Raw genomic sequence first — 230,686 nt, 5'->3', positions numbered from 1 at the left:
CCCGCAGGGACGCCTCACCCCCGTGGTCGCCCCGTGTATCTCGATCTAACAGACGGGTTTGTCAGCAGACTCAAACGGCGCGATTAAGCGCCGTTTTCCTGTGCGGCAATGCGCCGCGGACAGGATTATTTCTGCGGGCGCATCGCCGGGAACAGAATCACGTCGCGGATCGTGTGGCTGTTGGTGAACAGCATCACCATACGGTCGATGCCGATGCCCAGGCCGGCGGTCGGCGGCAGACCATGCTCCAGCGCGGTCACGTAATCTTCGTCGTAGAACATCGCTTCATCATCGCCGGCGTCTTTCGCGCTCACCTGCTGAGCGAAGCGTTCAGCCTGATCTTCCGCATCGTTCAGCTCGGAGAAGCCGTTGCCGATTTCACGACCGCCGATAAAGAACTCAAAACGGTCGGTAATCGCCGGGTTCTTATCGTTGCGGCGGGCCAGCGGCGACACTTCCGCCGGATATTCGGTAATGAAGGTCGGCTGAATCAGATTGCTTTCCGCCGTTTCTTCAAAAATCTCGGTGACTATACGGCCCAGCCCCCAGCTCTTCTCGATCTTGATGCCCAGAGAGTGCGCAATCGCGCTGGCCTTCTCCAGATCGTCCAGATCGGCGACGTTGGTTTCCGGGCGGTATTTGCAGATGGCTTCGCGCATGGTCAACTTCTCAAACGGCTTGCCGAAGTCGAACGTCTGATCGCCATAGGCAATCGTCGTGGTGCCCAGCACTTCCTGAGTCAGCGTACGGAACAGCGTTTCCGTCAGTACAATCAGGTCTTTATAATCGGCGTACGCCATATAAAGCTCCATCATGGTGAACTCGGGATTGTGACGCGGAGAGAGCCCTTCGTTACGGAAGTTGCGGTTAATTTCGAACACGCGCTCGAAGCCGCCCACCACCAGACGCTTCAGATACAGCTCCGGCGCGATGCGCAGATACATATCGATATCCAGCGCATTGTGATGCGTGACGAACGGACGGGCGCTGGCACCGCCGGGGATCACCTGCATCATCGGCGTTTCCACTTCCATAAAGCCCTGGCCTACCATGAAGTTGCGGATAGCGGCCAGCACCTTTGAACGAATACGGAAGGTATTGCGGGATTCATCGTTGGCGATCAGATCCAGATAGCGCTGGCGGTAGCGGGTCTCCTGATCCGCCAGGCCGTGGAACTTATCCGGCAGCGGACGCAGCGCTTTGGTCAACAGGCGCAACTCGGTACAGTGAACGGACAGCTCGCCGGTTTTGGTCTTGAACAGCTTGCCGCGCGCGCCGAGGATGTCGCCCAGGTCCCATTTTTTGAACTGCTCGTTGTAGACGCCCTCCGCCAGATCGTCGCGGGAGACATACAGCTGAATGCGGCCGCCGACGTCCTGCAAGGTGACGAAAGAGGCTTTTCCCATGATACGGCGCGTCATCATTCGGCCGGCGACGATAACGTCGATATCCAGCGCCTCCAGCTCTTCATTCTCCTTGCCGTCGTACTCGGCATGCAGAAGATCGGAGGTCGCGTTACGGCGAAAATCATTCGGAAACGCGATGCCATGCTCACGCAGCGCAGCCAGCTTCTCACGACGCGATTTCAGTTCGTTATTAAGTTCCTGCGCCCGATCGGCACCCTGTGATTGTGATTCAGCCATGAGAATTCCTTATAACCCCGCTTTTAAACTTGCTTCAATAAATTTATCCAGATCGCCATCGAGCACCGCCTGGGTATTGCGTGTCTCCACCCCGGTACGCAGGTCCTTGATGCGTGAATCATCCAGCACGTAGGAGCGAATCTGGCTACCCCAGCCGATATCCGACTTGTTGTCTTCCATCGCCTGCTTCTCAGCATTTTTCTTTTGCATCTCAAACTCGTACAGCTTGGCCTTGAGCTGTTTCATCGCCTGATCTTTGTTTTTATGCTGGGAACGGTCGTTCTGACACTGCGTGACGATATTGGTCGGAATGTGGGTGATGCGCACCGCCGACTCCGTACGGTTAACGTGCTGGCCGCCGGCGCCCGAAGCGCGGTAAACATCGATACGCAGGTCGGCGGGATTGATTTCGATATCAATGTCGTCATCCACTTCGGGATAGACGAAAGCCGAACTGAACGACGTATGGCGGCGGCCGCCCGAGTCAAACGGACTTTTACGCACCAGGCGATGCACGCCGGTTTCGGTACGCAGCCAGCCGAACGCGTAGTCGCCCATGATTTTGATGGTGGCGGATTTCGTTCCGGCCACTTCGCCGTCGGACTCTTCGATAATTTCGGTTTTGAAACCTTTGGCTTCCGCCCAACGCAGGTACATACGCACCAGCATGCTGGCCCAGTCCTGCGCTTCCGTACCGCCGGAGCCCGCCTGGATATCAAGGTAGCAGTCGGCGCTGTCATATTGGCCGGAGAACATGCGGCGAAATTCGAGCTGCGCGAGTTTCTTTTCCAGCGCGTCCAGCTCGGCACCGGTTTCATTAAAGGTGTCTTCGTCTTCCTCTTCCACCGCCAGCTCAAGCAGGCCGGAAACATCTTCCAGCCCCCGCGTCATTTGATCGATGGTATCAACGATGGCTTCCAGCGAGGAGCGCTCTTTACCCAGCGTTTGCGCGCGCTCCGGATCGTTCCAGACGTCCGGCTGTTCCAGCTCGGCGTTTACCTCTTCCAGGCGCTCTTTCTTGGCATCATAGTCAAAGATACCCCCTAAGGACGTCCGTACGTTCGGACAGATCCTGAATGCGGTTTTTTACCGGATTGATTTCAAACATGATTTTTATAATCTTACGTTAAGTCGTCGGTGAAGGAATAGATTTAAACGGCCTATTCTAACGGATTAAGGTCAGGGTTTATATACCCTTTTCCCTTCCCCTATAGCGGCCACAGGTGCTGAATCAGCAGCTGTACCGAACGTTTGCCGCGATACTCATTGACATCCAGCTTATACGCCAGTTCCGCTTCCCGTACGCTGCCGTCCGGCCACAGGCGCGTGTCGACATTAAAGGCGATGCCGTCCAGCAGCGGGCCGCCGTTTACCGGTTCAACCATCACCTTCAGGTGACGCTCGCCCACCAGCTTTTGTTGCAGAAGGCGAAAGCGGCCGTCAAACGTCGGCTCGGGAAAAGCCTGTCCCCACGGCCCGGCGTCGCGCAGCATTTCCGCCGTGGACAGACACAGTTCGGGCAGCGCCAGTTCGCCGTCCGACCAGATAACGCCTTCCAACTGGGACGCATCCAGCCATTCGCCCACCAGTTCGCCGAAGCGCAGCCGAAACTCATCGAACCGCTCTTCCATCAGCGACAGCCCCGCCGCCATGGCATGGCCGCCGAATTTCAGCATCATCCCCGGATACAGGGTATCCAGACGTTCCAGCGCGTCGCGCAAATGCAATCCGGCGATCGAGCGCCCCGACCCTTTCAGCATCCCGTCCCCGGCGGGGGCGAAGGCGATCACCGGACGATGAAAGCGCTCCTTAATCCGCGACGCCAGAATCCCCACCACGCCCTGATGCCATTCAGGATGGTACATCGCCAGCCCATAAGGCAGTTCGGTCCGGCTATGCTCCAGCTTTTCGCACAATCGCAGCGCTTCCGTTTGCATCCCCTGCTCAATTTCACGGCGGGTTTGATTCAGCGCATCCAGATCGCTGGCCAGCATGCGGGCCTGCACGATGTCGTCGCTGAGCAGCAGCGCCACGCCGACCGACATATCATCGAGCCGGCCGGCGGCGTTGAGCCGCGGCCCCAGCGCGAAACCGAGATCGCTGGCGACCAATTGACGGGCGTCGCGGTTCGCCACTTCCAGCAGCGCGCGGATACCGGGCCGGCACCTTCCCGCGCGAATGCGGCTCAGCCCCTGCGCCACCAGAATGCGGTTGTTGGCGTCCAGCGGCACCACGTCCGCCACCGTGCCCAACGCCACCAAATCCAGCAGTTCGGTCAGCTTCGGCTCCGCCAGCGCTTTCTGCGTAAACCAGCCGCTATCGCGCAAGCGTACAAACAGCGCCATCATCAGGTAAAACGCCACCCCGACGCCCGCCAGCGCCTTGGACGGAAAGGCGCAGTCGCGCAGATTGGGGTTAATCATCGCATCGGCGGCGGGCAGCGTCTCTCCCGGCAAATGGTGGTCGGTGACCAGTACGGCGATGCCGCGCCGGCGCGCCTCGTCCACCCCGGCGTGGGAAGAGATGCCGTTATCCACCGTGACGATGACCTCCGCCCCCAGCGCGGCCGCCTGCGCCACCACTTCCGGGCTAAGCCCGTAGCCGTCGTCGAAGCGGTTCGGCACCAGATACTTGACGTTGACGCCGCCCATGCCGCGCAACGCCAGCACCGTCAGCGCGGTACTGGTGGCGCCGTCGGCGTCAAAATCGCCGACGACGACGATACAACGCCGATCCGCCAGCGCCTGTTGCAAAAAATCGACGGCCTGCCCGATACCGTTAAGCAGCCGATAATCCAGCAGGCCGCGCAGGCCGCGCTCCAGTTCCCGCTCGCCCTTGATGCCCCGCTGCGCGTATAAACGGCGCAACAGCGGCGGCATCGTCATGGGTAAATCACTATCTTGCGCCGGCGGACGCCGGCGCAGCTGAGTTATCAGTTCCACAGTGTCGTCAACCGCCTGTCTTCATCGACGCCTGGTGCGCGTTCAACATGGTCAACATCTCTTTCGGCTCCTGATAACCCGGCACCACCATGCCGTCCGCCAGTACGATCGCCGGAGTTCCCTTCACGCCGAACTGGATGCCGAGCTGATAGTGCGCGTCGATATCGACATTACAGGACGCCGGCGAGATTTCATCGCCCTTCATGGCGTCATCAAGCGCTTTATTCCGGTCGGCCACGCACCAGATAGACTGCATATTCTTCTCGGTCTGGGAGTTCGGCCCCTGACGCGGAAAGGCCAGATAGCGTACGGTAATGCCCAGCGCGTTGTAATCTTTCATCTGTTCATGCAGCTTTTGGCAGTAACCGCAGGTGATATCGGTAAACACGGTTATCACGTATTTTTCCTGCGCGGCTTTATAGACGATCATCTGATCCTGCAACGCGTCCATTTTCCCTTTCAGAATCCGATTCGTCACGTTCACCGGCGCGCTGCCGCTGATATCGTACAGCGGCCCCTGGATTAGATGCTTGCCGTCTTCGCTGATGTAAAACACGCCGCTGTCCGTCAGTACGGTTCTCATACCGGCCAGCGGCGCGGGTTGCACTTCCGCATCCGGCATGCCCAGGCGGGCCATCGTTTGTTTAATCGCCGCGTCATCGGCGCGGGCCGCACCCGCCGCCGTTGCCGCCAATAGAGAGAGCAGTAGTAACCCTTTTTTCATTGCATAATCCTGTTTCGGTAAGTACGCCGTAATAATCCGCCGCTGACCGGCACTCGCCGCCCGTCAGCGATAAATCGCCTTGCTACGCCCGCGGGTGATGGCGTTGATGAAGCTGCTTCAGCCGTTCCGTCGCCACATGGGTATAAATTTGCGTGGTAGAGAGGTCGCTGTGTCCCAGCAACATTTGTACGACGCGCAGGTCCGCGCCATGATTCAATAAGTGGGTGGCGAACGCGTGGCGCAGCACATGCGGAGATAACTTTTCGCTATCAATCGACGCCAGAATCGCATAGTGCTTGATGCGATGCCAGAAGGTCTGACGCGTCATCTGCTGCGCGCGGTTACTGGGAAACATCACATCCAGCGTCCGTCCGTTAAGCAGCCACGGGCGGCCATGCTCCAGATATTGCTCAATCCAGTACACGGCCTCTTCGCCCAGCGGCACCAGCCGCTCCTTATTTCCCTTGCCGATTACCCGTACGACGCCCTGGCGCAGGCTGACGTCGCTGAGCGTCAGCCCCACCAGTTCGGAGACCCGCAGCCCGGTGGCGTACAGTACCTCAAGCATGGCTTTGTCGCGTAGCTCCAGCGGTTGATCGACGCTGGGGGCGTTGAGCAACGCGTCGACCTGAGCCTCGCTCAAATCTTTCGGCAGGCGCTGCGGCAGCTTTGGCGACGACAGCGCCGCGCTGGGGTCGTCGCTGCGCATTTTTTCCCGGTAAAGATACTGAAACAGCCTGCGCATGGCGCTCAGTAAACGCGCGGAGCTGGTCGCCTTGTAGCCGCCTTCCACCCGTTCGGCCAGAAAAGATTGCAGATCGATAGCCTGCGCGCGCAGCAGATCGCTATCATGATGCGCCAGCCACTCCGCCAGCGCGCGTAAATCCAGCCGATAAGAGGCCAGCGTATTTTCCGCCAGATTGCGCTCCAGCCACAGCGCATCGAGAAACTGCTCGATAAACGCTTGATCCTGCGCCTGCATCGCGCTCCCCTCTTTCGTCATGAACGTCCATCCCCTTCATACTTCAAGCTGCCGGACAAAAACGCCAGCCGCGTTTTCGCACGCCGCCTAAAGGACGACGGGAATATTATGCCTGAGTCATTCGTTAACCGGCTAATCATCCTTACCCTGCGCGCTTTCTGCAAGTCTCGGGATTCTGGATGTCAAAATGCGGTCATTTGGCGGCAAACGGCGGAATGACGGGGATAATAATCGCAAAAATCGCCGGATCTCACATATTCCGTCAGAGCTCGTATCGTCATAACATTCTCCGGTATAAACATAATACGATAAGATTATATTTTACGTATTCGGTATATGCTGGAATAGCCTCCAGACTCGCTTTTTCGCCCGCTTATCCCCTTACGGAATCTCCGTTGAAAAGCCCATTTCTCTATGCATAGAATAGCTGTTCGTGTTGTTAAAAAAGATGAATTACCATGCAAGCTACCATCACCCCCGCTATCGACGCCGAGGCGGACTCTCCACCGGTAAACTCCAAAAGTAAAGTGATTATTGCCTCTCTGGTGGGAACCGCGATTGAATTTTTTGATTTTTATATTTATGCCACCGCCGCCGTACTGGTATTTCCCCATATTTTCTTCCCCCAGGGAGACCCGGCCGCGGCAACGCTACAGTCGCTGGCCACTTTCGCCATCGCGTTTATCGCGCGCCCGATCGGCTCGGCGCTATTCGGACATTTCGGCGATCGCATCGGCCGCAAAGTCACGCTGGTCGCATCGCTGCTGACCATGGGCATTTCCACGGTGGTTATCGGCCTTCTGCCCAGCTATGAAACCATCGGCATCTTCGCGCCTATGTTATTGGCGCTGGCCCGTTTCGGCCAGGGTTTGGGACTGGGCGGCGAATGGGGCGGCGCGGCGCTGCTGGCGACGGAAAACGCGCCGGCGCACAAACGCGCGCTCTACGGTTCATTCCCCCAGCTCGGCGCCCCGATCGGCTTCTTCTTCGCCAACGGCACCTTCCTGCTGCTCTCCTGGCTGCTGACCGACGAGCAGTTCATGCAGTGGGGCTGGCGCGTGCCGTTCATCTTCTCCGCCGTGCTGGTGCTGATCGGCCTGTATGTGCGCGTCTCTCTGCATGAAACGCCGGTATTCGCCAAAGTCGCCAAAGCGGGCGGACAGGTGCGCGTGCCGATCGGCACGCTGTTCCGTAAGCATTTGAAAGTCACCATTCTGGGTACTTTCATCATGCTGGCGACGTATACGCTGTTCTACATCATGACCGTCTACTCCATGACCTACGGCACCACGCCGGCGCCAAGAGGGCTGGGCTTCTCGCGCAACACCTTCCTGTGGATGCTGATGATTGCCGTTATCGCCTTCGCCATCATTATCCCGCTGGCGGGCTATCTGGCGGATATTTTCGGACGCCGCAAAACCATGATTGCCGTCACCTGCCTGATGCTGGCCTTCGCCATGCTGTTTCCGTCGATGCTCGGCTCCGGCAATTCGGCGATCGTGATGGCTTTCCTGATCTGCGGAATGGGCATGATGGGGCTGACCTTCGGCCCGATGGGCGCGCTGCTGCCGGAGCTGTTCCCGACGGAAGTCCGCTATACCGGCGCGTCGTTCTCCTATAACGTCTCCTCTATTCTAGGCGCCTCCGTCGCTCCCTATATCGCCACCTGGCTGACCGTGACATACGGCCTGTTCTATGTGGGGCTCTATCTGGCGGCCATGGCGTCGCTGACGCTGATCGCTCTGCTGTTAAGCAAAGAGACCCGCCATCAGTCTCTTGGCTGATCCGGCGCCATACGGCGAAGGCTCCGGCCTTCGCCGCTTTTTTCTCCCCGTCCGGCTTTCCCTCTTCCCCCGCTAAAACACCGCGGCGTCTGCGGCGATCGATCGCCTCCCTGTTCGGGAGTATGATGTCTATCGCTGTTCACCCCCTTGATTACATGACACATTGTTCGGGCATTTACCCCGGCAGCGATCGTGGTTCATCCCAGAGATAAAGACCTAAATGACTCATTTATTGCAAGTGACTTACCATCCATCGACCAAGCAGCTCGACAGCACGCACGCTGAGATGCGACATCTGGCGCAGGAAATCGCGCAGGTTGACGGGCTGATTTCCAAAATATGGACATTCGATAAGCAGGCCAACTTACGCTGCGGAGTCTATCTATTCAGAGAGCGCAGACATGCCGAGACCTGGCGCGACAACGTTATCCGCGCCAGAGCGGAAGAGGGCGCCAGCGATATGCAGACGCATATTTTTGAGGTTCTCGACGACTTTACCGCGCTGACCTGGAATACTCCCCCGGCATGGGTGCGATAAAAAGAGAGGAGAAGCGCCGTCGCGCTGATTGGCCGATATTTCCAATATACTGTCGCCGCATATTCGGTTAGGCTACGCTTCTGCGTTCAAGGCGGTGGGATAACCGCGGTCGACGCCATCACTTATCATTGATCTGAAACGACTTCTCTATCACATATGAAAATCGGTCTATTTTACGGTTCAAGCACCTGCTATACCGAAATGGCGGCGGAAAAAATCCGCGACATTCTAGGCGACGATCTGGTCGATCTGCACAACGTCAAAGATGTCGCCCCGCAGCGGATGGAAGAGTACGAGATACTGATTCTGGGCATCCCGACCTGGGATTTCGGCGAAATACAGGAAGACTGGGAAAACATCTGGCAACAGCTCCCCACTCTTAATCTGAGCGGCAAAATTGTGGCGCTGTACGGCATGGGCGACCAGCTGGGGTATGGCGAATGGTTCCTTGACGCGCTGGGCATGCTGCACGCGCAATTGCTGCCGTCGGGCGTGAAGTTTGTCGGCTATTGGCCGACCGAGGGCTACGATTTTACCAGTCCGAAACCGCTGACCGCCGACGGCGAACATTTTGTCGGGCTGGCGCTGGATGAAGTCAATCAGTACGATCTGAGCGACGAGCGCCTGGAACAGTGGTGCGGACAAATTTTGCAGGAAATTGCGGCGGAGCTGTAAAAAACGCGCCGCCGTCAGGCGCGCTACCGCCGTTTCTGTAACCACCACCTTGCGCGGGCGGGGGCGTCAAAAAAGCTCCAGGCCACAAAACGGCTCTGCTTCTGCCCCTGCGCCATATCGACGGTTCTGACCGTCGCAGCCCCGACGCTTTCCAGCGCACGATAAATGCCCGGCAGATTCTCTTTGCGCGAAACCAGCGCGGTAAACCACAGGCACTGACGGGCGACGTCGGCGCTCTCGTTAATCATCCGGCCGATAAACGCGCTCTCACCGCCGTCGCACCACAGCTCGTCCCGCTGGCCGCCGAAGTTAAGCGGCGAATTTTTATCCAGCCCAAGGTTATGCAGCTTGCGTTGCGATCCCTGGCGCGCTTCGGCGGCAGACGCATGGAACGGCGGATTGCAAAGCGTCGCATCAAAAATTTCGTTCTTATGGATAATGCCGGCAAGGATGGCTTGGCTGTTTTTCTGACGCCGCAGCCGAATAGCGCGATTCAGGCCGGGATTCGCCTCAATAGTGGCATTGGCCGCCTGCATCGCCTGCGGATTAATTTCACTGCCGGTAAAACGCCAGCCATATTCGCGGTGGCCAATCAGCGGATAAATGCAGTTGGCGCCGCAGCCGACATCCAGCACGCTGGCGTCGCGCGGCACCACGGCGCGATTATCCTCCGCCAGCAGATCGGCCAGATAGTGAAGGTAATCCGCCCGGCCGGGAACCGGCGGGCAGAGAAAACCGTCTGGAATAATCCAGCGTTCAATCTGGTAAAAATGGTGCAGCAGAGCCTGATTCAGCGCCTTAACCGCATCCGGGTCGGCAAAATCGATCGACTCATCGCCATAGGCGTTCACCTTCACATGGGGAATCAGCGCCGGGTGGATTTGCTTTAGCGCGGCGAAATCATATCGGCCGCGGTGGCGGTTGCGCGGGTGCAGCGCGTTTTTTTGCACCGTATGTTTATCAGCTTGCGTCGTCATCGGCTTCTCTCTTGGTATACGGCGCGTAAGATACCCGCTACGCCAGCCGGCGTAAATCACCGCGGTCGTTTTTATCCGCCGTCGCAATCGGCGAACCTCGGCGCCAAGCCTAAAGAGACGGGACGGAGTAGCGTCGGCAGCGTGAAATCACGTCGCGAATTCAAACGGTACAGGAAATAGATTAAAGGAAAAAACAATCTATCGCGGGAATAAAGGCGCGCGGCCGGCCTGAGTATCAATTTGCCCGGCTGTTATGCTGCAATAGCAGCTGGCGTAAATGACGCCATTCGTCGTCCCCCATGCTGTCCGAGGCCAGCCACAGGCGTTTGCGTCCCTTGCCATCGATCGCCTTGAGCGTTAGCAAAACGCCGTTCCTCAGCATCCAGGGGCGTTTGGCAACCAGCCACTCCTGTTTCTGCCAGCGCAGGCGCGTTGCGCTATGCAATAAAATTTCGCCGTGGCGGGATTTTATGTTGCGTTGACTGCGGATAAAACCGAACACCACCAGCGTGACCAGCCCCAGCCACAGCGCCGTATAGCGATCCGGCCAGGGGGCCAGCAGAATCAGCAACACCAGTAGTCCGTGCGCAACCAGTGAAAAAAGCTGCATACGCCAGGAGACGCGAAGGTCACATTGCCACTGGGCCACGGTCTTTATTTCGCGTTTGGATAAGGGAGATCATTCGTTTCAGATCCTGATCCTGCGGTTCGCCGTGGTTCATCAGCCAGTTGAACAGATCCGGATCGTCACACTGCAACAGACGGATAAACGTATGTTTATCATCATCGCTTAATGCATCATATTCATGTTCAAAAAAGGGCATGATAGAAATATCCAGTTCGCGCATACCACGCCGACATGCCCAATGAATCCGTGATTTATTTTCAATATCCATGCTTAAAACCACCTTATTATCGATCATACCTATTAGTGTAACCCGATTTCAGCGGCGGGTATTCAACGAATAGTAACACTTTGACATATTTTACCCGCCTATTAACCATGATTGCGCCGCGGGCTTGGCCGCGCCGGGAATAATAACCGCTTGCAAACCCGCGCCGCTCTTTTACCATTAGCTCATTCGCTTAGCAGAGCAGGAACATATTATGGTCAATCAACCCTCTTTTTCTTCACAACCACTGCTTGCCGCCGCCGATTTACCCGCCACGCTGATTTCGCTCGATCGGTGGGCGCTGGTCACGCTGAACGGTCCCGACACCGTCAAATACCTTCAGGGTCAAGTCACCGCCGATGTGGCCGCGCTCGCCGCCGACCAACATGTACTCTGCGCGCACTGTGACGCCAAAGGAAAAATGTGGAGCGATCTGCGTTTGTTCCAGCGGGCGGAGGGGTTCGCCTTCATCGAACGCCGGAGCTTACGCGATACGCAACTCAACGAATTGAAAAAGTACGCGGTATTCTCGAAAACAACGATTGCGGCGGACGACGACGTCGTTCTGCTGGGCGCCGCCGGCGCCGACATTCGCCAACGGCTTCAGCCCGTCTTCAGCCGCCTGCCTGACGCCGAGCATCCGGTGATGCAGATCCAGGATGCCACCGTGCTGCATTTTGCACATCCCGCCGAGCGCTTCCTGCTGGTATTACCCGCCGCGCGCTATGCCGCATTGCTGGAACAGCTCACGGACAACGTCGAATTCAATGATAGCCGCCAATGGCTGGCTTTGGATATTGAATCCGGCCTGCCGATCATTGACAGCGGAAACAGTGCGCAGTTCATCCCGCAAGCGGCTAATTTGCAGGCATTAAATGGGATCAGCTTCAGCAAAGGCTGTTATGCCGGGCAGGAAATGGTCGCCCGCGCCAAGTACCGGGGCGCCAACAAACGGGCGCTATACTGGCTGGCGGGTCAGGCCGAACGGGTTCCCGAAGCCGGGGAAGATTTGGAACTGCGATTGGGCGATAACTGGCGCCGCACCGGCACCGTCCTGGCGGCCTGCCGGTTGGGCGATAGCCGCGTCTGGGTGCAGGCCGTCCTGAACAACGATCTGGAGGCCGACAGCGTTCTGCGCGTACGCGACGATGCCGACGGCCGGCTGACGCTCCAACCGCTGCCGTATGAGATAACCGACTGACGGCCGTGACGATGCCTGCGGACGCAGGCATCATCGGTTCGGCGCTAAACGTACAGATAAATCGCCAGAAAATGGCAGACGCTGCCGCCGAGCACAAAGCCGTGCCAGATGGCGTGATTATAAGGAATGCGGTTGCAGGCATAAAAAATCACGCCCAGCGTATAGATTGCGCCGCCCGCCGCTAGCAGCGCAACGCCGCCGGCGGACAGCGCCGACGCCAATTGATAAATCACCACTAGCGACAGCCACCCCATCACCAGATAGGTAATCAGCGAAAGCGCTTCGAAGCGGTGAGCGAAGGCCAGTTTAAATATCACGCCCAGCAGCGCCATACTCCAGATAACCACCATTAGCCCGTGGGCCAGCGGTGAATTCAGCCCAACCAGTAAGAAAGGCGTATAGGTGCCGGCAATCAGCAGATAAATCGCGCTGTGGTCGAATTTTTTCAGCCACGGCTTGGCCCGCGGCGAAGGAATGGCGTGATACAGCGTCGAAGCCAGAAATAGCAGAATAATGCTGCCGCCGTACAGACTGTAGCTGGCGATGGCGACGCCGTCGGCGCCCTGCCCGACCGCCTGCACCAGCAATAAAACCAGACCGACAATACCGAAAACCAGGCCGATTCCGTGGCTAACGCTGTTGGCGATTTCCTCCGCCAGCGAATATCCCGATGCCCATAAATTTTTCGCCATCATCTACCTCATTAACGCCTATTCAGCCGGCAGGCCCGTCATCGCGCGCAAAACGTAAACCTGACGATAGAACCCCGGAGAATAATCCTTAAGCAGATTAGCTGAGAATAGTTTCAGTGTACACCTGTAAGCTAAAAATTATTTTTCACCGTCCGCCCCCTTCTCAGGCGGTGAAAAAAACGGCCTTACCCGCGTCGTTCCCGTTTGCTGACGCGGCGGACGGCGGCATAGGAGCATGCCGTATGAAACGGCTATCTCTTTAATCATCACGCGCAATAATGCGTATAAATCTTCCGCGACATCCCCTACAATGACCCGCTTCCGGCGCGCTCGCCCGCCGCGCCTTCCGGCGTCGTTAAGGGTTATCGGGTTCCGGCCGTCATTTATTTTCTACGACAAATACGCAGGCCGCCCGCGTTTAACCGCTTATCCGGTTTCAATTGAAAGAGGTTGTTCCCATGTCGTTATCTCCATCCGTTCTCGATTTCGGTTCGCTGACCAACGTGGTCGGTTTTTTGATGGAAATTGATAAGTTAAAAAGCGTACAGCGGCGCTCAAAAATCATCGGCAGTTCACGTCACGAAGACTCGGCCGAGCACAGCTGGCACTTCGCCGTCGCCGCCATGAGCCTGGCGCCCTATGCCGGGGAAGAGGTTGATATCAACCGCGTTATTCAAATGGCGCTGGTTCACGATATCGTCGAAATCGACGCCGGGGACGTCATGGTTTACGACCTGGCCGCCCGCGCCGCCATCCACGACCGGGAAGTGGCCGCCGCCGCCCGCCTGTTCGGCTTACTGCCTGAACCGCAGCGGCGGCATTTTCATCAGCTGTGGCTGGAATACGAAGCCGGCGAAACCGCTAACGCCCGCTTCGCCCTGATGCTCGACCGCGTGATGCCCATCCTGATGAACCTGCATAACCAGGGGCAAAGCTGGGTGGAAAACGGTATCCGTCTGGAGCAAGTGCTGGGCCGCGCCGAGTTTATCGCCGGCGTCAACCCGGAGCTGTGGCGGCATCTGAAACAGCATCTGGAAGCGGCGCAGGATAAGGGCTGGCTGCTTTAGCATCGGTTGCCGACGTAAGCATTGCGCGGCGGCGCATGTCTGGATTCAGAGGGATGCCGAGTTTGCGCATCCCTCTGTCGTCGCGAATCTATTTTATTTCGGTAAACTCAGCGCCGTCCGCTCGACATAGGGCTTCATAATGTCGTCCGCTTCCCGCTGCGCGGCGGTTACCGCTTTATCCACGCTTATCGCGGGGTCGTTCAGTAGCGCCGCCAGCTGATTTTCCATCGCCTTGCGCACCGCTACGGTTTCGTAGGTGGCATACCACGGATGAGCGTACTGCAGCTGCGACAACGCGATCGCCGCCCGCGGATCCTTAGCCAGGTAATCTTTCATTTCCGGTAAATCGTAAGCGGCCATTCTGGGAGAGAAATAGCCGGTGAAACGGCTCCAACTCCCGCTCACCTTCGGGCTGACCAGATAGTTCAGGAACGCCCAGGCCGCCTTTTTCTGATCTTCCGAGATGCCTTTGAAACTCACCAGACTGGCGCCGCCAATCGTCACGCCACGGCGCACCTTTTCCGGCATCATCGCCACGCCCAGCGAAAAATCTTTGGTATTTTCACGCATAAAGCCCAGCGCCCCGGTGCTCAGCATCGCCATGCCCAGCTTGCCGGAGAAGAAGGCGGCGCTGATTTGTTTGGAATTCAGCACGCCGGCCGGCATCACCTTATCGCGATATACCAGATCGCGCCAAAACTGTAACGCCCCCTTGGTCGAGACAGTGTTGTAATACACTTCTCCCGGATAGTCCGTGTTGTAATAAGCTCCGCCGTTGGCGCGGGTCAGCGCAGACAGCATCCAGCCGCCGTAATCGTCGTTAGTGGATGGGATCATCATGCCCCACTGTCCTTTCGCCGGGTCGGTCAGCTTTTTCGCCACCTTGACCACCTCGTCCCAGGTTTTCGGCGCTTCGCTGAACCCGGCCTGTTTCAGCATATCCTCGTTGTAATAGAGGATAGGCGTAGAGTTGTGAAATGGGATGGCGTAGGTCACGCCCATTACCTGAGCGTTCTGGCGCAGCGCGGGCCAGAAATTTTCCATCAGGAATGGCGTGGCCTTCTCATTGCCGTATTTAAACAGCTCATCCATCGGCAGGATTTGATCCTTGATGACCAGATCGGCGGTAAAGTTAGCCGCCATGATCACCAGCGCCGGCGGCTGCCCCGCCTTCGCGGCGGCCTCGGCTTTCACCTTGGTGGTGTCATAGCCGCCGGTGAAAATACCGCGCACATCGACCCGATCCTGCGACGCATTGTACTCGTCGATGATCCGTTTCATTTCCATCGTCAGCTTACCGTCCACCGGGGCGGGAAACATGAAATCGATACTCTGTTTGGCGAACGCCTGGCCCGCGCCCAGCAGCGCAATGGCCAGCGCGGCGACATGATATTTACGCATTTACTTTCTCCTGGGATAAATTGCAGGCGGTTTGCCCGGAAAACCAATGACAATCCTGTAATGAAAAACTCAACGTCAACGCCGCGCCGATGTCCGGCACGCCCTCGCGGTTGGCCCGTCGATAGCGAAGCGCGCCCAGCGCGGTGTCCGCCTGGATCAGATATTCCGCGCCGAACAATTCTCTATGAACTACCGTTGCCGGCAGCGAAATCCGCCCTTCTGATGCCGCCTGTTCGCTAATATGTTCAGGACGAATACCCAGCAGCACGTCCGTCAGTTGACCGGATTCATGCGTTTCAGGCAGACGAATGCGCCGCGCCAACAGCGCGGCATGACCCGAGGTACAAGGCAGCGGGATGAGATTCATCGTCGGCGTGCCGATGAACCCCGCGACAAACACGTTGGCCGGATGAGCGTAAAGCTGCTCCGGCGTGCCTATCTGCTGTAACTCGCCGCGATCCAGCACCGCAATCCGATCGGCCATGGTCATGGCCTCGATTTGATCGTGGGTGACGTAAACCGTGGTGGTTTTCAGTTGCTGATGCAGCGCCATAATCCCGTCCCGCACTTCGCTGCGCAGCCTGGCGTCCAAATTCGATAGCGGTTCATCCATCAAAAAGAGGTGCGGATTACGAACGATGGCGCGCGCCATCGCCACCCGCTGACGCTGGCCGCCGGAGAGCTTACCCGGCTTACGCGACAGCAATGATTCAAGCTGCAGCAGAGTGGCGACCCGCTGTACGCGCTGCGGGTATTCCGCTTTAGGCTCCCCGCGCATGCGCATACCGAACGTGATGTTCTGTTCCACCGTCAGATGCGGAAACAGCGCGTAGTTCTGGAAAATCATCGAAAAGTTGCGCTGCTTCGGCGTCCAGCCGGAAATGTCTTGCCCATCAAGCAGAATTTGCCCTGAGCTCACATTCTCCAAACCGGCCAGCATACGCAATAAGGTACTTTTGCCGCAGCCGGACGGACCGACCAGCACCAGAAATTCGCCGTCGGCGATCTCCAGCGACAACGACTTCAGCGCCTGAGTTTGCTCAAACCGCTTGCTGATATTGCGTAACTCAATCACAGCCATGACTCATCCACCGGGCAGCTAATACGCGCATCGTAGAGATAAGGACCGGCAAACGGCGCCAGCGACTGGCAATAACTCACTAATCCGGTATCCGGCACATAGCGGTGCATCACGACGGAAGCGGGTTCAAGGTTGTAATAGGGCGCGCTATCCGTATGAAAGTAAGGCACCTGGTGTACCGTGCCCGGCACCGTGGCGATGATAGCCTGGCGGTACTGCGTGAAGATCAAACGGTGATTATGGCCGCAGAACACCCGGGTCAGTTGAGGAAACCGTTCGATCAGACGCAGCAGTTCCCGTCCGTTTTCACAGGCGATGGGATCCATCTGGGCCGAGCCCAGCGGCAAAGGCGGGTGGTGCATGAAAAGCGCGCTTTCCCACGTCGGATGTTGGCTAAGCTGTTGCTCCAGCCATGAGAGCGTCGCCGGCGTCAGCCAGCCTTTTGACTGCCCTGCCAAACTGCTGTCGATAAACAGCAGACGCAGCGGAAACGCATCCACCGCATAGCGCATATTTTCCGCATCATCGCCCAGCGAAGGGCACAGCGGGCGCATGGCGTTCAGGAAATTCTGTTTATCGTCATGATTGCCGGGGATCACGTACATCGGGTAGTCCAGCATTTGCAGCACATTGTGCGCAACCTGATACTCCCGCGGATGCCCGCAGTTAACGATATCGCCGCTTATCACCACGGCGTCGGGCCGCTCCGTCAGCGCATTCAGCTTATTGATCGCTTCAGCGTTCCGGCCGTTGATATCGATAAATTCATACAGCTTGCGGCCCTCGCTGCGAAAATGCAGATCGGAAATTTGCGCCAGTAACATGGCTGTTCCTCCTACTTGATGCCCGAAAAACCAAAACTGCTCAGAAACTGCTTCTGAAACAGAACAAACGCCACCATCAGCGGCAGGCAGACCAGCAGCGTTCCGGCGCAGATCAATCCCCACTGCCCGCCGGATTCCGCTCCCATGGCGAACGAGACCAGACCGATGGTCAGCACCTGTTTATCCGGGTCATTGAGCACCATCAGCGGCCAGAGATACTCATTCCAGTGATAGGTAATGCTGACGGTGGCGAAAGCCAGAATCGAAGGCCACGTCATGGGGATCAGCACGTGGAACACCACCTGCCACCAGCGGCAGCCTTCCATCAGCGCGGCCTCTTCAATCTCTTTGGCAATGTTCAAAAACGCCTGGCGCATCAGAAATACGCCGAACGCCGAGGCGCAATACGGCATCATCACGCCCGTCAGGGTATTAAGCAGGCCCAGTTGCTTGAGCGTCATCATGTTCGGCACCATCATGACGACCGGCATGATCATCAGTTGAATCAGCAATAGGTAGAACAGCAGGTTTTTGCCGCGGAACTGATGGTAGGCGAAGATGTAACCCGCAGTGGTGGCCGTCACCAGTTGAACCAGAAACGTACCCAGCGCAAAAATCAGCGTATTGCCGTAAAGCCGCGGCCAGTCTGCGCTACTCCACGCCTCGCGAAAGTTATCCAGCGTCAGCGGAAACCGGGGGAAAATCGACGCCATATCGGCGCCGAAACTGCTGCTGCCGACGGATGCCGACAGCATCCATAAGAACGGCGCGATCCACAGTAGCGCGGCGCAGATCAGCAACAGCGGCAGCGTCAGACGCGTGGCCGTTCGCAGCGGATGCAAACGCTCAACGCTCATAATGCGTCCCCCTTTCCAGCACTTTCAGGTTCAGGATCGAGAACGTAAACAGGAGCAGCAACGTAATAAAGGTGGCGGCGGAGGCTTTGCCAAGATCGTGGGTATCGTTCGCCAGATCCTGAATGTAGTAAAGCAGGACCGTGGTGGCATTGTTGGGCCCGCCGCGCGTCATGACCGCGACGTGATCGATCTGGGTAATGGCATAGATAAAGGCGATAATCATGACGAAAGCCAGGGTCGGCCGCAGCAGCGGCAGGGTGATATAGAAAAAGACCTGACGCTTCGACGCCCCTTCCATAATGGCGGCTTCACGCGCCGAGGTCGAAATAGACTGTAGGCCGGCCAGGAAGAACAGCATGTAATAACCGGCAAATTTCCAGATGCCTATAATGCCGACGGCCGCCAGCGCCGTATTGCTCATGCCAAGATAGTTGTTGTTCATCGGGCCGAGCGCTTTCGCCAGATAGTAATCCAGCAATCCCAGCCCCGGCATAAAGATAAATAGCCACAGCGTCGCCGCGCTGACCAGCGGCACAATCATGGGAAAGAAAAAGGCGGTGCGCAGCCAGCGGTTAATCCGCGAGTTTTCCCACAGCATGACCGCCAGCGCCAAACCCAACAACACGCCGGGAATAACCGTCATCAGGATATACAACAGGTTATTCCACAGCGCTTGCCAGAACACGGCGTCCTGAAACAGGCGGACCACGTTGTCCAGGCCAACGAACTGCGGCTGCTCCGCATTCATCCGGGTATCATAAAGGCCGTCGACAACCGAACGGATCAGAGGGAAATAGGTAAAGGCAAAAAGAAAAACCAGCGTGGGCGACAGCACCAGATAAGGAAAATATTTTGCACGCATAACGCAAAGGTCACTCAGTGTGAAACAGAGGAAATTTACCTTAAATACGCTTTATGTCAGGGAAGAGGCTATTCAATGAACGTTTGTTTTCAAGCGTAGATACCCGCCCGCATAACATAAGGTTTACAGGATGGGGAAATCTTTGACATGCATAACGTAGGTAGCTAGATTGCTAAATATGCGCGTTGCTATTAAGGTAGCATGCGAATTGATAGCTAAAAAATAGCAAGTCTAGAGGTATCGCCATGATGCATAAATTCAAAGGAAATAGAATTTATGATGCAAAAGGCCTCGGCCTTGAACAAGTCGTTACGGCAAAGGAGCTGATAGACATAACAAAAGCCGAGCGTGATCGCATATCATCAGTTAAATTTATCCCTCCTGAAATTGGAGGAAAAGGATTCGGCAATTTTCATATAAAATTCCGCCACAATAAATACATTGTTTCTGAGGATTAGAAATGTCAGAGGTCATGGATAGACGCAGTAAACAAGACAGTAAAGAACATCAAGATGCTTTGGTATAAAAGATCATTGAAAATCAGCGCATTGATATTGCTGTAAAAGAAAAAGAACAAGAAGCCCGCGTAAAAGAAATAGAATCAAATGAAAGATTAGGGCTTCGCGCAATCGAGGACCAAGAAAAGGTTCAGACCGCACTCGGAAAAAGAGAAACCACCAACATATTCATTCGTGTTGGTGGTTTTGTTTTATGCTTCATTGCCGTTTTGATTTTTATTGGATTTGCAATAAAAAACAATGCGAAAGACATCGTTATAGAGCTAATGAAATATATCGTGCCGCTCATCATTGGCGGCGTCGGCGGTTTCTACTTTGGCAAATCGAAAGGCAAAGAAGAAAGCGAGAAAGACTAACGCGCCTTGCGGCAACGATCGACCCGTCTGATGGATCGATCGCTTAAAAAGAACCGCCTTACGCGTAATCCGCCGTCGGCACGCAGGAACAGAACAGATGACGGTCGCCATAGACATCATCCAGGCGTTTTACCGTAGGCCAATATTTGTTTTCCCCGCCCGCCGGGAATACCGCCAGCTCACGGCTATAGGGATGAGGCCACTCCCCGGCCAGTTCGCTCTGAGTATGCGGCGCATTCACCAACGGGTTATCCTCCAGCGGCCATTCGCCCGCAGCCACGCGGACAATCTCCGCATGAATCGCCAGCATCGCGTCGATAAAGCGATCCAACTCCGCCAGACTTTCCGACTCCGTCGGCTCCACCATCAGCGTACCGGCGACCGGGAATGACATGGTCGGCGCATGAAAGCCGTAATCAATCAAACGCTTGGCGATATCCATCTCGCTGATGCCGCTGCTTTCTTTCAACGGGCGGAGATCCAGAATGCACTCATGCGCCACACGCCCGTCCCGCCCGGCATACAGAACCGGATAAGACGATCGCAGCCGCGCGGCGATATAGTTGGCGTTGAGGATCGCCATCTGGCTCGCCCGCTTCAGGCCTTCGGCGCCCATCATGCGGATATACATCCAGCTGATCGGCAGAATAGAGGCGCTGCCGAACGGCGCGGCGGACACCGCCCCCTGCCCGGTCAATACGCCGTCGATTTTCACCACCTTATGTCCGGGAACGAACGGCGCCAAATGCGCTTTTACGCCGATCGGCCCCATGCCCGGGCCGCCGCCGCCGTGGGGAATGCAGAAAGTTTTATGCAGGTTGAGATGCGAAACGTCGGCGCCGATATAGCCCGGCGACGTAATGCCGACCTGCGCATTCATGTTGGCGCCGTCCAGGTACACCTGGCCGCCGAACCGGTGCACGATCTGGCACACTTCGCGGATGGTTTCTTCATAAACCCCGTGGGTGGAGGGATAGGTCACCATGATGCAGGCCAGCTTCTCGCCCGCGGACTGCGCTTTTTCACGCAGATCGTTGAGGTCGATATTGCCCTGTTTGTCGCAGGCCACCACCACCACGCGCATGCCGGCCATGTGCGCCGACGCCGGATTGGTGCCGTGCGCCGAACTGGGGATCAGGCAGATATCGCGGGCGGATTCGTTACGGCTTTGATGGTAGCGGCGGATCGCCAGCAGCCCGGCGTACTCGCCCTGCGCGCCGGAGTTCGGCTGCATACACACGGCGTCGTATCCCGTCAGCTGCGCCAGCCAGCCGCAGAGCTGCTCGATCATCTTGCGATAGCCCAGTGCCTGTTCAGGCGGGCAAAACGGGTGCAGCTCGGCGAACTCGGGCCAGGTAATCGGCAGCATTTCGGCCGCGGCGTTAAGTTTCATGGTGCAGGATCCCAGCGGGATCATCGCCTGATTCAGCGCCAGATCCTTACGCTCCAGGCGGTGCAAGTAGCGCATCATCTCGGTTTCGCTGTGATAACGGTTAAACACCGGATGGCGAAGGATGGCGTCGTCGCGTCGCAAGGCCGCGGGGATTGACGCGGCCTGCCCGCCAACCGCCGCATCCAGCGTGTCGATATCCAGACCGTGGGAAGCGCCCAGCAGGATGGCGAACAGCGTCTGCACGTCCTCCCGGCTCGTGGCTTCATCCAACGTCACGCCGACTGCGCCGTCCAGGTCGGCGCGCAGGTTGACGCCGAAGCTCAGCGCCCGGCTCAGCACGGCGGCCTTATCGCTCACGTCGACGGTCAGCGTGTCGAACCAGGTTTGATGGCGCAGCGTCAGCCCGCCCCGGCGCAGCCCGAGCGCCAGGATGTCCGTCAAACGGTGGATGCGTGCGGCGATGCGCCGCAATCCCTCAGGACCGTGGAACACCGCGTACATACCGGCGATATTGGCCAGCAGCACCTGAGAGGTACAGATATTCGAATTCGCTTTTTCACGGCGGATATGCTGTTCGCGGGTCTGCATCGCCATACGCAGCGCGCTATTGCCGGCGGCATCCACGGAAACGCCGATAATCCGCCCCGGCATGGCGCGTTTGTATTCATCCCGGCAGGCGAAAAACGCCGCGTGCGGTCCGCCGTAGCCCATTGGCACGCCGAAACGCTGGGCGGATCCGAAAACGATATCGGCGCCCTGTTTGCCCGGCGCGGTCAGCAGCACCAGCGCCATGATATCGGCGCTGACGCAGCTCACCACCCCGCGCTGTTTCAATTCGGCCATCAGGCCGCCGTAATCATGCAGCTCGCCGGTGGTCGCGGCCTGTTGCAACAGCACGCCGAATACGGCGTCGTCGTTCAGCGCGCCTGCCGCCTTGCCGACCACGACGTCAAAGCCCAGGGTTTCGGCGCGGGTACGCACCACGTCCAGCGTTTGCGGGTGGACATCGTCGGCAACAAAGAAGCGGTTGGCCTGCTTGAGCTTGCTAATGCGTTTCGCCATCGCCATCGCTTCCGCGGCCGCCGTCGCCTCATCCAGCAGCGAGGCGGAAGCCAGTTCCAAACCGGTTAAATCCTGAGTAACCTGCTGAAAATTCAGCAATGCCTCCAGGCGCCCCTGGGAAACTTCCGGCTGGTACGGCGTGTAGGCCGTGTACCAGCCCGGGTTTTCCAGCAGGTTGCGTAAAATCACCGGCGGCATCAGGACGGCGCAATATCCCATGCCGATATAGCTTTTGTAGCGCTGGTTCCGGCCGGCGATCGCCTTCAGCTCAGCCAACGCCTGATGCTCCGTCGCCGCATCGCCGACCGCGGGCGAGCCGGGCAACTGGATATCGGCGGGCACAATCTGCCGGATTAGCGCATCGAGCGAATCCGCGCCTACCGCGTCCAGCATCTTCCGTTGCTGAGCGGCCGAAGAACCGATATGACGTTCAACGAAAGCGCCGTTATCTTCAAGCTGACTGAGAGTCTGGGTCATTAGGCTAATTTCCTGCATCAAACACTCTCCGCGCCATACCCGGCGGGCAACGCGAAGCGAGGGAACGAGATAAAACGCCCCGGCGCGGAGAGGTCCGGGGCGCGGCGACTATTCTTCTTCGTCCAGCGCGGCCTGATACTCTTCGGCATCAAGCAGCTCATCCAGATCGGACTCATCGGACGCTCGGATGCGAAACAGCCAGCCGTCGGTATAGGGCGCGCTGTTGACCAATTCAGGCGAACTCTCCAATTCGGCGTTGATTTCGATAATTTCACCGCCGATCGGCGCATAAATATCGGACGCCGCCTTGACCGACTCGGCGACCGCGCAGTCATCGCCGGCGGAAACGATGGTGCCCACTTCCGGCAAATCGATAAACACCATGTCGCCCAATAATTCCTGCGCATGTTCGGTAATGCCGATGAGATAAACGCCTTCACCCTCAGACTGCACCCATTCATGCGAAGCGGTATATTTTAGTTCTGCTGGTACATCGCTCATTGCCACTTTCTCCTTCCTTCACAAAACGATTAAAATTGGCCGCATACTCTAATGCCGATCGTTTAAACATCGAGATACACGGGGCGACCGGTCGCCTCTGATACCGATGGGGTAGCGTTAATATTGCACCAGCGGTTTTCCGGCGCGGACAAAGCCCGGCCGGGTGACATGCACCAGCAGCTCGCGGTTACGGATCTGGACAATCGCCTGCTCGCCGATCCCGGCAGGAACGCGCGCCAGCGCAATGCTCAGACCCAGCGTAGGCGAAAAGGATCCGCTGGTAATCACCCCTTCCCGCATCACCCCTTCACTATCCGTGAAGCGCACGGGCAGATCGTTGCGCAGCACGCCCTTTGCGGTCATCACCAGCCCGACCAGCTGTTCGGTGCCTTTTTCACGCTGACGCTCCAGAGCCTCACGACCGATAAACTGGCGATCTTCCGGCTGCCAGGCGATCGTCCAGCCCATATTGGCGGCCAGCGGCGAAACGCCTTCATCCATATCCTGTCCGTAGAGATTCATTCCGGCCTCCAGCCGCAGCGTGTCGCGCGCCCCCAATCCGCACGGTTTGACCCCGGCGGACAACAGCCGCCGCCACAGTGAAACCACCTGCTCTTTCGGCAGCGCGATCTCATAGCCGGCTTCACCAGTATAACCCGTTGTCGCGATGAAAAAATCATCAGCCTGCACGCCGAAAAACGGCTTCATCCCCGCAATTTTCGCCCGCTGGGAATCATTGAGCAGGCTCTGCACCTTGGTCTGCGCCTGCGGCCCCTGAACGGCCACCAGGGCCAAATCCTGGCGTTCGCGCACGTCGACCATAAAAGGTTCGGCGTGCCGGGCTATCCAGGCCAAATCTTTCTCACGGGTGGCCGAGTTCACCACCAGCCGGAAATACTCTTCCGTGATGAAATACACGATCAGATCGTCGATAACCCCGCCGGACGCATTCAGCATGGCGGTATAGAGCGCCTTGCCGGGCTGAGTGAGCCTGGCGACATCGTTCGCCAGCAGATAGCGCAGAAACTCGCGGGTTCTGGCGCCGCGCAAGTCCACGATGGTCATATGGGATACGTCAAACATACCGGCATCGCGACGGACGCTGTGATGTTCATCGAGCTGGGAGCCGTAATGCAGCGGCATCATCCAGCCGTGAAAATCAACCATTTTGGCGCCGTCCGCCAGGTGCTGTTGATATAACGGAGTCTGCTTAGCCATGATTTCCCTCTGTTCGGAGCACTGCGTTCGGGCGCTGACAGCCGCCACGCAAACGATATCTTGATAATGAACTTACCACCGAAACGCCGGTTAAACTATCCCCTCAGACATAAGATAATCTATATGGAAAACACCTTCCGCCGCACGGGGGCAAATCACCGGAAACAGAAAGATAATTTAAAAAATAAATGATAATCAGTATAAAAAATTGTATTTTTGGATAAAAAATAAAATTATCGCCATGAAAAATGGATTACATGATAATTAATCGCGGAGAAAAAACGCCCCATGCATTAATTAAAATAATGCGAAAAATACACCAAAATTAGATTATTTCACCCAAACCCGCCGGCGGCGGCGGGCGATTGGCCGACGGCCGGCGCCATTCACGATGAAATAACGCCGGCTATTGCGGAATATTCTCCTCAATACGCTGTATCAGGTAAGGAAAAAACGGATTGGAGGAGAGCCGCAGTAGCGTATCCAGATCCACCACCAGCACCGAACGCTCTCCTCTGGCCGCAATCATGCCCAGCGGCAAACCGAACTCGCGGGGATGCTGCGAAAAACGGCCATACAGGGAGTCGCTATCCGGAAAGGGCAAGGCGACGTGCGACAGCGAGTAGACATCGCGCGGATAATCAATGCCCAGATCGCGCGAACTGCCCCGCGTCTCCCCCGCTTTCACATCGAAAGCGACGGCATGCGCGCTGTCCGGCGCCGCGTTGGCAATCACCGTGGTGTCATAACGGCGCGGCGCCTGCGGCAGCAGTTGGCCGACGGCGCGATCAGCGGAATCACGCAGTAACGGCCCGAAGTTGATGGTGCGATTCACGTCAAACAGCACCAGTTGGCTGCCGTTCGCCGGCAAAAGATCGTAAAACGCCGAAACCACCGCCTGGGTGCTCACGGTGAAGTCCATGACGGACTGAAAAGTCAGCACCGGCGGCAATTGCGCCAAGGCATGCTGCTGCGCCTTACGGGTAAGCTGTCTCTGTAATTCGCGGGTCAATAACCAGGACTGACGCGCCCCGTTAACCGGAAACGAATTATATTTGAACGGATTAAACTCCGGCAAAATACTCAGCCACGCCGATTTGGCGAACGCCGGAAATATCGCCGGTAGCCCCGCCAGCCCGGCAAAGCGGGCATAGAGGGTCACGCCGATCATCGGAGAGATCAGTATCAGCCGATCCGGCCGCCTCAGCGCGGGATCGTCCAGCGCGTCCAACGCATACTTCAGCGCCAGCGCGCCGCCGTTGGAAAAGCCCACCATGTGCAGCGGCAGCGTCTTGTCCAACGCCGGCGCCAGCCGATGCTGCGCCTCGCGCACCGCCAGCCGGGTGGCCGCCAGCCACTCCCGCCAGTGCGCGCTCGTCAACGCGCCGGGCACCGTACCGTGCGCCGGCAGGCGAATGCCGACCACGACGAAACCGCGCTGGCGATAGCGCTCGGCAATATGCCGCAGGCTGTAAGGGGAGTCCGTTAATCCATGCAGCAGCACCACCGCGCCTTTTGGCGCGCCCGCCGGCATCAGTTCATAAGAGCGATTCCAGTCATGCTGAAATTTTCCCGGATACACCGGGCTGCCGGAAAAATAGCGGTTGATAGGCCGTTGTTCATCATCCTCCAGCTCCTGGGTCACATGCCGATTGACCTGCTGGAAAATATTCTCTTCGGCGCGCAGATAGGCCGGCCAGTCGGCGCGATCGAGCTCGTCCGCCGAAAGCTCATCCGGCACAAACGTATGCCAGGGCGCCAGGGCCGGGCCGCGTTGCGTGTCATAAATCCGAATAACCAGCAATGTCGCCGCCGCCACGATACACATAACGGCGCCGCGCTTGATTATCCGCCTGGCAGACTTTATCAGCATGATTACATCCCTTCCGATTCGCCATGTTACCGGCCGTTTTCAATTCGGTTTATCGTAAGCCTTTATTCAGCGTACCAGTCCGGCAATCTATACGGTAGAGAAGAAAATATCGTTGAGGAAAACATCGTTAAGGTAGGCGGTGGCCGCTTTCGTCAGCCGCGGACGAAAGCGGCGCATCTTGTTATATCAGCTGGCTGATATTCAAATCCTCCATCAAACGCTGATTATCCGAATAGTCCACCGGAATGGCGATCACCGCCGGCCCTTGCGTATCCATAGCCTGACGCAGCTTCGGCACCAATTCATTTTCCGCTTCCACCGCGAATCCGGTCGCGCCGAACGCCTCCGCATACGCTTTAAAATCGATCGGACCGAATTTGACCCCGGAAGCGCGGTGATATTTTTTCAGTTCCTGAATTTCAACCATATTGTAGGCGTTATCCACCCAGATAATATGCAACAGGTTGCTCTTCAGGCGCACGGCGGTTTCCAGTTCCATACTGGATTGCATAAAACCGCCGTCGCCTGAAACCGAAATCACCTTCTGGCCGGGGTGAATCAGCGATGTGGCGATCGCCCAGGGTAAGGCGACCCCCATCGTTTGCTGGCCGTTGGTCATCAGTACCTGCCGCGCCCGGAAACTATACAGATAGCGCGCCAGCCAGATATGAAAACTGCCCATATCGACGCACAGCGTGACGTCGTTGTTGACGATATCCTGCATCGCCCTGACCAGCCGCAGCGGATGAATGGCGAATCCCCGCATCTTCATGCCGCGTAGCGCCAGGTCGTGGCGCTGCTGGCAGCGATCGCGCAAAATAGCCTGCGTTTGCGCCGACATCGACATAGGAGAAAGGATGTCGTGGGTTAACGCATCAATGGTTTCGGCGATGTTGCCCACCAGCTCCACATCCGGCAGGTAGGCGCTGTCGATATTGGCCGGCAGCACATCAATATGCACCAGCTTCGCTTTGCCGCTGTTCCACAATACCGGATCGTACTCCACCGGACTGTAGCCGACCGTAATGATCAGGTCGGCCTGCTGCAGCAGCTTATCTCCCGTTTGGTTGTTGAACAGCCCGACACGCCCGGCGAAATGGTCGAAACTCTGCTGGTCGACGGCGCCCGCGGCCTGGTAAGTGCTGGTTACCGGCAGTTGGCTTTTATGCAGCAAACGGCGCAACGCCTCGGCGTTTTTAGGCTGGCTCGCCATCATCCCCAGCAGCAAAATAGGATTTTTAGCCTGCTGGATCATCCGGGCGACATTCTCGATATCCGTATGAGGCGCGCCGTTTATCGGCGGCAGCGTTGGGCGCACCAGCACGGCGCTGGTTACCGGGTCGTTGACGATATCCTGCGGCAGGCTGATAAAAGAGGCGCCGGGATGGCCCGTCTCCGCAGCCCGGAATGCATTCGCCAGCACTTCGGAGATCGCGGATGATGCGCGGACTTCCGCGCTAAACTTGGTGACCGGTTGAAACAGGCTGACGGTATCCAGGCTTTGGTGCGTCAGCTTAAGGCTTTCCGCACGTTTGACCGCGCCGCCCATCGCCACCACCGGATCGCCCTCCGTCGTCGCCGTCGCCAGTCCGGTGACCAGATTGCAGCAGCCCGGCCCGGAGGTCACCAGCGTCACGCCGGCCTTGCCGGTTAAACGCCCGATAGCGGCCGCCATAAATGCGCCGTTGGCTTCATGCCGTACCGGGATCATTTCAATCGGCGAGTCTTCCAGCGCATCAAAAACGCGATCGATCTTCGCTCCGGGGATACCGAATACATATTGCACGCCCTGCTGTTCCAGATGTTTTACAACCAGGGATGCCCCACAGCTCCAATGCTGTTGAGCCGTCGAATGTTCCATTGTCTCACTCCTCTGAGATGACTTGTGCTGAGTTGTTGCTTAGCCTTCCACTGACTGGATAGCGCTATCGAGGTTATCGGGTGACAAGTCAGCGCTGAGAAAATCCCGATCCTGCGGTAAATCGATAATCAACTTGGAGATGACCCCAAAGGTTAAGACGCCGCTTTCCATTTGATAATCAAGGATATGGCCACCGCCTTCGCGATTATCGGTGATAAAGTGTTCGTGATAACCGGCAACGTTAATGCCCTGCGTATAAGCCGGGCTGCGAAAGCCGATGACGCTTCCCCGGCAGGATTCGAAATGGAATTTCGGCTGCTGGGCGATCGCCTCCAGCATCGGTTTATAAGGGCGCGTCTGGCGCGGAACGGTGCGGGTTTCGACATAATTGAAATGCCCATCGATCCTCAGCGCGCAAAACAGATTATCCGTACCGACCTGAGCATCGATCTTCTGATGAAGCGCCTCGCGGTCGATACGGCTGCTGAAATGAATTTCTTCCGTCGGCCGGAAGAATGTCATGACGGCGAATGGCGTCTTCTGGTGCGGCATGGCGGCCCGTGCGCTGCCGTCGGCGCGCAGTTGAAAAATGCGGCTGTTAAACGCCACCAGTTCGCCATCCAGATAGTTAAATGTTCCTAATCCAAAATCGCCGTGCTCCAGCAATTCCTTCATCGTCCGGCTGCCTTCGTATACGCCATTTATTAATCCGCTCATCAGAGATGTTTGATAAATAACGCAATCGGGATGGTGCGCCTGATGGTCAATTGCATAGGATGCGATCTCTTCCGCACAAGAGTTGACGCCTATATCTTCTTTCATATGACTTCTCTTTCGCTGGGTTATTACTTAAATTTTTCTAATTCATGATTAAAGATTGCGTGATCACCGTCAAAGTTCCAATATACAAAGGTTGTCATTTCAAGATCCAAAAGATATGGAGTCGCCACTAATGGAATTTCGTTACCTGCGCTACTTTGTCGCCGTCGCATCCACGCGGCATTTCACGCGCGCGGCGGAAAAACTGGGCATATCGCAACCGCCCCTGAGTCAGCAAATCAAAAAGCTCGAACATGAAATAGGCACGCCGTTATTTAAAAGGCTTACGCGCGGCGTTGAAATGACGGAAGCGGGAAAGGTGTTATATGAGGATGCGCGCCAGATTCTGAGCCTGACGGATGCGGCCGTTGACCGGGCCAGGAGCATCGCCAGAGGGGAAAGGGGAAGTTTCAACGTCGGCTTTTCCGCCTCGTCGTCCTTCCACCCTACCGTGCTGCAGCTTCTGCATGCCTATCGCCAGCGCTATCCGCAGGTGCAATTAAACCCGCGGCAAGAGAATACCCCGGACCTGATCGCCGCGCTTCACAACCGAAATATCGATGTCGCCTTTCTACGCCTGCCGTGCGACGTCAGCAGCGAATTAAACAGCGAGATATTGCTCGAAGAGCCCATGACATTAGTGCTGCCCGCCGACCATCCGCTGCATGACAGACGCGATATCCGTTTGAACGAACTGAATCAGGATCCGCTGATTATCTTTCCGCGCGAGGTTTGCCCGGTCTTGCACGATATGATTTTACGCACCTGCTACCTATCGGGATACGAGCCCAAGCTGAGCCAGCAGGCGCCCCAGCTCACGGCCACCATCGGCATGGTCTCGGCCGGATTCGGCATCACCATTATTCCCCGCTCCCTGTCCTGCATCAAGATGGATCGCGTCTCGTACCACCCTATCGATAACGCGCGCCTGAATACGCAGATAACCATGGTTTGGCGCCAGCACGAACGCTCGCCTCTCGTGTTGAATATGATGCAGCTGCGGCGCAATCATCTGCGCAAAAGCTAGCCGCGTTCCCCACCGCCCCCGCGATACGCAAAATCGTTGTCAAAAGCCGACAATTGGCATAAATTCCCATATGGTATTAATTATCATTATCATATACGGACGGAAATAACATGTTGACCGCGATGATTACCGCATGCGGCTTATGGAGCCTGAGCTGGCGTCTGGGGAAACAGCTGTCGAGCGCCTGGGGCGTGCTGCTGCCCTGCGCCGTCATGCTATTGCTGGCGGTGCTGGATATTAATCTGATGCAGCTGAAGGTGATTATTGCCGTCGCGCTGCTGGCGACGCTGGTGATGTTACTCCATCGCCGCTTACGGCCTTACCTGCTTTTGCCGTCCTGCGTAGCCTTGGCGGGCGGGCTGGCGGCGCTCTCCGTCGTGTTTAACGTCATGCAGGGATAAGGCGATAGATCGATAATCGAGGTGTATTGGGAATTATTGGAAAGTATTAAAGAAAGGATGCAGGAAAAAGCGATGGTGCGAAGAGAGGGACTTGAACCCTCACGCCCGTTAAGGCACTAACACCTGAAGCTAGCGCGTCTACCAATTCCGCCACCTTCGCACAGATAAAGATTACGTCTTACTTTTATTACTTTCGCCTGATACCGCCGCATGGTGCGAAGAGAGGGACTTGAACCCTCACGTCCGTTAAGACACTAACACCTGAAGCTAGCGCGTCTACCAATTCCGCCACCTTCGCAGTCAACGCCGTGCGATACAAACTGCCGTGCCGCGCATTATGCAGCACGAGCGTGGTGATGTTGGTGCGAAGAGAGGGACTTGAACCCTCACGCCCGTTAAGGCACTAACACCTGAAGCTAGCGCGTCTACCAATTCCGCCACCTTCGCACAGATAAAGATTACGTCTTACTTTTATTACTTTCGCCTGATACCGCCGCATGGTGCGAAGAGAGGGACTTGAACCCTCACGTCCGTTAAGACACTAACACCTGAAGCTAGCGCGTCTACCAATTCCGCCACCTTCGCAGTCAACGCCGTGCGATACAAACTGCCGTGCCGCGCATTATGCAGCACGAGCGTGGTGATGTTGGTGCGAAGAGAGGGACTTGAACCCTCACGCCCGTTAAGGCACTAACACCTGAAGCTAGCGCGTCTACCAATTCCGCCACCTTCGCAATCCAGCCGCATCGCCTGACGCAATGCCACCACGGGGGCGAATTCTAGAGGTTTTAGCGTCAAGGTCAATGATTATTTCCACTAAAATGCGGGGTTTGCTGTAAAAATCACCATCTTGTCGCGGACGGCGGCCTGGCGAAGAGTTCATGCAGCCATTCGATGAATACCCGGATCCTGGGGGCCAGAAAGCGGCCGGGAGGATACATCACAAACAGCGGCATTTCCGGCGGCGGCAGATCTTGCATAATTTCAACCAGTTCGCCGCTATCCAACCAGCGTTGCAGCCCCGATCTCGTCGCCTGAATAATCCCCAAACCGGCGCGACAGGCGGCGACATAGGCGTCGGTTCCGCTCACGTCCAGCTTGCCCGGCAGCATATGGGTAACGCACTCCCCGTTATGCATAAACTCCAGCGGATAACGCTGCCCGGTGCGCAGCGAAAAATAGCCGACCATCTGATGCCGCGCCAGATCCTCCAGCGACGCCGGCGTGCCGAACTCGGCAAGGTAAGCGGCGGAGGCGCAGGTCACCTGCGGCAGCGACGGCAGGTGCCGGGTAGCCAGAGAGTCATCCGCCGCCTGCCAGGCCCGCAGTACGCAATCCACCCCTTCACGCAGCACATTGATCGCCGAATCATTGGCGCTTAGCGAGAGCCTAATGTTCGGATAACGCCGGTAAAACTCGTCCAGCGCCGGGATCACCACCTCGCGCGCCAGGGAGTGCGGCATATCGACCCGCACATTGCCCGCCGGCTGCTGCCGCTGGTGGGTAAAAAGCGTATCCGTCTCTTCAATTTCCGCCAGCAGCTGGATACAGCGCTGATAATAAATCCGGCCCTCGGCGGTAATCTGCACCTGACGGGTGGTTCTCTGCAACAGACGCACCCCCAGGCGGGACTCCAGCTGTTTGATGGTATGACTGACGGTCGCGCGCGGCAGAGACAGCATTTCGGCCGCGCGGCTAAAGCTGCCCAGTTCCGCAATGCGTACAAAAACGCGCATCGCCTGAATCCGATCCATCGCTCCCCCATTGTTGTTGATTTTTGAATAGTGTTGCATGAAATGCGTTATTTATCTTTATCCAATAAACAACCACACTCATAGCGCATTCAATACCAACCATGAGGATCACGCCATGTTACATCGCCAATTAGGCCCTACCGGCCCATCGGTCTCCGCGCTCGGACTGGGCTGCATGGGGATGAGCGACTTTTATTTCACCGCTCAGGATGAAAAGGAGTCCATCGCCACCCTGCATCGGGCGCTGGAGCTGGGCGTCACGCTGCTGGATACCGCCGACATGTACGGCCCTCATACCAATGAGCAGTTGGTCGGCAAAGCCATCAAGGGTAAGCGCGGCCAGGTTTTTCTCGCCACCAAATTCGGCATCGTGCGCGATCCGAATAACCACGCCGAACGCGGCGTCTGCGGGAAGCCGGAATATATTCGCCGTTCCGTTGAAGGCAGCCTGAAACGGCTGGGCGTAGAAGAGATCGACCTCTACTATCAGCACCGTATCGACCCGACGGTGCCGATTGAAGAGAGCGTCGGCGCGCTGGCCGATTTGGTCAAGGAGGGGAAAATTCGCTATATCGGCCTAAGCGAGGCCTCCGCCGAAACGCTGGAGCGCGCTCATAAGGTCCATCCCATCACGGCGCTGCAAAGCGAATACTCGCTGTGGACGCGCGATGTGGAAGCCGACGTTCTGCCCGCCTGCGCGCGTCTTGGCGTGGGATTCGTGCCCTATAGCCCGTTAGGACGCGGTTTTCTCACCGGCGCCATCCGCAGCCCGGACGATCTGGCCGCCGATGATTTCCGCCGCGATAATCCGCGTTTCTCCGGGGAAAACTTCGCTAAAAACCTGCGGCTGGTGGAAAAGGTCAATCAGTTGGCCGAACAAAAAGGCATCGCCCCGTCGCAGTTGGCGCTGGCCTGGGTTCTGGCGCAGGGCGAACACATCGTGCCGATTCCCGGAACCAAACGCCGCCGCTACCTGGAAGAAAACGTCGCGGCGCTGGACGTCGCCCTGACGGCGGACGATCTGGCGGAAATTGAAGCCATCTTCCCCTTCAATGCCGCGGCGGGAGCGCGCTACGGCAAAGAGGGCATGGCGACGATCGATATTTAAGCAAGCGACGCGCTTTAGCCGGCGGCGCGCGGCGTCCGGCCGACGATCGCCTGATAGACCTTAAATCGTCCGGTCTGGGCCAGCACCTCGTGGCCGCCGAACGCCGCGTCCAGCAGCGCCGGATAAGGCAGGAACGCATTGGCGACGATACGCAGCCGCCCGCCGATCGGCAGATGGGCGACCGCACCGCGGATCAACATCTCCGCCGCCTGCAGGCTGGTTTGCAAGCCGTCATGGAACGGCGGGTTGGAAACAATCAGATCGAAGCGGCCGCGAATCTCCGAGTAGACGTTGCTGGCGATAACCTCGCCTTCCAAGCGATTGACGGCCAGCGTGGCGCGGCTGGAGGCCAACGCGGCGGCGCTGACGTCGCTGAGCGTCAAACGTATTTTAGGGGACTGCCGCGCCAGCATGGCCGCCAATACGCCGGCGCCGCAGGCGATATCCAGCACTTTACCTTTCATATGCGGCTCAAAGGTGGAAAGCAGCAGTTGGCTGCCCGGATCCAGTCCGTCGCGGCTGAACACGCCGGGCAGCGCCTTCACCGTTACGCCGTCGATCGCATACTCGCTCCACCAGTCGTCAAGATTAAAGACGCTCTGTTTCTCAATCCGTCCGTGGTACAGCCCGCAGCGCCGCGCGCTGTCGATTTTACTTAACGACGCCGCGCCGGCCAGTATGTTTTCCGCGCTGCGTACGCCGCTGCGGTTCTCCCCCACCACAAAGATTTCACTGCCGACCGGCAGCAGCGACAGCAGGTTGGAGAGCTGAAATTCGGCCTCCTGCTTACTCTTCGGCCAGTAGTAAATCAGCGTGTCGCACCCCGCGACCAGTTCGGCGTCCGCCGTCAGACCATAGCGGACATTCTCCTTCAGCGCGCCTTGCAGCTGTTGCCAGTGGTGAAACTGCGTGGCGTGGACACGCACATCGGACGCGTCGAACCGCGCGGGCAAGACATCTTGTAAATCACCGGCAAACAGCACCCGGCGTGGGATAAATTCGTCGCTATGGCGCAGTATGACTTCGCTGGCTGGGGTTAATGCAGACATCGGGCTGAGGCTCCTTAATAATTGAGCGGGGATTATACCCTAAATAATTCGCGTTGCAGGCAGGCGGTAAGAGAAGGACAAATCCGCCGGGATCTGATTTGAACGCCGCTTTGCGGCGGCCCCAACGGGGCGGGTACACACGCAGCTTGAAGTATGACGGGTATAGCGCTTTGTTGGCGCATGTTCGATGGGTTTGCTAGCATAGGCGGCAAACATAGGCCGAACAGGATCCTCTGCATGACATCGAGACGCGACTGGCTACTGCAACAACTGGGCATCACGCAGTGGATCCTTAAGCGTCCGGCGGTGTTGCAGGGCGAAATCGCCGTCAGCCTGCCGGCTCAGGTGCGTCTGGTTATCGTCTCGCGCGAACCGCTTGCCGGCGATGAACCGCTGCTGGCCGATGTCCTGCGCAGTCTGGCGCTTACGCCCGACCAGACCTACAGCCTGACGCCGCAGCAGGTCGATATGCTGTCCTCCGCGGCGCACTGCCATAGCTGGCGCTTAGGCATCGATAAACCGCTGGCGCTGGAAGGCGTTCAGCTCACCAGCCCGGTATTAACCGAGCTTAACCACAGCGCCGACGCCAAACGGGCGCTCTGGCGACAGATCTGCGAACATGAACGAGATATCAACCCTGACGCCGGCCGATCTGGCGCCGGCCTTGAGAATTGAGCAAGCCTGCCACGCGTTTCCCTGGAGCGAAAAAACCTTTGCCGGCAATCAGGGAGAGCGTTACTTCAACCTCAAGCTGAGCCGCGACGGAGTGATGGTGGCCTACGCCATTACGCAGACGGTGCTGGACGAGGCCACGCTGTTCAATCTTGCCGTACACCCGACCCACCAGCGCGGCGGCCTCGGACGCGAACTGCTGACGCATCTGATTAATGAGCTGGAAAAGCGCGCCATTCTCACGCTGTGGCTGGAGGTGCGCGCATCGAACAAAGGGGCGCTGGCGCTGTATGAAAGCCTGGGGTTCAATGAGGTTTCGTTGCGCCGCGACTATTATCCGACCGCGGCCGGGCGCGAAGACGCCATTATTATGGCGCTGCCTTTAGGATAATAAGCCCCGAGATGGCGTCTGCTCTTATTTCGCACAATCGATTGAAACAAAAATCATTCTCAATTAAAATTTGTGACCTGTCTCTTACTTTTCCTTGCTGTCTTGCTTTCAGGTTATTGACATGTCATCAGTTCCGCTAGATACCGCAGCAGATATCCATCAGCTTTATCACCAGCACCACGGCTGGCTGCAGGGGCTGTTGCGTAAACGCCTGGGCGACTTTTGCGACGCCGCCGATCTGGCGCAGGACGTTTTTTTACGTCTGCTGGTCAAGCCGCGGCAATTCGACAGTCATGCGGGGGCGCGCGCCTACCTGAGCGTGATGGCGCAGGGAATGTGCGTGGATTTATGGCGCCGGCGGGAAATTGAGCGCGCCTGGCTGGTCTCGCTGGCTAATCAGCCGGAGAGGTTTGCCCTTTCGGCCGAAGATAACAATATTATCCTCGAAACGCTGTATCAGGTTGACGCCATGCTGCGCACGCTGCCGGAAAAAGCGCGCGTCGCCTTTGTAATGACGCAGATTCAGGGACTGACCTACCGGGAGATCGCATCCGCATTACAGGTTTCGGAGCGGATGGTGAAAAAATACATGGCGCAGGCTATGTTACACTGCGTGCTACTGGAAGCAGAGCAGGAAGCCGCCGCGCCGGAACACGATGAGTAAACCCAGTTTCACCGCATTACAGCAGGCATCGCAGTGGTATGCCCGATTACGCGATCTCGAACCGAACCACGAACACCACCGCCGCTGGCTGAGCTGGATGGAGGAGAGCGAGGAGCACCGCCGCGCCTGGGAATATGTGCAGAAAGTCAGCCAGCGTTTTCAGCCTTTGCGCGGCGATACCGGGCAGCCGGCCGTCAACGCCCTGCTGCGCCAGCCAGCCGAAATCAATCGCCGCGCCGCCCTCAAACTGACGGCTTTGGTCGGCGTCGGTTCGCTGTTATCCTGGACGACCTACCGCTATACGCCGCTGCGCGCAACGCTGCTGGCCATGGCGGCGGACTACCGCAGCGCCACCGGTGAAATCAAACACTTTGGACTCCAGGACGGTACGCGGATCTGGCTGAATACCGCCAGCGCGATCGACGTACGCTACGATGAGCAGCGCCGGCAAATCGCGCTGCTGTCGGGCGACGTCTTGATCGAAACCGCCCAGGATACCCGCCCGTTTTTCGTTTCTAGCGCGCAAGGGCAAATGCAGGCGCTGGGCACCCGTTTCGCCGTCGAGCAGCGCGATGAAACCACGCGGCTTAGCGTTTATCAAGGCGCCGTCGCCGTCGCCGCGCGTCACGGGGCCGCGCCGCGCCGGGTGGATGCCGGTCAGCAGCTGAATTTCGATCTGCTGGGCCAGGGCTTGTTGCTGCCTAACCGGCCGGCAGACGCCAGCTGGTCGCAAGGTCTGCTGCAGGCGGACAACATGCCGCTGAGCGAGGTTATCGAGCAGCTTGCGCGCTACCGGCACGGCTATCTTGCGTGCCAGCCGGACATCGCGGCGCTGAGGGTGATGGGAACCTTTCCCCTGGCGAATACGGATAAAGCATTGGCGATGCTGGCGCAAACCTTCCCGATTCGCATCAAGCGCCGTTTTTCCTGGTGGGTTACGGTCGAAAAGCGTTAAAACCAATACATTCAAGGCGCGGGCCGCCGCCAGGGCCAACGCGTGAAAAAAATTGCCGAAATTTTCGCTTCCGGGGTTCCCCTTTTGCGCCCCTCCTTCGATTCACAGTAAAAGCACTTTTTTTCACTCTGGGTCAGAAGGCTAAAAATCACTATGTCAACCACACCGTTTTTCTCCGGACGCGCCGCCGGCCGGGCGCCCAAAACCATCGCCGTCGCCATACGGCTTCTGCTGTGCGCCGCGCCTTTACTTATCTCCCCCGGCATGGCGCGAGCGGATGATGTACAAACAACGCGCGCCTACGCTATCCCTGCCGGGACATTAAGCAATCAGCTGAACCAGTTCGCCGCGCAGTCCGGCGTCTATCTGGTCGGCGACGCCAGCCTGGCAAACGGCAAGAGCGGCGCGGCGCTGCGGGGGAATTATCGTGTGGAGGACGGGTTTCGCGCCCTGCTTGCCGGCAGCGGCCTGCAGGCGGTAAAACAGTCTGATAACACCTATCTATTGCAGCCGGCGCCGAAGAGCGATGAGATGCTGGTGATCGCCAATATCAACCAAAACGGCGCCACGGAAGGCACCGGCTCTTACACCACGCGCAGCATGAATACCGCCACGCAGCTCAATCTGTCGCCGCGCGAAACGCCGCAGTCGGTCAGCGTGGTGACCCGTCAGCGGATGAACGACCAGAATATGACCTCGCTGGACGATGCCATGAGCCAGACCACCGGGGTCAATGTGGTGAATCAAAGCTCTTATCAGACAAAATTTCAGTCGCGCGGTTTTTCTATGGACAACGTCAAGGAAGACGGTGTGAGTTCGTCATTCCAGAACAGCGTATCCGGTATGGGTTTCTCCGAGGCATCCAGCGAGTCCCCCGATCTGGCGATTTACGATCGCGTGGAAATTCTACGCGGCGCTTCCGGTCTGACGCAGGGCAACGGCGAGCCGGGCGGCACCGTCAATCTGGTGCGCAAGAAGCCTACCTATGATTTCCACGCTTCGGGCAGCGTCGGCGCCGGCAGTTGGGATAACTACCGCAGCGAAGTGGATATATCAGGCCCGCTGAATGACGATGCCAGCCTGCGTGGCCGCCTGGTTGGCGTATATCAGGACAAACAGAGTTTTGTCGATTATGTCGACAGCGAACGCAAAGTGCTGTTCGGTACGTTGGCTTACGATTTTACCCCCAATACTACCGTCACCGCCGGTATTAACTGGCAGAAAACAGACACCGTTCCCGACCTCTACGGCGTGCCGCTATCCACCAACTACGCCAGTCTCAAACTGCCGCGCTCGACTTTTTTAGGCGCCAGTTGGAACCGGATAACATTTGAAAAAGTTAATACTTTCGCTGAAATTGAGCATAACTTTGCCAACGACTGGGCATTAAAAAGCGCGCTGAACTACACACACTCTGCTAGTGAAGGAAAATTCATCGGGATATTCGGCAATGGCACCAGTGGAGTAGACGGCAGCGGCAACGCCAAGCTAAATAACGCCATCCAGCGGGACAACCAGTCGGACCAATGGGGCTATAATCTGAGCCTGAACGGTCCGTTTGAGCTGTTGGGACGTAATCACGAGCTGGTATTTGGCGGAGATTATCAAAAAGAGAATTTTGATAATCTGTTTGGTACAGTGGCGAATACCAATACCGTCAATATTTACGACTGGAATCCCAGTTCACTGGCCGAACCTGACTGGCCGGATTACACCCGTCGCTATCAGTACAATATCTATCAACGCGCCCTGTTCGCCACCACCCGGTTGGAGCTGACCGATGATTGGAAGCTGATTCTTGGCAGCCGCTATAGCGCCTACAGCTACGATATGTACAGCACTAACCGCACTACCGGCACAACCAACCACAGCAGCGGCTACAAGGTTCGTGACAAGCTCATTCCTTACGCTGGCCTACTGTGGGACTTCGCTGACCATTACACCTGGTATGCCAGCTACAGCGATATCTACAAACCACAGGATTACCTCGATCGCAATAAAACCCTGCTGCCAGCTGTAACGGGTAAAAACTATGAGACCGGGATTAAAGGTGAATTTTTTAATGGCGATCTGAACGCGTCTATCGCTCTGTACCGAATTATTCAAGCTAATCGCGCCGTGGCCGACACCAACTGCCCAGATAGTGATGATTGTTACCGTTCCGAAGGAAAAGTGCGCAGTCAGGGGGTTGAGCTGGAAGTATCGGGCAAACTGGCTGAAGACTGGCAACTATTTGCTGGCTATACGCTCACCAATACCAAATATTTGGAAGCGGAAGAAGATGAACAGGGTCAGAATTATAGCCCGTATACCCCACAGCATATGTTTAAACTGTATAGTAGCTATAACCTGCCCGGTACTCTGAATCAGTGGACTGTCGGCGCAGGCCTGACCGCACAAACCGATACCAATACGACATACAATGTCTATCAGGGCGGCTACACCTTGGTTAACGCCAATATTACCTATCAATACAGTAAAAACCTGAGCTTTAATTTGGTGGGCAATAACCTGACCGATAAGGTCTATTACAAAACCTTGAATAACCGCCATCGCGGTGCTTATAACTACTACGGCGATCCGCGCAACTTTATGCTGACGGCGAAATACACCTTCTGATCGCCGATACTTATTTACCGACAGAACGCGGCCCGCCGACGGTGGGCCGCGGGTTTAATTTAGATGCCGACATTAAAACGCTTTTACCAGTTAATCGCTCCTTTCTGGTTTACCCGGCGCGCCGCCTTTAGCTGGCTGCTGCTGCTGGCCATTATCGCGCTGAAGTTGTCCGTCGTCGGCGTCAGCGTGCTGTACAACAACTGGAGCAAAGATTTTTACGACGCGCTGGCCGACTATTTCCAGCACGCCTCCATTCTGTCGCTCGCCGTACGCTACGGCAGCTACACCGCCCTGTTCGTACTGGTGATTGTCTGTGGCAACTGGCTGAAAAAAAAGCTGATTATCCGTTGCCGTATCGAGATGACGCAAAAATTCGAGCGCCGATGGCTGGCGCGCAGCGCCCACTACCGGCTCGGCCTGCGCGGCGAACCGGATAACCCCGATCAACGCATCGCCGAAGATATCCGGCTGCTGATTGAGCAGAGCCTGGAGCTGTTGCTGTCTCTGCTGCAAAACATCACCTACTTTTTTTCCTTTATCGTCATCCTGTGGCAGCTGTCCGGCGTGCAAACCTTCAGCATCGGCGGCCGCAGCGTGACCATTTATGGTTATCTGGTATGGATCGCGCTGGGGTATGCGCTTATCAGCAGCATTTTCGCCCATCTTTTCGGCCACCGACTGCACGGTCTGAACGTGGCGAAACAGCGCGCCGAGGCCGATTACCGCGCCACGCTGCTGCGGGTGCGCGACAATAGCGAGCAAATCGCCCTCTATCAGGGGGAGCGAGCCGAACAGAAGCGCATGCGGCAGCGCTTTCAGTCGATAGTGAACAACTGGCGTAGCCTGATGAGCCGGGAATTTCGTCTGGAAACCTTCGTCACCGGCTATTTTCGTCTTGGGCTGATGATCCCGGTATTCGCGGTGCTGCCGGTCTACCTGACGCACCAGATCACCCTGGGCGCCATCATGCAGGCCAGAACCGCCTTTGGCTATGTGCTGGACGCTTTCGGCTGGTTCGTCGATTCCTACCGCCAGCTGGTCGCCTGGTCCGCCACCATCGAACGGCTGTGGACCTTTCAGCAAAGCCTGAAGCAGCTGCCGGCGCGGACTACGCCGCACCGGCAAGCGGATGAATTGCGCATCGCGGATCTCAGCCTGCGTCACCCGGACGGCGCGCCGCTCTTCGCCCCGCTCAACGCCAATCTGAAAACCGGAGAGTGGGGCGTGCTGACGGCGGCCAGCGGCAGCGGGAAAACCACCCTCCTGCGCGCCCTGGCGGGATTTTGGCCCATCGCGCGGGGAGAGTGCCGGCTGCCGGCGGGAAAAACGCTGTTCCTGCCGCAGCGGCCCTACCTGCCGGAGGATAGCCTGCGTCAGACGCTGTGCTATCCGCTGGCGGAGGCGCCGGAAGCCGACGCGTTGCGCCTGGCGCTGGAGCAGGTCGGGCTGCCGGCGCTGGCGAACAGGCTGGATGAATCGACCAACTGGAGCCGGGAGCTGTCCGGCGGCGAACAGCAGCGTTTGTCGCTGGCGCGAGCACTGCTGCTGCGTCCTGCGCTGCTGTGCATGGATGAGGCCACCAGCCACCTGGACGACGCCGCCGCCGTGCAACTGCTTACGCGGCTAAGAACCGCGCTGCCGGATACCATCGTGCTGGCGGTGAGCCATCAGCCGGCGGTCAGCGCCCTATTTGAACATTTAATCCCCATGACGCCCTGCCGCGAACGGGAAAATGATACCGCTATGGCGGGAAGCGCGCCCGCCGTCGGCGCGGACACGGTGTAAGCGGCCGCGGAGATGGCGGGTAATTAGCGGGGAATGGCGGGTAGCAGGCGGGGAATGCCGTTGCAAACCGGCATTCCCCAACAGGAAAGAGCAATCTTATTCGCTATCGCCCAGCAGAACGGACTCCAGCGCGATTTCGATCATCTCGTTAAACGTGGTCTGACGCTCTTCGGCGGTGGTTTCCTCATGGGTGCGGATATGATCGGAAACGGTGCAAATCGCCAGGGCTTTGGCGCCGAACTCGGCCGCGACGCCGTAGATCCCCGCCGCTTCCATCTCCACGCCCAGAATGCCGTACTTTTCCATCACGTCGAACATTTGCGGATCCGGCGTATAGAACAGATCGGCGGAAAAAATATTGCCGACGCGCACGCTGACGCCGCGCGCTTTCGCCGCGTCAACGGCGTTGCGCACCATGTCAAAGTCCGCGATGGCGGCATAATCGTGGTCTTTGAAGCGCATACGGTTTACTTTGGAATCCGTACAGGCGCCCATGCCGATCACCACATCGCGCAGTTTTACATCGGCGCGCACCGCGCCGCACGACCCCACGCGAATAATCTTTTTCACGCCGAATTCGGTGATCAGCTCTTTCGCATAGATGGAGCAGGAAGGAATGCCCATACCGTGCCCCATGACCGAAATCCGGCGGCCTTTATAAGCGCCGGTAAAACCCAGCATACCGCGCACGTTATTCACTTCACGGGCGTTTTCCAGGAAGGTTTCGGCAATATATTTTGCCCGCAGCGGGTCGCCCGGCATCAGAACGACGTCCGCGAAATCACCCATTTCCGCATTAATATGTGGCGTAGCCATGCTTGTATTCCTTATCAATCAACCTAAAAAAATCGCATTCGGATAAATGCGAAAAAATCCGCCGTCACATCTTCGTTTTCACGCCCGCGCGGAACTCGCTCGCGCGGGGTGACGGCGCCGCCGTACAAACGACGGCGCCGCCGTGCTCCGAAAAATACGCGGACGGCTACAGAATCGTCTTACCGTAATCCATCGGCGATAGGCCGAAATAGTTCGCCACCGTCTGACCGATATCCGCAAAGGTGGCGCGGTGTCCGTAGGAGCCGGGCTTCACTTTCGGTCCGTAGATCAATACCGGCACATTCTCGCGGGTATGATCGGTGCCCCGCCAGGTGGGATCGCACCCGTGGTCGGCGGTCAGGATCAGAATATCCTCCCCTGTCACGCGCGCAAGCATCTCCGGCAGGCGGCGATCGAACAGCTCCAGCGCGGCGGCGTATCCCGCGACGTCCCGACGATGGCCGTACGCGGAGTCGAAATCGACGAAATTGGTGAACACGATGGTGTTATCGCCCGCCTTGTCCATCTCTTGTAGCGTGGCGTCAAACAGCGCGTCGATGCCGGTGGCTTTCACTTTCCGGGTAATGCCGACCTGGGCGTAAATATCCGCGATCTTGCCGATCGACACCACCTCGCCGCGTTTTTCTTCCACCATCTTTTTCAGGATCGTCGGCGCCGGCGGTTCAACGGCCAGATCGTGCCGGTTGCCGGTACGCTGGAAATGACCGGGCCTATCGCCGACAAACGGGCGGGCGATCACCCGGCCGATGTTATAACCGCCGTTCGTCAACTCCTCGCGCGCGATTTCGCACAGCGCATAGAGCTTATCCAGGCCGAAGGTCTCTTCATGACAGGCGATTTGGAAAACCGAGTCGGCGGAGGTGTAGAAAATCGGCTTGCCGGTTTTCATATGCTCTTCGCCCAGCTTATCCAGGATTACGGTGCCGGAAGAGTGGCAGTTGCCCAGATAGCCCGGCAGGCCGGCGCGCTCGACCAGCGTATCCAGCAAGGCCTGCGGAAAACTGTTCTCTTCATCCTTGAAATAGCCCCAGTCAAACAGCACCGGCACCCCGGCGATTTCCCAGTGGCCGGACGGCGTATCCTTACCGGAAGAGATTTCGCTGGCATACGCATAGGCGCCGATAATTTCGGCTTGGGAATCCAGACCCGCAGGAAAAGTTCCGGTCGACTCCTGCGCCGCTTTCCCCAATCCCAAACGGCTCAGGTTAGGCAGGCGCAGTTCACCCTTGCGGCCTTGGTCGGCCTTCCCCGCCGCGCAGGCCTGCGCGATATGGCCCAGCGTATCCGAACCGGTATCGCCAAAGCGTTGCGCATCGGCGCTGCTGCCGATGCCAAAGGAATCAAGCACCATGATATAGGCACGTTTCATCGTTCATCTCCTGCATTGTTGCTCGCGGCGGGCTCAGCCTGCCGGCGTTGGAATAGTTGCATCGTCCGCGCTCATGCGGCGATAAATAATCGGCGTTTTTTCCGCCGGCGCTTCGCCCAGCGTAATCGCGGCCCGTACCGCGTTCGCCGCCCGCTGCCATTGGGCTTCGCTGTTGGCGTGGATCACCGCCAACGGCCGCTGACGGTCGACGCGCTCCCCCAGGCTGACCATCTCATTGATGCCCACGCTGTGATCGATGGCGTCGCTGGCCTGGCGGCGACCGCCGCCCAAAGCCACCACCGCCATGCCTAACGCGCGGGTATCCATGGCGCCGACGATGCCGTCGCGCTCGGCGAAAACCGGCTTGCTCAATATCGCCGCCGGCAGATAGCGCCGGTAGCGCTCCACAAAGTCGGCCGGGCCGCCCTGCGCCGCCACCATACGCCCGAACACCTCCGCCGCCTTGCCGTTGTCCAGCGCCGCCTGCAGGCGGTTGCGCGCTTCGGCGGCGGAGTCCGCCAGCCCCCCGGACAACAGCATCTCTTCGCACAGCGCCATGGTCACTTCATACAGCCGCGGATTGCGATGCTCCCCGGTAAGAAAACGCGCCGCCTCGCGAACTTCCAGCGCATTACCGGCGCTGGAAGCCAGCACCTGATTCATATCGGTAAGCAGCGCGCTGGTGCGGCAGCCGGCGCTATTGGCGACCGCGACGATCGCCTGGGCCAGTTGTTCGGAAAGCGCATAGGTCGGCATAAAGGCTCCGGAGCCTACCTTAACATCCATCACCAGCGCATCCAGCCCTTCGGCCAGTTTTTTCGCCAGGATGGAGGCGGCGATCAGCGGTATGGAGTCCACCGTGGCGGTAATGTCCCGCGTGGCGTAAATGCGTTTATCCGCCGGCGCCAGAGAGTTGGTCTGTCCGATAATCGCCACGCCGACGCGCTGAATAATCTGCCGGAACTGATTGTCGTCAGGGTAGATATTCAGTCCGGGGATCGACTCCAGCTTATCCAGCGTGCCGCCGGTGTGCCCCAGCCCCCGTCCGGAGATCATCGGAACATAGCCTCCGCAGGCGGCGACCATCGGCCCCAGCATCAGCGAGGTGACATCGCCTACGCCGCCGGTGGAGTGTTTGTCCACCAGCGGGCCGTTCAGATTAAGCCCCTTCCAGTTCAGCACCGTGCCGGAATCGCGCATCGCCAACGTCAGGGAGACGCGCTCCGCCATCGACATATCGTGGAAGTAGATGGTCATCGCCAGCGCGGCGATTTGCCCTTCCGACACCGTATTGTCGCGCACGCCGTTAACAAAAAAGCGTATCTCTTCATCGCTCAACGGCATTCCGTCACGCTTTTTACGAATGATTTCCTGAATCAAAAACAAAGCAGGCTCTCCTCAAATCGACACGCGCCCCACGCCTTTACCACACGCGATCCTGCGAGGCTAATCTAAATTCTGAAGCGCATATGATGAATATTTGAACACGCCATGCCGGGTTGTTTTGCGTTCTCATTCACATTTAATGTAAAGGCTATGTAACCGCGCTAGATTATATGTGATTTACCTCGCAGAGATAATCCGTTCTCAGCGTATTCCTCCGATTAATGATAGCGGCTTATCCCGACGGAAATGGCCGGGCGGCAGGAATAGATCGCTAAAAACAGGGCGGGACTCAGCCCGCCGTTGGCAGGAAGCTAAGGCGCGACGGCGTTGATTTCCACCGTAATGTGAACCAGCTCTTCGTGTACGGCCAACCGCTGCTTGTAATAATCGGGCCCGACGGGCCGGTCGGTGATCAAACTCAGGATGCAGGCATACTTCGCCGTTCCTACCCGCCAGACGTGTAAATCCGCCAGCTCGGCGGGAATGGGACTGGCGGCGATGACCGCCTTGATTTCCGCGACCACCGGCGCATCCATTTCCGCATCCAGCAACACCTTGCCGGACTGGCGAATCAGACCGTACGCCCATACGCCGACAAGCACGGAACCGACGATCCCCATGAGCGGATCCAGCCAGTCCGCGCCCCACAGCTTGCCGCAGATCAAAGCCGCAATAGCCAGAACGGAGGTCGCCGCATCGGCAATAACGTGAATATAGGCGGAGCGCAGATTGAGATCCTGATGCCCGTCGTGATGGTCGTGATGGTCGTGATGATGATGGAGATGATGGTGACGATCGCGCAGCAGCCAGGCGCAAATAACGTTAACCAACAGCCCGACGACGGCGATGGCTATCGCCTGATTGTAGCGGATCGCCGTCGGATTAAGCAGCCGATCGACGGATTCGTACATCATGACAAAAGCGACCATCGCCAACAGGATGGCGCTGGTAAAGCCGCCGAGAATCTCGATTTTCCAGGTGCCGAAGGCAAAACGGCTGTCCGCCGCCAGCCGTCTGGCCGCCGCATAGGCCAATACCGACAGTCCCAGCGCCAGCGCATGCGAACTCATATGCCAGCCGTCCGCCAGCAGCGCCATCGAATTGAAGTACCAGCCGCCCAGAATCTCCGCCACCATCATCACTGCCGTCAGCGCAGTGGCGTAGCGGGTATTTCTTTCCGCCAGCGGGTTGCCTTCATCAAAGATATGGGTGTGCGTAACGTTTATTTGTGGTAGCGACATCGTTGTAATCCGCCTGTTTTTATACTCCCCCCTAGTATAATCCTTAAAGCGAGTAAAATGCGCCGGCCGCGATAAGAATAATCGGGAATAAAACCGGGCGGGATAAAAACCAATACCCTAAGTAATGAGTTGGCTGACAAAGTCCGATGGGGGCGATAATGGATGGATCGTAAAGGCGCGGCAAGTACGTCCCTGTAAGCTCGAACCGCGCGAAACCCCCGTTACTTCAGATACGAACGCACCACGGAGACGATCTCTTCCAGATCGCCGCTGCGCTCCTGCGGCGAATGGCTCTCATCCATCAAATGCTCGCGGATATGCCCTTCCAATACTTCGACCATCAGCCCGTTGACGGCGCCGCGAACGGCGGCGATTTGTTGCAGGATATTCAGACAGGGCGTTTCATTTTCCAACAATTTTTCAATCGCTTCCGTTTGGCCTTTGATCTTTCTGATGCGCGCCAGCAGCTTTTTCTTACCCTTAATGGTATGCGACATATCCTCTCCGAATCCCCAAGCAGATACTGGGGACGAGTATAGCGCATCCGTCGGCCGACAGGCATCCGCGGCGATCGGCGCCGCCCAATCACGCGGTAAACTTCACTCCGCGGCCGATGCGCCGTAAACTAAAGCCCACGTTAACGATATGCCGACCACCATGAATGAACCACGCACCGCGGCCTGCTGGCATCTGTACATTTTGCGTACATCCGGCGGCATGCTCTATACCGGCATCACCACGGACGTAAAGCGCCGCCTGAGGCAGCATCAAGCAGGAAAAGGGGCGAAGGCGCTGCGCGGAAAGGGAGAGCTGGCGCTGGTGTTCCAGTGCCGGGCCGGCGATCGTTCCAGCGCATTAAAGCTGGAGTACCGCATCAAGCAATTGAGTAAAAGCCAAAAAGAGAGGCTGGTGCAAGACCAGCCCACGTCACTACTGGATGCGTTCGTCAGAGGCGATTAAAAGGTTCGGCGTAGTCGACCAGGCCGCTCGCCCCCTGGAAATAGTTATCCGCCAGCGGATAAACCTGAAAAGCGGCTGCGCTTTGCGGCCAGCGGCAGCGCAGCTGATATTCGGACGCGGGCACGAAACCCAAGCGGGAGTAATAGGCGGGGTCGCCCAATACCACCACGGCGGTGTAGCCGAACTCATTGAGCGCGTCCAGACCTTCGTATACCAGCCGCTGGCCGATGCCCTGCCGACGCAGGCTCTCCTCCACCGCTAACGGAGCCAGCCCGACCCACTGGCGATCTTCCCCCTCAAGCAACACCGGGCTAAAAGCGGCGTAGCCTACCACCCCGCCTTCGTCATCCGTCGCCACGATGCCCAACGTCAACTGGCCGTCTTCACGCAGCCGATGGACCAAATCCGCTTCGGCGTCCGTCGGAAACGCCCGGCGCAACAGGCTGTCGATCCCGGCCGCATCGACCGGAATTTCCACACGAACTAACATGACGCGGGCGCGCGATCGGTAGATTGCACCACGCCCTCTTGCAGTCCCGCCTCGACGAAATTCGCCAACTGCAGCAGTCCGACGCGCAACGGCGCCGGCATGGCCTCCAGTTCAATGGCATCCATCAGGTTTTTTACATACAGCCCGAGCTCGGTGTCGCCCTCGATCCGCAGGCGACGCTGAAAAAACAGCGTATCGGGATCTTCTTTGCGCGCGGCGATCAGAATAAGATCGTTGGCGTCGGCGCTGAAGCTGACGTCCGCGTTCTCCTGGCCGCTCACCACCAGACGGCTATCGCGCAGCGTCATAAACCACTGCAGACCGACATCCCGCACCTCAATCTTTAACCAACGGCCTTCCAGAAACTCCAGCTCCCCCTCTTCCAGCGCCTGACGAAACTGCCAGCTCAGCATCTGTTCCAGAACCTGACGCTGTAAGGCAAAAGGAGTGAACTTTAAAGGCTTGCCCAATAAACCCGGCCCTTGACGCACAATTTGCGCCCGTAGTTTTCCCAACACTGGCGTACTCCTCTTAAAAACAGTCTGACGGTTCAAACGATCTACGGCTATTTTGCCACATCGCGGATAAACGGCAGCGCGCTATGTCAATAATTTAGCCTGTTCTTCCCTCCGATCGCCAGCATGGATGTAAACCCGCGCCTTTCATTACACGATTAGCTGGTTTAAATCAAAGTCCCGCCATATCAGGTTAATTAAGATTCCCTACCGTTAAAAACATTTATTATTTCATCGCTCTACCAACATCATTGATCGTATCGGTAGCGACTTGCCCGATAGCGTTGATTAATGAAGGAAATTGTATGGAACTGCTTTGCCCCGCCGGTAACCTTCCGGCACTGAAAGCCGCTATCGACAATGGCGCGGACGCGGTCTATATCGGTCTGAAGGACGACACCAACGCCCGCCATTTCGCCGGGCTGAACTTCACCGATAAAAAGTTGCAGGAAGCGCGTGATTACGTACACCGCCACCGGCGCAAACTTCATATCGCCATTAATACCTTCGCCCATCCCGATGGATATCAGCGCTGGGAGCGCGCCGTCGATATGGCGGCGCAAATCGGCGCGGATGTGCTGATCCTGGCGGATTTGGCCATGCTGGAATACGCCGCGCAACGCTATCCGCACATTGAGCGTCACGTCTCGGTACAGGCTTCCGCCACCAATACCGAGGCGATTCGTTTTTATCAACGCCATTTTGACGTCTCCCGTATCGTTCTGCCCCGCGTACTTTCCATTCACCAGGTAAAACAGCTGGCCCGCACCAGCCCGGTGCCGCTGGAAGTGTTCGCCTTCGGCAGCCTGTGCATCATGGCGGAAGGACGCTGCTACCTCTCCTCTTACCTGACCGGCGAATCGCCTAATACCGTGGGCGCCTGCTCGCCCGCGCATTTCGTGCGCTGGCAGCAGACGGAACAGGGCATGGAGTCGCGCCTGAACAACGTGCTGATCGACCGCTATCAGGACGACGAGAACGCCGGCTACCCGACGCTGTGCAAAGGCCGTTACCTGGTCGACGGGCAGCGCTATCACGCGCTTGAGGAACCCACCAGCCTCAATACTCTGGAGTTATTGCCCGAACTGCTGGCGGCGAATGTCGCCTCGGTGAAAATTGAAGGGCGTCAGCGCAGCCCCGCCTACGTCAGCCAAATCACCCGGGTCTGGCGGCAGGCTATTGATAGATGCATGTCCGATCCCGCCGCATTCTCGCCCACCCAGGAATGGATGGATACTCTCGGCGCCGTGGCGGAAGGCACGCAAACCACGCTGGGCGCCTATCACCGTAAATGGCAGTAGCGGGAGACAATATGAAATACGCATTGGGCGCCATCCTTTATTACTGGCCCAAAAACGATATTGAAACGTTCTACCAATCCGCCGTGAACAGCAGCGCGGATATTATTTATCTTGGCGAAACGGTATGCAGCAAGCGCCGTGCAATGAAAGTGACCGACTGGCTCGATCTTGCCCGGCAGGTTGCCGGCCACGGCAAACAGGTGGTGATCTCCACGCTGGCGCTGCTTCAGGCGCCGTCGGAATTGAATGAGCTAAAGCGTTACGTCGAAAACGGCGAATTCCTGCTGGAAGCCAACGATCTCGGCGCCGTCAATATGGCCGCCGAACGCAGGCTGCCCTTCGTCGCCGGACACGCCCTCAATTGCTATAACGCCTACACGCTGCGCTTGCTGCGCAAACAGGGCATGGTGCGCTGGTGCATGCCGGTGGAGTTATCCCGCGACTGGCTGCAGAATCTGCTGAATCAATGCGATGAGCTGGGATTCCGTAATCAGTTCGAAGTGGAAGTGCTCAGTTACGGCCACCTGCCGCTGGCCTATTCGGCCCGCTGCTTTACCGCGCGTTCGGAAAACCGCGCCAAAGACGAATGCGAAACCTGCTGTATCAACTATCCGCAAGGGCGCAAAGTCCTATCGCAGGAAAATCAGCAGGTTTTCGTTCTCAACGGCATCCAGACCCAGAGCGGATATTGCTATAACCTGGGCAATGAGCTAGCCGGTATGGTCGGCCTGGTGGATATCGTCCGCCTGTCGCCGCAGGGAATGGAAACCCTGGCGCTGGTCGACGCCTTCCGCGCCAATGAGCAGGGGCAAGCGCCGCTGGCGCTGGAAAAAAACGCCGACTGCAACGGTTACTGGCGGCGCGTGCCGGGTCTGGAGCTGGTGCAGTAACAATCTCAGGCCGTTCGCTGCCGGCGCCGCCTCAGGCGCGGCGGCGCAGCAAACGGCGCAATCGTCCCGTGTTATGCAGCAGCCCCACCCCCACGCCAAGCAGGGTATAAACGGCGCCCAGTATCAACAGCATCGCCACATCGCGCCCCACTTCGCTCAGCGGCAGATTCATCTGGTTGACGCCGGCGATGGCCCGGGTCGCCCAGGTGGAAGGCAGCATCGACGAAATCGCCCGAACCCAGCCCGGCATCGACTGTACCGGCCATATCGTGCCGGAAAGGTAAAAGACCGGCATGGTAATAAACGACAGCGTCAGATAAATCATCTCCACGCGGCGCAAACACTCTGTCACCAGCTTGCCCAGCCCCAGCACCGCCAGCAAAAACGGGAAAGTCAGCAGCAAAATTTCCGCGATATTCGCCGTCTGCCGGTAGCCCAGCACCCAGGGCCAGAGGACGAACAGCACAATCGACAGAAACAGCCAGATCGGCAGCAGCGCCGACAGCCCTCCCAGATAGACGGCAATGGTCGGCTTACCCTGGGGAGAGCTCTTCAGCGCGATGCTGACCCGAACGCAGGCAATCAACAGCGAGTGCTGCAACAGCATCACCAGCAAGCCGGGAAAGATAATCGCGGCGAAACTGACGCCGGGATTAAACAGCCCGAGCTTCTGCCCGACCACCGGCGTCAGAATGATTTGCGCCTGCCGGTCGCTATAGCCGCCGAGCAGCAGCGTTGCGCGATTATAATCGGCCAGCAGCTGCTGCCAGGCCGCCATTACATCCTGCTGAATCTGGCCGTTGGCCAGACGGTTGGTGGCATCGCCATAGGCGGGAATGGTGATGGTCTCGCCGGCGAGGATCTTTTTTTCCAGATCGAGCGGCAGAATGATGACGGCAAACAGCTTACGCAGTACAAGATCGCGCTGCGCCTCCGCCAGGCCGTCATAGGTTTTAACCGCGATTTTCGGCGTGGCGTCCAGGTCGCGCATCAGCTGGCGGCTGGCGCTGCTGTGATCCTGATCGATCACCGCCACCGGTAAATCCCACACCGAGTGATTGGCATAAACCAGGCTCATCACACAAAGCGACGCCAGCAGCATCAGCCACATAGGGCGTTCCAGCATACTTATCAACACCCGGCTGAAAGTCTGCCAGTAACTTTTCACGGTTTATTCTCCGGCTGGCTTAAGCGCTGGTACAGCCGGTTACGCACCAGCAGGCCGGTCGCCAGCGGATAGGCCAGCAGCAGGGCGCAGGCGCCGAGCACCGAAGAGAGCGAAACCTGGCGCAGGAAGATATCGAACATCGCGTACAGCGCATGCGTTAACGGCTCGATTTGCGCAATAATCTGCGCCGGCAGCGGCATGGAAAGCTCCGGCACCGCCAGACCGGAAAAGGTCAGCGCGATACTGACGATGATCCCCATCATGGTATAGGCCGTCAGCGCCGTACGCGTAAAAGCGAACAGCAAAACGCCGACGCTCTGCGCCGCCATCACATAGAAGAACCCGACCAGCAGCATATACAGCGGGTTGCCGTTCACATGCGCGTCGGATCCCCACACCAGAATGGCGATCTCAACCAGCAGCAGCGCGGTATAGCACAGCGTGTAGGGCGCCAGTTTGCCAAGCATCGCCGACGCAAAAGGGCGGCGGCTAACGATATTTTTGCTGCGTTCCAGCACGTAGATCATGCAGGTGACGGCGAACAGCTGCAGCAGGTGGATGGTGGCGGCGAACTGTTGATAATAGATATAGCTGCCGCTGGCGTTGAACAGGCTGCCGTACGCCAGGCTGACGTCGGCCAGCGCCGGCAGCGCGCGGCCGAACTCCGCGGCGATCACGCCGCGATACCGGCTGTTGATCTCCGCCATCAGCGCGCTGAAATCCTGGGTGGAATAAAAACCGGCGCCGTAAAACAGGGCATTGTAGTAAAACGAGACGCTGGGCTGACGCCCGGCCAGCGCATCGGCCTCGAAGTTTACCGGGATAGAGATCAGGCCGTAGTCCTGAGCGCTGCGTAACCGCTGCAAGGCTTCGGCCAGACCGCCCGGACGCGGCTCGATGCGGGCGTGGGATCCGGCGTCCAGCTTGCGGATCAGCTCGCGCGACAGCGAACTGTGATCGTTATCGATCGCCGACACCGGCAGATCCTGCATCGTCCCGACGGAAAAAATGCTGCCCAGCAGAACGAACAGCAGCAGCGGAAACGCCCAGAGCAGCCAATGCGCCACCGGGCGGCGCTTGGCCGTATTGACTTCCTCGCGGAATGAGGCGCTGAAACTGCGCCAGGCGACGGTTACTCTTGCCACTGCCATAGCGCGCTCATCCCCGGCCTCAACCCTTCCTGCGGCTGCGCCGGATACAGCCGGACTTCGAAGGTCTTCAGGTCGAAGTCCCCGGTCGCCCGCGTGGCGCGCTTGGTGGCGTAGTCGCCCAGCGGGGCGATGTAGCGCACCTCGGCGTCGATCATCCGGTTATTCAGCGCCGGCACGCGCAACGCGATGCGATCGCCTTTGCGCACGCCGGCCAGAATATCTTCGCGCAAATTGAAGACAAACCAGGCTTGCGAAACGCGCACCAGCGTAATAAGCGGACTGGAAGCGTTAAGCAGCACGCCCACCTCGGCCGGAATCGGCCCGACCTCGCCGTCTACCGGCGCCCTGACCTGCAATTCGTCCGACTGGGCTTTAATCTCCAGCAGCTCCTGCTCGGCCTGACGCAGCGCGGCGGCGTAGTTTTCCCGCTGCTCCGGCCGATCGCCGTGCAGCCCCTCGTCCAGATTGGCCTGCGCCGCCTTAACCTGCTGCCTGGCGCTATCGCGCGCCTCGCGCGCGCTGTCCAGCGCCGAGGCCGAAACATATCCCTTGCCGGCAATGCCGGCCTGACGCGCATACTCCTGCCGGGCGTTTTGATACTCGGCCTGCGCCTGGGCCAACGTGGCCCGCAAATTACGAATACTCTCTTCCCGCGTGCCGTTCTCCGACTGCGCCAACAGCGTTTTCGCCCGATCCCGCGCCGCCTGCGCCGCGCGCAGCTGCGCGACCAGTTCAGCATTCTCCAGCGTAATCAGCAGCTGTCCCGCCTTAACGTCGTCTCCGCGCTGTACATGGCGCTCCGCGACCCGCCCCGAGGCTTTAGAGGCGACAATAACCTCTTGGGCATCGACTTCGCCCTGCAGCAAAACATCTTTATTATTCGCCCGAAACAGGACGGCGAGCGCGATAACCACGACGACCAGCAGCAGCGTCAACCGCGTCTTTTTATTCATTTATTCATGCCCCGAACTTGCCCTGTGCGCACACCATGCCGCGACGCGCCCCGCGATGCCAAACAATTAACCAACATTTAACCAACATTAAAAGACAGACCGTTACATTGTAGCGCGATAACGCCATCGTGCTAAAACCGAGAGAACTTATCCCTGAGATTCACTCTTTCGGAGCCGTCGCAGGCGGCGTTCAGCGGCGTTGCCGACGCCCTTGTCCCTAGCGCCGCCGCTTCGCGCTTCCGCTGCGTTATCACCGTTCGATAAAGAGGGAGCTTTATCGACAGCCGGCAAAATAGGCAATTCGGCCAAATCGCGCGATACTAAAAATATCCGAACCCGATAAAGCGAACGCCGACTATGCCTGTAAATTCTCAGTCTATCCCTTTTTCCATACTGGATCTGGCGCCGATAGCGACCGGATCTACCCCGCAGGCGGCCTTCAACCATGCGCTGGACCTGGCGCGGCATGCGGAAAAATGGGGCTGCCGCCGTTACTGGCTGGCCGAGCATCACAATATGACCGGCATCGCCAGCGCGGCCACCGCGGTATTGATTGGTTACATCGCCGCGGGCACGCAGCGTATCCGGCTCGGCTCCGGCGGCGTCATGCTGCCCAACCACGCTCCGCTGGTAATCGCCGAACAGTTCGGTACGCTGGAGTCCCTTTATCCGGGACGCATCGATCTGGGGCTGGGCCGCGCGCCGGGCACCGATCGGCAAACCATGATAGCCCTGAGACGCCACCTTAACGCCGATATTGACGACTTTCCCCGGGACGTACGGGAGCTACGGCGTTACTTCGCCGATGCGCAGCCCGGCCAGGCGGTTCAGGCCGTGCCCGGCCAGGGGTTACAGGTTCCCATCTGGCTGCTGGGCTCCAGTTTGTATAGCGCGCAGCTGGCCGCCTCGTTGGGATTGCCCTTTGCGTTCGCCGCCCACTTTGCGCCCGACCTGCTGCTGCAGGCGCTGAAAGTTTATCGTGAAACCTTTCAGCCGACGGCCGAACATACCAAACCTTACGCGATGGTTTGCGTCAACGTCGTCGCCGCGGATAGCGATCGCGATGCCCGCTTCCTCTTTACCTCGATGCAGCAACAGTTTATCAACCTGCGCCGCGGCACGCCCGGCCCGCTTCCCGCCCCGGTGGAGAATATGGACGCCGTCTGGTCGCCGGCGGAGCAGTTCGGCGTTGAGCAGACGTTGCGTTTGTCGATCGTCGGCGATCGGAAGAAGGTCAGACACGGCTTACAGAGTCTGCTGCGCGAAACCCAGGCCGATGAGGTGATGATTAACGGGCAGATCTTCGATCATCAGGCCCGAATTCATTCTTTCGACATCGCAATCAACGCATACACAGCTTGAAGTATGACGGATATAAAACAATGGTTTTATCAGCCGGTGAGTGAAACAACTATGACTATGCGCGGGCGTTGTTGAATAAATCATTTTTGAGGTGCGGCAAAACCCTTTCCTCATCTATTAGGCAATGCGCACGCTGACCGGCATACCCAGCAGCGTCATTTTATTCAACACCTTCACCCGCGCCATTGCTTCACCCACCTGCGCATCATAATCACGCAGCGACAGCCGCTCTCCGTACATCATCTTCATCCGTGAAATCGCCGTTTCCGCCAGTGACGCAGGTGGTTGCCGACTTTCTCTTTAAGACAGTCGTGGCAGTAGCGCACATCGTAAGCCCCGTCCGCCTGCGCTTCCTTTATCTTCCGCTGCGTCTGGCTCATCAGCCCCGGCAGCTCCTGCGCGTCCGTCACCCCGCTGAGCGACAGGTCGGCGCACACTATCTCATGCGTGTTCGCGTCCACCGCCAGATGCAGTTTGCGCCACACCCGCCGCTTCTCCGCGCCGTGTTTTTTGACCTTCCATTCCCCCTCGCCGAACACTTTCAGCCCGGTGGAATCAATGACCAGATGGGCGATTTCGCCGCGCGTCGGCGTCTTGATATTGACATTAACACTCTTGGCACGTTTGCTGACGCTGGTGTAATCCGGGCAGCGCAACGGTACATCCATCAACTGGAAAACGGAGTCGATAAGGCCCGTAGCGCAAGGTGGAAGACGCTCTTGAGCATCAGGGCGGTGGTGATCGCCATATCGGAGTAGCGTAAGGGCCTGCCCCGACGTTTGGGTTCAGCGCTGTCGTACCATGCGGCGGTGGCGTCATCGCCAACCCAGACCGTCAGTGAGCCCCGCTGGCGGAGCGCATGGTTATAGGTTTTCCAGTTGGTGATTTTGAACTTCTGCTTTGCCGCGATGCGCCACGCGCTGTCATGGTAGGGAATGATCTGATCCTATTTGCCGCTAAAAGTTCGATTTATTCAACAACACCACTCGCCAGACGCTATGACTCCCCACCTTGAATTACGCCCCTACGAGGCCTTAATTTATTACAGTGAAAGGTAAATAGCGTCAGATATCGAGATACATTTCGATTTATGCGGCCGTAACTTTCCAGCGTTTTCTTGCGTAGGCTTTTCCCTGGCCTTCAGCTATAACGCTCATCGGCGGTGAACGGATGACGCAACAGGGATGCGCATGCATCCCTGAGACGGCGATATTATTGCGCGCCTTGCGCCGTTGCCGGCAGATCGTCAAACGAACGCAGCGCCTTTTTGTCGTAAGGATCGCCAATCCAGCGTACGCTCTGTTTGAAATCGGGGTTGACCAGACTTTCCGCCGGTTGGTAAAAATCATAGCTCAGCCCCGCCAAATCGGACCAGGTATGGATCAGATGGGCGCTGCTGTACGGGCGATCGGTATATGGCGCATAGTTAACGCTATGGTTTTCCCGCCACTCCGGCGATATCCACAGCATAAAGGGAATGGTGTACATGGTACGGGTCGGAGTGGCTTCGTTACGGCCCAGCACGGTATGCGGCGGCATTTCATAAACTTCTTCGCCATGGTCGGAAAAATAGAGTAAAAAACCATTCGGCTTATGCGCCGCAAAGGCGCGGATCAGGCTATCAACGATATTATCGTTATATGTTTCCGCATTATCGTACTGATTATACACCTCCGCCTGCGCATCGCTCAGATTGGCGGGCACGCCGGCGCGATCGTGGAAGCGGTCAAAGGTTTCCGGATAGCGATATTTGTAATTCATATGCGTTCCGAGCAGATGAACGACGATAAATTTCTTCCGCGCCGGATCGGCCATAACGTCCTCAAACGGCGGCAACACCACATCGTCGTACTGCCGGGCGCTCTGGGTTCGCTGGTTGTTCAAATAGTACTGTTTATCCGTCTGCCGGGAAAAAACCGTTAGCATGGTATTCCGTTTGGTCATGGTTTGCTGATTGGTGATCCAGAAGGTTTTATACCCCGCCTGTTTCATCAGATTCATCAGAGAGGGCCTGGTCAGATACAAATCCGGATTCTGCTCGTCGGCAAACGTGAGCGCCTGCTGCAGAATTTCAATGGTATAAGGACGCGATGTCACCACATCTTTAAATACCACCAGGTTCGGATCGGACTGGCTTAACGCATCCAGACGCGGCGTGGTTGGGCGGGAGTAGCCGTACAGGCTCATGCGGCTGCGGGTGGTGGATTCGCCGATCACCAGCACCAGCGTGCGCGGCGTATCGCCATTGGCGTCTTTAAGGTTTTGCAGCGGCGGAAGGGCGGCGTTTTGCCGCAGCATCGCTTCCATACAGCCCAACTGCTGGCGGTACTCCAGATAGCTGCTCATAAATTGCCAGGGCGCCGTGGTGCCCATCCGCCCGGCCAAATAGTCGACGGTATCTTCGAGCGAGAGCTCATCCGCCACCATTTTTTTATACACCGGCGCGCCGAACAAAACGGCGAGAATGACGACGGAGACGCCCGCCTTATACCTGAGCGGCAAATAAACCGGACGCACCCTCGTCCACAGGAAAACGGCGATGGCCGAATAAGCCAGTAATATGCCAACCACTTTCAGGCTGAAATACTGGCTCAGATATTCGCCCGCTTCCGTTGTATTCGATTCGAACATAACAAACAGCACGCTTTGCGAAAACTCTTGCTGATATATCGAATAATAACCGAGAGCAACGACCGAGGCGGCCCATAATACAACACCCAGTACGGCGGTAATTATGCGCGTCTGACGAGGAAAGATGAATACGGGAATCAGCCATAGCAGACTAAAAAGTAACGCATCTCTTAATCCAGTAAATCCGCCGTGTCCGGTTAATATAATCACCAATTGTAATGCACAGGAAAAATACCAGAAGAAGAGTAAAAGCCATCCCAGCCTTCTCCATTGAAAGCGGTTTTCACTTAAAAAATCAGACATTTATTTTATTCCAAAGCTACACATGTAATAAAAGATGTAAAAAGATATTGGTATGTAAATTTCCCAGAAATATTCTTTCAATAATTATTTTTATAATAAAATCGGCGCCTATTTTGTGCCTATTAATACGCGATCACAATAGCGCCCGTCCGCACCATGATGCATAAATAACCATATTGGGCATATATTTCCTGATGCCCCAAAAAAAACGGCCCTCGAAAGGGCCGTTTGCGTTTACGGTGAAAATTTAAAGCGGTCTCAGGCGCAGCGGCTATCTTCCGCTATAACTTTCCATTACGCGTCAGCGGAACGACGGCGCGGAGCGGCATCACGGCTGAAGCTGCGTCCGCGACGCTCGCCTGCATTCCCTTCGCGGCGTTCGCCATTGCTGTAGGAACGACGCGGTGCGCCGTCACGGCGATCTCCGCCAGGGCGTCCGCCGCGACGTTCGCCATTGCCGCGGTCGTGCGGTTTGGCATCGCCCAGCAGCTGCATATTCATCGGTTTATTCAGAATACGCGTACGGGTGAAGTGGGAGAGCAGATCGCCCGGCATGCCTTTCGGCAGCTCGATCGTCGAGTGGGAGCCGAACAGCTTGATATTACCGATGTAGCGGCTGCTGATATCGCCTTCATTGGCGATGGCGCCCACAATATGGCGTACTTCCACGCCGTCGTCGCGTCCGACTTCGATACGATACAGCTCCATATCGCCGACATCACGACGTTCACGGCGCGCGGGACGATCGCCATCGCGACGACGGTCGCCGTGGAATTCATCGCGATCGCGGAATTCACGGCGCGGACGGCGATCGAATACCGGATCCGGCGGCAGAATCAGCGGACGCTCGCCCTGGGCCATTTTCAGCAACGCCGCGGCCAGGGTTTCGATATCCAGCTCTTCCTCCGGCTGCAGTTTAGACAGCAGCGCACGGTACATATCCAGATCGCTGCTTTCCAGTTGCTGCTGAACTTTCGCTGCAAACTTCGCCAGACGACGTTGGCCCAGTAGCTCGGCATTCGGCAGTTCCACTTCCGGAATGGTCAGCTTCATGGTGCGTTCGACATTACGCAGCAGGCGGCGCTCGCGGTTTTCGACAAACAGCAATGCGCGGCCGGCGCGGCCGGCGCGGCCGGTACGACCGATACGGTGAACGTAAGACTCGGCATCCATCGGAATATCGTAGTTGACGACCAGGCTGATGCGATCGACGTCCAGGCCGCGGGCGGCCACGTCGGTGGCGATCAGAATATCCAGACGGCCGTCTTTCAGACGCTCCAGCGTCTGTTCACGCAGCGCCTGGTTCATGTCGCCGTTTAACGCAGCGCTGTTATAACCGCTGCGTTCCAGCGCTTCCGCCACTTCCAGCGTCGCGTTTTTCGTGCGCACGAAGATAATCGCCGCATCAAAATCTTCCGCTTCCAGGAAACGCACCAGCGCTTCATTTTTACGCAGGCCATGCACCGTCCAGTAGCTCTGGCTGATATCAGGACGGGTATTGATGCTCGACTGAATACGAACTTCCTGCGGATCTTTCATAAAACGGCGCGTAATGCGGCGAATCGCTTCCGGCATGGTGGCGGAGAACAGCGCGGTCTGATGCTCCGCCGGGATCTGCGCCATGATGTTTTCCACATCTTCAATAAAGCCCATGCGCAACATTTCATCGGCTTCATCCAGCACCAGACCGCTCAGGTTGGAGAGATCCAGCGTGCCGCGCTTCAGGTGATCCAACAGACGTCCCGGCGTACCGACGACGATCTGCGCGCCGCCGCGCAAAGCGCGCAGCTGTACGTCATAACGCTGGCCGCCGTACAGAGCGACCACGTTCACGCCGTGCATATGTTTGGCAAAATCATTACAGGCTTCGGCCACCTGTACGGCCAGTTCGCGGGTTGGGGCCAGCACCAGCATCTGCGGCGCTTTTAATTCGGGTTTGAGATTGTTCAGCAACGGCAGCGCAAACGCCGCCGTTTTACCGCTACCGGTCTGCGCCATGCCCAGCACATCGCGCCCGCTCAGTAAGTGAGGAATACATTCCGCCTGAATCGGCGAAGGTTTTTCGTAGCCCAAATCGGTCAGGGCATTAATAATCGGAGCGCACAGCCCCAGATCGGCAAAAGAAGTTTCAAGCTCAGTAGTCATGTACACGTGCCTCATAGATGGCGGCCAGTCTACATAACTCGTCGAGAAAATTTTCAGTCATTTTCATTGAAAAGTGTGAACCGGCTCATATTGGATTAAAAAGCGAACAAAAAAGCCCTCACCCGCGAAGGCGATAACCGTAGTTTTAGGGCTGATAGAGTTGTTCGTCAGCTATTGCTGGTCCGATCCTGATAGGTCGTCTTGCTCTTGGCCTAATAGCGCCAATTCCAACAATGCATAGCGGTGCTCAACAAAATTATGAACATTGTTGGCAACCGTCAGCTTGAACAGCGCCAAAGCGGTGTTCTTGTCCCCCAGACTTAGGTAGTGCTTACCTAAATAGAAGTCAGTTTCACTGAGATGCTCAGCGAGCGAAGTGTTATCCGTAGCCTCTTCCTGCAAACGGGTCATCAGCACTTTTTCACTGATACCGTCCAGGTAGAATTCGACAATATTCCATCCCCATGGCCCTTTTTGCGCCCCGTCATAGCGTTTCTGCAACGCTACTTTGGCCGTCTCCGGATTGATTTCTCGCTCCGCAAGATACAGCCACAACGAACGGAAAGGATCATTGGGATCGTCTCGATAAAACGCCAGCAGATCATCCTGCGCTAACAGGTAACGACCGCCATAGTACAAAGCGATGCCCCGGTTTAAACGCGCGTAATTGTAAGTTGGATCAAGCTCTAGTACAGAATCAAACGCTTCATAGGCAGCATCAAAATTGCCTGCCTGCGTTAAATAAATACCCAGATAGTTAAAAACTTCCGGCATATCGGGGCGGATCGTCAACGCCTGTGAAAAATCATTCCGCGCTAGCGCCCGCAACCCTAAACTATCATACAGCACTCCGCGCTCATATAATAGCTGTGCTCGTTCATCATCGGTCAATGCCCGGCTGGCAAGAATTTGTTCCATGCGCGCCAGAATAACTTCCTGCTGTAAAGTAGGCTGTAATGGAATTGCCAATACTGCGTCTTTACGCCAATTCGTGTTGCTGCATCCTGCCAGCATAAGAGCTGTCGCAACATAACACCAGCGCAAGAAAGGCTTCATTTCCCACTCCCGAAGACAAACATTGGATGAACATCCTGTCCCGGTTTGCTCAACATAAGGACGTCCGCTCCTTACGATCGCAGCTCCTTACCTTGGGTAAGGAGCCGCACTACTGTCGTTAACAGTTATTCTCCCTCAGAAGGCGCTGCCGCGGCTTCCTGAGGTTGAGCATTGGCTTCTTTAATGCTTAGGCGCACGCGGCCCTGGCGGTCGACTTCCAGTACCTTGACCGGAACTTCCTGACCCATTTGCAGGTAATCGGTCACTTTCTCTACTCGCTTATCGGCGATTTGAGAAATATGCACCAGACCTTCCTTACCGCCGCCGATGGCGACGAAAGCGCCGAAATCGACGATGCGCGTCACTTTACCCTGATAGATTCGGCCGACTTCGATTTCAGCCGTAATCTCTTCGATACGGCGAATCGCGTGCTTGGCTTTCTCACCATCGGTTGAAGCGATCTTAACCGTACCGTCGTCTTCGATCTCGATGGTGGTGCCGGTTTCTTCGGTCAGCGCGCGGATAACCGAGCCGCCTTTACCGATAACGTCTTTAATCTTATCCGTGCTGATCTTAATGGTGTGGATACGCGGCGCGAATTCGGAAATATCGCCGCGCGGCGTGCTGATCGCCTGTTCCATCACGCCCAGGATGTGCAGACGCGCGCCTTTGGCCTGGTTCAGAGCAACCTGCATGATTTCGCGGGTGATGCCTTCGATTTTGATATCCATCTGCAACGCGGTGATGCCTTCGCGGCTGCCGGCGACTTTAAAGTCCATATCGCCCAGATGGTCTTCATCGCCCAGAATATCGGACAGCACGACAAAGTTCTCGCCCTCTTTCACCAACCCCATCGCAATGCCTGCGACAGCGGCTTTAATCGGCACGCCGGCATCCATCAGCGCCAGAGACGCGCCGCACACGGAAGCCATAGAGGAAGAACCGTTGGACTCCGTAATCTCGGAAACCACACGCACGGTGTAAGGGAACTCATTGGCTTTCGGCATCACGGCCAGCACGCCGCGTTTCGCCAGACGGCCATGGCCGATTTCACGGCGCTTCGGCGAGCCAACCATACCGGTTTCCCCAACGGAGTACGGAGGGAAGTTATAGTGCAGCAGGAAGCGATCGGTACGTTCGCCGGTCAGCTCGTCAATGGTCTGCGCATCGCGCTCCGTCCCCAGGGTCGCGGTAACCAGCGCCTGGGTTTCGCCACGGGTGAACAGCGCGGAGCCATGCGTACGCGGCAGCACGCCGGTGCGCACATCCAGGCCGCGGATCATGTCTTTTTCACGTCCGTCGATACGCGGTTCGCCGCGCAGCACGCGGCTACGCACCACATTTTTCTCGATGGCGTGCAGGATTTCGCCCAGCTCGCTTTCATCCAGCGGCTCGTTTTCCGGCTGTTCGGCCTGCAGGGCGGCGATCGCCTCCGCTTTGATCGCGTCGATCTGCGCGTAACGTTCCTGTTTGTCGGTAATACGATACGCATCGCTAAGGCGAGACTCGGCAAAGGCCGCCACGCGCGCGTTCAGCGCGTCGTTCGCCAACTCCGGCTGCCAGTCCCAGCGCGGTTTCCCCGCTTCCTTCACCAGCTCATTGATGTTCTGAATAACCACCTGCTGCTGCTCATGGCCGAACACCACGGCGCCCAGCATCTGATCTTCGCTTAACAGATCGGCTTCGGATTCAACCATCAGCACCGCGCCTTCAGTGCCGGCGACCACCAGATCCAGACGACTCTCTTTCAGCTCATCCGTGGTCGGGTTCAGCACGTACCGATCGTTCAGGTAGCCGACGCGCGCCGCGCCGATCGGGCCGTTGAACGGAATGCCGGACAGGCTCAGCGCGGCGGACGCGCCAATCATGGCGACGATATCGGGGTTTACCTGCGGGTTAACGGAAACCACGGTGGCGATAACCTGAACTTCATTCAGGAAACCATCGGGGAACAGCGGACGAATCGGGCGGTCGATCAGACGCGCGATCAGCGTTTCACCTTCGCTCGGACGGCCTTCGCGACGGAAGAAGCCGCCGGGAATTCGCCCCGCAGCGTAAGTACGCTCTTGATAGTTAACGGTTAACGGGAAGAAATCCTGACCCGGTTTAGCTTTTTTAGCGCCGACCACGGTCACGAATACTGCGGTATCATCCATGCTGACCATAACGGCGGCGGTAGCCTGGCGAGCCATCATACCGGTTTCTAACGTGACGGTATGCTGCCCGTATTGAAATTTACGAACGATCGGATTGAGCAAAATAATATCCTTAACTTGGGCGCATCATACCTGTTCAAGATAGACGCGCCGGTGAACTCCCGATCTTTGCATCACATCCTCGCGACTAATGACAACCTTTATTCCGCCCATGCAGATAAAGCCTCTCATTAGCCGCGCGAACCTCTGCAATGAAAGATCATAATTAAAACAACAACTACATTACTCTGTTTTACTCACGCTTCCTAGAAGAAAGGGGCCTGCAAAGGCCCCTTCCCACTGAAACTCAGAAAGCTTAGCGACGCAGACCCAGACGTTCAATCAGGGTGGTATAACGCGCTACATCTTTACGCTTCAGGTAGTCCAGCAGCTTACGACGCTGAGAAACCATACGCAGCAGACCACGACGGCTGTGGTGATCTTTTTTGTGCTCGGCAAAGTGACCTTGCAGGTGGTTGATCTGCGCAGTCAGCAAAGCAACCTGAACTTCGGTAGAACCGCTGTCGTTAGCGCCGCGACCGAACTCTGCAACGATTTTAGCTTTAGCTTCAACACTTAGAGACATAGTCATACTCCAAACATTATAGATAAAAAAACAGGCGCCGATCTCTAATTCAGCCACCCAATAGTCAAGCCGCGCTATTCTACTCTTAGCCTCACCCGATAGCAAGGCGCCAACAGGCCGACTTACTCCTGAAACTCGACGACCAAACGGCGGGGAGCCACGCGTCCTTCGTCGTCGATCTCGCCCATGCCGATGAACTTACGCGCATCGCCTTCGGTAATCCGCACCATGCCGTGCGCCGGCGCGCCGGAGGCCTGAACCGCCTGCCCCAACTTCAGATAGCCGGCGGTAACAGGGGTCAGATTGACTTCGGGAAAGCCCATGGCCGGGCTCTCCATCGGCATTAACAAAGGATCGAGACTCAGCGCCGGCGAGCGCGCCTCGGCCTGCGCCTGTTCCAGCAATGCGTTCAGCTGGTCCAGCGTCACCATCCGTTGCGCCGGATAGGTCGCAACCTGCAGGCGGCGCAGATAAATCACGTGCGCGCCGCAGCCGAGCCGTTCGCCTAAATCATCAATAATGGTGCGGATATAGGTGCCTTTCGAACAGTGAATCTCCAGTTCAAGCTCATCGCCCTCGCAGCGGATAAACAGCAGTTCATAAACGGTAATATCGCGCGCTTCTCGTGGAACGACCTGCCCTTGACGCGCATATTCGTAGAGCGGACGACCTTGATACTTCAGCGCCGAGTACATCGAGGGAACCTGTTTCGTCGCGCCGCGAAAAGCGTCCAGCGCCGCGTCCAGCTCAGCGGAAGAAAAAGCGATCGGACGCGTTTCAATCACATTACCATCGGCATCTGAGGTATCCGTCCGTTGCCCAAGACGGGCAATAACGCGATATCGTTTATCAGAATCCAGCAGGTAGCGCGAAAACTTTGTCGCTTCGCCCAGGCAAATGGGCAACATCCCCGTCGCCAGCGGATCCAAGGCTCCCGTATGGCCGGCTTTATTGGCGTTGAAAATCCGTTTTACTTTCTGCAAAACATCATTGGAGGACATGCCCTGCGGTTTATCCAATAGCAATACGCCGTGCACATCACGGCCGCGGCGGCGAGGACGGCTCATTAATCCTCCCGATCTTCGCCCGTCGCCGAACGACGCTCGGCGTCATGTCTGACAACGTTCGTGACCAGATTGGACATACGCATCCCTTCCACCAGCGAATTATCGTAGGAAAACGTCAGTTCCGGCACCACGCGCAGACGCATCGCCTTACCCAGCAGCATGCGGATAAAACCCGAGGCGTCTTGCAGCGCCTTAACCGCCGCTTTCACCTGCTCCGGTTCGTTGTCATTCAGAAACGTCACGAACACTTTGGCGTAAGCCAGATCGCGTGAAACCTCAACGCCGGATACGGTGGCCATGCCGATCCGCGGATCTTTCACTTCCCGTTGAATAATAATGGCGATTTCTTTTTGCATTTCCTGCGCTACGCGCTGGGTGCGGCTGAACTCTTTTGCCATGTTGAATCCTCAAGTAAAAATCGGGGGGCGCAAGGCCCCCCATGAATAACTTATCGCATCGCTTAACGCCGATTTAGGCAATCGTACGTTTGATCTCAATCGTTTCAAAAACTTCGATCACGTCGCCGGCACGGACATCGTTGTAGTTCTTAACGCCGATACCGCACTCCATACCGCTGCGAACTTCGTTGACGTCATCTTTGAAGCGACGCAGGGACTCGAGCTCGCCTTCATAGATGACCACGTTTTCACGCAGTACGCGAATCTTGTTGTGACGCTTAACCACGCCTTCCGTCACCATACAGCCGGCGATGGCGCCGAACTTCGGCGATTTGAATACATCGCGAACTTCGGCCAGGCCGATGATTTCCTGTTTGTATTCCGGCGCCAGCATGCCGCTCATGGCCTGCTTAACTTCATCAATCAGGTCATAGATAACCGAATAGTAGCGCAGATCCAGATTTTCAGACTCAACGATACGACGCGCTGACGCATCGGCGCGGACGTTAAAGCCAAGAATAATCGCATTCGACGCGGCCGCCAGCGTGGCGTCCGTTTCGGTGATGCCGCCCACGCCGGAGCCGACGATTTTCACCTTCACTTCTTCGGTGGACAATTTCTCCAACGCATCGGAAATCGCTTCGCAAGAGCCCTGAACGTCAGACTTAAGCACGATATTCAGCTCGGAAACTTCGCCTTCGGTCATGTTGGCGAACATATTCTCCAGCTTGGACTTCTGCTGACGGGCCAGCTTGACTTCGCGGAATTTGCCCTGACGATACAGCGCCACTTCACGCGCCTTTTTCTCGTCACGGACCACGGTCGCTTCGTCGCCTGCCGCCGGCACGCCGGACAGCCCGAGGATTTCCACCGGAATGGACGGACCGGCCGCGGTAATTTCACGTCCCAGTTCGTCACGCATTGCGCGAACGCGTCCGTATTCAAAACCGCACAGCACGATATCGCCTTTGTTCAGGGTGCCTTCGCGCACCAGAACGGTCGCGACCGGGCCGCGGCCTTTATCCAGGAAGGATTCGATCACCACGCCGCTGGCCATACCGCTGCGGATCGCCTTCAGCTCCAGCACTTCGGCTTGCAGCAGGATGGCGTCCAGCAGTTCGTCGATGCCGGTGCCCGCCTTGGCGGATACGTGTACGAACTGAGATTCGCCGCCCCACTCTTCCGGCATGATGCCGTACTGGGACAGTTCGGTTTTCACACGGTCGGGATCGGCTTCCGGCTTATCGATTTTGTTCACCGCGACGACAACCGGCACATGCGCCGCTTTGGCGTGCTGGATGGCCTCGATGGTCTGCGGCATTACGCCATCATCCGCAGCGACAACCAGCACCACGATATCCGTCGCCTGGGCGCCGCGCGCGCGCATCGCGGTAAACGCGGCGTGTCCGGGCGTATCCAGGAACGTGATCATGCCGTTGTCGGTTTCAACGTGATAAGCGCCGATATGCTGCGTGATGCCGCCGGCTTCGCCCGCGGCGACTTTGGTTGAACGGATGTAGTCCAGCAGCGAGGTTTTACCATGGTCGACATGGCCCATGATGGTGACTACCGGCGCGCGGGACTCAGCGGCGGCCCCGGTGTCGCGGTCGCTCATTACCGCCTCTTCAAGTTCATTCTCACGGCGAAGAATAACTTTATGGCCCATCTCCTCGGCAACCAACTGCGCGGTTTCCTGGTCAATAACCTGGTTAATCGTGGCCATGGCGCCCATCTTCATCATGGCTTTGATAACCTGGGAGCCTTTCACCGCCATTTTATTCGCCAACTCGGCGACGGTAACCGTTTCACCGATGATGACATCACGGTTAACGGCCTGAACCGGCTTGTTGAATCCCTGTTGCAACGAACTGGGTTTGCGTTTTCCTTTGCCGCCGCGGGTAACGGCGCGGGCCTCTTCGCGATCGGCTTTGGATTCGGACAGACGGTTGCCTTTTTTCTGCTTGGTCACTTTACCGCGGCCGCGGCTGCGGCGTTCGCCTTCAACCTGACGATCGTTTTCATCTTCCGCCTCGCGGGCATGATGCGAAGTGGTCACATGATAATCGGCAGACTCTTCAGGCTTGGCGCTTTCAGCTTCCCAGCGTCCGGCGTTCTCTTCCGCCATGCGACGGGCTTCTTCAGCCATGCGCCGCGCTTCTTCTTCAACCTTGAGGCGAGCGGCTTCTTCGGCTTTACGCTTAAGCTCGGCGGCTTCGGCTTCACGTCGGGCTTTTTCAGCCTGAGCAGGCTTGGTTATATTATCGTTTTGTTGATTAATCACTTTTTCTTTTTCCGCTACATCACGCTTAGCTTTTTCGGCGGCTTCACGTTTGGCTTGCTCTTCAGCAGCGCGCTTTGCTTTCTCAGCGGCCTCACGCCTGGCTTTTTCTTCCGCCTCGCGTTTGGCTTGCTCTTCAGCAGCGCGTTGTGCCTGTTCTTCCGCTTCACGCCGTGCCAGCTCTTCCTCTTCCGCTTTTTGAGCTTCGAGAGGATCGCGTTTTACATAAGTGCGTTTCTTGCGGACTTCAATCTGCACCGACTTACTTTTTCCGCCGGTGCTCGGAATATTTAACGTGCTACGCGTTTTACGCTGCAGTGTCAATTTACCTGGCGCATTTCCACGATCCCGGTTCAAGTGCGCCAATAATGTTTCTTTTTCATGCTGGGTCACAGAATCCGATGCAGACTTGGTAATTCCCGCATCAGCAAACTGCTGTATCAGGCGGTCAACCGAAGTCTGAATCTCTGTGGCCAGCGATTTTACGGTTACATCTGTCATGCTGTTCCTTTCCTGCTACAGTTCGTTATTCGTTTTCGTCGCCAAACCAACAGATATTACGGGCGGCCATAATCAGCTCGCCGGCTTTTTCGTCATTAAGCTCTTCAATATCCGTCAGGTCGTCGACGCCCTGCTCAGCAAGATCTTCCAGCGTGCAAATGCCGCGCGCGGCCAGCTTAAACGCCAATTCACGCGACAGGCCAGGTAAACTGAGCAAATCGTCTGCGGGTTGGCCGTCGCCGCGACTTTCTTCATCCGCCAACGCCAGCGTCGTTAACGCGGCCTTGGCTCGCTCACGCAATACCTCAACGGTCTCTTCGTCCAGCCCTTCGATTGCCAGCAGCTCTTTGATCGGCACATACGCCAGCTCTTCAAGCGAGGAGAAGCCTTCTTCAACCAGCACGGTGGCGAACTCTTCGTCGATATCCAGATGCTTGGTGAAGACATCAATCGCGGCATGCGCTTCAGCCTGATGCTTGGCCTGAAGATCTTCCACGGTCATAACGTTCAGTTCCCAACGATCGTCCGAACGATGCTGTTTCAACAGTTGGGAAGCCAGACGCACGTTCTGGCCGTTGCGGCCAATCGCCTGAGCCAGGTTGCTGGACTCCACGGCGATATCCATCGTACAGGTATCTTCGTCGACCACGATGGAAACGACATCGGCCGGGGCCATGGCGTTGATAACAAACTGGGCGGGATTATCATCCCACAGAATAATATCAATGCGCTCGCCGCCAAGCTCGCTGGAGACGGCCTGAACGCGCGCGCCGCGCATGCCTACGCAAGCGCCGACCGGGTCAATGCGTTTGTCGTTGGTTTTCACCGCGATTTTCGCACGGGAGCCGGGATCGCGGGCCGCAGCCTTGATCTCGATAACTTCTTCGCCGATTTCCGGAACTTCGATACGGAAGAGTTCGACCAGCATTTCCGGGCGGGAACGGCTGACAAACAGCTGAGCGCCGCGGGCTTCAGGGCGAACGGCGTACAGCACGCCGCGAATGCGATCGCCGGGGCGGAAGTTTTCCCGAGGCAGCATATCTTCACGACCGATAACCGCTTCCGCGTTATTACCTAAATCCAGAGAGATGTTATCACGGTTAACTTTCTTCACGACGCCGGTGACAATCTCGCCTTCCTGTTCGCGGAACTGATCGACGACCATGGCGCGTTCGGCTTCGCGCACTTTCTGTACGATAACCTGTTTTGCGGTTTGCGTGGTAATACGGTCAAAGGTGACGGATTCGATCTGATCTTCGACGTAATCACCGATGCCGAGAGCGGGATCTTCAAACTGCGCCGCTTCCAGGGTAATTTCACGCGTTGGCTGGGTAACTTCCTCGACCACCAGCCAGCGGCGGAAGGTATCGAAATCGCCGGTTTTACGATCGATACTGACGCGAACATCGATTTCCTGTTCGTATTTTTTCTTCGTTGCTGTCGCCAGTGCGGTTTCCAACGCCTCGAAAATCTTTTCACGCGGGACGGCTTTTTCGTTGGAAACAGCTTCAACAACAGCCAGAATCTCTTTATTCATCCTAGTTGCCTCATCCAAACTTTAAAAGTGGGGTACCAGGTTCGCTTTCTGGATGTTGCTCAGCGCGAACACTTCGTCTTTGCCTTCCACTGTTATGGTGATCATCTCGCCGTCAACGGCCTTAATAACCCCTAACCATTTGCGGCGATTCTGGACTGCCATACGCAGCACCACCGTCACCTCTTCACCGATGAAACGGACATAATGTTCCGCCGTGAACAAAGGACGCTCAAGCCCCGGAGATGATACTTCCAGGTTGTAGGCGACGGTGATGGGATCTTCAACATCCAACACGGCGCTGACCTGGTGACTGACATCAGCACAATCATCAACAGTGATCCCATCTTCACTATCAATATAGATACGCAGCGTCGATTGGCGACCACGGATGAACTCAATGCCAACCAGCTCATAGCCTAATGCTTCGACTGGTGCTGAAATCATCGCTGTTAATTTTTGCTCTAACGTGGACAAGCCCACCCCCAAGACATAAAAAAAGGGCTTAATAGCCCAGTAATTCTGTTACCAAATAACAAAAAACCCCGATATATCGGGGCTTTATGCAACTGGACCCTATTACCGCTAAACAACGCGGCCTAACTTTCGGTTAAGGATTCTTTCAAAACGACTGCGGAAGCGATGAAAACTTAATGAACAGCCTATTTGAAAAAACGCTACCCGGAAAGTTAAGTGGTTGCGGGGGCCGGATTTGAACCGACGACCTTCGGGTTATGAGCCCGACGAGCTACCATGCTGCTCCACCCCGCGTCCGAAAACGTGGCAAATACTACGCTGACAACCGCCAAAAAGCAAGTTATCTATAGGATTGGTACCGAGGACGGGACTTGAACCCGTAAGCCCAATCGGGCACTACCACCTCAAGGTAGCGTGTCTACCAATTCCACCACCTCGGCATCACAATTACTGCTGCGCGACAACAGCGGCGGTCGCCGTCGTCGGTACTACTTAAAACTCAAAACGATTACTGCGGAATATCGCTCGCTGGCGCAGAAGGCGCGGCAGGCGTCGTGCTCTGCTCGACTTTTTCCGGCTGGCTCAGGTTATCCCATACGCCGCCGGCCTTACCGTGCCGAGTGCTCATATTGCCCAGCACCAGACTGATAATGAAAAACAGCGTCGCCAGTACCGCCGTCATGCGGGTCATGAAATTCCCGGAGCCGCTCGAACCGAACAAAGTGGCGGAAGCACCTGCTCCGAACGAGGCTCCCATATCAGCACCTTTACCTTGTTGCAGCATGATCAAGGCAACCAGCCCGATCGCTATCAACAGGAAAATGACTAACAGAGCTTCGTACATAGTTGTACCTGTAACCGTTTTCCCCATTATTTATGGGAATTTTAAATTCTTGCGGAAAAAACCGCGCGTAATCCGCTAAAGCGAATGAAAACATCATCCCTTATTAAGCGGGTCTGAATACTAACCAAAGGCTGTAGCGTACGCAAGGGTAATTTAACCGCCGTTGGCTGATTGAAGAAAAAAACAGCGTCTTTCGCGACATAATCGTCGTTGAACGCCTTATCTGCTTGATTGTTAAGGTTAGCCAGTGGCGAATCGAACCCGAATAAAAAACCGCGGCGGCGTTTCTCAGCCTCGCCGGCGACGAAGCGGAAGACGGCGGGCAGGGGAGCCCGCCCCGGCTAATGCCGGCCTGGTTTAAACCGCTTTGACCGCATCTGCGATGCGATTGGCCAGTTCGATAACCGTCGTTTCATTTTCACCTTCGACCATCACGCGGATCAGCGGCTCCGTGCCTGATTTGCGCAGCAATACCCGTCCCCGCCCCGTCAGCTCTTTCTCCACGTCGTGCGTTATCTGCTGAACCCGCGTGTCCTCAAGCGGATCGTTCTCGCCCGAGTAGCGAACATTCACCAGCACCTGAGGAAATAGCTTCATGCCGCTGCACAGATCGTGCAGACTCATGTGGTTTCTGATCATGGCAGTAAGCACTTGCAAACCGGCGATAACGCCGTCGCCCGTCGTTGTTTTATCCAGAAGAATAACATGACCGGAGTTTTCAGCGCCGATACGCCACCCCTTGGCCTGCATCATCTCCAGCACATAGCGATCGCCGACTTTAGCGCGGGCGAATGGAATGCCCAGCTGCTTCAGCGCCAGCTCCAGCCCCATATTGCTCATTAACGTTCCCACCGCGCCGCCGCGCAGCTGCCCCTGGCGTAGCCCCTCCCGAGCGATGATATACAGGATCTGATCGCCGTCGACTTTATTGCCAAGGTGATCCACCATAATCAATCGGTCGCCATCGCCGTCAAAAGCCAGCCCTACGTCGGCCTTTTCCGCCAGAACGCGCGCCTGCAACTGCCGGACATCCGTGGCGCCGCACTCTTCATTGATGTTCATGCCGTCCGGCTCGCAGCCAATAGCGATGACCTTCGCGCCCAGTTCGCGTAGCACGCTGGGGGCAATGTGGTAGGTTGCGCCATTCGCGCAATCAACCACGATTTTCAGGCCGTTCAGATTCAGCTCGCTCGGGAATGTCCCCTTGCAGAATTCGATATAACGTCCGGCGGCGTCAACGATGCGGCTGGCTTTACCCAGCTCCGCCGATTCAACGCAGGTCAGCGGCTTCTCAAGTTCCGTTTCGATCGCCTCTTCAACCTCATCTGGCAGTTTGGTGCCGTCGATGGAGAAGAATTTAATGCCGTTGTCGTAATAGGGATTGTGGGAGGCTGAGATAACGATACCGGCTTCCGCCCTGAAGGTGCGGGTCAGGTAGGCCACCGCCGGCGTCGGCATGGGGCCGGTAAACGAGGCGGACAATCCCGCCGCCGCCAGGCCGGCCTCCAGCGCAGACTCCAGCATATAACCGGAAATTCGGGTGTCCTTACCGATGATGATCTTACGGGAGCCGTGTCGCGACAGCACTTTTCCTGCCGCCCAGCCCAGCTTCAGCACAAAGTCGGGGGTAATCGGACTATCGCCCACTTTTCCCCGAACGCCATCGGTCCCAAAATACTTACGGTTACTCATAATAATTTTTATTCCTTTGCTGAAAGAGTCGCTTCAACTATGCGCATCGCATCTACCGTTTCCTTTACGTCATGGACACGAATAATTTGCGCGCCCTGCATCGCCGCAATCACTGCGCAGGCCACGCTGCCCTGCACCCGCTGCACCGGGGGAACCTTGAGCAGTTGTCCAATCATCGATTTCCTCGACATCCCCACCAGCAGAGGCAATCCGAAGCGATGCAATTCCCCCAGGCGGGCCAGAAGCTGGTAATTGTGGGTCAGATTCTTGCCAAATCCGAATCCGGGATCCAGCAACAAATTACTTTTCAGAATATTGCCGTTCACGCAGCGCGCGATCTGCCGCTGTAAAAAATCCCCCACCTCGCTCATCAAGTCATCATAGTGAGGGTTATGCTGCATGGTTTTTGGCAATCCCTGCATATGCATCAGGCACACCGGTAACCCGGTCGCCGCCGCGGCAGCCAAAGCGCCGGGTTCTTGCAATGAACGAATATCGTTAATTAAGTGAGCGCCCGCTTGCGCCGCAGCCGTTATCACTTCAGGCTTTGACGTATCGACAGAAATCCATACGTCAAAACGCCTCGCCAGCGCCTCGACGACGGGAATCACGCGCTCCAGCTCCTCCTGCACGCTAACCTCGTCGGCGCCGGGGCGGGTTGACTCTCCGCCAATATCAATCAGCGTCGCGCCGGCGGCGATCATATCCTGGGCATGAACCAGCGCCGCATCCAACGTATTGTGCCGGCCGCCGTCGGAGAATGAATCGGGAGTGACGTTGAGAATGCCCATAACGTTGGGGCGAGAAAGATCCAGGGTTGATCCTCTGGCGATCAATTGCATGCTTATCCCTCAAATCGTTGACTATATTAAAACCTATCCGGCTGATAATTAAGTAAAAACCCCGGACAAGTCCGGGGTTTGGCTTAACGACGGCTACCCTGTGATACAGCGTCGATCGATTTATTTCTCGCCTAACTGTTCAGACATCGTGCCGCCCGGGTTAGTCGTGCGCGGTTCATCAACCGGCGTCGGCGACTTCGGCGAACCGCCGCTGCCGGAGCTGCTGCCTGAACCAGGCTCTTCCCAGCCCGCGGGCGGACGCACATCTTTACGCGACATCAAATCATCGATTTGCGGCGCATCGATGGTTTCATATTTCATCAATGCATCCTTCATGGAATGCAGGATGTCCATATTCGCCATCAGTAACTCACGCGCGCGCTGGTAGTTACGTTCAATCAGAGATTTAACTTCTTGGTCGATGATTCTGGCGGTTTCATCGGACATATGTTTGGCCTTGGCGACGGAGCGCCCCAGGAAGACTTCGCCGTCTTCCTCCGCGTACAGCAGCGGACCGAGTTTTTCGGAGAAGCCCCACTGCGTGACCATGTTGCGGGCAATAGAGGTCGCGACCTTGATATCGTTCGACGCGCCGGTAGAAACCTTCTCCGCTCCGTAGATGATCTCTTCAGCCAGACGACCGCCGTACAGCGTGGAGATCTGACTTTCCAGCTTCTGACGGCTGGCGCTGATCGCATCGCCTTCCGGCAGGAAGAACGTCACGCCCAACGCGCGTCCGCGCGGAATAATCGTCACTTTATGCACCGGATCATGTTCCGGCACCAGCCGACCGATAATCGCATGACCCGCTTCATGGTAGGCCGTCGACTCTTTCTGCTGTTCCGTCATCACCATGGAGCGGCGCTCCGCCCCCATCATGATCTTGTCTTTCGCCTTTTCAAACTCAACCATGGAGACAACTCGTTTATTACCACGGGCGGCGAACAGGGCCGCTTCGTTGACCAGGTTGGCCAAATCGGCGCCGGAGAAGCCGGGCGTGCCGCGCGCGATAACGGACGCATCGATATCCGGAGACAGCGGCACGCGGCGCATATGCACTTTCAGAATCTGTTCACGGCCACGCACGTCCGGCAGGCCGACCACGACCTGACGGTCAAAACGGCCCGGACGCAGCAACGCCGGGTCAAGCACATCGGGACGGTTGGTGGCGGCGATCACAATAATGCCTTCATTGCCTTCGAAACCATCCATCTCGACCAGCATCTGGTTCAGCGTCTGTTCACGTTCGTCGTGGCCGCCGCCCAATCCGGCGCCGCGTTGACGGCCTACCGCATCGATTTCATCGATAAAGATGATACAAGGCGCGGCTTTCTTCGCCTGCTCGAACATGTCGCGAACGCGGGAAGCCCCTACACCGACAAACATTTCAACGAAGTCTGAACCGGAAATCGTAAAGAACGGAACTTTCGCTTCGCCGGCGATCGCTTTCGCCAACAGGGTTTTACCTGTCCCCGGCGGGCCGACCATCAGAATGCCTTTCGGTATCTTGCCGCCCAGCTTCTGGAATCGGCTGGGTTCACGCAGATACTCAACCAGTTCGCTGACTTCTTCCTTCGCTTCGTCGCAACCGGCGACATCGGCGAACGTCGTTTTGATCTGGTCTTCCGTCAGCATACGAGCCTTGCTCTTGCCAAAGGACATGGCGCCTTTACCGCCGCCGCCCTGCATTTGACGCATGAAGAAGATCCAGACGCCGATCAGTAGCAGCATCGGGAACCAGGAAATAAAGATCGAAGCCAGTAAACTCGGCTCTTCCGGCGGTTCACCAACGACTTTCACATTCTTCGTTAGCAGGTTATCCAGCAGCTTGGGATCGTTGACAGGAATATAAGTCGTGTATCTGTTGCTATCTTTTTTGATAACACTGATCTCACGCCCGTTGATACGTGCTTCACGGACCTGATCCTGATTCACTTCAGTTAAGAAGGTTGAATAATCCACCCTACGGCCATTCGACTCGCTGGGCCCAAAGCTCTGGAATACGGACATCAGCACGACTGCGATGACTAACCAGAGAATCAGGTTTTTCGCCATGTCACTCAAGGGATTAACCTCATTATTACAACTGTGTTAAAAAACAGCGTTAGGGTACTACAGTTTGCGCCCTGTCGCTACGATATACACTTCACGAGATCTGGAACGCGAAGCGTCTGGTTTACGAATTTTAACCTTCGTAAACAGGGAGCGAATTTCCCGCAGGTATTCATCAAAACCTTCTCCCTGAAACACTTTGACCAGGAAACTTCCGCCTGGCGCTAAAACATCCCGACACATACCAAGTGCTAATTCAACCAGATACATCGCTTTCGGAATATCAACTGCCGGTGTACCGCTCATGTTCGGGGCCATGTCAGACATCACCACCTGAACCTTGTTGTCCCCGACTCTTTCGAGAAGAGCGTTAAGGACTAATTCATCACGAAAATCCCCTTGCAGGAAATCGACACCGACAATAGGATCCATCGGCAGAATATCACATGCAATGATGCGACCCTTACCGCCAATCTGCGTCACAACGTACTGCGACCAGCCGCCGGGCGCCGCGCCTAAATCAACAACCGTCATGCCGGGTTTAAACAGTTTGTCGCTCTGCTGTATTTCATCAAGTTTAAACCAAGCTCGAGAGCGGAGCCCTTTTTTCTGCGCCTGTTGCACATATTTATCGCTAAAGTGTTCCTGCAACCAGCGACTGGAACTTGCAGAACGCTTTTTAGTGGCCATCTATTTCCCAACCATTCTGAATAAGGCGCTAGGGGTAAGTAGAGACGGCTCTCCGATCTCAATCCGCACAACCAAATTGGTTATAATCATGAGATGGCGGTAGAATGAACCGTTTTCAATCCCAACCTAAGCAAAAAAGACAATGAATCTAAGTAATAAACAAAAACAACACCTGAAAGGTCTGGCGCACCCGTTAAAACCGGTTGTCATGCTGGGCAATAACGGCCTCACCGAAGGTGTTCTGGCTGAGATCGAACAAGCATTAGAACATCACGAACTGATCAAAGTTAAGGTCGCCGCTGAAGAAAGAGAGACTAAGACTTTGATTATTGAAGCTATTATTCGTGAAACCGGGGCCAATAACGTTCAGGTTATCGGTCATACGCTGGTACTCTATCGTCCTTCGAAAGAAGGTAAAATAGTGTTACCACGATAGCATTTTTTATTTCAAGATACGCTGTTTTAACGGAAAGGTGCCATGCCTCTCTGTGAGAGAAAAGGCCGCAAGCGGCCTTTTTCTTTTCTTTACAAACTTTGTTGTTTTTATCATCAAGATAACGAAATTACAGGTATTCAACGCTGACGATTTCGTACTCTACGTCGCCGCCCGGCGTACGAATCACAACAATGTCGTCCTGTTCTTTACCGATAAGCCCGCGGGCGATCGGCGAGTTAACGGAGATCAGATTCTGCTTAAAGTCAGCCTCGTCATCGCCAACGATGCGATAAGTCTGCTCTTCTTCCGTGTCCAGATTGACGATCTTAACGGTTGCGCCAAAGATGACGCGCCCCGTCGCCGTCATTTTAGTCACGTCGATAATCTGCGCATTGGATAATTTGGCTTCTATATCCCGGATACGCCCTTCACAGAACCCCTGCTGCTCGCGCGCGGCGTGGTATTCCGCATTTTCTTTCAGATCGCCATGCTCGCGGGCTTCGGCGATCGCGGCAATGATTTCAGGCCGGCGAACGCCCTTTAAAAAATCCAGCTCTTCGCGTAATTTTTCAGCGCCGCGCAACGTCATCGGAAATTGTTTCATAATTGTCTATACCTCTAGAAAATCCGTACGCCTCAAATAATCGTCATCCATCCTGACGCGTTAACAATCAAATACGACGGAGTATCTACTTATATGCCAGTGCTTTCTGGCAATTAAACAAAAGTAACCAGCCCCGGAACAAAAATTTCCAGGCCGGAAGCGGTTTTGCATTTTGATACGTATTTTAACCCAGAGTTCCATAGGGATCATCGTTTACTTTAGGCCTTGTTGCGCCGTAGTATGACCGCACGTTACCCCGTTGTTAGCTGAGATTATGCGTTTTTCATCGATCATTCCCGGACTTGCCTGCGCTTTTGTTCTGCATGCGAATGCAGCAACTGTTGAAGATCACATTCAGTATTTGCCCGATGGCGCCAATCTGGCTCTGGTTGTGCAAAAAATTGGCGCGACTACCCCTACGTTAGCCTTTAACAGTCAACAGATGGCGCTGCCCGCCAGTACGCAAAAAGTGCTGACCGCGCTGGCGGCGCTCCTACAGCTAGGACCAGATTATCGTTTTGCGACCACGATGGAAAGCCATAGCCCGGTCACTAACGGCCAATTGCGGGGTAATCTGATCGTTCGCTTCAGCGGCGACCCGACGTTAAAGCGCCAGCAAATACGCAATATGGTGCAGGAATTAAAAAAACGCGGCATCCGGGAAATCGAGGGCGATGTGATGATCGACACCTCGGTCTTCGCCAGCCACGATAAAGCGCCCGGCTGGCCCTGGAACGACATGACGCAATGCTTCAGCGCGCCGCCGTCCGCGGCAATCGTCGACCGCAACTGCTTCTCCGTTTCGCTCTACAGCGCGCCTAAGGCCGGCGACAACGCATTCATCCGCGTGGCCTCTTACTACCCGGTGCAAATGTTCAGCGAGGTGCGCACCCTGGCCAAAGGCTCCCCCGAGGCGCAATATTGCGAGCTGGATGTGGTACCCGGAGAGCTGAATCGATTTACGCTCACCGGCTGCCTGACGCAGCGGCAAGACCCGCTCCCGCTGGCCTTCGCCATTCAGGATGGCGCCAGCTATGCCGGCGCGATTGTCAAAGACGAACTGCTGCAGGCCGAAATTAGAATAAAAGGCAGCCTGCGCCGGCAGACTCAGCCCGGCCCGGCCGGCAGCGTACTGGCACAGACCCAGTCCGCGCCGCTGCACGACCTGTTGACCATTATGTTGAAAAAGTCCGACAACATGATCGCCGATACCGTTTTCCGCACCATCGGCCACGAACGGTTCAATGTTCCCGGTACATGGCGGGCCGGCGCCGATGCGGTGCGTCAAATTTTACGCCAGAAAGCCGGGGTGGACTTAGGCAACAGCATTGTGGTTGACGGCTCCGGCCTGTCGAGACACAACCTGATATCGCCGGCCACCATGATGCAGGCGTTGCAGTATATCGCCCAGCATGATAACGAGCTGAATTATATTGAGATGCTGCCGCTTGCCGGCTATGACGGCACCCTACGCTATCGCGGCGGATTACATGAAGCGGGCGTAGACGGTAAGGTTTCGGCGAAAACCGGCGCCCTGCAAGGGGTGTACAACCTGGCGGGATTCATCACCACGGCCAGCGGTCAGAAAATGGCCTTCGTCCAGTACCTTTCCGGTTATGCGGTGCCGCCGGAAGACCAACGCGCGCGGCGGGTTCCGCTGGTGCGGTTTGAAAGCCGCTTATACAAAGATATCTATCAGAGTAATTAAACGGATACGGGGCGCGATCGCGCCCCGTATCGCCAGTCTCAGGATGGCCTGCCTCGGGCATTTATCCGTCAATATCCCGAAGCAACCGGCAAGGGCCGACTCAGCGCTTTGCCGGAAAAACCGCGGTTTTCCGGCAATGAGATAGGGCGAGATCAGCGTTGATAAATGGTTTCGACGCCCTCTTCGTCCTCGTCGTCCCAATCATCATCCCACTCTTCCTCGGCTTCATTTTCTGCCGCCGCCAACTGCTCACGGTGATAGTCGTCCCACATGAATTCGACTTTCTCCGGCGCGCTGGCTTCGACCGCCGCGGCTTTAGGCTGTACTTTCAGGAAGTTCATCACATCCCAGCACAGTGCATTCACCCCTTCACGGTTCGCCGCTGAAATCAGATAATATTTCTCTTCCCACCCCAGCGCCGCCGCGATCTCTTTGGCGCGTTTTCCAGCTTCGGCCTTGTCGATCAAATCAACTTTGTTGAACACCAGCCAGCGCGGCTTTTCAGAGAGAGCCGCGCTATATTGCTGTAATTCATTGACGATCACTTTGGCGTTTTCTATCGGTTCGGACTCGTCAATCGGCGCCAAATCAATAAGATGCAGCAACACCCGGCAGCGTTCCAGATGTTTGAGGAAGCGGATGCCCAAACCGGCGCCGTCGGAAGCCCCTTCGATCAAGCCCGGGATATCGGCGACGACGAAGCTCTGTTCGCTGTCCATGCGCACAACGCCGAGGCTCGGCACCAGCGTAGTAAAGGGATAGTCGGCCACTTTGGGCTTGGCCGCCGAGACGGCGCGGATAAAGGTGGATTTACCGGCGTTAGGCAACCCCAGCATGCCGACATCGGCCAGCAGCAGCAGCTCCAGCATCAATTCACGCTCTTCGCCCGGCGTACCGTCGGTTTTCTGACGAGGGGCCCGGTTAACGGAAGACTTGAACCGGGAGTTGCCCAACCCGTGCCAGCCGCCTTTGGCGACCATCAGCCGTTGCTGGTGACTCGTCATATCCCCCAGCACTTCGCCGGTTCCGGTATCCAGCACGCGGGTGCCGACGGGAACCTTGATAGTGATGTCTTTACCACGTTTCCCGGTGCAGTCGCGGCTCTGGCCATTTTGTCCGCGTTCAGCTCGAAATGATTTCTCAAAACGGTAGTCGATCAGCGTGTTCAGGTTTTCATCGGCCAACAGATAAACGTCGCCGCCGTCGCCGCCGTCGCCGCCGTCAGGGCCGCCGTTGGGAATATATTTTTCTCGGCGGAAGCTGACGCAGCCGTTACCGCCATCACCGGCCACAACCAGAATCGTGGCTTCATCTACAAACTTCATTGACTCTCTCCGCAAAAAACCAATAGAGAACATCTACTTGTTTTAGGCTATTTATTGGTTCTTTTTGGCGTGATTTTGCGCTTTCAAGGAATGCCGGCTTTATCGCCGCCAACCATTAAAAACTGACGCACCAGAACCTATTTCCGGCAAAGGGGCGGATTGTACCCGTTTCCCCCAATATTTTCATCCGTATTAAAAATACACAATGATTTCGAGTTGCAGGATAAAACGTTGCCGGCAACTGAAAAACGGCGGCTATGAATGGATATTAGTACACCGCTCCCCATCCCCGCTACGAATGCGCATCGTTTTTTCGTTTAGACACGCCGCCTACTTGAGCGCCGCTATAGAAACGGGCTCTTTTCTTACAGGGAAAAAGCGGTGTCCTATCGCGGAAAACATGGCGCCGGCCACAACGACCAGAGCGCCGATATATCCCGCTAAATTCAGCGCCGTAATCTCAAAATGCACCGGCCAGATAAGCGCCAACGCGTCGGAGAAAAGCAGCGAGAATAGCGGCGTAAGCGTAATGACCGCACTCACCTGAGCAGACTGCCAACGCGCCATCGCTTCGGCCAAAGCGCCATAGCCTATCAGCGTATTCGCGCCGCAGAACAGCAAACAGGCGAGCTGCAGCCCGTTGAGCCGCAGGATAACCTCCGGATGGGCAAATGGCGTAATAAACGCGATGCAGATGAGGTAAAGCAGCAATAGAATCTGCTGCGACGTTAAACGACGCAGCAATATCTTCTGGGCGACGCCGTACGTTACCCAGACTCCGGCGGCGCACACGCCCAACAGAACGCCCAGCGTGTAATCGGTAAGCCGGGTGAAAATTTCAATCAGGCTGGCGTTAAAAAATAAAATCAGTCCGCAAACCAACGTCACCGCGCCAATAACCTGCGTCACCCGCATCTTCTCCTTCAGGATGAGTACGCTGGCGAACATCATACCGACAGGCGAAAGTTGACCGATAACCTGGGCGGCGGTAGGACTCAGGTATTGCAGCGATGAACTGAAGAAGACAAAGTTCCCCAGCAAGCCGCAGGCGGCTATCGATAAGGCGATCAACCATCGACGCCGACGAAAAATCCGCAGCGGAGGCAGCTGCCCTCGCGAGGACAACAACAGGCCTAGCCCGATAGACGCAATGAAAAATCGATACCAAACAACCGTATAGGGCTCCATGACGACCAGAACCTGCTTCATGGCGATCGGTAAAGCGCCCCAGCATATCGCCGTCGTCAGCGCCAGACAAAGACCGATGCCAGCCTGCTGTTTACTCTTCATGTTCGTCCAGGCGATCGCTTGGGATCAGAATGTAAAAAGCCCCGCAACGAATTGCGGGGCTTAAATCCGTAAGACCTAACGCGAAAAATTATTCAGCGACGATACTGATATATTTACGATTTTTAGGGCCTTTGACTTCGAACTGAACTTTACCGTCAGACAAAGCGAACAGAGTATGGTCTTTCCCGCAGCCTACGTTGCTGCCAGCGTGGAATTTGGTCCCGCGCTGACGAACGATGATGCTGCCCGCCAATACTGCTTCGCCGCCGAAACGTTTTACGCCCAGGCGTTTGCTTTCTGAGTCACGACCGTTGCGGGTCGAACCGCCAGCTTTCTTGTGTGCCATTTATCCGCTCTCCTAAATCTTAAGCGCTGATGCCGGTGATTTTCACGTCAGTGAACCACTGACGATGGCCTGCTTGCTTACGATAGTGTTTACGGCGACGAAACTTAACAATCTTAACTTTCTCGCCACGACCGTGAGCAACAACTTCAGCTTTAATTTTACCGCCATCGACGAAAGGAACGCCGATTTTGATCTCTTCACCATTGGCAATCATCAGAACCTGATCAAACTCAATAGCTTCACCAGTTGCGATGTCCAGCTTTTCCAAGCGAACGGTTTGACCTTCGCTTACTCGGTGCTGTTTACCACCACTTTGGAAAACTGCGTACATAAAAAACTCCGCTTTCCGCGCACTCAACGTATGATTATCCAGAGCGCGCTATAAATATTCACAATAGGGCGCGAATTCTACGCAAAAAACCCGAGGATGACAAGTGCAGAATCGAAGGATGTGCAGAAAAAGAATACAACGTATTAACTGCCGTTTATCTCGCTCATTTTTCCAGTACAATCAACTCAACAAATTCCATCATATGCCGATATGAGACAGCAATAATCTTACGGCGATGTTGAAGAAATCAGCTGGCACAAACCATGAATCTAGAACAAATCACATCGTTAACCGCCCAGGATATGACGGCCGTTAATAACGTAATCATTGAACAACTGAACTCTGATGTCGTTCTTATTAATCAACTCGGCCATTATATCATCAGCGGCGGCGGCAAGCGCATCAGACCGATGATCGCGGTGCTGGCGGCCCGAGCGCTGGCCTATGAAGGCGACAAACACGTCACCGTGGCGGCGCTGATCGAATTTATTCATACCGCCACGCTGTTGCATGATGATGTCGTCGATGAATCCGATATGCGCCGCGGCAAAGCCACCGCCAATGCCGCTTTCGGCAACGCGGCCAGCGTGCTGGTCGGCGATTTTATCTATACCCGCGCATTTCAGATGATGACCAGCCTGGAATCGCTGCGCGTGCTGGCGCTGATGTCCGAAGCGGTTAACGTGATCGCGGAAGGCGAAGTCCTGCAGTTGATGAACTGTAACGACCCCAATATCACCGAAGAAAGCTACATGCGCGTGATTTACAGTAAAACCGCGCGCTTGTTTGAAGCCGCCGCGCAGTCATCGGCGATTCTGGCGAATGCGACGCCTGAGCAGGAAAAGGCATTGCAGGACTACGGGCGCTATCTGGGAACGGCCTTCCAGCTTATTGATGATTTGCTGGATTACAACGCGGACGGCAAAACGCTGGGTAAAAATACCGGGGACGATCTTAACGAAGGCAAGCCAACGCTGCCTTTATTACACGCGATGCGCAACGGTAACGCCAAGCAGAGCGCCATGATTCGTCAGGCGATAGAAGAAGGCAACGGACGTCATCTGCTTGACCCCGTGCTCGCCGCCATGCAGCAATGCGGTTCGCTCGACTACACGCGCAAACGCGCGGAGGAAGAGGCCGACAAAGCGATTGCCGCGCTACGGCCGTTGCAGGAAACGCCATTCCGCAAGGCGCTGGAAGGCCTCGCTCATATCGCGGTGCGGCGTGATTTCTAGCGGCGTAAACAGACTACAGCGAATCGTTACGCCGTCCGGTCATCCGCGCCATCATCCAGACGGGACAGCATCGCAACGGCTCCCTCACGCAGGATAAAGTTTATCAGCCGTGATTGTTCGCTTTCCGAGAGCTGGTGAAAAATATGTATCCAGGAGGCCAGCAGCGCTGGCTCCTTTTTCACCTGATATCCAGGCGCCTCCTCTTCTTTCATCAACAGCTGGTTTCTCACCTCATCGGGGAGACTGTGAATCGAATACTCGACGCCGCGCCCCTGCACGCCCTTGCGTTTCCGTCGCTCCCAGCCGCCGTCGCGCGCGCGTTTGTTTAATCCCTGCGGGGATTTAGGCAACCCGCCGAGACCAAGCAGCTCATTCGTGGCGAACCATTCTTTGTCCATAGCCTCACTCTCCTGCTTACTGAAAGGACAGCATCGATTTGCACCGAGCGTTTCCATATAGTGAACTAATATTACCTAAACATTTAACATCTACGCGTTATTAATACCACTAAAAGATGCAAAAAATATCGATGTTGCGTGAAGATAGCTAGATTTTTCAAGGTAAAGGGCGGGTTAGACGCTGAAGATATAGAGCAAAAAATAAGGGAGATAATGGGAAAGAGGAGAGGTTCCGTCATATTCCCGCGAGGAGCAGATGACGGAATAGGCTCTATTCGGCCATCGCCGTGGGATCGGTTTTCTCATCGGAAGGGAAAATGCCCAACTGGTTCAGCGTGGTCGACACGCCCACCCTCAGGATATGGGAGATAAGTTTATCTCTTTCTGTTTCAGATAGTTGATCGTATATCTGCATCCACACGGCAAGCGTGGCGGACTGTTTTTCCGCATAGGCGGGAGAGTCGCTCTCAAGTAATAACGATTTTTTTACCGTGTCAGGCAGGCTATGGATCGAGTATTCCACGCCTCTTCCCTGGACGCCGCGACGACGTCGCTTCTCCCACCCGTCTTCACGAGCGCGCTTATTTAATCCCTGCCTTGATTTAGGAAGCCCGCCAACGCCGATCAGCTCATTGGTAGCAAACCACTCTTTTTTCATAGCCTTTCATCCTGATAGCGCCATCCCTAACAAAAACAGGTTTATTAGGAAATAATTTGAGAATATTATAGAAAATAGATGCTATATTATTTCCAAATAATCATGTCATATTAGCTCGGCATATAACGAACTCACGTTATTTATACCACTAATACACAGTCGTCTTATAGCAATAAGGGAAGGATTATGACTTTAAGGAAACATGACTGGCATCCCGCAGATATCATCGCCGCTCTGCGTAAAAAAGGCACAACGCTGGCAGCGGTATCCCGCGCCGCAGGGTTAAGCTCGTCAACGCTGGCGAATGCGCTTTCGCGCCCTTGGCCTAAAGGAGAGTGGCTGATAGCCGATGCGCTGAATATCCACCCATCCGAGATCTGGCCTAGCAGATATTACGATCCGGAAACCAACGAGCTTATCGATAGAAAAAAGCTGATCCGGCCCCGGTAAAAAGAAAAGCCGGAGATCGATCTCCGGCTCGGGTTCGCGTTGCCGCGAGGGATTGTTGATTAGCCTTTGATAAAGGCTTCGCCTAATTCGATATCCTGATTCAGCGTTTCCAACATATTTTTGAGCGCATCTTGTTCAAACTGGCTCAGCGCGCCGATCTCTTTACGTTCGGCAATACCGTCTTTACCCAACAGTACCGGCTGTGCGAAGAAACGGGCATATTGACCATCGCTTTCCACATAGGCGCACTCCACCACGCCGCTCTCACCCAGCAAGGCTCGCGTTAACGACAGGCCAAACTGCGCGGCGGCCTGTCCCATCGATAGGGTAGCCGATCCGCCGCCGGCCTTCGCTTCCACCACTTCCGTACCCGCATTCTGGATACGTTTCGTCAAGTCGGCGACTTCCCGATCGCTGAAGCTGACGCCAGGCACCTGTGACAATAGCGGCAGAATGGTCACGCCGGAGTGCCCGCCGATAACCGGTACGTTGATCTCCTCCGGCCGTTTGCCTTTAAGTTCGGCCACAAAGGTATTGGAGCGGATAATGTCCAGCGTGGTCACGCCGAACAGTTTGTTCTTATCGTAAACGCCGGCTTTCTTAAGCACTTCAGCCGCAATAGCGACCGTGGTGTTGACGGGATTGGTGATAATGCCGATACAGGCTTTTGGGCAAGTGGCGGCAATTTGCTCGACCAGATTACGAACGATGCCGGCGTTGACATTGAACAAATCGGAACGGTCCATGCCCGGTTTACGGGCCACCCCGGCGGATATCAGCACGATGTCCGCACCGGCCAGCGCGGGAGTCGCGTCGGTGCCGCAATAGCCTTTGATGTTTACCGCGGTAGGAATATGGCTCAGATCGACCGCGACGCCCGGCGTTACCGGCGCGATGTCGTAAAGGGATAACTCTGAACCTGAAGGAAGCTGGGTTTTGAGGAGAAGAGCAAGGGCCTGACCAATACCGCCGGCTGCTCCAAGAACTGCAACTTTCATCCTAAACTCCTTATTATCGTAAAGTACAAAAAACGCCGTGAATTCGTTTAACAAAAGAATCAATACAAGAGAAAAAGCGTATTCGCTTACCGCCAGTGGATATGACTTAAAGACCGGGAATACCCTATGCCTATAATAATAAGCCATAAGCGGCTATTAATTAGAAAGGTAAGTAAAGTTAGTGGCTTCGGGTTAATAACGTACTCATCATGCATAAACCGTTAAGTAAAGATCGGCGGCGCATCATCTCTATCGATACTCGTCATACTTCAGGCTGCATATGCGGCGGCCTTTCTGCGACTCGAATTATTTAGAGTATATGCGCCATATAAATAACATCATTTTGATAACATTTGCTTCACTTTTATGTGACTTATAGCGCATTTTTTAGACTCCGCATATTCAAGTTCCCGCCTCCGCTTTTTTCAAACGGCCAACGGCCGCGGCTGGCGATAATATACGCATTATAGTTGCATAAAAATTCACTAATCTGCATAATATTAACCAAATAACCCTATGAAATTGGTGCAGAATGCGTAATTCGACAAAACAAGAAGACTTGGTTAAAGCGTTCAAAGCGCTGCTGAAAGAAGAAAAATTCAGCTCCCAAAGTGAAATTGTTCAAGCTTTGCAAGACGATGGATTCGAAAACATCAATCAGTCCAAAGTCTCGCGCATGCTGACCAAATTCGGCGCGGTGCGTACGCGCAACGCCAAAATGGAGATGGTTTACTGCCTGCCGGCGGAGCTCGGCGTGCCCACCACCACCAGTCCGCTCAAAAATTTGGTGCTGGACGTCGATTTCAATGATGCCGTCGTGGTCATCCACACCAGCCCGGGCGCCGCCCAGCTTATTGCTCGCCTGCTTGACTCGCTGGGCAAATCGGAAGGCATTCTCGGCACCATCGCCGGCGACGACACCATCTTCACCACCCCCGCCAGAGGATTCAGCGTCAAACAGCTCTATGAAGCCATTTTGGTGCTGTTTGAACAAGAGCTGTAGCGTCAGGGGCGGCAATAGCAAAATCGCGTATACTTCCCTGGCGATGCGCCCCCGTCAATAGCCCCCGCTACTGACGATTCTCCGTCTCAAGGGCGGGCAGTTCAGCCAGCGGCCAGCGCGGACGCACCGTCACGCCGAGATCGCGAGAATCCCCCTGCCGCAGACGGATGGCGCCCGCATAGGCAATCATCGCGCCATTGTCCGTACAAAACTCGGGACGCGCATAAAATACGCTGCCGCCCCGCTTCGTCATCATCTCGCCCAAACGTTGGCGCAACGCGCGATTAGCGCTGACCCCGCCCGCCATCACCAGCCGGTTAAAACCGGTTTCATCCAACGCGCGACGGCACTTAATCGCCAGCGTATCCACGACGGCGTCTTCGAAAGCCCGGGCGATATCAGCCCGAGTTTGCGCATCATCGCCATTGCTGCGGATGGTATTGGCAGCGAACGTTTTCAGGCCGGAAAAACTGAAATCCAGCCCTGGACGATCCGTCATGGGGCGCGGAAAAGTGAAGCGCGCGGCGTTGCCGGCCTGCGCCATTTTCGACAGCATCGGCCCGCCTGGGTAATCCAGCCCCAGCAGTTTCGCCGTTTTATCAAAGGCTTCTCCCGCGGCGTCATCGATGGACTCGCCAAGCAACCGGTACTCGCCGATACCGGTTACGCTGATTAGCTGCGTATGTCCGCCGGAAACCAGCAGCGCGACGAAAGGAAATGCGGGAGGATTATCTTCCAGCATCGGCGCCAGCAGATGCCCCTCCATGTGATGCACCGCGATGGCCGGAACATTCCAGGCAAACGCCAGCGCCCGGCCGACCGTTGCCCCGACCAGCAGCGCGCCCACCAGACCGGGGCCGGAGGTATAGGCGACGCCGTCGATATCGCCGGCGGTTACATCGGCTTCGCGCAGCGCGGCCTGAATCAACGGCACGGTTTTGCGCACGTGATCGCGGGAAGCCAGTTCGGGAACAACGCCGCCATAGTCGGCATGGAGTTTTATCTGGCTGTATAACTGATTAGCGAGCAAACCGGCCTGAGTGTCATAAATGGCAATTCCGGTTTCATCGCAGGATGTTTCGATACCCAATACGCGCATTGCTGTTCCTACTCTTATTGCGGTACAAGCCCGGATTGAATGCGGCTTGCTTCATACGGCAGATAGTCTACCATAAGCGCCCCGGGTTCTGCGCAGGCGGAGGCTGAGCGTTTTATGATCGCCCGCCCCTTTACAAGGGCGCCCTATTTGCAGTAGAATTCCGCACCATTTTGAAAAGGCTGGCACAAGGCCAGCGGCAAACCGAATTTATTGAGGTGAGAGGCACATGCCGGTAATTAAAGTACGTGAAAACGAGCCGTTCGACGTAGCTCTGCGTCGCTTCAAGCGTTCCTGCGAAAAAGCAGGTGTTCTGGCTGAAGTTCGTCGTCGTGAGTTTTATGAAAAACCGACTACCGAACGTAAGCGCGCTAAAGCGTCCGCGGTAAAACGTCACGCGAAGAAACTGGCTCGAGAAAACGCACGCCGCACTCGTCTGTATTAATTTTCAGGAGGTTTTCCTCCGCCGCGTGATTAATCCGCAGACTTAGTAGTTGCATACGAAGGCCGTGCTTTCCGAAAGGAATGCGCGGCTTGCTGTCGTTTATAAGCTATCGTTTATAAGTTAGAAACAGGGGCTTATGGCTGGACGAATCCCACGCGTATTTATTAATGATCTGCTGGCTCGTACCGACATCGTCGATCTCATTGACGCGCGCGTCAAACTGAAAAAGCAGGGTAAGAATTATCACGCGTGCTGCCCGTTCCACCACGAAAAAACCCCCTCATTTACCGTAAACGGTGACAAGCAGTTCTATCACTGTTTTGGCTGTGGCGCCCATGGCAACGCCATCGACTTTCTGATGAATTACGATCGTCTCGAATTCGTTGAAAGTATTGAAGAACTAGCTGCCGCGCATGGCCTTGAAGTTCCCTATGAAACCGGCGCCGGGCCCACTCAGCTTGAGCGTCATCAGCGGCAAAGTTTGTATGAGCTGATGGGGCAGTTGAGCGAGTTCTATCAGCAGGCGCTTAGCCAGTCTGTCGGCGCGCCGGCGTTGCATTACCTGCAACAGCGCGGACTGAGCGCCGAAGTCATTAGCCACTTCGCCATCGGCTTCGCGCCCGCCGGCTGGGATAACGCCTTGAAGCGTTTCGGCCGGAATAACGACGCTCGCAGCGCGTTGAACGATGCCGGCATGTTGGTGACTAACGAACAAGGGCGTACATATGACCGTTTTCGCGAACGCGTCATGTTCCCCATCCGCGACAAACGGGGACGGGTTATCGCCTTCGGCGGCCGGGTATTAGGCGATGGCGTGCCGAAATACCTGAACTCGCCGGAAACTGAAATTTTTCATAAAGGCCGCCAGCTCTATGGCCTCTATGAAGCGCAGCGGAATCATTCCGAACTGAAGCGGCTGCTGGTGGTTGAAGGGTATATGGACGTGGTTGCCCTGGCGCAGTTTGGCATTGATTATGCGGTTGCATCACTGGGAACGTCCACCACGGCCGATCATATCCAGCTGCTTTTCCGCGCCACCGATCAGGTCGTTTGCTGTTATGACGGCGACCGCGCCGGGCGGGAAGCGGCATGGCGCGCGTTGGAAACTGCGCTACCCTATTTAAACGATGGTCGGCAGCTACGCTTTATGTTTTTGCCGGATGGCGAAGACCCCGACACGCTGGTGCGTAAAATAGGCAAAGAGAGCTTTGAACAGCGGATGGAGCAGGCGTTACCGCTGTCGCAGTTTCTGTTCGAAACGTTGCAGCAACAGGTGGATATGAGTTCGCCCGACGGTCGAGCGAAGCTCAGCACGCTGGCGCTGCCCTTGATTGGCCAGGTGCCGGGTGAGACGTTACGCTTATATTTACGCCAGCAGTTGGGTAACAAACTGGGGATTCTGGACGACAGCCAGCTGGATCGGCTGTTGCCAAAAGTGGCCGAACATGCGCAACCCTACCAGCCGCCCCAGCTAAAAGTGACAACTATGCGTATACTTATAGGGCTATTGGTTCAGAACCCAAGGCTTTCAGCGGAAGTTCCCGAACTGACGCTGGAAGGAATAGAAGAGAGCAAAGTGGCTGGCCTGAGCCTGTTTCGGGATTTGGTAAAAACCTGTAACGCCAGCCCGGGAATGAATATGGGGCTGCTGCTCGAAAAATATCGCGACAGTAAGTACCGGAAGCAGCTTGAAACCATGGCTTCCTGGAACCATATGATTGAAGAAGATGAACTGGACGACAAGTTCAGAATCAGCCTGGCGGAGCTCTACGATCGGCTGCTGCTGCAGCGACAGGAAACATTGATTGCCCGCGAGAGAACCCATGGGCTCGATGCCAAAGAGAAGCAAGAACTTTGGTCATTGCAACTGGCTTTAACCAGAAAAAACTGATTACCGAGGCTTAATTGCCGATAAATAGCAAGGTAAACCTTGCCAAGAGCCGCTACAGGGTCCGCGGCGATTAGAAAAAAAGCCCTAATGTTATTGTTGGCGAATGACGCCGACCAACACCAACCCAAATACTCTGAAGTGTGGATACCGTCTTATGGAGCAAAACCCGCAGTCACAGCTCAAGCTGCTTGTCACCCGTGGTAAGGAGCAAGGCTACCTGACCTATGCCGAGGTCAATGACCATCTGCCGGAAGATATCATCGACTCCGACCAGATCGAAGACATCATCCAGATGATTAATGACATGGGCATCCAGGTGATGGAAGAAGCACCTGATGCAGACGATCTGTTGCTGGCAGAAAATACCAACGACGCGGATGAAGATGCGGCAGAAGCTGCTGCCCAAGTGTTATCCAGCGTTGAATCGGAGATTGGCCGCACCACCGATCCGGTTCGCATGTACATGCGTGAGATGGGTACCGTTGAATTGTTGACGCGTGAAGGCGAGATCGATATCGCCAAGCGTATTGAAGACGGTATCAATCAGGTTCAATGCTCCGTCGCTGAGTATCCGGAAGCGATTACCTATCTGCTGGAGCAGTACGATCGCGTCGAAGCCGGCGAAAGCCGCTTATCCGATCTGATTACCGGATTCGTCGATCCTAACGCGGAAGAGGATATCGCGCCGACAGCCACGCACGTCGGCTCCGAGCTCTCTACTGAAGAGCTGGACGACGACGACGAGGACGAGGAAGACGACGACAGCGATGACGATAACAGCATCGACCCTGAACTGGCGCGCCAGAAATTCACTGAACTGCGCGAGCAATACGAAACGACGCGCCAGGTCATTAAGGCCAACGGCCGCAGCCATGCGAAATCGGCGCAGGAAATTCTGAATCTGTCCGAAGTCTTCAAACAGTTCCGTCTGGTGCCGAAACAGTTTGATTTTCTGGTTAACAGCATGCGCTCAATGATGGACCGCGTGCGTACCCAGGAACGTCTGATCATGAAGCTTTGCGTCGAACAGTGCAAAATGCCGAAGAAAAACTTCGTCACCCTGTTCTCGGGCAATGAAACCAATGATTCCTGGTTTGCGGCGGCGATAGCGATGGCCAAGCCATGGTCTGAAAAGCTGAACACCGTCGAGGAAGACGTGAAGCGCGGCCTGCAAAAGCTGCATCAGATTGAAGAAGAAACCGGTTTAACCATCGAACAGGTTAAAGACATCAACCGTCGCATGTCGATCGGCGAAGCGAAAGCCCGCCGCGCCAAGAAAGAGATGGTTGAGGCCAACCTGCGTCTGGTTATCTCTATCGCCAAGAAATACACCAACCGCGGCCTGCAGTTCCTTGACCTGATTCAGGAAGGGAATATCGGTCTGATGAAAGCCGTGGACAAGTTCGAATATCGCCGCGGCTATAAGTTCTCGACCTACGCCACCTGGTGGATCCGTCAGGCCATTACCCGCTCCATCGCCGACCAGGCGCGCACCATCCGTATTCCGGTGCATATGATTGAGACCATCAACAAGCTCAATCGTATTTCCCGCCAGATGCTGCAGGAAATGGGGCGCGAGCCGACGCCGGAAGAGCTGGCCGAGCGCATGCTGATGCCGGAAGATAAAATCCGTAAGGTGCTGAAGATCGCCAAAGAGCCGATCTCGATGGAAACCCCGATCGGCGATGATGAAGATTCGCATCTGGGCGACTTTATCGAGGATACCACGCTGGAGCTGCCGCTGGATTCCGCGACATCGGAAAGCCTGCGTTCAGCGACGCACGACGTGTTGGCCGGCCTGACCGCGCGCGAGGCGAAAGTTCTGCGTATGCGCTTCGGTATTGATATGAATACCGACCACACGCTGGAAGAAGTGGGTAAACAGTTTGACGTTACCCGTGAGCGTATTCGTCAGATCGAAGCCAAAGCGTTGCGTAAACTGCGCCATCCGAGCCGCTCGGAAGTGCTGCGCAGCTTCCTGGATGATTAATTCACCCCGCAATGACTGATGTCGCTGAAATAACCCCGGTCCGCCGGGGTTATTTTTTTGCCGCGGCCGCGCCCCGTTTCATGCGCCGTCATGCAGCGCCAGATACAACGCCTGATAAGAAACGACCAGCGACTCCAGCGTCGCGCGGTTCAGTCCGCTGGGGTTAGGCAGCACCCAAACCTGCGTTTTGCCGATCGTCAACGCCTGGCGCCCCCATCCGACCTTCTTCACGCCGAAGGCCTGGCTGAACGCTTGCTTCCCCAATACCGCCAGCGCTCGAGGCTGGTAGCGCTCTATCTTTTCAATAATGGTCGCGCCGCCGCGCAAGAGCTCGCTCTTGTTCAGCTCAGCCGCCGCCGTCGTCGGCCGCTCCACCAGCATGGTGATGCCGCACCCGGTATCCAGCAGATGACGCTCCTCTTCCGGCTTAAGCAAACGTTCGGTGAATCCGGCCTGATGAATCACTTTCCAGAAGCGGTTGTTCGGATTGGCGAAATGATATCCCTGGTGGGCGGTCGATAATCCCGGATTGATTCCGCAGAAAACCACCTGAAGATCGGCAGCCAGAATATCCTCGAACATACACTCTCCTTTAGCGCGCGCTTTTCGCTGTTATCGCAAAATCCGATAATAATAACAACAAGCTATCCTGCATAGAAAACAGACATCCGACGGAACAGCTATAGACCTTCCCCCGCACATTACCGTATAATCGTCGCCCGTCAGGCCCCTTAGCTCAGTGGTTAGAGCAGTCGACTCATAATCGATTGGTCGTTGGTTCAAACCCAACAGGGGCCACCAGAATTTCAAGGAGTTACGTTAATCGCGTGGCTCCTTTGTTTTTTCGGGGATATTTGCGCGATACCGCGCAGCGGCTGCTTCATACGCCATTGGGCCGGCCATTTTGAGTCGACCATAGATAGTCGCCCCGCGCAGGGCGGGGCGAGACTGGCCTATTTTATCAGGGTAACCGCAGGCGCGGGCCTACCCACTGGCTCGAAAGCGTCCTGTTCGGGAAGACGGAACGAGGCGACGAGCGAAGCCAATTGTTCAGCTTCTTCTTTCAGCGTCTGCGTACGAGCCGCCGCATCATCGATGAGAGAGGCATTTTGCTGAACGGTACTGTCCATCTCGGTTACGGCGAGCGTGACTTCAGAGATTCCTTTACTCTGCTCCTCGCCCGCTACGCGAATTTCCCCCACGACCTGCCGCACCCGCCGCACGTTGTTTACCAGCTGCCCTAACCGAGAATCGGTATCCTGTACCCGATGGCTTCCGGTTCCCACGCTTAACAACGATGCGTCAATTAACGTTTTTATTTCCTGGGCGGCGGTAGCGCTGCGCTGGGCCAATGTCCGAACTTCAGAAGCCACGACGGCGAAACCTCGCCCCGATTCTCCCGCCCGCGCGGCTTCCACCGCCGCATTGAGGGCCAGGATATTAGTCTGGAAGGCGATGCTGTCTATCACGCCGACGATTTCTCTCATTCGACCGGATGAGGAATTAACTTCATCCATGGTCGTAATCACCCCCTGCATCGCCTCGCCGCATTCGTTAGCCGTTTTGGCCGTATTCTCAGCCAGCTCGTCCGCCAACTGGGTATTGCCCGCATTTTGCTGAACCGCGGCATTAAGCTGCTCCATCGCCGCCGCGCTCTGCTCCAGCGCGGCGGCCTGCTGCGTGACTCTTGAAGACAGCTCCATATTGCTGTCGGCCAGATTTACCGCATTGCTGGCAACAATAACGCTGCTATTACGCACGGCAAGCAGCACGGCCGCTATCTTGTCGACGAATAAATTAAACGCCAGAGCGATGTCCGATATCTCATCGCGCCCCTTGATCTCCAGCCGACGGGCGAGATCCCCCTCCCCCTGGGCAATATCATCCAGCGCCCGACGGGTATCATCCAGTCTGGCGATCAATCGGCGGACCATCAGCCAGGAAGCCGCCAGCAGTATTGTCATGACCGGCAGCAGCACGGCCAGCACATCCCTCATCATGACCCGCGCCAAACCGGTGATACGCGCTTCCGGGGTCACCAGACCGACCACCCAGCCGGTATCACTCATAGAGAACAGCATGGCGCTGGATGGACTCCCCAGCAATTCGTCGCGCGCCAATGGCACGGAAGATACGCCCTCGTTATTCCCCCGCGACTGATTAAGGGCGTCCGCGATGGGACTCAGCCAGTCCGATTGTTTAGCGAGTTGGTTAAATGTCTGAAATTTACCGCTGTCCGTTTCAGGGAAATAGAGGATCTGCCCCTGCCGATCGACGATAAATGCGTAACCCCCGGTGCGGTCGCCCTGCTGTTGCATAAACGCCGCTACATTATCGAGCCGAACGTCGGTGGTGGCGACGCCGGCGAAGCGGCCGGCATGCCGGTACGGCACGCTACAGGTGACCATATTCACCCCGGAGACGGTATCCCTGTAAACGTCGGACCATACGCATTTATTAACCGACTGGTTTTTCGCTCCCGTATACCAACTTTCGTTGTGATAACCGGTTCCGCTTTGCGCATTATAGTCATCGGAATAAACCAGCTTGCCGTCAGCGCCGCGCGCCCAGAAAAAACTTCTGCGCGCCACGCCCGGCGTAAACGAGTCCGGCTCCGGCCAGATTCCGCCGCCGGTGATGACTGAATTATCCTGACCGTCAATCAGGCGGGGAGCCACCTCCCGATATAGCGATTCCTCTTTGGGAAGCGCCTCCGCCAGACGGGCCAGGCTTACCGTTTCACCTTCAATACGCGACAGCACTACGCTTAACTGACGCGTCAGGCCCTGTCCCGTCTCTTCAATCAACGTAGTGTTGAGTTCAACCACCCGGGGCTGTCCTCGCCATAACATACTGATAAAAATAACAAACACCGTAACCAATAGGAGCAGGACTCCGCCCACGGTCAACCTGGCTGATATACGTGCAGGATACCAGTTCATACTCTCTCCTTTCGTAATAAACTGACTCTATATACGTATCGGCACCTTACCCACCAGCTTTATCATGTTATTCTGCCGTAACCGCCAAAGATGAGTGCGATAAGCCGTCGCACCCCGCTTCTCATAAACGTTTTGTTCTACAAAACACAAAAAGCTGACAGATAAATTCGCCCGCACGCTCTCCGGTCAATCGAACGGCGCGGCAATCGTATTTCCCTCTCTGCGCGAAGAGACCGCGGCGATGATGACAACGGCCAAAACGAGTCAGGCGGTCGGGAGCGTTAGCGAAGCGCCTCTCCCGCCGCGCCATCACGCCGCCAATGTTCACTATCCCGTCATTCAACTGACATTTTCAGTAACTAGCCTTACACGCAGCAAAAATGAACGCGCGTGCAAAACTACCCGCAGAATGAACGCAGAGAGGAGAAGAACCCGATGTTCCAACGCACCATCATGGCGGCCGCGCTGGTCGCCACCACGTTTGGGGCCATGGCCGATGAGCTGGTTATCGCAAGCCGCGACAGCAGCTACGGCGAGGCGATGCAATATGTGGTGAATGAATATCAAAAGGCGCATCCGGAAACAAAAACCACGCTGGTGAAACGCCCCAACAAAGGCCTCTATGAAAGCATCGTGCTGTCGATGCGTGAAAAGAGCGGCAGCTATGACGTCATTCTAATGGACGATACCTGGGCTCCCGAGTTTTTCGCCAACCGATGGCTGACCCCGCTTTCCCAGGACGTCGAAGATAAAGACTTTATTCCGGCGCCGTTCGATATCGGCCGCTATCCGGAGGCAAAAGGCCCGGTTTACGCCATGCCCATGGTCGGCAACGTCGCGCTGTTCGCCTGGAATCGGGCCGTATTTGATAAAAACCGCCTGACGCCGCCTAAAACCTGGAGCGACGTGCTTAACGCGGCGCAGAAAATCAGCCAGACATCCGGCACGAACGGCGTAGTGTTCCGCGGCGTCAAAGGCAACCCGATTGTGACCGGCTTTCTGCCAATCCTTTGGGGCTATGGCGGCGATGTCGTCGACCGGCAGGGTAAAGCGACGCTGGATACGCCGCAGGCAAAACAGGCGCTGACGACGTTTCTGGCGATGAAGCAATACGCGCCGCGCGGCGTGGATGTGTATAACGCGGATGAAGTGCGCGACGCGCTGCAAAAAGGCAGCGCCGCGATGGGCATTGAAGTATGGCCGGCGTGGATCCCCAACCTGGATAACCCGGAAGTGTCCAAAGTCGTCGGCGAGATGGAGATTACCGCGCCGCCGGCGGAAACGGGCCGGCCCGCGCCGATGCTGGGGATCTGGCAATTGGCGATTCCAGCGGATGCGAAAAACAAAACCGACGCGGCGGCTTTCCTGAAATTCGCCACCGGCGCCGACATGCAGAAAAAACTGGCGCTGAACTACGGCATACCGCCGACGCGCCAAAGCGTCTATGTCGACAAGGACGTGGTGGCGAAATACCGCTGGTACCCGCAGCAGGCGGAAGCGCTGAAAACCAGTAAGGCGCGTCCGCGCATCCAGAACTGGGCCGAGGTTGAAAGCGTGCTGGGCGACTACCTGCAAATGGCCATGATGGGACAAATGACGGCGGAACAGGCGTTGCAGCAGGCGCAACGCCGTATCAGCCGCATCGTCAAAGCATAATCGTCTTTCGCCTCGGCGGCGCCGCTTTGGATTTCGCTATGTTATTTGAAAACCGTAAACACTTAATCGCCCTGCTGCTGCCCGCGCTGGCCATTCTTGGGCTGTTGACGGCCTATCCCATCGCTTCCGTGATTTACCACGCTTTTGGCGCGGCGGGCGACGTCGGCCAACGCTACCAATTCGTCGGGCTGGCAAACTTTCGGGGGCTATTCGACGACTTTTTCTTTCTTTCCGCGATCGAAAACACGTTCGTTTTTACTCTGGTCGCGTCCCTTGCCCAGGTGGGCATCGGGTTGTGTCTGGCGCTGCTGTTTCATCGCCAGTTCCCGGGACGCCGCTTCGCGCTGCCGATAATTATCTACCCGATGACGATCTCGACGCTGGTGTGCTCCGCCATCTGGCGTTCCTGGTATCACTACGATTTCGGGCTGCTCAATACGGCATTGGCCGCGCTCGGCCTGCCGGCCCAGGAGTGGCTGTTTAATCCCCATCTGGCGCTATACGCCATCGCCCTGGTGGATACCTGGCAGTGGACGCCCATGGCCTTCCTGATCATTCTGGCCGGACTGCAGTCCATTCCTAAAGATATCGGCGAGGCGGCGCTGGTCGACGGCGCCAAAGGCTGGCGATCGTTTTGCCATATCACCCTGCCGTTGATTAAAAAGCAGGTGATGCTGGCATTTCTGCTGCGCTCGATCGATACCTTTAAACTTTTTGACAAGGTTTACGTTATGACCGGCGGCGGACCGGGTAATTCAACCGAAACCCTATCAATGTTCGTCTACAAATACGCCTTCCAGTTTTTTGACCTCGGCATGGCCAGCGCCTCCGCGCTGGTGATGCTGGCGATCTCGCTGGCGATGACCCTGTTTTACGCGCGCAAAGCGATGCAAGGAGACAAACCATGAACGCGCGTATTCACAGCCTATGCGTGTGGCTGTCCGTCGCGCTTTTTATCCTGCCCATCATCTGGATGTTCGGCACCGCCTTTAAAACGCCGGGCGAGATTCTCAACGCCGGCGCGCGTCTGGTTCCCGAGCGCCCCACGCTCGCCTCTTTCACCGCACTCTGGCGGGGCGATTTGCCGACGCTGATTGGCAATACTCTGTTTATCTCGCTTTCCGCGACGGCCATTTCCGTCGTTATCGCGTTTTTTGCCGCTTATGCCCTGGCCCGCTACCGTTTTCCCGCCAGGCTGGATAACCTTTTTCTGCTGGCGGTGCTGGTTATCAAAATGATGCCGCCGATCGTCATCGCCATTCCGCTCTATTCGCTGATGAACCACCTCGGCCTGCAGAATACCCGGTTCGGTCTGGTGCTGGCGTATCAGGTGTATACCCTGCCGTTTTGCATCTGGATGCTGCTTGGATTCGTACGCGATATCCCACTGGAGATCGAAGAGGCCGGCGCCATGGACGGCGCGCATCTGTGTAAACGTCTGGCCTATATCGTATTTCCACTCTGCGCGCCGGGGCTGGTGGCCACATCGATTTTCGCCATGATTCTGGGATGGAACGAATTCCTGTTTTCGCTGCTGTTTATTTATACCCCGGACAAATTCACCATTCCGCTGTTTATCTCAAATTTCATGACCGAAAACGGCACCGCCTGGGGCGAGCTGATGGCCGTCGGTATCGTTTCATCTTTGCCGATGCTGGCGCTCGCCGGCTATATGCAACGTTATCTGCTGCGCGGTTTCTCGATGGGGCTGAAATAGGAACGAACGATGAAAAAACTCGAACTGAAAAACGTCCAAAAAACCTATAACGAACAGACGGTTATCCAAAATGTAAACCTTTCCGTCAATAACGGCGAGTTTGTGGTTTTCGTTGGGCCGTCCGGATGCGGCAAATCGACGCTGCTGCGCATGATTGCCGGTCTGGAATCGAGCACGCGGGGAGAAATCAGGCTGAATGGGAAAGCGCTAAACGGCGTTCCGCCGTCGGAGCGTGAAGTCGCCATGGTTTTTCAGTCCTACGCGCTCTATCCCCATATGTCGGTAGAGAAAAATATCGGCTTTCCGTTAAAAATGGCGGGGATGAACAAGCGTCTGATTGAGAAAAAAGTGCGTCAAACGGCGGAAAATCTGCAGCTGACGCCGCTGTTAAAACGCCTTCCGGGCGAATTATCCGGCGGCCAGCGGCAACGCGTCGCCATTGGCAGGGCCATCGTACGCGCGCCGCAGCTCTTTTTATTTGATGAGCCGCTCTCCAACCTCGACGCCAAACTCCGCGGCGAAATGCGAACCTACCTGAAACAGCTGCATCAAAAACTTAAATCGACCATGATTTACGTGACGCACGACCAGGTTGAGGCGATGACGCTCGCCGACAAAATCGTGGTGCTCAACCGGGGCAACATCGAACAGATCGGCTCGCCGGAAGAACTGTATAACCAGCCGGCCAACCAGTTCGTGGCGGCGTTCATCGGTTCGCCGGCGATAAATTTTCTGGATGCGAGGACGTTCAGCGCCCTGAGCCCGCGCGCAACATTGCCGGGCGGCGCGGCAGCCATCGGTATTCGCCCCAATCAGGCGGTGGTCGATAAAATGCACCCCGATTGCGAAATGAAGATTGACGTTGTCGAACCCCTGGGCCATGCGCGCTTATATTACGGCCATCTGCATGGGCAGCCGTTCATCGTTGAAAGCCCGGCGAATTACCGACTCGGCGACACGCTGATGCTGAATCTGGCCGACTCCGTATTACACAGTTTCGACGCCGAACGGCGGCGCATTCGGACGACAGGGGGGGCGAATGGGGCATAAATTTCGGCTCGACGTTATCGGCTGCGGAGATGCCTATGACGGCCGGCACGCCAACGCCAGCATCACGATCGGAGAAAACGGCTACCGGCTGTTGATCGACTGCGGCCCGACCGTGCCGGCCGCACTCTTTAACGCCGGATTAGACCCCGAGTCGCTGGATGCCATCTACCTGACCCACGCCCATCCGGATCACTGCCTCGGCCTGACGACGCTGCTGAACTGGATGGACGCCAGACGGCGCAAGCGCCCGCTCACCCTCATCGCGCAGCGGGCGCAGTGGGCGGTTATCGAACCGCTGATCCGCTTTGCGCACTGGCCCGCGCCCGCGCCGGGTTTTGTGATTAGCCGTCAGGATACGGAATCGACATCCGCCATCGGCCCCTGGACGATACGGACGTCGCCGACGCGCCATGCGGTAGCGAATCTTAGCCTGCATATCACCACCTGCGGCGGGCATCAGCTGTTTTACTCCGGCGACGGATTGCTGTCGCCGGAGGGAAAAGCGCTGGCGTCGCAAAGCGACTGGGTGTTTCTGGAGTGTGAGATGCTGGCTCGCCATCCCAGCCACGGTTCCTGGCAAGATATCGCGCTTTTGCCGCGCAAGCCCGGCAGCCGCTGGCGCCTGTATCACATCGCCCCGGAGCTGCGCGCCGCCTTACGCGACAACATTTCCACCGTCGGCGGGTTGTCGCTGGCCGAAGACGGCGAGACACTTGACGTGGCAGCGGAAGAAACCGTCGGCGACTTTGAACAGGAATAACATCATCATTAATACCAAGAAGAGAGTGACCGCGTCGGACGTCGCGGCCCATGTCGGCGTCTCCCGCTCTGCGGTATCGCGCGCCTTCACCGACGGCGCCAGCATTCATCCGGAAAAACGCGCCAAAATTATGGAAGCGGCGAAGGCGTTGGGCTATCAGCCGAACTTCTTTGCCCGCACGCTAAGTACGCCGGCACGGCGTAAGCGCTCGAATCTGGTGGCCATCCTCATCAGCGATTTCTCTAGCCCTTATCAGTGTTATCTGTTTGAAGAGCTGTCGGCCGTCCTTCAGCTATACGGCAAGCAGCCAATGCTGCTCAACGTCAAACAGGCGGAAGATCTGGACGACGCGATCCTGCGACTATCCGGCTATCAGGTCGACGGCGCGATCGCCGTGGTGGGGTCGCTTCCGGCGGAGCGCTTCGGCCAGTGCCTGAAACTCTCGCTGCCGCTGGTCACATTAGGCCGCACCGATGCGCGCGGGCTGATTCCTTCGGTGCAGACCGATAACCTCAAGGCCGGTAAACTGGCCGCCGCTCGCCTGATCGCCCAGGGGCTCGTCAGACTCGGTTTCGTGGCCGGGCGCAGCGACGGCCAGGCGTCCAACGAGCGCTATCGCGGCTTCAGCGAAGGGGCGTTGTCCCACGGGTTGGCCGCGCCATATCGGCTGGATGCCGGACACTACAGTTACCGGGCGGGTTTTGCGCTGGGCGAGCGCGCTATTGACGCATTGCGCGGGCTGGAAGGGGTGTTCTGCGCGTCAGATGCCCTGGCGATGGGGCTGATGGATAGCTGCCGCGAAGTCGGCCGTTTATCCGTGCCCGGCCGACTAAAGGTCATCGGCTGCGACGACGTGCCGCAGGCCGCGTGGCAAGGCTATCAACTCACCTCCGTCGCCCAGCCCGTCACGCAGATTGCCGAACAGGTGATGCGCCTGCTGCACATCATCTGGCGTGGAGAAGAAGAGATTCCGATGCTGACCCGGCTTGAGCCGCAGCTCAAGGTACGCCGCAGCGGATAATCGCCGCCGGCTCGACGCCCCCGGACGGCGAATTCAGACGATTGCCGGCCGTCGGCCGGGTTCGCGCCTATCGCTTTTCCCCGTGCTTCGCCAGCCACGCCTGCATCTGGTCAATTTCCGGCTGCTGAGCTTTGATGATATCTTCCGCCAGCTTACGCAGTTCCGGATCTTTACCGTATTTCAACTCCGTCTTGGCCATATCTATCGCCCCCTGGTGGTGGGCGATCATCCCTTTGGCGAATGCCACGTCGGGATCGCCGGACTGCATTCCCTCCTGCATCCGGGCGTGCATTTGATCCATGCCCTGCATATAAGATTGCTGCGAATCGGTCGGATTCGCGGAGTGATGGCCGCCGTGAACGCCGTCCGCCGCCAAAACGGACAGCGGCGCCAATAAACTGCCGACGATCAGCAAATGTATTTTTTTCATCATTACCTCTCTTTCTGGCCGGTTGAGATACCCGGTTAAAGGTAGGCCTTCCCCTAAGGGGAAGGTCAAGAAGACGGGCGAAAAAAATAGCCGTCGGCGACGGCGCCTTAAGCGATTTCACAAAAGAAGAAGTGTGTACGAAACCCCATCCCCGCGACCTGCGCGCCAGGCTAATTGTCGTGATAAAAGTCACATAACCAAAGGATGATATTGTCGCCGGCGTATGGGATCGTATAGTGTTCCTTTAGAAGACGTTACCGCTGCACGCGGGCGAGACTTGGGCAAAGGCGAGTGTATTTCACTCGTCTTTGCCCAAGTTTTTTTTTGCCTGCGTTCCGGGCGCCATGCGGCCGGCCGGCAAGGGTTACGATGACACAGAGTAAAGAGGAGAGACAAAATGAAAGCATTCCCCGCGGGGTTCTTATGGGGCGGTTCGATGGCGGCCAATCAGGTTGAAGGCGCCTGGAATAAAGAAGGTAAAGGCGTGTCTACCTCCGACCTACAGCTTCAGGGCGTACATGGCCCGGTCACCGAGCGGACGGAAGAAATCAGCTGTATCAAAGACGTCGCCATCGATTTTTATCATCAGTACCCGCAGGATATCCAACTGTTTGCGGAAATGGGGTTTAAGGTGCTGAGAACGTCCATCGCCTGGACGCGTATCTATCCCGAAGGGGACGAAGATCAGCCGAACGAAGCGGGATTAGCGTTTTACGATCGCCTATTTGACGAGATGGCAAAACACCGCATCCAGCCGCTAATTACATTATCTCATTATGAAATGCCCTACGGCCTGGTTAAAAAGCAGGGAGGATGGGGCAACCGTGCAACCATTGATCACTTTGAAAAGTATGCCCGCACCGTCTTCACTCGCTACAAAGATAAGGTGAAATACTGGCTGACCTTTAATGAAATCAATATGGCGATACACTCGCCCTTTACCGGAGTCGGCCTGAGCGGCGAGCCATCAAAGCAGGATATTTATCAGGCGATTCACCACCAGCTTGTCGCCAGCGCCCGGGCGGTGAAGGCCTGCCACGACATTATCCCCGACGCGAAAATCGGCAATATGCTGCTGGGCGCGCTGCGCTACCCCATGACTTGCCATCCGAAAGATGTGCTAGAGACACAAAAGAAAAACCGGGAATGGCTGTTTTTCGGCGACGTGCAGGCGCGCGGCGCTTATCCGGTCTGGATGGCGCGTTATTTTAAGGAAAACGACATCGCATTGGATATCAACGCGCAGGATAGGGAAGATCTGAGCCATACGGTGGATTTCGTCTCCTTCAGCTACTACATGAGCGGCTGTGCGACCTTCGAACCTGAGAAGTATCAATCTTCGCGCGGCAATATCATCCGGCTGATTCCCAATCCGCATCTGGAAGCCTCCGAATGGGGCTGGCAGATCGATCCCGAGGGGTTGCGCTTTTTACTGAACGAACTCTACGATCGCTATCAGAAGCCGCTGTTTATTGTCGAAAACGGGCTGGGCGCGCGGGATGTCGTCGAAGCCGACGGCAGTATTAATGACGGCTACCGTATCGACTACCTGCGTCGGCACCTGGCGCAGGTACGCGAGGCGATTGCCGATGGCGTGGAGCTGTTGGGTTATACCAGTTGGGGGCCTATCGATCTGGTGAGCGCCGGTACGGCGCAGATGTCAAAACGCTACGGATTTATTTATGTCGATCGCGATGACGCGGGGCAAGGAACGCTGGAACGCCGGCGTAAACGTAGTTTCTACTGGTATAAGGAGGTGATAGAAAGCAACGGCGAATCACTATAGCCGCCGCGCGCGTCATCCGGGAAAACGCACAGTTTGAGTTTACCGACAACCCGCTCCACGGATCGAGATACGCGGGGCGGCCACGGGGCGAGGCGTCGTAAGCGGGAGCCTTCCCCCGTGTTTCCCCGACAAAACGCGTGCGTTTTTGAACGCCGCTGGCGGCGGCCCGCAGGGAGAGCCCAGCCAGCGGGGCGAGTAATGCCTGATTTTGTCGGCAGTCCGATAGTTTGCCGCTACTTATCTATTCTATGCGCTTTCACGCCGCGAACGCGGTTTCACCGCTCGGCTGGCAACACCGTCACAATCGCCCGTCGATAAGAGGTTAGCGCCGGAGAACCGTCGTCTTTACCTTCCAGAATAATATGGAACGCAGTCGCCACCTTAACGTCCGGCGCGGTAAAGCTGGTTTCGCCGCCCTCGCTGTGGGACAGCTCAATACCTGGCCCGAAGTGCAATCCCAGCGCCGTTGCGGTCGGTTCTTTATATTGCCACCAGCGGTACGCCACCTGATTGCCGTCGACATCGCCAGATCCCCGCGCCGATAGCGTCACCCGCTCGCCGGACTTCACCTGCCAGGAGACGATTTGCGCGCCTGGACGGCCATTTAGCACCAGGCTGGGATTATGGTTCGCCTTCTTCCGCTCCCCGGTCAGAGACCAGTCCATTCGGGCGGCAAAATCGTTCTGGAATGCATCACGCCAGCGCCAGATCGTCGCGGGCGCCGTGCGGTATTTTTTCCCATCCGCGCCGATGGCCTCATCCGACGTACTCACGCGCAGCCCGCCGGCATCATCCGGCGCGATGGCGGCATAACGCCCTCCCCAGCCGCCATATTCCGGATGTTCGGGATCGCCAAGCCCGGTGCGGAGCAGATACAGGAAGGATGGCGAATCGCCTTCCATCGAATAGACTACCGCCGGATAGACCGCCCCCAGCGGGCCTTTGCGCCGAATGTTCTCCGAGAGCCAGTCGTTATTCACTTTACTCATATCGCCGCCGCCAGATATACGCCCAATGCAACAGATTTCATACCTTTAGCCGATAAGAACATATTTTCTCCTTATTAGAAAACCACTTCGGCCTGGACGCCAAAACTGATTTGGTAATCTTTTTCATCATTAAAGGTTTGGTTATCGATTTCATTTTCCAACGCTTTAAGATAGCTGGTATAGAAACGGATTTCCGGACGCGAGTTCAGCAGGCTGGTATCTACTTTGAAGATATGCGCCAGCGTCACCTTATAGCCGGATTCATCATAATTAATATTATTATTGCGATTTTCCTGAGTGAAATAACCGAGCTCCAATGCCGTTTGATTCGCGCTATTCCAAATATAAGAGGGGCGAATCACCGCCCGCATCGTTTCAAAATCCGTGTGCGCCCCTTTATTGACCGAGTACAAATCGTTGCCGCGGCCATACACTAGCGCATGGGCCATAATAACGTCATCGCGCAGATAGATTTCTCCTTGACTCACCAACCGCCAACCGATGCCGTCGCTGTGCACGCCATAATAGGAGCTGTTGTAATCGAAGTCAGGGTTGGAGCCGGAAATACTCATAAATTGGCTGGCCAAAGAATTATTGGCCACCTGCGCGGTTAATTCATTAAATCCGCCCCAAAGCGGTTGACGTAAAATAGCCTGCCCCAGCCACGATGATTTCACTGTATAATCATCGCCGGAAGTTTGCGCCGCTTTTTGCTCATCGGTCTGATTAGCAAAAGCATATTTCGCGCCGACCTCAAGCGACAGTTCTTTACTCAATGGGATATTTTGGTATCTAACTTCGGCAATATTGACATTAACCTGGGTGGTATCATCACATGTCGAGGTTGTACAGGTCGTACTGTAGTTATCGATATCATTACGCGTCAACGCCATACTGAGCGAACCGACAGGCAGTTTCCACCCCTCAATGCCCAGCCCTGCGCCGGAAAGCGTCCGATTGCTTTTCCAGTCCAGCATTTGGATTTCATATTGCGGCAGCGTGTGTTTACCTATCCAAAATTTCGCTTCCGGAGCGAATGGCAAGAACCCTGTGGTTTCAACGAACAGTTTACTAAGTTTCCCCATGCCGCCGCCGGACATTCCCTTTTCAAACGATTCATTACTCTGCGATAATCCCAAGTCACCTTCAAACTGCACGTTGGCCCATACCGATTTATTACCTTCCCGCCAGGCGCGTTTCTTTAACGATAAGTTATACCACCCGTCATATTCATTGCCGAACCGCCCTAGCGATCCTACGGCCCAGGATTTAGGGCCGCCATTCGTTGTCGAAGCATATCCGGTACGGAAGTAACCGGAATATTTAAAGCCGGCGTCATCCTGAACATATTGACTGATTTTTTTCAGCGTTGATTCGGATAAGACCGCATCGCCCTGCAATACCGCAGGTTTCGTCTGCGCGGTTAGCGACGGCGTCGCCGTTGTTTCACGCTCGGCGCCTTTGCCGGCGGCAAAATCAGCACCCGATGCTTGCTGCCGGCGTTTTTCTTTATCCTCATAAGCCTGTAATTTTTGCTGAGTCTGACGCAGCTTCTCTTCCAGCAATTCCATACGCTGCTCAAGCGTTAATTTTTGCGCCATTACGTCCGGCGCCAACCCATAGCAAAAGAGCAACATAAGAACCATGGTTTTTTTCTTAAATACCTTTTTTCTCACCATCATTATTTTATTCCTCATTATTTTAATCGCGGCCATGAAGAGGCATAGCCGCTTTTTTCATAATTTTTATTATCACGTTCACACTGTGTCGAATAACCCTGGTGTTTTCTCGCTCCTGTGAAAAATAGATATAAAAAAACCCGCCGCGTACAAATGCATTCGTCAGCTGTACGCGGCGGGTTTCGCCTGAATAAATTCAGTTACGTCCCTTTTGCTACTAAAATAAATTTTTTATCACCTAATTCCAATTCTCATCGTTGCGTTCTGTGAACGAAATCACCTCGAAAATCACATTCAGTCATTACGTAGTCGATTAATATGAATAGTCAAAAACATAATTTCGTCGGTTGTGAGCTGACATTCATAATTCTTTTCCACATAATCGTACACTTTCATCGCACAAACGTAGGCTTCCTGCATCAACTCTTTTATTCCTTCGTAGATACTATTGTCTGCATGGTTAATCCCTTCCCGATTCAACAATCGTAGAGCAAAGAACTTAAGATGCGTAACAAATCGTTGATAGTCTAAAGAGCTCTCGTCATACTTTATTCTCAGGTCATACTTTACGATGCTCAAAATATCCTTGATAAGCGTTGCGCTTTGCATTGTACTTTGCATATCGCTATTGTTTCTCGCATTCGCCAAGTGCAGTGCAATAAACCCCGCTTCATCTTCCGGTAGCGTGACGTCCAATTTCTCTTGGATCAGAGATAACGCCTCCATACCGACAAGGAACTCGCTGGCATAAAACCGCTTGATGTCCCATAACAAGAAATTTTTTATTTCCAACCCATTATTGCAGCGTTGAATCGAGAAATTTATATGGTCGCTTAACGCCAGAAATAGGGTGTCCTGTGCGGTAATGGCTAGCTTTTGCTGCGCCAGCTCAATGATCTGTTGCGTTACCGCTAAATAAGCGGGCGGAATCTCGGCCAATAATTGAGAGAATACTTCCGTCAGCCCTCCCCGGCTCTTTATGAACTGGCTTTCGATCTGGCCGGCATCAATCATATCCCCGTATTTTTTACCGAACCCGATCCCTCTGCCTATTGCCACTATCTCCTCATGGTTTTTATTGATCAATAGGACTGCGTTATTGCTTAATATTTTTTCAACTTTCATCACAGTCATCTCAATATGGAGTTTATTTATATCAGGTCTATGGGAAAAACCAACTTACGTCAATGAATAAAGAAAACGGAAGATAACCCCTTTATCCTCCGTCGTCCCTATTCTTATCCTACGCTAATACGATTATGGGTTGCCCCGCCTTCTGGTAACGCTCTGCGCTCAGGCTGAATACGCGGTAATCATCCGCATTGGTGATAACGATGGGCGTCACCGCGTCATATCCCGCTTGCTCTATTTCAGCCAAATCAAACTCAAGCAGCAGCTGACCTTTCTTTACGTCATCGCCTTCCGCCACCCGTGGATGGTAGTACTTACCTTCCAGCTGTATTGTATTGATGCCGACGTGGATCAAGATTTCAGCCCCGCCAAGTGAACGGATGCCAATCGCATGTCCGCTAGCAAACGTGCTGACGATCTTCCCATCCACGGGCGAATAGACGCGTCCCTCATGAGGTCTAACGGCGATCCCCGGCCCGACGACGCCGGAAGAGAACACTTTGTCGTCCACTTCCTCCAGCGGAACCATTTCGCCCGCCATCGGAGAACCGATCTGTTCACCGGACGCGGGCATAGCCTTCGGGTTCATCGCCGTCGCCTTTACGCCCTTGCCGACGGAAGGCGATGCCGGCGTCTGCGCCGCGGACTGCGGCGCGTCCGGTTCATCAAATCCGACAGCCAGGGTTAAAATCAGACTGACGACGAAAGCGGTCACGCAGCCGATGATAAACCCCAGGAACCCCTCGCCGTAGAAGATAGGCAGCGTCAGTAATCCGGGCATCCCCATGGAGATCGCCGAACTCTTGGCGTAGCCCGCTATCGCGCCCCCCATGGCCGCCGCGATCACCGCGCAGACAAACGGTTTTTTCAGCTTCAGCGTAACGCCGTACACGCCCGGTTCGGTGATGCCGAACAGCGAAGCGATAAAGGTACTGCCCGCCAGCGCCTTGAGTTTTTTATCCCTGGTGCGCAGCATCACCCCCAACAGCGCGCCCGACTGAGCAAAGACCGACGGGCTGGACGCGGCTTTGAGATAGCTCTGCCCCATCACGGAAATATCATTGATGAAGACGGTGACAAACCCCCAATGCACGCCGAAAATAACCAGGATCTGCCAGGCGGCGGCAATCAGCGCGCCGGCGAGAATCGGGTTGAAGCTATAAATACTGACAAACAGCGAGGCGATGGATTCGCTGGCGGAAATGCCAATCGGCCCGATGGTCATTAGCGTCAGCGGCACCATCAGCGCCAGCAGGAAAAACGGCGTCAGAATATTACGTACGCTTTCATGAATGTGGCGGTTCAGAAAACGCTCGATATATGACATCAGCCATACGCTAAAAATAATCGGGATCACCGAAGAGGTATATTTCATCATGATCACCGGCAGGCCGAAAAACGTCACCGCTTGACCCGCGTCGAACAATCCTTGAATCGAGGGGTAAACCAGCGCGCCGGCTACCGATACCGCGACAAAAATATTGGTCTCAAATTTACGCGCGGAAGTAATGGCCAGCAGCATGGGCAAAAAGTAGAACAGGCTATCGGACGCCGCGTGCAAAATGACGTAGGTGCTTTCCTTGTTATGCATCCATCCCATGGCGATTACGATGGCCAAAACCCCTTTCAGCACCCCGGCGGCGGCCATGGCTCCCAGCAAAGGGGTAAAAATTCCCGCCACCAGGTCAATCAACCGTCCCATGACGGAGACGCTCTTTGCGGATTCGGCAGCCGGCCGCTGTTTATTACCGCCGTCCTCAAGCAATCCTGAAATCGGGCCGAAAGCGCGATAAACTTCCGGCACCCGGTTGCCGATAACCACCTGCAATTGCCCGGCCCCATTGACTACCGTAATAACGCCGTCCAACGCCTCCAACGCAGCCAAATCCACTTTCGCGTTGTCAACGATCTTAAAGCGCAAACGCGTTGCGCAATGGACCAGCGTCGAAACGTTCGCTTCTCCCCCAACCAACCTTAGAATATTTTCTGCTAGCGCTTTGCTATTCATGATGACACTTCCCGTTTCGTAAATGGCTGCTCTGCCCTATACAACTTGTCTTGCTTGCGTCCGCTGGCCAGCTGGAAAAAAAGCAAAAAAAAACCTGGATAAACCAGTGTTCCACACACTGTTTTATCCAGGTCTCGCCCAGAAAATTCTGGTGACGTCCTCTACGCGCTTTGTAACAAGCCGACGCCAAGAAAGCTACTGCTGAATTTCATTTTGTGAAAAATGTCACTATATTTTTGCGTTGGCTGACAAACCCGTCCGTCGGATCGAGATACCCGGTGCGAGTCATATCCAATGTTATCAACCGTTTGATATTTTTACGATGAACGCCGCCATCGGCGCGCGCCAATGGGAAAAAGGAAAACCGCCGGACCTATCCGCCGCGGTGAAACATAAGCGGTGGATAAATCCGGCGGTCTTAAGGGTATGTTATCGCTTACTCAGCCGGCTTCGGCTCGCCGTTCTGCCTTGGCGATTGGGTCAAACGTTTTTCAAAGTTGTCTTTGTACTGCTGTTTCTGTTCCGGCGTCAGGATATTGTAAATCTTATTCTGGGTTTCCAGGCCGTTCAGCCGCATCGCTTTGTGATTGGCGTCGGCTTTATCCAGCAGCGCCTGCGCCTTGGCCGAATCAAAAGCGTCGGCAGTGACCAGATTGTTCATTTCACGCCGCTCATCCTGCATACGCTTGCGCATATCGTCGTGAGACGCCTTCACAATCTCTTTAACCTGCTGTTTTTGAGCTTCCGTCAGGTTCAAATCTTTCAACATCATTTCATGATGCATCATGCCGCCGCGAGGGCCGCCCTTACCGTCTTTCGCCATTCTGACTTCATGATGGCCCTTGGGCGCATCGTTAGCCTGAGCAATGCCCGCCGTTCCCAACGCCAGTGAAGAGGCGATTAAAAGTGCCGTTAATTTACGCATAATTTATCCTTCCATATCTATCTGAATCGTCGTGAATGACCATGGTCGCGCTGTCGGAAAGAAGTATAGGCGCCACAGTTTCAGTTAATTAGAGCAAGGGTAAATATCTGCAAGTAATTCATTCACATTTCCGGCAAATATGAAGAATACGGAGAAAATCTGCAGGAAATCGATCGGATTACGTTAAGCCGCGCCTCATCCTCGGCCGGAACGAACGGCACGCGTCGGTAGGATCAAGGCAGCGAGCGGAGAAACTCCGACGCATCCTTAGCCAGCGCATCAATATGGGCGCTGATGATTTTGACTTTATGCAGCAACGGATTGCGCTCCGGCGAGCTGTCCATCGCGTTCAGCTGGGCGACAAGCTGTTTAATCTGTTCGCCGAGCTGCGTTTCACGCCGTTCGGCCTGCGCCAGCTGCTGCTGTAGGCGCTGATAATCCCGCTGCCAGCTTTGCTGCTGTTGCTGAACGCTTCGCTCCAGATCCTGAAACGCGCCATCCAACCGCGTCTCCAATTCTTCAATCCACATAGAGATTCCTTCGCCTGATTATCCAGCGAATTATAATGGCACTCTCCGCCGACAACAAACAATCCGGCCGGCCATTATCCATCCGCGCGCTTTTCCCGGCTCCGCCTGCGGGAGAGGACGGCGATCGCGGACGCGTCGGCAATCGAACGCGCCCCGACACGCCGTCAGGCTAGCGGGCCGTCGAGGTTTTCACCGCCCGCAGCACGACGAATTTCGCGTTGCCGTCGACCACCTCACAGTTGCCGAACAGACGTTTAAGCTTGTGGAAATAGTTGAGATGGCGATTACCGACGATGCGTAATTCGCCCCCGACCTCAAGACAGCGGCGGGAGTCGAGGAACATTTGCCAGGCGATATGGTCGGTCACCGCCTGCTGCTGATGGAACGGCGGATTGCACAGCACGGCCCGCAGGCTGTCGCGCCCCACGCCGGACAGTCCGTGATTGACGGCAAACCCGCAGCGCTCGCTATCCTGCGGACGGTTAACCGTAACGTTCATCCGGCTGGAAGCGACCGCCATATAGGATTCATCGAAAAAGCTGACGGCGGCATCCGGGTTGAGCGCCAGCGCCGCCAGCCCAATCACCCCGTTGCCGCAGCCTAAGTCGACGATCTTCCCGTCGATATCCCGCGGCAGATGCTGCATAAAGAAACGCGCGCCGATATCCAGCCCGCCGCGTGAAAAGACGTTGGCGTAGTTATGGATCCGGTAGCCGTACTCCTCCAGATCCCAGACCGTGGTCGGCGGCGGCTCGCTCACCTTCAGATCCGCGACCTCGCAATGGATCAGGCGCGCTTTTTTCCAAGCGAGAGACGTCTTCGTCGGCCCCAGGATGCGTTCGAACAGCTGGAGCGTCGAGGTATGGATATCCCTGGCTCTGGCGCCGGCGATAATGCGCGTCTGCGGCGTCGCCACCTTCCTCAGCTTACGCAGCTGATCCTCCAACAGCGCCATGGTTTTCGGTATTTTGATCACCGCCAATGCCGGCGCCGCGGGTAAATCGGCCAGGCTATCCAGCAGCTCCACGGAATCGGCCTTCAAGTCATTCAGCGCCAGGTTATGCCGCGTAGCCAGCTGGCTCATGTAAGAATCGCTGATGCTGACCGGCGACTGAGCCTGCAATCCGCAGGCTAGCGCCCCGAACGCGTCATTAAAAATCAGGCGCGCCCCGGGCGCGATCTCCATGGACGAAAGCTCCCGCAACAGAAATTCATCCGCCGCCTCCCACGCCTGTAACGCCGAATTATCAGCAACCTGAGGATAACGCACCAGCGTCAGATTACGCGTTTCCAGTTCGAGCTGGCTCATTGGCCCCTCCTGAATCACAAAATTTGCGCTGTTTATCCCTTAAAAACGCGCGCCAGTAAATGCTTTTACCAAACAAGCGGGCAAAAACATCGTAATTGTACTTCAACCGCCGCGCTATCTTGCTATTTTACGCAACTCACGCTTTCCTTTAACAAATAGGCGTCGATGTGAGAGTGACGATATTTATTTGACCTGGATCATAAATTCGCCTATCGTCTGGTCAGCAAAGGGGAGTAACTTTTTCGCCGGTTAATCGTCATTACGGTGCGCAGCGCATCCGGTTGCCGGGCAACTTTAATCAGACTACTGCATTAATGTTGTAAGTGAGACCTTGCCGAAAGGCGAGGTGCATTTGCAGCTTAAATGATAAGCGGCCAGCGCCTTTCGACGTTGGCCGTTTTTGTTTTCGTTTAAAGGATATCGCTATGCACACCATTGGCACGCCATGGCTATGGGGCAGTTTCGCTATTATTGTTATCGTGATGTTAGCTATCGATCTGCTCTATCAGGGGCGTAAGGGATCGACGGTGATGACGTTCAAGCAGGCCGCCGTCTGGTCTATCGTTTGGGTGACGCTTTCTTTGCTGTTCAACGCCGGCTTCTGGTGGTATCTGGACGGCACGCTGGGGCGCGAGGTCGCCAATACGCAAGCGCTGGCCTTCCTGACCGGTTATCTGATTGAGAAAGCGCTCGCCGTCGATAACGTCTTCGTCTGGCTGATGCTGTTCGGCTATTTTTCCGTTCCGCCGCAATATCAGCGCCGGGTGCTGGTTTACGGCGTGTTAGGCGCGATCGTCCTAAGAACGCTGATGGTCTTCGGCGGCAGTTGGCTGGTCACGCAGTTCCAATGGCTGCTGTACGTATTCGGCGCATTCCTGCTATTCACCGGGATCAAAATGGCGTTGGCCAAAGACGACGACGCCAACATCGGCGACAAACCGCTGGTGCGCTGGCTGCGCGGACATTTGCGCATGACCGACAGTATTGAAAACGATAAGTTCTTTATCCGCCGGAGCGGAATACTGTATGCCACGCCGCTGTTCCTGGTGCTTATCTTGGTCGAAATCAGCGATGTGATTTTTGCCGTCGACAGCATCCCGGCGATTTTCGCCGTGACGACCGACCCCTTTATCGTATTAACCTCGAACCTGTTCGCCATTCTGGGCCTGCGCGCCATGTACTTCCTGCTGGCCGGCGCGGCCGAGCGCTTCTCGCTGTTGAAATACGGACTGGCGGTTATTCTGGTCTTTATCGGCGCCAAGATGATGCTGATTGATATCTTCCATATCCCCATCGCCATTTCGCTGGGCGTGGTCGCGGGGATTCTGGTCACCACCATGCTGATTAATATTTGGGTCAACCGACGCGCGGCGCAGTAACCGCCCGGCGACCGGTACGCCGATTGATTCAGGGGATAGCCGCTGCCCGCGGCGGCCATCCCGATTTTTCGCTCAGGCTTTGCCGGCCCCCTCACTCTCCGCCTGAAACGGATCGATACCGTGTTTCTGCATGTGCCGGAAACGGATAATAGTAAATCCATTCATCAGCAGAAAACTGCTTTCGATCATCAAACCGCCGATCGACCCCAGCCAGATGTTATGCGCCACCCAACATGCGGTCGAACACCATATTATACCGCGCGTGGTTAAACCGGAGGTACGAAACAGCGCCCAGGTACTGGCAACCGTACCCAATATCGGCAGCAGCTCCATCACATGCCGTATATTGGCCAAGCCGAAAACCAGCGTCAGAGAGATAAATAACAACATCACGGCGATATTGTGCGTTTTAATCGCAATCAGGGTACGCGCGGAGTTCAAGAGCGCGCTAACTCCCGCCGCATTCGCGCCCATGAGAAAGAAATGACAGCCGATAACCGCGCTATAAACCGAAAGCTGTATTTTAAATTTCCGATCATTACGATTAAAAAACATGGTAATACCGACCAAAAAGGCCAATATCCCCACCGACTGGGCAAACCAATAATGTGTCATGATCCCTGCCTATAAAAACATCGCGGAAAAGCAAAACGGCGCATACTAAATGAAACGACGTTTTATTTTAAATACAATGCGCAAGGTTTACAACGTTACGCCGCGTTGAAAAATAGTCAACGCGCGAAAGTCGCCGCCCCCATTTTTAGCCGGTTTATTATGAGGTTGCCGGCAAAGTGCGATAAGCGGCAAAATGATCCATACGTTTTTCAGCGCCGCGCGGCGTGAAGTCATCACGCTCCAGCAGGGCATTAGCGCGCTGCCAAATATCTTTCGCCGTTGACGGCGACAGCCGTATTCCGGTACGGCGCAGTTCCTGATGAGTCCAGTGAGAGAGGGGATTGCCGATAGTATGCGCTACGGTGGCGGCCCAGGCCGCGAATGGTAGCCCCGTTGTGCTGTAACGGCCAGAGAATAAAGTCAAAAAGCGTCGACTTCTGTCAGCCAGTGTAAAATATGACGGAAACGCCAATATTTCATCCATAACATGTCTTAAATCAACCCGCTTGCTGTGATATTTTCCTGTCTCGGCATCACCCATTTTGTTACAGTTAGAAGATGTTTTTTACTTTTAATCGCGGCTTTGGGGAAAAACAGACGTCAATGGCCGAGAATTCACGTCCGGAGCGGTCTAGCGCGAATATCGGTCAAATATTCGGATGACGCGGATAAAAAGCAAGAATTCTGCCAAACCCCGTACTATCATCAGCATGGCCCAATCGAATAAATCATTAAGAAAAACGTTGGATTATGCCGTTTATTTAATAGACCCGTTACGCCCTCAATAATACGAGCCGCAGGATAAAACGGTCGTTTGTTGAACAACGCAAAGCGTCGGCTATTTACGGGCCGCCCCGTGGATGGAGCGCGCGTAAAGCCGGCGCACATACGGCTCAAAGTATGACGGGGATCGATTTTAAGAAGCAGAAAGGGGCCGAGTCATGCAGCAAACACGCCAGCGGTTTGAAAAATAGCCGATACAAACCGTATCTACCCTCATCACGACCGGGAGCGTTCGCATCGCCACGGGTTACATGTCATGCAGCAGTATTAGGAATAGCGGATGGATATTATTAAAGAACTGTTAAACGCACTCTGGCTCCAAGATTTCGATGTGTTAGCCGATCCTAAACTGGTGTGGACCATCTATATTTTACTGTTCTTAATTCTTTTTCTAGAAAACGGCTTATTGCCGGCGGCGTTTTTGCCGGGCGATAGCTTACTTATTCTGGTTGGCGTACTGGTCGCCAAAGGCACCATGAACTACCCGTTCACCATCGTCCTGCTGACGACGGCGGCCAGCCTGGGATGCTGGGTCAGCTACATTCAGGGGAAATGGCTGGGTAATACGCGCATCGTACAAGGCTGGCTGTCGCATTTGCCCGCGCACTATCACCAGCGGGCGCACCAGCTTTTCCATCGGCACGGCCTTTCCGCGCTATTAATTGGGCGTTTTCTGGCGTTCGTACGTACACTATTACCAACCATCGCCGGTCTGTCCGGCTTAAATAACGCCCGTTTTCAGTTCTTCAACTGGATGAGCGCGCTGCTATGGGTCGTCATTCTGGTGTCGCTCGGCTTTGCATTAGGGAAAACCCCCGTTTTTCGGAAATATGAAGACGAACTGATGTTTTTTCTGATGATGCTGCCGCTGGCATTGCTGTTTATCGGCCTGTTTGGATCGCTATTTTTGCTTTGGCGCAAAAAGCGCGCCGCTAGCGCGGGAAAAGGAAATTAACGGTGCTAATCCGCTGGTTTTACCCCAAAAAACTATGGCGCATTGTGCTGCTGGTGGCGGTGCCGCTCTTTGCGCTAATGCTGGTTCCTCATCGCTCTCAGGATGAGGCGCAACTGCACATTCAGCCGCTCTATCAGGGCGCGGCGCTGCCCGACGGTTTCTACATTTATCAGCGACTAAATGAACGCGGCATCGCGATAAAAAGCATCACGCCCGCGGAGGGCAGCCTGATTGTACGTCTAGCGTCGCCCGCGCAAAGCGCCGAGGCCAGAAATATTTTGCGTACCTCATTGCCTAAGGCGAGCATCACGACGCAGCAAACCATCAATCCGCCTCCTTTCTGGCAGCAAAAGCTGACGCAAAAACAGTCTAATTTAGGATAACAACATGAAAAAACATCATGTAATAGCAGTCATGGTATGGGTTTTCTCCGGCATCTCGCTGGCTCAGGCGGCGAATGTGCAAAGCGGCTGCGCGCAAAAAGAGCGGGAAATCCAGCGCCAAATCGAACACGCCCGTCAAAACGGCAATCAGCATCGGGTCGCGGGGCTGCAGAGCGCTTTGGATGGAGTCAAATCCAACTGCAGCGATGAAAAGCTGGCAGCCGAACGTCAGGATAAGATTGCGGAAAAACGCGCCGAAGTCGCCGAGCGCCAGCGCGAACTAAAAGAGAGCCGACAGGACGGCGACGCGAAAAAAATTCTAAAACGAGAGAAAAAACTGGCTGAGGCGGAACAGGAATTACGGGCGTTGCAAATAAAGTAAAAGATGGCCGGTATACAATAGGTTATAAGCACTATCTGCCACACCCCGACGGGCAGACATCGAAATTTAGGCTATAGTTACTATTCCAGGCTTATAACATGAAGGTTATCTAAGATGGCTAAAGATCAAAGTTCCGAAGTTTTACGCGCTGAATTGAAATCACTGGCGGATACGCTGGAAGAGGTATTAAGCACCTCAAGCGACAAATCCAAAACGGAATTGGATAAGCTCCGTAGTAAAGCTGAAACAGCCTTGAAAGAAACGCGTTCTCGCCTGAGCGATACCGGCGAGCGGATCGCCAGCCATACGCGGGAAGCGGTAGGCTGCGCCGATGACTATGTCCGTGAAAATCCCTGGACCGGCGTGGGTATCGGCGCCGCGGTCGGCGTCGTACTTGGCGTTCTGCTCTCCCGTCGTTAATTACTCTGACAACTATGACTGATAAACAACGTCAAGGCCCCGCTAGCGGGGTCATCTCCTCTGCGCAACGTATCATCACCATTCTTGTCAGCATGGTTGAAACGCGCCTCCGCCTGGCGGTGATCGAGCTGGAAGAAGAGAAAGCCAATCTGATTCAGCTGCTGATAATGGCCGGGCTGACGCTGCTTTTCGCCACGTTTGGCTTAATGAGCCTGATTGCGCTGATTATCTGGGGGGTCGATCCGCAATATCGCCTGTTCGCATTAGGATGCACCACCGCCGCGCTGCTGGGGCTATCCGTCATCATCGGCATATGGACCTTGCTGAAGGTGCGGCGCTCGACGCTGCTTAAAGCGACCCGCAAGGAGCTGGAGACCGATCGTATCCTGCTGGAGGATGAACCCAAATGAGCCAGGCGCAGCGCGATAAAGAAAAAGCCCGGCTCCTGCGCAAAGTCCAGCAGCAGCGGCTGGATTTATCGGCGCATAAAAAGTACCTGCTGGAATCAACCGCGCCTTACGATCGCTATTGGCGCAATCTGCTGCAATGGCGCAAATATTGGGTCGTTGGCTCCGGCCTTATCGCCGTTTACGGCATACGCCACCCAAGCCGCCTAATCCGCTGGGGCCGTCGCGCGATCGGGCTGTGGGGAACCTTGCGCTTTTTTCGCAAAACCCTCTCCGGCCGCTAACCGCCGCCACGCATCCTGGCCGCCGTCAGACGCCCGCGGCGCCTGCGTTTGCCGTACCGATCGAGCAAACATCAATTTTTCTGAAATAAACCGACAATTATACTCGCTGTAACCTTCTGTCATCTCTCTATAGTATCAGCCTCATGACCTGGCGGCAGGACAGATGTTCGATAAATACCTGCTACTACACATACATGGCGCGTAGAGCCTTTTAAAAAAGAGACTGGAGAGATGATGAAAAATTTAGAAAGTATTGCCCTGTTAGTCGCCCGTATTTTAATGCCGATTCTGTTTATCGTTGCGGGTTACGGCAAGCTGGGCGACGCCTATGCCGGCACCCAGCAGTATATGCAGGCGATGGGCGTTCCCGCTTTTCTGCTACCGCTGACGATTTTGTTGGAACTGGGCGGCGGTCTGGCGATCCTGTTCGGCCTATTGACGCGCACCGTATCGCTGTTCACCGCGGGCTTTACGCTGCTGACGGCGCTGATTTTCCACACCAACTTCGCCGAAGGCGCCAACCAGATCATGTTTATGAAAAACCTGACTATCGCCGGCGGTTATATACTATTGGCAGTGACCGGTCCCGGCTTATACAGCATCGACCGCATCCTGAACAAAAAGTGGTAAGGAAAGTCATTTCCCTGCCGGCTTAATGCACGCAGCGGCGACAGGCGCACTTCAGCTCTCTTGCCGTCGTTGCGTCGGGTTTAATAACGGGAGGAATCATGGGACAACTGGTTGATGGCGTATGGCACGACACCTGGTATGAAACAAAATCTACCGGCGGTCGTTTTCAACGCTCGGAATCACGCTTCCGCCACTGGATTACGCCAGACGGAAAGCCCGGCGCGACCGGCGACGGCGGGTTTCCGGCGGAATCCGGGCGTTATCATCTCTATGTTTCCCTCGCCTGCCCCTGGGCGCACCGCGCCCTGTTAATGCGCCATTTAAAAGGGCTGGAAACGCACATTGCCGTTTCCGTCGTGCATCCGTTAATGTTGGATCACGGCTGGACATTCGGCACCGATTTTCCAAGCGCCACCGGCGATTCGCTCTATCAGCACGAGTTTCTCTATCAGCTCTATCTACACGCCGCTCCCGACTACAGCGGGCGGGTTACCGTGCCGGTACTGTGGGATACCGAAAAACATACGATAGTCAGCAACGAATCAGCCGATATCATCCGCATGTTCAACGGCGCTTTCGACCCCATCGGCGCCAAGCCGGGAGACTACTACCCGCTGGCGCTACATGCCGAAATCGATGAGCTTAACGGCTGGATCTATGACAAAGTCAACAACGGCGTCTATAAAGCCGGCTTTGCCACCAGCCAGTCGGCTTATGACGAGGCCGCCACGGAAGTGTTTGCCGCCCTCACCAGGTTGGAGTCGATCCTGGGTCAGCGACGTTATCTGACGGGCCCGAGTCTCACGGAGGCGGATTTACGGCTGTGGACGACGCTGATACGTTTCGATCCGGTCTACCATACGCACTTTAAGTGCGACAGATACCGCCTAAGCGATTACCCAAACCTGTATGGCTTCCTACGCGATATCTACCAAATGGACGGCGTAGCCGATACCGTCAATATGGCGCACATTCGGCACCACTATTACCGCAGCCACGGCACCATCAACCCGCACGGAGTAATATCGCTGGGGCCGGAGCAGGACCTGAACCGCCCTCACGGGCGGGAAGCGCAATTTGCCGACCGGTAAATTAAGCAGGGGGAAGGCGTGGAAACTTCATGCGTCCCCCGATATTCATGCCGGAAAGTCTCAGGGGTGGTTCAATAATTTGGGAATTTCCCGTAAAAACCAGGATTTCGCCTCTCCCATGCTGTCCCGTCGCCAGGCCATGATGATCTGGCTCTCCATCGAGTATTCGGGGCTGACGACGCGCAGCCGTCCTTCCGCGATGTCCTGCGCGACCAGGGGATAAGGCATTGTCGCTACGCCCAGCCCGGCCAGCAAAGCGCGCCGTTTATCGTCAATCGAACTGACGGTCAGGCGCTGCTGTTTATCCAGCAGCTGTACGGTTAATACCGGACGTTCGCGCGCGGTATCCGCCACGGCGATCCCCCGGTATTTCACGCGGGTTATTTCGGAAAGCGGCTCCGGCTCCTGATGTATGGGATGGTCGGGGCTGGCGACATAGATATTTTTCAGCGTATACAGTTTACGCGTGTTCACCTCGGAAGAGGCGCGGAAATGCATATCCGGCGCAATAACGATATCCGCCCGCCCCTGCTCCAGGCGCTCCCAGGCGCCGGCTAATACTTCCGTCAGCAACGAAACCTGCGTATTGGCCTTCTGCGACAGTTTATCCAACAGCGGGAAAAGTCTTTCGGTTGGAGTGAGCGCCTCCGTTACGATGGTCAAATGCGTTTCCCAGCCGCGCGACAGCGCCTCCGCATCCGTGGTCAGCTTATCGGCCGCCTCCAGCAGAATACGCCCGCGATCCAGCAGCATACGGCCGACATTGGTGAACTTGGTGCGGTGCCCGGAGCGATCGAACAGCACGACATCCAACTCTTCTTCCAATTTTTGCATGGTATAGCTAAGGGCCGACGGCACGCGGCCTAACTCGTCCGCCGCCGCCGCAAAGCTTCCCCGACGTTCAATCGCATCCATGACTCTCAGCGCTTCCAGCGTCAACGCGCGTTCTTTTGACATTTTCGACTCGTTCAGGAATTTTGAATATACTCACCAGATTAACTAGCTAACAATCCAGCGTCCACACAATTACCATCTGTTTACGTAATATTCTCCGGGCTTACTCGCATGATTATAAAAAGAGCGGCAGAACAGTGCGGTCAGGCAGACTATGGCTGGTTGCAGGCGCGTTATACCTTCTCTTTCGGCCATTACTTCGACCCGCAACTGCTGGGCTACGCTTCGCTGCGCGTGCTGAATCAGGAAGTATTGACGCCGGGCGCATCCTTCCAGCCGCGCGCCTATCCGCGCGTCGATATTCTTAATATCGTCCTTCAGGGCGAGGCGGAATATCGCGACAGCCAAGGCCACCACATCCATGCCGAAACAGGCGATGTGCTGCTACTCTCCACCCAGCCCAATATCAGCTACAGCGAGCACAATACCAGCGGCAGTAAGCCGCTAACGCGGATGCAGCTATGGCTCGATGCCTGCCCGACGCGGGAAAATAGCCCGCTGCAACGGTTAACGCTGAATAAAATCGGTCGTCATCATACCGGCCACCGTTTATTGGCCTCGCCGGAAGGGGAAAACGACAGTTTGCGGCTCCGCCAGCAGGTATGGATCCATCACATCGAACTGCAAAAGGATGAGCGGCAGACCGTCAAACTGCGCGGCAACCGCGCCTATCTTCAGTCGATTCACGGTTCAGCCGCCGTCAGGAGTCCAGAGCATAACGGCGTCACGCTATATTGCGGCGACGGCGCCTTTATCCGGCAGGAAACCGAGTTGACCATCCAGTCCGAGTCCCCGCTCCGCTTTTTGCTGGTTGATCTGGCCGTTTAGTTTTTCCCCGCTTATCGCCGCCCGGCTATTCAACCCAACGTCATCGGGTCTACGTTTTCTTTCAGCCGTGGTAAGATGTCTCTCTTCTTCTCTTATACGTCGGGGTATACGGCAATGGATTCAACCAATCAGGACAAACTGCTTGCCCAGGCTGAACAGATTTGTCAGCACCGCGGCGTACGCCTGACGACACAGCGGCTGGAAGTGCTGCGCCTGATGGCGCAACAGACCGGCGCCATCAGCGCATACGATCTGCTCGATCTGTTACGGATATCCGAACCTCAGGCGAAGCCGCCGACGGTGTACCGCGCATTGGATTTCTTGCTGGAACAGGGTTTTATCCATCGGGTGGAGTCAACCAACAGCTATGTGCTTTGCCATCACATTGAGGATCACAGCCACACTTCAGCGCTGTTTATCTGCGATCGCTGCGGCCTGGTCACCGAACGCCAGACAGAAGGCGTAGAAGATACGCTGCGAAACCTGGCGCAACAGGCGGGATTCACCTTACGCCATAGTATTATTGAAGCGCATGGGTTTTGCGAGGGATGTCAGGAGGTCGCATCCTGCAAGCACCCCGAACAGTGCGATCACGACCACTCTGTTCCGATCAAAAAGCGCTAACGCCGGGCGAGAGGGGGATGGGTGGGGAACATCCGCTGTCCCCGTTATATCGCTGAAACCGGACCTTCGCAGTCAGCAAGAGCTATCTCTTTTCCAGACCTGCATTCCGCCGCAGCCGCAAATACGCTGAAATGGTCAACACCTCGACACAGGATCCATTTATTCATATTTGCGCGTGTCGGCGTTACCGGTTAGCAGTCGCGCTTATTTTTTCTTTCCCATACCTTTACTTCTTTTATCAACCGGCTATTCGGCTGGCTTAAGGTTGCTACATCACACCACCGGTTAATCGCTTTCGGATTATCGCCGCGAAGCCATTATGTTATTAGCCGGCTTATGCCGTCGCGCTTCGCGCCGCCGGTGGTACGGTTCGCCTCCTACCGCCTGTTAAGTATAGTCTCTACTGACTTGCTCCTTATGCCTAGCGATATCGCCCTATGCACAATAAATTTCCGCACTATCGGCAACAGTCAGTAAAAGATAGCCAGATGAGAGGCGAACTTGCCGCACTCTTAGCTACAAGATAACGCTCTCCATCTCCTATTTATCATGCCGTCTCAAGCGCCGCTACGATTAATTTACCGCCGCCGTACTTCAATTGCATAAGCGCCGGCGGCTTGGGGGATGGCGGCAATAAACAGCCTCGCCTCAGAGGCGAGGCGAAAAGGCGTCAAATAAAAAATAGCGTTTGAGATGGGGGGAGGGTTGCAAACGCCGGAATCAGCTCCAGTCGCTGTTACGAATAACGCCGACCGCCAATCCTTCGATGGAGAAACTCTGTTGCCGCAGATCGACGACGATCGGCGCGAACTCCTCATTTTCAGCCAGAAGATGAACGGTATTGCCCTGCTTCTTCAAACGTTTAACCGTGACTTCATCTTCGATGCGCGCCACGACGACCTGCCCGTTATGGACATCCTGCGTTTTATGCACCGCCAGTAAATCGCCGTCCATAATGCCGATGTCTTTCATCGACATTCCGCTGACGCGCAATAGAAAATCGGCGCTGGGCTTAAACATCGAGGGATCGACCTGATAGTGGCATTCAATATGCTGCTGAGCTAACAGCGGCTCACCCGCGGCGACACGGCCAATCAGCGGAATGCCGGCCTCTTCCTCCATCAGCAGGCGGATGCCGCGCGATGCGCCGGAGACAATTTCGATAACGCCTTTACGCGCCAGCGCCTTTAAATGCTCTTCTGCGGCATTCGGCGAGCGGAATCCCAACTGTTGGGCGATTTCCGCGCGCGTCGGCGGCATGCCGGTCTGTGCAAGATGATCGCGGATCAGGTCATAAACCTGCTGCTGTCTGGCCGTTAATGCTTTCATTCCGCCCCCCTGGTTGTTTATACAGTTTTGCTGTGAGTATATACAGCTAATCGCCAATTGGGAACCGGGATGTGAGTAAACCTCGGTTTTTTATTACTTTCCGCAAGCTTTCACGCAAAGTGCCGCCAAAGAATGCTGCCCCAGACGACGACGGCCAGGAGGATGGCGATAAACACTGCGGCCGAACCGATATCCTTCGCCCGGCCTGATAACTCGTGGCGTTCAGTGCCAATGCGATCGACGACCGCCTCGATCGCGCTATTGACCAGTTCAAACAGCATAATCGACACAACGGATCCGATAAGCAGCAGTTTTTCAACCAGGGTTACGGACAGCAGACAGGCGACGATCGCCCCGACGATGGCCAGCACCGTTTCCTGGCGAAATGCCGCTTCGTGCCGCCATGCCTGTTTCAATCCCTGCAGGGAATAGCCGGTCGCTTTGATTATCCGGGTTATCCCCGTTGCCTTATTCATCCGCCCTCCATTATTTATTCGCATTCGGCGACATTTTAACGCCTAACCGTTGTCTTATCACAACAGATCTCCAGCGCAGTTTCTGGTATCCTTGCGACGCATTGCTAACAAGAGGCTTCTAGTTGTTATGTCAGGTTGGCGTAAAATTTACTATAAACTACTGAATTTCCCACTAAAATTGTTAGTGAAAAGTAAGGTCATTCCCCTGGATCCCGTGGCTGAATTGGGGTTGGATCCCTCGCGCCCGATCCTCTATGTGCTGCCTTACAATTCTCAGGCGGATTTACTGACGCTCAGGGCGAAATGTCAGACGCTGGGTCTTCCCGATCCTCTCCGTCCGGCCGACATCGGCGGAACACAGTTGCCCAGCCACGTTTTCATTAACGATGGTCCGCGCGTTTTCCGCTATTACGTTCCCAAAGAGGAATCGATAAAGCTGTTTCACGACTATCTGGATCTGCATCAGAGCAATCCCGATCTCGACGTACAGATGGTGCCGGTTTCCGTCATGTTCGGCCGCTCCCCCGGCCGTGAGGGACAGCAGAATCAGGAGACGCCGCATCTGCGCCTGCTAAACGGCATTGAGAAATTTTTTGCCGTATTGTGGCTGGGCCGAGACAGCTTCGTCCGTTTTTCCAGCCCGGTGTCATTACGCTACATGGCGACCGAGCACGGCACGGATAAGACCATCGCGCACAAGCTGGCCCGCGTGGCGCGCATGCACTTCTCCCGCCAGCGCTTGGCCGCGGTAGGCCCGCGTCTTCCGGTACGTCAGGAGTTGTTTAATAAGCTGCTGAACTCCAAGGCGATCAAAAAAGCCGTCGACGACGAAGCGCGCGGCAAAAAGCTCTCTCATGAGCGGGCGCAGCAAAACGCCATTGCCCTGATGGAAGAGATCGCCGCCGACTTCTCTTATGAAGCCGTGCGCTTATCGGACCGCGTATTAGGCTGGACCTGGAACCGTCTTTATCAGGGAATTAACGTCCATAACGCCGAACGGGTGCGTCAGCTGGCGCAGGACGGACACGAAATTGTCTATGTTCCCTGCCACCGCAGCCATATGGACTACCTGCTGCTCTCCTACGTGCTTTATCACCAGGGGCTGGTTCCGCCGCATATCGCCGCCGGGATCAACCTGAACTTCTGGCCGGCCGGCCCGATCTTCCGACGGCTGGGGGCGTTTTTCATCCGCCGCACGTTCAAGGGCAACAAGCTCTATTCCACGATTTTCCGCGAATATCTGGGCGAGCTTTTCACCCGTGGCTACTCCGTCGAATATTTTATGGAAGGCGGACGCTCGCGCACCGGGCGCTTGCTGGAGCCCAAGACCGGGACGCTGGCGATGACCATCCAGGCCATGCTGCGCGGCGGTACGCGCCCCATCACCCTGGTACCGATTTACGTGGGCTATGAGCATGTTATGGAAGTCGGAACCTATGCCAAAGAGCTACGCGGCGCGACAAAGGAAAAAGAGGGCTTTGTGCAGATGGTGCGCGGCCTACGCAAGTTGCGCAACCTGGGTCAGGGTTATGTGAATTTCGGCGAGCCTTTGCCGTTAACCACCTATCTGAATCAGCATGTGCCGCAGTGGCGCGATGCCATCGACCCGATTGAAGCGCAGCGCCCAAGCTGGCTAACGCCGACGGTGCAGGCCGTCGCGCTGGATATCATGACGCGCATCAACAACTCCGCCGCGGCAAACGCCATGAACCTCTGTTCCACCGCGCTGCTGGCTTCGCGCCAGCGTTCTCTCACCAGAGAGCAGATGCATGAGCAGTTGGATTGTTATTTGCAGCTGCTGCGCAACGTTCCTTACCATAAGGACATCACCGCGCCGCAAAAAACGCCGGCCGAATTGCTGGAACATGCGTTGGGTATGGATAAATTTGAAGTCGAAAAAGACAGTATCGGCGACATTATTATCCTGCCGCGGGAGCAGGCCGTGCTGATGACCTATTACCGCAATAATATCCAGCACCTGCTGATCCTGCCGTCGCTGATCGCCAGCATGGCGATCCATCACCGTCGGATCACCATGGCTGAATTAATCCGTCAGATCACGCTGATCTACCCTCTACTGCAGGCGGAGCTGTTCCTGCGCTACGGCAAAGAGGAGCTGCCGGCGGTGTTATCGGCGCTGACGCACGAACTGGCGCGGCAACAATTGCTGTGTATTAAAGAAGAGACGCTGCTGATCAACCCGGCGCGTATCCGTACGCTACAACTATTGGCGGCCGGGGTGCGCGAAACGCTGCAGCGCTACGCCATCACGCTGTCGTTGCTGGGAGCGAACCCGGGCATTAATCGCGGAACGCTGGAAAAAGAGAGCCGGAATATGGCGCAGCGGCTGTCGGTGCTGCACGGCATCAATGCGCCGGAGTTCTTCGACAAAGCGGTGTTTTCAACGCTGGTGGCGACCCTGCGCGCCGAAGGCTACATTACGGACAGCAGCGAGGCGCCCCAGGGCGATATTTTGGCGATTTACGATACGGTGGGCCATTTAATTACCCCGGAAGTCAGGCTGACGATTGAAAGCGCCAGTTCGCCCGCTGGATCCGAAAGCCCGAAAGCCGAGCTTCCCCCGCCTCAGGCGTAATCACTAACCGGAAAGGCGGCGAAGTATCGCCGCCTTGCGCCCATTTCATCCAGAGCGCTTACAGGCCGAACAGCACGCCGATAAACAGCGCCATGCCGACATAGTTATTATTCTTAAACGCACGAAAGCACGCATTCCGCTCCCGCCCGGCAATCAGCGTCTGCTGATAAATAAATAGCCCGGCGGCAATCAGCAACGCCAGGTAAAACACCGGCCCCAGCGCCGCCATATAACCCAGCGCCGCCAGCAGCAGCAGCACGCCCAACTGCAGCAGGCCGATAATCAGGGTATCGAAGCGGCCAAACAAAATAGCGGTGGATTTGATGCCGATCTTGAGATCGTCATCCCGGTCAACCATCGCATACTGCGTATCGTAGGCGACCGTCCAGCAGACGTAAGCCAGAAACATCATCCAGCAAGTAGCGGGCAGCGACTCGCTGACCGCCGCATAGGCCATCGGTATCGACCAGCCGAACGCCGCGCCCAGCACAAACTGCGGCAAGTGGCTGACGCGTTTCATAAACGGATATATCCACGCCAGCGCCAGCCCGGCGACGGAAAGCCAGATCGTCATCATATTCAGCGTCAGAACCAGGCCGAACGCCAACAGGATCAGCACGACAAACAAGATCTTGGCGGACTGCTCGCTGACCATGCCGCTGGGCAACGGACGCGAAGCGGTGCGCTTGACGTGCCCGTCGAAATGACGATCGGCGTAATCATTGATCACGCAGCCGGCCGCCCGCATCAAAAAGACGCCGGCGACAAACACCAGTAATGTCCACGGTTCTGGAGCCCCGCGCCCAGCCAGCCACAACGCCCACAGTGTCGGCCACAGCAGCAGCAGAGAACCTATTGGCTTATCAATACGCATCAACCGACAGTAAGCCAGCCACTTCCCCGCCGTTACACTTCTTTCCAACGGACTAATCTCCTCAATTACCGGCTAGCCTTCACGACTCTCCGTCAAATAAAGCGGCGCCTCTGGTAAAAATAGCTCGGTCAACAATAACGGATGACCAGAAAGACGCAAACGGGAACGCCGCGCCCACAGCCCTTCACAGAGTCCGACATGTATATAATCACGCGTCAGAGCGTCATGCTGAAAAAGATAACGCCCCAGCGGTACGCTACCGATGTTCGTCAAGTCGATGCCGGCGCCGGCCAGCGTTTGCCGGGGAATCAGGGTACGACCGAATAACCAGGGACGCCCGTCGCCATAAAGCACGACTTCGCGCAGCCAGTAACGCTCACTAACCGGCAGGTGGGCGCATTCATCATCCGGCTCCCCCGGCGTGACAAAGCCTTCACTGCGGATAGAGACCGTCAACCGAACGCAATGCGCCTCAAGGCGCCGCGTCATTGAATGCGTTTCCATCAGCCAATCCCGAACGCGCGCGGGAATTATCGCCGGCTGCCCGGTAAACCATTTGGCCGCGCGCAGGGAAAAATGCGCTCCATCAGACATTATCCCTACTCCGCTCAGGGGGAATTCGTAAATAAAGTAAGCGACTCATATTGTAGCGCAGAATAGCGTCCTGATAACACGTTCGCCCTGATTGATACCGAATACGGCGACATTGTAGCCGCTGGACCGAGGCGGTAAAAAGCCCGAAAAAGGAGAAAAAAATCAAGAAGAAAACAATCAGGAAAGACAAACCGGCGACGAACGGGCGAGACATAAAAAAGGCGCCGGCCGGTGTTTTCCACCAGACAACGCCTTTTGTACGGCATAGAGGAAACAGATGTAAATCGGCTCAAGCCGCCATAAAAGCAGGACGCCTCATGGCGACTCTCGTCGCATTACATCATGCCGCCCATACCGCCCATGCCGCCCATACCGCCGGCTGCACCTAAATCCGCTTTTTCTTCTTTCGGCAGATCGGTCACCATACATTCGGTGGTGATCATCAGGCCGGCAACGGAAGCCGCGTATTGCAGAGCGGAACGGGTAACCTTGGTTGGATCCAGGATACCGAAGTCCAGCATGTCGCCATACTCTTCGGTCGCCGCGTTGTAACCGTAGTTATCTTTACCCGCTTTAACATTGTTAGCGATAACGGAGGCTTCTTCGCCGGCGTTAACCACGATCTGACGCAACGGAGATTCCATCGCGCGCAGCGCAACTTTAATACCCACGTTCTGGTCTTCATTATCGCCTTTCAGGCCAGAAGCGGAGACAGAGGAAGCCGCGCGAATCAGCGCAACGCCGCCGCCGGCGACCACGCCTTCTTCCACCGCCGCGCGGGTGGCGTGCAGCGCATCTTCAACGCGGGCTTTCTTCTCTTTCATCTCAACTTCAGTCGCCGCGCCGACTTTGATCACGGCTACGCCGCCGGCCAGTTTAGCCACGCGTTCCTGCAGTTTTTCTTTGTCGTAGTCTGAAGTCGCGTCTTCAATCTGCTGACGAATTTGAGTCACGCGGCCTTCGATGGTCGCCTGGTCGCCCACGCCGTCGATGATGGTGGTGGTATCTTTGTTGATAACGACGCGTTTCGCCTGACCCAGATCTTCCAGCGTGGTTTTTTCCAGTTCCAGACCGATCTCTTCAGAGATAACCGTACCCGCGGTCAGGATAGCGATATCCTGCAGCATGGCTTTACGACGGTCGCCGAAACCAGGCGCCTTGACGGCGGCCACTTTCACGATGCCGCGCATGGTGTTGACCACCAGCGTAGCCAGCGCTTCGCCTTCAACATCCTCTGCGATAATCAGCAGCGGTTTGCCTGCTTTGGCAACGGCTTCCAGAACCGGCAGCATTTCACGGATGTTGGAGATTTTTTTGTCAGCCAGCAGAATGAACGGGCTTTCCAGCTCGACGGAACCGGTTTCCGGTTTGTTGATGAAGTAAGGAGAGAGGTAGCCGCGATCGAACTGCATACCTTCGACGACGTCCAGTTCGTCCTGCAGGCCGGTGCCTTCTTCAACGGTGATAACGCCTTCTTTGCCCACTTTTTCCATGGCTTCGGCAATCAGTTTACCCACGGTGTCGTCGGAGTTCGCAGAGATGGTGCCGACCTGTGCGATAGCTTTGAAATCAGAGCAAGGCACGGATTGTTTTTTCAACTCTTCAACCGCGGCGACAACGGCTTTATCGATACCGCGTTTTAAATCCATCGGGTTCATGCCCGCGGCGACGGCTTTCAGGCCTTCAGTGATGATGGACTGAGCCAGTACGGTGGCGGTGGTGGTGCCGTCGCCCGCCGCGTCATTCGCTTTGGAGGCGACTTCTTTCACCATCTGCGCGCCCATGTTTTCGAACTTGTCTTCCAGTTCGATTTCGCGCGCCACGGAAACGCCGTCTTTAGTGATGTTTGGCGCGCCGAAGGATTTATCCAGTACCACGTTACGGCCTTTCGGGCCCAGGGTAACCTTCACTGCATCAGCCAGTACATTTACGCCGCGCAGCATTTTTACGCGAGCGTCATTACCGAATTTTACGTCTTTAGCTGCCATTGGTGTATTTCCCTTAAATTCGTTCAGTTCAGATGAGTTACGCGCAATTACGCTTCAACAATCGCCAGGATGTCGCTTTCAGACATGATCAAGACTTCTTCGTTATCAATCTTCTCTGCCTTCACGCCATAGCCATCATTGAAAATAACGATATCGCCTACTTTCACATCCAGCGGTTTAACTTCACCGTTTTCCAGGATGCGCCCATGGCCGATGGCCAGTACTTCACCACGGGTAGATTTACCTGCGGCGGAGCCGGTCAGAACGATACCGCCAGCAGATTTGGACTCAACTTCTTTGCGCTTGACGATCACGCGGTCATGCAATGGACGAATTTTCATTGATAGCTCTCCTTTGAGAAAGTCCATATCAGTTTAGGATAAACGCCGGATATGCCGTCATACTCGGCCTTGTGGTGTTTTAAGTGGGGGCGATCCTTTTCCCTTCAAGGGGGAAATTTATTTTTTTTTGCATCTCGCGATGATTTTTGTGGCGAAAAAACAAAAAAACAATATTTATCAATAAGATAAATATTGTTCGTTTTGTGATTAATCTAACACTCAGCGATCGTCGTTTTGATCCCGCCGCTCAATATTTCTGCCGGCGTCATCTTTACGTTGATACTCGCCTTCGAACGTATTGCCGCCGGAGGCCGCGGCGCCGGGGCCGGAACGCCAGATATGCAAATGCGGCATCAGCTTGAGGGTCAGGCGCTTTTGCACCGGCGGCAACAGCAACAACAGCCCCAGGAAATCGGTGAAGAATCCGGGAACCAGCAGCAGAAACCCCGCCAGCACCAGCGATACGCTTTTTACCATCTCCGCCGCGGGACTCTCTCCCTGCGCCATTTTTTGCTGCATCTGCACGATTGTCCGCATTCCCTGGTTACGCACCAGCGACACGCCGACGCAGGAAGTGAACACCACCAGCAGCAGGGTTATCGCGACGCCGAGCACCTCCGCCACCTGAATAAACAGCGATATCTCTATGTATGCGAAAAGAAAAATTAATAACAACGGTAACCAGCGCACCGGACTCTCCTGTTTTGAGAACGCCTGTTGTTAAAAACAAACGCTATTGTTGTAAACAAATTATGTTATTGAAAACAAATATGACCAGGCATCGCTGCACTGCACATTATAATCTACTGAGATGGTAGCGTGATTGACTGTTTTCAAGCTATGCCATAACTATTTGTTGCCTGAAAGCGGCGAGCCATGACGACTATCACGGTTCATTTATCTGAGCCTAATGGAAAGATTCAGATAGTGATCCAGACTACTATTTTACGGGAATAAATCAGCACATAATTACGGAAACGAGCTTTTATCTGGTTAAATATCCCGAAATGATATCAATAACAGCGCAATGCGTGCGCACGAATTCCAGTCAGCAGATATATAGAGAAGGCTCTCATGTCAGATAATATTCGTATTGAAGAAGACCTGTTAGGTAGCAAAGAAGTTCCCGCGGATGCCTACTACGGTGTTCATACCTTACGGGCTGTCGAAAATTTTTACATCAGCAACAGTAAAATCAGCGACATTCCGGAATTTGTGCGCGGTATGGTCATGGTGAAAAAGGCCGCCGCGCTGGCGAACAAGGAGTTGCAAACCATCCCGCGGAAAATCGCCGATGTCATTATTCAGGCGTGTGATGAAGTGCTGTACAACGGCAAATGCATGGATCAATTCCCGATCGATGTTTATCAAGGCGGCGCGGGCACCTCGGTAAACATGAACACCAACGAAGTATTGGCGAATATCGGCCTGGAGCTGATGGGACACCAAAAAGGCGAATACCAGTATCTCAATCCAAACGACCATCTGAACAAGTGTCAATCAACCAACGACGTCTACCCCACCGGATTTCGTATCGCGGTTTACGCCGCCACCCTGAAGCTGGTCGACGCGCTGACGCGGCTCGGCGACGGCTTCGAACGTAAAGCCAAAGAATTTGAGAACATATTGAAAATGGGGCGAACCCAATTGCAGGACGCGGTGCCGATGACGTTGGGTCAGGAATTCCACGCTTTTAATGTGTTATTGAAGGAAGAAAATAAAAATCTGCTGCGCACCGCGGAACTGCTGTTGGAAGTGAACCTGGGCGCGACGGCGATCGGCACCAAGCTGAATACGCCGGACGGCTATCAGCAGCTGGCGGTAAAACGGTTGGCGGAAGTCAGCGGCCTGCCGTGCGTTCCCGCCGAAGACCTGATCGAAGCGACCTCCGACTGCGGCGCCTATGTCATGGTGCACAGCGCGCTTAAGCGCGTGGCGGTAAAGCTGTCGAAAATCTGTAACGATCTGCGCCTGCTCTCCTCCGGACCGCGGGCCGGTTTGAATGAAATCAACCTGCCGCAGCTGCAGGCGGGCTCGTCAATCATGCCGGCCAAAGTTAACCCGGTGGTTCCGGAAGTGGTCAACCAGGTCTGTTTTAAAGTGATCGGCAACGATACCTGCGTCACTATGGCCGCCGAAGCCGGCCAGCTTCAGCTAAACGTCATGGAGCCGGTTATCGGCCAGGCGATGTTCGAATCAACGCATATCCTGGCCAATGCCTGCCACAACCTGCTGGAAAAATGCGTCAACGGCATTACCGCCAATAAAGAGGTCTGCGAAGCCTACGTATTCAACTCCATCGGCATCGTTACCTACCTTAACCCGTTTATCGGCCACCACAACGGCGATATCGTCGGCAAGATCTGCGCGGAAACCGGCAAAAGCGTGCGCGAAGTCGTTCTGGAGCGCGGTTTGCTGACCGAAACCGAGCTGGACGACATCTTCTCTACCCAAAACCTGATGCACCCGGCCTATAAAGCCAAACGCTATACCGACGAAAACGAACAGTCGTAACGATCCGTCCCAAGGCGCACCCGTTTCCCGCAGGCGGCGCGCCTCTGCCTGATAGCGCGCATTTCCCCTCATAAGACAAAGCAAGGTATAGTGTTCCCCATGTTCACTTTAAACGGAGGCCACGATGTCGGACCGCCCGGCTTGCGATGCCGTCGTCATACTCTGTACCGCGCCTGACGAGCCCTGCGCGCAGCGGCTTGCCGCATCATTGCTGGAAACGCGGCTCGCCGCCTGCGTAACGCTGCTGCCCGGCGCTCGCTCCCTCTACTATTGGGAAGGCAAACTTGAGCAGCAGTCGGAAGTACAAATGCTGATCAAAAGCGATATTTCACATCAGCAGGCTTTGCTGACCCATCTGAAACGACACCATCCTTACCAAACCCCGGAACTGCTGGCGTTACCGGTATTGCATGGCGATAGCGATTACCTGACATGGCTCAACGCATCTTTACGCTGATTATCCTGATCTGCAGCGCGCTTGGCTCTGCCGCCGCATCCTCCCCTTTTGGTCAATCCGGCATCGGCAATAGCCCTGGAACCGCGTTTCTATCGGTCGATCGGGCATTCGCTTTCGACTTTCAGCAGCGCAATGACCAATTAACCATTAATTGGGAGATAGAGCCCGGCTACTATCTCTATCGCCAGCAGATAAAGCTGGAAGGCAGCAACGTGCTGCTGGGCGACGTCAGCCTACCGGAAGGCATCAGCCACCGGGACGACTATTTCGGCCAGGTTTTCATCTTCAAACGCCACGCGGCGCTGACCGTGCCGCTGCGCCAGGCGAGTGAAAACGCCACGGTCAAAGTAACCTATCAGGGCTGCGCCGAAGCCGGATTTTGCTACCCGCCGGAGACGCGCGTCATCCCGCTGCGCCAGGTCGTTCAGGCCGCGGCCCCGACGGCCGCGCCGCAGCCGTCGCCAATGCCGCCTTTCTCCCCCTGGTGGGCGTTGCTGATTGGCATCGGCGTCGCCTTTACGCCCTGCGTATTGCCGATGTATCCGCTGATATCCAGCCTGGTGCTGGGCAGAAATACCCGATTGACGCTTCGGCGCACCTTTTGGCTGTCAATGACCTACGTACAGGGGATGGCGTTGACCTATACGCTGCTGGGGTTAATCGTCGCCGCCGCCGGACTACGCTTCCAGGCCGCGCTGCAGCATCCGTACGTTCTCATTACGCTCTCCGCGCTGTTCATCGCGCTGGCGCTGTCGATGTTCGGCCTGTATACCCTGCAATTGCCGTCCGCCGTGCAAACCCGGCTGGCGGAGTGGAGCAATCGTCGGCAAGGCGGCTCGCTGACCGGCGTATTCGGCATGGGAGCGCTGGCGGGATTAATCTGCTCGCCCTGCACCACTGCGCCGCTTAGCGCCATCCTGCTGTATATCGCGCAAAGCGGTAATATCGCCGCGGGCGCCGGAACGCTCTACCTGTACGCGTTCGGCATGGGCCTGCCGTTGATTCTGGTCACGCTATTCGGCAACCGACTGCTGCCGCGCAGCGGCCCATGGATGCAGTACGTCAAAGAAGCCTTTGGTTTCGTTATTCTGGCGCTGCCGGTTTTTCTTCTTGAGCGCATACCGGGCGAAAGCTGGGGGGCCAGGCTGTGGAGCCTGCTGGGCGTCGCCTTTTTCGGCTGGGCGTTCGCGCTGAGCTTACGCAGCCGTACAGGCAGGGCGCGCGGCGTGCAGATCCTGCTGCTGGCAAGCGCGTTAATCAGCGCCAGGCCGCTCCAGGATTGGGTATTCGCATCAGGCGCGCCCGAACGGCAACGCGCGGTTTCCGCCCTTAGCTTCACGCCCGTCGCCGACGCGGCCGGCTTAAAACATGCGCTGGCGAACAGCCATCGACCGGCGATGCTCGACCTTTACGCCGACTGGTGCGTCGCCTGCAAAGAGTTTGAAAAATACACCTTCAGCGATAGCGGCGTGCAACGCCATTTATCACGCATGACGTTATTACAGGCTGACGTAACCGAAAACCGGGAGGAGCAGAGCAATCTGCTGAAACAGTTACAGGTTCTGGGGCTGCCCACCATTCTGTTTTTCGATGCGCAGGGTAACGAAATCCCCGACTCGCGCGTCACCGGTTTTATGGATGCGGAGAAATTCCAGGCGCATTTGCAGAAGCTCGGCCCATAAACGACACTATTCTCTCTGGCAACCGCTCTTTTGGAGGAAACCCAATGCAACGGGAAGAGGTTCTTGAACAAGCGCTCACACTGTTAGAGCAGCACGGTTTCGCCATGACCACGTTGGAAATGCTGGCTAAAAAGCTGAACGTTGCGGTCACGGAGCTGCTGCCGTTCTGGCCCGATCGCGAAGCCCTGCTTTATGACAGCCTGCGCTACCACAGCCAACAGGTTGATATCTGGCGGCGAAAGATTCTGCTGGATGAAACGAAAAGCCCCGAGCAAAAACTCCTGGCGAGGTATCAGGTTCTGCATAACGCGGTAGAACAACAGCGCTATCCCGGCTGCCTGTTTATCGCCGCCTGTAGTTTCTTTCCCGATATCAACCATCCGATACACCGGATTGCCGAGCAGCAAAAACAGGAGTCTTACCGCTACACGCGCGCACTGCTGGAGGAGTTGGAAACAGACGATGCGGAAATGGTGGCTCAGCAGATGGAACTGATTCTGGAAGGCTGCCTGAGCAAACTGCTGGTCAAGCATCAGGCGTCCAGCATTGCAACGGCGCGACGGTTGGCGGAGGATGTCCTGCGCTTCTCCTTATGCCGCAAAAACGGCGCGTTAACCTGAATCAGCAGGGCGCGGCGCCCCGCGCTTTGGCTGAAAAGTCGGCAGTCGGCGGGATTTTCCGCTGTTTAACCAACAAACCCGTTGACGCCGCGCGGGCAATACGGTTTAATGCGCCCCGTTGCCCGGATAGCTCAGTCGGTAGAGCAGAGGATTGAAAATCCTCGTGTCCTTGGTTCGATTCCGAGTCCGGGCACCATATTTTTGTTTTGGGACGTTCCTATATGTCCGGGAACATAGAAAAATCAGTAAGTTGATGAAGATCTGGAGTACCTCAAGGTACTACCAGATTTTTTGACATCCGTAGTTTTTGGGGACTTAATTGGGGGCCTGTCGGTTCGATAAACTATGAAGCCCCCACCATGCATCTGACTGATACCGCCATCCGCAACGCCAAGCCGCTCGATAAACCTTACAAACTCAGCGACGCGCAGGGTCTGTACCTGCTGATTAAACCCAACGGTTCTAAACTCTGGCATCTCAAATACCGCTTCGGCGGCAAAGAGAAAAAGCTGGCGTTCGGCGCTTACCCCCAGCGACTCTTTTGTTTTTAATACAACGCCATAATCCTCTTCCCACTATAGTGTAAATATTCTGGCACTTTAAAACCAATTTCGCAGTAATACTAACATCTCACTCATGTTTTCAGGTTCGCCACAACGCTCAAGCTCAACAGATATGCTAATATTATGGCGATAATTAACTCATAAGGATAAAATACTTCCACTATGGCGAAGAAAACGGCCCCCCTGCTTCCTGATACTCACCAGTTGCTTGCTGACTTTGGCGAGCGACTTAAGCTGGCGCGCCTGCGGCGTAAGCTGACGGCTAAACAGGTCGCTGAACGTGCGGGCATGTCGCCAATGACGTTGCGTTCGCTTGAAGCGGGCGGCGCAGGTGTGACAATGGGCGCTTATTTGTCCGTCATGCAGATTTTAGGGCTGGAAAACGATCTGAATAAACTGGCGGCCGAAGACGAGCTGGGACGCCAGCTACAGGATTTCCGGATGATAAAAAAAGCGCACGCCTCCCGTACTTCTGCAACCACAGGGAAACGCGCTTCCAGAAATGCGTCTACCGATACTACCGTTAAACATGACACATCCGGCAGGCGGGAAACGTCTAGCTCAGAATTATCTTCAGAAGAAGCACCGGTAAAAACGTCGGGCATCACATCTGCATCGCTGGCGGCCCTGTTAAAGCCAATAAAGAACCCCATAAAAGGTAACTAACGATGGCAACAATCAGTGTATACGCAGACTGGGAGGGGTTGCAGGGACCCAAACGAATTGGCTCTCTGCGCAGCCGTCGAACCCGAACACGCGAACTCTTTGAATTTCAGTATGATCCACAGGCGTTAAGCGATCCTGAACTTAATTTTCTACAGCTTGATCCAGAAATCGGGCTGTTTGAGGGCGCTCAATATCCAACTTCGCCACGAGATAAGTTCGGCGTATTCGGCGATTCCAGCCCTGACCGCTGGGGACGAATGCTAATGAAGCGCCGTCTGGAACGGGATATTCGTGCAGGTATTCAGGCTGAAGGTACACGGCTTTACGAATCGGACTATCTGCTTGGCGTACATGACCTTTACCGGGTTGGCGCTCTGCGTTACAAGCTGGAAGATGAAGGTGAATTTCTCGATAGCCGGATAGATGTTGCAGCCCCTCCTTTCACCGAAATTGGCGCATTAGAAAGAGCCAGCCGGGCGCTTGAGGACGATCCTGATAATACCGCCTTAGTGGGTCAGGAATGGCTAAGAATGTTGATCGCACCGGGTGGCTCATTAGGCGGCGCACGACCAAAAGCCAGTGTCGCTGATAATAATGGATGCCTCTATATCGCTAAATTTCCAAGTACAAGGGATGAGTACGATGTGGGCGGCTGGGAGATGGTCGTTAACGCGCTCGCCACAGGCTGTGGGCTCAACGTAGCCGCGGCAGAAGCCCGTAAATTCGCCAGCGATTATCACTGTTTTATGGTCCGTCGATTCGACCGGACGGAAACTGGCCAGCGTCTGCATTTCGCGTCGGCGATGACGCTAACCAGACATCAGGATGGCGAGGATGCGTCAACAGGCGTCAGCTATCTGGAACTGGCGGACGTTCTGATAAGGCAGGGCGCACAAACCAACGTCGACCTGAAGGAACTCTGGTCGAGGATCGTTTTTAATATCCTTGTCTCCAATACCGACGATCATCTGCGCAACCACGGATTTATTCTGGTTCCCGGCAGAGGCTGGCGCCTGTCCGCAGCCTACGACATGAACCCTACGCCGTGGTCTGATGGCCTAAAACTCAATATCACCGAGGCAGATAATGCACTTGATCTCGAATTAGCACGAGAAGTAGCCGGGTACTTTCGCCTGAATCAGGCAGCGGCTCATGAGATCATTGCTCATTTCTGCGGGATCGTCAGCCAGTGGAGAACGATTGCGGACAGACTGCACCTTCCGCTTCGGGAGCAGGAACAAATGGCGGAGGCGTTCAGGGTGGCGGAAAGATAAGTGGGCTATCACTTATGTCCATTCAAAAACAATTTTGTTTGGTTATCTTAAAGGCTGTATGAACACATTTTAAAAACAGAATGAAAATTACATTTAATCATAATGTTAAATCATACAATGGTGATATTTATCTCAAATACACCCTGAGCAACATATCAAATACCGGTTTGAAAGACGTTAAATTCAGAGGGTATCAGACCATTGTTTGCACGCGATGAACTGTGGGTATAAAGGTTGTGTTTTTAGCGTCGTAATGTGTGGAGCCCCTACTGTTATATTATATGGGGACTTAATTCCGCACATACCAACGCCCCACGCCCTTAAACACCGATTCCTCGTGATAACCATCAAAAAAACAAAGCGATTTTTTATGGGGCTTTAGTGGGGGCGCTGTTTCAACAATTTCGTAACAAAACCAATAATAAACAGCACGTTAATCGTAGATATGATCCCGAGTCCGCCACCTTTCCTTTTTTATGCCTCCTTATCAATCCCTATGTGTATGTAATTCAATAAGTTGACGTAAAAAACTTTTCCGATGCGTTTTGATTTATCCCTTCGTATCGGGGAATTTGTGGGTCAGATTGCGGGTCGTTCAGTTCGATGAACGAAGGAGACCCTCACATGGCCCTGAATGACAGCAAAATCCGCGCAGCCAAATCCCGCGCAAAATCCTACAAACTTACTGATTCGCAAGGCCTGTATCTGACGATATCGACCAGCGGCGCTAAGTTATGGTATTTCCGCTATCGCTTCGGCGGTAAGGAAAACCGTCTGGCCTTTGGTCCTTATCCACGAATCGGGTTTATTCAACACGCTCCTTTTAAATATTAAAACGGTAATACTTTCCAGCTATGTTCCATTACATACTGTGTCAACAGAGCCTGATTGCCGACACAGACTGGCGACCAACGCATTCCAACATTGGAATATCTGAAGCATCATCACCATAGGAATAACATTCCTGCAGGTTGATATTATGATCCACACAACGGCCAGGGACAGAGCCTCTTTTGTATACAGATCTCCGACCCACCTTTGATTTGGGGCGCTAGCGTAAAATCCGCTTTCTAATAGGCGTTCTGACACTGATAGACCATGCTCACGGTGGCTAATCGGACTAAACCTTCGCGACGTTTTCGCTCTGATCTCTTGCCGATATGAGAATAATTTACAACATACCAATAGTATGTTACTGTCTCCGCATCACGGTTTTATCCGCGTACAGACGGCGTAGCAAACGGAGCCGCGCCTGCGGGAGCGGTGTCCTGCAACGTCTGATTGCAATGGCGAGCTAAGCCGGCTCGCCTTCCCGACACAGGATAGGAGCCCGAAGAATGCATGCGCTGATCGTTGTTGCTCATCCCGATAAATCCTCCTTCACACACGCCGTCGCCGGCGAGGTCGCCCGCGGAATCTCCCTTGCCGATACGGAAAATAGCCTTGAGATAGCGGATCTGACGGCGGAAGGTTTCGATCCGCGGTTTTCCGCCGCCGATCTGGCTTTTTTTCGCAACCAAGGCCCGCGTTCAGCAGATGTCGTCGCCGAGCAGGAGCGAATCGATCGCGCTGACGCACTGGCGCTAATTTATCCTGTTTACTGGTGGTCATTTCCAGCATTGATGAAAGGTTGGATAGATCGCGTGTTTACCGGCGGGTGGGCTTATGAGGATACGCCTGACGGTAAATGGCGCAAAAAACTCGATCGCCTTCAGGTCCATCTGGTCGGCATTGGCGCGGCCAATCTGCGTACCTATTCCCGTCACGGCTATTTTGCGGCGATGAGAACGCAGATAGATCACGGTATATTTGATTATGTCGGCGTTCGGGTGGTGACGTCCGAGCTGCTGCTTATCCCGGACGGCCGGTTCCCCGAAACGCATCTGGATGTCGCCCGGGGAATCGGCAGGAAAATTTTCGCCTAGCGGATATTTCGCCAATACTTCGTGAAGGATTAACAATGAGGACGGAATATGTCAAAACGCGTTGCCGCTGCGCATGGGAATAGCGTCAGAAAACGCCGGCGGCTTACCAGGGAAGCGCGTTATTCCCAATTGATCGATACGGCATGGAAAGTGATTCATGAAGAGGGGACGGATGCGCTGAGCCTGGGAAGATTGGCCGAAGCGGCGGGCATCACCAAACCGACCGTATACGAACATTTCGGCACGCGTCACGGTTTGCTGACCGCCTTATACCAAGATTTTGATTCCCGCCACGGCATAATGATTGATGACGCCATCGCCGCCGGTAAACCAGTTTTGCAGGATAAGGCGCGCGTTATCGCATCAAGCTACATCCGCTGCGTGCTGAATGAAGGGCGTGAAATCCCGGGCGTGCTAGCGGCATTGAGCGGTTCGCCGGAGCTGGCGGAGATGTGCAAGAAATGCCAGCACGCTTTTCTTGAAAAATGCCGGCAGGCGCTTGCGCCGTTTCTCGGGACGAAAACACTCTCCGCGGCGGCGCTGTGGGCGATGCTCGGCGCGGCGGACGCTCTCGCGTCCGTCGCCCTGAGCGGCGAAGTCAGCGAACGGCAGGCCTGTCATGAGCTATACGAAATTATTCTGGCAATGGCGCATAGGGCCGTCTGAGTATGCGCGCAGGCCGTTGAACGGAGGGTTAAATGCCAACGGGCGCCCCGTTGATGCCGCCCAGGCTCCCGCCGGTCGCCAAACGGATACCGGCCGGAATAAAAATCACCTCACGCATCGCGCTGCGCCAGCGGAACGATCGCCCAGCCGTCGGGAGAACGATCGGGCAGAATCCACATCGGAACCGCGTTGCCGATCCGCGGCCCGTAAGGCGAGCCGGTAGCCAGCAGACTAAGGACGCGGAACACGCCGGAATGCGCGATAACCAGCGGCGTATCGTATTGCCGCAGCAGTTGATTAAGCGCGTCGATAATGCGGGCGCAGAAGTCGCCCCAGGATTCGCCGCCGGGCGGGGTCGTTTCATAAGGCGGCTGTTCCGCATAGGGCCTGAGCTCAAGATCGCCCCAGTCCCGTTCACGCAGGTCGGAGACGATCAGCTTGGGCGCGCCGGGAACCGCCAGCGCCGCCGTTTGCCGGGCGCGCAGCCTATCGCTGACGGCAATACGGCTCCAGGTATGGCGCGCCAATAGGGGCGCCGCGTTGCGCGCCTGTTGTTCCCCCTCTTCGGTCAGGGGAACATCGGTGCGTCCGCCGATCAGCCGATCGCGGTTAAGCGGCGTTTCGCCGTGGCGCAGGAAGACAAAAGGCTTGCAGATCAAATTCATAGTTCCATCCTGATGGCCGGGCGATCGATAATTTCGCATCCCAGCGCCTGACGCCACGCCGCCGTTGCGTCAATGGGCGTAAACAGCGGCGCCAGGGCGCGGCATTCCAGCATCGCGGCCAGCCGGCGTAGGCACTGCCGGGTAGGGTGCACGTTCCAGCGGCAGAAGTCGACTTCGCCTGCGCGCCACTGTCGCCGGGCATGTTGATTGAGATGTCCGGTGAACAGAACGCGGTGGCCGAAGCCGGGCCGCGCCCGCAGTAGGCCGGCGGCGCCGCTCTGCCCATCCGGATTAGCCGTCAACAGTAGCGGCATGTCTGGCGAAAAAGGCGGCAGCGCCCGCGCCAGTCGCTGCAGCTCATCCTGTACGCCGGGCTGCAGGCTGCCATCGTCATGTTCCGCCATGCGTTCCAGCATCGTCAGGCAGGCGTCATCCAGCGCCATGCCGGCGGCGTTGCCGCGCCGCGCCAGCAGCAGCGCCATTTCCACCGCCCGGCCGGAGGGCGGCACCGGACACAGCGTCGGCCGGACCAACTGCGAAAATATCGTCTCCCGCTGCTGGCTCTGCGCAACGTCGTACAGCGCGTAGGAGGCATCCACCAGCGCCACACGCGCCGTCGGCGGCCGATCAAAACGGAACAGCGCGGACTCCAGGCTGACGTCGCCGCTGTAAAACAGCCCCCCGGCCAGATCCAGATGAAACCAAACGCCGCCGTAGGCATGGCCGCTGCTGCCGGTGGTGACGCTCAGCGAACCGAGCTGGAATCGCCCGCTGACCGGGATCGGCCGTACATTCAGACCGGCGGGCAGCGCCCGCGCCGTGACGCCTGTGCAGTATACCGGCGTCTGGGGCGGTAAACGCATCAGGCCGCCGATGTGATCCTCATGATCGTGGCTCAGGAAGATCGCATCCAGATCGTCCGGGATCGGCCAGGGTTCGGCGTCCGGTTCCAGCGCGCCCCCGGCGTCGAGCAGAATGCGTAGCGATGGCGTAGTCACCAGAATGGCCGCGGGCGCTTTGCCGTGCTGGCCGCTGAGAATTTCGATATTGACGCTCATGCCGCCTCCAGCCGCCAGCCCTGATGCAGGCGCACCGCGACCGGCTGCCGTTCGTTCAACGGCGCATGGTGATAGGCGGTAAGCGGCTGACCATCGCTCAGGCGCAGTTGCAGCAGATAGCGCTCTCCCTGATAAATACAGCTTTCCACCGAGGCGGCGACGCCATCGTCCGCCACTTCCACATGTTCGGGACGAATCAGAATCGGCCGGCGGCGACTCGCGGCGCAGGTAGAGGCCAGCGCCAGCCCCTGATGCAGCTGCGCGCCGTCCACACGGGCGGCGTCTTCGGCCACCGGCAGCGTCAACACGCTGCCTTTGCCGATAAAACGCGCGACCCAGGCGCTCTGCGGATATTGATAGAGCTGCTGCGGAGAGCCCCACTGCATCAGCTCTCCCTGATGCATCACCGCGATATGGCTGGCCAGCGCCATCGCCTCGGCCTGATCGTGGGTTACGTAGATAAAAGTCGCGCCGGTGCGCCGGTGAAAATCGCGGAATGTCTGTTCCATCGTGGCGCGCAGATGGCGATCCAGATTAGCCAAGGGTTCATCCAGCAGCATCACCTGCGGTTCCGACACCAGGCAGCGCGCCAGCGCGACGCGCTGACGCTGTCCGCCGCTCAGATCCTGAGGGGAACGATCGGCGCAGGAGACAAGTTCAACCTCTTCCAGCGCCTCCATAACGCGCTTTCGCCGGGCTGCGCCGTCAATTTTCTTCAGTTTCAGCGGATAACCGACATTCTCCGCCACCGTCATATGCGGCCACAGGGCATAAGATTGGAACACCATCCCCATATTGCGCTCTTCGGGGGGAAGATGGCGCTGCCGATCCGCCAGGATCTTGTCGCCTAACAGCAACCGCCCCTCGCTCAGCTGTTCCAGACCGGCCAAAATGCGCAGCGTAGTGGTTTTCCCGCAGCCGCTGGGCCCCAGCAGCGCGGTAAAGGCGCCTTCGGGAATGGTCAGGTTCAGATCGCGCACCACCGCCTGTTCGCCGAACCGTTTGCCTATCCGTTCCAGTTTCAGCTCTGCCATGGGATAACTCCTTTGGGAAGATAGCGGCCCAAGCCGCTCAGCAACAACATAACCAGCGCGACCAGCGCCACCACCATCACCGACACGGCGGAGGCCAGCACCTTATTGCCGCTCTCATCCAGATTGAAAATGACGACGCCGAGCGTCTCGCTCCCCGCGCTCCACAGCAGGGCCGAGACGGTCAGTTCATGAACCGCCGTCAGAAACACCAGCAGCGCGCCGGCAAAGGCCGCCGGCGCCAACAGCGGCAGAACAATATGGCGCAGCCGTTGCGAAAAGTCGGCGCCCGCCAGGCTTGCCGCCTCTTCCATCGCCGGATCCAACTGCAGCATGCCGCTATGCACGGGTTTGAGGCACACCGTGAGGAAACGCGCCAGATACGCCAGAAAAATGATCGCCAGCGTGCCGTACAGCGTGATATCCACGATGGGAAGCGGCCGCGCGAACAGCAGAATAAACGCGATGGCCAGCACCACGCCGGGCAAAGTGTAGGGAATATCGATGGCGTTGTGCAGCCAGCGTAGCGGGCGGCTGGGATAGCGCACCAGCAGATAGGCGAGAGGCAGGCTCAGGATCATCAAGACAACGGCGGCCGAAACAGACAGCAGCATACTGTTGCTCAGCGCGCGCCAGGTGGCCCCCTGCCCTTCCAGCATGGCGCCGTAAGCGGCGAAGGTCAGCGTCTTCCCGTTCAGCGGCACGCCCAGCGTCGGCACCAGCGAGGTGGCGATCAGCGCCAGCAGGGGCGCGGCCAGTATCATGAACAGCACGCTCCCCATGATCAGCTCCGTCGGCCAGCGCCACGCGCCGAGCCTAAACGACAGCGCGCGGCCGGCCATACCGATCAGCGGCAGGGCATGACGCCGCTGCAGCCGGCTTTGCAGTATAACGATCCCTACCGCCAGCACGCCCATCAGTACCGATAGCGCCGCGACCTGATTGATCATGGAAGCGCCGAAGCCGGACATAGTCTGATAAATCTGCGTCGGCAGCACGAAGTAGGAAATGGGAATGCCCAACATCGCGGGAATGCCAAAGTTGCCCAGCGCCGACACGAAAGCGATGGCGCCGCCCGCCCACAGCGTGGTGCGGCACAGCGGCAGGACGATATCGCAAAACACCCGCCACAGCGAAGCGCCGTTCAGACGCGCGGCTTCGATTTGCTCTTTGGGCAGGCAGAGCAGTTGGGTGCGCAGCGCCAGAAACACCAGCGGCGCATGCTGAATGCCGAGCAGCAGGGCGATCCCTTCGGCGGAATAGAGCGGGTTGGCGCTGCCGAAGCTCGGCGCTATTCCCAGGCTGTTCAGCAGGATGCTGCTGGGCCCGAAAAGTTGCAGCCAGCTTAGCGCCGTGACCTGCGGCGGAATCATCATCGGCAGCATAAACAAAAATATCCATATCTGTTTGGCCCGAATATCGGTCAGCGCCAGACAGAAAGCGAAAAGACTGCCCAGCAGCACGGAGAACAGAGTTCCCACGCCGCTGGTATATAAACTGTTGTACAGCGCTCCCCAGGTCGATTGACTGGATAACACCCGCCACAGGCTGCTGTCGGCGCCCTGATGCCAGTCCAGCAGCGCCGAGGTCAGCAAACGCAGGCTGGGCAACAGGCTGAGCAGCGTCACCAGCCCCAGCAGCAGCCAGAGCAACCCTCTGGGAGGGTTGCCGCCGTAGGGGGAACGCACGGTCAGGCTACTCATGTTTTAGTGGCTTCCGAAGAGTTGGCTAAAGCGCTGTTTGTTCTGTTCGGACTCGGCCAACGCCTTACCGGCGTCGAACGCCATTAGCTTGATCTGGTCGCGCGGAGGAAAACCGGCCGGAACAGGCAGGTCGGCGCGCGCGGGCAGATAGCCCTGTTTCAGCACCAGCCGCTGTCCCTGCTCGGACAATACGAAATCGATAAAGGCTTTGGCGGCGGCCGGATTTTTCGCCGTTTTCATCATCGCGACCGGTTCGGTGACGATACTCACGCCCTCCTGCGGAAACAGAAACTCAATCGGCGCGCCTTTGGCCTTCTCGCGGATAGCCATGAAATCCACCAGTACGCCGTAGGCTTTGCTGCCGGATGAGATCGCGCTCAGCACCGCGCCGTTGCCGCCCTGGGGCATGGCGCCGTTCTCTTTCAGCTTCTGGTAATAGTCCCAGCCGAGCTGCGGATTGTTGGTCAGCGTCGCCAGATGAATCAGCGCCGCGCCGGAATAGAGCGGGCTGGGCATGGTGCTCATGTTTTTCAGTTCGGGCTTGAGCAGATCCTGCCATGAAGTCGGTTTGACCGGCGCCTGACGATGATAGGCGATGCCCGTGGTGATCAGCTTAGTGCCGTAGTAATAGCCGTCCGCATTATAGAGCGAGGCGTCGTAACGCGCGGCTTCGGGCGATTTGTACGGCGCCAGCAGATTCTGCTGCTTAAGCGACTCCATCGTCACGCTGTCGGAGATCAGCAGAACATCCGGCGAACCGCCGCCTGCGGCCAGCTCCGCCTGCAAACGCGCGGTAAGTTTGGTGGTTCCATCGCGGATCCAGTTCACTTTGATATCCGGGTGCGTCTGCTCAAAGGCGTTGACGGTCATCTGGGCGTCTTCATTAGGCTGGCTGGTGTAAAGCATCAGCGTGGTTTTCGCTACTGCGGACGCGCTAAACAGCGTCAGAAACAGAGCGGCAAGCGTTAATTTTTTATACATATCGGCGTTCCCCTGGTTTTCGTTGCGATGATTAAAACAGGGGAATCTGACAAAAATATGACTATTCAATTTCGTAGTAATAACTTAATACTTTCGATGTAGTATTCGCGAAAACATCAAGACAAGGAGAGAATGATGACGCCGGAATCACGCCGCCGCGCAATTACTACAATGGTGACGGAACAGGGAGAGCGCAGTATCGAGCAATTGGCCGAGCATTTCGGCGTTTCGCTACAGACCGTGCGCAGCGATGTGCGGGAGTTGACCGAGCAGGGTCTGCTGCTGCGTAGGCACGGTCTGGTGGCGCCCTTCGCGCGCGAGAATATCGGCTATCAGCAGCGGGAGATCGTCAACGTCGGCGGCAAACGCTGGATCGGCGAGCAGGTTGCCGCGCTGCTTGGCGAATATCAAAACTGTTTTCTGGGAACGGGAACAACGGTGGAAATGGTGGCGCGCGCCTTGCCCTCCGACGTTCGCCTGGCGGTCTTCACCAATAACCTGCACGCGGCGAAACCGCTTAGCCGTCTGCCCGGTTGCGATTTGATCGTGGCCGGCGGACAGGTGCGTAAACGGGATCTGGATATCATCGGCGGCGATGCGCTGGCGTTTTTCAGCCGCTACCGGGTGGCGATAGGCGTGGTGTCGGTGGGGGGAGTGGGAGAAGCGGGCGAACTCTACGATTTCAATGATGACGAAGTGAAGGCGCGCCATGCGTTGCTGGCCGGCGCGGCGGTCAAGGTACTGGTCGTGGACAGCACGAAATTCGGCCGGGCGGCGCTCTGCCAAAACGGCAGCATTGCCGATTTTCACTATGTGGTCAGCGACAGGCCGCCATCAAAACGGCAGCGCGACGTTTTGCAGAGCGCCTCAACGCGCTGGTTGTGCCGGGAAAAATTCGAGGCATGACGAAAAAAGAGCGTCACGAAATAGGATTGAATCAAAGGGAGAAACAGTATGCGTATAGCATTGGTGGCGGGCGGCGCGGGCGGATTAGGCTACGCGACGGCGACGCGTTTTGCACAAGCGGGCATGGCGGTGGCTATCGCCGATCTTGACGGCGAGGCGGCAGGGAAACTGGCGGCGGCGCTTCCCGGTCAGGGACACTGCGCCATCCCGTTCAACATTGCCGACGAGGCGAGCGTGATTTCGGGCTTCGAGCGAATCGAACGAGAGATGGGAGCTGTCGCCGTGCTGGCGCAGTTTGCCGGTATTATCGGCGCCGGCGGGGCGGGAGCGGGCATCGCGCTGGCGGACGCCACGGTTGAGGACTGGGATCGCGTTCAGTCGGTCAACGCGCGCGGCACTTTTCTGTGTATTCGGGAAATGGCGCGCCGCCGTCGGCATCTTTCCGTCGAGCACGGCCGCATCATCACCCTCTCCTCCGGCGCTGGCCAGCTCGGCAGCGTACAGTCCGGCGTCGCCTATTCGTCTTCCAAAGCCGCCATCATCGGCTTGACGCGCGTAGCCGCGCGCGAGCTGGCGCCGCTCGGCATTACGGTCAACAGCATCGCGCCCGGCCCTATAGACACGCCGATGCTTGCTCTGGCCATCAGCGCGACGGGCGAACAGCGCCGTTATTCCTCGCTAGATGCCGTTCCTCTGCGCCGTATCGGCAGGCCAGAAGAGGTCGCTTCGGCCGCGGCCTATCTGGCCTCTCCTGAAGCGGATTATGTCACCGGCACGACGCTTGACGTAAACGGCGGCATTCATATGCATTGAGGGAAATGTGTTCTTAGGCGGGCCAAGCCCTTGGCCGCAGCGGCGATGCCGATGCGTTCAGCGGGCTTCAGCGTTTCTTCACGGAAGGCTATGCGTAGATTTTGCGGGGGGGGGATTGCCGGCTGGGCGGCTCCGGTTTCGCACCGGGAAGCGGCGGAGAATAGGGGCGGCGCCGGCCGCCCCTGGAGGGAATTACGACACCCTGACGTCAATCATCGGCGGAATATAGCCATAATCGAACTCTTCGACCATAAAGGTCTGGGCGCCTTTCAGTTTGATCTGTACCGTCGGCGCTTCGGTGCCGCCGATACGGTAGGTGTCCTCGCCCGTCGGCACGGAGTCGATAAAGGAGGTCACCAGCCCGTTAGGCATAACGTAGTGCGAGTAGGTCTGGTAAGGCTGGGAAGCCGGGTTGCCCAGCACCAGGCCGGAGCCGTTCAACGGCACGTAAGGCCCGAACAGATCCTCGCTGACGAAACCGTACACGCCGTCCGGTCCGGTCAGGCCATCGCCATAGGTGAATTTATGGCTGATGGTGAACAGGTAATATTTTCCATCCTGGAAAACGAAGTGCGGCCGTTCCGTCTGGTCGTTGACGCCGACGGCGGTAACCAGCGGCGGCAGCATTTCCCAATCATCGCCATCTTCATCACGGCATACCGCGATACCGATGCACCCGGTCTGGTAACGGGAATTGCCCACATCGTCATAACCCGGAGGCACATCCCCGATCTCTTCGGGACCGACGACATGGCTACCGCGTTCGCCGGCGACGTTACCTTCAAACAGCATATACAGCTTGCCGCTTTTCGGATCGCGGAACGGGCAAGGATCGCGAAAACCCCAGTACGGGTTTTGGCTCTCGGTCTGGTACATTCTGCCATCCGCTTCGAACAGGCTTTTAACCTTGCTGAAGCCCACCATTTCCACCGCATTATCGGTGGTCACCACCCGGCCGCGTACTTTGACGATAGTCGCGCCCGGCGTCACCGCGGTGTAGTAGAGATCGATCTCGCCGCGCTCGTTCAGAAGAATCGGCGTACCGGCCCATTCACGCGTGGTCGGCGACACCCCGTCGGCCATCACCCGGCCGCCCATAATCCAATCCTTACCGGTGCGGGAGTACCAGAAGTACATCTTCGCCCGGCCGTGACGATCGTTCCAGTCGCTGGTGATATCGTAATTCCCGTTCTCATCCAGATACTGCGGATCGGTTGGGTTACGATTGGCGGTCAGCGTGAAGATAACCGACCAGCCGTTAACCGATGCGATATTGCCGTCCAGATCGCGCAGCGGCATGGTATCCCAGATAAAGACCTCGTCGCTCATCACCGGGAAATCACCGCTGACCAGCGGCTGCGTCGTCGTCGGATCGTCTTCCGTTACTTTCAGCGCATCGGCCCGCGACCAAATAGACGGCTTGTGCGGCTTATTGCTTTTCAGGGAGGTTTTTTTATTCTGTTCAAATGTATTCATAATATTTCTCTCTTTATAAAAAAATAAAAGCAGACCAGAACATTAAATTTAATCTCCTGGTTACCGCTTTCTTTGTGGTGGATGATTTTTACATAATTACGGGCATAAAAATGCCCTTCCGTCGGTATAACGGAAATATCAATTTTAGGGTTCAACAAAAAAACGGATTTATTTCAATCAGCGTTATCAGATAAATAGATTCTTACACCTCCTTTATATGAATTGAAAAAAAACAGCATAAGAAAAAAACGCATCAGGTAACAGAAGATTACCCGATGCGTTTATTTCTTGGTCTTTTTATCACTATCAAACCGGTCGTTTAAAAATCTCAATATACCGCGGCGAATATGTTCAACGCCGATAAAACCGATCATGCCGCCCAACGCCGGCGTCAGCGTTTTGGGCAGAGAAAAATACTCCAGCGATGAAACCGCCGTCAGCGTCAAAGCCCCGCACAGCGCGCCCTCAAGCAGCATGCGCTGCCAGCCGCCGCCGGTATAGGCAACGCGAAGTATGGCGATAAATATAGATAACAACACACCCCCAGTAGGGACATCACCTCGCCACCAGGCGTGTATTAACTCGTAAACACCGGCCCAACTGAAGATATTGATTTGCATATTTCCCCTTCTAAAGAGTTGATTAAACCAATAAGAATTCTCTTATAAAAACCGTTAAGCATAAATAAGAAATAAAAAAGCCCCGGACAGAGCCAGGGCTAGAATAAAAAAAGGCCTGCTAAAAGCAGGCCTTAAAATGTGTTTTGTTTTTCGATGGGGTAATCACTTCATCTCCATCATGGGGATTAATTTAACCAATTTTGGACAAGAGCGCAAGCCTTAATTTTAAAAATTTTAAATTTTATTTTGTACGTCTAATTCTGCGGTGATGTCACCGTGGAGAAGAGCTTTTCTGCCGCCGTAGCTTCCTGATAACACTGGGCGATAAGCGAGTCATAAAATACTTTCCAGTTTCGTGACCAGGTGCGCTGCGTTAAATCAGGCACGACGGTTTTAATCACTTTATAGACGGTTGCCGATTTAACCGGCTTCATCCCGGAACCGCCGCAGCGGGGGCACACTTTCTCTACGGTTTTGCCGGCTGCGCGGGAAGCCTCCAGATCCGTCACTTTACCCCGGCCTTTGCAACGGCAGCGATTCAGCGGATCGTCCGCGGTTCTGCCGTACTCTTCCACCGCCATTTTAGCCATCAGGACGATACAGCGCGCCATCTGCCGGCCGGCGGCTTTTCCCACCAGCTTCGGCGCCTGTTGCATAGCAAAGCGGGCAATCCCCTCGATCGCTCTGTCTTTTTCATCGGGATCTTTGTTGTACTTGGCCAGAATCAGGCTCAGCCCCAGCGCCTCCCGCGCCTGAACGACCCCCAGAGCCAGCAGAACGTCGCCATAGCCGTCCCGCGCGCCTCGAGAAGTTACGCCGCTGGTTTTAGCCCGGCTGACAGGTTTGCCGCTGCTTTGCGGCCGATAAACATACGTAGGCGAAGCATCCCTGCAGGTAAACATTAACGAGGCCGATTTGGGGCCGCACAGGCTGAGCGCATGTTCAATCTTCATCGTAAAACCTCCGTATAACAAACAGAAACGCCAGATCGCTTAAGCGCGCTGAACCCTGTTGATAAACCGCGGCCTGATGTTCGCCGCGCCGTTGTATCCCTATAATGCTTACCTCCTCTCCGCGCTATTGTTCCGGTAAGACAAACGCCCGCTGGTAATCGGTTCAGGTCAGCGGGCCTTGTTCGCAACGGACGTATTGTCGATTTAAACTCCATAGCGTCTTTCCTTTAAATCTTATGGTTAAATCATATGAGCAGCCTTGGCGCGCGGCCCTATCGCCTATGCGCATCGCCACGCGTCTGGTCAAAAATTCGATCATTTTTTTGTTGATTTTATCATCCTTAAAGCAGACTATAGTCAACGCAGATCAACAATACAACGAAAAAATCCACGCCGTGTTTATTTTTTAAGTTGGTGCAAATGACAGAGCTAACCGAACGCCTGCGCTACCTGATGCGCGAAGAGGGATTAAAACAAAAGGATTTAGCAGAAATCGTCGGCACGTCGCCGCAAACCGTGAACAACTGGTTGAAGCGGGGAACGCTGAGCCGCGAGTCGGCTCAGGCCATCAATGAGAAAACCGGTTATTCGCTGGACTGGCTGCTTAATGGCGCGGGTCACCCGAAACCGGAGAGCAGCAATGTCAAAGCATCCCGTTTGCATGTTACCGAGTGGGAAGGAATTGATAATGATGACGATGAATTCGTGGAGGTGCCATTGTTAGGCGTCAGACTATCGGCCGGAGGAGGTGCATATGATATCGATGAAGATGAAGTGTATGCGCTTCCCTTTCGTACCCATACGTTAAGGCGGCTCGGCATTCGGGTGGAAGACACCCGCGTGGTTACCGTAATGGGCGATAGTATGGAGCCCAAGTTATCGGACGGCGATAAGGTCGCCGTCAATCTGTCCGACAGGGAAATCCGCGACGGCAAGATGTACGCTATCCGCATGGGCGAGCTGCAGCGCGTAAAGGCGCTGATCAAGCGTCCCGACGGCGGTATCATCGTACGCTCCTACAACCCGCTTTATGAAGATGAGATCGTCACCAAAGAACAGATCATCAACGGCGAACTGGCCGTCGTCGGGCGCGTGTGGTGGGTTTCCGCGCTGGTGTAAGGCGCGGAGCGTCATTCCGCCCGCTGGCTCAGCAGCAGATAAAGGTTGTCACGTCATCGGCTCTTTGCAGGTAGGTTCCTGTAAAACGGCGTCCGGCGCAAAACTCCGGCGTCAAATCGGTCAGCAGCTCCAGCTCAAAGCGCTCTCCGGCGCGATCCAACGCCACCATCCTGGCGTCAAAAAAATCGAAATAGTGTTTAATCCGCGGATAGAGCGCCTTAAACAGGCTCTCTTTCGCGGAAAAATTCAACGTCAGCAGACGGCGGAACTCATCATCCTGCGCATTCAGCCAGTGATATTCCTCCTCATCCACCAGACCCGGCCAGAGCGCCCGCGCGCGATTCTCCGACATAAACGTTTCGATATCGACCCCGACGCAGGAGACCTCGCGGCTGCGGATATGCGCGGCGCACAGTACGCTATTGGTATTGTGGCTTAAGGAGCCGGAGACATGTTCAGGCCACTGAGGAGAGCGATCTTCCGCGCTGTTAAGAACGAAATTCGCGTAGCCGAGCTTACTCAGAACCCGTTTCGCCAGACAGCGGCCGGCCAGAAACTCCGCCCGGCGTTTCGGCACCGAGCGCACCAGCGCATCCGCAAAGGGAACCTCTGCCTCGGCAAACAGTTCGTCGGAATAAGCGGACACATGAAAATGGGCACGGGCGCCGAAACCAGGATATGCAACGCCATCCTTAGCCTGTGGGAATCTAATCCATTCAACGTCATCGATAAAAGCAGAGAGCATGTCGCTTTACTCTTGAAGGCGAAATTACTTTCAGGGCATTCCAGCACCTCAACCCTCAATGAATAATGGGCGGCTCCCGCCCATTATTGTGGCTAAACAGAGAACCATTACAACGCTAAAAAGAACCCGGCGATGCTGGCGCTCATCAGGTTGGAAAGCGTACCCGCCGTTACCGCTTTCAAACCGAACCGGGCAATATCCTGACGCCGATTCGGCGCCATGCTGCCTAGTCCTCCAATAAGGATAGCTATCGATGACAGGTTAGCAAATCCGCAAAGCGCGAACGAAATAATCGCCTTGGTGTGATTGGACAGAACCTGCAGACCGTTCCCCGCCACCACGTCATCGGCTTGCAAATATTCGCTGAAGTTCATATAGGCGACAAACTCATTGACGATCAGTTTTTGACCGATAAAGGAGCCGGCAATGGTCGCCTCATTCCAGGGAACGCCTATCAAAAACGCCACGGGCGAGAAAATCCAGCCTAAAATCAACTCCAGCGACAGCTGTGGATAGTTCAGCCACCCGCCCACGCCGCCGAGGATCCCGTTAAGCAACGCGATCAGCGCGATAAACGCCAGCAGCATCGCCCCCACGTTCAAGGCCAGCTGCATACCGGAAGCCGCGCCGCTCGCCGCCGCATCAATAACGTTGGCGGGACGATCGTTCTCATCCACAAAGCCGACCATTTCCTCCCGGTCGTGGGTGCTTTCCGTTTCGGGCACCATCAGCTTGGCAAACAGCAATCCGCCCGGCGCCGCCATAAAAGAGGCGGCAATCAGGTACTCCAGCGGCACGCCCATCTGCGCATAACCCGCCATGACGGAACCGGCGATAGAGGCCAGGCCGCCGCACATCACGGCGAACAGCTCCGACTGCGTCATCCCGGCGATATAGGGGCGAACCACCAGCGGCGCTTCCGTCTGCCCCACGAAAATATTCGCCGTCGCGGACAGCGACTCCGTGCGCGATGTGCCCAGCAGTTTCTGCAATCCGCCTCCCAGCAAGCGAATTACCCATTGCATAATGCCCATGTAATAGAGCACGGCGATCAGCGAAGAAAAGAAAACGATAATCGGCAGCACGCGCAGCGCAAAAACAAAGCCGCCTCCGCCGAACACCTCAAACATTTTGTCAGAGACCAGACCGCCGAAAATAAAAGAGACGCCCTGATTACCGTAGGAGATAACGTTAGCCACCCCTTCGGTCATACCGCCTAAGATCCGGCGTCCCAGCGGGACGTACAACACTAATGCGCCGATGCCAATCTGGAGCAGAAAGGCGCCCAGTACCGTACGGAGTTTGATGGCTTTGCGATTGCTGGAGAGCAGGACGGCGCACAGAATGAGCGCCGCCATGCCGATAAGACTCATAATGAGTTGCATGTGAAGTTCCCTTTAGCCAGGAATAATGTCGATTGGAAATAAAAATATTTTTATAAAGCTATATAGGTAAGGGGCCAGCAGTCCGACCGCACCCAAATCGATACGATCCACTGAAACGATTATAGATGCAGGCTCTGGATCGGGGCCGACTTATGTCACAATTATATACAACATCAAATAATCAAAAATATGTAATAGCGATCTATATCACGTTTTTTTCGTTTATGACCTGAAATTACGCCGGCCGCTTTTCCCGCGATGCGCGCCCGCCGGGCTGAAACGCGATATCGCCGGCCTTAGCCCGGCTTATGACAGCGCGAACAGACGCAGAGCGTTGTGATAGAGCGCGGCGGCGACGACATCGGCGGGTTCAGAACGCAGTTGGCATAGGGAGTGAAAAACCGCGGCTATCCGCTCAGGGCGGTTCGGCTCCCCCTGATGGCCGCAAACCGGCATATCCGGCGCATCCGTTTCCAGCAATAAACTGTCGAGAGGCAGCTGGGCAATCGCCTGACGCGTCTTATTCGCCCGAGGATAAGTGATGGTGCCGCCAACGCCGATGCAATAACCCAAGCGGACAAAGGCCCGCGCTTGCTCCAGGCTTCCGGCAAACCCGTGAACCACCCCCGTACGCGGCACCGCCGCGCGGCGCAACAGCTGCGCGAGTCGATCGTGGCTGCGGCGCGAGTGCAAAATAACGGGGTAATCGTAGCGTTTGGCCAACTTGAGCTGGGCTTCAAGCAGTGCGAGTTGCCGCGCCAACTGCGGCTCCGGCATATAAAGATCCAGCCCTATCTCGCCCACCGCCGCCAGCTTCGCCGCGCGTTGCCGCAGTTGCGCTTCCAGCGACGCCAGGTCGGCGTCTTGATGACGGGAAATATAGAGAGGATGCAGCCCAAGCGCGGCATAAAGAGAGGTATGGCCGCATGCCAGCCGCAGCACGCGCGCAAAGTAACGGGATTCAACCGCCGGGATAACGATACGTTCAACGCCGGCGGCGGCGGCCGCACCTAAGCTTGCCGCGATGTCTTCGCTGAACGGCGGAAAATCGAAATGGCAGTGCGTATCGATAAATGCATATCGGGTGCCGCTGTTGCCGCTAAGCCTGTTTTCTGTTGTCATCGCCTTGGCCGGTATGGTAAGTCTGCCGGATGGAACCCGCGGTTAATGCCGGCAGACTGGCAACAGAAAAGCGCCTCGTCAATATTTATTTCAGTGTATGACGCGCTTCTCCGAGGAGGCTTTCTCATACTCTTTGCCGTAATCTTCCTGCAGCACGCCGGATAAATAGCCATTGTTCCCTTCCAGCCATGCGCAGTCGCTGTCAAACCACTCGGCCCACATTGCCAAGAAATTCCCTTTCAGCTGTTTCCATTTGCCGACAACGATATCGCTATTCATCACACACCTCCCGCTATACCCAATAGATTTCAAGGTGCAGCCAATCAGCGGCGAAACCGCTCCTACGATTAACCCAGGGCGCGATCCCGTTATAACGCCAACACCGCTGCAACTTGAAAGATGCGAGGTAATATTGCCGAAGCCAAATGAGTGCCGCGGTTCACAGTGTGCGGGTAAAATATGACAGCCACATGGCATCGCCGCCGATCACCGTCATACTTCAAGCCGCATGGGCGTTGTGACTCGGCCCATCCGTGGGTCTCGCCCGCCAGCGCTGTGCAAAAACGCGTTGGCGTTTTCGTCCTGCGGCTCGATAATTCTCCCCTTATTTGATGCTAAGGCCGTCTGCGGCCGGTGAACACGCTCACCAGGAACAGGATGATACCAACCACAAAGACGATTTTAGCCGCCCCTGCCGCGGTGCCCGCCAGCCCGCCAAAACCCAATGCGGCGGCGATCAGCGAGATCACTAAAAAGATAATTCCCCAACGTAACATACGGGCTCCTCATCAGAAAACTGAACGGCGTGGCGGCAATCGAAACCCGATGCCGATTGCATAACCACATTATGGAGATGGTGCTTTACTGGTTATTGCGGGTGGTTTAGCGAAATAAACCACCCGATTTATTGACGGGTCATCATGCCGTTGACTTAAGCCGTAGAGACGAATTCGGGACGACCACCGGGGTGAGGCGTTCCTACGGGAGCCTCCCCCCGAGCTTCCCCTAAAAGCCGGCTTAAGTGATACGCCATTAGCCTATTCGGGATCGGCGTATTACGACTTAACCGTTAAGTCGTTTTTAACGCTTTTCACGCCGCTGACGCTTTTGGCGACGCTTTCAGCGCGCGCGGCCTGGGCCTGATTGTCGACTTCGCCGCTCAGCTGCACCACGCCCTCGTGGGTTTCAACCTTTACCTTACGGGAAGGAACGATATCGTCCGCCAGCAGTTTGGCTTTAATCGAACTGGTCGTCATCGCGTCGTCGGCGTAGGCACCGACGGACTGCGTGTCGTTGTCCTTAATCTGAAGCTTGTCGCTGACGGATTTCACGCCTTCCGTTTTGCTCGCGATCTGCACCGCGTGCGTTGCGGCATCCTGGCTGCCGACAAACCCGCTCAGGGTGACGACCCCGCCGGTGGTGGCAACGGAGATATCGCCGCTCTTAATGGTTTTATCTTCCAGCAGCGCGCTCTTTACCTTCGCCGTGGTCGTACTGTCGCCGATGTAGTCTGATGCTTTATTGACGGAACTATCGACTTTCTCACCCGTGGTATCTGCGACGCGCTGTGCTTTTTGTCCCAGGGTATCCTCAGCCAGCGCATTGCCGCCGACAAGAATAGAACCCAGAACAACCGCGAGCAGAGATTGAGTCAGTTTGGTCTTTGTCATCGATTTCTTCCTTTTGCTGTTTTTATATGCCCGACAAAAAAGGTCGGGCGAATCAACGCGGATGATTAGGCATGCAGCGTCGGTGATTGTTTCTGGCCCCATACGGCGCTTCGCTTTATGCCTTCGGCATAAAATCACATAAACGACGAGAAAACAGCGTACCGTTTTTATAAGCAGCCAAAAGTCAATACAATGCACTGCCAGTAATCGCGTTAATAGTTAAACAAACTAAAATCATTAACACGTTGTTAACTATAGACCACCGGATCGGAAATCGCAGGGGAATATCGAGAAAAGAAGTGGAATCGGGGGGAATTCAGATTTGTCTGTGGCCTGATTTTCCGGCGCGGCGGGGGAGCAAAATTGACATAACATACTGATAAAAAATAAAATAAAACGCCCGAAGCGGCCATGCTCTTCGCGGCCGTTTCGGGTATGGAAATTTAATCCGCTGAAAGCGCGAATTAATTAATGTTCGCGCGTTTGATGGAACTGCACTTCCGGGTAACGTTCGCGCGTCAGATTCAGGTTAACCATGGTCGGGGCGACGTAAGAGAGGTTGTCGCCGCCGTCCAGCGCCAGGTGCTGCTCGTTCTTGCGCTTGAACTCTTCGAACTTCTTCACGTCATCGCATTCGACCCAGCGGGCGGTGGACACGTTAACGGATTCGTAGACGGCTTCCACGTTATATTCGCTCTTCAGGCGGGCGACCACCACATCAAACTGCAGCACCCCCACCGCGCCCACGATAAGGTCGTTGTTGATCAACGGACGAAAAACCTGCACGGCCCCTTCCTCCGAAAGCTGCACCAGCCCTTTCAGCAATTGCTTTTGCTTCAGCGGGTCGCGCAGACGGATACGACGGAACAGCTCCGGCGCAAAGTTGGGAATACCGGTGAACTTAATATCCTCGCCCTGAGTAAAAGTATCCCCGATCTGAATGGTCCCGTGGTTGTGCAGGCCGATAATATCGCCGGGATAGGCCTCTTCGACATGAGAACGGTCGCCGGCCATGAAAGTCAGCGCGTCGGAAATCACCACGTCTTTGCCGGTACGCACCTGACGCAGCTTCATCCCCTTCTCATATTTGCCGGACACCACGCGCATAAAAGCCACGCGGTCACGGTGTTTAGGATCCATATTGGCCTGAATTTTAAACACAAAACCGGTGAATTTTTCCTCATCCGCCTTGACGACGCGGACGTCGGTTTTTCGCGGCATCGGCGCCGGAGCCCAGGCTATCAGGCCGTCCAGCATATGGTCGACGCCAAAGTTGCCCAACGCCGTACCAAAGAAAACCGGCGTCAGATCGCCGGACAGGAAGGCCTCCAGCTCAAACTCATGCGAAGCGCCTTTTACCAGGTCCAGCTCTTCACGCAGTTGCAGCGCCAGCTCTTCGCCGATAGCTTTGTCCAGATCCGGGTTATCCAGCCCTTTTACCATACGCACTTCCTGGATGGTATGGCCCTTACCCGTCTGATAAAGATAGGTTTCATCTTTATAGAGGTGGTAAACGCCTTTGAACAACTTGCCGCAGCCGATTGGCCAGGTAATGGGCGCGCAGGCGATTTTCAGCTCGTTTTCCACCTCATCCAGCAGTTCCATCGGATCGCGGATATCGCGGTCGAGCTTGTTCATAAACGTCAGGATCGGCGTGTCGCGCAGACGGGTGACCTCCATCAGCTTACGGGTGCGATCTTCCACCCCTTTCGCCGCGTCAATCACCATCAAGCAGCAGTCCACTGCGGTCAGCGTACGGTAGGTATCTTCGGAGAAGTCTTCGTGCCCCGGGGTATCCAGCAGGTTAACCAGGCAGTTATGGTAGGGAAACTGCATCACGGACGTGGTAATGGAGATGCCGCGCTGTTTCTCCATCTCCATCCAGTCGGATTTGGCGTGCTGATTCGACCCCCGCCCTTTTACCGTACCTGCGGTTTGCAGCGCCTGTCCGAACAGTAATACTTTTTCCGTAATGGTGGTCTTACCGGCGTCGGGGTGAGAGATGATAGCAAAGGTCCTTCGCTTATTGATTTCATTAAGAAAATCTTGGTTTGCCATGTATAAATTCTTTTAGTTTGTACACGGATTTGTACACACTTTTGGAAGTACTCTATTTTCAGTTCTTCGCTTGTCAAATCCGTCGTGTTAATCGTAATTGGCCGCTATTTTCGCTGATCTTGACTTTATAAACAATCAATGGTTATCTAATCTGTTACCATTTACTCTCAGCGTGCGCCAATGCTCAGTTGTAGCTGTTTGCAATCGTTGCTTCTTCAGCTCATGAACAACTGTGGCTAAACCACAAATTCCTTCGCTACCAGAAATCGATGATAGCTTGTCGTACTACACCGATGATGGTGCAGTTGCCGTTGATCGGTATTGCAGGGTATTGCGGGTTCAAAGGTTTTAGGTACTTCTGTTCACCATCAATAACTAACTGCTTAAAGGTTGCTTCTTTCGAATCATCCAAACGCGCAACAACCAATGAACCTGAAGAATAAGGTAACTCAGGATCAACAACGATCACTGCCCCCTCAGGTATGGATTTTTTTCCGCTTGGATTTTCCATACTGTCGCCTTTTACGCGAAGTGCGAAACAACCCTCATGTGCTTTCCCAGTGACTTCACGCCACTCCTCAGCATCTTCATGGGCAAATCCCTCCGCTATTTCAGTCCAATCACCGGCCTGAACCCAGTTAATGAGAGGAATTCTTCCCTTAATGTCAGGCCCGACTTCTACATTACCGACCCCCAAGCCAATCTCGCCATCACCTGTGGCGAGCCAATGAGCATTCACGCGAAGCGCCTCCGCGATCTGCATGGTGTAACGAGACCTAGCCGATTTACCAGAGCAAATCTGGCTGATCGACTGCTGTTTGATACCAATGCGACGAGCCAACTCAGACTGAGTCACCCCAGTAAGCTGCAAGGCATGGTTTAGTCGTTCGGATAAAGTTTTCATAAGCCCGTATTCTACAAATAAAACTGTAGCCTTTCAACAATTTTAACTGTTGACTAATCTACAGTTTAAACTGTAACATTCAATCTTGTAACAGTTATTATTGTAACAGGAGACGGTATGGAAGTGTTCAACACGACACAAAAACATCTCCGCCGTGCCATTGACTTGGTCGGCGGGCAATCAGCATTAGCACGAGCCATCAACTCAAAACAGCAAAACGTCTGGTTTTGGTTGAATAAATCAGGGCGTGTTCCCGCTGAATTCGTTTTACCAATCGAACAAGCTACGCAAGGACAGGTAACCCGATCCCAGTTAAGACCGGACATCTATCCCGAATGCCCAAGCGAGCTGAAAGCCAGTAACCAGTAGGATTAAGGGCAAATAATGGTCAGCATTTTACGTAAACACAAAAGCGAGTTCCTCCATGCGTGATTATGGCAAGGTCTATACCCGCTTTTGGCTAAAGCAAAACGTTTTGTCCTGGAGTGACTCAGCGAAGTTGCTAGGACTGTATTTGCTTACATGCCCACATTGTAATTTGCTTGGCTGCTTTCGATTGCCGATTGGTTACGTTGCTTCTGACTTGAACTGGGAAGAGCAACAGGTTGCCAAGGCTCTAAATGAGTTAGAACAAGATCAGTTCCTCATTCGTTGCGAGGAATCCGGTTGGACTTTGATTAGGAGCTTTCTGAAGCACAACCCAATCGAAAACCCGAACCAAGGTAAGGCAGCCTTTCGGTTGCTTAAAGATGTACCTGCCGACTTCGTTGGTATGGCATCGCTTTTGAAATCTCTTGCCGCTTTTCAAGCTCGGCTTCCAGAAGAATTTTCATCATTGTTTATGCCTGATGGCAACCCGGTAAGGGACTCTCAACGGTCGGATGACTCTGAGAGAAGCAATAAGCCAACAGTTAAAACTGTTAACCAGATACAGTTCGAAGACTTCTGGGATGTACAAATACGCAAAGAAAAAAAAGCGAAAGCCAAAGAAGAATGGCTGCGCATGGGCCTCAATGAAGATCATGAACTCGCCTTGGAAGTCCTAACACGCTGGAAAGAGCAACGAGACAACCGATTGCAGTATCAAGATCGGACTAAGACCCCTATGCCACATAACTGGCTTTTAAACCGGCAATGGGAAGACGAGTACGTTCGCATTGATGAAGTACAGCAATCATCGACGAGCCTAAAGGGCAGCAATCACCAATTGAATATTGAAGAAAGCAATCGCCGCATTGCTGAAAGCTGGGCCGGACCAGGTATTCGGGAGGTTCGTTCAAGTGCAGGAGGTTGATAAACGCGAGTTTGCTGAAGTTTGGGGAGCAGCTTGGGCCATGTATGGCAAAAGCGTATCACCACAATTGCTATCCATCGCATTTGAAGCCCTTCGTGCTTATAGCATTGAAGAAGTGCGAATCGGTCTGACTCGGCATATTCAATCACCGGATACTGGGCAATTTTTTCCAAAGCCCGCTGACGTCATCAAGCATATCGATGGCAACTCGGGTTCAAGAGCCATGGTTGCTTGGAACAAAGTTGACAAGGCTGTTCGTCAGGTTGGCGCTTGGACATCCGTGATGTTTGACGATGCGCTTATTCACCGCGTGATTTCAGACATGGGTGGATGGGTTGAACTCTGCAAGGTTGATGACAGGGAATACCCCTTTAAGCAAAAAGAGTTTTTAACACGCTACCAGGCTTACTTGCTACGGGACGAAGTGGGTGAATACCCAAGGCTATTACAGGGTATTGCAGACCATCAGAACCAGCAAAAAGGATTTGATATGCAAGCGCCTGTTGCCGTGGGTGACTGGTCAAAAGCGGCACAAGTTTATACGAGAGGCATCGCTGACTTTAGCGCAGTGCCATTAAAAAGAATAAGCCCGAAAGCCATTCAGGCGCTTCTCGGAAATCAATTAGAGGACAAAAATGAAAACGATTAAAGCAAAAACCGTTGCCCTAGTGATAGCCATGTCCGCAAGCACTTCAGTCTATGCGTTTCCGGGCTATCAGTGGGAAAAAGCAGCACAAAATGTTGGTATTGATCCAGTCATGCTCTACGCCGTTGCCTTGGCTGAGTCGGCCTCACATCGAGGTCTTAACATGACCAGTCCATGGCCATACGCAATTCGCAATGGTTCAAACGCAACCTACGCCAAATCTCAGACAGAAGCGGAGCAACTGTTAAACCAAGCACTGCAAGAGAGTGAAAAATACCAGCTCGATATTGGCCTAATGCAAATCAATTTGCATTGGCACGGACATCGGGTGAGCTCAGCGGCGGAACTGCTAGACCCCATCACCAACCTTACCGTCGGCTCCAGTATTTTGGCCGAAGCAATCAAGTCTTCACCTAACGATTTAGAGCTTGGCATAGGCCGCTATCACAGTTGGAACGAAGAGCGTGCACGCTGGTATGGGCAAAGAGTGCTTTCTATTTATCGCAATATTTTACATGAACTGGAGGTCCGTCAATGACAACCAATCAACAAGACTTCTATCAATTAAACTTGGCGTACCTGCACGCAGCACGGGAATTGGCGCGCATTGATCCGCAAGAGGCTGTCTTGCGCTTTGGACTTACACGCGACGTGGTGGATGCACTGATTAATGCCGGTGTTGACGACCTGCAACGAGTTGCGACCTCATCATTCATGCTGTTTCAACCAAGGGGTAACCAAAGCCAACTGATTGAGATGGTGAAGAGCAAAGGCACAGGTATCCCAAGAATCGCTTATTTATTATCAACCCTAAACAACAAGGGGGATGCATGATTGATAACCTGTCCAAAAGTGAGCTGTTTACCCGAGCCTCGCTGCTTATTAAATACGGATTTCGAACAACCATTATCGCGCTCGATACTGGTTTGCCAATCCACATTATCAGAAGGCTGCACAAAGAAGTGACTGGCAAGTCACCTTGTCCTGGTCAATTACCAGAATCTGATGCCATTGTTAAAAGCAGAAGAGCCCTAGTTGAAGGCTCCCTGCTGATGGCGCTTTATGTCAATATTGGTGGTGATAATGTCTACAAGCAATTAAATATCGATGCTTTGATGAAGGCTTACGATGCGTATTTGGTTGCAAGAGAAGAAGCAGATCTTCCAGCTGAGATCCCCTGGAAAAAACTGACCATCAATGAAGGTTGGGTTCTAGCTCGTGATTTAAGATCACAGCTTGCATCCTTACACCGGTGTCGATGCGGCAGTCTGTATTTGACGGTATCACAACAGCGCATTCAGCTTAAATGCCCTGTGTGTGAGATTATGGCCGAGCAAACCACTAGAGCACTTTTTGAGAACTAACATGCTGATGCATGATTTGATTGTGCACCGTCTGTGCACTTTGAGAGTACTAAGAAGATGACAAACTTACTTAAATCTTTACCAGCACGCTGCTGGTTTATATCACTGGGGCTTTTTCTGGCGACTTTGGCAGCGGCTCATTTTTTTCCATCAGAAATATTAACGGCATCTGCCAAGTTAGCGGCTTTGCCATTTCTGTTCTGCACCGTCGTTTTTTTCAGCTACTTGGGATTCAAAGCGACCTGTAATCCCATCGGACTTATAGCCATAATCACTATGCTTGTAGCAATCGCATATTGGCAAGCGAGTTGGACAATTGTTGGTTTGGGACTCTTTTTCTTAGCTATTTGTACTGGAATTAGATTCTTGAGTAGCCAAGTTAAAGATTCGGGTAGAACTTTGAGCATTGAAGAAAAATGGTATTGGTATAAGCTCCATTCGTTTTTTGATGGCTTTTATCCAAGGTATCCCAAAAAGCCAAAAAAATAGCCAGCCAACCACAAGCTGGCTACCTTCTATTTTCAGTTCCTTCCTGATGCCTGGTTATAGGCCCTAATATCGATCAAGTTGTTCTGAGCATAATCTCCCGCAAGCGATGCATTTGAGATCACCGCTATCTGCTTATCCACAAATGCTTTATCTTCTTCGGACACACTGTCAGGAATGTAAGCGCCACTCTCATCCTTTTGACGATACTCATTTAGCATTTGCTCCCTTAGACCTAGCATTTCAGGCGACCAACTCGATGAGTCTTCAGAGTTGAATACGCGCCCCGCCAAACCTTCATTGAAAGCTTGAGCAAACACTTGACTTTGAATCGGGGTCAATCCCATTCTCTGCCCTTCGCTGTATGCTTCCTGTTTAAAATCATCGGCGTACTGTTCTAAGAACTCACCGTATCGATTGTTAACTGCCGCACCGAATGCCCCAGCCAACATGGCTTCAGACTTAGTGCCCCAGTTAACTTCGGAGGCATACTGCGAACTCGATCCACTGTATGCATCATTAAACGCCGTCAAAGGATTTTCCAAAGAGGTTCCGGCATCAACGGCTGCTTTTAACCCATCCCATGTTGATTTGCTGGCCACCGTTGCATTGTGCAAGAAACCTCGTGAGCCAGGTTCTGCAAGGGCTTGCTCCTTGTAACTCTCATAGTCTCCGCCAAAATGATTCAAGGTATGCAATGCTGCATCAGTATGCTTGCCACTGAAATCACCAATAGCACTGGCGCTGTTGAAGAACATTTCAGCACCAGAGACTCCGCTATCATCAGCCATAATGCGAGATCGCCACTGAGAGCCAGCTTCACTGTTTAGTCCAGATTGATAGGTACTTGTGTCAGAAGCTACGGCCTGCTGGGCTTGTTGCTGATGCGCATTCAGCTGTCCATCTACACCAGAAAGATTGGTTTGGTAAGCAGATTGAGCCGAATTGAACTGCGTTTGAACTGTTGCAGCATCCTCATAGCCTCCCAGAACACCGGATTCAACTTGGCTTTGAGTGCCACCAAAAGTAGGTGCCGTTGATGACAAGCCTTCATTAGAGCGTGGCTGAATAGATCGTAAATCGGCTCCGGTAGCCATCGCCATAACAGTCATTGCTGCTTGATAGTCATTGTCTCGTTCAGCGGGCGTAGAGGAGTTGCTATAGGTTAAAGACTCCATAGCTGCGGCCACATACGCCTGATTATCATCAGGTAGCAAGCGCTGATACATTGGAAGGTTTTCACGTAATCGGTTACCTGCTTCAACATGCTGGTTCATATAGCGACCTAAATAATCCATGACTTCAGGATTATCCGCTGCTAATCGAGTTAACGTCGCACCATCCGTGTTCCTTTGTCCTGATAGACTGTAGCTGGCCTGATCAAGCTCACTAAAGCGGTTTGATGCCGTGACAACGTCTTGTGCTGAACTCTGAAGAGACTGATAGTCTTGGTTAGACAAGGACATCTCAACGCCAGAACGTCTTGAATCTGAAAGGTCCTTAACCATTGCATCGCGATACTCAGCACGTCGTGAATCACTTGATGCCAAGCTTTGCATCTCCCCAGTGAGCGTATTTGCGGTCGTTGACCGAGAGCTGCCTTCTGACGACTCAACTTGGCCACTAAAGTTACCACCTAAATCCAAGCCTGCTCGTACCCTTGATAGTTTTGGTACACGAGATGAGTCTGGCTTATCGACTCCTGGCAAGTTGCCCTGTGGAGAATCATTGCCGCCAGTACCAAGAAGCCTTCCAAGAAAACCCTTATCAGCAACTTCTTTCTCACCGGGATTAGTAATAGTTCCATCGCCACCGACCCTTAGGCCTCCCGATAGCACGCCCGATACCAAGCCACGTACAGCGTCTTTTTTATCGTCTCCGAAACCATACCGTGTTTGCAGGTCATCAGTGACCTGATTAACAACGGCGCTAGATGCGGAATTAGAAGAACCGATTTGACGTCCAACTGAAGATAGATTGTCGTAACTTAGCTTTTCACCAAAGGTTCGACTCATGGTATTGCCAACTTGACGACTAAAGGCTTGAGTTGCCTGAGTCATGGATTCTTTTGCAGAGCCGACCATTGAACCCACTGCGTTTCCGACAGAGAAACTGCTTAGTAAGTTTGACGCACCGGTCATTGCAGAACCAGTGAGGGCTGAATTTTGGAACATTGACTGTGATTGCATCACCGGTGCATTTTTCGAGACATCTGGACTTGCCATCTTTTCATCAATGGCATCACCGTTTTGAAGACGTCCAGCCAAGTGGGTAGCGGTTATTGCTGAGCCATACACAAGCATGAGCGAAATCGCCGGAACACTCGACGCCAACATGCCGCCAGTAGCTATCCAGGTTTGCAGCACTGAATCCATCTGCATCATCCCAGCAAAAGATGGCACTTCTGTACCTGCAAATGCATCAAGAGCCGACATTTTCCCTGCAACGGTTAAATGAATATACAGGTTAATGATGGCCATGACAGGCATCCAAAGTTGAATCCAAAGCAGGATTAACAAGTACTTCCCGGCCATTCGCATCCCGATTTGGCCAAGGGCAATCACAAAGGCCATCAATGGGGTGATGGCGTAAATGAAACCCTCAAAAAACGTCATCATCGGACGAACGATGCTTTGGAACAGGGTCTGCTCCGCCGCCCATTGCGTATTGCGCTGCTCAATCGCTTGGTTAACCATAACGGCGGCGGTGAAAGCTTGATCATCCATATATTTGCCCGTCACGCTTTGCTCATAGATAGGCAAAAGCACCGACGCGGTCATGTACTCTTGGGTGTTAACCGAAGCCAAACCAAGGTTATTCAGTGCATTTCGGATCACGTCATCAGTATCCGTTGCTGACGAAGTTCCCAATGAGGCCGACAGAACCTGTTTAAGCCTTGGAATGAAGGTTGATTCTGTCATGAGTTTCAGTTGGCTGTAGGCATCGGTGCAGTCCAGATCGCTACTGCTACCACTGAGCATGATTCGAGTGCCATAAATGCGCGAATCAAACCTAATCGCAGTCATCGGGTTAGGATCACTCAGCACCTGATCGAGGTTCTTTTGGCCAATGTCGATACCAATCAAGGTGCACTCTTTGATGTAGTTAAACCACGATTGCTCGATGTCCGAACCGGCGACACGATTTGCATCACCCAACCCAGAGCGATCCATCACCTGTTTTCTCACTTTAATCAGTGACTGTAAACTGGATGCAAAGCCGTATTCCGTCATGGCGGGAGTTGAGAACGCCGTTTCAAACAATCGCGTGATTTGAAAGCCAACAGTCGAAATCGTACTACCTGCGGCAGCAACACCGATGGGCACATTATCAACCACTCGAACTTGCCCCGTGTACGCATCCTCAATGCTCACTCGGGTACTGGGCCCAAACATGGTTGCAAAGACTAGCCATGAGACTAAAACATGTTGAAAGTTAATCCCACGACCACCTTGCATTAAGGCCTGAACAGAGACCATCAATACCCCAATGAGCAAGCCAATGCGAACCATTGAAGTGAAATCGCCTGTACCAGTGATCATCGCGACAGCGTTCAGGACCTGCTCTAAAAAAGCCGAATCCCCGATGGAATAGATTTCCCACATGACCTATTCCCCCAACGCCGTAGATTTAACGGTGTAATAACGCTGTTTGCGAATGGTCTGAATCACTTGGTTAAAGTGCGCCAGCAATTCTTGCTCTGAGCCGTATCTTCGCTGTAACGCGGCGTATTCCTCATTGATTTGGCGACGTGCACGTTCAAGGTCTTCAGTTAACAACTTCGCATAGGCATGATCTTCTACACCAGAGGTACTTCTAGCTGCATTGAGCATGTCTTCAACCAATGCTCGGGCCATCTCAACAGCAATAAATGGCGCCGCTCGTGAAGCAAACGACCTAGCAGCCCCTTCATTTAATGCAGAAAGTGTTCGAATCATGCCGCCAATGCTCGCAGGAGCCGATGTCATAAAAGCCTTTTCGGTGGTGCTAGCAGCTCCTGTATTTCGAGCAAACTTAAAAATAATGCCGTTACTGGAACCTGTACCAAGAAGTAAATTTTCTACTTGGGTTGATAACCCCGTCAGGGTCACGTTAGTGATTGTCGGACTCAGACAGCCGTCTTGTGTCACTGTGTCACATCGGTACATAGCGACGTTACCGCCGTGAATTAGATGCTCAATAGTCACTTTATTGCCATTCAGTCTGGTCAGTTTCGGGGCTTTACCTTGGCCATCAGCGGCATTAGCTAGATCACCAACAATGATCGAACCAGTCACCGACATAACTGCTTCAAGAAAACGGTCATCCCCCGATGCAAACCAGCTTGATGCCGAATGACGTTTCAGTGCTCGCCAAACCAAATTACCTTTAATCGTTCTGTTTACATCAGATGCCGCGACACTCGAAGCGTTCTCATATGGGTTCTTACCATTGGACTCACTCCAACTGGTAAAAATGTCCCCAGCCCCTTTAAGTGAGCTCAACATGCTGGCTTCTGTTTGCCCCTTTTTACCAAAAGCAGCCAGGGTATCGTTCACGACTCCCTGAGCCATTTGACAGGAGTTACCAAAATACTCGTTCAACTGCTGGATTTTCTTTTGCAGTGTCTCCATGTGCTGTGAGCATTTCTCACACATAGCACTGAGCGCCAATTGGAATGCATACCCCTTGGCGTTTGCAGCAACAGAGCGAAGTAATTGAACAAACTGATCCGCGTTAACAAATGACAAACTTCCCGCGAACATATCAATGCCGCCACAACCGGCTTGGAATGACGGTGGCACCATAGAGACGAGGTTCTCGTTCATGATCCTGTTACGAACAACAACGCTTCCGCCAGATATCACACCACGCCGTTGACTCTCAAATACGCCAGGCGCAGTGGTGTTGGTCATTGAACCAAACAACTGGTTCATCTCCTGTTGCAAGCTTGCTTGGCTCATAGATGAAAAACCAATCGCACAGGCGATTAGCGATACTCGTAATACTTTTTTCATTGTTATAACCCTCCTTGTGCACGCAGATAGCGAACAAGGAACTCAGGGTCCTGTAATATTTTTTCGTTAAGCTCTTGAGCTGACATCGCGAGTGACACGCCGGGCTGAACAGGTCTGGTGGTATAGTAAGTTTGATCGTCAATCCAACCGGCTTGATGGGCTGCGAGAATAATTCGATTATTGAGCTCATCAAGGCTCATTGCGCCTTGCCCAATCGGAGTAATGACGTTAGGCGGGTCAACTAAGAACACGGCAGGGACAGTCGTAACGGACAAGGATTGTGCTTGTCCTGAATCGACTTTGTAATTGGGAAACTCTCCACCGGGTAAAGGCAAGCCATCGACAGCAATAGCAAACACCTCGAACCCATAGTTTAAGGCCATAGATTCGATGATAGGCGCTTGAGCATGGCAATAAGGGCAATCTGAACGATAGAAAAAGAACAATCCAGCCCGTTTTGCTACCTCACCTAAAGCAACATCCCGTTGAGCGCCAGCTTCTCGATCCATCCGATTGGCAGCATAGGTCGCCAAGGGTCTGCGACTGATTTCATCCAAAACAGGATCGCCCATGACCACCTGCTGACTAACATCAGCAAACTGTGAGCCCTTATCCATCATGACGCGCTGGAGATACAGATAGGCTCTGACGTTCTCATTCGTCGGCTCATCAATTGCCTTGTCCATGAACGACTGCATGTGCTCACGAAACCAAGCTGCACTGAAGGGCTTTAGCTCGTCCTGACTGGACTCAACGGAACCAAATTCCTGCTTTAATAGCTCTTTAGGCTTCGCTGGCTCAGGAATGGCCTGATACCAAAACCAGCCTTCTTGACCACGCTGATAGAACGGTCCATCACTGGCATGGGCGGGCAAGATGAATAGAAAGAAGATAATGATTGGGATGGTCATCCATAGGATGAACCAAGGGAACAAGGGGGTTCTCATTGTCAGCTCCAGAAAATTTCATAGAGCTAACATGCTAAAGATCCCCTTAAGAGTGACTGGCCAGATAGATGAAGGAATCGTGTGTGTTTCTGACTACCTCTTGGGCCTTCATAAATCGAATTTCGCCAATGAGTAAAGTTCGAAACCAAGAAGAAAACTGATTGATTTTCTTCTATGAGTGTGAAGCAGACAATTCCACATTTGTCTGATAGTCTGAGATAAAATTAGATTCCGACCCCAAACGGACTTCAAGTAGTTAACAATTAAGGATAAATATAGTGTACCTAGCCGAACTGAGCATTACTAACTTTAGATCATTTGGCCCTGACGGCATTAAGGTTAGATTTCGCGAAGGAGTAACAGCTCTTGTAGGTGAAAATGACTCTGGCAAGACAGCCGTAATTGATGCTCTAAGATTTCTCCTCGGGACAACTGATCAAGAATGGCTTCGATTTAACGATGATGACTTTCACAAGGCAATCAAAGATAACTCAGAATCAAATGAAATTAAAATATTTGGAACATTTAAAAAATTAACACCCAGCGATAAATCAGGATTCGCAGAATACTTAACATACGGGGTTAATTACGAAGATGAACCTATCCTTCACCTTACTCTTACAGCAAAGCGCATGGGAACTAGGGCAGGAAGGCCATATATCGCCACAGACATTCGATCTGGTAAGAATGGAGATGGCCCAAACATTGACAACAATTGCCGTTTATTGCTTGCAGCTACATATCTAAGGCCACTACGTGATGCTGAGCGAGAGCTATCCTCCGGACGTAATTCTAGGCTTTCGATGGTGTTAAATTCACTCAATGGCGCAGAAGTAGGTAAGCTCTTTGACGCCGTAAATGCTGATCTTTCTCTACTTAGCTTCGAGGAAATTAAAAGTCTGGGATTACTAGGATTAGGTGATTTATTCAATAAGCTTATTGAAGTTCACCCTCATATTGAGAATGGAAAGTCAAAAGTAAATAGTCATTTAGAAGAATTGCAACTTCATGGGGATTCACTAAAAAGCTCGATTTCTGTTAGTCAGAATGGCTCTGATTCCCAAAGACTTAGACAACTCTTAGAGAAACTAACTCTCAATGTGGACAACACATCTGGGCGATTGGGACTGGGATCAAACAACATCCTTTTTATTGCATGCGAATTAATCCTTTTAGCTGATGAGCAAGAGCATTTTCCGTTATTGTTAATAGAGGAGCCTGAGGCACATGTTCATGCACAACGTCAACTTAGGCTAGTACAGTATTTGCAAAAAATAGTTGATTCTCAAAATTATAAAGAAAACAAACCACAAATAATAATCACCACACATAGCCCAAACCTAGCATCTGAAATTAATCTTAATAATTTAGTTATTATTCGGTCTGGTAAAGCTTTTTCTACTGCTGATGGTGAGACTGAGCTTGATTCAAATGATTATAAATTCCTCTCGCGTTTTCTAGATGTAACTAAAGCTAATCTATTTTTCGCTCGCGGTGTCATGATTGTAGAGGGGGACGCGGAAAATATTTTGATGCCTACCTTGGCTAGGTGCATTGGTAAAGATTTTACGGAGCATGGTGTTTCTATAATCAATGTCGGAGGAGTTGGACTACGTCGATACGCTAAAATCTTAATGAGAAAAAATCCTGATCAAGATGGAATACAAACTGTTCCTGTCGCTTGTGTCACCGACTTGGACGTTATGCCGAACTGTGGTCCCTATATTACTAAGATCATCAAAGACGATAGTGATTGGCCGACATTAGGGGACGGAGAGGAGAGAAAGTGGCGTGCTAAACGGGATTTTCCAGTGACAAAATTAAATGAACATAAGGAAAAGATTAAATCCAAGGCCCATGGGCAAAATGTTAAGTCATTTGTAGCAGATGAGTGGACGCTAGAGTATGACTTAGCATTTGCAAACGACAACGCTTTGGCTGAAGAAGTCTATATTGCTGCTCAATTGGCAATATGGGATGAGGGTGATAATTACTCTGAAAAAACAGCTGAGGAAAAATTTGAGAAGGCCCAAGCTAAATATACAACCTTAAAGGAAGAAGCTGACAAACTTGCAGCAGATAAGGGCTGGGACAAGAATGAAGTTTTAGCCAGTAAAGTCTATGCAATGTATGTCACAGGCTCTAAAGCTTCAAAGTCCATCGCGGCACAATATTTGTGTGAAATTATCTTGAATAAGAAAAAGTGCGACAAAGATTATGATTTAAGGGCTAAGCTCCCGAGCTACGTTGTTGAGGCAATAGACTACGTTACATCGAATCTTAATAAAGCATCAGGAGGAGATTCGTGAAAGTTGATCTGCCAAAGATAACGGATGATGATATTGCTTGGGTTGTGAGAGTGTTAGGCTTACCCGATGATGCCTTTTCCCCGGAAAAAGATGACGGCGCGAGAGAGCGAATACTTAAATCTATTGGAGAAACATTAGATGTATCGGCTTGCCCCGGCAGTGGTAAAACAACTTTGCTTGTTGCAAAGCTGGCAATACTTGCACGTAACTGGCCTTACCGACGTCAAGGTATGTGTATTTTATCGCATACAAATGTGGCGAAAGAGGAAATTGAAAAGCGTCTAGGAGGAACAGAGGTCGGCCGGTCGCTTCTATCGTACCCACATTACATTGGAACTATACATGGATTTATTAATGAATTTATGGCTCTTCCTTGGTTGAGATCAAAGGGATTACCCATAAAAGTTATTGATTCAGAATTCGCATATAGTTGGCGCTGGAATAGATTAAAATCCTGGACTAGGGAAAACGCTGAAAAAGCTTTGGTGTCTAAAAATGTAATAACGGCTACTAATAGTCAACTCTCTATTGGTCAAGTGTTTTGGGGGAAAGGCGTACTGGGTGTAGATAAGAAACCATATAAGGACATGTCAGACTCTTGTCGAGAATCTATCCAAAAATTTGGTATTCATACGCATGATGAAATGTTTATGTGGGCAAATGATCTTATGGATTGTTCACCTTCTATAAAACAGCATATTCGAGGCCGCTTCCCTCTCGTATTCCTTGATGAAGTTCAAGATAACAGTGAGGCTCAATCATCCATTCTTCACAGAGCATTCATAGAAGGTGATGGCGCTGTTTGCCGTGTACGATTCGGTGATAGTGATCAAGAAATATTCGATCATGCTGGTGAGGTTAGTAGGGCAAAAACTGATAGTTTTCCATCAGATGAAGTTAAGTATGACCTCCCAAATAGCCATCGCTTCGGTCAATCAATAGCAAATTTAGCTTCTCCCTTATCTGTAGGGAAAATGAGATTGTCAGGCCAAGGACCTAAGGTCGGTTTATCAAAAGACGCAGCTCACGCTATATTTCTAATTGATGAAGGTAGCACCGGTGCTGTTTTAAAAGCATACGGGCAGTATCTACTCTCAGTATTTGATGAAGAACAAGAATTGTTGGATCGATTGACTTTTACTGCTGTTGGAGCTGTACACCGAGATAAAGATGGGGCTGAAAAAAATAAACCTCACAATTTATCTCATTACTGCATTCAATACGATCCAGATATCGCAAGCAAAGACCCAAAGCCTAAAACTTTTTTGCAATATGTCAATGCTGGTCATAGGTTGGGAGAAAAGTTTGCCGCCGTAGGGTCTGGAGGTGAATCATTCACTACAGTTGAGCGTATTACTATAGGGATAATTAACTTTGCTAAAGATTTATCAACACAATTCGATCCTAAACCAAGGAAAAGAAATCATCGATTCATTTTGGATTCGCTAAAAGATGACAAAGTGAATTGCGATAAATACCTTAAGCTTATAGGCTATCTCGCTGTTGACCGGAATTTTCCTTCTGAAGCTGATTGGAGCGCCACATGGAAGGATATTGTTATTGATGTAGTAACTTCACTATCCGGAGTAGCTCCACAGAGCGACCACCCCTTTCTGGACTATCAACTACCTGAAGATTCTTCTTCAAATCATATTGGTACTCGGAACAATACATATACTGTAGAGAACGACGGACGGAAAGTGAATATCAAGTTAGGTTCAATTCATTCCGTTAAGGGCGAAACACATACTGCAACTTTGGTGTTGGATACATTCAATAAATCACATCATTTAAAAATGATTTTTCCATGGATAAAATGCAAACCCAAAAATAAAATCTCCGATTCTGATGTCAAGCGATTAAAGCTTCATTACGTGGCTATGACACGGCCATCTCATTTACTTTGCTTAGCAATGAAAAGGAGCCATATCGAAAGTAAGAGTGGAGAAATAAATCAAAAAGAAGTCGATTCATTGAAGAAACAAGGATGGAGTAAAGTGGCTGTTGTCGATAACACTGGTGAGTGTGATTGGTTGTGACGTAATTAATATTCGATTTTAGCACTTAAAGAACACTCGCAAGCAGCTACAGTTAATTCAACAAATCATTTAACCGAGAAAACTGTAACCAAGGTTTTTGTTTGGTCACTTGGAACCAAAACGAAGTGCAATTTACTGCCAATATGTTGCCAGAACTCGGCCTCTTGAGCATATTTTTTTGCTTTTTGAATAGCGACGTTTTCTGGCAACTGAGTTTTAGTTAGCCCCGAACATAGCAGCTTTGAGCACAAAGCCTTCCAAGGATGCTTAGGAGCACCGTCTGAAAGCCGTTCCACAAACCGTTCCAGTGCATGACGAGTCACCACGACAGGTCCAATGTTCGGAACGTTGATGATCTCATCGATTTCTCTCACTGTAGCATTATCGACGCTGTATTCTTCGAAGGAATGTGAGAGCCAATCGTCCCGCTTCTCTACCGAGATCTGTGCTTCCTGGTATCGAGTGAGCAAAAACCTAGTCAGGCTGTAAAGTGAATGCTGGGTTGAGCGTTGTTTCTGTAACTTTTTGATAGCTCCTTTACTGACCCGGATTTGAAGCCCATTACCGCTTCGGTTACCCCCCATCACCTCTTTCACTGACAGTAGGTGATGAATAGCATAAACCTCAGCTGCAATTGGCTTTTGCTGCTCAGGTAGCTTGTCGTATTGCTCACCTAAATCGACCTTTAGCTCACCACCTCTTCGAAGGCCGGTCTTCCAGTAAACCGTAAACTCACCATCAATATGCTTTGTTAACAGGGTTAATACCATCATGTTTGTTTCTCCTATTGGTTATCTATTTTTCATTCTCCATGTTTTTTCAAATATGCAAGGCGCAAAAAAAGGGGCCGAAGCCCCTTGGATCAGATATGAACTTTCGGAAAGCCCATGGCACCGTAAACATTCAGCACATCATTCCAATCCCAACTTTTCACGCCGAGTGACGTTGGTATCGGAGGGATCAAGATTTGTGTCAGAATGCCTTTTTGCCAGGCTTTTTTCTTGAGTTCATTCGCTGCATTCAGGCCGGTCTCAGAGAGATCGTGGTCTGCCCAGATGTACAGCATTTTCACATTACTTGGTGGTTCAAACCTAGCCAGTAGCGTTGCATTCACAACCGACCAACATGTCTGTCCCGTAGCTCTGGTAACCGCTAAAGCTGTTTCGATGCCTTCAGAAACACCTAATACCTCACCAGGCTCACCTATCCGAATGGCACCACCAGTGATTGTTCTGTCACTTGGTATCGGCATCATCTTTTTAGGCTTTTCAACCGGCGCTTTGAATCCATCTTCACTTAGGTAGATCCGATGAAACGTGGCCGAACGCCCTTGCTGAGTAACGATTTTACCTAGCAGCGCTGGGTAGCTATCGATAAACAGGCCATCTTCATCATGGTAAGGCAAGTTTGGATGAAACCTCAGCACCGAATCCCATTCAGGGCGAAGCCGGGTAACAATGCCACGACGATGCAAGTAGTTCCAAACTGGTTGCGCACGAGTATCTGCAAGAGAAAACGTTTCTCCCCAGGTTTGATTCAAGCGATAGATAATCGCTTTGTCCTCTTCCTGCTTTTTAGCCTTCCAATCAACAGCGTTACTCGGTATTGGCCGAGTAGGCGCTTGTATTTGTCCGGATTGAATACCAAGAACCTGGCCGATTGCCTCAATAGACTGAGCAAAGTTCCATCCATTGATCCAAGACAACAGTTCAAAACCATCATGAAAGATACCGCAGGTGTTACAAACGCCACCTCCGGTATATTCAGCATCTTTGAACAGCCTAAAGCCATCACGACCGCCATGAACAGGGCAAGCCACATGACGGCCTTTTCGAGCAATAGCGGCATCAAGTTCTGGCACCAATGCCGCCAATACCTGAAGCCATTGACCATTAAGATATGGCCTCACTGTTTCAATCTGTAAAGGTATCGCCATATAACCTCCTTAAGTAAAAAGCCGACTCCTACCACAGGTGGTAAAAGTCAGCTTGGGTCCTGCATTCAGCCGTTTGGTTAATGCAGGAACGTTAGTCAAGCTGGATACCATGTCGTCTTAATAGCCACATGATGGAATCACGAAGCACATCAGGATCGACAACCGCAGCCATTGCGCAAACACGAAAGCAAAATGGCGCTAATTCGTCATTTTGAATCCACGACAACACATCCTTGCGCAACCGAGTACTGACGCGACCATCCAGCAATACACGGATCGCATCCAATAGAATGCCTTCGCGTAACTGCCAGATTTCCGTGTCAGACCAAGTGACTGGGGCATCATCAAACTCAAATAGAAATTCGAGCTGTGATGATGTGTGTTGATGGGACTGCTTTTGTGATGGAGGAGAATGGGCAATGCGCCCATTCATCAAAGATAACCGCGTTCGGCAAGCGAAACACAGCCCTCGGATGCGACCACAACATGGTCAAGCGTTCGAATATCAACAAGTGACAAGGCGTCACGAAGTCGATGAGTAATGCGTTTATCAGCTTCACTGGGTTCAGGATCACCCGATGGATGGTTATGAACCAGTATCACTGCTGCCGCATTAAGTTCTAGCGCTCGTTTTGTTACTTCCCTTGGATACACGCTCGCCGCATCTAAAGTGCCTTTGAACAGCTCTTCAAATCGAATGACGCGATGCTTTGTATCAAGAAACAGCACACCAAAAACCTCGTGCTCATACTCGTGCATCAGTGTTTGCAGGTATGAGAACGCCGACGATGGCTGTTCAATTTTTCGACCTTTACTCAATCGACCACGAGCAAGCTTGAGCGCCATATCTAATATATCCGCTTCGGTCACCTGCTCAGGAACGATGTAAGTACCGGCTTCTTCGCCAGCTAAGAATTTTTTGTTTTTCATAGGAGTCTCCAAAAAAAACGGAGACGAACCCATGCCCTGAAGGGGACGGAATCGTCCCCGGAGGGTGGTAAAATTGATGTGGTTACTGAATTAACAGTTGTTGTGTTACTTCGAATAACTCACGCTTCAGATCTTTGACGTCGTTAATCACGATGCTTTGAGGAAAGAATTTCTCAACACTGCGTGTTTGAATCCCTATTCCCAGCAGCTCAAAGCCACTTCGTCTGCACCGGTCAACAATGTCATGCGTGGCAGCCCAATCATCTGGGTCACCATCCGTTAGCACTATCATTAGCTTTCGCTTCTGTTTTTGCGCTAACAAACTGTTTGCCGCAAACCACATCGCTTGTGCCATAGGCGTACAACCTCGTGGTTTTTGGTCAAAACAGGCGGCCCGATGTCGAACCGATTGCTTGGGCAATAACGCGATAGAAACTTCCTGATGAATACCAGGAAAATAACTGACCGCAGGTACAACACCAGGTATGCCTTCCAGTGCCATGGCCAAAGCCAAAGCGGCTTCATTAGCAACATGAAAGTACTTTCGATTACCTTCGCCAATGGGCTTACCCATTGAGCCCGATATATCGACAAGCAAGTGCACAGCAGCATTGGGCGCAATGCGAGGCTGCCTTTGAATAAACAATCTCGACTCACCTGCTTGTGAAGCGGCAAGACGATGAGTTGCAACTCGAAGACCGTGCCTTTTGGCATGATTCCGATTGTCCTGACTGGACTGAACCATGCCCCTAAGTCGGGCTCGAATTTGAGCCGACTCAGACGCCGATAAGGTCAAGATGGCCTCATCACCCAACATAGCTTGCTCTGCTTGGGGCAAACTGAGAGGTGTGACGCCCTGATGTCCTTCAGCTTGTTCCGACAACACTTCTGCCACTTGGGCAAAGGTATCGGGTTCAAACTGAGCGGCACTGGCCTCTAAGGCTTGTCGCAAAGTGTCAGCTTGATCAGAGTTATCAGAATCACTCGTTTCAGCAGCATCCCCTGTTGCAGACGAACCTGTTTCCGGGGTTTGACTGTCACTACTGCTATTGCTGTCATTACTCACATCTTGTCCAATGTCATCACCGCCATCAGCATCCGACTCATCCTGTGGTGGACGAGATTCTTCTTCCAACATGGCAACGATGGCATCGACAAGTTTCAGCACTTCACCTGTAGATGCCAGGCTAGGCACTGCTGTCAGCATGGCGCTTAACCGGCTCATCGCTGCGGCAGGAAAGAGTTGTCTCACTCTTTCATCAACAGCTTGATACAAAGGCGTCAGCGCTTTCTGGTCCAGAAAATGGCATCTCAAGCGGAACAACAACCAGGCTTGCAAGTTAGATGCAGGCTCAAGCTGTTCAGGTACACACATTTGCTGTGTGTCCACCATGTACTCAATCACTTGCGAAATACTGCGCCGGGTTCCGGGGTAATCCTTTGCCAATTCGTTTTCAATGCGAACATCCTCAATGATATTGAGAAGTGCCTTACGGATCGGTTTGGACGACGCCTTCTGCACCATGTCAAAATTAGTATGCCGAATATGCGCCGCTTCATGAGCCAGATAACCCCAAGCAATCTGTTGATAGTGTGGGTCGTCTGGGTTTGCTGTTGGGATCACAATCCGCTCACCATCGGTAAACGCATCTTGTCCTTGAATAAGCACCTTCACACCAAACTTTTCACCATAAGCTGCGGCAACGATTGGCAGTGCGTTTTTTAATGGATGATTCATGGGAGTCTCCTAATCATTAGGGGGAATACTCCCTCAGCGGGAGCGTTTCCCCGCTGGGAATGTGGGTGTTTAAACCTGTGCTTTTAGCTTATCCAGGTCGTATTTTTGACCTAACCAAGCCACCAATTGAGCTGGACTCTCGTGCTGCTCAAATGACGTTTTAAGCTGGTCTAAACTCAGGATGTCATCCAATGTCAGACCGTACTGGTCTTGTAACTGAGTTGACACCTCGTGTTGATATTGCAGCCAGGCCCGCTCATAAGCGGTTTGCTGCAATGCCATGTTTGGAACAAATACCATGGCCGTTACCCAAACTCCTTGTGCGTCCGCATCTGCGATCAAAACAGGGTTCTTGGGGATCACGACACTATGTGTTGAGTACGACCGTTGTACTAACGTTCGACAACACGCCACTTCTGGTATCGATTCACTTTCAACCGCATCAGTCACACCACGAAAATGTGCTTCAAACTGGTTCAGTTGGCTGGGGTTATGGATGGTTGATTGCATAATTTCCTCTTACATAGTTCAGAGGACATGCGCCCTTAAGGGCAACATGCCCTCAAGGACGTTAGAAATAAAATGAGTTTGGAACAGTCGAACCAAGGTTTGGTCTGACGGTTGGTTGTGGTATTGCACGTAAGTTATCTGCCTGAGCAGATACCGGCTGTGCGGGTTTAGGTTCAGGTTTGGGCATCAGTTGTCTGATATCCAATTGACCTTCACCGTGCATTCTCATCTTGTCTGGATCAGACAAAATTAAAATGGTCGCCATCAGTTCGTGATAGAGATTGTCTGTCACAGGGCCGGTCTTCGGCAGACGAACAAATAAATTGTCCATCGCTTCGACCATCGGCTGAACTCGATGATCCAGGAATGACAAACCATCCAACTTGTCTCTTAACCGTTTGAGAGGGTTAAGGGCTCGCTGACTGATTTGATTCTTGCCTGCAACGGAACGCTCAAACAGTTCATTGGCATCACGAGCCACCTCCCTAAAGAGGGTGTGTCCCATACCATTGACCTTGTCATCTAAGCCTCCAGCTTGTTCAGCCGGTTGCATTCGATAGATGGCATAATCGAACTGAAGCCGTTGTTCCACGTCTTCGATGGGCGATAATGCACGTCGGATTGCATCTGCAAATTCCGGGTGTTTCGCAACCCAGTCAAACGTCACCTGATCATAGTTGTCCAAGAACAACTGCTTACACTGCGCAAACTCCTGACCGATCCGGTCAAGCTCTGGAACAATCTGATCAATTCGGTCTTCAGGGACGGCATAGCCACCTAAAAACCGCACACCGACTTGCTCACACAAGCGCTGCGCTTCTTTCTTAAGCCTTTCAAAGTTCGCCAATGCCTCTGGGTCGCAAATTTTTTTACTCCCTAAGCTGGCAACATCCTTCGGTGGAAGTTGGCTGCCATTGGCTAATCTGAAATCTTCAGGCCTTAGCTTTTTTCTACCGCTCCAGATGGAACAGTCGATGTGACAAATCAACAGTTTGTCGAGGGTTTGAATACTCATAGTGCATCCTCATGTGAGATGGGGACGCACCACTCCCAACAGGAGCAATGGCCCCCGTTTGGGTGGTAGTAGTTGACGCGCTAATGGCAATACCACTATCAGAAATAGTAATTTTGCGAATCAGGCGACGATTGGTTGAGATCGATTTTCACAGGCATTAAGTCCAGTGCTTCAGCTATCGGGCGAACCCGCTCTAAATCACTGCCTAGCAACCGCAATACATCTTTTTCCAACTTCAGTTGGTCGGATACTTCTATCCCTTCAGGACTCGCTACTGTGAGCGAACACAGTGGTGGTAATTGACGCTTAAAAGCCAGTAACAGCAACAATGGCCACGGGCCATCATCAGTGTTAACAATGCCAGCGCCTTCACCTGACACCATGCTGATTTGATTGGTACTAGGTAATCCGCTTTTGCAAAACCCTAATGACCATTCTCCAATCCTGACTTGGTTATCATCAATAACAGCCAAGCCATAGGCTTCAAGCAGCTTTGCCATATCGAACAACGCTTTTTGCGCCAGCGAGATTTGGCCATTGACGTCCTTGCGAGTACGAAACTCCCAACTGACGTTATTGGCGCACGCGACGCTATCAAGCGCATTTGATAGTTCAAATGGCCGCCCTTGATGATCAATGCCGACTTGTCCAACAAATCGATAACCCTTGTTGATTTTCTCATTGATTCTTCGGTCTGCTTCTGCGTTAGGATCAGTCGAGTCAATCAATCGCTGCTGCGACAATTGACCTGCTTTTCCAAACCGAACTTCAATCTCCTGGTTATCTGATCCAACGTAAATGGCCCATTCTTTGGCTGTCCCATCAGAATGACTGTAACGGTAAAGAGCAAAGCACTTTTCCATCATCAATCCTCCCAATGGTCACCGAAGACATCAGCGGCAATACGGTGAATGGCTTCTCGTTGCTCCAACTCAGCACGAGCCGTCAAAGACCGAACCAGTGCATATTCCACTGCGTTAGGAGCGCCTTTAAAAGCAAGTGTTAACTTTGCCCAGCGCACTAAGGTCCGAGTAGACATGGTGATACTAAGCTCAGCACCGCCATCCGCTCCCCCAATAAAAAGACGACGAATGTCACCAGCCACCTTCACCATTTTTTGGCGAAAGACTTCTGGCAAGCCAGGCGCAACGTTCTCCAGAATGGCTTCCTCTACAGAAGGCTCTGCATAGGTCGCTTCGATGATTCTAAAGCGATCAAGAAAAGCCAAATTCTGTTGGAGCACACCTTGATACAAGCCCGTTTGGTCACCGCTGCCCGTACTGTTGCCGGTTGCGATAAAACGAAACTTGGTATGTGGCATGATGATCTCTCCGCCATTTTGTGCAATGACCAACGGGGCACCTTCCAAAATGTCATTGAGCCCAGCCAGTTCAGCAGGCTCAGCAAGATCCATTTCATTAATGATCAGCAAATGGCCATGCTTGACAGCCAGTGCCAGCGGTCCATATACAAAGGTCATGTTGCCATTAACCAGCGTGTGGTGACCGATAAGATCGGACAACTCCAATCGACCGTGCGCAGTAATTTGCTGAACAGGCCAATTCAATCGAGAAGCAACTTGGCAAATTAGCGAGGTCTTACCGCATCCCGTGGGGCCTGTAATATACAAACCGTCACCGTCTGGGTGAGACAAGAACGCCAATACATCACGTAAGTCTTCTTTTCTAAAAACATACTCGTCCTTGCGAACGGGAATGTTTGGATGGGCAGTGTCGGCACTAAATCCTTCCAGAACGAAAGCATCAGGAGCCGGGACATTAAACGCTTGATTCACTTGAACCAAAAATGGGGATTGTTCAGTCATGGTAAACCTCATCAGTTTTGACGAGGCCCCATGCCCCAACAGGGAATGAAGTCCCCGTCGGGTGGTGTGTTGATTGTGGTATGGCTGTGTATGTAAGAGTTCAGCTCGCTCTATCATTCGTACCCAGCATTGGCTTCGAGTGAAACTGCTTTCTGATGCACTCGATGTAAGCGCATGAGAAAGGAGCCGAAATCGGCTCCAAGTGAACGTTAAAAATAAAATGAGCTCGGCGAGTCACCTGGCAGAACCAAGTTCTCTTGCTCAAGGCTGATTTTGATTGGTGTTTCAACGGGCTGATCTGGCTTATTGGTGCTGATGCGCAACCGCTCTTGTGGCGTTTTTCGGTAAGCGGCTAAAACCTTTTCATCCAGCTCGCCTAACTTATCGGTGGCCAATTGCTTATAGTCCACCGTGCCCGCCATCATGTAGCGGCTGAGTTTGACCCCAGCATAATCCGCATGAGCGTAGTTACCCATCATGGCGACCAATTTTGACTGAGCGTCTCGCATTTCCTCTTTCAAAGATTTAATGTGATTTTCCAGTCGGACAACTTCAGCATGTGCTGAGCAATACTGTCGAGACAGCGATGTCCAACGGTATTGGGCTTCACCCTTAGGAACAAAACAATCTTGCTCAGGGCATTTTGACGGTTCTTTTTTGGTCTGTACTAACTCCCAAAACTGAAGCGCTGTTTCTTGCAACTCAGTTAAGAACGCCGCGTCTCGTTGTATTTCAAACTCAATCAGTTGATCCTCAAAATAGAATACCAACCAACCACGCGTACTATTGGCGACCAGTATTTGATGCTGTACTTGTACCCAATACAACTGGTACGCCTCGCTTTGTTCTCGGTGAGCTTGCACATCCTCAAAAACTGACTGGCAAGGACATTTCAGTTCAACGGGTTCGCCCGCATCGTTGATGCCATCAAAGCTGGCTCGAAAGATTGCGTTATGATCGGCTTCTGCACATAACGGCAGAAGAAAGTCATTATGCGCATTCTCAAATGCTCGCCTTGCTTGGGGCTCCAACCGTATACCGCGAAGCACATTTGGATTATTCGACAGGTCTTCCGGTAATACGAATCCGGTTTTTTCTGCCCATAATCGCCAAGGTGTTTTGTAGGGTGAACGCCCCATAATAATTGGGGCTTCAGATGCCGTAACCCCTGCAATGCGCCACTGGTGCCATGCAGGAGTACGTTGTGATAGGTCGATAACCTTCATATTGCCTCCTTTGAAGGGAGACTCCCCCGAAGGAGAGAACTCCCCTTCAGGGTTAAGTGGTTACTTTGCAGCTTGTGCTAACGCTGTTTGGTGCTGAACAACACTTGCATGAAGCGAATCAATTGCCGTTTTACCGGCTTGAATCGAACCTACGACAAGGGCAACAACCAATACCAAGCGAAAAAGTGAGGCTGATTTAGTCATGGAAGATCTCCAAAAAAAGACGAGACCTTCCCCCTGACGGGAGAATAATCCCGCCAGGGTTAGTAAAATGAATGCGTGGCTCTAAGAAGCTAAAGGCTGTGTGAGCGCTTTGGCTGCTTGTTGCTGTGCATTAAATATTTCTTGTTTCGCAAACGTCAGTTCAACACCTTGAAAATGTTCATTGGCATATTCCAATGCACTATTCCAAGCGTTTGAAGCTTCCGCCCGCTCGATAAGCTTGTAAACAAGCCCTCGGGTTCGATCATCAACTTGCTCGGGTGGAATCACCGATGGCTCAACAACGTGTGTTGCTTGGCCTTCGATAATTCGCTCCGCTTCGTCTTGATCGAAAATTCCCACAAAGCCAAACGCAATGCGGGAACACTGGATCATGGATTTATGTCTTAGCATTCGCTTAGTGTGCGTCTGCCATGGACCATCCACACGGTAAGGGCCATTTTTGCCGTTACCTTCAAAAGGCGGTCGATAGACTTCATCCAGATACTCAGTGATTTTGACTGGGTGCGAACGGTCGCGCCGATAGATGATGCATTCCATCCATTCAGGGCATTCTTTCGCGCCATCCAGTGAGACTTTGTTTTCTGAAGTCTTAAACTCCATGCCATCAAACTGGTCGTGTTGATTGATGATGCGAGACCATCCATCGACACCTACCACTGGAATAATTCCAGCTTGTTTATCAGGGAACGCAAAAATCTCTTTGGTGAAAGGGTTCAAGCCGTACTGATCTGCAACCACCAAGAGCGCCATCATCTGCTCATTGGTCGGTGCACTACCGTCACGTTGCTTGAATGCTGTTGCTTTTAGGGTATCGAACAACTTGTTTGGATCTACACTAAAGCGCTCAGCAAAGCGTTGGATTAGCTTTGGTTTTTCCATTGTGGACTCCGACAATCAAAGTGGGAGTCTGACCCTGACGGGAAAGTACTCCCGGCTGGGTTAAAGCGTTTTTGCTCGGTTAAAAATCTGGTTCAGGATAAGTTTGTGCCCAATTAGTTTGGGAGCCTGCATCATCCGTCGCTGATGGCTCAGATGCTTTGTTCACACTATCAAGAAGCAGAAACTCGTCCGCGTCCACTTCGGTCAATCGATGCTTAGTGCCATCTTTCTCCCATGATCGCGTGCGCTGAGGCCCTTGAACAAAAAGCTTCGCTCCTTTTTGGATCAAATCTTTTGCTCTTAGCCCTAACTTAAATCCACCACGATCTCGAAAAACAACCCGATGCCATTCCGTATGCTCTTTGAGCTCATTGGATTGACGGTCGCGCCATTTCTCAGAAGTGGCCAGCGAAATGCTGGTCACCAAATCACCTGATGGATAGGCTCGCGTCTCTGGCTCAGCGCCAACGTAGCCTATGAGTGTTACTTGGTTTTTCATGATGTTCTCCTCGTCTTAGTTGAACTCTGTGCACACAGTCGCTTCTACCCGGCTGGGCAAAGAAGACTGACGACGCAGATAGGTTGGTATTTCGAGTAAAGCCATGTCGTACTGATGTGGCTCTTTGTAAAACGCAGATGTCAAACGGGGCATACCAGGAGCTTTAGGCACTGCCATTGGACGACGTTTTGGTGTGGGTGTGAGCAATCGCTTGATTTGAGTAAGTACAAATCGAAACGGGCGCACGCATTGACGAGCAAGCAATCGCAAAAGCGACCAGCTCAGTTTTGCAAGCAACATAATGCCTGCGATTTGGATAATAAACCCGAAGATATATTCCATTGGTGACTCCTTAATTTGGTTTTGAAGGAGTCACCCCCAACTGGGGAAAACTCCCCCAGTTGGGTGGTGAAAAGGCGAACCGTAAGGAACGCATGGTTGAGCATGTAGAAACATGCAGGCTATTTGTTTAAGGAGGCTAGCTACCTCTTAGTGCCACTGAGAAAACTCAGCGGCGGGCTTCCTTTGAGCTCATGCTCTCAGGCGCAGATATCACTGAAACAGATCAGCAATATTTGATAGTCAGTGTAACCGTCTTATCCAGACAGGATAGTCAGAAAGATGCTCAATTCTTCCACCTAGCTGAAAGGCCATTACCTCACAGAGGATTAGGCTAGGGACTGATTATTGTCATATCAGGAGCAAACTTATGGCCCAAGCAAAACCCAATTACTCAAAACCCATCTTTGAACAATCATTCACAATTAACAGCTTACAGGCGCAACGTGTCGTTGACCGTGTTTTTAGACGGACGGTCAGTGCGCTTTATGGAATCGATGTCATCTTGCGCATCATTGGCGATGAGAACGAAATTGATGAAGTGGAACAAATCATTAGCCAGTTGATCGAGGATTGCGCTAAGGCGGTAGACAACGAACAAGCTCGTTTGGACAAATTGATGGAGTCCAACGGCATCGATGAAGTACCTGAATACACCGACCCGATTACCTTTAACGCTAAAATCAGCTCGCCTCAGGTTGGCCAGTTTGTCGGCTTAGTTCGCAAACTCGATGCGTTGATGATCTCAATGGACACACTCTGGTTATCAAGCGTGCTTAGCAACAAGCAACGTGTTGATGGTAACTACGCATGGCAACAGCGCATTATCAAACTTGCACGACGCATTATTGATATCGAAATTCGAGCACGAAAATCAGCCCAAGCTAAGGGTAAAGAAGCAGAGGTTGAACAAGCGGTGCCTTTAACCGATGACGATATCACTGAAGAGGAAACAGATACCCCCGCCAACTAGCCAACTAGGCTCCCATCAACCAGCCCCTCTCGAAGGGGCTCTTCATCTTGCTGTATTTTCTATCAAAATCATTAAAATGAATTTAACTGTCATTTTTGGCCAAGCTACATGAATAGAACTAATTTTTTCGTTACTTTCTTTATAGCGTTGTTCGCTATACCTGCAATTGCAGAACACCCCACATCGTTCAGTCAGGCAAAACGATTTGCCCGAGAAATTTACCAAGACAACCAGAGAACGTTTTACTGTGGATGTAGCTATAACAATGATGGTGCAATTGATGCTACATCTTGCGGATATGAACCAAGGAAGCAACCGAAACGAGGTGAACGCTTAGAGTGGGAGCACGTAGTCTCAGCTTGGGAAATTGGCCATCAACGCCAATGCTGGCAAAATGGTGGTCGTCGGAACTGTGAAAAGAATGATCCTGAGTTTTCTAAAATGGTGTCGGATCTCCATAACCTTGTACCATCAGTAGGAGAGCTCAATGGGGATAGATCAAATTTTCGATTTGGCATGATTCCGAATGAACCAAGAGCCTACGGTCAATGTGATTTCGAAGTTGATTTTAAAGACCGCCGAGCAGAACCACCAGCTAACCGTCAGGGTGATATTGCTAGAATTTATTTCTACATGCGTGATCAATACGGCCTAAGACTAAGCAGGCAACAAACTCAACTATTTGAAGCTTGGTCAAGAATGGACCCTGTTGATGAATGGGAAATTACACGAGACAATCGAATTAAAGCCTTACAAGGCAATAAAAACCACCATATAAAATAGATAATAATAGGGGCAGTATGCCCCTATTTTAGATTTCCACTAATTAAACTGTATTTATCTTGAAATCTCACTTTGCAACTTAGCTACGAATGGATCTATGGATCTATCGTATTCATTGTAGTGATCAATGCCCGCCATTGAACCATATTCATCGTCAGCTTTTTTTGCAACATTGTTGACCTCCGAGTTTAAATCTGTGAAAACCAACAACGAACCATCAACTTCCCCAAAACTCTCACTATAAGTAGGATTTAACAACCTTACAGTGCTAGACAAATTACCTAAAGCCGCATTAAAACCGGAAACGTCTAAGATCGCATCGGCTTTACTTGAGCCATCCAACTTAACAAGTTCAGACTCTCTATCACTAAAAGCCTTTGATATTAGCGACTTCCTATTCTCAAGTATTGCTTCTCGTATGAGTTTTTTCCTTAACTTTGTACGAGTAGACTTCGCAGAAGATAGTGTACTACTTGAACTTGAGCTATATGATGGCTCATCATCTTCAGTAACAGCATCATATATTTTTTTTGCCCCCCATATAACAAGAGGAGCGGCGAACCACCAAGCCATAAATACCTCCCATCAAGAGTTAGTCGCTAGACTTAAGAATTAATAACGTGTCATCGATAAGTGAGACACATACATCAACTTCATCAATATCATATTCAACTTTCGCATCAGCCTTTAAATTTTCAATATACTCATCAGTTTTGATAATTAGCTCATCCAAACCTGCTTTGATTGCCTTATATGTACTATTCCAATACTCAGTTACAGCTCTCTCTATGTCATCAAACACCGACTCTTTACGAATTGCTTCTGCGGCTTTTTTTGCGAGTGATTTTTGCCAACTACCACCAGCTAGTCGATATATTATGTAACCAATTGCCGCAGCAAGAGCTATACCTATGGTAATAGGGCCACCGATGGCTGCAACGAATGAAGTTACTGTAGTAACACTTCCAACCAACCCTAAAGACACCAATACTCCAGCTGCCTTTCCAACTAAAATATAGGCACCTAAATTACTTGCTATAGTCGATACATATAACGCCATAGCTCCAAGACTTCCTAATCCCGCAAGACCTCCAACAAAAGCCGCTCTCGAGTTAAATGCACTAAACTCTGCACCCAATCCAGATATTTCGGTATCAATTCCTGTAGTTGAGATGGTGGGGGCAGCTTCCTGCCATCTCAACAACAAAGAATCTAATTCCGTCGATACGGCTTTACCACTAGTCTTTAATGTGCTTTCTAATTTTGTAGTCAAAAGCTGACCAATATAATTGCCTAACTCAGATTGAGCCTCTTTCTTGTCCGAATAGGTGTCATTGATAAGCTCTTCGAGACCTTCAACAGAAGTATTGTATTTGTAATAGGTACTCATAACATCCAAGTCGTGTTTTTTGTGGCTATTACATGATTCAATGAGGGAGTTAAAATCTTTTATCAACTGAGTAGACAACTCACGAAATCGCGCATCCTTCTCGTTAACCTCCTTAATTCTTTCGAAAGTCTCCGATTTCTTGTTCTTTAGATTATCAATCTCACTCAATAGCATATTTTCGATATTCTTTAGAATATTAGAAATATACTTATCTACTATTGATGCTTGGTTCAAAGTTAGAGACGAAGCCATTTCGGTGATTTTTCGCAATGTATCACTACGATAGTCATTATTTTCACGCCAAAATGGTTGAACTCGTGCTGTTAGTTCTGAACTTTCTGGTAATTGCGTAATAAATCCATCTTCCATCCATGATGAAAATATTAAATTATCTAGTTGCTTTTTAATTCTCTTGAAGGTTACACGACCTACAGCTTCCACATCATCCCTGCTTATTTCAGAGTGACAATGAGACTGAATGAACATTAAATGATCAAGTGGTTTCTCCTTATCCACTGGTGGTCTCTGCCTGATGATATTTGATGCAAACCCTAAATCACTATCTTTGAAAAACCCGGTATGATTTGAAACAAAAACAACACCATCAGCAAGTTCTACACCACCGAGAGCCTTCTCAGTATCAGACTCATCTGAACCGTTAAGATCCCCTGGGGTATCCAACAACCAAACCGAACGAAGTATCTCGGAATCTGAAAAAACAATTGCGATATAAGCCTCATTTAATACATCATCTTCATGATTGTGCACTCCTAATCTATCCAATATTTCTGAACCACCTTGTTCAATTAAATATTTTTCGACATCAAATGGTGAATGAACCATATGCGGCTTAAAGCCCTTCTTAAACACAGCCACATTTCCTGAAATTGTTTCAGGCTTATCTGATTCGTGCATAAGAAGATTAACAACACATGTTGCTGGTTGGTATTTGGTCGGGAGCAATGACTGATTGATAACAGTATTAATCAGTGTTGACTTACCTGCATCAAAATGGCCAAAACATCCAATTACAGGCTTTCTATTAAGTCCATCTACTACAGCCTCAAGCTGTTCAACCTTACTTTTAAGCCCTATTGAATCGATATATTCATGATTGTAGCAATCGATACTATCTTTCACTGATGAAATAAGCGACTTCGCTGCCTCTACCTTAATTTTGATAGTTTGCTCACCAACTTCTGACATAATATAATCATCCTCTTTATAAGTGTATTCCGTTAAAATTTCATAATACTTGCTTGGCTGAATCCCAACAGCTGATAGATACCCAGCAATCTTAATTGCATCAGCATTCATTGGTTGACTTTCAATTCTTGAAACAGCCCGTTGATCCAGTGTTCTTCCAATTCCAAAAACTTCAGATCTTGCAGCAACATCACTTTGGGACAAACCCGCATTTTCTCGGCTTGAAATTAAGAAAGTTCTTAAACGCTCATTTAGTTCATCGTGTTTCATTTTTCAGACCTATGATTTCAGCCACTTGTATATACCGTAAGTTCCAGCACCAATCGCCAATGGAGCTGCCGCAGTAATTGCAAGTCCGGCAACCATTCCACCACCAACTACACCACCTATGGCGGCAAGACCGGAAGTGACACCAGCAGCGCTTAAACCTGCAACGGAACCTGCCGCTGATACGGCACCAATTGAACCACCTACACCGCCGAGGCCACCAACAGCACCAGCAACTTTCGCTTTATCTTCCATTTCCATACCAACCTCTAGACAAATATGACTAACACACCATCAATTTAGACAATTAAGTCTAACATGTCAACAAGTCAGACCTATTTGTCTAAGTTTTTTACGTGAAATGTAAATTGAGAACTGTACAGCTCAGCACGCAAGGAATACAAATTCCAAGGTTGGGTAATGTTTTCTCAGAAGTTCAATGGTTATTTCATATCGATATAGAAGGCTTTGCATCGCAAAGCCTTCTGTTCTAAGAGTGCGCTCAATTATTCCCCGAAATTTCTTCCGTCGCCTCCTGACGCAGTTTCTGGGCATCCATTCCGTTTAGCCGTTCAATGGCTCTGTCTGCGGCACTTTGACGGTTTCCATCCACGTTTAGCGTACTTCCTGAGCCTGTGAGTCTCTCAAGATCCAGTGATGGTATTTCGGGTAGGTTGCCTGTTATCGACAAGATACCTATCCATTCATCCAGATTGACTTGGCTCCAATCCACCTGGTTTAACTGACTCGCGGTCAATCCTTCACAGTTGGGAGATTTCGCACTGCCCCAGCCAAGGCCCAATTGCGGACGTACTTGTTCCTGAATGATCCGTGAAAGCGGCGAAGTAAAGCAGCAATATGACTGCCGTTTCTCAACACAGGCACCTAAGAACTTAGACTTGCAGTAAGAGCCTACATAATGGCAACTCTTCAATACCCGCTTAGCGTTCATTTCAAACTCACTCTGCTCACATTTCCAGATAAGTTGAATGAGGATCATAGTGACTGAATAAATCATGTAGGCCGTCATAACTGTACTCAGAACCGCACCCGCAGCGCCACCCAAGGCAAAGTTACCGCCCGAAACGACACCATCGGCTCCAACCGCGCCACCAACGTTGCTAAACAGTGCCGATTGCGCCCCCGAACCAAAGGTCGTACCTACCCATTCAGCCGTTTTGTTGGTCAATACCTGCATGAAGCCAGTCGCAGCTTGCTCCGCTCCCGCGCCAGCAGCCGTTGATGGCCCAGCCCCTATGAGAGAGTCCCATGCAGACACAAAAGGCTCTTTAACCGCACTCCAGGTACTCGTTATCGGTTCCCTAAGCGTATTCCACGAACCATAGATTGCCGACGACGGATTCATGGCCATGACTGCTGTATCAAGCTTGTTAACTGCCACTATCATCGTGATGTAATCCGATAACGACACGCCACTTGGCTTTTCACAGCAATCCACTATACCGCCAACGGCTTTTTTGCACTGGCCTGCATTACCTTTAAAAACAGTACACTCGACGTTATCTTGGCCATCAGCTCCCGTGCATGACATATCATTGGTCATAAACTGCGCCGCATTAAGCATCGCAGCGGCTTCTGCAAAGTTAGCCTGCTTAATTGACTCTGGCTCTAAACAATCTGTGCCCATACAGCGAACTGGCCCCTCACAGTTGTATTGAGTTTCCATTCGAGCGTTTTGCACTTCAACGCTTTGTCCGCAGTCATACACCAAACTTTGGATATAACAGAAGCCTTCATGACCAGCCCCGCCTTCAGTGCATTCGGTTCTGACATACTGGCAGGCCGGGTTTTGCTCCAGCGCGGAACACGTATTGGTGGTCGTGTTTTGTCCGTTATTGACGATGGTTTGTGTATTACCATTGGCATCTACCCAGCTATCTGAGCTGCCCATGTTGAACTCTGGATGAGCAGTCGAAGCATTGTAGGTCGCTTTTGCCCTCCAGCATGAGAGCCCCAGTCCATCAGAACTGCCGCGACTGGTTAAATGAGCAGGAGACGAAACAACAGCCGGATAAAGGCTTCCAAGATTGGCCAACTCGCCACTACCAACCGTTAACCCGTCGATTCGTTTTGTGCCCGTATCCAAACACTGCCACTGCACCGCAGTAAACTGATCCGTTTGCATCAAGCATTGGTCTATGCCCAGATCACTTGATTGATGAACAACGTCTTGCTCTAAGTATTTGCCAGAGAAGGTCAATGAAGCGCTCAGTTTTGCAGGAGCCAAACACTTCTGAACTTCTCGGCTGCAAGTATCGAAATCGACTTTGTTCCAGCCGGATTCACATCTGGAACGAGTGACTTCCTGAGGTTCATGCCACGAAATAATTGACCCATTAACGACCTTGCACAATGAGCCAACCAAGGTTCCTTTTGGACAGGTCATTTCAGGGTACTTAATGGACGGTTTCGTCTCAGTCACCGTTTCCTTATTGCCCGTCAGTGAGAGTGTCGTTTTCCAACCATTTGCCTTGGATGGCGACTCGGTGATTTTTATCTCAGTATTTTGATTATCAAAAATCCTCAGTGTCGCGTTTCCAGTTTGCATGGTGGTGCTGTGCTGTGGAACAAAACTGATGGTTTCAGAGCTAAAGCAACCGCGCTCAATGGACCAGCTTTGTTGATGGGTTTCAGCGGATACACGTCGCTCTAACTGACACTGAGTAAGCGTGCTGATCTTCTCGCACACCTGGTAATCCGGTACATGCTTGGTTTCAGTAAATGGCGTAATCGTCTGAGTAGGCTCACAAGCCTCAAAACTACTCGGCATAAGATTGGATACCACGCACTTTGGATCGCTGGTTTGTAATCCACAGTCATAAGTATCGGTAAAACGAATGCATTCACCCTTATCATTGGTCTCGGCACATTCTGACGACATGAAGCCACAGGAAGGATTCGCTTCAAGCACTTGGCAGGCCTGATTTTCAATCCCCTTATAGCTTTCGTCATCCACACTGACTTGTACACGCCGACACAAAGGCGATATGCCAGTCACAGGGCTTGGGGCAAAGTAGGATTCACAAACTGAAACACCATTGACCACCGTACATCCGTTGGTTGAAGAAGGCTGATCCGTGCATTGAATGCTGTAGTCTGAAAACTTTGTCGGGATATCCGCTGCTTGTTCGATACAGGATTGTGGCGACCAACTATCATTCATCACTGCCTTGGTTGGATCAAAGCGCACCTTGATGCGTGCATAACCCTCACCACTACCTGTTACCGATACGCGAATTTTTACTGGCACTTCTAAACCGGGCTCTACCGCTTTTAGCTTGGCGGTGAGGTCAGTATTAGGATTGCGCTCCCAACTGGTACTAAGCTCGCAGCGGCCAGCCGTTTCTGGTGGAAAGTTATTGTTCGGCCCAGACCACACTTTCTGATCGCCAAGCCAAACTTGCATGTAGTCATCCCATTTGGCGTACTCAAGAACGGCTGAGGTAATCGCATCGGGGTTCACGACTTTGAGTGTGATGGCCTGTTCAAACACCTTACAACGGCCACTCCAGTAGTTGTCGCCAATTCGTCCTATCCAAACTTCAAGACACCCCTCACCACAAGAGCGAAGATTCATCGGTCCTGAAACATGCTCAATGATGCCAGCCGTGTAATCGTGAGTGATAGTGCAGCTGTTAACCGCTGTATTGAGCCTGTCACATTGCTGGTAATTTGGGCTGCCTTCACCTTGAGACTCACAGCCGGGGAAGCTTTGGGTTAATAGATTGGGGTCAGTTTGAACCGCATCAGTTAATGCCCAAAGCGGATCATTGACCATATCTGGCCGAGACCTGTCTTTGATTTGCTGTAGCGAGCGAAACGCCTCACCCGTAGCGCCACTTTCGGATGCCATGCTCTCTTGGCGCTGCGTCCCTAATTGATTCATGCTGGCATCAGAGCCATAAACGCCCGTTAAGACATCTAATGAGCCTTGATCCATACCAGGAAATAGCTCTTGCAAGTTAATGGACTCATTACCACTGCCACTCGGCACCAACAGTGTATTGCCGTTAAGTGCGGGCATCGTCCAGTTTTGCAGCAATTGCTTACCTTCTTGTTGTCCGCTTAAGCCGGATTGGCGCTGCACATCAGCGGCCACACCATGTAAGGGCAAGCACGCCATAGTGATTGATAAGACACCCGCTAAAACTCGGGTAAAAAGTGTTGGTTTCATAGTTAACCTCCCGAGTTACAGCAGTCTTGCCAGCGCCACAAAATGTAGAGCGCATCTTCACCGGCACCTGGGATTGTTCGCCACTCTCCCCATTTCATGGTGCTTTCACCGATGACATGCGCACTTTCAGTTTCCGGTACAGGGAAGAACATACTCATCTTGTATTGGGATTTCGGCAGCATGGGTTCGATAACAGGTCGGCATAGCGCACTGTTCCCCATTGTTCGCCTAGCAAGACCACGCCTGTGTTGAGCCGCGATTGCACGCGCCGCTAAATGGCTGGTGTTTTCTGCTAATGAGCCAAAGGCTAAGGTGTGGCCAGATAAGGGATAGAGATGGCCCCAACTGCCAGCACACCAAAACAATTGGTCGATGGGTTTACCAAGCGTTGATGAGGCAGCGTCAGCGGTACAAGCCGAAATAGCCAATGGATTGGCAACGGCAGCCGCTTCAGGCTGAGTAAAAAAGGCCAGTTCATCGTTCAGCCATGTTGGGTCCAATTCCGACAAATACATCAAGTCAAAGTCCATGTAACCATCGGCATTGCAATTGCCATCCATGAACAAATCGAGCATGACCAAAAGCGGAAAGGCATAATAATGGTAATGGTAGAAAGCGAGATCACCGGTATCGTATTCACCCTCGCCATGACCACCTTGCAATCGCCTATCACCTAACGGTAAACGAATCCCTCCCAGGGAAGGCGAGCAACCCGGCGTTCTGACCAGTTCAATCAGACGCGCTGGCTCCCACATGCTGGTAACAATACCTGGCCTTGGCACGCCTAAGTTGTCTTCACATAAGCAAAATGACTTGTTTGATGCGCCGCTTGGGACACTGCCAGAGCCAAGTGGAAGACCTGCAACCCGGATAGGAAAAATGCATGACCAGCAAACATCCGTCAGCAACTTACCCGACAATAAACCCGCGTCTGGGCAGGTTAGTTCGGCTTTAGCAGGAATAGATGCGCCCAGGACAAACATGACAACGAGAGTCCGCAACAGACGATACGTATTATTGAGCTTTTTCATGAACAAGCTCCTTTGCTGGAATTTCTTCTATTTCAAACGCGAGTCCCTTTGCTTGAACAAACGATGGGGTGACTTGCAAATCAAAGCGCTGCTTTAGCGAGGCATTGAGAAGGTAAACCGGGCTATCCAATGTCTTTTCGAGCGCATTGAGGCGATTCCAGCCTTGGGCACGGTCGAGCTGCGTGGTGATAAGCGTAATGCGGCGCAGTGTCCTATCTTGCGTCTCAAGCCAATGCGCTACTGCGTCCACTTCTTCAGCGTTCGACGCATTAAACACCACAAGCTGCTGAGTAAACGGCAAGGCTTTTAGCGGGTTAATACGCGTTCCTGCTGGGATCAATGTTCGGCCATTAGCATCCAATAGTGGCCGCTGCATGACGATGGTTGGATCAACCATTCTTATCCGATACTGCGTGGCTTTGGGTAACTCAGTAAATGTTTGGCGAGACCAGAAACGCTCAATGGCTTTTTTCTTTAATGCGCCCAGGTCAATCGACTGTAAGCGCTGCATCGCCACTTGCATCAAATCCAGTTCTAAAATGGAATGAATAGGACCGCGTTGACCCAATGATCCGGTATTGCCTGTTTCAATTTGACGTTGCAACCAGTCCTTGCTGTAAACCCCTAGTGCACTTGCAGTCACCTTGTCATCCTCTATGCGGAATATGGCAGGCACGCTAGTCACCCGCCAGTGCACAAAGGCTTTAGGATCGATTCGAACCTGAGGAACAGGATCAAGCCCTGTCATCAGCGTATGCCAATCACGGATAGCCGCCCCCAAGGTCTTTCCTTCAGGAATTCCCCGAAACAACACAATAGCGCCGGTAGCACTGGCCTCTTTAAATAGCTGCTTCAGTGAGGAATCCCCCAGTGAGGACGACGCAAATATCAACCATTCATCGTCGTGTTTGAACGACGCAGGTTGTTCAATCGGTGAAAAAGGCTCGATAAATTCAGATGAACCATCCACAGCACTGTGTAAAATGCTGCGGCTCATTTCAACGATCTTTTTGTCCTCGGCAGACAACGGATAAGGCTCTTGTGCCCAGGACACTTGAACCCAAGCCAATGGAGCAACCAACAAAAATAAGAGGCATAGTTTTCTCATCATCCACCTCCTACCAAAGCGGCCAAGCGCGACCAACAATCTGCTCGCGCTTAACGGCATTCCAATAGCGGGAGTCAAAACTCGTTGCAGCCTCACCGGAAAACCAATATTCGTTTTCTTGCAGCGTCAATGAGCGGCTAAATTCTATTTCAGCCACACCAAGACGCTGGGCTAATGCCATGCCGGTAGAGACTTCAGCACCGTTCACCAGCACATGCTCAGGCGTCACCTTGACTTCATCCCCTGGCATCCCTGTTAGGCGTTTCAGCATCCGAGTACCGTCGTTATATAACGGAGAGAGTCCTTTTGAGTGGAAGGCATACAGACCATCCTTAACGGGCTCTTTATTCCATAGGTCAATCAGATATATCGTGGTATCAGGCAGGCAGCGCTCTTGCTGGGTATCAATACCTATTCGGTAGCGCATCATGGCGTAGGTGCCTACCAAGGCCATGATTAACGCAAGAACAGTCAACCGGATGAGATATGGCCGCCAAGGCATTCTTTTACGGAGTATCTGCATGAGACACCTCCTTTGAGCCTACTGGCACGAATACAGAATCATCTGCACCCACCACCGCTTGGGCATCCAGCACGATAAAACCGGCTGCTTTTAACTTTTCAATTTGCTGATTGGTCTGAAGCAACCTGGATTCGATGTCTTGTTCGCTGGCATTGGGGCCCAGTGACAACACCGCCTCCCCAAAATCCACGACTGCAATGGGCGTACTTAACGCCAACTGGCTGTGGATGGGTTCGAGTGTTTTCATTAAGAGCCAACTGGTCATTAAACCGCTACCAGCAATAGACAAAGTAATAGAGGCCATAAATGGCCAAAGCGTGGACTTATTCATAGCCTCGCTCCTTTAACAACTGGGAGATGGCATCAGCAACAGAAAGGCCTTTGCGCGTTAACTGCTTAATCGCGTTTACATCTTCTGCACGGGACGAGTACAACAGCTTGTGAAACGGATCGACGATGAGGCGGCCAATCCCGGTGCCCATTTCGGTAATAAAGAAAATTTCGGAATAGACACCCGTGACGGTATGAACCGTTTTCAAGTACTCATAACCGCCTTCACCTAGTGGCAAGCGACCTTCTTTTTTGAGCGCGTTGATGGTTTCAGCTTTTTGGCCAAGCAGGTACATATTGGCCGAGTTTTCAGCGATGGCTTTACCTGTAGGGCTGTCGTATAAATCGTTGACCGACTGCGTTACCGTTACAGCACTGCCTCCATATTTTCGAAATCGACGGTAACCCGTCTCGATGAACTTACCGACATCACCTTGAGTCAGCAGATCCCAGGCTTCGTCGATGAACACAATCTTTCGACGATCACGCTCACCTAAGTACATCTCTTGTTGGATTTGGTAGATAAGCTGAAGCAACACCACTTGTTGTAGATGCTTACGCCCCTTGAGCTCTTCTAACTCCAGAACGGTGAAACGGTTTTTGAAGCGAATATTATTGTGGCCATTAAAGAAGCGGCCATATTCGCCCTGTGTCGTAAACGGATAGAGCTGCTCACCCACGTCTTGCACACGTCGGTCTTCGTGATTTTTCAAGGCCTCTGCCACATCATCAACTAACATGGCACGACCTTTTTTCTCCCACAGTTCACGGGTCTGACGTTTTAAGTTGGCCATCTGAAAATCCGTTAATGACTGCGTAGGTGCGGCCATTGCGGCCAATAACCCAACCAGTACATCCGCTTCTTCGTCATAGTCCTCAACGATTTCAAACGGATTTAAGCAAATGCCACTGTCCCGCCCGAACTGTAAGAACTCACCGTCATAGACTTCACAGAGCTTTTCATAAGAGCGGCCAACATCAATTACCCAGCATTGCCCGCCTTCAGATAAGTAGGAGGAGATGATTTCGTTCACCAGGAATGACTTGCCCGATCCCGATTGCGCCGCGATGCAACAGTTGTAATTACTGCCCGAGTCATAAAGGGACACACTCATGATCTGGCCATTGCGGGAAACAAAGTTAATCACTGGCGTGCCCGTGCCTTTCCAATCTGCAAACAAAGGCAACAGAGGGATCACATGCCGTGTCGCCATGGTCTTGAATCGAAACAAGTCGTTCATCGCCTGGCGATCAGCACCAAATGGCAAAGCATTCAGGAATATGGGCAAACAGAAGTACTTATCTTCCATCAGTTCAAATCCGAGTTCTTTGAAATAGGTTCGAGCATTTGAAACAGAGCTGATCGACGCTTCTTCCGTTGGTGAAAACAGCGTCAAAGTCATATTTGCCCGAATAGGACGATCACCTTCTTGCAAGGCTTCAAAAAGAACATCAAATCCCTTTTTCTTGGCTGCAAGCACCGGCACAAACTTGAGCATTGGGCCATAGGCCTGATTGACCGCCCATTGACGCTTCGTCTCTAGACGAGATCGCATGGCCTCGGCTGAAGGAAAGTGAATGGTGACATTCAGCAAAAAGCTTCCGCGTAAACCGCGACTGCCCGTCATCATATCGCCCGCAAAACTTGCGGCATGACCAAACCAGATCCGTTCAGGCAAGCGCTTAAACGATAAGGTTTTAACTCGGTAATCACCCAACATCAGACCTTGGCTATCCACTTTGATAGCTCGGTCATAATCCAACACTTGCTCTCGAAGTGGTTTATCAGCCTCACTGCGGATTGGTGATGGATTGCGCCAGGAAGCATCTTTTCCCCAGTTAAGCTGCGCACTTAATGCTGCGAGCCAATTTCGGTCAGTCATCTCCGTGACGCGAAAACCAACTGTTGCCAGCGCCTGCGAGAAAGAAGCCCGAAGCGCGGATGCTCGACTCAACTCACGCTCCGTCGGTATAGGACTTTCCAAAGGCAATTTGCAGGTGACGATCAGTTGAAAGTTGCGTACCTGAGTCTGGGTCGATTCTTCTATCGGTTGAACCGTGCCCCCATCGAGGAAATCCGCACGTTTGCGTATCGACGCCCTAAGCAATGGATCGGATTGACGATGCCGTAAGCCCATCATGCGCTGAAGGTCGGTTTGAATATCAGGCGAGGCGTACAGGCCAAATTGCAGCAAAGTGTCTTTTGGCCAGTCGTTGTTGAGTAGAACATTAACCCTGTCTGCAACAGACTCATCACCACCAGGCAATGGGTCACATAGAAAACCAAAGCCAACACTCTGGTCTTCCATGAAAAACAGTTGCTCATCGTCTGAATAGGCCAATACTGGCAAGAGCTCTGAAGCGCGTTGCCCTGAATACAGAGAGGCTTTCATTAACGCCCCTCCAACCAAGCAGAAAGATCATAAGGACGGCCTCGACTGATGCGACCATCATTGGCGACGATGAAAGGCACACCTTGAATGCCCAGGATTTGAGCCGTCACCAAGGTACGCTGCATTGGTTCTAAGTTGCAGGCATCATCCTGTTCTAGGTTACCAATCCGGCCATTGAGCAATGCATCGGTGGCCGCTTTCTTGTCACGCGCACAGCCAAGCTGGCGAACCTGACGCTCTGAATCAGGACCAAGCACTGGCACAGGGAGAATTTGGAAGGTGTATTCTTTGGTTAGCGGTAGGGCTTGTTTCAAAAGCTCATGGCAATGCGGACACCGGGGATCAACAAAGACCACCACTTTCTTTTTGCCTTCACCCAGCGTCAGTGGATTCAAATCATCCATTTTTAAGCCAAGACGACTTAAGTCCAGCGTGTTACCCGCTTCACGAATTTCTTCAAGGCTGGTAAGCGGCTTTTTCGACCAGGCATCATAGAGCGTGCCATCAATGACGAACCGGCCACTGTCTGACATGAAAACAATACGGCCATTGCTTTCGACCGCTTTCATACCGGTGACCGGCAAAGAAACCATGCCGTCAATTTTGCCAACGGGCGACACTTCAGACACAGATTCAGCTTGAACCAATGGAGACAGCGCAAGCGCCAGAATAATTGGAGATAGTTTTCGCATGAGGAGTCCTCGTTAATGTAAATCGAGGCTCCAGTCTATGCAGTTGTCCTATGTGGACTCGGTTAGATAGATTGAAGAATTGGATGCCTTGCTAGGGTGCCACTTGTTGTTGCGCACTATTAGTTCAGGTATAGCTTTCATTCTGGCAGCCTTACAGGCTTCCCCCAATTCATCTAGTTTATATAAACCCGCTTTTTCACACTCTGGGTGTTAAAATTCATCACTGTGTAAACTAACCAAGTCCTTTTAATACCTCCAGAAGTCAAGTTGACAAATTTGACACCTTTTAGCGTCATTATTGTACACTTGTGCTCCGTGAAAATTAAGTCTACACTTATGACATGTTTAAGTGTCATCCTTGATAACTAGAGGCGTATTGTGAAAAAGGCTGAGGCAATTAAAAAGCTCTTAGAATATGACAAGCGTGGTCGCTGTGTTTTTACTAATTCAGATCTGGCGAAAATCTTTCATCAAGACAATGAACGAGCATTGCGTGCGGGAATTAAACGTTTGCAAGACGATGGCTTACTCACCCGAATCATTAATGGTGTGTATTTATACAATTTAGCGCAGTCGAAAGGCAGCGATACGTTGGAGCAAATTGCTAAAACTATTCGACGTGGAGAATATAACTACATTAGCCTGGAGTCTGCACTTTCTGATTTCGGTGTTATTTCGCAAATTCCAGTAGATCGCTTAACGGTTATGACAACGGGGCGTTCCGGTGAATTCAAAACACCTTTGGGTACAATTGAATTTACGCATACGAAACGAGATCCAATCGATATTATAGAAAATACCAGTTTAGTCGGCAGACCACTTAGGTTAGCAACGAAACAAACTGCATACAGAGACTTAAAACGAGTTGGCCGAAATACACATTTAGTAAGCAAGGATGGGCTATATGAAAATTGATCAAGAAAATTTCGCGCTATTGGTGAATAAAGCAATGCAGGTTGAAAATGTATCTCATATGCGTTCAGTGATAGAGAAAGAGCTCTTACACTACGATATTTTATTTGCGCTAGAGAAAGGTGGACTTCTAGACAAACTAACTTTTCAAGGTGGCACGTCGTTACGACTTTGTTATGGAGGCAATCGTTTCAGCGAAGATCTGGATTTTGCTGGCGGGAAGGATTTCAGCTCAGCAATGTTGGCAGACATGAAACATTGTATAGAAAAGTACATTGGCGAACGATACGGGCTTGAAGTGACAGTAAAAGAACCAAAGGATCTAAAGCAAGATCCTAAATATTCTGAATTGAGCATTGATAAGTGGCAAATAGCGGTAGTGACTTCTCCTGAGAGAAAAGATCTGCCAAAACAAAAAATCAAAGTAGAAGTGGCAAACATTCCAGCCTATACAAGAGAGCCGCAACCTCTTCAAATAAACTACGATTTTTTGCCTGATGGATACAGTGATACGCTAATTCTGACAGAAAGCTTGGATGAGGTCATGGCGGATAAAATCATTTCTTTACCTGCCACTACAAGGTATGTCCGCCACCGAGATATATGGGATTTAGCTTGGTTACAGCAACAAGGCGCGACACTCAATATGGACTTAGTTAAAAACAAGGTGTCAGATTATAAACTTGAGCACTTCAACAAAATGTTGGAAAACTTTCTCGAACGACTTCCTGATATTGTGTCTAGTGAAGCGTTCATTGCAGAAATGAAACGTTTCTTACCAACAGATGTATTTGATAGAACCCTAGCTCAGGATAAGTTTCAAGTTTACCTGCAAAATACTTTGGCGAAACTATTTAAAACTGTGAGTAACGAGTTACTAGGCAACGTTACAAATAATGAATTTAGAATGTAAAAATTGGGTCCACAAAGCAGTGACTTTGTAGACCCAAACCTTTTAAAGGTCTCTATAGAGTTTATCAGGTGCCCAGTAAAACGGCGCTGATTGCTGGAACAGTTGTGCCAATAACTTCTTGAGTGCTGGCAACAACAGGTAAGGTTGCAGACATAACACTTTCAACGACTGTTGGTGTGTTGTAGAGACCCATACCGCCACCAATGCCCAAGGCAAAAGCCATCAAGCTTTGGCGAGCGATACCGCCCACAATACCCACCAGTACCATGGCTCCCGCTACGATCCGTCCCAAAGTACCTTGGGTCCAATCTTTTAGGGTATCCCACACATCAGTGAAAGCATCACCACCGGTGCCCGCAAATGAGGGCTCCGAAATCATTAACGCCATCAAACCAAGCGCACCAATGGTCATTAGGCGCTGAGTCTGAATGCTGCGAACTGCATTTGTCATTCGTTAGTTTCTCCGTAGATACTCAAGTTATCGCGCTTACCATCAGCTCCCGCTGAGGCTGAATCGCTTTGAGTCTGAAGTGGACGTAGCACTGGCGAAACCGTTCGAGGTGCGGACACCCCAATATCCCACCGGCGCGGTTCAATTTCGGTAAACACGTAGCTGGATAAATTCAGATCCCCACGATCATCCTCCCAAGGCGCAATCCAAATCCGCATCACCCTTGAAGGAATGCGAATAGGTGCAGATTGCTGCGTCTCAGGTAATGCTGGATGGCTCAGCAGTCCTGTCTCTAAATCAGATTGTGAATACCCAGAGGGAGAACCAATTCGAGTCGCCACAGCATCAATCGTCTTGGGTGAAGCGCCATTACTGGTAAGCTCATAGACTTCACGAGCGGATAAACAGCGCACACCGTCAGGCATACCTGGGCATCCATATTCACTACTCCCAAGACCCAATGAACTACAGCCAGACAATAAGGTTGAGCCGACTGCCAATAAAAGTAATCCAGCTTTAGACCACTGTTTTGACTGGTGCTTTGGGTTGTTCTGCATTGATGTCGTCATGGTTAACTCTCCTCTGGATACACATCTTATTGTCTGAAACGGACTTCGATCGGTTAGCAACATGCAGGATTTTTTCATCTTCTTGCACCTCCCCCTTGCGAAGTGGCCAACGACAACGAGGCCCCACGAGTGACTATGACTTCAATTTTCCTTGCAGCGTCTACCTCTATAACTGGGAACATATTTTCAGCCATGTCCAAATAGAACTTGGCCACTCGATCCAATGCTTTACCTGTGCCTTTAATCGCAGCGCCTTGTAATGCTTCTTGGCTCATGACTTGCTGGTACAGCTGAGTATCACCGGCATTACCCGTCTGAATCGTTGGTACAGGATTCACATCAAATGCGCCTGCCAAGCCCTGTAGGAATCCGGCCATCATCGATTTAGCCACCAGTTGGCCTTGTTTCGACACTAATCGGCCACGAATACCGGCTTTGCCGTCTTCACCCACGGCATAAGAATCCAGTCGTGTTTCAATGACGCCACCATCTTCTCTCACACATGAAATGGTCTCGCCTCGCAAATAAGCACGCTCAGAGCTCAAATCACCGTAACCTGCGGCGATCAAGAAACACTCTTTGATATCCGCTCTAAATCGGTTGGGTAAGATGGCTTCCTTTTGAATCCTCAGCAATGCAGGAAAAGGCTCGCGTCTTGCGGACTCGTGAGTAGGGGCATCCAAACCCGTGATCAAAGTACCTGAGATGATGCTGCCCGCCGGTAGATACAAAGGCGGCGCTTCTTGCACAACAACCTCTGGTTCAGCAACCACTTCAGGCTCAATCATACGAATCGTGATTGGCGGCAATGGAACATCCCGAGCTCGTGTACCTTGGCCATTGGCTGGCTGCTGATAGAGCGGATCAGGCAGCGGCGCATTGGCAAAATAGTCGTCTGGGTTAGACGGCAGTGGCTTTTCTTCTTTAGGCAATTCCATGGCAGATAAAGGCACTTCAAAACGGCTATTTGTGCCTTCAACTGCTGCATCACCTCCAGAGCGAACATCATCAAGTTCCGCTCTAAGGCGGGCCAGCTCCGCGTTGACCTCACTTGGTATAGAAGGCGAACCTGGGCTTAGCCGTCCTGAATCGACGTCACGACGCAAGCGCTCAACTTCACGACGTAACTGTTCATTGCGCTCACTGAGTAGTTTTACGTTTGCAGCCAAACTATCGACCCCAACATCACGAGTATTGGTATCCGTAAGAATGTGCCGGATCGTTTCCTGCCGGTTCCGACTACTTGAGCCATCGTCAGGATTAGGTGAAAACACCATCACCATCAGGATGAGACCACCAGCAATACCAGCAACCGAAAGACCCCGCTTCATGTTCGGGCTCATTTGCTCCCATTGTGCTTTCATCGTTATTCACCTCCCACAAGAAGCGAAGGTCGCTGACTTTCCACCGCTTCTTCACGATGATTGCGAACAACCACATACAACTCTGTCTTTTCACCCAGCAACAAGATATTGCGAGGCCAGTAGGCGCTTGCCACTATATCTGGTGCATGACAGGCTATTTCACTGGCTTCTATTGGCTCATCGGCAAAGCTTTCAACCAGTCCTACATAGACAGTGAAGTAATGTCCCGTCACAATTTGCCCCTGCTTAAAACCAAACTTTAAGCCCGGCTGAAAACATTTCGGGCTTGTGTCAGTTTGGCCAGCCAAACGGATGTCATAGCCTTGTGGTAACTCATTTAGTGCAAGGCGTCTGAGTAAATCACGTAAGCTATCGACGTATGGCTGAGCCGTTTCCCAAGTGGCGGCTTTTCGGTTCACGACGCCCTTAATAGGCCACTGCTGACCATCAATAGCTAAGGTGATTTCACGCGGTGGAATACGACGAGGTACTAAGGTGACAGATAATGCGGGCGCTTCCTGACCAGGCGGAGTGATGTAAAGTGAAACCGGTGATTCTTTGTCCGTGGCCACATATACAACATTCCCCTTGATTTGCGTCTGAGCATCACTGGTTGTTCTCACCTGAGGCGATTCAAACGGCGTCACAATCCGGTTCAGATGACCAATAGCTACAGGGATCAGTTCATTAACACCCGGTGTCATCAGTAGCGTTGTTGGCACATCCGTTGCAACCGTATTGGTTTGAACCGGTGGATTTGCAGTAGCAGACTGCTTCATTACACTGGCTGGCACAATCGGCAATTCCACGTCTGCATACGACGCTTGAGATAACAGGACGCCACTCAAACTCATTGCGATTAAGCTTGGTGTCATCCATCGACTAATTTTGGTTCGCATCATTCACCCTCCGGTTTTGCTCTTGGGTCAACTTTTCACGAACGCGCTTCGTTCTAGCTTGCCCCTCATACGTATCCATCCAACTGAGCTTTGGACGGTATTGCTCAATATCGATGTCAAACTCATAGGTGCGAGTTTGGCGCTGCTCATCTCCAGATGGCCCAGAAACCAAGGAATAACCGGTCACAAAGACATGCCCGGTTTCATACTCATACTCCACTTGTCTGGGTTGGAATTTGAGCGTGACTCGGTCTTCGCGGATTTGTCTTGCCTGAATCTCCAGTGCATCGACCACTTGCTGGTACACCGCTGGAGAAAGTAGCGGCTCAATGGCAACCCGGATGAAAGACACATTACCCGGCGTCACGTTGCCCATAAGCTCAGCCAGGTAGAGTCCCCAGGATTCAAGGTAAGGTTGAGTGGCTTGGTTTCGTGACACTTCAGCCGTTTCAGACAAGGTTGGTGGTTGAATAGCTACCACGGTATTGCGAGAAAATGCCGCTATCGCAAGCAGCAAATTAGATAGCACCAGCACCGCAATCAGGAACCGCTGCCATCGGTTCTCTAATTGCGTGCCTTGCCATGATTTTAAAAACACGTCGAACTTCACGGCAGATAGCTCCTGATAAATGGGTTAGGGATCGTCTTGGCTTTGGTTGGCAACAGCCCAGCCCAGTAGATGGCGTGAAGAATAAAACCATCTGGGCGACCATCACGAAAACGCCGATAGAGCTTGGTTGTCACCAACCCCAACAGGCATAAAACCAAGGCATTACCGGTAAAAATGCCGATCACTAGCCCCAACAGAATGGGAGCCATCTCATCGGCACTCCAAAGCAGGAAGTCCGGCGGGTCATCGATATAGGATGGAATACTCACAGGTTCCATAGTCACTCCTCGTTTTTTGAATTGAGAAGTGAAGGATGCCTTGGGATTGGCAGGTTCAGTGGTCAGCTAGATGCCGAATTCTTGAAGGTTTTGAGGGTTCTACTCAGACAATACTAACAATTGATCTTTTTGATGCTGTTGATATGATGAGGATATTGGTCGTGTCGAGACCAGCTGCCCACTTTAGCAAACCCGGACGGGACGACATGCATATCAAATTTATTTTTTGCTTAGGTTTTTTCTGCGACCTCGGCAGTGGGCACCGTATTCGCTAATAGGAGAAACTCAATGCAAATTACTAAAATCATTTCCTCTGCCACGGTTGAACGTTTAAAGCAAAAAGCACGAAAGCTTAAACGTGAAAAATCTATTCCACACACTCAAGCACTCGATGAAATTGCAGTATCTGCTGGTTTTAATCATTGGCATCAAGTTGTGCAAGCTAATGACTTACTGAAACCGTCAGAAGTGGCGTTATCTTCTGGATGTGTCATGGCTTTTGATGTCAAAAATGGTATGGATGTCGATACCAGTGATGGGGTTTTAATTGAAGACCACTTCTTGGAGATGCTTACTGAAAAGCAGCTATTTGAAATTTATGCCAACTCCCCTGATGAGGACGACGAACAAAACAGGCCTCTAAAAGAAACGCTATCAGATTCAGAGCTTCAGGAGTATTTTCGAGATGATTGCTCATTCATGTACTTTCGCCTAGCCGAGTCTCATGCAAACAAATCGCTGAAAGAAGTATTGGCTCTTATACGACAGTACTCGTTTTGGATGCCGCAATATATTTGGCTTCAAGGTCACCTTATTGATACTTATCATTTGCCAGCTGAAGACGAGAATGGCAATGCCGTAGGCGTAAGGTTTTAGCTCTACAAGATGAGGCCTAACTGGCCTCATATTTTCTTCTGCAAGTGACTTAACGCCAACCCCGCCATCAATGCCAAACCGATGATCAGCGACGGTAACACCACCGGTGGAATAGCCAGCGGGGCGAACAATCCCATAAACAGCAAAATGACACCTGAGCCCAGGATAATCATGCTGTAGCGGTGAATGATTGGGCTCGAAAAATCAAAGGTTGTCTTCTTAATCTTCCAGGTCATCAAGCCGTCCCACAGCGCCGGCAACATGAGAATAAGCGCAAAGGGCAACCAGACCATCAGCAAAGCAAATCGAGTGAACACCTGGTACAACACATCAAAAAATGCCTGAATACGGTCTTCTACCCAGACAAACCAAAAGCCTCCCATGTTCTCCATCCCTTTAGAACGAAGTCGCTGCTCTTCAGTGGGGATTAGAAAATCTCGCACAGATTGCTCCATCTGCGTATCCACAATCCATGACTGATACCAGCGATGGCTAGTTTGACCAATCCAATAGCTTGTTTGTGCGCCCAATTGATTTTGGATCATCTGCTTCTCTTTACTGATGACCCGGCCAGTCCAATCACCGGGCACTAACACGCCAATGGCAATAATCTCCAGCATCAGTGCCAGACACAGCAGCCAAACCGACTTATGCTTGCTCATGCCAAACATCCTCTTCGACTCGCGCCAGCATGGCAGCAACGGTTGGCGTCATAATCCGGGCTTTAATCACTTGTTGAAGCCGCTTTGTCGTCGTATGACCACTGACATAACGCACCTCGATGCGTCCTTCAGCCAAATACGTCATCCGATTTGGACGATTACGAATCCAGGAGTAGAAATACACACCATCCACGGCGGCCCACTCGAAATGATCAGGATCACGCAGGCGAATCCCCGTTAAAGCACTGGCGGCAGTCCAGGTCAGCGCCTCAATGAAATGCCAAAGGCGTACACTGTCATCATCACAACTGACTTCTTCATAACTACCCAAGCCATTGCACAGACACAAATCAAAGATGGAATGGCCATCTAACGTGAACGCATCCGTTAAGTAGTCCGCCAAGCAATACACCGAGGCCAAAGCATGAGGCCAGTCGGTTTCAAGCAGTCTTAAGGTTTCCTTGAACTGGGGGTTATGTTGCTGCCACTGAGCGAGCATTTCTTTACTGGTAAGTGTTGTCATTTTCAGACAGACAGAATGATGCATACAGACTCCTTATGCTGCCTGTGTAGAGCTGGTTAAAATAGGAAGGCGACCCTTAATCACGCGGCCACCTGAAAGCTTGGCGATGTACTCCAGGTTGGGAAGCTGGCCTAATAACTGCGGTGGAAACATATCGCCTTCTTCCTCCATCAAGCGCTCGCCATGATTGCCGGTAAACAACGCGGGGCTGTCCGAGTTGGACGACATACCTTGCGTTTGCATGATGTACTGCAACCGAGTCTTAGGCAGATTGTCGGTAATGTACTGCTGCGTTTCGGCATCCATCACCCGAAGGGCTATCAAGTTGTTGATGTTACCTAACACCTGGCGAGCCTTAGCTTCACTGCCTGTACGAGCGGCAAAGTCAGCAAAGGTCTGAGTAGCAATCACACAACGCATTTTTGCGCCACGGCCTTTGTTGAGCAGTTGAATGAAGGGATCGTTGACGACTTCAGCCGCCTCATCGATGAAGATATTTACGGGACGATTTTCAACACCATAGTTATAGCGGTCACCGGCCACGGCGGTGAGATCGGATAAAAGCAACGAACCAATGGCGCTGCCAACCATGGCGTCGGTCAATGAATCCAACCCGATATAGGCCACTTGGGCATTGTTGATAATACGGCCAGAATCCGTAATTAACCGGCTGTCATCCACGTCGTTTGCAATCGGTGATAGCAATGGGCCTAGTTCACTTGAGGTGAGCATATTGAGCACCGGCATCAGTGAAGCCACCATCTTGGAATAGTGGGTTCTGTCATGTTCAAACATGCTCAAAAGGCCCTCTAAATCAGTATTGGCGGCAACGGGCTGAATGCGTTCGTAGTAAAATAGCAGCATCCCCATAGCTTGTTTAGCCAAGGTATTGGCCTTTTCGGTAAAGCGCTTAATCTCCACATTAAAGTTCGGATACACCTGCTCCCCCCAGGCCGTAACGGCTTTTACTACCAAGCCTTCTGGGCCACCTTCCAAAAATCGCCTCAACGTTTTCAGATCAGGACGCTGTGAAGTAAGCAACAAACCTTGCACGATGTTGTTCAGTGCCATTTGGCCAAAGGCTTTAAATGGATCAGCACCGGTTTCGGATGGGATTAGTGCCGCAATACGGCTGGCAATTTCAGTGCCTCGGTTAAAGTTTCTCAGGGGATTAAGACGTACTGAATGCTCTGGAAAACCCGGATGAAAATACACAAAGCGCTCAGGACTACCGGCGGCAATACAGGCTCGCTGCGCATTATCCTTAAGTTCCTTGTCTCCCTTAGGATCAATAATAATCACGGCTTCATTACGCAAAATGGCCTGAGTGATCATCGCATCAAAGCATCGGGTTTTTCCGGCACCGGTTGTGCCGACAATTAAGGTATGGCCTTCTGTGTGACCAACTGGCTGGTACACATCTTCTTCTTTGGGCTCAACACCATGAATCCAGGTTGAACCCATTTGTTTGCCGTGACCTTGGTTAAGCAAGGTTTGCTTATCCCGCTTTAAGATTTCATAAGCGCGTTGAGCATGACGTTGGTCCCACTCAAAGCCATACCCTAACCACAATTCATCAGGATGTTTTGCCATCACCTTTTGTAAATGCGACAGCTCCATAAAAGCCAATGGTTTGCCTTTTAGTCCCTTCTGTAACTTATGAAGACGGTAAGCCTGAGGCAGGCGGTACAACGCCATGCCCGAGGAAATCCCTGTCATCCACCAAAATGGCTCAGGTGGTAGCTCAGTCAGCATTTCTGCGGCAATTGCCCCTGTTGCACCAACCAGCCAACCTGCTGCTGCCATGGCTTCATAGTTCGTGCGCCAAGGCATCTCGTATGCGTTTTCTTTCATTCATGCTCCGCAAAATAACCGTTTGCAATCGCTTAATTTCAAAAGGATTAACGTTTAGCGTGAGCGGTAAACAAAACCGTTTCCCCCTCATCAAACTGGCATTGGTCACTGGCCGAGATCCCCCGAAGCAATTGCCCGGCTGGAATACCATGCTCATTGGCGACTTGGCGTAAGGTTTGAATCGTGACGCGAATACCATCGGCACTATGATCCACGTCTGGGTAATCGCCATCGGTCAGTAAGATGGGCAAATCTTTCACAAAACTAACCATCTGTTGCCGCTGCGCGTGTTTGGGGTCTGTACTTGAGTTCGCATTGGCCACAATCGGCTTTTGCTTGCGCTCCGCTCTTGTGGCAGGTTCTTTTGCTTGGGCATTGGTTGTCTTAGTTCGACTCGGTCGCGGTGAAGCCTCTTCGTTCTGAATTGCTGCCGCTGATTCTGCGTCTTGTTTGGGAAGGTCAATCAGTGCAGTAAGCCCTTTAGAAATCGATACTTTCAGCAGCAACCCTTGCTCCTGAACGCCATCATTCGTAGTAATAGTTCTGGCTTTACGCGTCGGGTTTGCGGGATCTAATTCAAGCCAATCTAATCGACTGAGTTCAGCAAGCAGTTTTCGGGGGGCACACCAAGGTCTTACGGCATCGGGATAGTGGATCAGTATCTGTTCACCAACCATAACCAACGCACTGCTGGCCTCTGGGAGCCACGCCAAAGATTCAGGCAGATTCAATGCTTCTACATCGTGCTGGTTTACGTTATTTGAGATAGCGCCATCATATGAATTGTTAGGCTTTTCACATCCATCACCCGGAACGTTTTCATTTTCCTCAAGGTGATTAACATCACTGGCATGACGAAGTTCATCATCTTGTTCGGACGAGTTTGTCGATGGTGACTCAGACGAATTGCCGTGTTCGATTGATGATGACCCTTCAGGCAAGTCTGAATGCTCACTGGAGCGACTCTGAGGCTCTTCTTGTGTTTTCTGTGTTGCTTCCCACTCAGATTTGTTAAACAGTGTCACACCACTTGGTACATTCGAGCTGAACAATAAATCGGCCTCAGATATATGCAGCATGGGTAGCCAGATTGGCTTGCCGTCTTTGAGCAGCACTTCAGGGGCAAGGCTTTCGTATCGCTCATTTGAGGCGGATTTAGTGGCTAATCCTCGCTCAATGAGGATGTCCGCAAGGGTATCGGGATCTCTTGGGATGCCAGGTATCTTGTCTTTGGCCAACAGCTCAATGATGTCCTTAGCCGCGCTTTTCCAGACCAGGTAAAGATTGGTTGATTGATTCGATTTTCGTACCCAGACTCTGGCGTCTCGCTGATTGACCAGCCATTGCGAACTGGCAAGTAATCGCCTCATGGCATCAAGTAGATAGCGTTCGACTGGGACACCAAGGGCATTGTCGTCAACGGAAATTCGTTGAGCTTTCAGGTCTCGCTGGACACTGGTTTGGTCAGCTTCAATAACCAATTTAGACAGGACATGCTCGGGATCGGTATTGCCAATTGCCTCTAGCATGGCTTGCAAAATTTCAGGGCCCGGCTGGGTTAACCAGGCGAGCAACTCAGGTGTCATCACCCGGTTTAATACCAAAATTGAAAATTGCTCGTGCCGCTTGCACCGTCCGTCGCGCCAACGAATGAAATAACGTTCAATGCTGTTAGTAGTAGTCCAATGGGATAAGGTTTCTAAAAAAGGGTTCCACTGATAGCGTCCATCTTCGTCTGTGATGGACAGGTCTGAAACGGGCTTACCAATATCATGGAACAAACCGCCTAATGCCGCCGCAACACGCCACCTTGGCTCTAGCTCTTTTTTCTCAACCGGTGTGCCACTGGCAACAAAGATGATCCCTTCAGCTGCTTGTGCCGCCCAGAAAGCAACTTCCAACGAATGACGTAATAAACCACCCGCGCCACTGTGATGATGATGCTCAGAAGCTGGCAACAAATGAACATAAGCAGCCAGATGATCAATGCAGGGCTGAATCAGCCTTTGAAAGTCACGCAGGTTAAAGCCAAGTACCTGCCTCAGTTTGGCAATTAGCTCGTCTTGTGTGGACTGCAAATCCTCGGGGGACGCAGCTGGCAACCCCTTCAGGAATGGCGGGTAGCGTGGAATTTCTGCATCGAGTTGAGATGACAGCTCTGGTAGTGCTTTGGTTTGAAAAAATAGGTTTTTGAACATAGTGAACCTCCGACACGATAGTGTGAAGGTTCAACTCTGAGCTTGATGGCTAGATAGATTGATAATTCATGTAGAAGAATAACATACGAGCTAATTTCACGGTTTCAAAAAGGTGCGGAGCCTGATTCTTAGTGATTAATACCAAGATAGTGCTTTACACGAATCCATATTTCTCACGACGCTGATTGAATGCACTTTTCCCGCCCTCTAATATATCTGCGGCTAAAGCCTGAACATTGGGAACATCGATCGCACCTTGTTGTTCTGGAAGAATTAGCCCTTTATTATCTTCTACGCTCAAAACGCCAATCCATTCAGCATCACCGAAAACCGGAATATTGGCATTATGTGTTGCAAATAGAAACTGACGACTCAGTTTAGCCCTACGTAGTTCTGCGACTATCCTCTCAGCTATAAATGCGTTATCCAAATTATCTTCAGGTTGATCAAGGATTAATGGGTCTTGATTATCCAACAGCAATAAGTGCAAAACAGCAGTACACTGCTGTCCCGTCGATAATTCATCAATTGACCTAAATACAGCTTCTCGTTCTCCATGAGTCACATTTAACTCAATCGCCATGGTATCCGGTAACTGCAATTCTTCCATTTCCATTATTTTTACTTCTGGAAGACGAATTAAAGCTGAAACAACAGTTCCTGATATGCCAAACTTTCGTCCTAGCTCCGACTCTCCTTGACGGATAGTTGAGGCTAAACTGCTTGGAGAGAAGTTACCTTCTAATACCCAGGCGAGACGTTTAGGCCCAACCCCCTCTAAATTGCACTCAGTCAGAAAATTCACAAGTTCTTGGCGGCCACCTTCTGGCTGTAGGGTAAGCCGTACCTTCTGCTCCAGTTTTCTTGTTAACCTTTTAACAGATTTAGTAATACTACTCGCACGCGCACTTGTGTGTTGTTCTAACTCCAGAAGCAGCTTCTTTCGCGAGTTGTACAATTCGTCAATTTGTGTCTGGCGATCTTGCAAGGTGGTTTGTTTAGGGCGTATCTGCTCAATTTGTTTTAACAGAGTCTGATATTCAGCACCAATTTGTCGGCCAGTTTTACCCTGGCTTGCAGGTATATCCTTAAAAGCCAACTCAAGTTTTTGCTCTTCAAGTTGCTGCTTTTCTGATAAAGATTGCTTGACCGGTAACAACTGTTGATTTGCATTTAAAGTTAGCTGTTCTAACTGTACTAATGTCTGTTGAACGCCCGTTTTCAGGGCATTCAAAACTTCACGCTGCTGCTTCAAGAGCTCAGCATGAGGTAAGCCATCAAAATTGGTATCACTTAAATACAAAGTATCTGGCAAACTGTTTTTGAGCGCATCGATAGCCAGTTGGACGCTCGCAACATCCTTTCCAATCTGATCATTCAACTGTTTTTCTTTTTCAAGTTTAGGAATAAGCTCCAGCTTTTCATCTATACCTAATGCTTGATACTGTTTTGCCTGATCCAATAACTTAGGTAAGCGCTCGACCTCTGCTTCAATGTCATCTTTCTGACCTAGGACTCGCTCGATGGATTCTCGATTATCTTTTAACTTTGCTAAAACGTCAGCGATATCTGCATCAAACTTTTCATGTTCGCCCTCAAGAAAACGTTCGATGAGCTGATTACGACTTTGTTCATCTCGTGTCATTTCATAGATTTCGTTTTGCCCGTAAAGCTCTATACCAGGCAAAAGATCCGTCGGAAGATAGGGGGATATATTTCCTTGGGAGTCAACCACTACCGGATCACTACCGTGTTTTCGGCTTACTTTGAATCTGCGACCGTGCATAACTGATGAACGCAACGTAATTTCAACTAAACCTCGTTCTTTCCCAAGGTTAGTATCAATGACACTTTTGTGCTGTTTGATTGCGTTAGGTGTTTTAGGGTCTAATCCGAAAGCATAGCGAATACATTCCAACAAGGTTGACTTACCAGTTCCACGACCACCAATCACAGCATTTAGATGGTCCGATAGTTCAATATCGACGCTATCCAGATAGCCACCAACAAATCGAATACGCTCAATTGCCGAAGCATAGCTTTCTGGCTTATCTGAGTTCAAACGAACCCTCGAACCTGCATCTAAAAAGGCTTGCTTAAAGGAAGCAAAGCAAGGGTTGGTCATTTTAATCAAACAAGAAGCACCCGATGCTTTGATATCATCTGGTTTTGCAACGTCTGAGGAGTTAATGGCAGCCATTTCGCGCTCGCGCTTATAGTTTGGATCTTTGTTGAGGAAGACCTTACGGTAGAAATCATTTTCTATTCCTTTAAGATCTTCAATCGACTTGTCGCCTGGTATCTGAGCTGCCATCAACCCTTCATGCTTCCAAACATGGTTCATCTTTCGACTGAGCACACCATCATCATTTATGCAGTGTGCTGCAAAGATAAATCCACCTATCTCATTCACTTTATCAATCAGCTGAATTGCTGTGAGGTTGGTCGGCAATATACCATCCTCTGGATCAAGTAAATCTAGACGCCCCAAAATCCGTTCAAGTTCTTGCGAAGTTTTGTTTTCATCAAACAGACAAACAAAGTGAATTTTCTCACTTGACGCAATCTCAAAGCCGGGGAAAACAACAATCCCATTCTCAACAAAAAGATTGCGGATTTTATCAACACCATCTACTGAACCATGATCAGCTAATCCAATGACCTCTATGCCCGCTTCCAGTGATGCCGCAAGCAGATTTTGGTTATATTCATCTTCCGTGATGGTCTGCTGTTGCCCACGATATTTTATGTATCCTGCCGGATTTACCTGCAATGCGCATTTAAAGAAACGAGCTTTGGTAAACATACCTGTAATTACTCCATAAAATGGCGCGTCAAACGACACCTAATCAATTAACCCCAAGCGCCTTAAACACGGCATCGACGGGATCTGCATAAAAGCTGATCTGGAATTTTGAAAACAACTCAGCAGGAACCGTTGGAATATCTGAGGCTGAGGCCATTGGGAGCAAAATACGCTTTGCGCCACTGTCCATAGCTAACTGAAGACTGCCTGCAAGATCTTGAACAGGATTTACAACACCACCTAAAGTCATCTCACCCAAAACAACCATCTGCTCTTGAATCGGTCGGTTCATCAGAATTGAACAGAACGCAATTAATGCAGCGAGCGATGACTTTGTACTTGGCCCCGTATTGTGGAGCTCAACAACATGGAGGTGATACTCATGATCAGAAAACTTCGCCGACGCACTTATTCTATTCAGGTTACCTTTGAAATAATCAAAGCCAACACGCACAGCTTCTTTCGCTGCGGTATTCGAACCAAGGCCAGACACTGAGTGTTTACCAGAACCAGCCATCATCTGGGTTTCATAGCGATATAACCCAAGCTGCCCAGTGCTTCCCTGAGTAACCAAGTGCACGACACCAGCGCGAGGTAAGCCCTCAGGAATTAGCTTGCTGCCACCTTGTTCCGGTACATTGACGAAGAATTCTTCTAATGAATCGTTATCGATGTAGCTAAAGTGCACATCAAAAAATTCCATTCCGCCAAGCTTTTTCAATTGCTCTTTGACTCTACGTCTAGTTTCCAGCGCATAGGTCAGGCAGGCTCTTACATCATCTTTTGTGTACTGTGCGTCGGGGTGTAGTAGCTTTAACAAGCCCGAAACCGTTCTGCGTACAGCAATTACATCACGCTGATTAAGGTTATTACCGAGTTTGAAGAACTTATCGATAGCGTCCGCAAAACTTCTTTTGCGCATTTCACGCATGTATTCAGCAAGATAGTCTGTGATTAATCCGTAACTATTGGTGAAAAACTCAGGACGCATCTTCGGTATTTCCCATCCAGGAATATAGGAATGGAAACGGTCAAAAAAAGCAGTGTCAATCATGGCATCAGGAAAAGGTGCCAACAGATGACTGGTCTTCACCAGTGTCTCAACGCTTTGATTGATGTTACCGACGAATACCATGGAAGCCTTCGCTTCGATTGAATCACGACCACGGGCAAAAGACCCTGACGCCATATAATCTTTCATTATTTGAACGCCGTCTTTGTCTTTGAAGTTAATACCGGCCACTTCATCAAATGCGACAACATCCCACATACCAACCAACCCAACTTGGCGCGAGCTCATGTTATAGAACAAGTTCGCCACAGTCGTTTGTCCGCCCGAGACAAGCAATGAATTTGGTGAGCACTCTTTGTAGACATGGCTTTTACCTGTCCCTCTTGGCCCGAGCTCACAAACGTTGTAGTTGTTTTCAACGAATGGGATCATGCGAGTAATAAGATGCCACTTCACCCGATGCTCTAAGTTGGTTGGCTCCATACCCACGGAACGAAGCAACACATCCATCCACTGATCGGTACTAAAATGTCTTCTGGTTGAAAACACCTCATCCATGTTCATGGACGGCATTTGTATCGGTTTTAAACTCATAATGGAGAAAGGTGATGTCTTCTGACCTTCCTCAAAGAAATACTGCACGGTAATAATGCACCAGATACCGCCAGTTAATAATTTTTCGTTGTCTTGTACAATTTTGGTCGGCACAAGGGCATCCTTGATCCCCAGGTTCGACAACGCAGCTTCATAGACGTCTTTTTTCTGATTGAGCTTAACACTTACTTTGTCGATGATTTTAAACGTGCCGCGTTCACGGATAAGTGACTTCACTTTCTCCGCTTCATCAGGTCGGACATAGTTCTCAGCCAAGATTTTTTTCACATTCTCAAGGCCTTGCATTACAACTTCGTCGTCATCAGACGCACAATACATCCCTAGTAAATACTCCAGCACGTAAACAGGGACGTTAGCGCCTTCTTTCAATTGCTTTGTCAGATCTTTTCGAACGACACGGCCTTTAAAATATTGGTTGAGCAATGCGTCTAAGTCGGCGCTTTGCATCTGATTTTTTTCGTCTTTATGATCTTGTGAAAAATCAGTTGTCATGTTTCACCCCAGCGCCTTAGAAAAAATCATCTTGGAATGCCAAATCAATGGTTACCGCGTATTGGCTATAACGGGTTCTCATTTCCGCATTCTCAAGTACTAATGTGTATTGAGCGTTCCTGTCGAACTGAGAGCCAATAAGCTTTAACCTAGCTTCGCGAGTACGTTCATCCATCACTTTACTCACGCTATCAAAGTTAATCGTTTCACGACTGGATACTTCATTACCTTGTGCATCGACGATATAGACATCCAACAACCGTGCGACAAAACGCTCGCCTACAGGGTCTGTCTGAATAAATCTGACCTTGTCGATATTGTTTACTAATTTGATGGGCTGAGTTGCTGCTACAACACCTACTGGTTGTTTCTCGTGTTTTGCTGCTTGTTCTTTTTGTAGCTCGCGCACATGTAGTACCGGTACACAGACTTCCTGTAGCATCGCTCCGCCGTGCACAAACTTGGCACCACCAACGAAGTGGAAGCGTTGAGCCGCTTTTGGAAGCAGGAACTCTGTATCACTAGAGCCATGAGCGGTATCGTTAATTGAGCCTTTCCAACAGGCTTCATCAGAAGGTAAGTTATTACCAACGATATAACGTTTCTTGGCTTCTATCGCGCCAGCAGGTTTGGTTTTCAACGAGGTTTTGTCAGCCGCTACAAGTGCTTTTTGTTGGAAGAGGAAGCCATGGTCAGCAGTGATCACAACTCGGCTGCCGTTTAGACGGTTGATGACCCGCCCAACGAGGTCTTTTAGCTCTTCAATGGCACTACGACAGGCTTCAAACGTTTTCTCTTCAGTTGCAGCCTTATCACCAATCGCATCAATGGTATCGTGATAGATATAAACTACTTCTACGTCTCGAACCTTGTCACGCCCCTCCTGGTTACTCCAGCTCATCAGCTCCTTAGAGCTCACCGCCATACCACCTACTTTTTGTAGGATGGCGTTGCGGTTGTCTAAACCCTGTGAAGAAATACCATCCACATAAACAGCCGTGCCTTGCTCTGGCTGATAACTGAGCGCCTTATGAGGCAATAATGCCGCCATCCCAAGTTGGGTATAACTCGGCAAAACACCCAACTGCGTAGACACCTCAGCTTTAAATCGCTTCTCGTTGTTAATGATAGCGCCAAGCTCATTCGCAATTTCAAAACGCAGGGCATCAGAGATGATCACAAACACTCGTTTTGTCTGTTTCAGACTCAGTCGTGTACGAACTTCTTTTTCATAGAAGTCATACTGGTGCGGTACGCCAGAAATCTGCCACTTTTCAAGTAATTTCTCATTAGCCAAGTGACGATCCCAGGCAAGGCCAAGCTCATATAAGTACCAGTTGGTATAAATGCTTTCGACTTCGTCGTCGAGTTGACGCAGTATGTCTGCACCTTTACTCAATACAGAGTGCACATGTTCATTGAACAAACGGTAAGCCTGGTCAAAGCGATAAATGTCTGTGGTATAGGCGTCGTACATTGCTTTCGCGTTATCAAAGTGGAACCCGTCCAGATAGCGATTTCGCAAGTGCATTAACTCTTCAGCGTTGCGGATAGCTTCATAAATTGCGAAGTATTCTTTGCGTGACAATGTCCAGTGGCTAGCAAGACGTCTTGATAAGACCGTATCAAACTGAACCCGGTCTAGCGCTTTACTGCTATCGAGCAAATCACGAACTAAACCACGGATTATGGCCTGTTCCACAGCTTCGAACGTTTCGCATTCGATAAGCTCAACCGGATGGTACTGGCCTGCACGAGTCGAAATTTCCAACTGTTGGCTAAGCACCTTAGAGATGCTTTCGTAGTAAGCGGCGAAAGAGCGGCTGTCGCGCCAGCTCACCATAAACGCCAAGGCTGTCGCCCGGCCTGATGCGCTTTTTAGAACATTGTTAAGCAACCAATCGCGTTCAACACCTTCAATTTGGCTCCAGAATTCAGTACAGAACAATTTCAACACGAAGTCTGAGAAGGTTGGCTCTTCGACTGTATAGCCAAAACCCTCACTCAGATATGCCCAGAGTGAGGTCTCAAGATCAAACTTTCCTAGCTGGCTCCATAAAGGTTGACCAAGGCTTTCATCTTCGATATAAGCCGCATATTCGCGTAGTAACCCAAGCAAAATGTCCGACAAAGACGCAGAATCAGCTTTTACAACCACTGCCATCATCTTCCTGTCTAACGACAGTTCGTCTTCGTTCTCAGTCACCCACTTCTTTAAACCGGCTATGCGCTGTTTATTAGCAAAAAAGCTTTGGCGCTTACGAATGTGCGTGCGAAGCGCCATTTTCGGGATACCTAATTCATTAAGCAGCATTGAGCTGTGATCAGCAAAAAACTGCTCGCTATACAAACGCACGTCTAGCAACCAATCACGATCAGGCTCTGGCTCAGCGCTTGGAAAATAGATAAGGAATTTAGCTTCACGCTCATCTACTTCAATGCGTTTTTTCACTGCCAATACAGACTCATTGCCCATATTGAGGATGGTCAAATCATTTGGCAGTACCCTAGCAGTTATATCTGCCGCTTTATCACCTGATTCTTTTGTAAGCGATAAAGAATTAGCTAAATGCTCAAGCTCTTCAGTAAAGCTTTGCTCTGGGTCGTACCAAAACACAATGCGGCTTTGTTCGAGCTTGACAGCGACACCTTGTGCCAGTTCGCTAATCTGCATTAGTTAACCTCCGGGGCCGAACCGGTAATGGCCTTAACATCAGCCAACAGATCACCAAACTTGCCGTAATTCACTTTCACGCCATCATCCAGATCCAGTGAAATACGCATATCGGCGTAGTGTTTTAGCTTGTCATCAAACTCGCGTAGTTCGACCTGTTTCTTGATTAAGGCATCCAACTCTTTCTTGAAGCGGTTCGCTTCACTGGTCGAGTCTGCCGTTTCAATCTGCTTCTCAAGTTGCTCTGCATAAGCATCGTATTTGCCGAGTAACGGGGTGACATACTCGGTACGCATACGCGAAAGCGTGCCCTCGTTGTACCTATGTAAGTAAACCAAACACTCGAAAGCCTTCTGCTTACCAGAACTAAACAGCCAATAAATAGGGCGTTTTTTGTAAGTCTTCAGGTGATCTTTATAGAACTGAGTCGATAAATAACGGCGAATCGTCTCCAGCGCTGATTCAGATTTCTTCGGTTTAATGGCATTTAGGCATAGTGATTCGGCAACGAAATCCAAGTTTTCTTGCAGATGATCATCACCCCAAACGACTTGAACAAACTCACGGAAACGATTGGTTGCGTCGTCCTTGAACCAGTCTTGGTCTGTAATTGGGACAATTCCATCTTCATCAACAGCTATTGCACCGTAGTCCTCAGGTGATATTTTGACATATGGAACAGAAGAGGCTGATATTATTCCTTTTTTGACCAATGAATAGCGCCCCATAACGCATCCAATGTAATAACTAACCAAGTCTGCAAATGTATTTGAACGAAATTTCTCAGCATTCAAAATCGAATCTGAACTAAATAGCGTAATATCTTGAAAATCTCGGGTTCTATTTGTGACTTTTCCTTCAACAATATTTTCATAGAGTCGGTCGTTTTCCTTCTCTAACGAAAGCATACTTTCCGTTGTTTGTTTACTCTTCTCGAACCACTTGCGATAGTTAGCTTCCAATAGCTCATCCCGATAGGTTATCAATGGACTTGCTTCAAAATCCCATGAAACCTCTAAACTGTCCCAATCAGCTTTGGCTATATTTATTGCTTGTTGAGTAATTGAAGCAGCCTCCGGCATAAGAATTGCCGGAAGCGATTTAATTACACCAGTAGTAAGGTTTATAGTGTCCCCTTGCAACTCTAAAAGATACTCAAACAAACTACTTTGGAGCATAGATTGTGCACTTAGTAAATCTTGGGTATTGCCAAATAAAGATGGAGCAGCATCATTAAATGCATACTCTTCATCACGAAATCGGAATGAGGGTGTAGCTGTTCCTACTTTATTCCACGATACAGCTTCTTTAAAAAAGAACTGTGTATTTTGTGGTCGAGACTTTAAACTACCATCAGCGTTTCTGTAGTTTTTAATTTCGTATCCGTCATTCTCCCAGTTCATAACGAAGTCAGCATTCCCATACCATCTACGAGATGTCCCCGCCTTATCTGTTTTAACCCACTTACCCTTATTTTCTCGTCTGCTGATCTTATCGTAATCGACTTCCCAAAAGCGTCTTAAGAATCTATCATCGTTTCGAGTCCCCAAGCCTTCTCTTACTTCAAAGACATCAGAAATTGATTTATCTTTAAATAGATTCAATATGTTCTTTGGAACCCAATATGTAACAGGACTGCCTTTAATTATGCTAAAATCCGACTGACTCAAGTGTGAATAATGGCACTCCCTATTAATAAGTTTTTCTTTTTTGACTTCTTCAGAACCAAAATTCAATCTAAAATAATCGCCCTTATATACTGGAATCGAGTAGTTACCGATAACCCATGCACACGTTTGTACTACTTCACCTGAGATCTGTGAAAAAGCTCTAGCACCAAGATGACAAAGATCAAATATAGTTTTCGAGTCAAACATTGTCTCCCGCATCGTCTCGAAGCTTGATAGAAACATCCAAGATTGCATGTTTATTTGTGCGTTTAGTCCGTACTTTGATAGAAGGTTAAAAGCACGCTCCATAAATATCGCAAACAAATCAGATTTACTATTTGGATAGTATTTCCTTGCAAAATCTTTAAGATCTGCATTCATGCCTTTACCGCCCATATAGGGAGGATTCGCAATAACAGCATCGTAACGAATTGATAAAACCAAAGCCTGATGAACAATTTCAATCAATTGCTTCGCCGCAGGCTTTTGCATTGAGTCACCTGACTCTTGAAGCTCTACAAGAGTGTTCAGTAGCTCTTTTAATTGCTCATGCTCATCGCTTGGAACATCAATCAAAGAACCAAAGGTTTTGGCCTGAGTGAATCTTGCCAACGTTCGCTTCAGCAGTTGGTAGCGGTTGTCTGCATTGAACGAGCTTAAATCTTGATCATCATCTGAGAACAAGCCTTGTGATGTGCCGCTTTGCCAACTTCCCGATAGATTGAGTGCTTTCCATAAGGTCGGCAGGTCAAGATGGTTACTTTCCTGCAATGACAGTACATTAAGTCGCACGTTACGGGTAAAAATACGCTTATCGTCATCTCTAGCCATCATCATCAGCGCAAAGCCAGATAGCTGCGCTGCACGATCATCTATGTCCAAGCCGTAGAGGTTGTTCTCCAGAATCATCTTTGGAATGTCACGAGAGCGGAAACCACGCTCTTCGTAGATGGCTTTTAACACGTTATAGGCTTCAATCAATATGTGGCCCGAACCACAAGCAGGGTCAAGTACTTTGATGGTTTCAGGTTCAATAGATTCTGGCGTAATAGCCTTTAGCTGTTGGTTAACTTCGTCAGATTGTTCAGCAGGCTCAATGTAGTATTCCATCTGCGTTTTAATGGCAGAGTCTGGGTAGGTTTGCAGCCATTGACGACCGACTGAGTTTTGTACCAGGTACTTCACAATCCAGTTGGGTGTAAATAGCTGGGTGGCGGCAGGGATGTCTTCACTCTTGACCACCTTACCCATTACCTGATCTTTCTTTTCAGAGATGTAGAATTGGTAAAGCCAACCAATAACTTCTACCTGTTGCCAGTCCTCTTCAGGGATGCCGTCTACCAATCCACGCAGAATTGAGTCGGTACGCGTTAGGTTGTCTGGTAGAAGAAGCTCAGTTTCATCGTCCAATGCGTCAAATAAGAAAGGCATCGCCTCATGAAGCTTATGGCACTGGCCTAACAGCAGTTCACGATACAGCTCTTCGTCTTTGTTGCCCGCAAGCTTGAGTTCAACAATGCGAGCTCTATCTAATCCGAGTTCATCCGCAGCGTCTTGGGCATGGTCGATAATTTCAAAGCCTTTAGGGTTGTCTGGGTGCGACAAAACACGAAAACCGTGGCCTAGATAGTCATGGATTTCCATATAGCGAATAGCACACAGACGGTTGAACCAGGTATAAGCTACTTGTTCAATAAGTTGTGCATACCCAAGTTTCTGGCTTCTGGCTACTATGCGTTTTCTGGGCTCGGCCAGTTTACCGTCAAAACTGTTACCGGCGATTTGAAGCACAGAACCTTGTAGATTCGCTTCTGCAATTTGTAGCTCGCCCTTTTTATTCGCGGTGATACCAAAGGTATTTAATCGTTTAGCTACCGCATCCATAAATTCGCGGCGCGCTTTTGGTGCGTATTTTTTAATGTTGTTCGTATTCATATGATCTTGCGCCTCTTATTCTGTCTCTACGCTGCTTGCGGGTTGTAATGCAGTTCTAATGCGGGCAAGCAGTGTTTCCTGACGCTCGCGGTAAAAGTCCATAAACTGGTTTAGTTGTTCAGGTAATGATGTTATGGCTTGCGATTGCAGATGTGCTTGTCTTGCATTCACATCAGGCCACTGCTGCGCATACCATTCATGGGGCATTTTTTGCCGCTTCTGGTTGTTGATTGTCCCTTCCAACAGTTGAAGGTTTGGCAGCTTGTTAGATGCCTCGATGAGTTCATCTAGCTGTTCAGCTGGGACACCAACTTTTGCAAGCTTGTTACGCGTAAACAAACCTTTGGGGTAAATGTGGTCCACATGAAAGTGTCGTGAAAAATCGAATCCTGGGAACAACAAAGTCAACAAGGCAAAGGTACGCGGATTACCATAATCCAACTGCGCTAGTTCACTAATTTCCTCTGGGTCAAAGCGCAACGATTTACCACGCTGTTGCATGGTCGCTTCAATTTTCGCTAGCGGGAAACCCGTATCACCCGATTGTTTAATGTCTGAGCGAAGCATAGTAAGCAGGGTATCCAAACCACTTCCCCAGATGCCTGACGCTTTCAACAACGACCTAATGAGCCAGTTTCTGATGCATTCTCTATCGACCGCATATTCAACCCTAGAAAGGTAGCTTGCCGTTAACTTTCGGTGGTGCAGGTAATAGGCCAACGGGAGGATGGCACTTGTTGCTCTGAGGTTTTGTGCATTAAAACCAAAACTTGCCAGCAACTGCATTGAGAGCAATAACGCATCACGAATTGGCGTCCAGTTCTTTTCGAGAATCGCCATGTTTTCCTTGTTAAAGTTCTCAACCTTAAAGCCCACGCTACCGATGTCAGAGAGCATTAAGCCTGCTTTTAAAACGAGATCTTTTGATACGTTGAATCCATCACCAACACGGTTCATCTCATCCACTAATGCATGAATTTCTTCACGGGCATCTAACGAGCTCCACTGCGCTACTGCTATTGAAAGTAGTAAGTCTGAGTAGGACAAAGTAGTGCCGCCGCTATTCATGCGGATAAAGATATTCAGAACACGTTCAAGGCTCTGATCACTTTCTTCATAAAACGAAATCTTGTCTTTGTCATGGATGGTTCGATACAAGTGACGAAGAGTTGAGCGAGCCTCTTTGCGTTGCTCCGAGCTCAACCTAGCATCATCAGCAACTTCATCGATAAGTGCATCTTCTTCCTCTTCCATGATCCGGCCTACACGGAACCAGTATTGTTCAGATGCATCCAAAGAGGCTTTATCGTCGGTTAGGAACTCAAAGTCATACATCGACCCAGTTTCTAAGTCGGGCTGGCTTAACAGATTTAAATGAAGCCTGCGCACAGGGAAGGCGTCATCATTGCTCCACCATTTACCTGTCAGCTTCCACGCAAATGAGCCGCGTAGGCCGATATTCAAAGCAGTAATCCGCTGCTGTCCATCTAGGACGGCAATGAACTCACGTTCCGGTAACTGAGTGACATTTTCACAATGGTAGTTATCTCGCTCATGGTAATGCTGCATGAACTGATAAAACTGATAGCTATCCCGGTTCTCTGGTTTTATCTTCCAGAATAGAAAGGTCCCAAACGGGTAACCTTGCAACAGGCTATCAAATAGACGACAGATCTGTTCTGGTCGCCATACAAACTCTCGCTGGATGGCCGGTAACAGGTATTCCTGCTCAGCAACCTTGTCGAGTAATGATCTTATTGTTCCACCCGCTTGATACATAGCTATCCGTTGCCTCTTACTTAATTCTTACTCGGTCGCCAGCTTTGACAGCAGCAATCAGCTGTTCTCTTAAAGCGGCAAGATAGGCATCAACTTCGGCTTCACTTTCAATGAATCCAGTTGTTACTGACTTTGCCATGGCATCGGTTGGGTTAATCGTTACGGTACGTTTTGCAACCGGCTGTGGCTGCACTGGTTCGGGAGCTGGCTCAGGTGCTGGAGCTGCCTTACCGGCTTTCGCTGCTTCTTCTTCGCGTTTCTTCTGTTCGAGTTCACGACGTCTTTGCTCAGCTTCAGCTTTTTTTCGTTGATCTTCGATAAAGCCATTCAGCAACTCATAGGCTTCGTCCTCGTAACCTTCCGCTTCAGTTTGCTCACTGATAATTTGTGGTATTGAAGAGGTTGCTTCAATGCGCTGTCTGCACATTTGTAACGGGCGCAGTGCTTGGTTCTGTAGTTCAGACGGTGCATGTGCTTCAGCTAGCGCATCCTTTACACGTCCGATGCGCAGATCAACACGCTCTAAGGCATGAGTGCGTTTTTCTTCAACCAATGTTGAGTTAACTTTTGCCACCTGCTCGATAAGCGGATTAATGTGGCGCAGCTGCTCATACGGTGAGGACATATTGTAAATGCGTTCTAATTCAGTGAGCGCTTTTAATGCTTCACTGTCTTTTTCTAACGCAGGTCTATTGGCCTTAAACTTCTCGTTCAATGCGCCAGCAAGGGCTTGCCAAGTTTGAAATTGACTATTGTAGAAGTCATCAAGATCCTCAAAGTCCTCAGCAAACTCTTCAAGGGCATCAGCGTCTTCTAAGAATCGGGCGATAAGGGCGAAGCTTGAAGTTTGCTCAAGAATACCCGCGACCAATGCAAGACCATCGTCAATTTGAGATTTACCTGGGAAATGGCCTGTCTGTGACTTGGTTCTGAATGATTTAAGCTCTTCATTCCAAGCCAGTAATTCATCGCGCACTAATTCGTAGAGCTCCTTTTCACCAGAGCCGGTAAAGGTTTTTGAAAAGATCTCTTTAACAAGACCAGCAGCCTTTTTAATTTGGCGCTCGTCATGTTGCCTGATCTTATGTACACGGATCTCGCCGCGTTTACGCACACTGGTAAACGGCTCGTAAGCTTTTTTCAACGCCAGATCTGTGCCTTGGGTACTAAAAGATACCTTTCCAGCCAAGCCCAGCCTTGCAGTGAGCAATAAGATTTCATTGTCTGGCCAGCCATATGGGCGCTTGCCGAAGCGGGCAACGATGTCACGTAAGTAAACAGGCTCATTACGCTCGACTTTTAGCGTTACGTACTGCTCAACCTCACGCGTAGCTTCTGGGTTACATTCATCCGCTTGAAGATCCAGTCCAATCTGAGCAATATCATCAGCAACAAGAACGGCCTGTAGCTCACGCAAAACTTCACCAGGCGTTGCCTTGAGCATATTCAATTTAGCGAAGGTGTTTTCGATAACGTATTTGTATGCTTCTTCGACGATGGCACTTGGCGTTGCTGATTTCTTCGGTAGTTTTGTGCCGATAGCGTAAACGTCAGCCTCTGCAAACAAAGCTTCAAAATCCGTTCTTAAGCGTTTTTCACGCTCAATATTTTCCATCTGCTTTTCGCGAAGAAGGTGTTCTTGCTCTGGTCGCTGTCCTGAATTTTGTTTTAAGAATCGGTCAGTTTTTATAAAGGTTGTCAGGTCATCCCAAAGACGCTTATGTTCGCCCAGCTTGACGAGCACGCACCCATCAGCCTCAAGCGTATGATTGATGCACGCTTGATCGTGGGAGTAATTTTCAAAGTGCGAATCCAAAGGTGAAATGACTTTAATGACTAGGTCTTCCAGCGTGGTGCCATCTTTTGGATGACCATTGCAAAAACGGCTCACCGCAAAGTCTTGCTTATTAATCGGGTATCGATAGGCACGATTACCTTTCAAAATACCGTCAAATACGATTGCTGAAAGCTTGTTAGAGACCTCTGACATTTCAACGTCAGTATGGCGGATCTCGTTTTCGATCTCTTTTTCTTCGTTGGTCAGGAAGATAAACTCATCACCATTACGCGCAATCAGCAATTGGCGTTCAAGACGATTCAAGCTCTCTTCAATTTGTTTACGCAGCGCAATTTTATCTGCATCGATTCGATCAATTGACAGCGTCACAAGGTTGTCTAGTGTGCTTTTGACAACGTCCACATAACGGATCAAGAAAAGAGTTTTTAGAATCTTGCCATCGAATTCTGTTAAGGAATCCAACTCACAGGCTTGGTCAATCGTTCGCTTAACCGCTGGCTCCAAAAAGCTTTCAATCGGTGCGTAGAAACTGTAAAACGGGATTAACACATCAAGGCCAGAGTCCTTCATCTGTTTTGCAGCTGATTGGAAAGCATCAAGTAATGAACGCTCACCCATGGCTAAGTGCTTACCCGTCGCGCCTTTTGTTCGAATTGACTCAAACACTTTTTGAACCAGCGTGTAGTGGTAAGGCACAAACGGATAGTTGTCCACGAAAGACGGAGCGTCGGTGTAGCCCTTTAGAGACGCGGTTGTCGTTTTATCAAATGTCAGCTGGTTACGAAGAATGTCGCCCTTTTCAGCAAAGACATCGATGAGGTGTGTACGAGCTTCTTCCGTTTTGGACAACAAACGCTTTTGAATAACTTCCGAGGTATTCGAGCTCGACAGCTGTAAGCGGGTACTAAAACGCCCTTGAATTTTAGAGAAGTCCTCGCCATCGCGCTTATCCATACCACCAATGGCAGCATCAATGTCTGCCTGAGAGGTAACAACGACCCAAGCTCTGCCACCACAATATGTGCCAAGATCTTCAGTAATGGTCTGAAGCTTCAACATCATTTGCGTGTTCTTACCGATAAACTGACCGACTTCATCGACTAAGAAAAGAAGGTTACGATCCCCAGTTCGATCTAAGTATTCATTAACCCACTTACAGAAGTTTCGGATATCTAGCGGGAAATTGTTTTCAACCTGCTCAACCCACGCTTTGGCAGACTCTAATGATTGCTCACTGGCATGAGCGAGTGCTTCTGAAAGTTCGTCTCGATAGAAGTCATAGGCGTCACGCTCCTTTTCCCAAGTTGATTGAGTCAACTCAGCAAATTTGTCCTTGAAAGACATGTATTGATTACGCTTATCAAGCTCGCGTTCTAAGTGCGCAATATGAGGAAAATCAGCGCAGTATCCTACACGCTCATTAAAGACTTTGAGGAAGACCTTAAGAATGGCATTTTCTCGGTCATCCGTATTGGCTCGTGAATCGATGTTAAAAAGAATAACGTCTGTATCTTTTGTAACAGCGTTTTGGATATCGGCCAACAGCATGGCATCGTTGATTTTGTCTTTAAAAAACTCAAATGCTTGGCGGCCTTGTCCATCCTTTTCGACAGATTTATTTTCGAGGAGGTAAGACAAAATTTTCAGGAAGTGAGACTTACCCGAACCAAAGAAGCCAGAGATCCACACACCAATTTTACCTGACATTGATGCGCCGCTTTGCGTCACAGATGGGACGTAAGCCTCAAAAAATGCACGAAAATGTCGATCTAGCTCTCGGGTTACAACATACTCATCAAGTTCGACATACACACTGTCATTGTCTTTCTGTTCCGCTTTAACAACGCCGTTAATATCACGCGTCAACTTCTTGGAAAAAATCTGTTCAATTTTCATTCGGGAGGCTCCCTGCTCTTAATTTTTTTTACCGTCTTCAGGCACAAGCTTGAAGGCGCGATAGTAGTTTTTAGATTCGATCATGCCGAAAGGATGCAAATCCCTTCCGCTATATTCACCCGGATAGAAAAGCACTAATGGCGTGCTACCCATAACGTCTTGCAGAGCACTAAGTAACTCATGTCCTCGGACAAGAGGCCACGCACTGCCTAAGCCTGACAGCAACACAAACTCAAGTTCTGATGGCTTATATTTATCCGCGATATACCTTGCCACTTTCTCTTGGCTCAGAGGCCCGGCTAGTGTTTTTCGAAGGCCATCAACACCGACTTGCAATTCACGCTGGCAAGCTCGGTCGAAAAGGCCTCGCTCCTCAAGCATATCTATCAAGACTTCAAAAATATTGAGATGGACAAAGCGGTAACCACGCTTGTTGAGTTTTTCGTCAACGTGCTTAAGGTGCTCTCGTACAAGCAGTTCATACTTGGCTGGATAGTCAAATACCCAAAATCCAATTTCATTGCCCAAGCCATCGTTTTTCAAAAACTTAGGGCTTTCAATTCGTTCCAGTATCAGATCAAGCCTGGTCTGAAGAGCCTTCATATTGTGCACTCCATTACCTCAATCAAATCTTCCCGGCCCAGACGAACTAACCAGTCTTTAACTTCTGGCATTAGGTAAACAGGTTGTATTTTCTTTGTCCTGCTATCACTCAGGTAGCCACTATCAACCAGTGCCTTAATTGCGTTGTTACCCATTTTTTTGACAGTTGAGTCAGAAAAACCGCCAAGCTCGGCATATGCCCGCACTCTCGTGTCATAAAACTCAGACCATGCATCAGCGGTTAAAGAGGGTTTATAGGTGCGACGAGCTTCGGCTAAGGTAAGTCGCATAAAATCAGCGACAACCGGAGAATGAATGAGTAATGACATCATCAGCATTTGGACATAGGCACGTTCACTCGCGGCTAAAAGATCAGTCATAAACTCATCACCCAGGCCTTCAACACGCCAACGGATTGTTCTGGCATAACGAATAGCCGTCTGACCGGATTTTTTCTGAAGAACATTTTGCTCAACGATCAGCGACTTCCACTCATCTTCTGGGAGTTTTTTCAGTAGCGATTCTGCGATTATTCTAGATTCAGTTATCAATAAACTGCCTCCGATAAGATCGCCTAAATATTCTTTTATATTCATAAATTCATCTCACGATTCGCTATATCCAGGAGCGAGTGCAGCATTGTCAACGCCGTATAGTGCTTCTGGATTTTTAAGTGCTAAATGGAACTCTTGCCCATTGCTCTTACTATTCTTTGAACAATCGATATTCCATAAACGCAGTAAATATCCAGCGAACGCAGCTCTTATCTCTACACGCAACCTATTGTTTTCCATTGCGTAGTCCATCGATACAGCTTCTGGATGTGCTAGTTTTGGATGAGGTATCAGCTCTAGTTCAACGATTCGGTTCCATTGCTTATCCCACTGAAGAGTCTCAACTTCGTCGTTAACCTCATCCTCTAACAACTCAACTTCACTTATTCTGGTTAAAACAAAATCCCTAAATTCTCTATGCTTTCTATCGAATGCTCGGACA

209 protein-coding genes, 9 tRNA genes and 5 pseudogenes (1 of these 223 cut by a window edge) are annotated in these 230,686 nt (G+C 52.9%); 75 read left to right on the top strand and 148 right to left on the bottom strand.

What is annotated here, in order from left to right; genetic code table 11:
• Nucleotides 1–125 precede the first annotated feature (125 nt).
• The 5 genes from lysS to xerD all read right to left on the bottom strand — a co-directional run bounded on the left by lysS (nucleotide 126) and on the right by xerD (nucleotide 6,291).
• Nucleotides 126–1,643 carry a lysine--tRNA ligase gene (gene lysS / locus VSX58_RS09640; protein WP_327617851.1) on the bottom strand — a complete coding sequence of 506 codons (1,518 nt, stop codon included), beginning with the start codon at nucleotides 1,641–1,643 and terminating at the stop codon, nucleotides 126–128.
• Between the two features lie 9 nt (nucleotides 1,644–1,652).
• Nucleotides 1,653–2,751 (bottom strand): peptide chain release factor 2 gene (gene prfB, locus VSX58_RS09635; protein WP_327617850.1). Its coding sequence is split into 2 segments (ribosomal slippage): nucleotides 1,653–2,675 and nucleotides 2,677–2,751, totalling 1,098 coding nucleotides; the frame shifts between segments, so codons are not numbered across the junction.
• Between the two features lie 100 nt (nucleotides 2,752–2,851).
• The gene (gene recJ / locus VSX58_RS09630) at nucleotides 2,852–4,585 is read right to left on the bottom strand and encodes a single-stranded-DNA-specific exonuclease RecJ (protein ID WP_327617849.1); all 1,734 of its coding nucleotides are present in this window, start codon (nucleotides 4,583–4,585) and stop codon (nucleotides 2,852–2,854) included.
• Nucleotides 4,586–4,592: 7 nt separating this feature from the next.
• Nucleotides 4,593–5,309: a bifunctional protein-disulfide isomerase/oxidoreductase DsbC gene (dsbC, locus tag VSX58_RS09625; RefSeq protein ID WP_327617848.1), complete on the bottom strand. Its 717-nt coding sequence runs from the start codon at nucleotides 5,307–5,309 to the stop codon at nucleotides 4,593–4,595.
• 82 nt (nucleotides 5,310–5,391) lie between these two features.
• Nucleotides 5,392–6,291 carry a site-specific tyrosine recombinase XerD gene (xerD, locus tag VSX58_RS09620; RefSeq protein ID WP_327617904.1) on the bottom strand — a complete coding sequence of 300 codons (900 nt, stop codon included), beginning with the start codon at nucleotides 6,289–6,291 and terminating at the stop codon, nucleotides 5,392–5,394.
• A 458-nt stretch (nucleotides 6,292–6,749) separates the two neighbouring features.
• Between xerD and VSX58_RS09615 the strand changes: the two genes are divergently transcribed.
• The 3 genes from VSX58_RS09615 to fldB all read left to right on the top strand — a co-directional run bounded on the left by VSX58_RS09615 (nucleotide 6,750) and on the right by fldB (nucleotide 9,288).
• Nucleotides 6,750–8,075, top strand: coding sequence for an MFS transporter (locus tag VSX58_RS09615; protein WP_327617847.1), 1,326 nt, complete (start codon nucleotides 6,750–6,752; stop codon nucleotides 8,073–8,075).
• Nucleotides 8,076–8,295: 220 nt separating this feature from the next.
• Nucleotides 8,296–8,613, top strand: a complete 318-nt coding sequence (locus VSX58_RS09610; RefSeq protein ID WP_327617846.1) for a YdhR family protein — start codon at nucleotides 8,296–8,298, stop codon at nucleotides 8,611–8,613.
• 156 nt (nucleotides 8,614–8,769) lie between these two features.
• Entirely contained in the window at nucleotides 8,770–9,288 is a 519-nt protein-coding gene (gene fldB / locus VSX58_RS09605; protein WP_327617845.1) for a flavodoxin FldB, read from the top strand.
• Nucleotides 9,289–9,311: 23 nt separating this feature from the next.
• Here fldB and rlmF read toward each other — a convergent pair whose 3' ends face one another.
• From rlmF to sdhE, 3 genes are all read right to left on the bottom strand, one after another.
• Complete coding sequence (gene rlmF, locus VSX58_RS09600) at nucleotides 9,312–10,265, bottom strand: 23S rRNA (adenine(1618)-N(6))-methyltransferase RlmF (protein WP_327614094.1); 954 nt, start codon at nucleotides 10,263–10,265, stop codon at nucleotides 9,312–9,314.
• Between the two features lie 235 nt (nucleotides 10,266–10,500).
• Entirely contained in the window at nucleotides 10,501–10,914 is a 414-nt protein-coding gene (locus VSX58_RS09595) for a protein YgfX (protein WP_327614095.1), read from the bottom strand.
• On the bottom strand, nucleotides 10,895–11,161 hold the full coding sequence (gene sdhE / locus VSX58_RS09590) for an FAD assembly factor SdhE (protein ID WP_327614096.1): 267 nt from the start codon (nucleotides 11,159–11,161) through the stop codon (nucleotides 10,895–10,897). The genes VSX58_RS09595 and sdhE overlap by 20 nt, the downstream gene beginning before the upstream one ends.
• Before the next feature lie 211 nt (nucleotides 11,162–11,372).
• Here sdhE and ygfZ point away from each other — a divergent pair, with 211 nt between their 5' ends.
• On the top strand, nucleotides 11,373–12,359 hold the full coding sequence (ygfZ, locus tag VSX58_RS09585) for a tRNA-modifying protein YgfZ (RefSeq protein WP_327617844.1): 987 nt from the start codon (nucleotides 11,373–11,375) through the stop codon (nucleotides 12,357–12,359).
• A 44-nt stretch (nucleotides 12,360–12,403) separates the two neighbouring features.
• On the opposite strand, the gene trhA is transcribed toward ygfZ, so the two are convergent.
• Nucleotides 12,404–13,054, bottom strand: coding sequence for a PAQR family membrane homeostasis protein TrhA (gene trhA / locus VSX58_RS09580; protein WP_327617843.1), 651 nt, complete (start codon nucleotides 13,052–13,054; stop codon nucleotides 12,404–12,406).
• A 455-nt stretch (nucleotides 13,055–13,509) separates the two neighbouring features.
• Here trhA and VSX58_RS09575 point away from each other — a divergent pair, with 455 nt between their 5' ends.
• Complete coding sequence (locus tag VSX58_RS09575) at nucleotides 13,510–14,118, top strand: HD domain-containing protein (protein ID WP_327617842.1); 609 nt, start codon at nucleotides 13,510–13,512, stop codon at nucleotides 14,116–14,118.
• Between the two features lie 93 nt (nucleotides 14,119–14,211).
• Here the strand turns inward: VSX58_RS09575 and VSX58_RS09570 are convergent, their stop codons facing one another.
• Genes VSX58_RS09570 through VSX58_RS09550 form a run of 5 tightly spaced genes read right to left on the bottom strand, consistent with a single transcriptional unit; the run spans nucleotide 14,212 to nucleotide 19,143 of the window.
• Entirely contained in the window at nucleotides 14,212–15,519 is a 1,308-nt protein-coding gene (locus VSX58_RS09570) for an ABC transporter substrate-binding protein (RefSeq protein WP_327617841.1), read from the bottom strand.
• Nucleotides 15,512–16,600 (bottom strand): ABC transporter ATP-binding protein, encoded by a 1,089-nt coding sequence (locus tag VSX58_RS09565; RefSeq protein WP_327617840.1) that lies wholly within the window; start codon nucleotides 16,598–16,600, stop codon nucleotides 15,512–15,514. Before VSX58_RS09565 ends, VSX58_RS09570 begins: the two co-directional genes overlap by 8 nt.
• Nucleotides 16,591–17,424: a phosphodiesterase gene (locus tag VSX58_RS09560; protein ID WP_327617838.1), complete on the bottom strand. Its 834-nt coding sequence runs from the start codon at nucleotides 17,422–17,424 to the stop codon at nucleotides 16,591–16,593. Before VSX58_RS09560 ends, VSX58_RS09565 begins: the two co-directional genes overlap by 10 nt.
• Before the next feature lie 11 nt (nucleotides 17,425–17,435).
• A complete protein-coding gene (locus VSX58_RS09555; protein ID WP_327617837.1) occupies nucleotides 17,436–18,281 on the bottom strand; it encodes a carbohydrate ABC transporter permease in 846 nt (281 codons plus the stop codon).
• The gene (locus tag VSX58_RS09550) at nucleotides 18,271–19,143 is read right to left on the bottom strand and encodes a carbohydrate ABC transporter permease (protein WP_327617836.1); all 873 of its coding nucleotides are present in this window, start codon (nucleotides 19,141–19,143) and stop codon (nucleotides 18,271–18,273) included. Before VSX58_RS09550 ends, VSX58_RS09555 begins: the two co-directional genes overlap by 11 nt.
• A gap of 245 nt (nucleotides 19,144–19,388) precedes the next feature.
• Between VSX58_RS09550 and VSX58_RS09545 the strand changes: the two genes are divergently transcribed.
• A complete protein-coding gene (locus tag VSX58_RS09545) occupies nucleotides 19,389–19,601 on the top strand; it encodes a hypothetical protein (RefSeq protein ID WP_327617835.1) in 213 nt (70 codons plus the stop codon).
• Between the two features lie 474 nt (nucleotides 19,602–20,075).
• Here the strand turns inward: VSX58_RS09545 and gcvP are convergent, their stop codons facing one another.
• From gcvP to budA, 6 genes are all read right to left on the bottom strand, one after another.
• A complete protein-coding gene (gcvP, locus tag VSX58_RS09540; protein WP_327617834.1) occupies nucleotides 20,076–22,949 on the bottom strand; it encodes an aminomethyl-transferring glycine dehydrogenase in 2,874 nt (957 codons plus the stop codon).
• 108 nt (nucleotides 22,950–23,057) lie between these two features.
• Complete coding sequence (gene gcvH / locus VSX58_RS09535; RefSeq protein ID WP_327617833.1) at nucleotides 23,058–23,450, bottom strand: glycine cleavage system protein GcvH; 393 nt, start codon at nucleotides 23,448–23,450, stop codon at nucleotides 23,058–23,060.
• A gap of 117 nt (nucleotides 23,451–23,567) precedes the next feature.
• Nucleotides 23,568–24,668, bottom strand: a complete 1,101-nt coding sequence (gene gcvT / locus VSX58_RS09530) for a glycine cleavage system aminomethyltransferase GcvT (protein ID WP_327617832.1) — start codon at nucleotides 24,666–24,668, stop codon at nucleotides 23,568–23,570.
• A 406-nt stretch (nucleotides 24,669–25,074) separates the two neighbouring features.
• The gene (locus tag VSX58_RS09525) at nucleotides 25,075–26,541 is read right to left on the bottom strand and encodes an alpha/beta hydrolase (RefSeq protein ID WP_327617831.1); all 1,467 of its coding nucleotides are present in this window, start codon (nucleotides 26,539–26,541) and stop codon (nucleotides 25,075–25,077) included.
• Between the two features lie 181 nt (nucleotides 26,542–26,722).
• Nucleotides 26,723–28,402 (bottom strand): acetolactate synthase AlsS, encoded by a 1,680-nt coding sequence (gene alsS, locus VSX58_RS09520; protein WP_327617830.1) that lies wholly within the window; start codon nucleotides 28,400–28,402, stop codon nucleotides 26,723–26,725.
• Nucleotides 28,403–28,441: 39 nt separating this feature from the next.
• Nucleotides 28,442–29,224 (bottom strand): acetolactate decarboxylase, encoded by a 783-nt coding sequence (budA, locus tag VSX58_RS09515; protein WP_327617829.1) that lies wholly within the window; start codon nucleotides 29,222–29,224, stop codon nucleotides 28,442–28,444.
• Between the two features lie 130 nt (nucleotides 29,225–29,354).
• Here budA and VSX58_RS09510 point away from each other — a divergent pair, with 130 nt between their 5' ends.
• Both VSX58_RS09510 and VSX58_RS09505 read left to right on the top strand, forming a co-directional pair.
• Nucleotides 29,355–30,248 carry a LysR family transcriptional regulator gene (locus VSX58_RS09510; protein ID WP_327617828.1) on the top strand — a complete coding sequence of 298 codons (894 nt, stop codon included), beginning with the start codon at nucleotides 29,355–29,357 and terminating at the stop codon, nucleotides 30,246–30,248.
• Between the two features lie 110 nt (nucleotides 30,249–30,358).
• Nucleotides 30,359–30,649, top strand: coding sequence for a DUF1435 domain-containing protein (locus VSX58_RS09505; RefSeq protein ID WP_327617827.1), 291 nt, complete (start codon nucleotides 30,359–30,361; stop codon nucleotides 30,647–30,649).
• Nucleotides 30,650–30,722: 73 nt separating this feature from the next.
• On the opposite strand, the gene VSX58_RS09500 is transcribed toward VSX58_RS09505, so the two are convergent.
• The 6 genes from VSX58_RS09500 to VSX58_RS09475 all read right to left on the bottom strand — a co-directional run bounded on the left by VSX58_RS09500 (nucleotide 30,723) and on the right by VSX58_RS09475 (nucleotide 32,403).
• Nucleotides 30,723–30,809 (bottom strand) — tRNA-Leu (locus VSX58_RS09500).
• Between the two features lie 51 nt (nucleotides 30,810–30,860).
• Nucleotides 30,861–30,947 (bottom strand) — tRNA-Leu (locus VSX58_RS09495).
• Nucleotides 30,948–31,009: 62 nt separating this feature from the next.
• Nucleotides 31,010–31,096: transfer RNA gene (locus VSX58_RS09490), tRNA-Leu, on the bottom strand.
• A 51-nt stretch (nucleotides 31,097–31,147) separates the two neighbouring features.
• Nucleotides 31,148–31,234 (bottom strand) — tRNA-Leu (locus VSX58_RS09485).
• A 62-nt stretch (nucleotides 31,235–31,296) separates the two neighbouring features.
• Nucleotides 31,297–31,383: transfer RNA gene (locus tag VSX58_RS09480), tRNA-Leu, on the bottom strand.
• A gap of 108 nt (nucleotides 31,384–31,491) precedes the next feature.
• Complete coding sequence (locus VSX58_RS09475; RefSeq protein WP_327617903.1) at nucleotides 31,492–32,403, bottom strand: LysR family transcriptional regulator; 912 nt, start codon at nucleotides 32,401–32,403, stop codon at nucleotides 31,492–31,494.
• Nucleotides 32,404–32,518: 115 nt separating this feature from the next.
• Here VSX58_RS09475 and VSX58_RS09470 point away from each other — a divergent pair, with 115 nt between their 5' ends.
• Nucleotides 32,519–33,511, top strand: a complete 993-nt coding sequence (locus VSX58_RS09470) for an aldo/keto reductase (protein ID WP_327617826.1) — start codon at nucleotides 32,519–32,521, stop codon at nucleotides 33,509–33,511.
• Nucleotides 33,512–33,525: 14 nt separating this feature from the next.
• On the opposite strand, the gene rsmC is transcribed toward VSX58_RS09470, so the two are convergent.
• Nucleotides 33,526–34,560 carry a 16S rRNA (guanine(1207)-N(2))-methyltransferase RsmC gene (rsmC, locus tag VSX58_RS09465; RefSeq protein ID WP_327617825.1) on the bottom strand — a complete coding sequence of 345 codons (1,035 nt, stop codon included), beginning with the start codon at nucleotides 34,558–34,560 and terminating at the stop codon, nucleotides 33,526–33,528.
• A gap of 237 nt (nucleotides 34,561–34,797) precedes the next feature.
• Here rsmC and VSX58_RS09460 point away from each other — a divergent pair, with 237 nt between their 5' ends.
• The 6 genes from VSX58_RS09460 to VSX58_RS09435 all read left to right on the top strand — a co-directional run bounded on the left by VSX58_RS09460 (nucleotide 34,798) and on the right by VSX58_RS09435 (nucleotide 41,646).
• The gene (locus VSX58_RS09460) at nucleotides 34,798–35,235 is read left to right on the top strand and encodes a DNA polymerase III subunit psi (protein ID WP_327617824.1); all 438 of its coding nucleotides are present in this window, start codon (nucleotides 34,798–34,800) and stop codon (nucleotides 35,233–35,235) included.
• Nucleotides 35,180–35,623, top strand: a complete 444-nt coding sequence (rimI, locus tag VSX58_RS09455; RefSeq protein ID WP_327617823.1) for a ribosomal protein S18-alanine N-acetyltransferase — start codon at nucleotides 35,180–35,182, stop codon at nucleotides 35,621–35,623. Before VSX58_RS09460 ends, rimI begins: the two co-directional genes overlap by 56 nt.
• A gap of 121 nt (nucleotides 35,624–35,744) precedes the next feature.
• Nucleotides 35,745–36,287, top strand: coding sequence for a sigma-70 family RNA polymerase sigma factor (locus VSX58_RS09450; protein ID WP_327617822.1), 543 nt, complete (start codon nucleotides 35,745–35,747; stop codon nucleotides 36,285–36,287).
• Entirely contained in the window at nucleotides 36,280–37,242 is a 963-nt protein-coding gene (locus VSX58_RS09445) for a FecR domain-containing protein (protein WP_327617821.1), read from the top strand. Before VSX58_RS09450 ends, VSX58_RS09445 begins: the two co-directional genes overlap by 8 nt.
• 153 nt (nucleotides 37,243–37,395) lie before the next feature.
• The gene (locus tag VSX58_RS09440; protein WP_327617820.1) at nucleotides 37,396–39,861 is read left to right on the top strand and encodes a TonB-dependent siderophore receptor; all 2,466 of its coding nucleotides are present in this window, start codon (nucleotides 37,396–37,398) and stop codon (nucleotides 39,859–39,861) included.
• Nucleotides 39,862–39,924: 63 nt separating this feature from the next.
• Entirely contained in the window at nucleotides 39,925–41,646 is a 1,722-nt protein-coding gene (locus VSX58_RS09435) for an ABC transporter ATP-binding protein/permease (RefSeq protein ID WP_327617819.1), read from the top strand.
• Nucleotides 41,647–41,742: 96 nt separating this feature from the next.
• Here VSX58_RS09435 and deoD read toward each other — a convergent pair whose 3' ends face one another.
• The 5 genes from deoD to VSX58_RS09410 all read right to left on the bottom strand — a co-directional run bounded on the left by deoD (nucleotide 41,743) and on the right by VSX58_RS09410 (nucleotide 46,976).
• Nucleotides 41,743–42,462 (bottom strand): purine-nucleoside phosphorylase, encoded by a 720-nt coding sequence (gene deoD, locus VSX58_RS09430; protein WP_327617818.1) that lies wholly within the window; start codon nucleotides 42,460–42,462, stop codon nucleotides 41,743–41,745.
• Nucleotides 42,463–42,628: 166 nt separating this feature from the next.
• Entirely contained in the window at nucleotides 42,629–43,852 is a 1,224-nt protein-coding gene (gene deoB, locus VSX58_RS09425) for a phosphopentomutase (RefSeq protein WP_327617817.1), read from the bottom strand.
• Between the two features lie 33 nt (nucleotides 43,853–43,885).
• Nucleotides 43,886–45,238 (bottom strand): thymidine phosphorylase, encoded by a 1,353-nt coding sequence (deoA, locus tag VSX58_RS09420; RefSeq protein WP_327617816.1) that lies wholly within the window; start codon nucleotides 45,236–45,238, stop codon nucleotides 43,886–43,888.
• A 311-nt stretch (nucleotides 45,239–45,549) separates the two neighbouring features.
• Nucleotides 45,550–46,479, bottom strand: a complete 930-nt coding sequence (gene dmeF / locus VSX58_RS09415; RefSeq protein ID WP_327617815.1) for a CDF family Co(II)/Ni(II) efflux transporter DmeF — start codon at nucleotides 46,477–46,479, stop codon at nucleotides 45,550–45,552.
• A 221-nt stretch (nucleotides 46,480–46,700) separates the two neighbouring features.
• The gene (locus tag VSX58_RS09410; protein ID WP_327614121.1) at nucleotides 46,701–46,976 is read right to left on the bottom strand and encodes a metal/formaldehyde-sensitive transcriptional repressor; all 276 of its coding nucleotides are present in this window, start codon (nucleotides 46,974–46,976) and stop codon (nucleotides 46,701–46,703) included.
• Nucleotides 46,977–47,136: 160 nt separating this feature from the next.
• On the opposite strand from VSX58_RS09410, the gene VSX58_RS09405 reads away from it, so the two are divergent.
• Nucleotides 47,137–47,439 (top strand): GIY-YIG nuclease family protein, encoded by a 303-nt coding sequence (locus tag VSX58_RS09405; protein WP_327617814.1) that lies wholly within the window; start codon nucleotides 47,137–47,139, stop codon nucleotides 47,437–47,439.
• Here the strand turns inward: VSX58_RS09405 and VSX58_RS09400 are convergent.
• Both VSX58_RS09400 and ubiT read right to left on the bottom strand, forming a co-directional pair.
• Nucleotides 47,426–47,929, bottom strand: a complete 504-nt coding sequence (locus tag VSX58_RS09400) for a GNAT family N-acetyltransferase (protein ID WP_327614123.1) — start codon at nucleotides 47,927–47,929, stop codon at nucleotides 47,426–47,428. The two genes, VSX58_RS09405 and VSX58_RS09400, sit on opposite strands and share 14 nt — an antisense overlap.
• Nucleotides 47,923–48,447, bottom strand: coding sequence for a ubiquinone anaerobic biosynthesis accessory factor UbiT (ubiT, locus tag VSX58_RS09395; protein WP_327617813.1), 525 nt, complete (start codon nucleotides 48,445–48,447; stop codon nucleotides 47,923–47,925). The genes VSX58_RS09400 and ubiT overlap by 7 nt, the downstream gene beginning before the upstream one ends.
• 302 nt (nucleotides 48,448–48,749) lie before the next feature.
• Here ubiT and ubiU point away from each other — a divergent pair, with 302 nt between their 5' ends.
• Both ubiU and VSX58_RS09385 read left to right on the top strand, forming a co-directional pair.
• Nucleotides 48,750–49,745, top strand: coding sequence for a ubiquinone anaerobic biosynthesis protein UbiU (gene ubiU / locus VSX58_RS09390; protein ID WP_327617812.1), 996 nt, complete (start codon nucleotides 48,750–48,752; stop codon nucleotides 49,743–49,745).
• An 11-nt stretch (nucleotides 49,746–49,756) separates the two neighbouring features.
• Nucleotides 49,757–50,635, top strand: coding sequence for a U32 family peptidase (locus tag VSX58_RS09385; RefSeq protein ID WP_327617811.1), 879 nt, complete (start codon nucleotides 49,757–49,759; stop codon nucleotides 50,633–50,635).
• Nucleotides 50,636–50,666: 31 nt separating this feature from the next.
• On the opposite strand, the gene VSX58_RS09380 is transcribed toward VSX58_RS09385, so the two are convergent.
• From VSX58_RS09380 to VSX58_RS09370, 3 genes are read right to left on the bottom strand one after another with little or no spacing between them, the layout of a single operon-like run.
• Entirely contained in the window at nucleotides 50,667–51,803 is a 1,137-nt protein-coding gene (locus VSX58_RS09380) for an ABC transporter permease (RefSeq protein WP_327617810.1), read from the bottom strand.
• Nucleotides 51,800–52,954 (bottom strand): ABC transporter permease, encoded by a 1,155-nt coding sequence (locus VSX58_RS09375; RefSeq protein ID WP_327617809.1) that lies wholly within the window; start codon nucleotides 52,952–52,954, stop codon nucleotides 51,800–51,802. The genes VSX58_RS09380 and VSX58_RS09375 overlap by 4 nt, the downstream gene beginning before the upstream one ends.
• Nucleotides 52,936–53,907, bottom strand: a complete 972-nt coding sequence (locus VSX58_RS09370) for an HlyD family secretion protein (protein ID WP_327617808.1) — start codon at nucleotides 53,905–53,907, stop codon at nucleotides 52,936–52,938. The genes VSX58_RS09375 and VSX58_RS09370 overlap by 19 nt, the downstream gene beginning before the upstream one ends.
• Nucleotides 53,908–54,264: 357 nt before the next feature.
• Between VSX58_RS09370 and VSX58_RS09365 the strand changes: the two genes are divergently transcribed.
• Nucleotides 54,265–55,269 carry a luciferase-like monooxygenase gene (locus tag VSX58_RS09365; protein WP_327617807.1) on the top strand — a complete coding sequence of 335 codons (1,005 nt, stop codon included), beginning with the start codon at nucleotides 54,265–54,267 and terminating at the stop codon, nucleotides 55,267–55,269.
• Between the two features lie 117 nt (nucleotides 55,270–55,386).
• On the opposite strand, the pseudogene VSX58_RS09360 reads toward VSX58_RS09365, so the two are convergent.
• The 19 genes and pseudogenes from VSX58_RS09360 to rlmE form a co-directional block, all read right to left on the bottom strand.
• A pseudogene (locus VSX58_RS09360) lies at nucleotides 55,387–56,179 on the bottom strand (IS5 family transposase).
• 302 nt (nucleotides 56,180–56,481) lie between these two features.
• Nucleotides 56,482–58,203, bottom strand: a complete 1,722-nt coding sequence (locus tag VSX58_RS09355; RefSeq protein WP_327617806.1) for a phosphoethanolamine transferase CptA — start codon at nucleotides 58,201–58,203, stop codon at nucleotides 56,482–56,484.
• 294 nt (nucleotides 58,204–58,497) lie between these two features.
• Nucleotides 58,498–60,348 (bottom strand): DEAD/DEAH family ATP-dependent RNA helicase, encoded by a 1,851-nt coding sequence (locus tag VSX58_RS09350; protein WP_327617805.1) that lies wholly within the window; start codon nucleotides 60,346–60,348, stop codon nucleotides 58,498–58,500.
• The gene (gene yrbN / locus VSX58_RS22510) at nucleotides 60,338–60,409 is read right to left on the bottom strand and encodes a protein YrbN (RefSeq protein WP_349824363.1); all 72 of its coding nucleotides are present in this window, start codon (nucleotides 60,407–60,409) and stop codon (nucleotides 60,338–60,340) included. Before yrbN ends, VSX58_RS09350 begins: the two co-directional genes overlap by 11 nt.
• A 110-nt stretch (nucleotides 60,410–60,519) precedes the next feature.
• Nucleotides 60,520–61,404 carry a lipoprotein NlpI gene (gene nlpI, locus VSX58_RS09345; RefSeq protein WP_327614139.1) on the bottom strand — a complete coding sequence of 295 codons (885 nt, stop codon included), beginning with the start codon at nucleotides 61,402–61,404 and terminating at the stop codon, nucleotides 60,520–60,522.
• 125 nt (nucleotides 61,405–61,529) lie between these two features.
• Nucleotides 61,530–63,662 carry a polyribonucleotide nucleotidyltransferase gene (pnp, locus tag VSX58_RS09340; protein WP_327617804.1) on the bottom strand — a complete coding sequence of 711 codons (2,133 nt, stop codon included), beginning with the start codon at nucleotides 63,660–63,662 and terminating at the stop codon, nucleotides 61,530–61,532.
• Between the two features lie 253 nt (nucleotides 63,663–63,915).
• Nucleotides 63,916–64,185, bottom strand: a complete 270-nt coding sequence (rpsO, locus tag VSX58_RS09335; RefSeq protein WP_327617803.1) for a 30S ribosomal protein S15 — start codon at nucleotides 64,183–64,185, stop codon at nucleotides 63,916–63,918.
• A 122-nt stretch (nucleotides 64,186–64,307) separates the two neighbouring features.
• Entirely contained in the window at nucleotides 64,308–65,252 is a 945-nt protein-coding gene (gene truB / locus VSX58_RS09330; protein ID WP_327617802.1) for a tRNA pseudouridine(55) synthase TruB, read from the bottom strand.
• Nucleotides 65,252–65,650, bottom strand: a complete 399-nt coding sequence (gene rbfA, locus VSX58_RS09325; protein WP_327614143.1) for a 30S ribosome-binding factor RbfA — start codon at nucleotides 65,648–65,650, stop codon at nucleotides 65,252–65,254. Before rbfA ends, truB begins: the two co-directional genes overlap by 1 nt.
• A 73-nt stretch (nucleotides 65,651–65,723) precedes the next feature.
• Complete coding sequence (gene infB, locus VSX58_RS09320; RefSeq protein ID WP_327617801.1) at nucleotides 65,724–68,429, bottom strand: translation initiation factor IF-2; 2,706 nt, start codon at nucleotides 68,427–68,429, stop codon at nucleotides 65,724–65,726.
• Between the two features lie 25 nt (nucleotides 68,430–68,454).
• Nucleotides 68,455–69,966 carry a transcription termination factor NusA gene (gene nusA / locus VSX58_RS09315; protein ID WP_327617800.1) on the bottom strand — a complete coding sequence of 504 codons (1,512 nt, stop codon included), beginning with the start codon at nucleotides 69,964–69,966 and terminating at the stop codon, nucleotides 68,455–68,457.
• 21 nt (nucleotides 69,967–69,987) lie between these two features.
• Entirely contained in the window at nucleotides 69,988–70,440 is a 453-nt protein-coding gene (gene rimP / locus VSX58_RS09310; protein WP_327614146.1) for a ribosome maturation factor RimP, read from the bottom strand.
• A gap of 217 nt (nucleotides 70,441–70,657) precedes the next feature.
• Nucleotides 70,658–70,734 (bottom strand) — tRNA-Met (locus tag VSX58_RS09305).
• Between the two features lie 59 nt (nucleotides 70,735–70,793).
• Nucleotides 70,794–70,880, bottom strand: a tRNA-Leu gene (locus VSX58_RS09300).
• A gap of 68 nt (nucleotides 70,881–70,948) precedes the next feature.
• Entirely contained in the window at nucleotides 70,949–71,284 is a 336-nt protein-coding gene (secG, locus tag VSX58_RS09295; protein WP_327614147.1) for a preprotein translocase subunit SecG, read from the bottom strand.
• A 357-nt stretch (nucleotides 71,285–71,641) separates the two neighbouring features.
• On the bottom strand, nucleotides 71,642–72,976 hold the full coding sequence (glmM, locus tag VSX58_RS09290; RefSeq protein WP_327617799.1) for a phosphoglucosamine mutase: 1,335 nt from the start codon (nucleotides 72,974–72,976) through the stop codon (nucleotides 71,642–71,644).
• A gap of 8 nt (nucleotides 72,977–72,984) precedes the next feature.
• The gene (gene folP, locus VSX58_RS09285; protein WP_327617798.1) at nucleotides 72,985–73,818 is read right to left on the bottom strand and encodes a dihydropteroate synthase; all 834 of its coding nucleotides are present in this window, start codon (nucleotides 73,816–73,818) and stop codon (nucleotides 72,985–72,987) included.
• A 120-nt stretch (nucleotides 73,819–73,938) separates the two neighbouring features.
• On the bottom strand, nucleotides 73,939–75,882 hold the full coding sequence (gene ftsH, locus VSX58_RS09280; protein ID WP_327614151.1) for an ATP-dependent zinc metalloprotease FtsH: 1,944 nt from the start codon (nucleotides 75,880–75,882) through the stop codon (nucleotides 73,939–73,941).
• Between the two features lie 48 nt (nucleotides 75,883–75,930).
• On the bottom strand, nucleotides 75,931–76,560 hold the full coding sequence (rlmE, locus tag VSX58_RS09275; RefSeq protein ID WP_327614152.1) for a 23S rRNA (uridine(2552)-2'-O)-methyltransferase RlmE: 630 nt from the start codon (nucleotides 76,558–76,560) through the stop codon (nucleotides 75,931–75,933).
• A 142-nt stretch (nucleotides 76,561–76,702) separates the two neighbouring features.
• Between rlmE and yhbY the strand changes: the two genes are divergently transcribed.
• Nucleotides 76,703–76,996, top strand: coding sequence for a ribosome assembly RNA-binding protein YhbY (yhbY, locus tag VSX58_RS09270; protein ID WP_327617797.1), 294 nt, complete (start codon nucleotides 76,703–76,705; stop codon nucleotides 76,994–76,996).
• A gap of 127 nt (nucleotides 76,997–77,123) precedes the next feature.
• Here yhbY and greA read toward each other — a convergent pair whose 3' ends face one another.
• The gene (greA, locus tag VSX58_RS09265; RefSeq protein WP_327614154.1) at nucleotides 77,124–77,600 is read right to left on the bottom strand and encodes a transcription elongation factor GreA; all 477 of its coding nucleotides are present in this window, start codon (nucleotides 77,598–77,600) and stop codon (nucleotides 77,124–77,126) included.
• A gap of 274 nt (nucleotides 77,601–77,874) precedes the next feature.
• Here greA and dacB point away from each other — a divergent pair, with 274 nt between their 5' ends.
• On the top strand, nucleotides 77,875–79,308 hold the full coding sequence (dacB, locus tag VSX58_RS09260) for a serine-type D-Ala-D-Ala carboxypeptidase (RefSeq protein WP_327617796.1): 1,434 nt from the start codon (nucleotides 77,875–77,877) through the stop codon (nucleotides 79,306–79,308).
• Nucleotides 79,309–79,460: 152 nt separating this feature from the next.
• Here the strand turns inward: dacB and cgtA are convergent, their stop codons facing one another.
• From cgtA to rplU, 4 genes are all read right to left on the bottom strand, one after another.
• Nucleotides 79,461–80,633, bottom strand: coding sequence for an Obg family GTPase CgtA (cgtA, locus tag VSX58_RS09255; RefSeq protein ID WP_327617795.1), 1,173 nt, complete (start codon nucleotides 80,631–80,633; stop codon nucleotides 79,461–79,463).
• Nucleotides 80,634–80,963: 330 nt separating this feature from the next.
• Nucleotides 80,964–81,923 (bottom strand): DMT family transporter, encoded by a 960-nt coding sequence (locus VSX58_RS09250; RefSeq protein WP_327617794.1) that lies wholly within the window; start codon nucleotides 81,921–81,923, stop codon nucleotides 80,964–80,966.
• Between the two features lie 88 nt (nucleotides 81,924–82,011).
• Entirely contained in the window at nucleotides 82,012–82,269 is a 258-nt protein-coding gene (gene rpmA / locus VSX58_RS09245; protein WP_009114475.1) for a 50S ribosomal protein L27, read from the bottom strand.
• A gap of 19 nt (nucleotides 82,270–82,288) precedes the next feature.
• On the bottom strand, nucleotides 82,289–82,600 hold the full coding sequence (gene rplU, locus VSX58_RS09240) for a 50S ribosomal protein L21 (RefSeq protein ID WP_048636291.1): 312 nt from the start codon (nucleotides 82,598–82,600) through the stop codon (nucleotides 82,289–82,291).
• A 263-nt stretch (nucleotides 82,601–82,863) separates the two neighbouring features.
• Between rplU and ispB the strand changes: the two genes are divergently transcribed.
• Nucleotides 82,864–83,835, top strand: coding sequence for an octaprenyl diphosphate synthase (gene ispB, locus VSX58_RS09235; RefSeq protein ID WP_327614158.1), 972 nt, complete (start codon nucleotides 82,864–82,866; stop codon nucleotides 83,833–83,835).
• 26 nt (nucleotides 83,836–83,861) lie between these two features.
• On the opposite strand, the gene VSX58_RS09230 is transcribed toward ispB, so the two are convergent.
• A complete protein-coding gene (locus VSX58_RS09230) occupies nucleotides 83,862–84,233 on the bottom strand; it encodes a DNA-binding protein (RefSeq protein ID WP_327614159.1) in 372 nt (123 codons plus the stop codon).
• Nucleotides 84,234–84,504: 271 nt separating this feature from the next.
• Nucleotides 84,505–84,891, bottom strand: a complete 387-nt coding sequence (locus VSX58_RS09225; protein WP_327617793.1) for a DNA-binding protein — start codon at nucleotides 84,889–84,891, stop codon at nucleotides 84,505–84,507.
• Nucleotides 84,892–85,077: 186 nt separating this feature from the next.
• Between VSX58_RS09225 and VSX58_RS09220 the strand changes: the two genes are divergently transcribed.
• Nucleotides 85,078–85,341, top strand: a complete 264-nt coding sequence (locus tag VSX58_RS09220; RefSeq protein WP_327614161.1) for a helix-turn-helix domain-containing protein — start codon at nucleotides 85,078–85,080, stop codon at nucleotides 85,339–85,341.
• 59 nt (nucleotides 85,342–85,400) lie between these two features.
• Here the strand turns inward: VSX58_RS09220 and mdh are convergent, their stop codons facing one another.
• Complete coding sequence (gene mdh, locus VSX58_RS09215) at nucleotides 85,401–86,339, bottom strand: malate dehydrogenase (RefSeq protein WP_327616067.1); 939 nt, start codon at nucleotides 86,337–86,339, stop codon at nucleotides 85,401–85,403.
• Between the two features lie 532 nt (nucleotides 86,340–86,871).
• Between mdh and argR the strand changes: the two genes are divergently transcribed.
• Nucleotides 86,872–87,342 (top strand): transcriptional regulator ArgR, encoded by a 471-nt coding sequence (gene argR, locus VSX58_RS09210; RefSeq protein ID WP_121575869.1) that lies wholly within the window; start codon nucleotides 86,872–86,874, stop codon nucleotides 87,340–87,342.
• Nucleotides 87,343–87,409: 67 nt separating this feature from the next.
• Here argR and tsaD read toward each other — a convergent pair whose 3' ends face one another.
• Entirely contained in the window at nucleotides 87,410–88,441 is a 1,032-nt protein-coding gene (gene tsaD / locus VSX58_RS09205) for a tRNA (adenosine(37)-N6)-threonylcarbamoyltransferase complex transferase subunit TsaD (RefSeq protein ID WP_327617792.1), read from the bottom strand.
• Nucleotides 88,442–88,667: 226 nt separating this feature from the next.
• On the opposite strand from tsaD, the gene rpsU reads away from it, so the two are divergent.
• The 3 genes from rpsU (at nucleotide 88,668) to rpoD (ending at nucleotide 92,764) form a co-directional block, all read left to right on the top strand.
• Complete coding sequence (gene rpsU / locus VSX58_RS09200; RefSeq protein ID WP_001144069.1) at nucleotides 88,668–88,883, top strand: 30S ribosomal protein S21; 216 nt, start codon at nucleotides 88,668–88,670, stop codon at nucleotides 88,881–88,883.
• Nucleotides 88,884–89,019: 136 nt separating this feature from the next.
• Nucleotides 89,020–90,774, top strand: a complete 1,755-nt coding sequence (gene dnaG, locus VSX58_RS09195; protein WP_327616065.1) for a DNA primase — start codon at nucleotides 89,020–89,022, stop codon at nucleotides 90,772–90,774.
• A 154-nt stretch (nucleotides 90,775–90,928) separates the two neighbouring features.
• A complete protein-coding gene (gene rpoD, locus VSX58_RS09190; RefSeq protein WP_327617791.1) occupies nucleotides 90,929–92,764 on the top strand; it encodes an RNA polymerase sigma factor RpoD in 1,836 nt (611 codons plus the stop codon).
• Between the two features lie 78 nt (nucleotides 92,765–92,842).
• On the opposite strand, the gene mug is transcribed toward rpoD, so the two are convergent.
• Nucleotides 92,843–93,346, bottom strand: coding sequence for a G/U mismatch-specific DNA glycosylase (mug, locus tag VSX58_RS09185; RefSeq protein ID WP_327617790.1), 504 nt, complete (start codon nucleotides 93,344–93,346; stop codon nucleotides 92,843–92,845).
• A 143-nt stretch (nucleotides 93,347–93,489) separates the two neighbouring features.
• Between mug and VSX58_RS09180 the strand changes: the two genes are divergently transcribed.
• A tRNA-Ile gene (locus tag VSX58_RS09180) sits at nucleotides 93,490–93,565 on the top strand.
• A gap of 152 nt (nucleotides 93,566–93,717) precedes the next feature.
• Here the strand turns inward: VSX58_RS09180 and VSX58_RS09175 are convergent.
• On the bottom strand, nucleotides 93,718–95,706 hold the full coding sequence (locus tag VSX58_RS09175) for a methyl-accepting chemotaxis protein (protein WP_327617789.1): 1,989 nt from the start codon (nucleotides 95,704–95,706) through the stop codon (nucleotides 93,718–93,720).
• Between the two features lie 390 nt (nucleotides 95,707–96,096).
• Here VSX58_RS09175 and VSX58_RS09170 point away from each other — a divergent pair, with 390 nt between their 5' ends.
• Genes VSX58_RS09170 through VSX58_RS09145 form a run of 6 tightly spaced genes read left to right on the top strand, consistent with a single transcriptional unit; the run spans nucleotide 96,097 to nucleotide 101,910 of the window.
• Nucleotides 96,097–97,362 carry an ABC transporter substrate-binding protein gene (locus tag VSX58_RS09170; protein WP_327617788.1) on the top strand — a complete coding sequence of 422 codons (1,266 nt, stop codon included), beginning with the start codon at nucleotides 96,097–96,099 and terminating at the stop codon, nucleotides 97,360–97,362.
• Between the two features lie 38 nt (nucleotides 97,363–97,400).
• Nucleotides 97,401–98,270 carry a carbohydrate ABC transporter permease gene (locus VSX58_RS09165; protein ID WP_327617787.1) on the top strand — a complete coding sequence of 290 codons (870 nt, stop codon included), beginning with the start codon at nucleotides 97,401–97,403 and terminating at the stop codon, nucleotides 98,268–98,270.
• A complete protein-coding gene (locus tag VSX58_RS09160; protein ID WP_327617786.1) occupies nucleotides 98,267–99,079 on the top strand; it encodes a carbohydrate ABC transporter permease in 813 nt (270 codons plus the stop codon). Before VSX58_RS09165 ends, VSX58_RS09160 begins: the two co-directional genes overlap by 4 nt.
• Nucleotides 99,080–99,088: 9 nt before the next feature.
• Complete coding sequence (locus tag VSX58_RS09155; RefSeq protein ID WP_327617785.1) at nucleotides 99,089–100,129, top strand: ABC transporter ATP-binding protein; 1,041 nt, start codon at nucleotides 99,089–99,091, stop codon at nucleotides 100,127–100,129.
• A complete protein-coding gene (locus tag VSX58_RS09150; RefSeq protein WP_327617784.1) occupies nucleotides 100,119–100,889 on the top strand; it encodes an MBL fold metallo-hydrolase in 771 nt (256 codons plus the stop codon). The genes VSX58_RS09155 and VSX58_RS09150 overlap by 11 nt, the downstream gene beginning before the upstream one ends.
• Nucleotides 100,876–101,910: a LacI family DNA-binding transcriptional regulator gene (locus VSX58_RS09145; RefSeq protein ID WP_327617783.1), complete on the top strand. Its 1,035-nt coding sequence runs from the start codon at nucleotides 100,876–100,878 to the stop codon at nucleotides 101,908–101,910. The genes VSX58_RS09150 and VSX58_RS09145 overlap by 14 nt, the downstream gene beginning before the upstream one ends.
• 67 nt (nucleotides 101,911–101,977) lie before the next feature.
• On the opposite strand, the gene copM is transcribed toward VSX58_RS09145, so the two are convergent.
• A complete protein-coding gene (gene copM, locus VSX58_RS09140) occupies nucleotides 101,978–102,340 on the bottom strand; it encodes a CopM family metallochaperone (RefSeq protein WP_407654859.1) in 363 nt (120 codons plus the stop codon).
• A 397-nt stretch (nucleotides 102,341–102,737) separates the two neighbouring features.
• On the opposite strand from copM, the gene VSX58_RS09135 reads away from it, so the two are divergent.
• Nucleotides 102,738–104,126, top strand: coding sequence for a glycoside hydrolase family 1 protein (locus tag VSX58_RS09135; protein WP_327617782.1), 1,389 nt, complete (start codon nucleotides 102,738–102,740; stop codon nucleotides 104,124–104,126).
• 275 nt (nucleotides 104,127–104,401) lie between these two features.
• Here VSX58_RS09135 and VSX58_RS09130 read toward each other — a convergent pair whose 3' ends face one another.
• The 7 genes from VSX58_RS09130 to rlmG all read right to left on the bottom strand — a co-directional run bounded on the left by VSX58_RS09130 (nucleotide 104,402) and on the right by rlmG (nucleotide 112,697).
• Nucleotides 104,402–105,115, bottom strand: a complete 714-nt coding sequence (locus VSX58_RS09130; protein WP_327617781.1) for a nucleoside hydrolase-like domain-containing protein — start codon at nucleotides 105,113–105,115, stop codon at nucleotides 104,402–104,404.
• A gap of 74 nt (nucleotides 105,116–105,189) precedes the next feature.
• Nucleotides 105,190–106,797 (bottom strand): carbohydrate porin, encoded by a 1,608-nt coding sequence (locus VSX58_RS09125; protein WP_327617780.1) that lies wholly within the window; start codon nucleotides 106,795–106,797, stop codon nucleotides 105,190–105,192.
• Nucleotides 106,798–107,088: 291 nt separating this feature from the next.
• Entirely contained in the window at nucleotides 107,089–107,919 is an 831-nt protein-coding gene (gene licT, locus VSX58_RS09120; protein WP_327617779.1) for a BglG family transcription antiterminator LicT, read from the bottom strand.
• 118 nt (nucleotides 107,920–108,037) lie between these two features.
• Nucleotides 108,038–109,933, bottom strand: a complete 1,896-nt coding sequence (locus tag VSX58_RS09115) for a beta-glucoside-specific PTS transporter subunit IIABC (protein WP_327617778.1) — start codon at nucleotides 109,931–109,933, stop codon at nucleotides 108,038–108,040.
• Nucleotides 109,934–110,369: 436 nt separating this feature from the next.
• Nucleotides 110,370–110,858 carry an ATP-independent periplasmic protein-refolding chaperone Spy gene (gene spy / locus VSX58_RS09110; protein ID WP_327617777.1) on the bottom strand — a complete coding sequence of 163 codons (489 nt, stop codon included), beginning with the start codon at nucleotides 110,856–110,858 and terminating at the stop codon, nucleotides 110,370–110,372.
• Nucleotides 110,859–111,091: 233 nt separating this feature from the next.
• Nucleotides 111,092–111,388 carry an MbeD/MobD family mobilization/exclusion protein gene (locus VSX58_RS09105; RefSeq protein WP_327615876.1) on the bottom strand — a complete coding sequence of 99 codons (297 nt, stop codon included), beginning with the start codon at nucleotides 111,386–111,388 and terminating at the stop codon, nucleotides 111,092–111,094.
• Between the two features lie 169 nt (nucleotides 111,389–111,557).
• Nucleotides 111,558–112,697, bottom strand: coding sequence for a 23S rRNA (guanine(1835)-N(2))-methyltransferase RlmG (gene rlmG, locus VSX58_RS09100; RefSeq protein ID WP_327617776.1), 1,140 nt, complete (start codon nucleotides 112,695–112,697; stop codon nucleotides 111,558–111,560).
• A 425-nt stretch (nucleotides 112,698–113,122) separates the two neighbouring features.
• Between rlmG and VSX58_RS09095 the strand changes: the two genes are divergently transcribed.
• Entirely contained in the window at nucleotides 113,123–114,076 is a 954-nt protein-coding gene (locus tag VSX58_RS09095; protein ID WP_327617775.1) for a TerC family protein, read from the top strand.
• Nucleotides 114,077–114,148: 72 nt separating this feature from the next.
• Here VSX58_RS09095 and VSX58_RS09090 read toward each other — a convergent pair whose 3' ends face one another.
• Both VSX58_RS09090 and VSX58_RS09085 read right to left on the bottom strand, forming a co-directional pair.
• Nucleotides 114,149–114,691, bottom strand: coding sequence for a YgjV family protein (locus tag VSX58_RS09090; RefSeq protein WP_327617774.1), 543 nt, complete (start codon nucleotides 114,689–114,691; stop codon nucleotides 114,149–114,151).
• Nucleotides 114,692–114,887: 196 nt separating this feature from the next.
• A pseudogene (locus tag VSX58_RS09085) lies at nucleotides 114,888–115,073 on the bottom strand (glucuronate isomerase); the annotation flags it as partial.
• 681 nt (nucleotides 115,074–115,754) lie between these two features.
• Here VSX58_RS09085 and VSX58_RS09080 point away from each other — a divergent pair.
• The 8 genes from VSX58_RS09080 to VSX58_RS09045 all read left to right on the top strand — a co-directional run bounded on the left by VSX58_RS09080 (nucleotide 115,755) and on the right by VSX58_RS09045 (nucleotide 120,026).
• Nucleotides 115,755–116,429: a DedA family protein gene (locus VSX58_RS09080; RefSeq protein ID WP_327617773.1), complete on the top strand. Its 675-nt coding sequence runs from the start codon at nucleotides 115,755–115,757 to the stop codon at nucleotides 116,427–116,429.
• 2 nt (nucleotides 116,430–116,431) lie between these two features.
• Nucleotides 116,432–116,812, top strand: coding sequence for an EnvZ/OmpR regulon moderator MzrA (mzrA, locus tag VSX58_RS09075; protein ID WP_327617772.1), 381 nt, complete (start codon nucleotides 116,432–116,434; stop codon nucleotides 116,810–116,812).
• A 4-nt stretch (nucleotides 116,813–116,816) separates the two neighbouring features.
• A complete protein-coding gene (locus tag VSX58_RS09070; RefSeq protein ID WP_327617771.1) occupies nucleotides 116,817–117,194 on the top strand; it encodes a DUF1090 domain-containing protein in 378 nt (125 codons plus the stop codon).
• 114 nt (nucleotides 117,195–117,308) lie between these two features.
• Nucleotides 117,309–117,614 carry a DUF883 family protein gene (locus tag VSX58_RS09065; RefSeq protein WP_327615870.1) on the top strand — a complete coding sequence of 102 codons (306 nt, stop codon included), beginning with the start codon at nucleotides 117,309–117,311 and terminating at the stop codon, nucleotides 117,612–117,614.
• 14 nt (nucleotides 117,615–117,628) lie between these two features.
• Nucleotides 117,629–118,024, top strand: a complete 396-nt coding sequence (locus VSX58_RS09060; RefSeq protein WP_327617770.1) for a phage holin family protein — start codon at nucleotides 117,629–117,631, stop codon at nucleotides 118,022–118,024.
• Nucleotides 118,021–118,305 (top strand): YqjK-like family protein, encoded by a 285-nt coding sequence (locus VSX58_RS09055; RefSeq protein ID WP_327615868.1) that lies wholly within the window; start codon nucleotides 118,021–118,023, stop codon nucleotides 118,303–118,305. Before VSX58_RS09060 ends, VSX58_RS09055 begins: the two co-directional genes overlap by 4 nt.
• A 234-nt stretch (nucleotides 118,306–118,539) precedes the next feature.
• A complete protein-coding gene (locus tag VSX58_RS09050; protein WP_327615878.1) occupies nucleotides 118,540–118,935 on the top strand; it encodes a DoxX family protein in 396 nt (131 codons plus the stop codon).
• A gap of 98 nt (nucleotides 118,936–119,033) precedes the next feature.
• Nucleotides 119,034–120,026 carry a glutathione S-transferase family protein gene (locus VSX58_RS09045; RefSeq protein ID WP_327617769.1) on the top strand — a complete coding sequence of 331 codons (993 nt, stop codon included), beginning with the start codon at nucleotides 119,034–119,036 and terminating at the stop codon, nucleotides 120,024–120,026.
• 60 nt (nucleotides 120,027–120,086) lie between these two features.
• Here VSX58_RS09045 and VSX58_RS09040 read toward each other — a convergent pair whose 3' ends face one another.
• Complete coding sequence (locus VSX58_RS09040; RefSeq protein ID WP_327615866.1) at nucleotides 120,087–120,983, bottom strand: LysR family transcriptional regulator; 897 nt, start codon at nucleotides 120,981–120,983, stop codon at nucleotides 120,087–120,089.
• Nucleotides 120,984–121,091: 108 nt separating this feature from the next.
• Between VSX58_RS09040 and VSX58_RS09035 the strand changes: the two genes are divergently transcribed.
• Together VSX58_RS09035 and zur are read left to right on the top strand one after the other, a co-directional pair.
• A complete protein-coding gene (locus VSX58_RS09035) occupies nucleotides 121,092–121,808 on the top strand; it encodes a pirin family protein (RefSeq protein WP_327617768.1) in 717 nt (238 codons plus the stop codon).
• Nucleotides 121,809–121,922: 114 nt separating this feature from the next.
• Nucleotides 121,923–122,432, top strand: a complete 510-nt coding sequence (gene zur / locus VSX58_RS09030) for a zinc uptake transcriptional repressor Zur (protein WP_327617767.1) — start codon at nucleotides 121,923–121,925, stop codon at nucleotides 122,430–122,432.
• 720 nt (nucleotides 122,433–123,152) lie between these two features.
• Here the strand turns inward: zur and lexA are convergent.
• The gene (gene lexA, locus VSX58_RS09025; protein WP_327615863.1) at nucleotides 123,153–123,761 is read right to left on the bottom strand and encodes a transcriptional repressor LexA; all 609 of its coding nucleotides are present in this window, start codon (nucleotides 123,759–123,761) and stop codon (nucleotides 123,153–123,155) included.
• 110 nt (nucleotides 123,762–123,871) lie between these two features.
• Nucleotides 123,872–124,237, bottom strand: a complete 366-nt coding sequence (locus VSX58_RS09020; protein ID WP_327617766.1) for a diacylglycerol kinase — start codon at nucleotides 124,235–124,237, stop codon at nucleotides 123,872–123,874.
• A gap of 127 nt (nucleotides 124,238–124,364) precedes the next feature.
• Here VSX58_RS09020 and plsB point away from each other — a divergent pair, with 127 nt between their 5' ends.
• On the top strand, nucleotides 124,365–126,833 hold the full coding sequence (gene plsB / locus VSX58_RS09015; protein WP_327617765.1) for a glycerol-3-phosphate 1-O-acyltransferase PlsB: 2,469 nt from the start codon (nucleotides 124,365–124,367) through the stop codon (nucleotides 126,831–126,833).
• Nucleotides 126,834–126,891: 58 nt separating this feature from the next.
• Here the strand turns inward: plsB and ubiA are convergent, their stop codons facing one another.
• The 5 genes from ubiA to VSX58_RS08990 form a co-directional block, all read right to left on the bottom strand.
• Nucleotides 126,892–127,755 (bottom strand): 4-hydroxybenzoate octaprenyltransferase, encoded by an 864-nt coding sequence (ubiA, locus tag VSX58_RS09010; RefSeq protein ID WP_327617763.1) that lies wholly within the window; start codon nucleotides 127,753–127,755, stop codon nucleotides 126,892–126,894.
• Between the two features lie 24 nt (nucleotides 127,756–127,779).
• The gene (gene ubiC / locus VSX58_RS09005) at nucleotides 127,780–128,301 is read right to left on the bottom strand and encodes a chorismate lyase (protein WP_327617762.1); all 522 of its coding nucleotides are present in this window, start codon (nucleotides 128,299–128,301) and stop codon (nucleotides 127,780–127,782) included.
• Nucleotides 128,302–128,636: 335 nt separating this feature from the next.
• The gene (gene groL, locus VSX58_RS09000) at nucleotides 128,637–130,289 is read right to left on the bottom strand and encodes a chaperonin GroEL (protein ID WP_327615858.1); all 1,653 of its coding nucleotides are present in this window, start codon (nucleotides 130,287–130,289) and stop codon (nucleotides 128,637–128,639) included.
• A gap of 47 nt (nucleotides 130,290–130,336) precedes the next feature.
• The gene (locus VSX58_RS08995; protein ID WP_048636335.1) at nucleotides 130,337–130,630 is read right to left on the bottom strand and encodes a co-chaperone GroES; all 294 of its coding nucleotides are present in this window, start codon (nucleotides 130,628–130,630) and stop codon (nucleotides 130,337–130,339) included.
• 219 nt (nucleotides 130,631–130,849) lie between these two features.
• Entirely contained in the window at nucleotides 130,850–131,320 is a 471-nt protein-coding gene (locus VSX58_RS08990; RefSeq protein ID WP_327617760.1) for an FxsA family protein, read from the bottom strand.
• Between the two features lie 384 nt (nucleotides 131,321–131,704).
• Here VSX58_RS08990 and aspA point away from each other — a divergent pair, with 384 nt between their 5' ends.
• The 9 genes and pseudogenes from aspA to VSX58_RS08945 all read left to right on the top strand — a co-directional run.
• Nucleotides 131,705–133,144 (top strand): aspartate ammonia-lyase, encoded by a 1,440-nt coding sequence (aspA, locus tag VSX58_RS08985; RefSeq protein ID WP_327617759.1) that lies wholly within the window; start codon nucleotides 131,705–131,707, stop codon nucleotides 133,142–133,144.
• Between the two features lie 124 nt (nucleotides 133,145–133,268).
• Nucleotides 133,269–133,601: a divalent cation tolerance protein CutA gene (gene cutA / locus VSX58_RS08980; RefSeq protein ID WP_327615855.1), complete on the top strand. Its 333-nt coding sequence runs from the start codon at nucleotides 133,269–133,271 to the stop codon at nucleotides 133,599–133,601.
• Nucleotides 133,577–135,283: a protein-disulfide reductase DsbD gene (locus tag VSX58_RS08975; protein ID WP_327617758.1), complete on the top strand. Its 1,707-nt coding sequence runs from the start codon at nucleotides 133,577–133,579 to the stop codon at nucleotides 135,281–135,283. Before cutA ends, VSX58_RS08975 begins: the two co-directional genes overlap by 25 nt.
• Nucleotides 135,284–135,327: 44 nt before the next feature.
• Nucleotides 135,328–135,903 (top strand): transcriptional regulator, encoded by a 576-nt coding sequence (locus VSX58_RS08970; protein ID WP_327617757.1) that lies wholly within the window; start codon nucleotides 135,328–135,330, stop codon nucleotides 135,901–135,903.
• Between the two features lie 120 nt (nucleotides 135,904–136,023).
• Nucleotides 136,024–136,099 (top strand) — tRNA-Phe (locus VSX58_RS08965).
• 163 nt (nucleotides 136,100–136,262) lie between these two features.
• Nucleotides 136,263–136,433 (top strand): annotated as a pseudogene (locus VSX58_RS08960) (Arm DNA-binding domain-containing protein); the annotation flags it as partial.
• A gap of 195 nt (nucleotides 136,434–136,628) precedes the next feature.
• Nucleotides 136,629–137,132, top strand: coding sequence for a helix-turn-helix transcriptional regulator (locus VSX58_RS08955; protein ID WP_327617756.1), 504 nt, complete (start codon nucleotides 136,629–136,631; stop codon nucleotides 137,130–137,132).
• Nucleotides 137,133–137,134: 2 nt separating this feature from the next.
• Nucleotides 137,135–138,406, top strand: coding sequence for a type II toxin-antitoxin system HipA family toxin (locus tag VSX58_RS08950; protein ID WP_327617754.1), 1,272 nt, complete (start codon nucleotides 137,135–137,137; stop codon nucleotides 138,404–138,406).
• 624 nt (nucleotides 138,407–139,030) lie between these two features.
• A pseudogene (locus VSX58_RS08945) lies at nucleotides 139,031–139,207 on the top strand (Arm DNA-binding domain-containing protein); the annotation flags it as partial.
• Nucleotides 139,208–139,393: 186 nt separating this feature from the next.
• Here the strand turns inward: VSX58_RS08945 and VSX58_RS08940 are convergent.
• Nucleotides 139,394–139,564: pseudogene (locus tag VSX58_RS08940) on the bottom strand (IS3 family transposase); the annotation flags it as partial.
• A gap of 179 nt (nucleotides 139,565–139,743) precedes the next feature.
• On the opposite strand from VSX58_RS08940, the gene VSX58_RS08935 reads away from it, so the two are divergent.
• Complete coding sequence (locus tag VSX58_RS08935; RefSeq protein ID WP_327617752.1) at nucleotides 139,744–140,331, top strand: NAD(P)H-dependent oxidoreductase; 588 nt, start codon at nucleotides 139,744–139,746, stop codon at nucleotides 140,329–140,331.
• A 48-nt stretch (nucleotides 140,332–140,379) separates the two neighbouring features.
• On the top strand, nucleotides 140,380–140,997 hold the full coding sequence (locus VSX58_RS08930) for a TetR/AcrR family transcriptional regulator (RefSeq protein ID WP_327617751.1): 618 nt from the start codon (nucleotides 140,380–140,382) through the stop codon (nucleotides 140,995–140,997).
• A gap of 110 nt (nucleotides 140,998–141,107) precedes the next feature.
• On the opposite strand, the gene VSX58_RS08925 is transcribed toward VSX58_RS08930, so the two are convergent.
• Genes VSX58_RS08925 through VSX58_RS08905 form a run of 5 tightly spaced genes read right to left on the bottom strand, consistent with a single transcriptional unit; the run spans nucleotide 141,108 to nucleotide 146,435 of the window.
• Nucleotides 141,108–141,662 (bottom strand): histidine phosphatase family protein, encoded by a 555-nt coding sequence (locus VSX58_RS08925; RefSeq protein ID WP_327617750.1) that lies wholly within the window; start codon nucleotides 141,660–141,662, stop codon nucleotides 141,108–141,110.
• Complete coding sequence (locus VSX58_RS08920; protein ID WP_327617749.1) at nucleotides 141,659–142,720, bottom strand: MBL fold metallo-hydrolase; 1,062 nt, start codon at nucleotides 142,718–142,720, stop codon at nucleotides 141,659–141,661. Before VSX58_RS08920 ends, VSX58_RS08925 begins: the two co-directional genes overlap by 4 nt.
• Nucleotides 142,717–143,754 carry an ABC transporter ATP-binding protein gene (locus VSX58_RS08915; protein WP_327617748.1) on the bottom strand — a complete coding sequence of 346 codons (1,038 nt, stop codon included), beginning with the start codon at nucleotides 143,752–143,754 and terminating at the stop codon, nucleotides 142,717–142,719. Before VSX58_RS08915 ends, VSX58_RS08920 begins: the two co-directional genes overlap by 4 nt.
• Nucleotides 143,742–145,454 carry an ABC transporter permease gene (locus VSX58_RS08910; RefSeq protein WP_327617747.1) on the bottom strand — a complete coding sequence of 571 codons (1,713 nt, stop codon included), beginning with the start codon at nucleotides 145,452–145,454 and terminating at the stop codon, nucleotides 143,742–143,744. Before VSX58_RS08910 ends, VSX58_RS08915 begins: the two co-directional genes overlap by 13 nt.
• Before the next feature lie 3 nt (nucleotides 145,455–145,457).
• On the bottom strand, nucleotides 145,458–146,435 hold the full coding sequence (locus VSX58_RS08905) for an ABC transporter substrate-binding protein (protein ID WP_327617746.1): 978 nt from the start codon (nucleotides 146,433–146,435) through the stop codon (nucleotides 145,458–145,460).
• Between the two features lie 132 nt (nucleotides 146,436–146,567).
• Between VSX58_RS08905 and VSX58_RS08900 the strand changes: the two genes are divergently transcribed.
• A complete protein-coding gene (locus VSX58_RS08900) occupies nucleotides 146,568–147,341 on the top strand; it encodes a DeoR/GlpR family DNA-binding transcription regulator (RefSeq protein ID WP_327617745.1) in 774 nt (257 codons plus the stop codon).
• Between the two features lie 48 nt (nucleotides 147,342–147,389).
• Nucleotides 147,390–148,154, top strand: a complete 765-nt coding sequence (locus tag VSX58_RS08895; protein ID WP_327617744.1) for an SDR family NAD(P)-dependent oxidoreductase — start codon at nucleotides 147,390–147,392, stop codon at nucleotides 148,152–148,154.
• Nucleotides 148,155–148,346: 192 nt separating this feature from the next.
• Here VSX58_RS08895 and VSX58_RS08890 read toward each other — a convergent pair whose 3' ends face one another.
• The 3 genes from VSX58_RS08890 to VSX58_RS08880 form a co-directional block, all read right to left on the bottom strand.
• Entirely contained in the window at nucleotides 148,347–149,630 is a 1,284-nt protein-coding gene (locus tag VSX58_RS08890) for a glycoside hydrolase family 68 protein (RefSeq protein ID WP_327617743.1), read from the bottom strand.
• 281 nt (nucleotides 149,631–149,911) lie between these two features.
• Nucleotides 149,912–150,250, bottom strand: a complete 339-nt coding sequence (locus tag VSX58_RS08885) for a phage holin, lambda family (RefSeq protein ID WP_327615127.1) — start codon at nucleotides 150,248–150,250, stop codon at nucleotides 149,912–149,914.
• A 254-nt stretch (nucleotides 150,251–150,504) separates the two neighbouring features.
• Nucleotides 150,505–151,203, bottom strand: coding sequence for an antitermination protein Q (locus VSX58_RS08880; protein WP_327617742.1), 699 nt, complete (start codon nucleotides 151,201–151,203; stop codon nucleotides 150,505–150,507).
• Nucleotides 151,204–151,623: 420 nt separating this feature from the next.
• On the opposite strand from VSX58_RS08880, the gene VSX58_RS08875 reads away from it, so the two are divergent.
• Nucleotides 151,624–152,322, top strand: a complete 699-nt coding sequence (locus tag VSX58_RS08875) for a LexA family transcriptional regulator (RefSeq protein ID WP_327615129.1) — start codon at nucleotides 151,624–151,626, stop codon at nucleotides 152,320–152,322.
• 28 nt (nucleotides 152,323–152,350) lie between these two features.
• Here VSX58_RS08875 and VSX58_RS08870 read toward each other — a convergent pair whose 3' ends face one another.
• The 8 genes from VSX58_RS08870 to VSX58_RS08835 all read right to left on the bottom strand — a co-directional run bounded on the left by VSX58_RS08870 (nucleotide 152,351) and on the right by VSX58_RS08835 (nucleotide 160,206).
• On the bottom strand, nucleotides 152,351–153,067 hold the full coding sequence (locus tag VSX58_RS08870) for a 4'-phosphopantetheinyl transferase family protein (protein ID WP_327617740.1): 717 nt from the start codon (nucleotides 153,065–153,067) through the stop codon (nucleotides 152,351–152,353).
• Between the two features lie 107 nt (nucleotides 153,068–153,174).
• On the bottom strand, nucleotides 153,175–154,452 hold the full coding sequence (locus VSX58_RS08865) for a NupC/NupG family nucleoside CNT transporter (protein WP_327617739.1): 1,278 nt from the start codon (nucleotides 154,450–154,452) through the stop codon (nucleotides 153,175–153,177).
• A gap of 306 nt (nucleotides 154,453–154,758) precedes the next feature.
• Nucleotides 154,759–155,574 carry a TatD family hydrolase gene (locus tag VSX58_RS08860; protein WP_327617738.1) on the bottom strand — a complete coding sequence of 272 codons (816 nt, stop codon included), beginning with the start codon at nucleotides 155,572–155,574 and terminating at the stop codon, nucleotides 154,759–154,761.
• A gap of 90 nt (nucleotides 155,575–155,664) precedes the next feature.
• The gene (locus tag VSX58_RS08855; protein WP_327615133.1) at nucleotides 155,665–155,853 is read right to left on the bottom strand and encodes a CsbD family protein; all 189 of its coding nucleotides are present in this window, start codon (nucleotides 155,851–155,853) and stop codon (nucleotides 155,665–155,667) included.
• A gap of 335 nt (nucleotides 155,854–156,188) precedes the next feature.
• Complete coding sequence (locus tag VSX58_RS08850) at nucleotides 156,189–156,350, bottom strand: DUF1328 domain-containing protein (RefSeq protein WP_327615134.1); 162 nt, start codon at nucleotides 156,348–156,350, stop codon at nucleotides 156,189–156,191.
• Nucleotides 156,351–156,629: 279 nt separating this feature from the next.
• Nucleotides 156,630–157,244, bottom strand: a complete 615-nt coding sequence (gene osmY, locus VSX58_RS08845) for a molecular chaperone OsmY (RefSeq protein WP_327615135.1) — start codon at nucleotides 157,242–157,244, stop codon at nucleotides 156,630–156,632.
• Nucleotides 157,245–157,712: 468 nt separating this feature from the next.
• The gene (gene prfC, locus VSX58_RS08840; RefSeq protein ID WP_327617737.1) at nucleotides 157,713–159,302 is read right to left on the bottom strand and encodes a peptide chain release factor 3; all 1,590 of its coding nucleotides are present in this window, start codon (nucleotides 159,300–159,302) and stop codon (nucleotides 157,713–157,715) included.
• Nucleotides 159,303–159,558: 256 nt separating this feature from the next.
• Nucleotides 159,559–160,206: a LexA family protein gene (locus VSX58_RS08835; protein ID WP_000854920.1), complete on the bottom strand. Its 648-nt coding sequence runs from the start codon at nucleotides 160,204–160,206 to the stop codon at nucleotides 159,559–159,561.
• 117 nt (nucleotides 160,207–160,323) lie between these two features.
• On the opposite strand from VSX58_RS08835, the gene VSX58_RS08830 reads away from it, so the two are divergent.
• Genes VSX58_RS08830 through eexS form a run of 7 tightly spaced genes read left to right on the top strand, consistent with a single transcriptional unit; the run spans nucleotide 160,324 to nucleotide 163,999 of the window.
• Nucleotides 160,324–160,575, top strand: a complete 252-nt coding sequence (locus VSX58_RS08830; protein WP_000451746.1) for a helix-turn-helix domain-containing protein — start codon at nucleotides 160,324–160,326, stop codon at nucleotides 160,573–160,575.
• Between the two features lie 55 nt (nucleotides 160,576–160,630).
• Nucleotides 160,631–161,500, top strand: coding sequence for a hypothetical protein (locus tag VSX58_RS08825; RefSeq protein ID WP_012368349.1), 870 nt, complete (start codon nucleotides 160,631–160,633; stop codon nucleotides 161,498–161,500).
• On the top strand, nucleotides 161,487–162,149 hold the full coding sequence (locus tag VSX58_RS08820) for a DUF6475 domain-containing protein (protein ID WP_007105460.1): 663 nt from the start codon (nucleotides 161,487–161,489) through the stop codon (nucleotides 162,147–162,149). The genes VSX58_RS08825 and VSX58_RS08820 overlap by 14 nt, the downstream gene beginning before the upstream one ends.
• On the top strand, nucleotides 162,136–162,684 hold the full coding sequence (locus tag VSX58_RS08815; protein WP_327617736.1) for a lytic transglycosylase domain-containing protein: 549 nt from the start codon (nucleotides 162,136–162,138) through the stop codon (nucleotides 162,682–162,684). Before VSX58_RS08820 ends, VSX58_RS08815 begins: the two co-directional genes overlap by 14 nt.
• Nucleotides 162,681–162,980, top strand: a complete 300-nt coding sequence (locus VSX58_RS08810; RefSeq protein ID WP_000210563.1) for a flagellar transcriptional regulator FlhD — start codon at nucleotides 162,681–162,683, stop codon at nucleotides 162,978–162,980. The genes VSX58_RS08815 and VSX58_RS08810 overlap by 4 nt, the downstream gene beginning before the upstream one ends.
• A complete protein-coding gene (locus VSX58_RS08805) occupies nucleotides 162,977–163,510 on the top strand; it encodes a FlhC family transcriptional regulator (RefSeq protein WP_000566753.1) in 534 nt (177 codons plus the stop codon). The genes VSX58_RS08810 and VSX58_RS08805 overlap by 4 nt, the downstream gene beginning before the upstream one ends.
• 57 nt (nucleotides 163,511–163,567) lie before the next feature.
• A complete protein-coding gene (gene eexS, locus VSX58_RS08800) occupies nucleotides 163,568–163,999 on the top strand; it encodes an entry exclusion protein EexS (RefSeq protein WP_063527794.1) in 432 nt (143 codons plus the stop codon).
• Nucleotides 164,000–164,031: 32 nt separating this feature from the next.
• Here eexS and VSX58_RS08795 read toward each other — a convergent pair whose 3' ends face one another.
• The 3 genes from VSX58_RS08795 to VSX58_RS08785 are packed head-to-tail and all read right to left on the bottom strand — an operon-like array spanning nucleotide 164,032 to nucleotide 169,940.
• Nucleotides 164,032–167,601 carry a conjugal transfer protein TraG N-terminal domain-containing protein gene (locus VSX58_RS08795; RefSeq protein WP_327617735.1) on the bottom strand — a complete coding sequence of 1,190 codons (3,570 nt, stop codon included), beginning with the start codon at nucleotides 167,599–167,601 and terminating at the stop codon, nucleotides 164,032–164,034.
• A 3-nt stretch (nucleotides 167,602–167,604) separates the two neighbouring features.
• Entirely contained in the window at nucleotides 167,605–168,993 is a 1,389-nt protein-coding gene (locus tag VSX58_RS08790) for a conjugal transfer protein TraH (RefSeq protein ID WP_193021844.1), read from the bottom strand.
• Between the two features lie 2 nt (nucleotides 168,994–168,995).
• Nucleotides 168,996–169,940, bottom strand: coding sequence for a thioredoxin family protein (locus VSX58_RS08785; RefSeq protein WP_327617734.1), 945 nt, complete (start codon nucleotides 169,938–169,940; stop codon nucleotides 168,996–168,998).
• Nucleotides 169,941–170,218: 278 nt separating this feature from the next.
• Here VSX58_RS08785 and VSX58_RS08780 point away from each other — a divergent pair, with 278 nt between their 5' ends.
• Nucleotides 170,219–172,249, top strand: coding sequence for an ATP-dependent nuclease (locus VSX58_RS08780; protein ID WP_156846310.1), 2,031 nt, complete (start codon nucleotides 170,219–170,221; stop codon nucleotides 172,247–172,249).
• On the top strand, nucleotides 172,246–174,288 hold the full coding sequence (locus VSX58_RS08775) for a UvrD-helicase domain-containing protein (protein ID WP_156846309.1): 2,043 nt from the start codon (nucleotides 172,246–172,248) through the stop codon (nucleotides 174,286–174,288). Before VSX58_RS08780 ends, VSX58_RS08775 begins: the two co-directional genes overlap by 4 nt.
• 65 nt (nucleotides 174,289–174,353) lie before the next feature.
• Here the strand turns inward: VSX58_RS08775 and VSX58_RS08770 are convergent, their stop codons facing one another.
• The 14 genes from VSX58_RS08770 to VSX58_RS08705 form a co-directional block, all read right to left on the bottom strand.
• The gene (locus VSX58_RS08770; protein WP_327617733.1) at nucleotides 174,354–175,061 is read right to left on the bottom strand and encodes a hypothetical protein; all 708 of its coding nucleotides are present in this window, start codon (nucleotides 175,059–175,061) and stop codon (nucleotides 174,354–174,356) included.
• An 89-nt stretch (nucleotides 175,062–175,150) separates the two neighbouring features.
• Complete coding sequence (locus VSX58_RS08765) at nucleotides 175,151–176,224, bottom strand: DUF7146 domain-containing protein (RefSeq protein ID WP_327617732.1); 1,074 nt, start codon at nucleotides 176,222–176,224, stop codon at nucleotides 175,151–175,153.
• A 91-nt stretch (nucleotides 176,225–176,315) separates the two neighbouring features.
• On the bottom strand, nucleotides 176,316–176,657 hold the full coding sequence (locus VSX58_RS08760) for a plasmid-related protein (protein WP_087504538.1): 342 nt from the start codon (nucleotides 176,655–176,657) through the stop codon (nucleotides 176,316–176,318).
• On the bottom strand, nucleotides 176,657–177,154 hold the full coding sequence (radC, locus tag VSX58_RS08755; RefSeq protein WP_000791199.1) for a RadC family protein: 498 nt from the start codon (nucleotides 177,152–177,154) through the stop codon (nucleotides 176,657–176,659). Before radC ends, VSX58_RS08760 begins: the two co-directional genes overlap by 1 nt.
• An 82-nt stretch (nucleotides 177,155–177,236) precedes the next feature.
• Complete coding sequence (locus tag VSX58_RS08750) at nucleotides 177,237–178,892, bottom strand: VWA domain-containing protein (protein ID WP_327617731.1); 1,656 nt, start codon at nucleotides 178,890–178,892, stop codon at nucleotides 177,237–177,239.
• 69 nt (nucleotides 178,893–178,961) lie between these two features.
• Complete coding sequence (locus tag VSX58_RS08745) at nucleotides 178,962–179,402, bottom strand: hypothetical protein (protein ID WP_118090121.1); 441 nt, start codon at nucleotides 179,400–179,402, stop codon at nucleotides 178,962–178,964.
• Between the two features lie 61 nt (nucleotides 179,403–179,463).
• Nucleotides 179,464–180,417 carry a DUF3150 domain-containing protein gene (locus VSX58_RS08740; protein WP_000027441.1) on the bottom strand — a complete coding sequence of 318 codons (954 nt, stop codon included), beginning with the start codon at nucleotides 180,415–180,417 and terminating at the stop codon, nucleotides 179,464–179,466.
• A gap of 98 nt (nucleotides 180,418–180,515) precedes the next feature.
• Complete coding sequence (locus tag VSX58_RS08735; protein WP_327617728.1) at nucleotides 180,516–181,283, bottom strand: hypothetical protein; 768 nt, start codon at nucleotides 181,281–181,283, stop codon at nucleotides 180,516–180,518.
• Nucleotides 181,283–182,242, bottom strand: a complete 960-nt coding sequence (locus VSX58_RS08730; protein WP_327617726.1) for an AAA family ATPase — start codon at nucleotides 182,240–182,242, stop codon at nucleotides 181,283–181,285. Before VSX58_RS08730 ends, VSX58_RS08735 begins: the two co-directional genes overlap by 1 nt.
• A 209-nt stretch (nucleotides 182,243–182,451) precedes the next feature.
• Nucleotides 182,452–183,468: a YqaJ viral recombinase family nuclease gene (locus VSX58_RS08725; RefSeq protein WP_327617725.1), complete on the bottom strand. Its 1,017-nt coding sequence runs from the start codon at nucleotides 183,466–183,468 to the stop codon at nucleotides 182,452–182,454.
• 60 nt (nucleotides 183,469–183,528) lie between these two features.
• A complete protein-coding gene (locus tag VSX58_RS08720; protein WP_285438279.1) occupies nucleotides 183,529–183,672 on the bottom strand; it encodes a hypothetical protein in 144 nt (47 codons plus the stop codon).
• An 81-nt stretch (nucleotides 183,673–183,753) separates the two neighbouring features.
• Nucleotides 183,754–184,572 (bottom strand): phage recombination protein Bet, encoded by an 819-nt coding sequence (gene bet, locus VSX58_RS08715; RefSeq protein WP_000414662.1) that lies wholly within the window; start codon nucleotides 184,570–184,572, stop codon nucleotides 183,754–183,756.
• 79 nt (nucleotides 184,573–184,651) lie between these two features.
• Nucleotides 184,652–185,071, bottom strand: a complete 420-nt coding sequence (locus tag VSX58_RS08710) for a single-stranded DNA-binding protein (RefSeq protein ID WP_285438280.1) — start codon at nucleotides 185,069–185,071, stop codon at nucleotides 184,652–184,654.
• Between the two features lie 15 nt (nucleotides 185,072–185,086).
• Nucleotides 185,087–185,413, bottom strand: a complete 327-nt coding sequence (locus tag VSX58_RS08705) for a plasmid-related protein (RefSeq protein WP_088585952.1) — start codon at nucleotides 185,411–185,413, stop codon at nucleotides 185,087–185,089.
• A 367-nt stretch (nucleotides 185,414–185,780) separates the two neighbouring features.
• On the opposite strand from VSX58_RS08705, the gene VSX58_RS08700 reads away from it, so the two are divergent.
• Nucleotides 185,781–186,383 (top strand): hypothetical protein, encoded by a 603-nt coding sequence (locus tag VSX58_RS08700; RefSeq protein WP_327617724.1) that lies wholly within the window; start codon nucleotides 185,781–185,783, stop codon nucleotides 186,381–186,383.
• A gap of 108 nt (nucleotides 186,384–186,491) precedes the next feature.
• On the top strand, nucleotides 186,492–187,166 hold the full coding sequence (locus VSX58_RS08695) for an endonuclease (protein ID WP_327617722.1): 675 nt from the start codon (nucleotides 186,492–186,494) through the stop codon (nucleotides 187,164–187,166).
• A 54-nt stretch (nucleotides 187,167–187,220) separates the two neighbouring features.
• Here the strand turns inward: VSX58_RS08695 and VSX58_RS08690 are convergent, their stop codons facing one another.
• The 10 genes from VSX58_RS08690 to VSX58_RS08645 form a co-directional block, all read right to left on the bottom strand.
• Nucleotides 187,221–187,739 (bottom strand): hypothetical protein, encoded by a 519-nt coding sequence (locus VSX58_RS08690; protein WP_193239989.1) that lies wholly within the window; start codon nucleotides 187,737–187,739, stop codon nucleotides 187,221–187,223.
• Between the two features lie 19 nt (nucleotides 187,740–187,758).
• Complete coding sequence (locus tag VSX58_RS08685; RefSeq protein WP_327617721.1) at nucleotides 187,759–190,032, bottom strand: dynamin family protein; 2,274 nt, start codon at nucleotides 190,030–190,032, stop codon at nucleotides 187,759–187,761.
• 9 nt (nucleotides 190,033–190,041) lie between these two features.
• A complete protein-coding gene (locus VSX58_RS08680) occupies nucleotides 190,042–190,290 on the bottom strand; it encodes a hypothetical protein (RefSeq protein ID WP_011788505.1) in 249 nt (82 codons plus the stop codon).
• A 241-nt stretch (nucleotides 190,291–190,531) separates the two neighbouring features.
• Nucleotides 190,532–194,224: a conjugal transfer protein TraN gene (gene traN, locus VSX58_RS08675; protein WP_327617720.1), complete on the bottom strand. Its 3,693-nt coding sequence runs from the start codon at nucleotides 194,222–194,224 to the stop codon at nucleotides 190,532–190,534.
• A 2-nt stretch (nucleotides 194,225–194,226) separates the two neighbouring features.
• A complete protein-coding gene (locus VSX58_RS08670; protein ID WP_004249369.1) occupies nucleotides 194,227–195,255 on the bottom strand; it encodes a TraU family protein in 1,029 nt (342 codons plus the stop codon).
• On the bottom strand, nucleotides 195,239–196,366 hold the full coding sequence (locus VSX58_RS08665; protein WP_327617719.1) for a TrbC family F-type conjugative pilus assembly protein: 1,128 nt from the start codon (nucleotides 196,364–196,366) through the stop codon (nucleotides 195,239–195,241). The genes VSX58_RS08670 and VSX58_RS08665 overlap by 17 nt, the downstream gene beginning before the upstream one ends.
• A 7-nt stretch (nucleotides 196,367–196,373) precedes the next feature.
• Nucleotides 196,374–196,886, bottom strand: coding sequence for a S26 family signal peptidase (locus tag VSX58_RS08660; RefSeq protein ID WP_172665238.1), 513 nt, complete (start codon nucleotides 196,884–196,886; stop codon nucleotides 196,374–196,376).
• Nucleotides 196,870–197,217 carry a hypothetical protein gene (locus VSX58_RS08655; protein ID WP_004249366.1) on the bottom strand — a complete coding sequence of 116 codons (348 nt, stop codon included), beginning with the start codon at nucleotides 197,215–197,217 and terminating at the stop codon, nucleotides 196,870–196,872. Before VSX58_RS08655 ends, VSX58_RS08660 begins: the two co-directional genes overlap by 17 nt.
• The gene (gene traC, locus VSX58_RS08650) at nucleotides 197,210–199,609 is read right to left on the bottom strand and encodes a type IV secretion system protein TraC (protein ID WP_024008831.1); all 2,400 of its coding nucleotides are present in this window, start codon (nucleotides 199,607–199,609) and stop codon (nucleotides 197,210–197,212) included. Before traC ends, VSX58_RS08655 begins: the two co-directional genes overlap by 8 nt.
• A complete protein-coding gene (locus tag VSX58_RS08645) occupies nucleotides 199,609–200,301 on the bottom strand; it encodes a DsbC family protein (protein WP_001228926.1) in 693 nt (230 codons plus the stop codon). Before VSX58_RS08645 ends, traC begins: the two co-directional genes overlap by 1 nt.
• Before the next feature lie 378 nt (nucleotides 200,302–200,679).
• Between VSX58_RS08645 and abiEi the strand changes: the two genes are divergently transcribed.
• On the top strand, nucleotides 200,680–201,216 hold the full coding sequence (abiEi, locus tag VSX58_RS08640; RefSeq protein ID WP_127693169.1) for a type IV toxin-antitoxin system AbiEi family antitoxin: 537 nt from the start codon (nucleotides 200,680–200,682) through the stop codon (nucleotides 201,214–201,216).
• Nucleotides 201,206–202,126 carry a nucleotidyl transferase AbiEii/AbiGii toxin family protein gene (locus VSX58_RS08635; RefSeq protein ID WP_193021829.1) on the top strand — a complete coding sequence of 307 codons (921 nt, stop codon included), beginning with the start codon at nucleotides 201,206–201,208 and terminating at the stop codon, nucleotides 202,124–202,126. Before abiEi ends, VSX58_RS08635 begins: the two co-directional genes overlap by 11 nt.
• 64 nt (nucleotides 202,127–202,190) lie before the next feature.
• On the opposite strand, the gene traA is transcribed toward VSX58_RS08635, so the two are convergent.
• The 6 genes from traA to traL form a co-directional block, all read right to left on the bottom strand.
• Nucleotides 202,191–202,577, bottom strand: a complete 387-nt coding sequence (gene traA, locus VSX58_RS08630) for a TraA family conjugative transfer protein (RefSeq protein WP_004249359.1) — start codon at nucleotides 202,575–202,577, stop codon at nucleotides 202,191–202,193.
• Nucleotides 202,574–203,134, bottom strand: a complete 561-nt coding sequence (gene traV, locus VSX58_RS08625; RefSeq protein ID WP_433913809.1) for a type IV conjugative transfer system lipoprotein TraV — start codon at nucleotides 203,132–203,134, stop codon at nucleotides 202,574–202,576. The genes traA and traV overlap by 4 nt, the downstream gene beginning before the upstream one ends.
• Nucleotides 203,135–203,220: 86 nt before the next feature.
• Nucleotides 203,221–204,510, bottom strand: coding sequence for a TraB/VirB10 family protein (locus VSX58_RS08620; protein ID WP_327617716.1), 1,290 nt, complete (start codon nucleotides 204,508–204,510; stop codon nucleotides 203,221–203,223).
• A 2-nt stretch (nucleotides 204,511–204,512) separates the two neighbouring features.
• Nucleotides 204,513–205,412, bottom strand: a complete 900-nt coding sequence (locus tag VSX58_RS08615) for a TraK domain-containing protein (RefSeq protein ID WP_349825806.1) — start codon at nucleotides 205,410–205,412, stop codon at nucleotides 204,513–204,515.
• Nucleotides 205,393–206,019, bottom strand: a complete 627-nt coding sequence (locus VSX58_RS08610; RefSeq protein ID WP_025441422.1) for a TraE/TraK family type IV conjugative transfer system protein — start codon at nucleotides 206,017–206,019, stop codon at nucleotides 205,393–205,395. The genes VSX58_RS08615 and VSX58_RS08610 overlap by 20 nt, the downstream gene beginning before the upstream one ends.
• The gene (gene traL, locus VSX58_RS08605) at nucleotides 206,016–206,297 is read right to left on the bottom strand and encodes a type IV conjugative transfer system protein TraL (protein ID WP_327617715.1); all 282 of its coding nucleotides are present in this window, start codon (nucleotides 206,295–206,297) and stop codon (nucleotides 206,016–206,018) included. Before traL ends, VSX58_RS08610 begins: the two co-directional genes overlap by 4 nt.
• Nucleotides 206,298–206,585: 288 nt before the next feature.
• Here traL and VSX58_RS08595 point away from each other — a divergent pair, with 288 nt between their 5' ends.
• Entirely contained in the window at nucleotides 206,586–207,173 is a 588-nt protein-coding gene (locus VSX58_RS08595; RefSeq protein ID WP_327617714.1) for a plasmid-related protein, read from the top strand.
• 26 nt (nucleotides 207,174–207,199) lie between these two features.
• Here VSX58_RS08595 and VSX58_RS08590 read toward each other — a convergent pair whose 3' ends face one another.
• From VSX58_RS08590 to VSX58_RS08530, 13 genes are all read right to left on the bottom strand, one after another.
• The gene (locus tag VSX58_RS08590) at nucleotides 207,200–207,835 is read right to left on the bottom strand and encodes a DUF4400 domain-containing protein (RefSeq protein WP_011788471.1); all 636 of its coding nucleotides are present in this window, start codon (nucleotides 207,833–207,835) and stop codon (nucleotides 207,200–207,202) included.
• A complete protein-coding gene (locus tag VSX58_RS08585; protein WP_140266354.1) occupies nucleotides 207,822–208,382 on the bottom strand; it encodes a conjugative transfer protein in 561 nt (186 codons plus the stop codon). The genes VSX58_RS08590 and VSX58_RS08585 overlap by 14 nt, the downstream gene beginning before the upstream one ends.
• Before the next feature lie 9 nt (nucleotides 208,383–208,391).
• Nucleotides 208,392–210,212: a conjugative transfer system coupling protein TraD gene (gene traD / locus VSX58_RS08580; RefSeq protein ID WP_327617713.1), complete on the bottom strand. Its 1,821-nt coding sequence runs from the start codon at nucleotides 210,210–210,212 to the stop codon at nucleotides 208,392–208,394.
• A 47-nt stretch (nucleotides 210,213–210,259) separates the two neighbouring features.
• Nucleotides 210,260–212,410 (bottom strand): MobH family relaxase, encoded by a 2,151-nt coding sequence (gene mobH / locus VSX58_RS08575; protein ID WP_327617712.1) that lies wholly within the window; start codon nucleotides 212,408–212,410, stop codon nucleotides 210,260–210,262.
• A gap of 154 nt (nucleotides 212,411–212,564) precedes the next feature.
• On the bottom strand, nucleotides 212,565–215,216 hold the full coding sequence (locus tag VSX58_RS08570; protein ID WP_327617711.1) for a TrlF family AAA-like ATPase: 2,652 nt from the start codon (nucleotides 215,214–215,216) through the stop codon (nucleotides 212,565–212,567).
• 43 nt (nucleotides 215,217–215,259) lie between these two features.
• Nucleotides 215,260–217,335, bottom strand: a complete 2,076-nt coding sequence (gene brxL / locus VSX58_RS08565) for a protease Lon-related BREX system protein BrxL (protein ID WP_047929053.1) — start codon at nucleotides 217,333–217,335, stop codon at nucleotides 215,260–215,262.
• Nucleotides 217,336–217,351: 16 nt separating this feature from the next.
• Nucleotides 217,352–220,009: a BREX-1 system phosphatase PglZ type A gene (pglZ, locus tag VSX58_RS08560; RefSeq protein WP_327617709.1), complete on the bottom strand. Its 2,658-nt coding sequence runs from the start codon at nucleotides 220,007–220,009 to the stop codon at nucleotides 217,352–217,354.
• On the bottom strand, nucleotides 220,009–223,614 hold the full coding sequence (pglX, locus tag VSX58_RS08555; protein WP_282388577.1) for a BREX-1 system adenine-specific DNA-methyltransferase PglX: 3,606 nt from the start codon (nucleotides 223,612–223,614) through the stop codon (nucleotides 220,009–220,011). The genes pglZ and pglX overlap by 1 nt, the downstream gene beginning before the upstream one ends.
• Nucleotides 223,615–223,629: 15 nt before the next feature.
• Nucleotides 223,630–225,393, bottom strand: coding sequence for a DUF262 domain-containing protein (locus VSX58_RS08550; protein WP_010129446.1), 1,764 nt, complete (start codon nucleotides 225,391–225,393; stop codon nucleotides 223,630–223,632).
• Nucleotides 225,394–225,409: 16 nt separating this feature from the next.
• Nucleotides 225,410–229,087, bottom strand: a complete 3,678-nt coding sequence (gene brxC / locus VSX58_RS08545; RefSeq protein WP_282388576.1) for a BREX system P-loop protein BrxC — start codon at nucleotides 229,085–229,087, stop codon at nucleotides 225,410–225,412.
• Between the two features lie 18 nt (nucleotides 229,088–229,105).
• On the bottom strand, nucleotides 229,106–229,690 hold the full coding sequence (locus tag VSX58_RS08540; protein WP_000645939.1) for a DUF1788 domain-containing protein: 585 nt from the start codon (nucleotides 229,688–229,690) through the stop codon (nucleotides 229,106–229,108).
• Complete coding sequence (locus tag VSX58_RS08535) at nucleotides 229,687–230,286, bottom strand: DUF1819 family protein (protein ID WP_001963840.1); 600 nt, start codon at nucleotides 230,284–230,286, stop codon at nucleotides 229,687–229,689. The genes VSX58_RS08540 and VSX58_RS08535 overlap by 4 nt, the downstream gene beginning before the upstream one ends.
• Before the next feature lie 9 nt (nucleotides 230,287–230,295).
• On the bottom strand, nucleotides 230,296–230,686 hold the 3' portion of the coding sequence (locus tag VSX58_RS08530) for a WYL domain-containing protein (RefSeq protein ID WP_281052179.1). 536 nt of this gene lie beyond the right edge of the window; only the last 391 of its 927 coding nucleotides appear in the window; its start codon lies off the right edge, out of view; it ends in the stop codon at nucleotides 230,296–230,298.

The organism is Brenneria populi (assembly GCF_036016195.1).
Classification (GTDB): domain Bacteria; phylum Pseudomonadota; class Gammaproteobacteria; order Enterobacterales; family Enterobacteriaceae; genus Brenneria; species Brenneria populi.
Note: the sequence above shows the minus strand (reverse complement) of the source record. Positions and strands in the feature narration are given on the sequence as shown.

Excerpts from the sequence above, each read along its gene's own strand:
- zur (WP_327617767.1), top strand. The coding sequence starts at position 121,923 with ATGGATTCAACCAATCAGGACAAACTGCTTGCCCAGGCTGAACAGATT.
- VSX58_RS09405 (WP_327617814.1), top strand. The coding sequence starts at position 47,137 with ATGAATGAACCACGCACCGCGGCCTGCTGGCATCTGTACATTTTGCGT.
- rpsU (WP_001144069.1), top strand. The coding sequence starts at position 88,668 with ATGCCGGTAATTAAAGTACGTGAAAACGAGCCGTTCGACGTAGCTCTG.
- VSX58_RS09115 (WP_327617778.1), bottom strand. The coding sequence starts at position 109,933 with ATGAATAGCAAAGCGCTAGCAGAAAATATTCTAAGGTTGGTTGGGGGA.
- VSX58_RS09050 (WP_327615878.1), top strand. The coding sequence starts at position 118,540 with ATGAAAAATTTAGAAAGTATTGCCCTGTTAGTCGCCCGTATTTTAATG.
- VSX58_RS08690 (WP_193239989.1), bottom strand. The coding sequence starts at position 187,739 with ATGGCTTGGTGGTTCGCCGCTCCTCTTGTTATATGGGGGGCAAAAAAA.
- VSX58_RS08585 (WP_140266354.1), bottom strand. The coding sequence starts at position 208,382 with ATGCATCATTCTGTCTGTCTGAAAATGACAACACTTACCAGTAAAGAA.
- VSX58_RS09400 (WP_327614123.1), bottom strand. The coding sequence starts at position 47,929 with ATGTTAGTTCGTGTGGAAATTCCGGTCGATGCGGCCGGGATCGACAGC.
- VSX58_RS08875 (WP_327615129.1), top strand. The coding sequence starts at position 151,624 with ATGACAGAGCTAACCGAACGCCTGCGCTACCTGATGCGCGAAGAGGGA.
- cgtA (WP_327617795.1), bottom strand. The coding sequence starts at position 80,633 with ATGAAGTTTGTAGATGAAGCCACGATTCTGGTTGTGGCCGGTGATGGC.
- VSX58_RS08950 (WP_327617754.1), top strand. The coding sequence starts at position 137,135 with ATGGCAACAATCAGTGTATACGCAGACTGGGAGGGGTTGCAGGGACCC.
- VSX58_RS08935 (WP_327617752.1), top strand. The coding sequence starts at position 139,744 with ATGCATGCGCTGATCGTTGTTGCTCATCCCGATAAATCCTCCTTCACA.
- VSX58_RS09135 (WP_327617782.1), top strand. The coding sequence starts at position 102,738 with ATGAAAGCATTCCCCGCGGGGTTCTTATGGGGCGGTTCGATGGCGGCC.
- VSX58_RS09220 (WP_327614161.1), top strand. The coding sequence starts at position 85,078 with ATGACTTTAAGGAAACATGACTGGCATCCCGCAGATATCATCGCCGCT.
- deoB (WP_327617817.1), bottom strand. The coding sequence starts at position 43,852 with ATGAAACGTGCCTATATCATGGTGCTTGATTCCTTTGGCATCGGCAGC.
- VSX58_RS08830 (WP_000451746.1), top strand. The coding sequence starts at position 160,324 with ATGGAAGTGTTCAACACGACACAAAAACATCTCCGCCGTGCCATTGAC.
- traD (WP_327617713.1), bottom strand. The coding sequence starts at position 210,212 with ATGAAAGAAAACGCATACGAGATGCCTTGGCGCACGAACTATGAAGCC.
- gcvP (WP_327617834.1), bottom strand. The coding sequence starts at position 22,949 with ATGACCCAGACTCTCAGTCAGCTTGAAGATAACGGCGCTTTCGTTGAA.
- gcvH (WP_327617833.1), bottom strand. The coding sequence starts at position 23,450 with ATGAGCGATGTACCAGCAGAACTAAAATATACCGCTTCGCATGAATGG.
- VSX58_RS09510 (WP_327617828.1), top strand. The coding sequence starts at position 29,355 with ATGGAATTTCGTTACCTGCGCTACTTTGTCGCCGTCGCATCCACGCGG.
- VSX58_RS08870 (WP_327617740.1), bottom strand. The coding sequence starts at position 153,067 with ATGCTCTCTGCTTTTATCGATGACGTTGAATGGATTAGATTCCCACAG.
- VSX58_RS08815 (WP_327617736.1), top strand. The coding sequence starts at position 162,136 with ATGAAAACGATTAAAGCAAAAACCGTTGCCCTAGTGATAGCCATGTCC.
- VSX58_RS09375 (WP_327617809.1), bottom strand. The coding sequence starts at position 52,954 with ATGGCAGTGGCAAGAGTAACCGTCGCCTGGCGCAGTTTCAGCGCCTCA.
- VSX58_RS08660 (WP_172665238.1), bottom strand. The coding sequence starts at position 196,886 with ATGCAGATACTCCGTAAAAGAATGCCTTGGCGGCCATATCTCATCCGG.
- VSX58_RS08890 (WP_327617743.1), bottom strand. The coding sequence starts at position 149,630 with ATGAATACATTTGAACAGAATAAAAAAACCTCCCTGAAAAGCAATAAG.
- VSX58_RS09045 (WP_327617769.1), top strand. The coding sequence starts at position 119,034 with ATGGGACAACTGGTTGATGGCGTATGGCACGACACCTGGTATGAAACA.
- VSX58_RS09040 (WP_327615866.1), bottom strand. The coding sequence starts at position 120,983 with ATGTCAAAAGAACGCGCGTTGACGCTGGAAGCGCTGAGAGTCATGGAT.
- greA (WP_327614154.1), bottom strand. The coding sequence starts at position 77,600 with ATGAAACAATTTCCGATGACGTTGCGCGGCGCTGAAAAATTACGCGAA.
- plsB (WP_327617765.1), top strand. The coding sequence starts at position 124,365 with ATGTCAGGTTGGCGTAAAATTTACTATAAACTACTGAATTTCCCACTA.
- copM (WP_407654859.1), bottom strand. The coding sequence starts at position 102,340 with ATGAAAAAAATACATTTGCTGATCGTCGGCAGTTTATTGGCGCCGCTG.
- radC (WP_000791199.1), bottom strand. The coding sequence starts at position 177,154 with ATGAAAAACAAAAAATTCTTAGCTGGCGAAGAAGCCGGTACTTACATC.
- VSX58_RS09065 (WP_327615870.1), top strand. The coding sequence starts at position 117,309 with ATGGCTAAAGATCAAAGTTCCGAAGTTTTACGCGCTGAATTGAAATCA.
- ubiU (WP_327617812.1), top strand. The coding sequence starts at position 48,750 with ATGGAACTGCTTTGCCCCGCCGGTAACCTTCCGGCACTGAAAGCCGCT.
- VSX58_RS09435 (WP_327617819.1), top strand. The coding sequence starts at position 39,925 with ATGCCGACATTAAAACGCTTTTACCAGTTAATCGCTCCTTTCTGGTTT.
- VSX58_RS08880 (WP_327617742.1), bottom strand. The coding sequence starts at position 151,203 with ATGAAGATTGAACATGCGCTCAGCCTGTGCGGCCCCAAATCGGCCTCG.
- VSX58_RS08590 (WP_011788471.1), bottom strand. The coding sequence starts at position 207,835 with ATGAGCAAGCATAAGTCGGTTTGGCTGCTGTGTCTGGCACTGATGCTG.
- VSX58_RS08770 (WP_327617733.1), bottom strand. The coding sequence starts at position 175,061 with ATGATGGTATTAACCCTGTTAACAAAGCATATTGATGGTGAGTTTACG.
- VSX58_RS08895 (WP_327617744.1), top strand. The coding sequence starts at position 147,390 with ATGCGTATAGCATTGGTGGCGGGCGGCGCGGGCGGATTAGGCTACGCG.
- rlmG (WP_327617776.1), bottom strand. The coding sequence starts at position 112,697 with ATGAGCCAGCTCGAACTGGAAACGCGTAATCTGACGCTGGTGCGTTAT.
- VSX58_RS09095 (WP_327617775.1), top strand. The coding sequence starts at position 113,123 with ATGCACACCATTGGCACGCCATGGCTATGGGGCAGTTTCGCTATTATT.
- dmeF (WP_327617815.1), bottom strand. The coding sequence starts at position 46,479 with ATGTCGCTACCACAAATAAACGTTACGCACACCCATATCTTTGATGAA.
- VSX58_RS09175 (WP_327617789.1), bottom strand. The coding sequence starts at position 95,706 with ATGAACTGGTATCCTGCACGTATATCAGCCAGGTTGACCGTGGGCGGA.
- VSX58_RS09365 (WP_327617807.1), top strand. The coding sequence starts at position 54,265 with ATGCCTGTAAATTCTCAGTCTATCCCTTTTTCCATACTGGATCTGGCG.
- mug (WP_327617790.1), bottom strand. The coding sequence starts at position 93,346 with ATGTTCGAGGATATTCTGGCTGCCGATCTTCAGGTGGTTTTCTGCGGA.
- VSX58_RS09165 (WP_327617787.1), top strand. The coding sequence starts at position 97,401 with ATGTTATTTGAAAACCGTAAACACTTAATCGCCCTGCTGCTGCCCGCG.
- ubiC (WP_327617762.1), bottom strand. The coding sequence starts at position 128,301 with ATGTCTGATGGAGCGCATTTTTCCCTGCGCGCGGCCAAATGGTTTACC.
- VSX58_RS08810 (WP_000210563.1), top strand. The coding sequence starts at position 162,681 with ATGACAACCAATCAACAAGACTTCTATCAATTAAACTTGGCGTACCTG.
- VSX58_RS08850 (WP_327615134.1), bottom strand. The coding sequence starts at position 156,350 with ATGTTACGTTGGGGAATTATCTTTTTAGTGATCTCGCTGATCGCCGCC.
- VSX58_RS08685 (WP_327617721.1), bottom strand. The coding sequence starts at position 190,032 with ATGAAACACGATGAACTAAATGAGCGTTTAAGAACTTTCTTAATTTCA.
- VSX58_RS09460 (WP_327617824.1), top strand. The coding sequence starts at position 34,798 with ATGACATCGAGACGCGACTGGCTACTGCAACAACTGGGCATCACGCAG.
- VSX58_RS09080 (WP_327617773.1), top strand. The coding sequence starts at position 115,755 with ATGGATATTATTAAAGAACTGTTAAACGCACTCTGGCTCCAAGATTTC.
- rimI (WP_327617823.1), top strand. The coding sequence starts at position 35,180 with ATGAACGAGATATCAACCCTGACGCCGGCCGATCTGGCGCCGGCCTTG.
- gcvT (WP_327617832.1), bottom strand. The coding sequence starts at position 24,668 with ATGGCTAAGCAGACTCCGTTATATCAACAGCACCTGGCGGACGGCGCC.
- VSX58_RS08680 (WP_011788505.1), bottom strand. The coding sequence starts at position 190,290 with ATGGAAATGGAAGATAAAGCGAAAGTTGCTGGTGCTGTTGGTGGCCTC.
- VSX58_RS09250 (WP_327617794.1), bottom strand. The coding sequence starts at position 81,923 with ATGAAGAGTAAACAGCAGGCTGGCATCGGTCTTTGTCTGGCGCTGACG.
- VSX58_RS09370 (WP_327617808.1), bottom strand. The coding sequence starts at position 53,907 with ATGAATAAAAAGACGCGGTTGACGCTGCTGCTGGTCGTCGTGGTTATC.
- VSX58_RS09440 (WP_327617820.1), top strand. The coding sequence starts at position 37,396 with ATGTCAACCACACCGTTTTTCTCCGGACGCGCCGCCGGCCGGGCGCCC.
- licT (WP_327617779.1), bottom strand. The coding sequence starts at position 107,919 with ATGAAAGTTGAAAAAATATTAAGCAATAACGCAGTCCTATTGATCAAT.
- tsaD (WP_327617792.1), bottom strand. The coding sequence starts at position 88,441 with ATGCGCGTATTGGGTATCGAAACATCCTGCGATGAAACCGGAATTGCC.
- argR (WP_121575869.1), top strand. The coding sequence starts at position 86,872 with ATGCGTAATTCGACAAAACAAGAAGACTTGGTTAAAGCGTTCAAAGCG.
- dacB (WP_327617796.1), top strand. The coding sequence starts at position 77,875 with ATGCGTTTTTCATCGATCATTCCCGGACTTGCCTGCGCTTTTGTTCTG.
- VSX58_RS09355 (WP_327617806.1), bottom strand. The coding sequence starts at position 58,203 with ATGTCTGATTTTTTAAGTGAAAACCGCTTTCAATGGAGAAGGCTGGGA.
- VSX58_RS09070 (WP_327617771.1), top strand. The coding sequence starts at position 116,817 with ATGAAAAAACATCATGTAATAGCAGTCATGGTATGGGTTTTCTCCGGC.
- VSX58_RS09020 (WP_327617766.1), bottom strand. The coding sequence starts at position 124,237 with ATGAATAAGGCAACGGGGATAACCCGGATAATCAAAGCGACCGGCTAT.
- VSX58_RS08665 (WP_327617719.1), bottom strand. The coding sequence starts at position 196,366 with ATGATGAGAAAACTATGCCTCTTATTTTTGTTGGTTGCTCCATTGGCT.
- VSX58_RS08730 (WP_327617726.1), bottom strand. The coding sequence starts at position 182,242 with ATGACTGAACAATCCCCATTTTTGGTTCAAGTGAATCAAGCGTTTAAT.
- pglX (WP_282388577.1), bottom strand. The coding sequence starts at position 223,614 with ATGAATACGAACAACATTAAAAAATACGCACCAAAAGCGCGCCGCGAA.
- spy (WP_327617777.1), bottom strand. The coding sequence starts at position 110,858 with ATGCGTAAATTAACGGCACTTTTAATCGCCTCTTCACTGGCGTTGGGA.
- VSX58_RS09550 (WP_327617836.1), bottom strand. The coding sequence starts at position 19,143 with ATGCGTGCAAAATATTTTCCTTATCTGGTGCTGTCGCCCACGCTGGTT.
- lexA (WP_327615863.1), bottom strand. The coding sequence starts at position 123,761 with ATGAAAGCATTAACGGCCAGACAGCAGCAGGTTTATGACCTGATCCGC.
- VSX58_RS08790 (WP_193021844.1), bottom strand. The coding sequence starts at position 168,993 with ATGAAAAAAGTATTACGAGTATCGCTAATCGCCTGTGCGATTGGTTTT.
- VSX58_RS09475 (WP_327617903.1), bottom strand. The coding sequence starts at position 32,403 with ATGGATCGGATTCAGGCGATGCGCGTTTTTGTACGCATTGCGGAACTG.
- VSX58_RS09385 (WP_327617811.1), top strand. The coding sequence starts at position 49,757 with ATGAAATACGCATTGGGCGCCATCCTTTATTACTGGCCCAAAAACGAT.
- VSX58_RS08925 (WP_327617750.1), bottom strand. The coding sequence starts at position 141,662 with ATGAATTTGATCTGCAAGCCTTTTGTCTTCCTGCGCCACGGCGAAACG.
- VSX58_RS08785 (WP_327617734.1), bottom strand. The coding sequence starts at position 169,940 with ATGAGAACCCCCTTGTTCCCTTGGTTCATCCTATGGATGACCATCCCA.
- VSX58_RS08975 (WP_327617758.1), top strand. The coding sequence starts at position 133,577 with ATGGCTCAACGCATCTTTACGCTGATTATCCTGATCTGCAGCGCGCTT.
- traA (WP_004249359.1), bottom strand. The coding sequence starts at position 202,577 with ATGACAAATGCAGTTCGCAGCATTCAGACTCAGCGCCTAATGACCATT.
- VSX58_RS08835 (WP_000854920.1), bottom strand. The coding sequence starts at position 160,206 with ATGAAAACTTTATCCGAACGACTAAACCATGCCTTGCAGCTTACTGGG.
- VSX58_RS08735 (WP_327617728.1), bottom strand. The coding sequence starts at position 181,283 with ATGATGGAAAAGTGCTTTGCTCTTTACCGTTACAGTCATTCTGATGGG.
- rpsO (WP_327617803.1), bottom strand. The coding sequence starts at position 64,185 with ATGTCTCTAAGTGTTGAAGCTAAAGCTAAAATCGTTGCAGAGTTCGGT.
- VSX58_RS08805 (WP_000566753.1), top strand. The coding sequence starts at position 162,977 with ATGATTGATAACCTGTCCAAAAGTGAGCTGTTTACCCGAGCCTCGCTG.
- VSX58_RS08920 (WP_327617749.1), bottom strand. The coding sequence starts at position 142,720 with ATGAGCGTCAATATCGAAATTCTCAGCGGCCAGCACGGCAAAGCGCCC.
- trhA (WP_327617843.1), bottom strand. The coding sequence starts at position 13,054 with ATGATGGCGAAAAATTTATGGGCATCGGGATATTCGCTGGCGGAGGAA.
- VSX58_RS08905 (WP_327617746.1), bottom strand. The coding sequence starts at position 146,435 with ATGTATAAAAAATTAACGCTTGCCGCTCTGTTTCTGACGCTGTTTAGC.
- traC (WP_024008831.1), bottom strand. The coding sequence starts at position 199,609 with ATGAAAGCCTCTCTGTATTCAGGGCAACGCGCTTCAGAGCTCTTGCCA.
- VSX58_RS09525 (WP_327617831.1), bottom strand. The coding sequence starts at position 26,541 with ATGCTGATAAAGTCTGCCAGGCGGATAATCAAGCGCGGCGCCGTTATG.
- eexS (WP_063527794.1), top strand. The coding sequence starts at position 163,568 with ATGACAAACTTACTTAAATCTTTACCAGCACGCTGCTGGTTTATATCA.
- yhbY (WP_327617797.1), top strand. The coding sequence starts at position 76,703 with ATGAATCTAAGTAATAAACAAAAACAACACCTGAAAGGTCTGGCGCAC.
- mdh (WP_327616067.1), bottom strand. The coding sequence starts at position 86,339 with ATGAAAGTTGCAGTTCTTGGAGCAGCCGGCGGTATTGGTCAGGCCCTT.
- nusA (WP_327617800.1), bottom strand. The coding sequence starts at position 69,966 with ATGAATAAAGAGATTCTGGCTGTTGTTGAAGCTGTTTCCAACGAAAAA.
- VSX58_RS09225 (WP_327617793.1), bottom strand. The coding sequence starts at position 84,891 with ATGAAAAAAGAGTGGTTTGCTACCAATGAGCTGATCGGCGTTGGCGGG.
- traL (WP_327617715.1), bottom strand. The coding sequence starts at position 206,297 with ATGGAACCTGTGAGTATTCCATCCTATATCGATGACCCGCCGGACTTC.
- bet (WP_000414662.1), bottom strand. The coding sequence starts at position 184,572 with ATGGAAAAACCAAAGCTAATCCAACGCTTTGCTGAGCGCTTTAGTGTA.
- VSX58_RS08535 (WP_001963840.1), bottom strand. The coding sequence starts at position 230,286 with ATGAATATAAAAGAATATTTAGGCGATCTTATCGGAGGCAGTTTATTG.
- VSX58_RS08995 (WP_048636335.1), bottom strand. The coding sequence starts at position 130,630 with ATGAAAATTCGTCCATTGCATGACCGCGTGATCGTCAAGCGCAAAGAA.
- deoD (WP_327617818.1), bottom strand. The coding sequence starts at position 42,462 with ATGGCTACGCCACATATTAATGCGGAAATGGGTGATTTCGCGGACGTC.
- VSX58_RS08710 (WP_285438280.1), bottom strand. The coding sequence starts at position 185,071 with ATGAAAAACCAAGTAACACTCATAGGCTACGTTGGCGCTGAGCCAGAG.
- glmM (WP_327617799.1), bottom strand. The coding sequence starts at position 72,976 with ATGAGTAACCGTAAGTATTTTGGGACCGATGGCGTTCGGGGAAAAGTG.
- sdhE (WP_327614096.1), bottom strand. The coding sequence starts at position 11,161 with ATGGATATTGAAAATAAATCACGGATTCATTGGGCATGTCGGCGTGGT.
- brxL (WP_047929053.1), bottom strand. The coding sequence starts at position 217,335 with ATGACAACTGATTTTTCACAAGATCATAAAGACGAAAAAAATCAGATG.
- VSX58_RS08860 (WP_327617738.1), bottom strand. The coding sequence starts at position 155,574 with ATGACAACAGAAAACAGGCTTAGCGGCAACAGCGGCACCCGATATGCA.
- VSX58_RS08670 (WP_004249369.1), bottom strand. The coding sequence starts at position 195,255 with ATGAAAAAGCTCAATAATACGTATCGTCTGTTGCGGACTCTCGTTGTC.
- cutA (WP_327615855.1), top strand. The coding sequence starts at position 133,269 with ATGTCGGACCGCCCGGCTTGCGATGCCGTCGTCATACTCTGTACCGCG.
- VSX58_RS09230 (WP_327614159.1), bottom strand. The coding sequence starts at position 84,233 with ATGGACAAAGAATGGTTCGCCACGAATGAGCTGCTTGGTCTCGGCGGG.
- VSX58_RS08705 (WP_088585952.1), bottom strand. The coding sequence starts at position 185,413 with ATGGAATATATCTTCGGGTTTATTATCCAAATCGCAGGCATTATGTTG.
- VSX58_RS08570 (WP_327617711.1), bottom strand. The coding sequence starts at position 215,216 with ATGTTTACCAAAGCTCGTTTCTTTAAATGCGCATTGCAGGTAAATCCG.
- alsS (WP_327617830.1), bottom strand. The coding sequence starts at position 28,402 with ATGGAACATTCGACGGCTCAACAGCATTGGAGCTGTGGGGCATCCCTG.
- xerD (WP_327617904.1), bottom strand. The coding sequence starts at position 6,291 with ATGCAGGCGCAGGATCAAGCGTTTATCGAGCAGTTTCTCGATGCGCTG.
- truB (WP_327617802.1), bottom strand. The coding sequence starts at position 65,252 with ATGAGCCGTCCTCGCCGCCGCGGCCGTGATGTGCACGGCGTATTGCTA.
- osmY (WP_327615135.1), bottom strand. The coding sequence starts at position 157,244 with ATGACAAAGACCAAACTGACTCAATCTCTGCTCGCGGTTGTTCTGGGT.
- VSX58_RS09450 (WP_327617822.1), top strand. The coding sequence starts at position 35,745 with ATGTCATCAGTTCCGCTAGATACCGCAGCAGATATCCATCAGCTTTAT.
- VSX58_RS09615 (WP_327617847.1), top strand. The coding sequence starts at position 6,750 with ATGCAAGCTACCATCACCCCCGCTATCGACGCCGAGGCGGACTCTCCA.
- VSX58_RS08740 (WP_000027441.1), bottom strand. The coding sequence starts at position 180,417 with ATGAGTATTCAAACCCTCGACAAACTGTTGATTTGTCACATCGACTGT.
- VSX58_RS08765 (WP_327617732.1), bottom strand. The coding sequence starts at position 176,224 with ATGGCGATACCTTTACAGATTGAAACAGTGAGGCCATATCTTAATGGT.
- VSX58_RS08915 (WP_327617748.1), bottom strand. The coding sequence starts at position 143,754 with ATGGCAGAGCTGAAACTGGAACGGATAGGCAAACGGTTCGGCGAACAG.
- VSX58_RS08550 (WP_010129446.1), bottom strand. The coding sequence starts at position 225,393 with ATGTATCAAGCGGGTGGAACAATAAGATCATTACTCGACAAGGTTGCT.
- VSX58_RS09570 (WP_327617841.1), bottom strand. The coding sequence starts at position 15,519 with ATGCGTAAATATCATGTCGCCGCGCTGGCCATTGCGCTGCTGGGCGCG.
- nlpI (WP_327614139.1), bottom strand. The coding sequence starts at position 61,404 with ATGAAGCCTTTCTTGCGCTGGTGTTATGTTGCGACAGCTCTTATGCTG.
- VSX58_RS08855 (WP_327615133.1), bottom strand. The coding sequence starts at position 155,853 with ATGAATAGCGATATCGTTGTCGGCAAATGGAAACAGCTGAAAGGGAAT.
- rbfA (WP_327614143.1), bottom strand. The coding sequence starts at position 65,650 with ATGGCAAAAGAGTTCAGCCGCACCCAGCGCGTAGCGCAGGAAATGCAA.
- groL (WP_327615858.1), bottom strand. The coding sequence starts at position 130,289 with ATGGCAGCTAAAGACGTAAAATTCGGTAATGACGCTCGCGTAAAAATG.
- lysS (WP_327617851.1), bottom strand. The coding sequence starts at position 1,643 with ATGGCTGAATCACAATCACAGGGTGCCGATCGGGCGCAGGAACTTAAT.
- infB (WP_327617801.1), bottom strand. The coding sequence starts at position 68,429 with ATGACAGATGTAACCGTAAAATCGCTGGCCACAGAGATTCAGACTTCG.
- VSX58_RS08745 (WP_118090121.1), bottom strand. The coding sequence starts at position 179,402 with ATGCAATCAACCATCCATAACCCCAGCCAACTGAACCAGTTTGAAGCA.
- VSX58_RS08615 (WP_349825806.1), bottom strand. The coding sequence starts at position 205,412 with ATGATGCGAACCAAAATTAGTCGATGGATGACACCAAGCTTAATCGCA.
- VSX58_RS08720 (WP_285438279.1), bottom strand. The coding sequence starts at position 183,672 with ATGACTAAATCAGCCTCACTTTTTCGCTTGGTATTGGTTGTTGCCCTT.
- VSX58_RS08885 (WP_327615127.1), bottom strand. The coding sequence starts at position 150,250 with ATGCAAATCAATATCTTCAGTTGGGCCGGTGTTTACGAGTTAATACAC.
- VSX58_RS09055 (WP_327615868.1), top strand. The coding sequence starts at position 118,021 with ATGAGCCAGGCGCAGCGCGATAAAGAAAAAGCCCGGCTCCTGCGCAAA.
- VSX58_RS09035 (WP_327617768.1), top strand. The coding sequence starts at position 121,092 with ATGATTATAAAAAGAGCGGCAGAACAGTGCGGTCAGGCAGACTATGGC.
- VSX58_RS09470 (WP_327617826.1), top strand. The coding sequence starts at position 32,519 with ATGTTACATCGCCAATTAGGCCCTACCGGCCCATCGGTCTCCGCGCTC.
- prfC (WP_327617737.1), bottom strand. The coding sequence starts at position 159,302 with ATGGCAAACCAAGATTTTCTTAATGAAATCAATAAGCGAAGGACCTTT.
- fldB (WP_327617845.1), top strand. The coding sequence starts at position 8,770 with ATGAAAATCGGTCTATTTTACGGTTCAAGCACCTGCTATACCGAAATG.
- VSX58_RS09445 (WP_327617821.1), top strand. The coding sequence starts at position 36,280 with ATGAGTAAACCCAGTTTCACCGCATTACAGCAGGCATCGCAGTGGTAT.
- VSX58_RS08760 (WP_087504538.1), bottom strand. The coding sequence starts at position 176,657 with ATGAATGGGCGCATTGCCCATTCTCCTCCATCACAAAAGCAGTCCCAT.
- VSX58_RS09555 (WP_327617837.1), bottom strand. The coding sequence starts at position 18,281 with ATGAGCGTTGAGCGTTTGCATCCGCTGCGAACGGCCACGCGTCTGACG.
- folP (WP_327617798.1), bottom strand. The coding sequence starts at position 73,818 with ATGCAATTGATCGCCAGAGGATCAACCCTGGATCTTTCTCGCCCCAAC.
- VSX58_RS08655 (WP_004249366.1), bottom strand. The coding sequence starts at position 197,217 with ATGAATAAGTCCACGCTTTGGCCATTTATGGCCTCTATTACTTTGTCT.
- brxC (WP_282388576.1), bottom strand. The coding sequence starts at position 229,087 with ATGAAAATTGAACAGATTTTTTCCAAGAAGTTGACGCGTGATATTAAC.
- VSX58_RS09560 (WP_327617838.1), bottom strand. The coding sequence starts at position 17,424 with ATGTTACTGGCGCAAATTTCCGATCTGCATTTTCGCAGCGAGGGCCGC.
- VSX58_RS08725 (WP_327617725.1), bottom strand. The coding sequence starts at position 183,468 with ATGAAGGTTATCGACCTATCACAACGTACTCCTGCATGGCACCAGTGG.
- VSX58_RS09090 (WP_327617774.1), bottom strand. The coding sequence starts at position 114,691 with ATGACACATTATTGGTTTGCCCAGTCGGTGGGGATATTGGCCTTTTTG.
- ispB (WP_327614158.1), top strand. The coding sequence starts at position 82,864 with ATGAATCTAGAACAAATCACATCGTTAACCGCCCAGGATATGACGGCC.
- VSX58_RS08595 (WP_327617714.1), top strand. The coding sequence starts at position 206,586 with ATGCAAATTACTAAAATCATTTCCTCTGCCACGGTTGAACGTTTAAAG.
- VSX58_RS08700 (WP_327617724.1), top strand. The coding sequence starts at position 185,781 with ATGGCCCAAGCAAAACCCAATTACTCAAAACCCATCTTTGAACAATCA.
- VSX58_RS08865 (WP_327617739.1), bottom strand. The coding sequence starts at position 154,452 with ATGCAACTCATTATGAGTCTTATCGGCATGGCGGCGCTCATTCTGTGC.
- traN (WP_327617720.1), bottom strand. The coding sequence starts at position 194,224 with ATGAAACCAACACTTTTTACCCGAGTTTTAGCGGGTGTCTTATCAATC.
- VSX58_RS08825 (WP_012368349.1), top strand. The coding sequence starts at position 160,631 with ATGCGTGATTATGGCAAGGTCTATACCCGCTTTTGGCTAAAGCAAAAC.
- VSX58_RS08900 (WP_327617745.1), top strand. The coding sequence starts at position 146,568 with ATGATGACGCCGGAATCACGCCGCCGCGCAATTACTACAATGGTGACG.
- dsbC (WP_327617848.1), bottom strand. The coding sequence starts at position 5,309 with ATGAAAAAAGGGTTACTACTGCTCTCTCTATTGGCGGCAACGGCGGCG.
- VSX58_RS08695 (WP_327617722.1), top strand. The coding sequence starts at position 186,492 with ATGAATAGAACTAATTTTTTCGTTACTTTCTTTATAGCGTTGTTCGCT.
- VSX58_RS08540 (WP_000645939.1), bottom strand. The coding sequence starts at position 229,690 with ATGAAGGCTCTTCAGACCAGGCTTGATCTGATACTGGAACGAATTGAA.
- mobH (WP_327617712.1), bottom strand. The coding sequence starts at position 212,410 with ATGTTCAAAAACCTATTTTTTCAAACCAAAGCACTACCAGAGCTGTCA.
- VSX58_RS09060 (WP_327617770.1), top strand. The coding sequence starts at position 117,629 with ATGACTGATAAACAACGTCAAGGCCCCGCTAGCGGGGTCATCTCCTCT.
- VSX58_RS09610 (WP_327617846.1), top strand. The coding sequence starts at position 8,296 with ATGACTCATTTATTGCAAGTGACTTACCATCCATCGACCAAGCAGCTC.
- traV (WP_433913809.1), bottom strand. The coding sequence starts at position 203,134 with ATGCAGAACAACCCAAAGCACCAGTCAAAACAGTGGTCTAAAGCTGGA.
- VSX58_RS09565 (WP_327617840.1), bottom strand. The coding sequence starts at position 16,600 with ATGGCTGTGATTGAGTTACGCAATATCAGCAAGCGGTTTGAGCAAACT.
- rpoD (WP_327617791.1), top strand. The coding sequence starts at position 90,929 with ATGGAGCAAAACCCGCAGTCACAGCTCAAGCTGCTTGTCACCCGTGGT.
- VSX58_RS08635 (WP_193021829.1), top strand. The coding sequence starts at position 201,206 with ATGAAAATTGATCAAGAAAATTTCGCGCTATTGGTGAATAAAGCAATG.
- VSX58_RS09410 (WP_327614121.1), bottom strand. The coding sequence starts at position 46,976 with ATGTCGCATACCATTAAGGGTAAGAAAAAGCTGCTGGCGCGCATCAGA.
- VSX58_RS08910 (WP_327617747.1), bottom strand. The coding sequence starts at position 145,454 with ATGAGTAGCCTGACCGTGCGTTCCCCCTACGGCGGCAACCCTCCCAGA.
- VSX58_RS09150 (WP_327617784.1), top strand. The coding sequence starts at position 100,119 with ATGGGGCATAAATTTCGGCTCGACGTTATCGGCTGCGGAGATGCCTAT.
- VSX58_RS08795 (WP_327617735.1), bottom strand. The coding sequence starts at position 167,601 with ATGTGGGAAATCTATTCCATCGGGGATTCGGCTTTTTTAGAGCAGGTC.
- VSX58_RS08955 (WP_327617756.1), top strand. The coding sequence starts at position 136,629 with ATGGCGAAGAAAACGGCCCCCCTGCTTCCTGATACTCACCAGTTGCTT.
- rpmA (WP_009114475.1), bottom strand. The coding sequence starts at position 82,269 with ATGGCACACAAGAAAGCTGGCGGTTCGACCCGCAACGGTCGTGACTCA.
- VSX58_RS09105 (WP_327615876.1), bottom strand. The coding sequence starts at position 111,388 with ATGTGGATTGAAGAATTGGAGACGCGGTTGGATGGCGCGTTTCAGGAT.
- rlmE (WP_327614152.1), bottom strand. The coding sequence starts at position 76,560 with ATGGCCACTAAAAAGCGTTCTGCAAGTTCCAGTCGCTGGTTGCAGGAA.
- rsmC (WP_327617825.1), bottom strand. The coding sequence starts at position 34,560 with ATGTCTGCATTAACCCCAGCCAGCGAAGTCATACTGCGCCATAGCGAC.
- VSX58_RS09125 (WP_327617780.1), bottom strand. The coding sequence starts at position 106,797 with ATGATGGTGAGAAAAAAGGTATTTAAGAAAAAAACCATGGTTCTTATG.
- VSX58_RS09350 (WP_327617805.1), bottom strand. The coding sequence starts at position 60,348 with ATGACTACTGAGCTTGAAACTTCTTTTGCCGATCTGGGGCTGTGCGCT.
- VSX58_RS08645 (WP_001228926.1), bottom strand. The coding sequence starts at position 200,301 with ATGCGAAAACTATCTCCAATTATTCTGGCGCTTGCGCTGTCTCCATTG.
- rplU (WP_048636291.1), bottom strand. The coding sequence starts at position 82,600 with ATGTACGCAGTTTTCCAAAGTGGTGGTAAACAGCACCGAGTAAGCGAA.
- VSX58_RS09545 (WP_327617835.1), top strand. The coding sequence starts at position 19,389 with ATGATGCATAAATTCAAAGGAAATAGAATTTATGATGCAAAAGGCCTC.
- dnaG (WP_327616065.1), top strand. The coding sequence starts at position 89,020 with ATGGCTGGACGAATCCCACGCGTATTTATTAATGATCTGCTGGCTCGT.
- VSX58_RS08930 (WP_327617751.1), top strand. The coding sequence starts at position 140,380 with ATGTCAAAACGCGTTGCCGCTGCGCATGGGAATAGCGTCAGAAAACGC.
- VSX58_RS08620 (WP_327617716.1), bottom strand. The coding sequence starts at position 204,510 with ATGAAAGCACAATGGGAGCAAATGAGCCCGAACATGAAGCGGGGTCTT.
- VSX58_RS09130 (WP_327617781.1), bottom strand. The coding sequence starts at position 105,115 with ATGAGTAAAGTGAATAACGACTGGCTCTCGGAGAACATTCGGCGCAAA.
- secG (WP_327614147.1), bottom strand. The coding sequence starts at position 71,284 with ATGTACGAAGCTCTGTTAGTCATTTTCCTGTTGATAGCGATCGGGCTG.
- rlmF (WP_327614094.1), bottom strand. The coding sequence starts at position 10,265 with ATGACGACGCAAGCTGATAAACATACGGTGCAAAAAAACGCGCTGCAC.
- VSX58_RS09160 (WP_327617786.1), top strand. The coding sequence starts at position 98,267 with ATGAACGCGCGTATTCACAGCCTATGCGTGTGGCTGTCCGTCGCGCTT.
- VSX58_RS09505 (WP_327617827.1), top strand. The coding sequence starts at position 30,359 with ATGTTGACCGCGATGATTACCGCATGCGGCTTATGGAGCCTGAGCTGG.
- ygfZ (WP_327617844.1), top strand. The coding sequence starts at position 11,373 with ATGGTCAATCAACCCTCTTTTTCTTCACAACCACTGCTTGCCGCCGCC.
- pglZ (WP_327617709.1), bottom strand. The coding sequence starts at position 220,009 with ATGCAGATTAGCGAACTGGCACAAGGTGTCGCTGTCAAGCTCGAACAA.
- VSX58_RS08750 (WP_327617731.1), bottom strand. The coding sequence starts at position 178,892 with ATGAATCATCCATTAAAAAACGCACTGCCAATCGTTGCCGCAGCTTAT.
- budA (WP_327617829.1), bottom strand. The coding sequence starts at position 29,224 with ATGAAAGAAGATATAGGCGTCAACTCTTGTGCGGAAGAGATCGCATCC.
- VSX58_RS09155 (WP_327617785.1), top strand. The coding sequence starts at position 99,089 with ATGAAAAAACTCGAACTGAAAAACGTCCAAAAAACCTATAACGAACAG.
- VSX58_RS08970 (WP_327617757.1), top strand. The coding sequence starts at position 135,328 with ATGCAACGGGAAGAGGTTCTTGAACAAGCGCTCACACTGTTAGAGCAG.
- VSX58_RS09575 (WP_327617842.1), top strand. The coding sequence starts at position 13,510 with ATGTCGTTATCTCCATCCGTTCTCGATTTCGGTTCGCTGACCAACGTG.
- aspA (WP_327617759.1), top strand. The coding sequence starts at position 131,705 with ATGTCAGATAATATTCGTATTGAAGAAGACCTGTTAGGTAGCAAAGAA.